The organism is Pedobacter sp. NEAU-ZC8 (assembly GCF_059278965.1).
Window position 1 is genome coordinate 1 of record NZ_JCAJXC010000006.1, and the last position, 207532, is coordinate 207532.

Here is a 207532-nt window from a genome sequence, read left to right on the forward strand (position 1 = left end):
GTTATTTGCCGTGTTTAACATCCGTTAAGTGGCTCCCTGTTTGTTGGGACTGCAAAGGTAGTAATGATTTTGATATTGTCAAGAATTTATTTCTAAATTTTTTCTTTTTGTTTTTCACTGTTTCCAGCGATGGTTACCTGCTAGAGGTAAACGCAAAAAGAGACGTTATCTTACTCCTTTTCAGCCTTTCAAATCTTTCTTCTTTATCCTTCTCACTGTTTCCCTTCCTCCGAAGCGGAGTGCAAATGTAGAAGAAAATTTCCGGGCTGCAAAACAATATGTAGAAATATCTTGTTTAAACCTGCTAACCTCTTGAAAAACAAGCGTAATGATTTGCACAGCTTTTCACAGTGCTTCGTGTCGCTTGTACGATAAGGTAAACCGGCAGGTTAACACCTCTCTTTCTAAGCAGGTTTATCCATAGATCAACCCTTACCATCCTGCCGTTTACAACAAATCTCAAAACGCTGTTTAACAATGCTTTATTGCCAGTGACTCCATTTTACCTGCACATTTTAGTGTTACAGCAGTGTGTTATTTATCTGTAGCGAAGAAAGATCCCCTACCCTTTTTAATGTCCAGGATTACCAACCTTCAGCCAAAACATGCATCTAGCTACATCCAGCTTGATTTAGCATATATATATAGTAGCAACCTCTACAATATAGTATCACCGCCATCTTACCAACCTCAAGTCTGCCGTCAAGACAAGTAGTAGGGTGACTAAAACGGCTTTCTTATTGCTCTTAAAGGGCTTTCCGACGCCTCTTAAACGCCTATTCTTCGCCTTGAGGCGAACAATAGGCGAACAATACGCGGTCAAGAGGCGAACAAGAGCCGCTCAAGAACAAAAGCTGTTCGCTGCCCATCAACATGACAATTCTGATAGATACCATACCATAGCAAATCCAAAAAGGGGTTTAAAGCATACTACTTTAGGTCTATACTTTACTTAAAGGGCTAATATTCCGGTCATTCAGCTAATACAAGACCATCCACGATTGAAGCGGTATACCAGCACAGCGCGTGCCCCCTTTCAGCCTAGCCCACTGATCGTCAGGAAAATAATTGCAACACAATGCTGAATTTATTTTGCAATGTGATTCTCATCATCTACATTTGTCTACCATTTTAGTAGACTTTAATTTCAACTGAATTTAAGGACGAATTAGTAGTTTTTTCAGCAGGATCAATACGCACGTCGATTCCTGAAGATTAATAAACAAGTAAAGCAAAATCAATCTTCCATTTATTAATATTCTTTCCTACCTATGCCTAAAAACTACTGCAAACCAAGATGGATCTTACTTCTATTCCTGCTCGGCATCTATGCACAGCAAAGCCTCGCACAGGAAAACCAACTGATTGAGGTCAGCGGAACCGTTACTGATCAGGAACAAAAGACGCCACTTGCCGGAGTCAGCGTTGTCATTAAAGGTGCAATAACCGGAACCACTACGGATCGAAACGGCAAATTCAAGCTACGTTCCCGGCTGAAGTTCCCCTTTAAACTGGTCTTCAGCAGCATCGGCTTTAAAACACAGGAATTTGAAGTGCGGGATATTGGAAACAACCTGAACATCGAACTGGCCAGTCAGACCGTACTGGCCAACGAGGTGGTGATTACTGCATCAAGGGTGCAGGAAAGCATCTTAAAGTCCCCGGTAGCCATTGAAAAGCTCGACATCCGTGCCATACGCGAGTCGCCGGCACCCAGTTTCTACGACGCACTGGAGAATGTCAAAGGGGTACAGATGACCACTTCGAGCTTAACATTCAAAATTCCGAATACACGCGGTTTCAACATTCCGAGCAACTACCGGTTTATGCAGCTGGTAGATGGAATCGACATGCAGGCCGCCACTTTGGGCGTTCCACTAGGTAATGCCATTGGACCAACAGAGCTGGATATTGCCAGCATTGAAATCACACCAGGTGCGGCTTCTGCCCTGTATGGCATGAACGCGATCAATGGCATGTCTAACCTGATGACCAAAAGCCCGTTTTACTACCAGGGCCTGAGCTTCTACCAAAAAGCAGGCTTAAACCACCTTGGCGGAACCGGTCGCGACTTGAGTAACCTCACTGAAACTGCTGTTAGATACGCCAAAGCCTTCAACAATAAGTTCGCGTTTAAAGTAAACCTGAGCTACCTTAGAGGTACCGACTGGCTTTCGGACACCCGCACCGACCAAAACCCCAACAACCTGAAGAGCGCAAATCCTGGTTATCCTGCCCTGAACGGCAGCAACAATATCGCCTTCGATGGCTGGAATAAGTATGGTGATGATGTGCTTGCAGGGAGTAACACGGTTTCGGTATCTGGGCTCAGCATCAACGGGCAGCCAAATCAGACTTTGAACGTGGCCAGAACCGGATATTGGGAAAGGGATCTGGTAAATCCCAATGTCGATAACCTGAAGTTTGATGCAGCCTTACACTACCGTCTCGGCGAAACTGCAGAACTATCGTACGATTACCGTATCGGCAAGATGGACGGCGTCTTTCAACGTGGCAATAAGATCCAGCTGGACAATGTGATCATTCAAAACCATAAGCTGGAGTTAAAGGGCAGCAATTATCTGCTACGCTCTTATATATCCATCGAGAATTCCGGCGATTCGTATAATGTAAAGCCACTTGCAGACAATATGGACCTTGCAAGCGGTGGCAGTGGCAGTGCCTGGGGTGCCAAGTACAAAAATGCGCTGAATGAATATGCAGCGGCAAACGGCGGTGCACTAACGGATGCAAACCTGGCCGCAGCGACAGCCTTTGCCCGCCAACAGGCAGACGCCGGGCGTGCAGCGCCGGGTACACCAGCTTTTGAAACTTTGAAAAACACGATTATCGGTATTAACAACTGGGATATCCGATCAGCAACAATCCCCAATGCCCCGGAAACTGGTGGTGCGGCGCTGATACAGAAAAGCCGCATGTACCATGTGGAGGGTCAGTATGACTTATCCGGCAAGATCCGCTATTTCGACCTGCTAGTCGGCGCCGATGCCAGGCTCTACGAAATTATACCGGATGGAAACTGCTTTGTTGATTTCAGCAGGGCCATTGCCGACCGAGGCACAGCCTTACCGGATGGTTCCTATGGCGACAACATCCATTATAAAAAGATCGGAGCCTTTACGCAGCTCACCAAAACCCTGTTTCAGGAAAAGTTAAAGCTGTTTGGCTCGGTACGCTATGACTATAACCCGGAGTTCGATCCGAAACTTACCCCTCGTATTGCCGCGGTTTATTCTCCTGATCAGCACCATAACTTCCGCTTCACCTATCAACAGGGATATCGCTTCCCCGGATTGTTCGAGGCCTTATCCTATGTAAACAACGGCCGGGTGAAACGTGTCGGAAGTCTATCCTATATCAATGAAGGCTTGGGCTACCTGGATAACAGTTACACCCGTGCATCCGGCGTGTTATTTAATGCAGCGGTGAATGCTGACGTAGCAAATGGGGCCGACCGAAACACTGCAGCATTGGAAAACCGGGAATTGCTGGTGAAAGCGAATCTACCCAAAGCAGCACCAGAGCGAATCAACTCCCTGGAGTTTGGCTATAAAAGTGTGTTCTTAGAAAATCGGCTGTACCTGGACATTGATGCTTACACCAACACCTACACCGGATTTCTCGGCCAGGTTCAGGTGGATGTACCCCGGGGCGCGACTGTAGGCAGCGATGCAGCAGTACTCGCGATGCTCGATGTAAACCGGGATGCAGGTCAGGATCGATACCGGGTATACACGAATGCCAAAAACAAGTATCGAAATTATGGAACTGCACTGGGCCTCACATTCAACTTCTACAAGAAATACACTGTTGCCGGAAATGTGAGTTACAACAAGATCAAGTCGAACGAGCAGAACGATATTTTCGTCACCGGCTTCAACACGCCGGAATGGTCAACAAACTTTACGATCGGGAATCGGGAGATTGCCAAAAACCTCGGCTTCAGCGTTGTTTACAAATGGCAGAATGCCTTTTTATGGGAGAGCCCATTGGTGACGGGCCAGATTGCGGCCATCCATACCTTTGACGCGCAGTTCAGCTATAAACTACCGGCGGTAAATGGAAGCATCAAAGTCGGTGGCACGAATATTTTCAACAAACCTTTCCTGCAATATGCGGGTGGACCAACCATTGGCGCCTTATATTACGCAGCCGTAACGTTTGAAGGACTACTTAACAGGTAGATATGCTTAGCAGCAAAGCGGAGCAGATATTGGATGAAGGTTCCGGTTTAAATTTTTCCGGAACCTTCATTAGACCGCTTAGTCTTATAGGAAATATAAGTTTTAGAACGTGCCGGCACCTTTTTCGGTGCTGCAGCTTTAGCAGACACGATCAGACGTTGCCCAGGCACCAGTGTGCTACCTTTCAGGTTGTTCCAGACTTTCAGGTCCTGAACTTCTACCCGGTATTGTGCGGCAATGGTGCTCAGGTTTTGTCCGCTCTTGACGCGGTGGTAAGTCGTTGCTCCAGACGACGACGATCTGCTGCTGCCAGATCTGGATTTGCCACGCAGCCTCTTATCATCGTTGGAGGCAAGATACACGCGGGTATCCACATCTACAGGCATATTGTTTAGCACTTCATAAACCTTCGCAAAGTTTGACACCTGTGCTGAAGGCATGATGATTCGCTTTGGCGATTCATCCGTACCATTAACAATCTTCTTTTTGTAGGAAGGATTTAACACGAACAAGGCATCGGTTTCCAGATCCAGCGCTTCAGACAGCGCTGTGAGCGAAACGAAGCGGTTCACCTGCACCGTATCGGTTTGTTGAGCCAAAGCTGATTTTTGCGCCATGATCTCGTGGCGCTCTGCATAATTCATCACATATACGGCTGCAATAAATGCTGGAACATAGTTCCGGGTTTCTTGTGGCAGGTAGGGACGAATTGCCCAGAAGTCATGCGAATTGGCCTTTTCTATTGCACGGTTTACATTGCCCGCGCCGCAGTTATAAGCAGCAATGGCCAGCAACCAATCGCCAAAGCGCTCATAAGCATCACGGAAATAGGCAGCCGCAGCATAACTCGCTTGTACCGGATCTTTACGTTCATCCACGAAATTGTCCATATTCAAGCCGTAGCCTTTCGCCGTGGTAAACATGAACTGCCAAAGGCCGGTGGCGCCTACCCTGGACACTGCATGTGGGTTCATCGCCGATTCGATGATCGGGAGGTACTTCAGCTCATCCGGAATGTCGTATGCTTTCAGTGCTTTTTCGAAGATTGGGAAATAATAACTGGACAAACCAAGCATCTTCCCCATCATATTTTTTCGCCCAGAATACACGTCAATGTATTTCTGGACATACTCATTATAATCCATTGGAATTACATTCCGAATAGAGTCCAAACGTTTTTTATGAACGAAGTTGTAATTATAAAAAGCCAAACTTTCATCGACCAGGGGAACAGCGGTCGTATCCGTTTCGAAAGTATTGGGGAATGCAAATGGAGAGGCAGGTATGGAATCTAGTTTTGCATTTTTCTGCTGCGCATAACCTGAAAAAGCTATTGTCGTCAGGGCTAGTACGGTTTTAAAACGTAATTTTAATTTCATAGGCAAAGAACTGCATCTCGCAGATTTAAAAGATTTCTATCTTATCAATAGGCTATTTTAAAAAACTATTTGACAAATTTAAAAGCGCGCTTTCATTGAAATGCCCGGCCATCAGCTGTATTCCTAACGGTAAACCTGCTTTATTATTGCCAAGGGGCAGAGATATTGCAGGAACTCCAGAAAGAGAGGCTAGTACGGTAAAGATATCCTCCATATACATTACCAGAGGATCCTTGATGTTCTCACCAATCTTGAAAGCCGATGTAGGCGTAACAGGCAATAGAATCGCATCATAGTTTGCCAGCAAACTTTCGATCTTATCGCGGATCAACCGGCGTACCTTTTGCGCCTTCTGGTAGTAGGCATCATAATATCCGGCACTCAAAATAAAGGTCCCTAACATGATACGCCTTTTAACTTCGGGCCCAAAACCTTCCGCCCGGCTCAGTTTATAGAGCTCGTTAAGGTCTTTTGCTTCCTTATTCCTATAGCCATAATGTACGCCATCATAGCGGGAAAGATTTGAGGAAGCTTCCGCAGCGGTAAGCACATAATAAGCAGGTACAAGGTAATCCAGGAGATCGAAAGACACATACTCAATTTCGTGACCTTCTGCTTTCAACTTTTCAATTCCCTTTGCAATCGCTTCGCGGATCTCCGGATCCAGCGCTTTACTTTCTAGGGTTTCCTGCAGTACGGCAATTTTCTGTTTGTTCGCTGGGACCAGAGACTGGCTATAAGCTGGAACGGGCTGTTCGGAAACGGTACTATCATGTTCGTCCGCTCCCGCAAGCACCTCTAACAATAATGCGGCATCAGCTACAGAAGAGGTGATGGTACCCACCTGATCAAAGGAGGAGGCATAAGCAATAACACCATAACGTGAAATCCGTCCGTAAGTAGGCTTCAGGCCAATGCAGCCGCAGAATGCAGCCGGTTGCCGTACCGAACCACCGGTGTCGGTACCCAGGGCTGCAAGGCACATGTCGGCCTGTACTGCCACGGCCGAGCCACCGGAAGAACCCCCGGCAACACGTTCCGGGTCTGCAGCATTGCGCACAGGACCGAAATAAGAAGTTTCATTAGAACCGCCCATGGCGAATTCATCACAGTTCAAGCGACCGATGATGATGGCGTCTTCTGCAAGTAGCCGCTTGATTACGGTTGCATGATAAGGCGCCACAAAGTGCTCCAGCATTTTAGAGGAAGCGGTAACCAGGTGATCCTGGTAGCAAATATTATCCTTAATGCCGATGACCATTCCGGCCAGTTTACCTGCGGTCTGGTTATCTATCTTTTTCTGAACGGCTTCAGCCTGATTTCTTGCAGACAAAAAAAACACCTCATTGAATGCATTGAGGTGTTTATGATCTTCTATTTGTTGAAAATAGTATTCCAGCAGGTCAGTTAAACGCAGCTCTTGCTGTGCAATCTGGGATTGGATCTCTGCTAATGCGATATATTTCTTCAAACTGGAGAATAAGGGTTAGCGAATATTTATAGTGGTTTTTGAGTGTTTGAGCGATCACGACCTAAGTTGTCCGTATCATCAATACCGTCTTTACCATCTTTAAATTCTTTCATACCTTTTCCTAAGCCACGCATTAATTCAGGGATTTTTTTACCGCCAAAAAGAAGTAATACAATAACTAGAATAATTGCGATTTCGGTGCCACCTAAAGCAGCTAATAGGGTTGTGTTTAACATAATCGTTAAGTTAAATATTGTTTTTTTCTAATTCAGTCTTTTCTGTTGTGTCCGTTACCGGTTGGTTTACTTCAACAGTACTTGCTGTTGACTCCACAACAGGTGATTCTGTGCTGCTGGTTGTTGTTGCAGTGCTGCTATCTGTTGAAGAATAACTGCTGGTGCCGCTCAAAGTATCATTAAAGGTACTCTTTACATCGTCAACTATATCCACGGCATTGATGTTTCTGTGAATTTCTCTTTTTACCCCTTCGGAAGCGTCTTTAAAGTCACGGATACCTTTACCCAGTCCACGGGCAAGCTCAGGAAGTTTTTTACCTCCAAATAAAAGTAAAACGACAACCAGGATAATCATGATCTCTCCGCCGCCCATATTTAAGAATTCTAATAATGTTCCTGTATACATTGTCTGGAATTTATATGTATCGTTTTTATTTCTTGTTAATTAGCTATTGCAAATATAAGGTATTTAATTTTTAAAATTATTTGGAAATCCAGGCTTCCGGATTTTGCGGCGATGCGCCCCTCCAAATCTGAAAATCAATTTCCGGCACCCCATCAGATGCCGAAACCACCCCTATGGTTTGCTTTGTACTAACTTCCTGTCCTATAGACACATTGACCGTGGCAAGGTTTTGATAAACCGTAAAATATTCTCCATGTTTAATAAGTACGAAGTATTTACCCATAGAGTTGCTGACGGTTGTAACTTTTCCATTAAACACGGCGCGCACAGCTGCACCTGCTGCTGTAGCGATCTTAACACCGTTCTGATCGATGTTCGCCTGATCTACGCGGTGACGCCCGAAACGTTCTGTGATAGAACCTGTAGCAACGGGCCATGGCAATGAACCGCGGTTGTTTATGAATGCGGCGGAAAGCTTAGCCGCTTCTGGTGTTGCATTTAAATATCCCGAGTTGGTTTTTGCGGCGGCTGTTGGTGCTGCAGGCGCAGCTTTGTTTTCAGCCTTTGCTTTTGCTGCGGCTGCTCTTGCAGCTTCCTCAGCTCTACGTTTCGCCAAGGCAATCTCCCGTTGAATCGCATTGCGGATATCGCGATCAATCTTAGCCTGCTGCTTTTTACGGGCAGCAATGTCTCGTGAGTATTTACGCTCCTGCTGACTGTAGCGGTTAAGTACTTTAGATTGTTCTGATTTATTTTTACCCAGCTTTTCTTTCTCAGATTCCTGTTCTTTCAACAGATTGCTCTTTTCTTTCAAGCTTCTATCCAGTACGACGATCTTATAGCTCAGGTTTTTCTGCGTGCCATTGATGTAATCGGCTTGCTTTTTACGGTATTGACTAAACTGCTGTAAGTATTTAACCCGTTTATAGGCTTGATTGAAGTCCTTTGCCGCGAAGATGAACATCATCTTGTCGTATGCATTTCTGTTCCGTTGTGCAAAGCGGATCATGGCCGCATACTCCTTCTTCAACTGTGCAAGTTGCTCTTTCAGAGATAATACGGCATTGGTATTTTCGTGGATCTGGCCATCCAGGTTTCTGATCTCAGAGTTGATGACGCCGATTTTATCCTGCATCAGACTGATCTTGGTATTTAGTGCCCGGATTTCGCTTTGTGTAAGCTTTTTACTGGTTGCGGTTTTGGTCAGATTCTTCTGTAACAAATTAATCTCGCGCTGCAAGGCTTCCTTTTTTCGCTTCAGTTGAGCACTACTTTGTGCAAAGGCGGTGGTACCAAACGTGAGCAGAAAAAGGAATAGTATTAGTTTGTAGAACTTCATTCAATCAAAAGTATAAATTTTAGTTTATTAACTCGTAGCCCTTCGGAACTCTAAACGGAAAATCAAGCTGAACATTACTCTCGATCTTTGAAAAGTCGAAATCAATGTCTACCCGTTTATTTCCAGATAAAGAATTAATTGCGATCTGTGCTGGCGCCATAAACTCGTTCACTTTCTGATAATTGCCGTATGCTACTTTGAGCGCCTGCGCGGCCTTGGCATCATTCAAATTGAGCTGACCAGGTTTCTGCAGCGTATTGAAATTAAGGTTATAGCCCAATGAGCCCTCATTTCCCTTCAGAACCCACAAGCCCTGTGGATTTTGCTCGAGTGTAGCGGCAGGATTAAAGAGCGTGTTGATGGTATTACCTGTCAATACATCCTGCAGCATCTTAAAGTTCACCTGTTTGCTGGTGTAGCGGTAAATGTAACTGAATGGCTGACGGACATAGGTGTTTTGTAATTTATTTAATACCATGATGCTGTCTGGAGTGATCACTGCCCGGGCAACCTCAATACCTAGTAGTGCGGTGATGCTCATCCAGATCTTCTGATCACGCTGGATGCGTACATTCACCGTAACGGTATTCTCGTTACCAGGTAAACGAAGGTTCGCTTTCCCCTTCATGGAAAGGGTGTTGAAGTTGATGTTTTTGCTTCTTAAAAGTTTGATGTGCTCTTCCTTCTTATCCGTTACAATTGGTGCTGGCTTTACCTCTGGCGTAGCAGCAACCATTGCTTTTTTACTCTTACATGCCATCACCACCGAAACCAGGCTTAGCATGACCATTGCTTTTATGAAACTTTTCTTCATTGATATGTTTTTATTTTCCGGTATGACCGTAACCGCCTTCGCCCCTTGCCGTTTCATTTAACTGTTCTACAGGCTCCCAGTTAATCGTTTCATGTTTCGCAATAACCATCTGTGCGATACGGTCTCCATTGTTTATGACGAAATCAGTATCAGAAAGATTAATCAGCAGGACTTTAATTTCTCCCCGATAGTCGGCATCGATCGTACCCGGAGCGTTCACAATGCTGATGCCATGTTTGTAAGCCAGGCCACTTCTGGGGCGGATCTGCGCTTCATAACCTACAGGAAGTTCAATATGCAGACCTGTAGGCACCAACATACGCTGCAGGGGTTTGATCACGATCTGGAGTTCTGTATGTGCACGAAGGTCCATACCCGCCGCATGTGCAGTTTCGTATTTTGGTAGTTCGTGGCTTGATTTGTTGATGATGTTGATCTTCATTCTGATAAAATTTGTAATTTATTTTTTAGACAATATAAATTTGAGCTGGTCTTTTTCGAAGTAGAAAACACCGCCCAAAAAAAGCAGCAACATGGCGTTGCCAATGTAAATGTTCCGGTTGAATACGTAAAAGGACAAGGTCACCAGGATACAGGAAACCAGCAGATAAGCAAGAATCCTTTTCAACTTGTATGGGATCGGGTAGTGTTTCTGCCCCAGCACATAGGAAGTTACCATCATGACCGAGTAGGCCAGCATGGATACAAATGCAGAGCCCATATAGCTGAACCTTGGGATAAGCACAATGTTCAAAACGATGGTCAGGATTGCGCCTACCGCAGAGATGTAGAGGCCATATCTCGTCTGGTCGGAAAGACGGTACCAGATGGAGAGATTCATATAGATTCCCAGGCACATGTAACCGAAAAGCAGCAAGGGTACTGCCGGTAAACCCGACCAGTAGAGCAGCTGTTCTTCTGTATTTTTACCATGTATAAAGTACTTCAGGATCTCGATGTTGGCCACAAGTGCGACGAAGATCAGTGTTAAGGCAATGACAAAGTACTGGAGAATGGTTGCGTAAGTTTGACGGGCATTCGCCTGTTTAGCGTGACTAAAAAAGAAAGGTTCTGCACCTAGTCTGAAGGCCTGAATAAAGATGCTCAGGAATACGGCAATCTTTGCGACCGCACCATAGATCCCGGTATCCCGGTCTGCAATGCTTTCCGGCAGGTAATGCCCAAGCATGATCTTGTCCAGGTTCTCATTGACAATAAAGGAAAGATTAGCAACCAGGATGGGCCAGCTGTAGGAAAACATGTTCATTAACATCTTGCGGTCCATTCTGAACTGGAGCTGCAGAATTTCCGGCAGCAGTAAAAGCAATGCTGCGCCACTGGCAGCCAGGTTAGCAATAAACACATAGCCTACCCATTGCGGACGGTACCAGCTCTGGAACCATTCGGCACCGGGGCCACCATTTGAGATGATCGCCGGAATCAGATACAGGAAGGTCAGGTTGGTCCCGATGAATGTTCCAATATTCACAAACTTGATGATGCTGTATTTGATAGGCCTGCCATCAGCACGCAGCTTCGAAAATGGGATAACTGCGATGGCATCAAAAAAAGATAGCCATACGAAATATTGCACGAACCTGGTTTGATCTTTAAGCTCGCTAATATCGGCGTGCAACATCATCAAGGCGATATCTTCTGCCCATAACAAACCCGTAACCAGAAATAAGCTGGCAAGAATGAGAATGGTTAGAAATGCATTGTTATAGACCTCCTGCTTACGGTCCTCATGTTTATTCAGGTACCTGAAAAAGGTTGTTTCCATACCAAATGCGAGTACTGCATTAACAATAGAAACGTAGCTGTACATTTTGGTAAAAATACCATATACCGAAGGCGCAAAGACAGTGGTAAAAATGGGTGTGAGGATGAAGTTGAAGAGCCTGGAAATGATGGTACTAAATCCATAGATCGCGGTATCACCAAGAAATTTCTTAATAACAGACATCCTATTTCTTTAGAATTTCAAAATTCTGGTAGCCTTTTAGTTCGCCAGGTGTTACCTGCACTTCCTCAACACGCGAGCGATCGGAGCCTTCATGGCACCATTCCAGGAAAACTTCCAGGGTAACATCGTCGGCCTCCGCTTCAATGAACAGCGAACCGTCTTTTTCGTTACGAACGTAGCCCCGAACACCCATCTGGTCGGCGACATACTTTGTTGTTGCGCGGAAAGAAACGCCCTGTACTTTGCCAGTTACTCTAATGTCTATATGTTTTTTCATCTGTTAAACTTTTGTACGCTTGATGAAGCCATCATGATCTTTACGCTTGCTGTTACGCAGCGAAGCTCATCTATATGGATTTTAATCTTTCTTTTTCTGTTGCAAACTCAGTCCAGATCTGCTGGATGATCTGTGCTGCAGGTCTAATCTCGCGGATCATCGCTGCCACTTGTCCGATTTCAAGTTCTCCCGCTTCCAGGTCACCCTCAAACATCCCGGCCTTTGCTCTTGCCCTTCCGAGCATTTGCTGCAACTGCTCCGCACTGGCGCCTTCGGCTTCCGCAGTAGCAATAGCTTCTGCAAAGGTATTCTTCAATAGCCTTACGGGCAGCAATTTTTTCATCCGCAATGCGGTATCCCCTTCTGCAGCCTCAATGATCCGCTTTTTAAATGCCGGGTGCGCCGAGGATTCTTCTGCTACGGCGAAGGCCGAACCAATCTGCACGCCTTCTGCACCGAGCGCAAAGGAGGCTAGCATCGCTTTACCACTGGCAATTCCACCCGCAGCAATTACCGGGATGCTCAGGGCCTCTGCGATCATTGGGACAAGGCAGAGGGTTGTGGTTTCCTCGCGACCATTGTGCCCGCCGGCTTCAAAGCCTTCCGCTACGACCGCGTCTACACCTGCCGTCTGGGCCTTCAGCGCAAATTTCGTGTTTGCGATGACATGTACCACCGTGATGCCATGTTGTTTTAGAAAACTGGTCCAGGTGGCTGGGTTTCCTGCAGAGGTAAAAACAATCTTCACTTGTTCTTCCACAATGATGTCGAAGATCTCTTTTATATCCGCATATAGCAAGGGTACGTTAACCGCAAAAGGTTTATTTGTATGAGCCTTGCATTTCTGCACATGTGTACGGAATACCTCAGGATACATGGAGCCTGCACCGATGATGCCAAGTCCACCGGCGTTTGATACTGCCGCGGCAAGCCTCCAGCCACTGCACCAGACCATACCTGCCTGAATAATTGGATATGCTATACCGAAGAGTTGCGTAATTTTGTTCTGCATGCGCCTAAAATAATCTTTTGATACGGGTTGCACCTGATAGCTGTTCGTTTTCTATAGCTTCCAGCAGTACTACCCCAGGCTTTTTTCCGAGCTCAAAGCTACCGTAGGTATCCTCAATACCCAAGAATTTCGCGCCATTCAACGTCGCCCATTCCAGTAGTGTCTGGAAACTGATTTGTTTGTGCGTTTGCAGCACCTTCATCTCTTCCAGGATACTTAGCTGCTGGTTGCTGGCCAGGCTGTCTGTACCTAAAGTGATCCGCAAGCCTTCGTTTTTAAGCATGTGCACATCTGGCAGGGTATTCTCGATGTAGCGGTTTGCATTCGGACAAAGGCACCAGTAAAGATCCGGGTGCTGTGTCTTGGCGAACGCTACATCTGCTAGACTGGTTTGCGTGTTGTGTACGAGCAGGGTTCTGCTTTTCGGCAGTTTAGGTAAAGTGGTTTGCAAAGATGTTTTGCCACTAGCCTGGTAAAACTCCAAATCCAGGCCCAGAATTTTATAGAGTTCCAGGAATGCTCCGGTTTTATGCTGAAAAAATTCGTTTTCCGAGGGCGTTTCCTGATTGTGAATACTCAACAGGTTTTCCTGAGTCTGGCTGATGGTTGCAATTTCTGCAAAAAGTGCATCTGAGACGGAATATGGTGCATGTGGTACTATAGAAGCTTTAGTCTTTTCAAAGCTATCCATGGTTTCCTTTGCTTTTGCAATGATTGACGAAGCTTGCGATGGATTGAAGCCCATGGCTTCCACGAAAGTATGGTAGTAAATCTTACTTTTTTGTTTTACGCTTGCGGATACTGGCTGATTGGAGATATCGCCCACGGCTACAATGCCATTCTGATACATCTCCTCATCTGCCTGTTCCATTGCTTTCATGATCTCCGAGCTATCTGCAGTGCGGCTTTTCATCACCTCGGACACAAATTTGAAGAGTCCGGTATGCTGACTGATCTTATCGCGCAGGTGTGAAAGCTCCAAATGACAATGTGTATTGATGAAGCCTGGTACCAGCAGGCCGGAATAGTGTTGGCTTACCGGAAGACTTAGTGCTTCAGCTTCCTGCTGCGTGTACAGCCCCTTAACACAACCTTGCTCATCAAGTGCAATTACGCCATGATCAATGGCTGGTGTTGAAACAGGGTATATGGTGGATGCTGATAGATATGTTAGCATGGGGCAAAGTACGCGTATATGTGCGATTGAACCAAATTGGCTTTAGCGTTTAAGGGGAAAGCTCAAAACTTTTTACGGTGTCGGATCGTATTAAAGTAAACACCACAGTATGAAACCAATAAATTCTATATTGTCCGCTTGCGCAGTGCTTTGTCTTTTCTTTAGCTCCTGTAAAACCGGGCCGGTGAACCTTTTTAAGACAGCGAGCCCTTATGAGTTGTATCAGCGCAAGCTTAGTAATGCGGGCTTGGATAAAACTGCCATGGGCAAAGCCTGGATCGATGCGGGGCAGGAAAGTATTGCTAAGGCACTGCGTATTAAGCTGCCCTATAAGGAACAAGGCTATTTCCCGGCGGAGCGTGTTGCAGCTACTGCTTTTAGGTTTGATGTGGTCCGTGGACAGCGTTTGAACATTCGCCTGGAGAAAATACCTGCAACAGATTTCATGGTATACATGGATCTATGGGCATTCCGCGAGGGGAATTCGCCTAAGGCTGTGGCTTCTGCAGACACATTAAATGCCAGCATCACAATTGATGTAGACGAAAATGCGGAATATCTGCTGCGCCTGCAGCCAGAATTATTGAAAAGTGGTTCCTATACTTTGGAAATCCTTGGCGGACCTTCCCTGGCCTTTCCCGTAAAAGGAGATGGCCGGAAGCGAGTTGAAAGCTTATTTGGCGTGGGAAGGGATGCAAATACCCGCAGGCATGAGGGCATAGATATCTTTGGGGCAAAACATACCCCGGTGCTTGCCAGTGCAGATGGAATCGTAACCAGGGTGGGTGAAAATAATCTTGGCGGACTGGTTGTCATGATGCGGCCGAATGACAAGAACTACACCCTGTACTATGCTCACCTTGATAAGCAGCTGGCCATCGAAGGTCAGGAAGTAAAAGTTGGCGACACCCTTGGTCTGATGGGCAACACAGGCAATGCAAGGACTACCCCACCGCACCTGCATTTCGGCATCTACACTGGTAGCGGTGCCATAGATCCCCTGCCTTTTGTTAACCCGGAGGTCCGGGAGCCCAAGGCAGTAACGGCGGCAACGGCAAACCTGAACGCGACGCTTAGAAGCAGCAGCAAAACGGAACTGCGGGAAAGTCCTGATGCAAAATCGCAAAGCATTAAAAAACTGGAGCCTTCTACAATTGTGCTTGTTGAAGCTGCAACAGACTCCTGGTATAAAGCTAAGCTACCCGATGGTAGCACAGGTTATGTACCTAGCAAAAGTTTGAGCTCCGTAAAGACGAGCTTGCGAAGCCTGAAGCTGGGTCCGCAGCAACTTGCCTTGTATGACCAGCCCATAGTTGCTTCGCCGCTGAAGAAAACTTTGGATAGTGGTGCCACCGTAAATTTGATCGGCCAGTTTGAGGATTTTCTGCTCGTTAGAGATGCCGAGGCCGAAACCGGCTGGATTCCGGCAGCGGGTAAGCGTTAAATGATTGGACTATTATCTTGTATTGATGGTTCCAATATCATATTTTGATAGTTTATATGGGTATAAATCTATTCCTTTGCAATTCGTAATAAATTTTTCAACACATGACTGATTCGTCTACAAGATTAAATAAATACATAAGTGAGAGTGGTTTATGCTCCAGAAGAGCGGCTGACCGGTATATAGAGCAGGGGAATGTGTATATCAATGGCAAGAAAGCCAAAGTAGGCGATAAGGTAATTTTTGGAGATGTGGTTACGGTGAATGGGCAGACCATTGAACCAAAAGCGGTTGAAAACTCTGTTTTGATCGCATTCAATAAGCCGGTTGGCATTACCAGCACCACAGAAGCCGGTGTTCCAAGCAACATCGTAGATTACGTGAACCATAGCGAAAGGGTGTTCCCGATCGGCCGTCTGGATAAAGATTCTCAGGGTTTGATCTTCCTGACCAACAATGGTGACCTGGTAAACAAAATTCTAAGAGCGGGCAACAATCACGAGAAAGAATATCTGGTTACGGTTAATAAGCCGATCACGCCGGCATTCCTGGAGAAGATGTCCAAAGGGGTTCCGATCCTGGGTGTAATGACCAAGAAATGTAAAATTTCACAGGAGAGCACTTTCGTTTTCAAGATCACTTTAATTCAAGGGCTTAATCGTCAGATCCGCAGAATGTGCGAGCATCTGGGTTATGAAGTGACCAGATTGGAGCGCACCAGGATCATGAACATCAGTTTGAAAGGTATTCCTGTGGGTGAATGGCGTGAACTTACACCGGAAGAGCAGACAGAGATCTATAAGATGGTGGAGAAGTCTAGTGCGAATGCACCGGCTCCAAAAGCGAAGCCAAGCCCTGCAAAGAGCAAAGAACAAGGTTTTGGCGATCAATTTACGCCTTTCGAACCGACTGGTAAACCAGGAGGCTCGGGCAAGCCATCGGGGAAATCATCTGGAGCAGGTAGAGGCGCTGCCAGCGGCCGTCCTGCGGCAAGGGGCGCCAATGAAGACAAACGCCGTTCGCCGGGAAGATCTGCAGGTGCTGCATCCAGCAATGATTGGCACAAGAGCAATGGCCCTGCTAAGCGACCAGTAAAGCCATCTAAAGGTAAATCTGGAACTCCGGGTAAAAGCCGCGGTGCAAAACACTAATTTTTTTGGTTACCTTTGTGCCTAAATGGTTTACACAAAAAAAACAGACATTCGGGCACTGAGTTTAAGTCAGTTACAGGAACATTTCACTTCCATTAACGAACCCGCCTACCGGGCGAAACAGGTTTACCAATGGTTGTGGGAAAAGGCTGCCCGCAGCTTTGCGGAAATGAGTAACCTGTCTAAGGATCTCAGGAAGAAACTCGACGAGCACTTCGCTATCAATGTGGTGGAGGTGAACAATGCACAGGTCAGCAGTGACCGTACCATCAAGAGCGCTTTCAGGTTATATGATGGGAACATTGTGGAGGGGGTGCTGATTCCGATGGAAGAAAGGATGACTGCCTGTGTGAGTTCTCAGGTGGGCTGCAGCTTAACTTGCAAGTTCTGTGCTACTGGTTATATGGACCGCAAGCGTAACCTTAATGCAGATGAGATCTATGATCAGGTGGTGCTGATCGATCAACAGGCGAAGCAAAACTACAATGCGTCATTGACCAATATCGTGTATATGGGTATGGGCGAACCCTTGCTAAACTATGCCAATGTGATGAAATCCATTGAGCGCATTACCGCGCCTGACGGATTGAACATGGCTTCTAAACGAATTACGGTATCCACGGCTGGTATTGCCAAGATGATCAAGAAGCTTGGTGATGACAACGTTAGATTCAACCTTGCCCTTTCCTTGCATGCTGCAAATGATAAAAAGCGCAATGAGATCATGCCGATCAGCGAACACAACTCACTTTCAGCACTGGCAGAAGCTTTAAAGTACTATTTTTCAAAAACCAAAAACCCGGTTACTTACGAATACATCGTTTTTAACCATTTCAATGATGAAATTCAAGATGCTATAGAGCTTGCGAAGTTCTGTAAACATGTACCTTGTAAGGTAAACCTGATTGAATATAACCCAATTCAGTTTGCTGATTTCATTAATGCTGAAGGCGATAAGATTGATGCTTTTGCAAATTACCTGAAGAGCCAGGGTATCAACACCAACATCAGGCGCAGCCGCGGAAAAGATATTGACGCTGCTTGTGGACAACTTGCGGTTAAAGAACAAGCTTAGTTCTATTTGAAGGCTATTTTACAGGGTAATAGCATTTCCTTTTTGCCGCCACACACTTCATCTTAAGAATCTTACTACTTCTGCTGCATGTTGACATAAACTGCCAACATGCAGCAATTCAAAATTCTGGCGGCCGAGCTTCTTCAGCTGCTCTTTCCAAATGTTTGTAGCGGTTGCGGTCAGCCACTCGTCAAGTCAGAACAACTGATCTGCCTAAGCTGCCGCTTTGACCTGCCTTACACTGACTTTCATCTATTTCCTGATAATCCAGTCGCAAAACAGCTCTGGGGCCGTATACCCTGCGCACAGGCTACCGCAATGTTATACTTTAAAAAAGGCACGAGAGTACAGCAGCTTCTGCATAATTTGAAATATAAGGGAAAACCAGAGTTGGGTGTGCTGCTTGGGGAACTGCTCGCGGAAACCATCCTGCAGAGCAGCATGTGCTGGCAGATTGATCTTATCCTGCCGGTACCGCTCCATAAAAAACGGGAAAGAACGAGAGGTTACAATCAAAGTATGTGCATTGCGGAGGGTTTGTCTGCAGGACTGCATCTGCCAGTTTACAAGAACGTGTTGGTTAAGCGGAGTTCGACCTCCAGTCAGACTAAAAAAAGCAGATTCAGCCGATTTGAGAACCTGAAATCAGCTTTCAGCATTGAGGAAGAGGAAAAAGTAAAGGGGAAGCATGTACTTCTTGTTGACGATGTTATTACGACTGGTGCCACAATAGAAGCTTGTGCATCAGCACTTAACTTCGCAGGAATAGCTTCCCTAAGTGTCGCTGCAATTGCTTACACAAAATAATTTTTAAGTTTTTAAAACATTTCGAATTTGGCGGCGTTTATATATTCGAGAGCGTTAATTTAGATGGTAAGGGTCGATAGTCATAAGATTATCGGCCCTTCACTATTTATACGGGCGCCCAGGAACTCCGTTAATACAGATTTAACTTTGTCATGGTTGAATGGCTTTAGCAGATAGCCGTTCATACCGGAGGTTGCGATTTTGGTACTATCATGATACTCCGTAGATCCTGTCAGCGCAATTACCGGAACTTTCTGGAAGTATTCTCCTTCAAGGTCACGAATAATGCAGGTGGTTTCAAAGCCGTCAATTCCAGGCATGTTAATGTCCATCAAAATGAGGTCATAAGCATTTTCCATCACTTTAGTGATCGCTTCTTCCCCGTCTGCAGCGACGTCGCTTTCAAGTCCCCAAGTGTTCAGAATACGTTTAACAATAAGAATATTGATCTCATTATCATCTACAACCAATACCTTTTTTCCTTTAAAAGCACCCGTTTCCTGTTCCAGAACAGCGTCAACTTTTTGTTGATCTACCTTTTCAAAGGCTATGGAGAAATTAAATGAGGTACCCTCTCCTTCTTTACTTTTTACCTGAATGTCGGATTTGAATAATTTCAGTAGCTTTTTGGTGATTGCAAGCCCGAGGCCGGTGCCGCCATATTTTCTAGATATGTCACTTCGTGCCTGGGTAAAGGATTCGAAAATGTAAGCCTGTTTATCTTCAGGGATACCTATGCCGGTGTCGCTAACCGTAAATTCAATTGCCACCTGCGCTTCCGGAATCTTGGCAGCAGCAGAAATATTGACCAGGCTGCCATTTGCATTCTGTGGATCAAATATATTATCTGCGGTTGCATGAAGATGGTGTAAGGCTGAATTGTTTAACTCTTGAAATTCCGCTTGCGAGGTCGTTTCAGAAAGTGCAAGCTTTAAGCTGACGGTTCCATCTTTTGTAAACTTTATGGCATTGCTCAGCAAGTTCATCAGAATCTGGTACAGTCTGGTCTTATCACCCATCAACTGCTCGGGTATACGATCGTCATAGTCCAACTGCAAGTAATTATTATTCTTATTACCGTTAATCTGAAGGGAAGTCAGAATATCATTTGCGAGTGTTTTCAGACTGAAGGGTATATGCTCCAACTGCAGGTTTCCAGTTTCTATTTTCGTGAAATCGAGTACATCGTTGATGATGTGGATCAGGTTTTCACCGGAGAACTTGAGGATCTTGAGGTCTTCCAGCTGTGAAGGTTTAGGATCATTTTCCAGTAAGAGGTGTGTCATGCCAATTACGGCATTCAGTGGATTACGGATCTCGTGACTCATCACAGATAGGAACATTTCCTTGGATGCACTCAATTCCAGGGCTTTTTCTTTGGCATCCAGCAGCTCACGCTCTGCAAGTTTCTTTTCGGTGATGTCGATAATGATTTCCACCTCCATCTCCACTTTGCCGCGCTCATCCAGCACCACGGTATTATATACCGACAACCAGATGGGCTTTTTATCCTTTCGGTAGCCGAGCACATCCATGGTGAAAGACTGGTTTTGCCTTGATAGGGCTCTTGCGTGTTCAACCAAGGCCATATCGGTCGCAGGACCGGCGAGCAGGTCGCCTAAGCGTTGCCCACGGATATCATTCAGGTTAAAGCCGGTGATCTTTTCAAAAGCCTCATTGATCCAGACCACCTCATTGTTATGATCGTTGATCACCACCGCATTGTTTACTTTGCTGGCAACAAGCGATAGCTTCATCAACTCACTTTGTACATTTCTTGTTTCTGTATGGTCCCTTCCGTAAGCATACCAAGTGCGATTCTTAGTCACGAGACTCCAGCTAAACCAGCGCAGGGATCCATCCTTGCTTAGTATCCGGAACAACAGCTCAAACTGGCATCTCCCCGCATCTAATCCCTTATGGAGCGTATCAAGCACCAGCTGCATGTCTTCCTTGTAGCAAATATCCCAAAGGTTGAGGTTCAAGGCCTCTTCAACCGTATAGCCGAGTAAACTTGTTATTGCACCATTGATGAAGAGAATTTTGCCCTTGAAGTCAAGCATCGCGTGAATTTCAGGAGAGAAAGCGGAGATATTTAACATCGCTTCCAGCCGCTGCGTCTCGTATCTTAGCGCACGCGCCTTTTTACGGTTCGACAGGTGCATCATGATCTCTGTACCAATAGTTTTTAGCATTTCATGCTGCTGAACATTCAATTTGTGCGGCACTCTGTCCAACAGGCATAGTGCCCCAAGTGCAAAACCATTTTCATCTATCAAGGGTACCCCAACATAGTAGCAGAAATATGGTGGGCCGGTAACGAGGGGATTATTTATGAAACGATCGTCAAGCCGTGCATCAAGCACTTCATGGATATCTTTTTTTAAAATGGTTAGCTCACAGAATGTAGCACCTCGGGAAACTTCCAGGGCATCATAGCCTATAGCAGATTTGAACCATACCCTATGCCGGTCCACGAATGTGATAAAGGCATAGGGCAGGTTAAATATTTGTTTCGCCAGTTTGGTCAGGTTATCAAAACCAGGCTCTTTTGGCGAATCCAGAATGTCATACTCATAAAGCGCAGTTAAGCGGTCCTCTTCAGCATTGGACCGCAACGCCTTTCGGGCTTCTGACATATACATGGTTATTTATAGAGCGGATAAAGCGCACTTAGTGCAAGCACCTTACTTCTTACATCTGCAAGATTTTCCTCATCTGCCGGGTTGCTTAGCACCTGATCAATCAAGGAAACGATTTCCTCCATTTCAGATTCTTTGTAGCCCCTGCTGGTGATAGCGGCTGTACCGACGCGGATTCCTGAGGTTACAAACGGTGACTTATCATCAAAAGGCACCATGTTTTTGTTTACCGTGATGTCTGCTCTTCCAAGCGCCTGTTCTGCATCCTTGCCGGTGATGTTTTTATTACGAAGGTCAATAAGCATCATGTGATTATCTGTACCTCCGGAGATGATACCATAACCTCTGTTCATGAACGCCTCCGCCATAGCCTGTGCATTTGCTTTTACCTGTGTGATATAAGTCAGGTAATCATCACTTAAAGCCTCGCCAAAAGCAATCGCTTTAGCGGCAATAATGTGCTCCAGCGGGCCACCCTGTGTACCCGGGAAAACAGCCATGTCCAGCACTGATGACATCATACGAGGTTCCCCTTTAGGAGTTTTCAATCCGAATGGATTTTCAAAATCTTTCCCCATCATGATCATTCCACCACGCGGGCCACGAAGCGTTTTATGTGTAGTCGTAGTTACAATATGGCAATGTGGAAGTGGGTTATTCAATAATCCACGAGCAATCATGCCCGCTGGATGTGAAATATCTGCAAGCACCAAAGCACCGATCTGGTCCGCTACTTTTCTAATGAAGGCATAATCCCACTCTCTGGAGTAAGCTGATGCACCGCAGATGATCAGTTTTGGCTTTTCCGCCAATGCGATCTCTTCCAGTTTCTCGTAATCTATTAAGCCGGTTTCCTGTTTGACACCGTAGAATAGTGGCTGGTACAGTTTACCGGAGAAGTTTACTGGGGAACCATGGGTAAGGTGACCGCCGTGTGAAAGGTCGAATCCCAGGATTTTGTCGCCAGGTTTTACTACCGCCAACATCACCGCAGCATTGGCCTGTGCACCTGAGTGTGGCTGTACATTCACCCATTCTGCATTAAACAATTGTTTTGCTCGAGAAATTGCGATATTCTCTACCTCGTCAACAACCTGACATCCGCCATAATAACGCTTACCAGGCAAGCCTTCAGCATATTTGTTGGTTAGCACTGAACCTGCAGCTTCCATCACCTGTTTGCTAACAAAGTTTTCTGAAGCAATAAGTTCCAGACCGTTTTCCTGCCTGTCTAATTCCCTGTCTATTAGGTCGAATATCAAATTATCTCTTTCCATTTATCGAAGTATATTTTGGTAAAAATAATGTTTTTTCCGCGTACTTACCGAGCAAATCAGCGTGTTACATGTTTTTTTACATCATATATTAAAACAAAATGACGTACTTTGTACATCTTTTCTATAAAAAACTACATGGAAGAAAACGCCCATCCATTGCTACCGAACATCAACTATCCCGCTGATTTAAAGCGGTATACCGAGGATGATCTCGAACAAATCAGCCAGGAACTCCGTCAGTATATCATTGATGTTGTAAGTGTAAACGGCGGTCACTTCGGTGCCAGCCTTGGTGTAGTTGAATTAACTGTTGCTCTGCACTACGTTTTGAATACGCCTTATGATAAACTGGTATGGGATGTTGGCCACCAGGCTTACGGCCATAAAATTTTAACGGGCCGAAAGGATGTATTCCATACCAACCGCATCCTGCATGGCATTAGCGGCTTCCCGAAGATCAGCGAAAGTGAGTACGATACCTTTGGCGTAGGCCACTCTTCGACTTCCATCTCTGCCGCACTGGGTATGGCTGTTGCCGCTCATTATAAAGGCGAGAAAGACCGTCAGCACGTTGCCGTGATTGGCGATGGTGCAATGACCGCAGGATTAGCTTTCGAAGGTCTGAATCATGCAGGCATAGAAAATTCCAACCTTTTGGTGATCTTGAATGACAACTGTATGTCGATCGATCCGAATGTTGGTGCTTTGAAAGAGTATTTAACAAGCATTTCCACTTCTAAATCATACAACCGCTTCAGAGACGACATCTCCAGTGCGTTGATTAAACTTTCTGAACTTGGCCCTAATGCACATAACTTCGTTAAGAAGATCGAAAAAAGCATAAAAGGCACTTTACTTAAACAGAGCAACCTTTTTGAATCTTTAAATTTCCGGTATTTCGGGCCTGTTGATGGTCACGATGTGAAGAAACTTGCTTCGGTGATCAAGGACCTGACTGCCATTCCTGGCCCTAAGCTTCTGCACTGCATTACGGTTAAAGGAAAGGGCTTTGCCTTGGCAGAGAAAGACCAAACCAAATGGCATGCACCAGGCTTGTTTGACAAGATTACGGGAGAAATTAAAAAACCGGCAGCGGTAAAGCCGCAGCCACCAAAATACCAGGATGTTTTCGGACACACACTCGTAGAACTTGCTGAAAGCAACAAAAATATTGTGGGCATAACACCTGCTATGCCTTCCGGCTCGTCCATGAACATTATGATGAAGGCCATGCCGAATCGTGCGTTTGATGTGGGCATTGCGGAACAGCATGCGGTGACTTTCTCTGCAGGCCTTGCCTCACAAGGACTAGTACCTTTCTGTAACATCTACTCCAGCTTTATGCAGCGGGCATTTGACCAGGTGGTACACGATGTAGCCATCCAAAACTTGAACGTTGTATTCTGCCTGGACCGCGCAGGTCTTGCTGGTGCAGATGGCGCGACACACCATGGTGCTTACGACATTGCATATATGCGTTGCATTCCGAACATGACGGTTGCCTCACCGATGAATGAGGAGGAACTGCGGAACATGATGTACACGGCGCAGCTTGAAAACCAGGGACCATTTTCGATCCGCTATCCTAGAGGTAATGGCGTTATGGTAGACTGGAAACGCAGCTTTACGGAGCTTCAGGTCGGTAAAGGCCGCAAAATCTGTGATGGTGAAGATGTTGCCGTGCTAACGATCGGCCATGTAGGCAATTTCGCTGTTGAGGCTTGCAAAGAGTTGAACAGCGAAGGTATCTACCCTGCCCATTACGATTTGCGCTTTGTAAAGCCCTTAGATGAAGCATTATTGCATGATGTGTTTAAGCGTTATCAAACTGTGATTACCGTTGAAGACGGCTGCCTGCAAGGCGGTATGGGTTCAGCAGTACTGGAATTTATGGCAGATCATCAGTACAAATCGAATGTGATCCGTTTGGGCATTCCCGATGAGGTGGTAGAACATGGTGAGCAAGCAGAACTTTGGGCTATTTGCGGATACGATGCTGCAGCCATTATGGATACCATCCGTAAGGTAGCCGTAAGTAGAACGACCAAAACAATCGCTTCATAACACAGCAATCTGTTGCATAGCTCCACACATTTTTTCACGAGGAAAATTCTTAAAACACTATTAAACACGTATTTAGACTTTAGGTTCGCATTGGCACAGTTGTGTATACTAGAGATAGTAACCACAATCATTTAAACTTAAAACTAAATAACATGAAAAAGATGATTTTATCAGCAGCATTCCTAGCATTCGCAGGCCTGACTACTGTAAAAGCAAGTGAAGTTAAATCACCAGTAATTGCCATCCAACAAGATAGTACTACTAAAGTTCCGGTAAAACTTGAAGAATTACCTGATGCCGTAAAAACAACCCTGCAGTCTGACAAATACAAGGAGTTCAGTCCAAGCGCAGCTTACCTGGTAACTGCAGCTAACAAGTCTGAATGGTACCTTGTTGAATTAGCTAAAGAAGGACAAACTGCCTCTTTGAAAATTGGAAAAGACGGTGTAGTTGTAGAATAAACCCTTATTTATATAAAATCTAAATCATAAAAGCCGGAAGTCCTCCGGCTTTTGTATTTTTGTTATCTTAACACATAAATATGGCAAAAATACTAATTGTTGAAGATGACTTAACCTTTTCTCAATTACTAGAGGGCTTTTTCAAAAAGCACCAGCACGAGCCAACCGTTGTTCACAACATTAAGAATGCTTACCGCACGCTTGATCAGAAAGAATACGATCTCTTACTTGTAGACTATCGCTTGCCTGACGGTACCGGACTGGATATTCTTTCCTATCTTAATTCGCAGGGACTTGACTTGCCATTGGTCATCATGACCAGCTTCAATGACGTGAGAACTGCTGTTAAATCCATACAGCAAGGTGCCTCCGATTACATCACCAAGCCGGTAAATCCGGATGAATTGCTGATGATCGTGAAAAATGCTTTGGAGAAAGACAAAGAAGAAGACGTTGCCAAAATCTCCTCAGACGACGATACCATAAAAGGGCACAGCCCCTCTGCCGATAAACTATACGAACACATTAACCTGGTTGCCCCAACCGATATGTCGGTGATCATTCAGGGCGAAAGTGGTACCGGGAAAGAATATGCTGCAAGAGCCTTACACAAGCAAAGTAAACGTGCTTCTAAACCTTTTATAGCTATTGACTGTGGTGCGCTGTCGAAAGACCTTGCTGCCAGTGAGCTTTTCGGCCATATCAAGGGCGCCTTTACTGGTGCAATCAGCGATAAGCAAGGCCAGTTCGAAGCCGCCAACGGCGGAACATTATTCCTTGACGAAGTGGGTAACCTCAGCTATGAGGTGCAAATTAAGCTACTTCGTGCTTTGCAGGAGCGTGTGGTTCAGCCATTGGGCAGTACCAAATCGATCCCGGTAAACGTACGCATCATTGCCGCAACAAACGACGACCTGGCAAACTCCGTAGCAAACGGCACTTTCCGCGAAGATCTATATCACCGGATTAACGAATTTAAAATCCAGCTTCCTCCGCTACGGGAGCGCGGGAAAGACCTGGAGTTGTTTATAGAACATTTCGTGAAGCTTTCTAATAAAGAGCTCGGGCGCAATGTGAAGCACATCTCCGAAGAAGCAAAGACCTTATTACAGCAATACGACTGGCCAGGAAATTTACGTGAATTAAAGAATGTGGTTAAGCGTATGGTGTTGTTGAGCCCTACAGAGACCGCTGAAGTTTCCGCACTTCCCGATGAGATGATTTTGGCCATCAGGCATACCGCACCGAAACCTGTGGGTTCTGATCTGAAAGCCATCAATGAAGCGAATGAAAAAGCGTTGATTATCGAAACACTGGTTAAAGTGAAGTATAACAAATCACAGGCTGCTAAGCTCCTTAATATCGATCGTAAAACGCTTTATAGTAAGATGGAGCGTTATGAAATTGAATAGTCATTAACCAGATCCACCAGGTGATATAAGCCTGGTATTAGACGATCTGCTTCTGCTTTGAGTTTTGGGTTGATATCTGTGCAACCCATTACTTCAATTTCCAGCTTTCTAAAATCTGCAGCGAGCTCACCCGAGCCGATCTGCGCGATCCTGCCTGCAAGGCGATGTACCAACAATGAAAACTGACTTACGTTGTTGCTTTCCATACTTGTCCTAAGGTCTTCAATGTCATGCATGCAATCCTCACTAAAGCGTTTCAGGATCTTGAACAACTGTTCTTCATCACCAAAGGTCATCTTTTCAAGATACGAAGGATCAAATGTAATATCTGGCGCCTGCAGGGCTGTATCCTGAACATCTCCATTGCGGAGCAAGCCAAGCAGTTCCTGCTCGCGGAATGGCTTCATTACCACCCCATCGAAACCCATTTCCATCAGCCGTGCCCGTTCCTCAGGTAATACCTGCGCCGTCACGGAGTAAACCTTTACCTCTGGACTTAATGTCGGCTTCATCAATTTAAACAACTCGCTGCCCGACATTTCCGGCATCCGAAGGTCCATCAGGATGTATTTGACCTGATGTGTAACCGGTGTTTCGAGCATTTCTCTAGGTGAATCGAAACACCTGTATTTTATATTGTGACGTTGTAAGAGGAGACTGCAGAGTTCGAGAATCAACTTATCATCATCTATTACCCATACTTCCATTCCGTTATCTAGCTTTGGCGTTAATGATTGTTCTATCAGGGGTGCAGCAGCATACTTAAACCTCAGGTATACCATGAAACTACTGCCCTGCCCCTTCTTGCTTTTAGCATAAATCCGGCCACCCTGACCATCAACCAATGCCTTAACAATGGTCAGGCCCAGACCTGAACCTTCCTTCGCCATGGAAGCCGTCGTTTCCGACTGTTCAAACTCTCCAAAAATGTGTACCGCCTCCTCCTCAGAGAAGCCAACACCAGTATCTTTCACCACAAAAGTAAAATGCAGATCATCACCTTTGCGCTTATAATAAACCGTAAGCAGCACTTCACCTTCGGATGTAAACTTGATTGCATTCCCGACCAGGTTTAGCAGGATCTGCCTTAACCTGAAGGCATCACCTGAAATATACTCGACATCCCCAAGCTGAAAATCGGTGTTCAGTTCCAGGTTTTTCTTCTCTGCTTGAGGCTTTAAAATCATGATTACCTCCGCTAACAGTGCTTTAAGCGAGAAGGTGTCCTCTGAAAAGGTGAATTTCCCGGATACAATCCGGTTATAGTCCAATACCTCATTGACGATCTGCAACAGGTGCTCTGAAGAGTAATAAATGGCGTCGATATCTTTTCGCTGTGGGTAGATCTGCTGTTTGATCAGCTCCGCATACCCGATAATAGACTGTAATGGGGTCCGGATCTCGTGGCTCATATTAGACAAGAACCGCTGTTTGGCCCGTCCATGGAATTCGGCAAGGTCGCGGGCAGCCTCAAGCGCTTTCCGGTAGCGAATACTTCTGGTGATGTCGGTAAGGATGAGGTACAGCAGCACGATGGTGATGCCAAAAAACACCAGCATAATGGTGCTGATGCGTGAAATACCCGTATTCACAACCGCACGCGCCTGCAAGCTGCTTCGCTCAATCTGGTTGACCGCTTCATCCTCAACCTTCCGCAATATGTTCAGCATCTCCCCAATCAGCTTGGTATTGGCATTCGCCAGTTCTGCCTCTTTCTCGATGAATGCCTGACTCTTCAGCTTCTGCGCATTCTGTATGGCAAGAAGTGAGCGATTTACGTCTTTCGCAATCTTTACGTCATTGACGATGGAAAGTGTATCTCGTTTAACGTTCTCCTCATTTACAATTTTAAAGGATTTCGCTTCTTCAGGTTTCTTGCGCTTGAAGATCTTACCCAGGAAACCCCGGCTATCTTCTTCTTGGGGAACAACGGTTGTTGTGAGGGTTTTTTGTTCAGAGGTGACTACGGTACTGTCTATTTTCTCGGCATTTTTAGCGACAAGCGCATTCACCCGCTTCACCTGCCGGGTAATCACCCCATCGTTCATAAGCTGTTCCCTGACTTTGAGGTAGTTTACAAACTGCTCATCCCGTTCGCTGAGCAGCGCATTGATGGAAGCGATCCGCACTTGCTGTACCGAGTCACCACCATAGAGCGCCCGCAAGGTATCGAGCACAGCGCGAAGCTGTTTAGACTGCGCGTAGAATTTATCGTAATTTCCTGGATCACTGATGGCCTGCTTTTTTTGCAGCTGATCCATCGCCGAGATATTTCCGGCAAGTTTATGTACAATCCTTAAACGTTCATTGGGTGCGGTGATGTTCGCAACAGTGTTCAGCATTTCGGTAAATGCCACTTTGCTAACACCCCACGCAAGTAGTAAAGCGCAGCACGCCAGTACAAGCGCGATGATTATTTTTGGCCTCAAGATATTCCTTTTGTCGTTATCAGCAGTATTGCCTGTTTAATTACCAGTATTCTTATTTCCGAAGAAATATTTTCCTGGACTCCAACCTATTAATAACGCAAAAATACAAAAAATAGGGTGCAGGCGAATGTGCGAATTTACCCATTCTGATTTATCTACTTCTCAGTTTATCAGCGATTAAGGGGATCTGAACTTGCTCATCGGGCAAGGCCGAAGGCATCAAAAACACATCCCGTAAAGCGCGGCCCAGCTTCAAATGTGCTGAAACCTCCTTTGAACGCTGTTTATAGTAAGATTCAAAGGCTTGGGGATAATCCATCTGCTTCAGATTTGTTGCCAGCATTTGCGCATCTAACATCGCATTGGTCGTTCCAGCACTGGTAAAAGGCAGTGCAAGATGGGCAGCATCACCGATGAGGACTGCGTTTTTGTGAGAAAAGGAAGACAAAACATCAAAGTCCCGGGTTGTCCAGATGTAACTGGTACTGAAGTCATTGCTGTTCAAAATATCTTTTACCAAGGGTGGAAACTCAACCAGCAGTCGCTGGCAGAATGCCTCTAGTTCTATAGGGGAATCGACTGATGTGATGTCCGAAATTTCCGGATCATACTGCATGAACCACACCAGTTCATCACCTGAAGAAGGGATCATGCCGAAGGCAAGTCCGCTGTCGTCACGTTGAAATTTGTTGAAGGTCCCACGGTATTTTTCGGCAAGTGCTTGATTGGAGGCAATGCCCACTACTTCTTTAACCCTCCCCGGGATAAAAGCCGTCTGACCCCAGAGTTCCTGCCGGACACGCGAAAATCCGCCATCCGCACCAACAAATAAGTCACCATACTCAACCTCGCCGTTTTCAAAAGCCGCAGCCACAATGCGGTCATCCTCATAGATAAAGCGATCAAACTTCCGGTTGTCACGTAGCGTGTTATCCCGAAGTTTATCGTAAAGGAACTGCGTAAGCTCGGTCCGTTTAATACACCGCCAATTATCGAGAGGCAGGTGTTGCACCTCCTTCCCATCCGGACGGCGCAAGATGAAACGTTCAACCAGTTGCCCCGGCAAGCTGGCCGATGTTTCTGGCTGTTGGTTAACTTCTTCTTTCAAATGCCTGCTCGCTTGTGAGGCACTTTGTGCTGCAGATGTCTGTTCCGCAGCAAGTTCCTGCAGCACAGACAAACCGTCACTATGCATCAGAAAGGCATGCCCACCACCAACCGCACCAATCGCACGTTCATTAACGACGACCTCAAACTGCTCATCCTGCAAGAAGTTCGCAAGGGTTAAGCCAGCAATTCCGCCACCTATAATTACAATTTTCATTCTAATAATAAATTAATTTGTTGATGATGTATTTGATGCATGGCTGCTATACATAAGATCAGGATCACCCAAGCATTTAGAAATTCTATTTGATGTTGGCTCATGTGATCCTATGTTTAATGTCAGCTATTTAAATTTTGCTTAATCCGCTGGATCGCTTCCGAAATCACATTTTCAGATGTGGCGAAGCTCATCCGGATAAAGCCTTCCGCACCCTCGCCAAACCACTGTTTCGATCCGGGTACCACGGCTACCTTCGCGTCACTTAACAAGCGTGCAGCAAGGTCCGCACTGGAATATCCTGTTGCTTTGATGTCGGTAAAAGCCACATAGCAACCTTCCGGTGTTCTGCAGTGAAAACCTTCAATGCTGTTCAAGCCAGTGGTAATCAGGTCGCGCATCCTTTGCAGGTGCGATACGAAGCCTTCCAGCCAGTAGCCACATTCATCCAGCGCAGCCACCACGGCCACTTGAGAGAGCACGTTTGCACCATGGATCGTGGAAGTATGCAGAGAAGCTGCAAAAAGCCGTTCATAATGTGCAGTGTTCGATGCAACCACCGTCCCAATACGTAGCCCCGCCAGTCCGTAGGACTTGCTGTAACCCGTCACTGTTACCGTTTGATTACGTATTTCCTCGTTTATAGAAGCAATGCTGGTAAAAACATGAGGTTTGAACACAATATCACTCCAGATCTCATCCGAAAGGATGATCAGGTTATGCTTTACCGCCAGCTCCCCGATGCGTGTTAGCTCTGCTCTGGTAAACACCTTTCCGGTTGGGTTAAGCGGATTACATAGGCAGATCATTTTAGTTTTCTTGCCGACGAGCTGCTCCAGACGATCGAAGTCAACTGCTTCGTCCGTTGCTGGAATCGCGAAAGGTACGGCGAGGGCACCTACATTTTCCACCGAATAACGGAATAGGAAATCCACGGGATCAAAGATGATCGCTTCATCCCCGGCCTGGAGAAAAGCCCTGCAGATCACATAGATACCGAAGGCAGCACTGTCAACGGGAAACAGCAGTTCTGGTGATGCTGGAATCTGCCGTTTCTCCTGAAAGAAACGCGCAACACTTTCCTTGAACTCCGGCAAGCCTGCAGGCGGACCATAGGATAAATACCGGTCTCTGGTAAAGCGGATGATGGCTTCTGCAATCTCAGGCGCACTTGGAAAATCAGGATCTGCAGCAGTTAATGGAATTACACCTTCAGGTACTGTAGCCCAGCGGAGGTTGAAAGCGCGTTGTTTTAGAATGTCAAAGTTGATGGTGTGATTTTCAAACATGTATCTGATTATAATGCAGCTATTAAGTCTATGAACTTATCCTTTACCATGGGCTTCACAATGAACTCCTGCACCGCAGGGATCTGCTTCGCACGTTCCACCTCATACGGTGAAATTGAGGAGGTGACGATATACAGGTGTATTTTATTCGGATTACTGAAATTGATATCCTCATAGGCTTTCAGGAACTCCCAGCCATCCATCACAGGCATATTGAGATCAAGCAGGATAATATCCGGCAAAGCATTTTCATCTTCTGCCAGGCTTTGCAGCTGCTCTATAGCATCCTGCCCATTGATGTAGGTCTCTACGGTCACCTCTAGTTCCGATCTTGCAATCAACTTCTTCGTCAAGAATACAAAAACCTCATCATCATCGATCAACCAAACGTTTTTCATATACTTAGTGCTGATTATTAAAAACGACATAAAATACGGCGCCCTCATCTGGAATACTCTCCACCCAGATTTTACCGTTCATTGCTTCAATTTGTGTCTTGGTCATATATAAGCCGAGCCCTTTAGCATTGGGGTGTTTATGAAACACCTTTCCAATTTTAAAAACACTATCCATGTGTTTGGTCAGATCAATACCGAGCCCATTGTCGCGCACCATCAGCAGAATGGAGTCGTTGTTCCTGCGGGTGCTCAGCTCAATCCGCGGTTTACGGTCTGGCGAGCGATATTTCAGTGCATTACTGACCAGGTTGTGAAGAATGCTGTTCAGGTATTTCGGCGGATAATGAACCACCGGCGCATCATCGAAGTTGACAATGATCTGCGCCTCAGTTTTATTGATCTCCATCTTTAACCCATCCAATGTACGCTGCAGGTACTCTTGAAGCACAATCTGCTCAGAGGCAATCTCCATGTCCTGACGCACCTGGATCGATTCAACCAGTTCATTGAAAGTCGTATTCAAACTGTCAATCACCGGCGTAAGTTTAGAAGTCAATAACTTGATCTCTTCATAGTCATTGCTGTCATTGATAAATTCAACCAGCATGGCCATGTTGGTCAGCGGGCCCCTTAAATTGTGAGAAACAATATTGCAGAAGTCAAGCAGCTGGGTATTCTGAGCAGATAGCTGCTTCATCATCACCGACTGCTTTTCTTCTAATAGTTTTCTTTCCGTGATGTCAATACCGAACCCGATGAACAGGCTTAGTTGTCCCGCTTCATCATGTACCGGAAAAATCCTTCTTAGCACGGTGACCGTCTGTCCCTGCGGATTTTTTACACTATCTTCCCATCGCACCACCTGTCCGGTGTTTTTGGCTTCCAGAAACTGCTCGCGACGTTTGCGGGCAATACTTTCATCCCTGTTTCGAAAACGGGCATATTCAAAATCATCCATACCAATGATCTTTTTGCGTAACTGCGGATCCTTGATCGCCCCAGGGTTAACAAAAATATAGCGATGATCCAGGTCAAACACGGCAATGTCCGTGGGAATTTTGTTTAGAATATTTTCGTAGAACGACTTCTGCTTTTCAAGCTCACGATTTACAATTCTGCGGTCCGTCAGCTCGCGTATGGTAACAATGAAATAGATCTGACCCTCGATATCAGTGGGCGACACGCCCAATGTAGCGATGAACTCAGAGCCATCCCCGCGTCTCACCATAACATCAAAGTCCTGCTTTGGCAGGCCATCTTTCAGATGCTGGTCCTGCAGACGGAGAAAGGCATCGTGATTACGTTCGGGAATAATTGCCTCATGCACCATTTTACCTATAGCCGCTGTAGCAGAAATACCGAATAGGTCCACGGCTTTGGGGTTCCATCCCCGGATTACCCTCGATGTATCAGCAATCAGCACCGCATCAACATTGTATTCAAAGATGGTAATAGCTTGGGTAAGGGCATCCTCTACAGCGGTTTTCTCGCGTTCATTTTCCCTGCTGGATAGTCGTATCTGCAGCAGCTTTCCAACTTGTGCCCCCAGGAGTTCCAGTCCATGCCGTTGTTTGTCATCAAATGTGCGCTGTTGGTTGTCCGCAACGGCGAGATGCCCAACATTCAAGCCCTCCGGATTAAATAATGGCACTAACATCATGCTTTGGATCCCAAGCTGCTGTACCATCGGGTGTTCTTTAACACGCGGGTCATTAGCGGCATCTTCCAGCACATAAGTCTGCCTGATATTCAAGTTCAAGGTTCCTACCGGATTTTCCAGAGAACCCGCAAATCCCAGCCGACTTTTATACCAGATCCGGTCCATATCGTAAAAGCCGATCATGGCCATTGGTGTTTTACAAAGCATTGATGCCAGCATGGTCAGCTGGTCAAATTCAGGCTCTTCAGAAGAGTTCAGAATTTCCTGTTCGAGTAACGCAGCACGCACGCTGCCCCCGTCTTGTTGCTTGGGAAATTCTGTCATTATGGTAGAAGACGTTTAGGTTTTTGATCAATGTAGAGCGTCACAACTGCATTTAGAATACTAATTTACAATATTAATTCTTAAAAACTCCAAAGCGAAAAAATCGCTTGTAGTTAACACATGAAAGAAGCTGCACCTAATCGGAACAGCAGCTTTCACCAAATGTTATTTCTTTAAAGCAACCTTGATTGCCTGCTCTGCCAAAGGTTCCATTACCGAATACCCAAGTTTATTTGGATGCACCTCATCGCTGTGGTAAATAGATTTCATGCCATTGCGTTCATCCACCATTGCAGAAAAGTAATCAAGATAAACAACCTTTTTCTTGGCAGCATAAGCTTTTATCCATTTATTTAGTGCAATGACTTTTGGCGCAGGTTCCATATTAGGGCGCCAAGGGAAATCATACGCAGGTAGTACCGAAGACAATACCACGTTGATGTTGTTCGCCAGCGCAATTTCAGTCATGGACGCAATGTTATCTTCGATCATTTCCAGGGTCGATGGGCCAGTATTGCCGGCGATATCATTGATGCCACACAGCAATACCACGACCTTTGGCTTTAGGGAAACCACATCCTGGCGGAAACGTACCAGCATCTGCGGTGTCGTCTGTCCACCAATACCGCGATTGATGTATGGACGCCCCTTGAAAAATTCAGGAGCCTGTTTAATCCAGCCTTCGGTGATGGAGTTTCCCATAAAAACCACCCGTTGCTCATTTGCTGCAGGTGGCCCCAGCTCCGCATTTGCCTCCCTGTATTTTTTCAAGTTTGGCCAGTCGGTATCCTGCTGCTGTGCCTGAGCAGATTGGCACGCGAAAAGGATCAATACAAAAGCGAGTATGCGGGAAGTTTTTATCATATCTGGTCAGGTTAATTTCGATTCGTAAATTAAGATAAAAATCAAAATTTCCACCAGCGTGCAGCATTTATTCCCGAAAAAAATAATGCCTTGCTGCGCCAGTCGAAGTGATCACTTTAATTAGATACGAACTCAACCTGGCAGCTTGAAATACATCGTCCCGGAAAGAAAAAGCTTGAGATTTCTGAGCAAAGCCCGGAACCGCAGCATTGACCAAACGATCCTGATCAAATAACACGCAATCAACCCCTAAACCAGCGTTCAGTTATTTCGAAGAAACTTTAAGCTTCCTGAATAAGAACTTGGAAACCGCATGGGTTGTCCGCATTGGCTGATATTGAAAACACTTTTTCAATGATAACAGTGCTTTTTTGAAGTCTCCTTTATTTGCGCAGAAAAAGAAGACCTTCAGGAACTCCGTATAATTTCTCCGCTTGAGCACCTGCTGGTCAAAGCCTTGAGGCAAAATTTGAGCGATGTCATTATTCCATTTCTCCATCAGAAAAGCCCATTCCAGTTTATCTGAGGAGAGCACAATGCCATGGGTACCCTTACGGTAAACGGAAGAGATCACTGGAAGGTAGCGGATCTTGCCTTTGCGGGCCAGAAAACACCACAGGAAGGTGTCGGCACTAAACTTATAGTTCAGCAAAGAAGCATCGAGCATATTCCTGCGCAGCAGTACAGAAGCCGTTGGAAACTGTCTTTTGGCCAACAGGTGATGAATCTCGAGATCCCTTTCATTCATGTTGTTGAAAGGATGTTCCGTCCCTTTGCGGGTATCAAGCACCAGTCCATTCTCAGCGACCATACTATAATCGGGATTAGCCTCCAGGAAATCAAGCTGGCGCTGCAGCTTGTGTGGATCGGTCCAGTAGTCATCCCCTTCACAAATGGCCAGGTAGTCGCCGGTACAAGCCGCGAAAGTACGTAGGCCGTTGGCCGTCATGCCCACATTCACCGGACCAGTGATCAGCTTGATTAAACTTGGGTATGCCTCCGCATACTTTTTGCAGATGGCTAGCGTACCATCCGAGGAAAGATCTTCGCCAATAACGATCTCATAATCACAATTCAGCACCTGGCTTACGGCACCTTGTAGACAAGCCTCTATATAGGCTTCGTGATTATAAGTGATGATACAAACGGAAACTTTCATTTTAATTTATTCAGGCTTTACGATATTAGTTATTCTGCACCCGGAGCATTAAACGACTGATTAGGTCAACCTCTTCCGTGGTCAGATCGCAATACAAAGGTAAACACAGCACCCTGCTGGAGATGTCCTCCGTGACTTCCAGCTTTTTATAGGCCATGTATGGCAAGGAGCTTGCCAGCGAAGGATAAAAATAGCGTCGGGTAAAAATCTCATTAACTTTCAAATACTCCATACAATTCAGCATCAGCTGGATATCTTCAAAAATCAAAGGATAATAGGCGTAATTATTCGCCGAGGCCTCGTGCCATTTTGGTCTGCGCGCACGCAGGCCCTGCAAGTTCTGATCATAGCGGTCGTTGATGGTCTTACGCTTCTCCATGATCTCTGGCAGGTGTGTAATGTTCACCAGCCCCATGGCAGCATGAAACTCCGAGTTTTTACCGTTAATGCCCAGCTCGGCAAAAGCCTCCGGCCCATTAAAGCCAAAATTACGCATCAATGCCAGCTTTTTCAGGAAGTCCGGATCATTGGTCATGATCAGCCCTCCTTCTATGGAATGGTAAAGTTTGGTGGCATGCAGACTGCAGATGGAAACGTCGCCATAGTTGAAAATGGATTGTCCGTTTACCTGAACGCCGAAAGCATGAGCACCGTCATATATTACCTTAAGATTGTGTTTTTTCGCAATCGCATCAATAGCTTCCACATCACATGGATTTCCATACACGTGAGTAGCCAGGATCGCGCAGGTTTTCTCCGTTATCGCCTCTTCGATCTTCGCTGGATCAATATTCAGCGAGTCGGCATCAATATCTACAAACACGGGTTGACAGCCTGCCCAAACGATGCTGCTGGTCGTGGCGACAAAAGAAAATGCCGTGGTGATCACCTCTCCCTGCAGCTCCAGGCCCTTCATTGCCATTTCCAGGGCTACCGTACCATTGGTAACATACAGCAGGTGGTTTACCTTAAGGTAGTCTTTGATGATCAGCTCCAGATTACTGGAAAGCGGTCCCATGTTGGTGATCCACTGCCGCTGCCAGATCCCCTTCAAATAATGTGCATATTCCTCCTGTGGAGGCATAAACGGTTTGGTAATCGGGATCATATATTAAACTTTTGTTTGGTTTCGAGATATTCCTCGTCGGTAATGCTCAGCAACCAACAGTTACGGTGTTTGCCGTTCTTGTAAATGTATTTGCGAAGGAAGCCTTCACGTTTTAGTCCCGCACGCTCCATAATCCGCAGCGAACCCTTGTTCTCTTCCATCACGTAAACTGCGAAACGTACCATGCGCAGTTCTTCAAAAGCATGCCGCATGCCTAACAGCAAAACCTGGAGCCCATAAAATTTACCTGGTGTTGGCGAAATCACCTTAATGCCGCCGCCAATACAGGTGCCATTGCGGTAGTCGATATCGTTCACAGAAGCATAGCCAATGATATCGTCATTGCCACCGACCTCACATACCGCCAGCCAGCCATTTCGCGGATCATCATTATAAATGATATCATTCACCCATTTCTGCTCCCGCTCCAGGGATACGAATTTAGTTACGCCACCAATTTTCTCCTCGATCTCTCTATTCTTCCGTAATTCATTTATAAAAACGGCGTCTTCAGGTTTAAACGCCCTCAGATAAACCTCAAAATCCATATATGATTTATTAAATCTTCCTTAATCAAACAGCCATCAACAAATATTAAGCCCTGTTCCAGTCGACCATCCGGCAATGTGAAGCGACTGAAAAACGCAGCAATGACCGGATCGCTGGCCTTCAAAACTTTGATTTGCAGTGTAATCTACAAATTATAATATTGCCATGGCTCCACTTCGGAGTGTGCAATTTCACGATTTGATTCACAAAAAAAATTCAATTTCCCGGCTCGTTTTGTTTCCCGGGCATCTACATACAAAATGAAAATTGTGCAGTTACTATACTTCCGCAAGGCTTGATTCTGCTTTTCGCTGCCTATACTGGTTCATAAAAAAGGTCACTATGGAAAACAAAACCGGATAGATCAACTGTAAGCTCGACGCAGAATAGGCAATGGTATTGTGAAAATTCGCAAAAATGATCATGTTAAACAGGATGGCCATACCGGTTACTTTATAGGTGTCAGACTTGCGGATCAACAGATAATAGCCATTAAACAGCACCAGGAAGTAGAAAAACATCATGATCATACCTTGCCAGCGCAAGTAAGAAAAGCTGTACACGTAGATCGTACCAACATTCAGAAAGCGGTTAATCTGGTGGAACTTTTTTTCCACCGGCTGAACAATAAACTTGGTCACAAAAGCCGGCAGAATTTCATTCATAACTAAATCCTTGTAATTGCCCTCGGGGCTTTTCACCAGGTTGATGTTGTTCTGCAGGTTTGCCACTGGTGAAGCCACATACAGGTAAGACCAGTAAAACTCCTTTGGTATCCTGCTTTTCAGGAATTCCTCCGTAGCACCCGAAGCTCTGGGGATATAGGTGGCATCACCATTGGCCGAGCGCAGGTTACCCATAAAACCAAAAAGGAAGAATACCAGCAGCACACCGGCGAGGGTCTTCAAAATAAGTTTAAACGGAATGACAGGCTTATGAAATAAAAAAACCACCAATGCCCCGAGCAGCACATTAAGGATACTGGAGCGGTAGACCAGCAGAATAAAGGGCAAAAGCACCAGCAGGAAAAGCCAGAGCAGCCGGCGTTTGCGCGTTGAAATGTACTGATGAAACAAGAAGATTGCGTAAAAAGTATTGAAGGACACCAGAAAAGTATGGATCAAAGGCAGACCGAAGGCATCCTCCGCATAGTTGAAGTTCCCCCGTAGCAGGGCATATATCGGTAGGGTTCCCGAGTACAGCACCTCCACACCGTACAACAGATAGATGGCCAATAGTACCACCAGGTTACCCCTGGTTTCCCCGATGGGTTTATACTGAAAGGGTCGGCAGAATTGAAGGAGCAGGCCTGCCCCAGCACAGACTAAAAAGGTAAAAAGGTAAAAGAGAAAGAGCGACAGGCTTAAGCGTGGATACAGCGTTGACCATTCAAAAGAATAGAAGATAAAAGGAACAATAAAGGCTAGAATGTAGACGAAATTAGGGTTGTAGAGAATCTTCTTAATCATGGCCGGGCATAACTAAGTTTTCCTGAAACAAAATCCCCACCATTTTACCATATATTTAGAATAGACCATCAGCGTATTGGTATAGACTTCATTGCTTTTGCAAGCCTGCAGAATTTCGCCATTCAGCCTCAACAGGCTTTTCAATCCAGCAGTACTCACACCCCCCATACGCATTTTTACCCAGACATCCCTCACGTATAAGGCTTTAACTTTATGAATATACAAAAAACGCATCAAAAGTTCAAAATCACCGGCGATCTTATATCTGGTGCTGTAAAGACCATATTGTTCAAAAAGATCTCTTTTAGCATAGAACGTTGGATGCGCAGGTTGAAACCCGAACTTAAACATCCAGGGTTTAAAGTGTCTGGAAGAGTAATACCGAGTGACTTTCCCTAAGTTCTCCCGCTCGGTGAAAATCACATCTGCATAGGCGGCGTTGATACCAGGATACTGCTCGAACACGGCTGCAATTCTACTGATCACGCTATCATCGGCCAGGAAGTCATCTGCATGCAGCAGACCCAATACATCACCCGTTGCAAACTTAATACCTTTGTTGATGGCGTCGTAAATACCCAGATCAGGTTCCGAAACCACCTTTTGTATTTTAGTGCGATACGCCCCGATGATATCCAGCGTATGATTTGTGGAACCACCGTCGACAACGATGTACTCAATCCAGGGATAATCCTGCCGGATGACTGACTCGATCGCCGTGCCAATACATTCATTATTATAAACTACCGTAATGATGCTGAACTTCATGATTGCAGGCTTTTGTAAAGTTCGTACGTTTGTTCAAAGCAGCGCTCCCACGAGAAGTGTTGTGATTGCTGCAGTCCACGGAGAATGATCCCCTGGCGGTCTTGCTGCATCTGGGCAACAGCCTGGCGCGCAAGTTCAATTTCCGCCGCTTCCAATAGAATACCCGCAGTGCCTGCTACTTCAGGTATAGCCGACTTATTCAGCGCAATGAAGGGGCAGCCGGCGCGCATGGCCTCTAGAATGGGGATGCCAAAACCTTCATATTCCGAAGGGTACAGCAAGCAAAAGGCTGCATTATACAATTCGTTCAGCATGGATTCGTCCAGGCCGGTAAAGACTTTATAGCGGCCCGGCAGCTTTTGCTCTAGCAGCGCACGTTCTACCGCATTTAGCGGAGGTCCCACCACATAAAGGTCAAAATCGGACTGATCTGCTGCAACGTCAAGGGCAAAGCTGAAATTCTTGTAAACATCGCGTAGCCCTATATAAAGAAAGTAAGGGCGCTTAACAGGCATTGGTTGCTCCAGTTGTTTGTAGGTTTCCGAAACGCCGTTGTAGATCACCTTAACTTTTTGCGCATTCAGATCGGGATAAAAACGCAGCAGGTCCTTCCTGGTATGCTCCGAAACCGTGATGATCAGGTCACTCTCCAAGATCGCAGACCGTTTCATACGATTGTGCAGCCAGACCCGCGGCCCAGAGAAATAGATGTCGTGAATAAAATCATGTACCGTCGTCACGATCTTTGCATTCCGGTTGCGTTCAGGTATGCGGAAATAGCTGGAATGAAACAGATGTGGGCCCGGAAAAGCAGGTAATTTTAAAAAGCGTTCCACCAGAATGCCCGCACGGTTACTGCGTATCACCTGTTCCTTTGCAATGTTCAGCTGCTTCCGGCATACGTTATGTTGCTCCCGACCGGTTTCATAGAACCGAAGATCGACATCCTGCACCTTCAACAAGCGCCTGGTAAGTTCGTACCAGTAGGTGGATATTCCACCAAATGGCTGCAAGCTATAAACCAGATTATCATAGCATAAGGTCATTGTGCGAAAGTTTAGGTCTAAGCTGCAGCTGAATGCCGATACATACAAATAAACGCACACCACACAAAAAAGTAACAAAAACTTAATGTTCAGGCACTTACACCCGTAAAAATTGAAACTTATCGCACCGTGATGGTAGATTTACGCCACTGTGCAGGTAGAAAATCGACTAGCCTTCGATCGCTTTTTTTAGGAATGCACCGGATGCAAGTGCCTTGGCGACCGGGATTGTGGCAGCCCTCATTTGTACATAATCTTCTTGTCCCAGCGCATGGAGTATTTCCGGAAGGTCAGTTAAAGAATTGATCGTTATACCCAGGCCGTACTGATGTATAAAGTCGCCAATTGCAGAGGATTTTGGCGCGATCAGTGGAATGCCAGCAACCAAATAGAGTGAAGCTTTATGGGGATTATTGTACTGCAGGTACCTGCCCAGGTAACCAGTACAAGTGTCTACTGCATCTCCATCCCATATCAGGCCAAAACCGGCGTCAAGCTTTGCAGGTAATTCATTTGCATGGAAGCAGCCAGCCCAAGTCATCCAGGATGAATCTGGCAATTCCTCGTAACCCGGACCATAGAGGACAAAAGAGACGCCTTGTACCTGCGGCAGTTTTTTCAAGAAATTACTTTTCCCCAAGTTACCGGCGAAGGCCACGCGTTTGTACTTTGAGCCTAAAGTCGAAAAGGGATTGGAATCAGTGCTATGCTCGTGTAGCCAAACTTCCGAAACATGCCGTTGCTCAAGGGCATTCCAGGTGCTGTCTGGCACCAGATAGTCAAATAAGCCAAGCGTACGCATTTCAACACTCAAGTTATTATCTTCTAAGAGTGCTTGCATACGCGAATTATGCACTATTATCTGGTCAAAAGCACTAAGACGAGCCAACTCTTCATCTAATGTCCAGGCATGGTGCACCTGTCGCAGCGAATCCAGATCATGCAAAAGGCAGATCATGCGGCATCTTTTATGGCGCAACAAACCTACAAAGTACTTCAGCCATTTATTGATACCCAGTAGAGGATATTGTAGCAATACCTCATCCCCAGGTTTTAACAAAGTATATAATCTCCATATATGCTTAAAAAGCCTCACCAAATTAACAAGTGGATGTTTGTTGTTGGAAATGGGCACATCGAAATGCCTGTAGCCTAATTCGCTTAATATAAACGAGCAATCAGCCGTTGCTTTAGAACCTGCAGTCTGGTTCAGCACATCTGCATAATACATCCGGAGCTGGTACTTCATCATCACCCTCAAGCCATGATGTCCTGAAACATCTTTCTAGTGAACAATACGACTATTGCAAGAAAGCCAAATAGGATCATGCCCTTGATGAAGCTGCTAATCCTACCTGGGACCGATTTATACAAAGGAAACTTGGGGTAGTCGACCACTTGGATCAACGGCGTTTCCCGTAACAAGCTCATTTTAGAGAGCTCCAGGTTCTTCACGAGTTCCCCCAGAATCGCCCGGTTGGTCTCTGCGCTGAACTGCGATCGCTGTATAGGTGCATTCCGCTGTAGCTGCCTGGTTGGGTTCAAGTTAGGGGTAGCATCAGCCACGGCTGCAGCGTTGTATATGGCGACGTTCATGTTCTCCCGGATGGAATCCGTTTTAGCCTGCAAGATTTTTACATTCGACATCGACTTCCGCGTTTTGGTCTGCACATAAAAGTCATTTACATTGGAAACGATCATATCATTAAAAGCTTTAGCGAAGAATTCATCCTTAGCTTTTACGTCCACCCGGATAATGCTGTTCTTATCAGGTTTGTATACCATGAGGTAGTTTTTATTGATGTCCCCTGAAATTTCCTGTAGCAGGCTGTCCTGCAAACGCATCTTTGATTCCGGAAGCTGCAGCCAGTCGGCCTGGAACTTTACGTTCAGCAAGTGTTTTTTCTCCGCCCACTTCTCCCGTAAACGGTTAATCTGCACATAGCGATCGATCAGCAATATTTTTTGGCCGCGATATGGCACTTCAGAAAGCAGGGTCTTCTCAATCATGGTCCTGGAACGGTAAAGTTCTAGAATATTATTGCCTTGGAAGATTCCTCCACCAGTATTGAGGTCTAGGCCAATCATAGACGCAATGCCCGCATATTGACCAAAACTGCTGCTACCATCACCACTTTCAAGCACAAAAGTCGTGGTTGCTGTAAATACAGGCTTTTTTAACAATGCATAAGTAAGAGCAAGGATGCCGCCTAAAACAGCAGCTAATAAAATAATAACCGATTTGCTAAGTAAGAAATGGTAATACTTTCCTGCGAGCAGCAAAAGGTCCTTTATCGATATTTCATTATTCTCAGGGCGATTACCAGATGAGGTAGTTTCCAGGCTCATACAAAACGCATAAATAACTTAGTTAAACACCTGTTCCACAGTCCAGTTATTTAACAAGAGCGCCTGATCGATTGTTTTTATTCTTGGGATATCAGGTATAATCCCCTGATATCCCAAGCCTGAAAATTATCTCAGTAAGCTTACCACGATCGCTGCCATACTTGCAACCGCAGTTCCAATGCCAATCCAACCCTGAGGGGTCAAACGTTCAGTTAAGGCACGTTTAGGCACGAGGATCTCTGCACCTGGTTTTACCTTCGGAAAGTTATTAAAGAATAAGAACTTACGAGCGGATTCTACGGAGCCATTTGCATACTTGATGTATGCCCCACGTTTAAGCGCAGTATTTGTAAAACCACCAGCGCCATTTACGTATTGCTTAAAACTTTTGTTTTTTGTGTACACAATGTTGTTTGGATTCAGAACCTCTCCAGTTACTTTCACAGTTTGAAGCTGTTTCGGCACTCGAATAACATCACCATCTTCAACGATCAGGTCAAATTTCGACCGTGGATGTTCAAGTATATAAGTTAACTCAATACCAACAAGGTCAGATTGTACCAAGCGTTGATTAACTTCAGTAGCTGGCGCAAGTCCGGTTTCCTGTACACGCTCCAGATTCAGGAATTTCTTCTCTTCTTCCTCCTGGTCGTTGATCTCATTTTTGCCTTTTTCACTTGGCCCAGGTTTGGGACCCGGTCGCTTCAGCGAAGCGCCTTCTGCGTATCCTGTAGGGGTTAAACCTCCAGCGCGCGCAATAAGATCAGATATCCTTTCATCCTTCCTGGTTACGGTATAGGTCCCAGGATAAAGTACTTCCCCTTCTAATGTTACCTGCCTTTGCACCTGATAGCCTTCAGCACCTCTCACCGCAACAACATCGAATGGTTGTAGGATAAAACGTTGATCTGAGAGTTTGAGATTTTTATCAATATTTACCGTGAAAACTTCGGCAGTACGTGCAGAGGCAGACTTTGCATCGCTGTTTCGTACACGTCTTGAAATCTCAATACGATTCGGTGATGCTCCTTCTTTGAAGCCGCCAGCCATCTGAATCAGATCTTCCAGGCTCATCTGTTCGGCATACTTATAAGTACCAGAATCACGAACCTCACCCTGAATCATAACCTTGTATTCGTCGCGCAGATCAAACAGCGAAGAGATGGTAATTTTATCTTCTCTCTGTAACGGAATATCCTGCACAGAACCCGCAATCAACTTTGCAACATCAAAAGATATTAAAGAGAGTGTATTATCCATATTCAACCTGTTGATATAGGCACGGTTCAGGAATGCATCTTCCGTAAGACCTTCGGCCTTGTTAATCAAACCACGAAGGGTCAAACCCTTTTCGAGTTCATATAGTCCTGGCCGGAACACCGCACCTGCTATTTCCACGCGGTTTTCAAAACGGTCAAGAATCGGTTCGACAATATATTTATCGCCATTCTGTGGTAGATAGGTGCTAAAGTCAGGAGATGCAATGTCCGTAATACGACGTTCTTTTTCCGTATTCTGCAACACCTTTATTCTACTGGTATACGCTCTGGTATTAAAGCCTCCTGCGTAATTTAAAACATCGCGAAGATTTTCACCTTTAATCATTTCGAATAATGCCGGCCGCAATACTTCACCCGAAACTTCTATCCTGGTTTGAAAAACCGGAATATGAATAACATCCTGATCTTGTAAACGAATGTTGCCATTTTGCACACCATTCATCAGGAAATCGTAAGTATCGATCGTACTTACCACACGGTTATTCCTGATCACCTGTATTCTACGAAACGACCCGTTATCAGATGGACCTCCTGACGCATATAAGGCATTAAATACCGTTGCAAGGGAAGGTAAAGTATAGGTACCTGGTTTAACGACCTCGCCAGTTAACACGACCTTGATACCGCGGATATTACCTAAGTTAACGGCAATATTTGAGCGACCGGTGCGAAGGGCGGGATAAGTCTTGCTCATTGCATTACTTATTTTAGAGGAAGCCTGCTCGATGGTAAGCCCGGCCACAGCTATAATGCCCACATATTGAAGCCTGATGGTGCCATCGGGACTCACCTGAAGACGATAATTTGCTTCGTTATCACCGGTCAAATCTATTAATAACTCATCATCAGGGCCAATCACATAACTTTTGGGTGTGGCCATTCTCAGGTTTGGTTCAAAGGACAAATTCGAATTTTTAAACAACTTCGATCCAAAGATCTGAGGTTTGAAGCTTTCAAACATCTCCAAAATCTCACGTTGCCGCTGTTGCTCCTGTGTTTTATTAGTTACGTTGAGACTATCATTCTGACCATATATTTTGGCATTTCTTGCCGAATTGGTATCCTGCAAAGTACTGTATGTATTTGCTCCAGCTGTTGTCGTAGTATTGGAAGTACCAGAGGTATTACGGATACGCTGCACCCGAAGACGAAGGTTCTGAATTTCATTTGCAGGCATGCCTTGTGCAGCAGCCATTTGTTCCATCTGTGCATCACTGTATCCGAGAGCAGATGCACGTTGCATCATCTGTTGGATCTGCGCGTCGCTCAGCTCGTTAACTTTGACATCAGCATAGTTCGTCTGGGAAAAAGCGGAGGGGGAAAATGCAAAACCTGCCAATAACAACAGTACAACTAAAACATTCTTGATCGTCATATTCGAATTAGGTAAACTTTGAAATAAATAGCGCAAGAGCTCTTTACGCCGATTAGCCTGCAAATATAAACCTAATTATTTTTAATTTCTTTGGTAATCAGATATTAATAGGCGTTTTCCTCACCCCTTATGGCATTTATAATAGTCATAAAGATAATCCGGACGTCTAAGGCCGTGGTCCAGTTTTCCAGATAGTAGATGTCATATTTAACACGGTTGTCCATATCCTCCAATAGCCTGGTTTCGCCACGGAAACCGTTTACCTGTGCCCATCCGGTGATACCAGGTTTCAGAAAATGGCGAACCATGAATTTGGAGATGATCTTCTTGTACTCTTCTGTATGTTTTAGCATATGGGGTCTGGGTCCAACCACACTCATATTACCCAAAAAAACGTTTAGGAACTGCGGCATTTCGTCAAGGCTGGTTCTTCGTAAGAAGGCACCTATTCTGGTTATGCGCGCATCATTTTTTGTCGCCTGAAGTTTATCGCTGTCCGAATTTACAGTCATACTGCGGAACTTGTAACACCAGAAAGGGGTATCATTGCGGCCCGACCGCAGCTGTTTAAAGAGTACAGGACCTTTACTCTCCCATTTGATGAGTATGGCCATCAAAGGATAAAGCCAGCTTAACACAAAAACGATCACCAGAGAACTGAATACCAAATCAAAAAGCCGCTTTTTAAACCGATTCTTCATCTCTTCCAAGGGCTCCACGCGAAGCGTGATGATGGGAAACTCTCCACCCAAATAATCAATGGTATATGGCGACGCGAGGGATCCCCCAAGATCAGGAATGAATTTAAGTCGGATACATTGACGGTCTGCTTCATCTACTAAAGCACTTACTTCTGTCATACGATGGGGCGCCACTGCCACATATACATCCTGTACTCCAGCTGCAGCAGCCTCCTCAAATTTTTGAGACACCAGATCAGAGACAATACCGCCCTCTTCATTGTAAATGCTGTCATCATCACCCACAAAGCCATAGAAACTTAAGGTTTTTTGTTTTTGCAGATAGTCTGAAATCCGAATTGCTGTGGCATTTGATCCCATCACGGCAACTTTTTTTGCAGCGTTGAATTTTGCCAAAAGCACATACTGAAAAGCAGTGCCCAAAAAGCGATTTAACAAGAAGGATACAGAAAGCAGCCCGTAGAAGATGAGCAGAAAGCTTCTCGAAAATTCGCTGTTCCTGGAGAAAAGCAGGAACACAGTAAACAGGATGAAGTGGAATGTAATGCTACGCCATGTCTCTCTATAAATCCGCTCCAATCGTCGGATGCCATAAAGACTATAGAGGCCACAGAACATGGCGCAGAAGAACCATATTAAATTACAAACAATTACATAATTCGCGTCAAGTTCATCATACAGATGCTTTCCAAGACGCTCGGTAATAAAGTAAGATAAAAAATAAACAGCATTAAGCATGACTACATCTGTAATCAGCAAAATATAACGCAGCAGATAGTTGTACCGGGTCTGTATGGCCATAAATGTAAAAACTCTAAAGTAAAACGCTTAATTCCGCGTTTTTGAGCGTCGTGCAATTATAGCAAAAAAAACGACTTTGAAAAGTCGGATCGGTACGGTTGTGTAGCTTATCGTGCGTTTGCAGCCGAGTAGCTGTGTTGCATTGGTTGTACAATCGGGCTGTACTCCAAATCGCTACGCTCCCAGGCATTCATACCACCAATGTTGTAGGTCTTGCCTGCTTCCGCCTGATGAAATAGAATATCTACGGCACAGGCTTGTTCTTCAACCCAAAACCATTCTGGAACTTCCTGCCCCTTGGTATAAACCGGGACAATATTGTTGCTGGAAATATGTTGTTGCGCAACCGAGGCAAATACAAAAGGGAAATCTGAAGATGCAAAGGTATCTTCACAGGAGCTTACCAAAAGGTTCATACCTTTATTATCATGATAATCACGCAATATCAACTCCGCCTCAAAAAGATCGGAGGTAATGAGAAGAAAGCGGTGTGCGTCCTGATTAGAACTCCATTTGGCGTGTGCTACCTGCAATAAATTAGCCGTACCATGAGTATCTTGCCCCGGTGTTGATGCAAAATGAATAACGGCATCAAACTTCTGAGCATCAAAGAGGTTGTTTAGTACGCCGATATCTGAAAGATCGTTTAATTCTACGAGTCTATAATCAGTATAATACTTAGAAAACCAGCTAACTACCTGTTTTCCTAACTCGCCCGCGGTACCTGTTACTAATACGTTCATATTTCCTATGGTTTTTAAGGTCTGGAACTCGGCATCATTTACACTATCAACAACTGCTTTGCGCAATAAGTTTTTTGATGGTGGGAACTTCTGTAGAACCCCTTTCACAATTATACACAAAGATGTTATTAATACTTGTATAAAAAAAATAATAAATGTGCTTTGCCGCAAAAAACAGTATTTAGCGCAAACACATACCTAAAAACCAAAAAAGGCAGCTTAAAAAGCTGCCTTAAATCGATCATTAAAGTTATTTAAGTGCTATGAACCAATGGCTTGAACAAAGAAGCCGATTTCACGTAATTTTTTAACATCCAAAAGATTCCTGCCATCAAAAATCTTGGCGGGTTTAAGCATATTGTCATAGATCCGCTGCCAGTCATAATCTTTAAACTCATCCCATTCGGTAAGTACTGCAATTGCATGGGTGTCCTTACAAGCCTCATAAGGATCTGCAAAAACAGATACACCTTGATGGTTTTCTTCCGCTTTGCGGGTGTTTAGATAATCCAAGTCCGCGTGTACCTGTTTCTCCTCTACCTTAGGATCATAAACCTTTATACCGGCCTGCTCGTTCAGAAGCATGTCCGCCACGTAAATTGCAGCAGATTCACGGGTATCGTTAGTGTCCTTTTTAAAGGCCCAACCCAAAAATGCAATTTTCTTACCAGAAACCGTATTATATAACTTACGAACAATATTCTCTGCAAAACGTCTTTTCTGGTGATCGTTCATAATGATCACTTGTTCCCAGTAATCGGCCACTTCCTGCAGTCCGAAGGACCTTGAAATGTATACCAGGTTCAGAATATCTTTCTGGAAGCATGAACCACCAAAGCCAACAGAAGCTCTCAGGAATTTGGGACCAATACGGCTATCTGCACCAATGGCACGCGCAACTTCGGTTACATCCGCTTCGGTTTTTTCGCAAAGTTCAGAGATGGAGTTCATAGAAGAAATACGTTGTGCCAGCATAGCGTTAGCTACGAGCTTGGAAAGCTCGGAAGACCAAACGTTGGTGGTCAGGATACGCTCACGTGGAATCCAGTTTGCGTATATAGAAACTAATGACTCAATAGCCTCCTGTCCTTCTTCAGAAGTATCACCACCAATCAATACTCGATCAGGGCTTAACAGATCTTCTACAGCGGTACCTTCAGCAAGAAATTCCGGATTAGAAAGAATTTGGAACTTCACGCCGTTACCAGTATTGTGTAGAATGTCGCGAAGTGCTTCGGCAGTACGTACAGGGAGCGTAGATTTTTCAACGACAATTTTATCCTGTTTCGCAACCCTTGCAATCTGGCGGGCACAAAGTTCAATATATTTCAGGTCGGCTCCCATGCCTTTACCAGCACCATAAGTCTTAGTTGGCGTATTTACAGAAATGAAGATCATATCTGCTTCATCAATGGCTTTATCTACTTCAGTAGAAAAAAACAAGTTTCTGCCACGAGCTTCAGCTACCACTTCACTCAATCCAGGTTCATATACCGGGATGTTCTCCGTGTTTTCATCGTTCCAAGCCGCGATACGGGCCTCGTTTAAATCTACAACGGTAACCGTGATGTGTGGGCACTGTTTGGCAATCACTGCCATGGTCGGACCACCTACATAACCTGCACCAATGCAGCAAATTCTGGTAATGTTCTTCATTGTTTATAATTGCGTTTTTTGAATAATGTTGTGGATGATTGTGTAAAAGTCGATCTAAGGTATTTGTAAAATCTGTTATCGCCAAAAATCAAATACATCAGACCTTAATATGTGTAGGAATTTGTGAAGCTGCAGATGAAATCTTGTTCGATATCAACATTTTCCGAATGATTTCGTTGGTCTCACATCAATCCTGAACTTACACATTATTTTCAAACCAGCTAAACCGGATGTTGTAATGCTTTGTCAATAGGTTCCATTTTATCGTACAAAATGTAAGACAATTTCAAACCTTTAGTACTTGTTCTTGCGGTTGATTGTAGATATTTTCCTGTTTCACTACACAAATCCTTGTACAATCTTGAATCCAGGCATCATTTTTAGGAAAGAGGCGTATCTTTGAGGGAGACCAAAATAAAATTAGCTCATCTGCGCAGGCTGAGCTGCATACGACATAAAAATCTAAAATTGCAATTTTCATGAAAAAAGCTTTAATCACAGGAATAACCGGTCAGGATGGTGCGTACTTGGCGGACCTACTTCTAAAGAAAGGTTATGAAGTACACGGTATCAAACGCCGTTCCTCTTTGTTTAACACAGACCGTATCGATCATTTGTACCAGGACCCGCATGAAAGTCATCTCCGCTTGGTACTTCATTACGGGGATCTTAGTGATTCGACCAACCTTATCCGGATCATTCAGCAAGTTCAACCTGATGAGATTTACAATCTTGGCGCAATGAGCCATGTGCAGGTAAGTTTTGAAACCCCTGAATATACTGCTAATGCTGATGGTATCGGAACGTTAAGGATCCTGGAAGCTATCCGTATTCTGGGCCTTGTAAATAAAACAAAAGTTTATCAGGCTTCTACTTCAGAGCTTTATGGCCTGGTACAAGCCGTACCACAATCCGAAACTACCCCATTCTATCCACGTTCACCTTATGCCGTAGCAAAGATGTATGCGTACTGGATCACGGTAAACTACCGTGAAGCTTATGGCATGTTCGCCTGCAATGGTATCCTGTTCAATCATGAAAGTCCACTACGTGGTGAAACGTTCGTAACTAGAAAAATCACCCGTGGTACCGCAAAGATCGCTTTAGGCATGCAGGACAAACTATATCTTGGAAATCTTGATGCAAGAAGAGATTGGGGCCACGCCAAAGACTATGTAGAAGCAATGTGGTTGATCCTGCAACAGGAAAAGCCTGAAGATTTTGTAATTGCGACTGGCGTGACCACTACCGTGAGAGACTTCATCAGAATGGCCTTCAGTGAAGTTGGCATTACTTTGGAATTCAGAGGCGAGGGTGTGGATGAAAAAGGATATGTAGTATCTTGCAGTAACCCAGATTATCAGGTAGAAATCGGCAAAGAAGTAGTTGCCGTTGATTCACGTTATTTCCGCCCTACAGAGGTAGATTTACTCATCGGTGATCCATCTAAATGTAAAGCGAAACTAAACTGGACACCTAAATATGACCTTGCCGCATTGGTTAATGACATGATGAAATCAGATGTAGAGAACTTCCAAAAAGAGCGCATGTTGAAAGACGCAGGCTACATTGTGAAGAACCAATTTGAATAATATATAACCTTCAACAATCGATTTGCAAAGATGCCGGCTGAATCAGCCGGCATCTTTGTTTTGTAATAACGAACTATCTAGCATTTTGGAATGCTTCAATCTGGAATACCCAGGCCAGCTGCGGGGGCAGTTTAGCAAAAGCCTCCGGATCAACCTGAACGAAGAACTTATTACCTTTAAACCGCTGTTGTACCTTGATATCAGCGCCCAGTAAGGACACTTTACCCGCATTTTCCAAATCGCGGATTTCAAAACCTTCAGCAGGCCATTGTTTAAACAGCGCGAAAAGCGTATCCCCTTTTTGCGTAAATGCGATTTCTTTGCTGGAAGCTGCACTAGCACCTGCCCATGCCTGTGTCCCATAGATCGCATCTCCATTCACCTTCAACCATTTACCCATATCCAATAAGCGTTCCTGCATCACCACCGGGATCAGCCCATTGGCCTGCGGACCAACGTTCAGCAGCAGGTTGCCCCCATTGCTTACCTTATCGATCAGCAAGTCGATCAGCTGTTTGGAGCTGAAATAGTCTTCCGCGGTTTCAAACTGATTGTACCCGTAAGAGGTCCCAATGCCCCGGCTTTCCTCCCAGGGGTGTGTCCTTTTATCTCCGATACCATGCTCATCATGCACCAGGTCGTATTCCGTAGTATAATAGTCCCCATGTTTGCTGCGCGTTTCCTTACCCCAGCGGTCGTTAACCACCACAGTCTCTTTCACCGGAGATTCATTGTACAACCAGGCCAGGAAACTTTCCGATTTCAGGTCCTTACTGGGATAATCCCATTCCCCATCAGAGAAAATGATCTCTGGCTTATAGCGGTTCACCAGATCTTTCATCTGGGGGATCATGTGCGTATCCACCCATTGATTGAGCGTTGCGGCGCGATACAACGGCCGGTCCCACTCCAGCAAAGAATAATAAAAGCCCATGTGCAGCCCTTTTTTCCGTACAGCTTGGGTAAGTTCGCCAGCCAGGTCACGCTTAGGTCCAAGCGCAGCACTGTTGTAGCCATTGCTCTCCTTGCTGGGCCATAAAGCAAAGCCATCATGATGTTTGGAGGTCAGCACCACATACTTCGCGCCGGCGCGTTCAAACAGATCGGTCCATTGATCCGGATTAAAGTACTCCGCCTTGAACATGGGTACAAAGTCTTCATATTTAAAATCGGCCCCAAAATACTTCTCATGATGCGCCATAAAGAGTTTGTTCTTGTTCAGCAGCCGGTTAGCATAATGTTCCGCATACTTCTCGTACACGCCTTCCACTTCATGTACCGGCGCATAGGCCGGCACACTATAGACGCCCCAATGAACAAAGATCCCGAACTTGGCATCTTTCCACCACTGCGGCGTTTCCCGTTGATCCAGGGAATCCCAGTTAGGCTGGTATTGCGCAAATCCGCTGCCCGGGCAGCTCATTAATATCAATGCTGCCAGTGCAGCCCATTTGTTTTTTTGTCTATTCTTCATAAACAGCATAAGCGATTGGAATGACCTTCGTTGAAGCTACGAATTTCCTTTTTTATCCAGCACTGGATCGGCAATTGTTTTTCGCTGCAGCGATCCATATCGCTGCTGATGCCTGAAGATCATTTTACCATAGTACTGTTAATTTAGAAACTGGCTGCGAGGTATTTCAATTCTGAATAGCTTTTCAAAAACTTGAAGCGAAGTTCAATGATCTTTTCCCGCGCTTCAATCAGCTTAGTTTGCCGCGAGTTGATTAAAAACAGCGAGCTCTCTCCATTACCATACATGGCCTCCTCACCCTGCAGTAGCCGCTGGTAGTTTTCAATATTTTTGTCCGCCAGGCTAATCTGGGTACTATAATTCTGCAACTCATTGGCATAGTTGCTGATCTTCACATCTAATTCCTGCTGCTTCATCGTAATGTCCATCCGGTTCTGACCAAGCTTTGCCTTCGCCATTTGATAGCCAGCTCTTGCCTGCCTTAAAAATACCGGGATCTCCAGCTTCAGGCCATATTGATAGTTGTTCTGAAACATGGGAAAGTAACCACTACGATAACCTTCCTTATTGAAGAAATTGTAGCTAAAGTCGACTTTAGGCAGAAAACTCTGCCACTTTAACCTCCGTTCTGTCTCCAGGAAGTTTTCCTTCTGCTGATAATAAACCAGGGAGAGATGTGCGTTCAGATCCTGTGCGTTCAAATTTGCAATAAGCGAAGGATAGCTTTCATAAGCCTCATTTGAATTCAGGTTCTCTGCTGGGAAGATCGGCTGATCTATATCGTAGGGCTGTTGATCTTCTTTCCATAGAAATAATGATAACTCCATGGTTGCCTTCAGGTACTGGAGGTAGGCATCTTCCTGCTCCAGCTCATAACTTCTCAATTGCGAAAGTGCCTCGGTCGTATCTATTGCTGCACGTTCACCATAGTTGAAGGTCTTTTTGATTAAGGCCAAGCGTTTGGCGTTGATCTCTACAGCTTGTTTTTGTAAGTTATAGATCTCATAATATCTTACCCAGGCCCAGTATGCATTTTCAGCATCTCTGAAAAGCTCGTTGGTCAGCAACTGCTGTTCGGCAGCAGTCATCTGCAGCGCCGCTTTGGCTTGCTGTAGCAGTGCCCTTCGCTGGTCAAACAATAAACCCTTTGCCAATGGAATGTTCAGGCCGAATTGATACAGGCCGCCACGGGTATCACTGTTATTAAGCCTTTGTCCATCAATGTTGTTATAGCTCCCGCTTAAGGAAATGCCATACCAGGTCGGGATTTCAATACCAACATTCGACTCCTCGTAATAATCAATTCCATCTATCGTCTTCGAACCATTTTTGGCGGCAATTACAGGATCAAAATTACCTTTTGCATTCAGCAGTTCGGCTTTAGCAATATCCTGCTGCAACCTGTACCTGAAGGCCAGTGGATGGTACTGTTTAACAATGTCCAGAAATGCTTTATGCGACAGACGCAGGGTGTCCTGCGCCGCGACGAATTGCGCCATGCACAGGAAAATTATGAACAAGCTACTTCTTTTTCCCTTTTTCATCTGCTGTATTTTCGCTAGCTGATTTAGAAACATAATAATCCGGTGGGAAACCATTGATGTTCCGCCACAGCTCATACCAGACCGGAACATCATTGAGAATTGCAATGCCCCTTACACCAGCACCAATCTTAATTTGTCGGGGCCATGATTTTTCAGCCTTGTCTTCTACAACCAGCGCCTTAAAGAGTCCGTTTACGCCGATGCTGCTTTCAATGGCAACCACCTTACCTGCAAAAGTGCCGTAGCTGGAAGTCGGCCATCCGGAGAATACAATCGCTGGAAAGCCATCAAAGATGCACATCACCCGCTGCCCCTCCCGTAGCAATGGTAAGTCGACGGGCTTAACGTAGATCTCTACTGCATAGTCGGCCATTTTGGGCACAATGGTTCCAATGCTTTCCGTATCCTTCAGGATCTCTCCGATGCCGGATTTAGTTAATTGAACCACCTGACCATCCTGCGAAGCCAGAACAGCGTACATGTTCTGCCTTACCCTATAGTTGGCCACCTGGTTCTCGAGCTTTGCAATGTCACCGGTACTCCCCTCAATCTGCCCCATACTCTGGAAGCGTTCACCCTCGGTTTTACTGACCTTCTCGGTATAATCCTGCATAATGGCATTCCGTTCTATATCCATGTTGATCAGCTCCTGCCGCGACTGAGCAAGCTTGTTCTCCGCTGCTGTTCTTTTTGCCAGGGCATTCTGGTAAGAGACACTGCGTTGCTGGAATTGCGTTAGTGATACCAGACCTTCTTCATACATTTTTTTCTGCCGTCCATATTGATCTTCAGATAACTTCAGCTCGTTACTTGCGGCTGCCAACTCGGCCTCCTCAGCAGCGATCTTGCTGTTCAGCTGTGTAAGTTTGATCTTCAGTTGCGCAAGCTTCAACGACCTGCTGGCATTGATGGCCTGGAGTTGTGCCTCGGTTGTACCAACCTTAGCTTTATAGTATTCCCTGACGCCTCTTTTCGCTTCTACCTGTTCCTGGGTTCTGCTTAGCAGCTGGGGATCCAGATAATCGTCTTTCACTTCCGCAAGCTGCAAAATGGTATCGCCTTTTTTTACGTAGTCGCCATTTTTCACATGCCATTTGATGATCCTGCCAGGGATAGGCGAGTTGAGCTGTTGAGGCCGGTGATCCTGATAAAGCGTACTTACATTCCCCCTGAGCTGAATGTTCTGAGTCCAGGGCAGGAACAGGACAACGACAAACAAAAGGCTGAAATAGAGGAACCAACGTTTTACATGCGATTCCTTATTGATATGGTATATATTATCAAAAGATCTAAGTTTCATTTCCTCAATTTTATTTTAAAGTACTGATTTGACCATCTTCCAGATATAAGTGCTGATCTGCAATATCTTTTAAGGCAGAACCTTGAGAGATGATGATGATTGTCGTATAAGCCTTGATTTTCTGAAGGTGCCGGATCATTCTGGTCTGAAATACTTCATTCATACCCTGCAGGGGATCTTCCAGCATGAGCAGCCTGTTGCTGCCCAGTAAAGCCCTGAGCAGGGTGATCTTCTTTTTGCCGCTGAAGGAAACCTCTGTATCTGTTTCACTGATCTGCGTATCAAAACCATTGCTGAATAAACTCGGCAGATCCTCCAGCCCAAGCTCTTCACTCAGGCTGATCACTTCATCGGCACTGACATCATCACGTCCAAGCACGATGTTTTCCAGCAGGCTTCCTTTGATGATGATCATGTCGGGTGTGTACAAACCGATCCCGGCCCTCAGTTGATTTTTATCCAGATTGGTCAATGGTATTTTATCGAAGAGGATGGCGCCGGTTTGATTTTCATAAAAACCGGCCATCACATTGAGCAAAGTTGTTTTCCCGGCACCAATTGCACCGGAAATAACCGTGATGGTATCTGCTTTAGCTTCAAAGTTGACATTTTTTAGGATCGGCCGGTTATCGTTGAAAGCGAAACTGACATCCTCCAGCTTAACTGCCATACCTCCTGCTTTTTTCTGCAGGCTCATCATACCATTCTGCTCTTCCGGTAGCTCGGTCACCTTATGCAACTTCACGAGGGAGGCAATCACATCATAATAGCTTTCGAGGCTCTTGATCAGCCTTTCTACCGCATTCATGATCGTTAGTACCACGATCTCTGTGGCAATAAATGCACCAATGTTCAACTGCTGGTTAACCAGCAGATAGGTTCCGATGGTCAGCATCACCATCGTGATGATCACATTAAAACCAATGATGGTTTTATATTGGAATTCCAGTACCCTGAAATGGGAAGTCCGGTGTTTAAGGTAACGAACCACACGCGCGTCCGTTCCGGTAAGGTGCGCGTCGGCATTCGAATTGATTTTAAACGTTTTTACAGCTGCTGCGATATCCTCCAGCCAGGAGGCGACGGCATACTTTTTTTCGCTTTCTTCCAAACTGGAGCGGATTCCAGAATTCATGGTAAATTTAAAGATGGTCACCACGATGATGATCACCAGCGCACCAAACACCAGAAACCAGGGATGATAGAACGACAACAGTAAGATGCCGAAGGTAATCTGGATCAGTGCGGTTGGTATTTCCAGTAAAATTTTTGAAATACCTTTCTGCAGAGTCTGCGTATCAAAGAAACGGTTTACCAGCTCCGGCAGATAGTATTTCTTCGTCGCAGAGAGATTGATCCTGGGAATCTTGTTCGCAAAAGCAATGGAATATTCAACAAACATTTTCTGTTGAATCTTCTCGATGATCTGCATCACTTTAATCCGGAAGAAACCGACCAGGAAGGTTCCCAACACAATGAAAAATATCAGGATATATAAAGAAGTCACCATCGTGGCACCCATCACTAAACTTACGATAGCCTGGATGCCTAAGGGGATGCTCAGCTGCACCAGGCCACTAAGGATGGCGTAAATGTATATGGCCCAAACATCCTTCTTTTCCTTCGTGATATAATTAAAAAGTGCCGCATTGGTCAGTCTGAAATCTTTTTCCTGGTACATCTATACAAATGAGAAAATGAACACTATATTTTTTTAGCGTTGCAATATTACAGGAAAAACCAGGAAAGGGCTCGTTATAGAAATTAGGATTTCATTAGAATTTCAATCAGCTTTTCGGACCAGTTCGCAGCACGGCGTTCAAAAAGCTTTCCTGATTATCTGGAGCTGCATCCGACACCTGGAAGGCTGCAATCCCATAACCATTGTCGAGACCAAGTTCAGCCGGTCAGAAGCCACTTTTCAGCTGTCGGAAAGCGATCATGAAAAGAATCATTGCTGTAATGTGTACAAATGTTTTCATGATCGCTGGTTTAGGTAACCTATTTTGTCAGTCGCATTAAATATTGCCCATATCCACTTTTTACCAGTGGAGCAGCAATTTCCTTAAGCTGAACTTCATCAATGTAACCCATACGGAAGGCCACCTCTTCAATGCACCCGATTTTAAGGCCCTGACGTTCTTCAATAACCTGAACGAATTCACCAGCTTGCATTAAGGAGTTAAAGGTTCCAGTATCGAGCCATGCTGTTCCGCGACTTAGCACGCCAACCTTCAATCGCCCTTGTTCCAGGTAGACTTTGTTTACATCTGTGATCTCATACTCGCCACGGGAAGACAATGGGATGTTCTTAGCAATTTCAACTACCGAGTTATCATAGAAATATAAGCCAGGTACAGCATAGTTTGATTTTGGTTGTTCAGGCTTCTCTTCAATAGATATCGCGTTTTTATGTTCATCGAATTCTACAACACCATAACGTTCCGGATCCGCAACCTGGTAAGCAAACACCACACCCCCTTCAGGTTCACTCAGGTCCTGCAATAATCGAGATAGACCATCCCCATAGAAAATGTTATCCCCAAGGATAAGTGCCACGCTGTCCTGACCAATAAAATCGGCTCCAATGACAAATGCCTGCGCAAGTCCATTTGGTTCTTCCTGTACAGCATATTGAAAATTACATCCTATCCTTGATCCATCTCCCAGCAATTTTTCAAATTGCGGCAGATCATGTGGGGTAGATATGATCAATATTTCTTTAATCCCTGCCAACATCAGAATAGACAGTGGATAGTAGATCATGGGTTTATCATAAACCGGCATCATCTGCTTACTGCAGGCAAGTGTTAATGGGTGAAGCCTGGTGCCGGAGCCTCCGGCAAGAATAATTCCTTTCATATCACTTTTTAAGCGTTAAGATTCAATTGCTGGATACAAGTAGCAAGACTGTCTCTCCAATATGGAATATCCAGATCAAAGGTTTTTTTAATTTTTGATTTATTCATCGCCGAAAAAGCGGGACGAGTCGCTTTGGTTGGATACTCTGAGGTAGTGATTGGATGTAGCCTGACTGTAGTCTGACTCAGATCGAAGATGGCCTTAGCAAAGTCATACCAAGACGTAACGCCCTCGTTACTGAAGTGATAAATACCATAAGCCTTCTTTTCAGAAGCAATGATCTTATAAATCATCTCTGCTAGGTCCATCGCGTAGGTAGGTGTTCCCACCTGATCTGCAATGACCTCTAGCTCATCCCGCTCGGTGCCCAGCCTGAGCATGGTCTTGACAAAATTATTTCCATGTTCAGAATATAGCCAACTCGTTCGAAGTATGTAATGGGCATCCATTGCAGCTGCAATAGCCCGTTCACCCTCCAATTTGGTCAGACCATAAATACTTACCGGATTAGTTTCATCCGTTTCCTCAAGGAGCTTAGGATGACTACCCTCGAAAACAAAGTCAGTAGAGATATGTATTAAAGTTGCGTTATATTCCTTGGCTAAGAGCGCTAGATTCTCCGCTCCTTTGCAATTAACTTCCGCAGCTAAAACATGTTCATCCTCAGCTTTGTCAACTGCTGTATACGCTGCGCAATTAATCACATATGCAGGTTGTTCGGTTTCAAAGAGAAACCTAAGAGATACAAGATCTAAAATATTTGCAGATCCTTCTATAGGGAACGTGATATCCAATATCCCCTTTTTGGCTGCTACAAACTTCAAACATGTGCCAAGTTGTCCAGATGCTCCAAATACTAATATTTTATTCATGTTTAGGCTTGTAATTTTAGTTCCGCCAAAAAAGGCAATATTGCATCTTTGTCTGACACCAGAAGACTACCAGCAGGAAGCTGCCAATTTATATTAAGCTCTGGATCATTAAAGTGTAATCCTCCTTCAGAGGCCTTATTGTAGTAGTTATCACATTTATAGAAGAATTCAGCATACTCCGACAAAACCACAAAGCCGTGGGCAAAACCACGTGGCACGAAGAACTGCAGTTTGTTTTCTTCACTCAGAACTACGCTGAAATATTTACCGTACGTTTTAGACTTTATTCGAAGATCAACGGCAACATCCAGCACCTCCCCTTTTAACACACGAACCAACTTGGCCTGTGCATGTTCGTCACTTTGAAAATGCAGCCCTCTTAACACCCCAAAAGTAGAAAAAGACTGATTATCTTGGACGAAATGAACATTTAATCCAGTAGCTTTATTAAAGCTTTCCTCATTGAAGCTCTCCATGAAGTAGCCACGCGCATCTGTAATCACCTTTGGTTTAATCACCAAGCAGCCAGCTAATGGTGTTTCAATTATTTCCATATAAAAACTGTTCTTTAGACCTTCTTAGCAAATCTGTTAATTCCCCAGATATCAACATTACTTAGCCTTTAATCATTTAGTATCGTCTTCCTGAACCTATCAAATCATTCTTACTATCTGCCAAGAAAAAAGTATTCACCCGGGAGTGTAAATCGGCCTTCCTCTTTAGACGATAACTTAAGCCTGAGAGGTAGAGATCTCTCGATCTAACAGCTCAAATTGAGAGTTTTTGCTTATGAATTCCGGCACAATACCCTTCATTTGTAAAACAACCGCCCTGTTATTATTATTCAAAGCAAACAATAATAATTGATCAATTTGTACCTCAATCTTCTCGAATGAGTACTCCCGAACTTTCCCAATCATTATCTTTTCATGGTGAGTTGGCATCGTATTTTCGTTGTCATTTAACAATTCCTCATACAGCTTTTCTCCGGGCCTCAACCCTGAGAATGTGATTTCTATGTCCCGATTAGGCACCAACCCGGCCAAGCGAATCATCTTTTTGGCTAGCTCAACTATTTTAACCGACTTCCCCATATCAAACACAAAGATCTCCCCGCCCTTACCCATGCATCCTGCTTCTAACACGAGCCGGCAAGCCTCGGGTATAGTCATGAAATACCTGGTGATCTCCGGATGTGTGACTGTGACCGGCCCACCTTTTTCAATTTGTTCTTTAAAACGGGGAATGACAGAGCCATTAGAACCGAGTACATTGCCAAATCGAGTAGTTATAAACTTGGTCATACCTTTATCTGCATTGTTTAATGATTGTACATAAATCTCTGCAATTCTCTTAGAAGCACCCATAACGTTTGTAGGGTTTACGGCCTTGTCGGTCGAAATCATTACAAATTTTTGCACCCCAAATTTGACAGATAAATCAGCCATTGTCTTTGTTCCAAGCACGTTGGTTTTGATTGCCTCTGCAGGGTTATCTTCCATCATTGGAACATGTTTATATGCGGCCGCATGATACACATACTGGGGTCTATAATGATCAAACATAAATTCCATTCGTCTCATATCCTTAACATCTCCGATAAAGGCGTGAAAATTTAGTGAACTCCGCAGTTCTTGAAGCTGAAGCCTCAAATTGTGCAACCCTGTCTCACTTTGGTCGCACATTATAATCAACCCAGGCTCAAATTTAGTCAATTGACGCACGATTTCGCTTCCAATAGAGCCGGCAGCACCGGTAATCAAAATTCTTTTACCTTTAAGCTCCGCCTGTATCTCATCTAGGTTCATCTGAATCTGCTTTCGATCTAACAATTCTTCGATGTTAATGCTGTGGATCAGAGCGGCACTTCGGTTATCCTTGGACCATATATCTGCGGGTGGAATATTCAAGACGCTTACATCATGCTCAAGACAAACATCAACAATCTGATTTTTCCGATCAGCCGGGATCGTGTAGCTGGCGAAAATGATTTCATCTACTTCGTTTTCTGCAATAAGCTTTTCCAGATCATCTGCATTTAATATTCGGACTCCATCTATCATCTTTCCGACTTTTCTCTCATCATCATCTACAAAAGCCAGTATGTTCTTATTATACTTAGAATCATGATCAAAACTTCTCTTCGTAAACAACCCAGCCTGCCCAGCACCATAGATTATTACACGTCGCTTATCAAGTTTTGAGTTCTTGACGTACAAAAAAAAGTATTTAATGAAGATGCGATAAGAAATAAGGAAAAGACCACAAAAAAGTGAATATATTATTAACGACGTTACACTCATTAATGGCGAATAACCCAAAGCAATGATAGAAGCGTTTAAAAAAAACACTAAAAACGAACTCATTATTACAGCAAGCACAATCCTAATCGAATCCTGCATTGAAGTATACCGAACAATTCCAGCGTAAGTTCGCAAAGATGTAAATGTAATAACGTTGATTGCCGAAACTAGTATAACGGACTTATACAAAGCCAAAAAATCAAGATTTTGAATATCAAAATTATTCTTTAAAAGCTTTCCAAGAAATAAGGCAGTAATACTGAAACTAATATCAATAGCGAGTATTAGCCATCGTGGAACAATTACAATATGTGAAAACATCTAAAAGTGTTTAGGAGCGCGTACAAAATTAACATAATTATCCCACTTGCCATAGCTTAGCCAAAACTTTCAGCAAAAGAACTTTATACTAAGATAAAGCTATTTACAAGAGCTTACTGTCACATTTCCGCACAACAACACGACTAAAGTCAACGTAACAGTTTCTTATACAATAACTCCAAAATATTTTTTGGCAGTAATCTCAACGGTAACTTCGTGACGATTGAAATTAAAAATTCCCAAAGAGTTAAAAACTGGATTTTTCTTAGCGTACTCAGAAACCTGTATTCTTTTGCAAAGTACGAGAAACCGTGCCTTCTACCAACCATATCGTTTCCAACCCTAAAATGCAAAAGTGGTTCAGTCAAGTTTTCAACTATAAAGCCTCTCTGAATCAATCGAGCCCATAAATAGAAATCTTCGAATAATGGCATATCTTGGTAAGACCCTGCTTGAAGCACATGTGATTTCCTGAATGCAACCGATGGATGGTTCAATGGATTTCTATACTTGGCAAATTGTCTCAACTGGCTGAAGTCCAACGGAAGTTTCCTATATCTCTTCAGATCTCCTGGCACATACTCAAATTCTTGAATCGAAGTACCCAAGACACTTACTTCTGGCTTTTTCACCAGCATCTCAATTTGCCTCGCAAAACGGTTTGGGTAGCAAATATCATCCGAATCCATACGTAATACAATTTCATTCGCACAGCTTTCCAGTCCAACTTTCAATGCTTTACCTAACCCCATATTTACTTCAAGAGTGATCACATTGAACAATTCGGGCTTTAAATCACAATAAGTATCAATTACGGCATCTAGTTCACTTGTTAACGGACCATCTTTGATTAACACGATTTCCGAAGGCAACAAAGTTTGGCACAATACACTATCAAGCGCATCCTTGAAAAAAAGAGGGTTTTCCTGGCCATATACGGCTATCAAAACTGAAAATGTCATGATTGGAATTCAGCTTTCACAATCAAAAATCTATACGCCAGAAAATAAAGGCTCAAGTATAGAATCCATGGTTGTACTTGATTAAAACACATTAGGATTAATAGTACTGAACTCGACACTGCATAATAAAACACTCGAAACGTCGCCATTTTTGACTTATCTGGAATGAGTTTTTGAAATAGGGAGATTTTGAATTTTTTGTTGGAGCCACGTTCAATCAAATTCAACAAGGGAAAAATGAGTAGTAAACTCAAATAGTTTACACTTATAAAATTCGAAATAAATATCATTGGAAAAGACAAAAACCTTAAACAAACCAACAAGAAGTGAAGTACTAGCGTGAACTGGTTTCTAACTCTATTGTAAATTTGATAAATCAATAGTATTAGTAGACTAAGTCCACCAAAAATAATATTACCACTTTCATACGGAGAAATCAAAAACAAAGACAATAAAAATATTGAAGCTAAAAGCAATCTAACCAGATATATTGCCAATTTGTTTTTTTCATAATACAACAATTCATCTGAGGTAAGCCGCATAGTCGGGTTCGTCTCAGCCTTAGTCGTTTCGCAATCATTTTGAATATAACCCACCTCATAAAAGGTATAGATCACTAACAATTCGAAAAAATATATTGCTGTCACCGTCACGAATGGTAGGGGCAAAATATTATAGAGAATGTAGAAGGTAGGAATGCAGTAAATTATCACCCAGGATACAAATTTTGCAGTGGATTCAATCCTTGTATGCAGAAAGTACAGGATTGGCACAAAAAAAAACGCTTTAGATTTCATATATTTTAAAAACACCATCTACATTCTTCCAAAAACTAGAGAATCTTTTGGTAGTCACGACGCAAAATTCGTCAACTATTGGAATCACGTTAGCATCACTTGTGTTATCAGTTATAAAAATTAGCCTTTGTTGATCACGTTTCAACCTTTGTATTATCTGGTCCTTTCTACCAAGTAAATCCTCGGTGATTTGACCGTTGAATATTCCACCTTCACTGCCTAACTTAGTAGAGTAAAATCCAGGGATGGCCAAAGCATCGGAAACTTTGCGTACGATGAACTCAAGCGAAGCTGAAATGAGAACAATTTCCGCGCCGGCATCTTTGGCCTGTATCAATAATGAGTGCGCTATTTCTATCCTCTTTTTAGACAAAAACTCATCATTGAAGCGGTTAATAACTGGAAGCAAATCTGTCTCCGGTATACCTTTAAAAAAGCGAACACCAACAATCCGAATAAAATCAAACCTTAGGCAACTTGTCGAAATTCTATTCAGGGCTTTGACCGCTAAAAGTTTTCGAAAACGTCGAAACCATTGATATTTTCTATTCTTCTTAAAATAGAAATCAAGAAAATCGAAGGTTGTATTGGAATCGAATAATGTACCGCAAAGATCAAAAACCACAAGGTCAGTTTTGGTAAAGCCGTACTTATTTCCTGTAGTTGATCCCATCCCGAATTCCTTTTGTACTTCTATTAATATATGTTAGCTTATTTTTACAAATTAACGGAAATAAAACCAGTTTGACCGATAATTTAAATGCATTAGAAAGCTTCCAATAAAGAGGGACATAGCCGCGTCCCAGCAATATGAAAAAGTTTCTAAACTGATAATAGATTCTGAACGAGCTAGGTATCGTAATTCGAAATCCCAACACACGGCTTTCCTTTTCCCCAAACATGTGGAACAACTGTGCCTTCTCTATAATAAAATGTTTGAAACCGAAGAGAGCACCTGCTCGCCAACACCATTCAAAATCAACTAGATCAATAAACAAATGCTCATCGAATAGACCAACTTCATCGAAAGTGGATATCTCGATTAATGAACCCGAACTGATAAGTTGCTTGAGTTCTGTGATTCCGAGTGAAACAACTTTTCCACTGTCGAACTTTCCTTCATATCTTTTATTAGTTGCACGGCTGGTAGCTCGAGGACCTATTGCACCAATTTTGACGTCACTTGCATTAATCTGGTTGTATCCCTCTATCAATGAGGAAACCAGCTCAGGATCAGGAACACTATCCTGATCAAAGAATATTATTTTACTACAACCAGTTTTTCTCGCTTCAATTATACCCCTATTCTGAGCAGATGCGATCCCGAGGTTACTTAGCATAGGCAAGTAGCGCAGATTATTTGACCATCCAAAATGCTCACTGAAGAGCTCGGAATTATCAGTAGGTGTATTGTCTATAACTATTGTTTTCTCACACTGGAGGGAAATTGCTGATAGAACTTCTGTTAATAATAACCAATCAGGCTGATATAGTACAACTACTGCTACAATGTCTTTCATACTCATTTTTTTTACTTAAGATGGCCTGAAGGCTATTTAACACAATTATCACAATCACGTGATTCGTGTCAAATATATACGGGTTGGTAACTGCGTAGGTAATATAGATCAGGTAAATATAATAGAGGCTAAAGCTGAAAGTGCCCCATCGTTTTAACGTGATTAAAACATTATACAAGATAAAACCGAGAAAGAATATAATTCCTAATTGGTTTATAACATACAACGTTTGGACTTCAAAGTAGGTATCGCCTGTGTAATCTCTGAACTCAGTTCTTACGTTTAACGTATTACCTAGGCCTTGTCCCATAAGCAAGCTAAATGGACTCTCAGTAAGGTTTTTCATCAACTCGGTAAATTGATCACTCCTAACACCAAGTGAACTTTCTTGTTTCATTTCTAGTGTCGACATTGCATAGTCAACTACAGAAGGCATAGCTATGCTTGCGAACACTATAGCGGAAAATATGCTCAGAAGATATAGGTGAATTGATTTGACACCACTCAGTGAAAATAATTTATACAATAGGTACAAGACGAGCGAAATAAGAAACGCAAAATTTCCAGCCAGAACTACACCCGTAAAAAGCATAATCGCAATTAGGTACTGATATTTAAAAAGCTTAATTTCGATGTTTAAAACTAAAGCTATCAACAATAAAGCACTTCCCTTTATCTGAATTCTATAAAAAATGCCATTGTAAGTATATACATCACCCCAACCTTTTTCCATGAAGAAAAAACGAATGGGTAAGTAGGTTTCGATGCTCGAATACAGGAGCAAATATAAATGGATTACGATTAATACAGCTGTTTGAAGTAAACACAGTCCAATAAACCACCTTAAAGCAATTCTATCCACACGCACAAAATATGCGAGCCCAACTGATAGTAAAACTATAAAGAACTTAACGGCAAGAACGAAGTCATTGTCGGTAATGAATATGGAGTAAAAAAGACTGCAACATAAAGGCAATACCAGAAAACAAAAAAGAACAGCGTAGGTGTATCTATCCAGCGTAGCTTTGTAAAGCGACAATCCAAGTAATGTAATTACGCATACATTCATGATTGGAGATAGAAACGCAAACGGAACCTGCCTAGTCACAATAAACACGACTACAATAAACAGAAAGTCTATCAGTTTCTGTTTATTAGACCTTACCCTTAGTGCGTCATCCAAATTGCCAGCGATATCTTGAATACACTGCATGTTTACATCAGTTTGTACCCCAGTAAATTCTTAAGCCAGTTTTCTAAGGTTAAATGTTCAATATCAATCTTCTTTGCAGGTACTGCGCTTATAAATTCGATATTAGGCGAAACATCCAGTTCATTGAACACCTGAATCCATTCGGGATCATAAAAAGGCTCCTTCGTGACGGCCGCATTTGTTGTTAAAAGCTTACAACCTAACGAAAGAGACTCAATAGTCCTCATAGTTAATCCGGTTTGCCCAGGAACTTGAATGTCAATTACACATTTTGTACTTAAAATGAGTTCATTTAATTCGATGCTACCTAAAGGTTTATCTTTAATGAATTTATAATTCTTTTGATGAAAATCTAGATTTTTGATAAATGTGTTGTAAGTAGAATCGAACAGACGACGAACGTTATTAATCAACTGAACGAAACCATTCTGCTTAGGTCTAGTATAAAGGAGGTATAATAAATAGTTTAACTTATACTTTTTACAAACTTGATCGAACCTTGCAAGCAATTTAAACCGATTGGAAGACATTGGTCCAACAGAACCAACGTATAACAGGTCTCTCGTTCTTTCAACTATGCTCGGAATCCATTGGTCTTTAAGCTCAGAAAAAAACAGTGGTTGGTACTTGATGTTATACTTCTCAACATCAGTGCGTTCAAACGAATAAACATCATCAAATGCATCTATCAGATGAGCATATGGCCAAACTTCAAAAGAATCCCAGAAATAAATAATCGACCTCATTTCAGAATTCCTCTTCTTTAATGAGTCGACAAGATCTTGGGTTATTGAAAAACCACCAATGCAAAACAAGATGTCGAATTCAACGTCCTTTACACTGTTGATAATATATCGGATATATTCTTTCTTATAACCTGGATTGAGAAGACGTTTAACGGTGCTTATGAGGCTTTTAGGATAAATTGAAGGATCTTCACGAAACATTTTATTTTCGAAAAACACCACCTTCGCACCCATGGATTGTAGTTGGGTGATGATCCGGTCATGATAGTCATAAAATACCTGACCAATAAAAAGAATACGTTTACCTTGCAGTCCTTTGTTCATGTTACTTAAATAAACCTTTGGACTGCATTTCCCTTATTGACTGCTGATATTTATCATCCTGAACAGCTTGCAAGTTAACCCAATTTGCAAACTTTTTTATACCTGCTTTAAAATCCACTGCGGGCGTAAAGCCTAAAAGAGATTCAATCTTCTTTAAATCTGCGAAATTATGCCTGATGTCACCTAGACGGTAGTTACCTGATATTGTGACAGGCACCTCCAAAGCATATTCCTCAATTAGGCTATTAGCAACCGTAACCACATCAATTGGTTTTCCTGTACCAACGTTGAATACCTCGCCGTTAGCTTCTTTTTTCTGGATACTTAGTATAGTTGCATCAACTACATCAGAAATATAAACAAAATCTCTTGTTTCCCGACCATCTTCAAAAATATTCAACCCGTTCCCGTTCTTTATACTGGTAGAAAATATCGAGAGAATTCCTGTATATGGATTTGACAAAGATTGACCTGGACCATATACATTCTGGTAACGTAAGGCAACGGGTGCTATGCCAATCGATGGACACACCGTCATAACCAATTGTTCTTGAACCTGCTTAGTAATTCCATAAACCGACGACGGATGGATTTTAGAGTTTTCATCTGTCGCCACTAGCGTCAATGTTGAACATCCTGGAAATTTAACCTCAAAGTCTCCCTTAGACATATCTTCATCCTTTCGATGTTCAGGATACACATCGCCAAGTTCTTTGCTAATGTATTTACCTTCTCCGTAGATAGACCTGGACGAGGCAACTACGACTTTCTCGACTGAATGTTTGTCGTTCGCTAAAATGTCAAGTAATAGCGCAGTTCCACCAATGTTCACATCATTATACTGATGGATTTGATACATTGATTGTCCAGTTCCAGTTTCAGCAGCATAGTGTACTATTATTGAAGCTTGTTCAACGGCATTCTGGAGCTGTTTCCTATCTCTGATATCAGCATGAATAAACTTAACCTTATCCTTGATGTTATTGTATAAGGGAGAGGTCGTATTTGGATCCACTCCATGTATTTGCTTTGATAAATTATCATAAACAATTACCTCATAGCCTAATTCAATTAAGGCAAGGCTTAAATTAGAGCCTATAAAACCGGCACCTCCGGTTATTAAAATTTTCTTTTTCATCAGTTTATCTTAAAACATACTTGATTAAAGGTATTCGACAATCCTTAATTCCGTTCAACAAAGTCGCCTGATGGAGATGTTTTTTTCCATGTGCCAGATTGCAGGCAATATCTTTTAACAATCCTCGCTGGCGCACCAACGATTACAGAAAAGTCAGGGAATGTTCCACCAGCGACACTATTTGCACCTACGACGCAGTGCTTGCCAAGTTTTGTTCCAGGTAGGATGACGGCATTGTTGTATATTTTGCTCCCATCACCAATATAAACAGGCGAAAATTGAATCGGCTGTTTCTCTATAGGGACATCTACGTCATCGTAAGGATGGTTTATGTCGGTTATAGTAACATTTGCACCGATGGCAACGTTCTTTCCAATGTAAATATTTTTAGCACATGTTAAATGTAAATTTTGTTGCACAGTGGAATTGTCATCGAAGCGAATATAAGGAGCAAAGTAATCACCCTCGTAATAATCCACACCTTCAATTCTAGAGTTTGGCCAAATATACACATTATCGCCAATCGAAATGAAACGTGATGTAAAGCGTAAAGGTTTACCAATAAAGACGTTTGAGCCTAGACTTGACATTGTAGGCCTATAAACTAAATTGTTGATTACATACTTGTAAAAAACAAGGTGGACTTTCCTATATAGATTCATTTTTAAAAATTTCATATACCCTATTAATCCGAAACACTTTAAATAAGATAAAAGAATAGGCCATGCAGAGTGCTAGTTTTATTAGAAACCACTTTAAACTTATCTGAGCTTCAAAGTAATAAAAGGAAACAAATGTAATTAAAATAAAGCTCAACAACGCTGTTGCTTCAGGTTTCCAATCCTTCCCTACATATTCCATGCTTCTGTACAAAAACAAGTTCATTACTGAAAATGAAACTGCAGAAGACATTGCAGCTGCCAAAGTTCCAAAATATGGAATTAGGGCTAAGTTGAATACCATGCTGATAATTGAGCCCAGAATCGTTGCCATGCCGACCACCTTTGTTTTTTTTTCAGCAATCAGAATGCCTCCATAAATAACATTTTGTCCTGTCATAATCACCCCAATCATTAAGATCGGAACGAGTAGATAGCCTTGGTGGAAGTTTTTTGAAGTCATGAATTGCAATGCTTCTTGACTAAACAACGCAATCAACAAGGCGCCTAAGTAAATACAAAGGAAAAATGTAGGTTTGGCTTGGTCAATAAAGGAAGAAAAACCTTCAGTGTTATACCGTTTAAAAACCTCTGGCTCAATTGCTTTATATCCACTTTGAATAACTATATTCAATGCAGAACATAGAATAAAAGCCACGTTATAAATACCAATTTCGAAGACTGGAACATACCTTTCTAAGATAATTCGGTCGGAAAAGCTTAGTGCTAAATATGCTAATGCACCTGGCAACAGAGGTAAAGAAAACCTGAGACCGGTTCGAATTTGCACGAAATTGAAATTTAGGGTAACGTGCTTAAGCATTATTCCCCAATAAATAAAAAAGAAGCCCATTAGAGGATACAAGTTTCCTAAGTAGCTTCCAATCAAACCGTCTTTTGAGATTACAACAAAATAGTATGTTAGAACAACTTGGAGAAGAACACGAGTTAAACTCAGTAAAACAAAATTGTTCGCTTGTTGCTTTACGCGAAACATTACAAGAGGAATTACGGAAAAAAGCTCAATGAAATTGTTAATAACCGCAATTTTAAAGTAAGGTTCCCAAGGGATTTGCAAGCCATAATGTCTAATCAATATTGGAACGAAGCAGAATGAAAGTGCAAGCACGCCCACATTAACAAGCATAACAAATAAAAACACGTTCCCTAATAGTCTTTTACGTTCTTCTTCGTTATTTAACTCATAATAGGTGCGGAGCACATAAGAGTTAAGCGACAGTGTACTTAGCACAAAAAGAAACATGATTACTGAATTCGTGTAGCTAAGAATGCCGTAATCTGCTGGACTGAAGTAACGGGTGTAAATTGGCAGAAGCAAAAAGCCAATGATCTTCGGTATGATCTCACCTATCGAATATAATGCGGTCTGCTTAACAATCTTAGACATTATAAATCGATAACTTGTTTGAAGAGGTCTAAATTAAAGCCGGAAAAGAAGTCCTGATTTTTGCCCACGGGCATTAATGGCGCGTTTAGCGCAATGGAAAGTTCTTCAACATTGTCAACAAGATGAACATAAGGATTAGAAAACACGTTCCTATGTCTACGGTAGCTGCTTTGTTTAAGCAAAACAACCTTTCTGCCAGCTTGTAATGCCTCGTAAACTGCCGTAGACTGAATAGTTAAAATTGTGTGACTTAATTCTAGCAATGTATAGATCGTATGTTCATTGGTAACTATTTTGACATTCGGATAATTTCGAAATTCATGCTCAAAATGTGCCTTCTCATGATACTGATTAGGGTGCAGTTTAAAAAAGATTTCACACTCTCCAGGAACACCAACTGATAAGCTAGCAAGCAAAAAGTTAGTTAACTGTATGCCAAAAACATCTGCTGACACAACCGTTATGGCGCCTTCACCGTCTTTTACCGGCGCAATGTTGTTTGAAAAATAATCATTCCCAATCGGGAATAAGTTTACACCAGGCATATACATATTCTTAAACCAGAATGTAGATAAAGAAAATATTACATCCGGAAGAATAATGCTATCATCAGCGTATTGCATTATCGGATAATTATATGCCAAATGGCCCTCATCAACAATCCCGTGCTGAAATTCATAGGTTGCCAGTCCCAGACTTTTTGCCGCAGCAAACAGTCCTTTTTGGATACCGTTCTGCGTTACAAACACTCGTTTAATTTGGTGTTTCCGAAAGAGGTTTGTGAAGAATTGAAAATCGCTGTAGTAATTGTTAACCAACTGTCTTAACGCCTCTGCGCTTAGAGTATTGCCTCCAAAGGCGCCTTGAACTTGACTCACAACACTCGAATAATCAAACTTCGATTTTGACTTAAACAACCGTCGAGCCACTTGCTGTGGAAAGTTATAAATGGAATCTCCTAACAAAGTGTCATCATCAGCAGATAAATAGCTTTCTAAAATGAATCGCTGAGTTTCAGTGAATTGGTTCACAATGGAGATTGCGTTCTGATCGAACAACTTCCTGCCGGTTCTATTCCTGGAGGCTAAAAAAAAGAAATTGTCACATTTCTTTGTATTCTGAGTAAATCTAATGGCGCTAGCAGCCTTTTTCAGAAGCAAACCAACTTTGCTTTTGAACGATTGGGTACGAGGTGGTAACCTTCTATAATCCCACATTAAGTTGATGTAAACATCAAACCTTATCAAGTCCCAAAAATGAGTACCAAGATCATCCTTTAATTCAAATAAATTATTTTCTTTCTCAAACGAAAGAAATTTGCTATGAAAGTCAAATTGCTCCATTAAAGCTCACACATCTTCCAACTCATCAAATTATTGTTTAAGTTTTACATGACTTTCAAGGTAGAGCGAAAGTACATGTTCCATCATGTGATTTTGAGTGAGAATTGCCTCAACGAACTCACGAAATACACCTTCGCCACCATTCTTTTTCAAATCAATACTAGACATTGACTTTATATAAGGAGGAGCACTATTTGGAACCCCCCTCGTACCTACCAGTTTTAGTAACCGAATGTCGTTGATATCATCACCAATGTAAGCGACCTCGTCCCAGCTAAATCTACCAGCAATAATCTTTGATGCACATTCTACCTTATCCTTAATACCTAAATGACAAATATCAACGCCGAGTTTCTGTGCCCTTCTTTTCACAATTTCCGTATCCTCGCCAGTTATAATACCTACCTCAATACCAAGAAGCCTGCAGAACAAGATACCAGCACTATCGGATGTATTGAATTTCTTTAGTTCATTATTAAACTGGTCGTAATACATTCCTCCATCTGTCCAAACACCATCAATATCTGTTAACACTAATTTTGGCAACATATTCAGCAGGGTTCTTTAGGCATTATTAAGAAAGATTATTGTGGTATATTACCTCATTTTCAGGAATGTCAATTGAAACCGTTCTCCCAACAACTTTATCCCGATCACTCCACTTGAAACCATCTCCGGGAGACAGCAGGCAAATGTCAGCTTCCGTAATTACCTGTCCTTTCTGGATAAACTTGTTTGTCGCAATTGAACGCTCAAGTTTGTTCTTTGCAGACACCACACCAGGCTCCATAAAGATGTCTTCAACACCAAATGACTGTTCTAATAAACGAATGTCTCGAACCATTCTATTTACACCATCAGAACCTAATGAACCAGCTTGATCAGTTCCTTTCATTCGGCGATCTATTGTAATGTGCTTTTCAATAATTTGTGCACCCATAGCTACTGCTGCTAATGGAGTAGAAATGCCAATTGTATGATCTGAATACCCAATTCTATATTCTCCATAATGTTTCTGAAGGTACTTGATTGTATTCAAATTAACATTCTCAGGTCGTGTTGGATATTGAGACACACAGTGCAAAATAGAAACATCCGAATGGTATCTCGTCACAGTGTCCAAAGCTTCGTCTAGTTGCTTCTTGTCAGCCATACCTGTCGACAGGATTATGGGAACTTTAGTCTCCGCCATCGCAGCTAACAAAGGTAGATTCGTCAGATCTCTACTTGCAACCTTTAAGTAATCAGGCGTGAAGTATTTGAATATACTCAGACAACCGATAGCACACAATGTCTCGACAAAATCCAAGCCCTTTTCTTTTGCATATTGATAAATTTCGAAGTGTTGCTCATCATTAAGTTCAAGTGCCGCCCGGTGCTCGCCGTAAGTTTTTCCAAACGAATGCTGACTTGTATAAGGCTGATTCATTTGAGAATTCGATAATTCATTCTTGAGATCACGTTTCGTTAATTTTACGGCATCCATTGGCTTCAGTTGCAAATGAAACAAATCTTCCTCAATGGGTCTACCCGCCAAGTCAATGGTCAACTTAGCTATATCTACAGAACCGTTATGATTTTGTCCGATTTCTCCTATAATGTATGTCATTTATTGAATTTTTTGATGTTTTGAAGCATTATTTTTTTATAGTTACCTGTTTCCTCACGGTCTAAATACCCAATCAGTTGGGCAATATCTTCCGAAAAAACTTTGGTATTCTTGTAGATCATTGCCATATTTTTAAAATCTTCTTCACTGTCTACAGTAAATCTTAAGTCCTTTCTAAACCGGACAACATCAGGAGCAGGAATAAATTTTACATTGAAGTTGTTCGCGTTGGTGTAAATATAGTTTGTCACATGCTCCTGATATTGAGGATCACTAGTTTTGTGGGCCACCATTTGCAAAGCACGTAAAGATACGATTTCTGCAAACAAACCCAAATGTGACCTAATAGCGGGAACATCCTGATCAACCAAAAAACTAAGATAATCTATCTCCTCACCGCGTAAATGCTCGCTATTTATGGTATTTAATAAGGTTTCAACTGAACCTATATTTAGAAAAGGGTTATCTGCACAAATACGCAGCAGGTGTGTCAAATTATATTTGTTGCCGACCTCAATAAAGCGATTAAGTACATTATCTTCACTGCCTTGAAAAAAAATACAACCATGTTTTGTGGCAACCTTATGCAACGCTGAATCGGCTGCACTATCAGATGTTGCAAGAATTTTAGGATACTTTTCGAACTCTTTGCTTTTGAATTTCTCCAATATGATATCCAGAATACTGCATCCTTGATGAAAATCAAGCAGCACTTTCCCAGGTAGCCTGCTGGAGCCTGTTCGCGCCTGAATCACGATGCCGACTAAATTATCCATAATATTTTACTCTAATAAATCTTTGATAATGAATCTAAAAGAAAGTGCTCCGATTGATATCAAACTAAAAAGAAACGCACCCAAAATCGCACCTTTTACTCTCCCTAGAGCTACTGCTGGTAATGGAAAATAAGGCTGATCAACCACCTGTATCAAAGGCACTTCTTTTCTTAATGCAATTTTCGATAGCTCAAGATTCTTAAGCAACTCCCCTAGAATGGCTTTGTTTGTTTCTGCAGAAAACTGGGAACGCTGTGCCGGAGCTACACGCTGAACCTGACGCGTGGGATTCAGATTGGGGGTTGCATCAGAAATTGCCGCAGCCGCATATATATCGCCATTCATAACAGCACGTACCGAATCCGTTTTTTGCTGAAGAATACTTACGTTTTCCAAAGATCGCTTACTCTTGGTCTGAATATAAAAATCATTAACGTTTTTGACAATTAGGTCATTGAAATACTTGGCGAAAAATTCATCTTTGGACTTAACCTCTACCTGAATGATGCTAAGGCTCTTGTCTGGTTTACTTACAGTTAAATACTCTTTATTGACCTTAGCAATGATGTTTGATAATATACTATCCTGAACCCGTGCAATTGTGGGACTGAGTTCCTTATTTGAGGAATTGAATTTAAAATCTGAAAGTCGCGGGTCTTCAGACCAGGATTCTCGCAAGTCATTGAAATCAACATACCGGTCAACAAGAAGCATTTTCTCACCATTATATGCTATTTCTGTCAATAACGTTCTCTTGATCATCGTACTCGACTTGTACAGCTCGAGTATATTATCACCATGAAAAATACCTCCTCCGCCTCCGCCAAGATTTACACCAACCATTGAAGCGATACCCGCATACTGAGCCAGACTATTGCCACCGTCTCCACTTTCCAACACAAAAGTAGTTGTTGCCGTATAAACGGGTTCCTTATTGTAAGCATAAACGAAACCTACCAAGGCACCGATTATAGCGACACTAAATAGCACTTTCCACCTAGAGAATAAATAATCAGCAAGGGCCTTAGTCTTGGCTATAATGTCTTTAAGCCGAATATCATTCCCGTCATTCATTTTCCGATGTTCGGAATCATTTACCATTAAAATATAATTTAAACCTGGAAAAAATGCTGCAGCCTCTGGCTATATGCTTCTTTCTCTCACAAAATGTAATGTTCTTACAAGGGCGACAAAGGTAAGCAATTGAGCTAACTATTTCACTATTAATCTTTAAAGCGCCCCATGTTCAGAGCCTACAAAGTTAGGTTAATTAATTTCTGCGAGCGGAATCTTTGCAACGAACACTTCAGATTTACTCTCAAAAGTTGAGTAATAACTTATATACAAATCCTTCTTATCGTAAGCAATACCGCCATAAGCATTATCTCCCCGGCTTGGCACCGTTAAGACATAGGTCACCTCGAAAGATTTAGGGTCAACGCGATACAAGCACGTTTGTAAATTCCTATCTCTATTACTTCTGGTTAAAAGATATAGCTTTCCCGAAGGAAGAAAAAACAATTTCGGGCCTCCAAGTATTAGTTCAGTATTCAGAGGAAAGCTTTTCCACTCCGATAGGTTCTTTTTAAGTGCATACCCAACGTAAGAGGGCAGACTGTAATGGGTTGCCCTGATGGCACAGAAAACTGTGTCTTTCGAGCTCACAATTGAGGCCTCACCAGAACTAAAACTTCCAGTAGGTATTTTCGCGACAGGTGAATAGACACCAAGGGTCTTAGATCTATATAATTTGTTGAAGTCATTCTTAAAGGGCCTATAGCCAACAGAGAACAATTCATTATCTATCTTGGTTATTCCCCAGAGCCACCATGCATCATCTTGTGTGTAGACATTTCTTTCCGTCCATTTTTCCCCATCTTTACTCCATAACATGCCATTTCTAACAACCATTTTAGACCTATTCGACATGCCATATTGAACATACATTACAGAGTCATTGATGTTGATCACTTTAGGATCGCGGAGATCAAAATCTGGATCAGCAATCTTTAGAACTGACTTGAATGTTTTTCCATCCGCACTTTGCAGAATTCTTACCCCCCCATCTTCTGAACCATGCGCACTTCCTTCTCGCAAAACAAGGTAAAATTTCCCTTTGAAAATAGTTAAATCTGTAAACGCATTATGTGAAGCTTCTCCCCAAACCTTATAGTAGTTAATCTTGTTCTGAGATTCTGCTGGCTTTTTGCAGCTTACTAATAGAAGACAGGTTATAATAAAATGCAGGGTTTTTATTTTCATTATAATTTCAATAAAAATTGAATTTGCTGGGCGCATAGAGAAAGTTGAAGAAGAATTTACTAAGGAATTATTTGTATAACAGTGCTTTGAATTTGATCATCAAGTATAGCATAATTAATGGAATAATTATCAGCAGCACGAGGGACAAAAACGACATAGTTGATTTTATAATAACTATAATGATAAATGTTTGAATTAAAGCATAACAAGATGACACAATGAGTTGTGGAACTCTTCGTTCATTTGCGAGTATTTGATAGCAATGGAGTCGATGTGCTGCGAATATATTTTGACCCAAGAGTAGTCGATGAACTATTGTAAGTACAGTATCGATACCATAAACGGCAAGAAATAAGATATATTTATAATCTCCTGATTCGATTATTAAGGAGAATAGCAAAAACACAATCCAAAAAGCCATAGTGATACTCCCCACATCTCCTGCAAAACACTTCGCTTTTTTTCTGAAATTGAAAACTAGAAAGACGAGATTGGCTAAAATAGGAAGCCAAATCATATCGTTTTCAATGAAATGAATCGATGTTGTATTCACACACTGTAAGCCAATTAAAACAACTAAACTGTATCCCCCTGTTATCCCATTAATCCCGTCCATGAAATTATATGCATTTACAATCCCAATTGTTATTACATACAGAAGTAACACAACTGCTATTGGAAATAGCTCAAAAACACCTAAATAAGAAAAGATTAAAGTAGCCCCTGTAAGATGAAATATTAATCGTAAGCTGCTTGATAGAGTGAACTTGTCATCAATAAAGCTAATGATACCAACAATTATTAAAGCTGATACAGGCACCCAAAACTTAGTATGAAGCAAACCGGCGGTAAGCGCTGCAATCAGGAATATTATCCCTCCACCCCGTATGGTTAATTCGGAATGAGAACTACGTTCATTCGGCCTGTCTACAATATTGAAATGTGCTGCTATTCGAAAATAGAAGAGCATGGAAGCCAGGTATATTGACGCAATTATTAAATAAATCATAATATCTGGTCTATTTTAGTCAATACCGCAGAGGGATTCCATTTAAGGACGTCAACTGCTTTGCGATTGTCAAAGGTTAGCGTAGACGTAAGTTTTCTCAATTTTGCTGTATCTATCGGAAAACGACTACCAAGAAGGTCGCCAAAGTTAGCAAGTAACTTTGCTGCAAAAATAGGGATAGTATAAGGCACAGGTTTTCGTAAATTAAAGGAGATAGCTTGTGCGAGCTCGCTTAAACTAGGATGGTACCCATCTGTTAGATTATAGACCCCGCCTACCCCTACCAGGGTAGGAATAACTGAGCAAATGTCTTCTGCCCATACGATGCTCTTACGAGCGTCGGCTTTTCCTATGCTCAGATATCGGCCAGACTTAATGGCACTAATCATTGCTCCTAAATTACCAGGAGGATTGAAGCCGGCGATTAGGGGCAGGCGTAGAATACTTAATTGCACATTATTGCGCTGTGCCCATGCAGCAAGCCAATTCTCAGCATCAATCTTTGATTTAGCATAGGGAGTTTCTCCTTTCAGGGGAGCATTCTCATCAATCAATAAACCTTCATCTAAACCATATACAGCTACAGTACTGATGAAGATAAAAGACTTAATTTTGGATTGATTAACCTCTAGCATCTTACATAGATTTTTTGTACCTATGAAGTTTACCAATCTAAATTCTTCGGCATCTTTTGAATTTTTTGGAATAACATGTGCTTTCCCCGCTGCATGTATTACCACATCTAGATCAGCAGAAAAATCTACTTTTGAATCCATTTCACAAAGGTTAGTCTGAATGTCATTACCTTCTTGTCTTCCTAAAGTTACAACCCTATACTTTTTCTCTTTCAAAGTTGATACTAAAATTGAGCCTAAAAAGCCAGATGCACCGGTAATCAGTACTTTCATTTTCTTCTTTTATTTAGATTTTTCGCGTTCCAATATCTTTGACAGGAAACGTGCTATTGTCAATTAGAAATCCTGATATAGATTCCGGAAAGTACTCCTAAGCCCCAAAATAATGGACTTAGTCTGCTGGGTAAAGTCTACGGATCTCTCATTTCTGTATACCCCCCCCAATTCTAGCCTTAAGTTATATTTAGGGTTCAGCAAATAAGCCACTTTCGCTTCCAGAAAGTAAAGATCTGTCTTCAATCCCTGCCCAGTAAAGTTATCGTAATTCCTAACCCTGTCAGTATAAGGCAAGAAAATGTTTGAACCATAATTCTGCCCTGATGGATCTAAGCCATATCTGACATAAGTCGCCTGCCCTTGAAAATCAAACCTGTTATAGGTATAATTAACTATGCCTAAGAACTCTCTGAAGTTTGCGCCAAGAGGATGCGCCAAAGGCTGACTCATACCAGAATAACTTGTCAAACGTTGAAAATGTGAGTATGTATATGGCCTGGCTGTATTAAATTCTGCCAGGTAATTTAAACTATTCACCTTGAATAAATCAGATCCCCTAACCCCTAGCTGTATGGCGTATTTGTTAGCCCAATACCCCTTTCCGGCGAAAAACTCCTTGGCTGTAAATTCGTCAATCATAAACTGGCCATATAATGCAGTCTTTTCAAATAGCTCGTACTTGACATTTGTACCTAAACGCATCTTGTCTGGCGATGAAGTATTTGCACCCTCTATCGGCCTTAAGAATACGAATGGATGAATATAGTTAAAGTCGAAGCCGCGTTTACCCTCAGGCTCTGCATCTGCCCAGGTAACAGCCTGAAAGAGCCCAATTGACAAGCGATTGTTTACATTCCAATCCAGATAGTGCATGGCGTTCCATTTACCTCTGGAGCCCAGCCGGCGGTCACTAGTTAGATGTGGCACTTGATTGTCAATCATATAAGAAAAGATCGTCTGGTATTGTACATTGCCTACCGTCGCTCTAATCCTTGCAAACGAGTAATTAGCCGCCACATCAGACAACAACATGGAGCGGTAGCCGTCACCAATAAAGTTCTTATCATAACCAAGTGCCAGGTTAAGATACTTATTTGGTGTATAAGATACTAATGCTGAAACATATGCCCAATCTTTAGTCTTGCCGTCTAACTTTCCTGACATCTCACTCGGCACAACTTCATTGGTATTGATAAATCTGGTGAGATAATTGGCGAATTGAGCTTGGTTCTCATAACCACTGGTGTAAAAAGAAAACTTCTTTCCAATTGTGCCGCCTAGCTGATAACCCCTTGTATTCTTCCAGGTGCCTTGACCATCTTGAAACTCCCGTCCAATCTGAAAGTCTGGGAGGAAGTCTGCATAAATATTATAATCTTCCGACTTGAAGTTTAACAAATGCTCATCTGTGATTTTCCTTCTAAGCCATTTATGATAAACATTGCTGTCCGTACCAAGGCGCATCAATTCATCATACCGGCCTACGAGCAATGTATCATCCGCGTAATAACTTCGAACGGAACTATGCATTCTTGTATTCACATCATAAACCTGCATATTCAGCTTTTGATAAAACTGGTAAGAATAGGGCAGGTTTACATTCGGTGTTTCAGTTTGTGCATAGCTCCTGTAACTGCATACGATGTACAGCAGCACAAGACATAATTTACCAAGGTGATAGTGGTTTATTTTCGTTTTCAATTTACTCAACGGTTACAGATTTAGCAAGATTTCTTGGTTGGTCCACATTACATCCACGCAATACTGCGATATGGTACGAGAGTAATTGCAAAGGAATTGTCGCAAGCAGCGGTAGAAAAGCTTCGCTTGCATCCGGAATTTCAATTACATAATCAGCCATCGCACGTACGGTTTGGTCCCCCTCCGTAACAATAGCAAGCACGATACCCTTTCTGGCTTTAACCTCCTGAATGTTACTGATCACCTTTTCATATGAAGAATTTTTAGTTGCAATAACCACCACTGGCATCTCTTCATCAATGAGCGCTATCGGACCATGTTTCATTTCCGCAGCAGGATAACCTTCCGCATGGATGTATGAAATTTCCTTTAATTTCAACGCACCCTCAAGGGCTACTGGGAATCCACTTCCACGACCTAAAAACAAGCAATTCCTCGAATCCTTGAAACGTGTCGAAATTTCACGGATCATGTCATCTGCGGCTAATGCCTGCTGTATCTTTTCAGGGATCAAATCTAACTCCGTTAACAACTCTACTAATTTCGAGTTTTGAACGGTTCCACGCTGTTGCGCCATAAAGAATGCGATAAGCGTCAAGACAGTCACTTGTGCCGTGAATGCTTTTGTTGAAGCTACGCCAATTTCCGGACCAGCGTGGGTATAAGCGCCTGCATGGGTGATCCTTGGTATGGATGCACCAACCACATTACACACCCCAAAGATCGTAGCACCTTTTTCCTTCGCCATTTCGATGGCAGCCATCGTATCAGCGGTTTCCCCTGACTGTGAAATGGCAATCACGATATCTTTCTCCGTGATGATCGGATTACGGTACCGGAACTCCGAAGCATACTCAACTTCTACCGGAATTCTCGCATACTCTTCAATCAGGTATTCTCCAACCAAACCTGCATGCCAGGAAGTTCCACAGGCAATAATGATGATCCGGTCTATATTCTTGAACTTTTCCGCATATTCCTGCAATCCGCCAAGCTGCACCCGTCCTTCGTTCGGATAAATACGGCCACGCAGGCAGTCGCGAATGGATCGTGGCTGCTCATAGATCTCTTTAAGCATGAAATGCTCGTAACCACCTTTCTCCAGCATCTCCAGCTTCATCTCCAACTCCTGGATATAAGGTGTCTGCTCCACATTGTCGAGCCTTTTAATCACCAGCTCATCACGCTTTAAAAACGCGATCTCGTTATCTTTCAGGTAAATGACGTTTTTAGTATATTCAACAATTGGTGTGGCATCCGAAGCAATGAAGTATTCACCTACGCCTACGCCAATAACCATGGGACTGCCCTTTCTGGCAGCAATCAGTTGATCCGGATTATTTTTATCCATGACCACGATGGCATAAGCGCCGCTAACTTCATGTAGCGCTAAACGAACCGCTTCCAATAGGTCATTATTCTCGTTTTTGTAAATTTCTTCTATAAGGTGTACCAGAACTTCAGTGTCGGTATCACTATTAAAAGTATGTCCGCGTTCCAGTAGTTCTTCTTTTATGGTGGCATAATTTTCAATTATCCCGTTGTGAATAATACTCAGCTGACCATCATTAGACGTATGTGGGTGGGAGTTACGGTCCGATGGCGCACCGTGGGTAGCCCAGCGTGTGTGACCTATGCCGACGCTGCCCGTTTGGTCTTTCTCCGCAGCAAAGCTTTCCAATTCAGCAACCTTGCCTGCTTTTTTATAAATATTTAATCCACTTTCACCGATCAAAGCGATACCTGCACTATCATATCCACGGTATTCTAATCTTTTAAGGCCTTTTATTACAATTGGCCAGGCTTCACGGAAGCCAATGTACCCTACAATTCCACACATAAAAATGAGATAATTAAAAAACGTTAATCGAACCAAAGGTAAATTAATTCCTTAAAATACCCTCGGGCAAATTAATGCCCTCGGGACTTTCCCAAAAGCCAGCCCCATGGTAATTTCATGTGAACCGTTCAGGCTACTTCCCAGATCGCTTGTCACATAGTCATAAGAATATCCAATTCTGAACCGCTCGGTAATAAAAACCTGTGCAATACCCGAAACCGAGTTATCCTTACTCAATCCTTTAAAGTCTTTCTTCCACAAACTCATGCCTGTCCTGTAGGAGGCGCCAATCCAGATCCGGTCATTAAAGATCATCATCGCATTTAAATCCGCACTCGTAGGCCCCCTAAAATCTTCTTTTAACAAAATACTGGGGCGGATCCGTAAGCCTTGGGATAAATTAATTAATCCTCCTGCCATAAAATAGGCATGCCGGCTCCTGTCGATATTCAAGTCTGTTTGTGAAGGATCGACTACATCATTTACCCGGGAAAAAACATTCATCACAGACAAGCCCAGGTATAAGTAGTTCGAATTATAGAAAGCGCCAACCCTGAAATCCGGAACAAAGGAATGCTCCCTTCCTGTTGGCAGTGCCTGGTCATTATCATCAATGGTGTTCAATAGATCTCCTCTTAAGGTGTATTGAGCCATGCCCGCGGCGATCCCAAAGCTTAATCTCCTATTGTCCTGAGGGTCTAGCTGCAGCCGGTAAGCATAGTTCAATGTTGCAGTCGTCACAGATTGGGGACCGAGTTTATCAGCGGCAATCTGGACGCCGAGTCCCATCTTTCGATCCCTCGGATCAAGGATACCATCTAAAGACACCGTTCCGGTTTGTGGTGCGCCTTCTACACCGACCCATTGTTTACGCAAGCCCATCTGTGCAAACCACTCCTCTTTGTAGCCCGCATATGCCGGATTTACACTTAAGCTGTTAAATATGTATTGGCTGAATTGGATCGTCTGCTGGGCCTGGCTTTCCCGGGCAATGCCAAGTAAAAAGCTGATGATGGCCAGAATAAGTTTTATATGTTTCATTAAATTACCTTTTAATCAATACCCAACTGCGACGCGATTCCAGCACAGTTCCTTTCTTAAGTCTTAGCAGATAGTAATAGGTTCCTTCATTCAGGTTGGACCCGTCCCATTCATTTTTGTAGTTATTACTCCGGTAAACCTCATCTCCCCACCTGTTGTAAATAGAAAGTTCTATGTTGTCATAGTTTTCTCTGCCCTTTATTTCGAACGTATCATTCTTTCCATCCCCATTGGGGGTGAAAGTATTTGGAATTTCAAGGTCTGGTGGCGTGATCTGGATCAACACAAGGGCCTCGTTCGAAGACACGCCAATGGAGTCTTTAATCTGGTACTTAAAACGATCCGTCCCGATGTAACCTTTGTCAGGAGTATAGGTCACCCGTCCATCACTTCCTGGATCGATAGTGCCATATGACGGTCGCCCGGTAATAATCAAGGTAGATCTATCCAGCGGGAATAGCTTAGCGATATCATTTTCAACAAGGGGAATTTCAAGCTTCACATCGCTTTTTGTAGAGCCGACATCATCATTCGCGACTGGCGGTACTACAAAGGCAACCACAGTCGGTTCATCATCATTTTGGGTTACCCCGGATATATCGCTGACCTTTGCATTAATGGCGGTAACTGCAGTTACGATCGCCGTATTGATCACCTGACCAGCAATTTTTTCGGCTGTGGAAATTGTATAACGTGCTGTAGTGGTCGTAGAAGCACCCGGCACCAGCATATTAACATTTAAAGGCAGCGAAGTAGAAATCTTCTCGTCACTAAGATTTAAATTATACAGTGTTACATTTCCGGTATTCGTTACTTTGAATGTATAAAGGATGGTCTTAAGATCTGCATTAAAAACACCTGTCTTCACCAATGTTATACCCGGGTAATTCCCGATCTGCGTAATTGTTGGGTTGTCATCCTGAACCGTTGCGCCGGAAACATCACTTACCTGACTTCCTGCAGGTGTGCTTGCTTTGACAGTCGCAGTATTGCTTACCAGTCCTTTGTCAATTTCAGTTTGCGACAATCGATATTCTTTCTGCATTTCCATAGACGCACCGGGAAGCAGATTACGTTCTTTTAACACCAACAATCCACCCAGAAGCGGATCTGTCAACACCAAATCGCGTAGGGTAACGTTGCCCGTATTTTTAAGGGTGAACGTATAGTTGATTGCAGTTCCGGTCTTGTTTAGAATTCCGGTTTTTACCAGTGCTATGCCTGCTACTTGCTTTATCGGAAATATTGTAGGATCATCAGGAATTGGAGTTGACGGATCATCGGACAGGGTAACTACATTATGATCTTGCGGGTCTCTCCATATTGCTTTTGCCTGGTTGGTGACCTTACCCTCGTCAAGATCTGATTGTGTAAGTATATGGCTTGCGTCAATTGTGAATACCTCGTTCGGCGCTAATGACGAGATTGAAGTTCTCGATAACTTTGCATTATCATCGTTAACCAAAATATTAGTTATAGGAACATGACCCGTATTGGTAAGAACCAGTTTGTAGTTAAGTACCTCTCCCGGTTGTTTGGGCAGATTCCCCGAAATTTCCTTGCTGAATTTAAGCGCTGCATTATTATCTATAATGGTTCCGGTAGCACTTGATGCTGTTGACCCGACTTTTCCAGACACAAGTTGTTTGTATACAATGCTGAAAGTTTCATCCGATTCAAGCAAGTCATCAACAACCGTTGGAACAATCAAAAAGCCTGCAGTTTCACCAGCTTTAATTATAATTGTAACTTCAGAACCTTTATAATCGGAGTCACCTGCGGTTCCCTTTAATAGCTGATATATTAACTTCAGGTCCGTTGAACTTGGATTACTCAGGGCAACCGGGAATGCTATTGGATTGCCTTCAATTGCATTCGCATCAGACAGCGTGATTGCAGGCGCGTTAGCATCTTTAATTAAAGTCTCTACATTTGATTCACCGAGTACCGCCCGGCCCATCAGGTTAGACAAACTAACTGTGTAAAATTCATCTGGCTCCCCGATTTTGTCATTAATCGTCTGGGCGGTGAAGATCTGTGTTGCACCGGTAACAGCGCCTGCTGCAAAGCTTAACTGCCCACTCGAACTTGTATAATCAGCACCAGCTATTGCTGAGCCATCCACAGTTTTATAGTCCAGCGACAAGGCATCCTGGATACTTACTCCAACCGCACCGGTCAGTGTCACCGTATAGCTTGCCAGTGTCCCTTCAGTTATTGTTGCTGGACCAGAAAGCACAACCCGCATCTCGTCATTATCAGTAATCATCGTAATAATCTCGGCGGTTTCTGTCGTTACAGAAGAAAGTCCAACAACATCACTGATGCTTGCAGTATAAGACTCTGGTGCTTCTACCAACTTGTCATCAAGCGTCTGCACAGTGAAAGTCTGGGTCGCACCACGAACGGATCCCGCTGCAAAGTTTAGCTTGCAATCGCAAGTGACGTAATCAACTCCAGCCTTTGCTAAGCCGTCAGTAGTTTTATATTTTAATGATACAGATTCCTGAATACCATCAGCAGCCCCCGTCAGGGTTGCTGTGTAAGTAACCAATCCCCCTTCGGTCACCTTTGCCGGACCACTAAGCACAATGCGCATTTCATCATTATCCGTAATTGTGGTAATAACCTCAGCCGTTCCCAGGCTGACTCCCATTCCAATGAAGTTGCCACTAATGTTTGCAGTATAGTTTTCTGCTGTTTCAACAATTCTATCATCAGTAGTCTGAACAGTGAAGGTTAGTTGGTTACCCTTAACTGCACCCGCAGCGAAAGTCAGCTTGCCGCTGGAACTGGTATAATCGCCACCAGCCTTTGCGGTGCCATCAACAATTTTGTAGTCTACCGAAATTTCATCCTGGATCCCATTAGCTGTACCCGTCAGGGTTGCTGTATATTTAGCCAAGCCGCCTTCGGTAACTGTTGCAAGCCCGCTAAGCACAATTTGCATTTCATCATTGTCGGTAATGGTCGTAACAACCTCAGCCGTTTCTAAGCTTATGCCTGCACCAGTGAAGCTACCGCTTATGCTTGCAGTATAGTTTTCTGCTGGCTCTACAAGTTTATCATCTGTAGTCTGAACAGTGAAGGTCTGTGTTGCCCCTTTAACTGCGCCAGCAGCAAAAGTCAACTTGCCACTTGAATTGGTATAGTCAAATCCCGCCTTTGCTGAGCCATCAACAGTTTTATAGGCTACCGAGATTTCATCCTGAATGCCTTCAGCCGTACCCATTAGGGTTGCCGTGTAAGTAACGGTTGTCCCTTCAGCAACTGTTGCAAGCCCGCTAAGCACAATGTGCATTTCATCATTGTCTGTAATTTCGGTAACAACTTCAGATGTTTCTATCGTTATAGCACCATTGAAGTTGCCGTTTATGTTCACAGTATAGTTTTCCGCGGACTCTACCAATTTATCATCAGTGGTCTGAACCGTGAAAGTTTGCTTGGCACCTTTAACTGCGCCTGCAGCAAAGGTCAGCTTACCACTGGAACTGGTATAATCAAAACCAGCCTTCGCTGTCCCATCAGTAGTCTTAAAGTCCACGGAAACTTCATCCTGAACACCATCGGCTGTACCCGTCAGGGTTGCTGTGTAAGTAACAGATGTCCCTTCTGCAACTATCGTTGCTCCACTAAGCACAATGTGCATTTCATCATTATCTGTAATTTCGGTAACAACTTCTGCAGTTTCTATCGTTATAGCACCATTGAAGTTGCCGTTTATGTTTACAGTATAGGTTTCTGCAGGCTCTACCAATTTATCATCAGTGGTCTGAACCGTAAAAGTTTGCTTTGCCCCTTTAACTGCACCAGCAGCGAAAGTCAGCTTGCCACTGGAATTAGTATAATCAAAACCAGCTTTTGCTGTGCCATCAGCAGTTTTATAGTCCACCGACATTTCGTCCTGAATGCCTTCGGCAGTACCCGTTAAGGTTGCTGTATAGGTAACGGCTGTCCCTTCTGCAACTATCGTTGCTCCACTAAGCACAATGTGCATTTCATCATTATCTGTAATTTCGGTAACAACTTCTGCAGTTTCTATCGTTACAGACGAAGGTCCCGCAACACCGCTGATGCTTGCGGTATACCTTTCTGCTGGCTCTACCAGCTTATCATCGGTGGTCTGAACCGTAAAAGTTTGTTCGGCACCCTTAACTGCACCTGCACCGAAAGTCAGCTTGCCACTGGAACTAGTATAGTCAAAACCGGCCTTCGCTGTGCCATCAGTAGTCTTAAAGTCCACGGACACTTCATCCTGAATACCATCGGCTGTACCCGTCAGAGTTGCTTTGTAAGTAACAGCCGTCCCTTCTGCAACTACCGTTGCTCCACTAAGCACAATGTGCATTTCATCATTGTCTGTAATTTCGGTAACAACTTCTGCAGTTTCTATCGTTACAGACGAAGGTCCCGAAACACCGCTGATGCTTGCGGTATACCTTTCTGCTGGCTCTACCAATTTATCGTCAGTAGTCTGAACAATGAAGGTTAGTTGAGCACCCTTAACTGCACCAGCAGCGAAAGTCAGCTTACCACTGGAACTGGTATAATCAAAACCAGCCTTCGCTGTGCCATCAGTAGTCTTAAAGTCCACGGAAACTTCATCCTGAATACCATCGGCTGTACCCGTCAGGGTTGCTGTGTAAGTAACAGCTGTCCCTTCTGCAACTACCGTTGCTCCACTAAGCACAATGTGCATTGCATCATTGTCTGTAATTTCGGTAACAACTTCAGATGTTTCTGTCGTTACCGCTGAAAGTCCTACAGCATTGCTGATAACCGCTGTATAGGTTTCTGCTGGCTCTACCAGCTTATCATCAGTAGTCTGAACAGTGAAACTTAGCTCGGTTCCCCTAATTGCGCCGGCAGCAAACGTCAGCTTGCCACTTGAATTAATATAATCTGCACCAGCCTTTGCTGTACCGTCAGTGGTTTTATACTCCACTGATACCTCATCCTGGATCCCATCACCAGTACCCGTCAGGGTTGCAGTATATTTAACCAACCCGCCTTCGGTCACTCTTGATTCCCCGCTAAGGACAATTTGCATCGCGTCATTGTCGGTAATCTCAGTAGTAATCTCAGCTGTTTCTATCGTTACCGCTGAAAGTCCTACAGCATTGCTGATTATTGCAGTATAGGTTTCTGCTGGCTCTACAATCTTATCATCATTGGTCGGAACCGTAAATGTTTGACTGGCACCTTTAACTGCACCTGCAGCAAAGGTCAGCTTGCCGTTTAAACCGGTATAATCAAGACCCGCCTTTGCTGAGCCATCAACAGTCTTATACTCCACTGACACTTCATCCTGAATCCCCTCAGCAGCACCCGTCAGGGTTGCTGTATATTTAGCCAACCCGCCTTCAGTTACTGTTGATTCACCACTAAGCACAATTTGCATTGCATCATTGTCAGTGATGATCGTAACAACTTCAGCTGTTTCTATCGTTACAGCTGAAAGTCCTACAGCATTGCTGATAACCGCTGTATAGGTTTCTGCTGGCTCTACCAGCTTATCATCAGTAGTCTGAACTGTAAAAGTTTGCTTTGCCCCTTTAACTGCACCTGCAGCAAAGGTCAGCTTGCCACTGGAATTGGTATAATCAGCACCAGCTTTTGCTGAGCCATCAACAGTCTTATACTCCACTGACACTTCATCCTGAATCCCCTCAGCAGCACCCGTCAGGGCTGCTGTATATTTAGTCAACCCGCCTTCGGTAACTGTTGATTCACCACTAAGCACAATTTGCATTTCATCATTGTCGGTAATCTCAGTAGTAATCTCAGCAGTGCCCAAACTCACTCCACCTGCGAGGAAACTACTGCTTATGTTTGCAGTAAAGGTTTCCGCAGGCTCTACCAGTTTATCATCGGTCGTCTGAACAGTGAAACTTAGCTCGGATCCCCTAACTGCCCCGGCAGCAAAAGTCAGCTTACCACTTGAGCTGGTATAATCAGCTCCAGCCTTTGCGGTGCCATCAACAATTTGATACTCAACAGAGATCTCGTCCTGAATACCTTCAGCAGTACCCGTCAGGGTTGCTGTATATTTGGCCAACCCGCCTTCGGTAACTGTTGATTTACCACTAAGCACAATTTGCATTGCATCATTATCGGTAATCTCAGTAGTAATCACAGCAGTGCCCAAACTCACTCCGCCTGCGAGGAAATTGCCGCTTATACTTGCAATATAGTTCTCAGTTGGTTCTACTATTTTATCATCAATGGTCTGAACAGTAAAGGTTAGTTTTGCACCTTTAACTGCGCCGGCAGCAAAAGTCAGCTTGCCATTTGAACTAATATAATCTGCACCAACCTTCGCTGTGTCATCAACAGTCTTATATTGTACCGACACTTCATCCTGAATCCCCTCAGCAGTACCCGTCAGGGTTGCTGTATATTTAGCCAACCCACCTTCAGTCATTGTTGCTTCGCCACTAAGCACAATTTGCATTGCATCATTGTCGGTAATCTCAGTAGTAACCTCAGCGGTGCTCAGACTCACTCCACTTGCGAGGAAACTACCGCTTATGCTTGCAGTATAATTTTCTACTGGTTCGACCAGTTTATCATCAATGGTCTTAACCGTAAAGATTTGTTGAGCACCCCTAACTGCGCCGGCAGCAAAAGTCAGCCTGCCGCTTAAACTGGTATAATCAAAATCAGTCTTTGCTGTGCCATCAATAGTCTTATAGTCTACCGACACTTCATCCTGAATCCCCTCAGCAGTACCCGTCAGAGTTGCGATGTAAGTTACTTCATTCCCTTCAGCAACAGCAGATGCTCCGCTAAGCACAATTTGCACCGCATCGTTGTCAGTAATGGTCGTAACAACTTCAGCTGTTTCTATCGTTACCGCCGGAAGTCCAACAACACCGCTGATGCTCGCGGTATACCTTTCGGTAGGCTCTACCAATTTATCATCAGTGGTCTGAACAGTGAAGGTTAGTTGCTCCCCCTTAACTGCACCTGCAGCGAAAGTCAGCTTGCCGCTTAGATTAGTATAATCAAGACCAGCCTTTGCGGTGCCATCAACAGTCTTATAGTCTACCGACACTTCATCCTGAATCCCCTCAGCAGTACCCGTCAGGGTTGCTGTATATTTAGCCAACCCGCCTTCAGTTACTGCCCCATCGCCACTAAGCACAATTTGCATTTCATCGTTATCGGTAATTTCTGTAGTAACCTCAGCGGTGCCCAAACTTAATCTGCGCCCAATGAAGCTGCCGCTTACGCTTGCAGTATACTTTTCTGCTGGTTCTACCAATTTATCATCGGTGGTCTGAACAGTGAAGGTATGTTGAGCACCCTTAACTGCGCCGGCGGGAAAAGTCAGCTTGCCACTTGAACTAATATAATCTGCACCAGCCTTTGCTGAGCCATCAACAGTCCTATAGTCTAACGACACTTCGTCCTGAATACCTTCAGCAGTACCCGTCAGGGTTGCAGTATATTTAACCAACCCGCCTTCGGTAACTGTTGATTCACCACTAAGCACAATTTGCATTGCATCATTGTCCGTGATGGTCGTAACAACTTCAGCTGTTTTTATTGTTACAGCTGAAAGTCCTACTACACCGCTGATGACGGCTGTATAGTTTTCTGCTGGCTCTACCAGTTTATCGTCGGTGATCTGAACAGTGAAACTTAGCTGAGAATCCCTAACTGCGCCAGCAGGAAAAGTCAGCTTGCCGCTGGAACTGGTATAATCAGCTCCAGCCTTTGCGGTGCCATCAGTAATTTTATACTCAACCGATATCTCGTCCTGAATACCTTCAGCAGGACCCGTCAGGGTTACTGTATATTTAGCCAACCCGCCCTCGGTCACTGTTGCTTCGCCGCTAAGCACAATCTGCATTGCATCATTGTCAGTGATGGTCGTAACAACTTCAGCTGTTTCTATTGTTACAGCTGAAAGTCCTACTACACCGCTGATGACAGCTGTATAGTTTTCTGCTGGCTCTACCAGTTGATCGTCAAGCGTCTGAACAGTAAAGGATTTTTGAGTACCCTGAGCTGCACCAGCAGGGAAAGTAAGCTTACCGGTTAAACTGGTATAATCAGCTTCAGCCTTTGCGGTGCCATCAGTAACTTTATACTCAACCGATATCTCGTCCTGAATACCTTCAGCAGGACCCGTCAGGGTTGCTGTATAGGTGATTTGATTACCTTCCACAACATCAACTGCTCCACTAAGCACGATCTGCATTTCATCATCGTCCTTGATGGTCGTAACAACTCCCGAATTGACTAAGGTAACGCCACCTTCGAGTGCACTTAACGTTACGGTGTAATCTTCCGAACCTTCAACAAAAGCATCATCCTTGATCCTTACTTCAAAAGATTCTGCTTTTCCTACAGGAGATCCGGCAGGAAAGGTGATAACGGTAGGCGTAAAATCATAGTCAGAAACCTTTGCAGTTCCATCGGTTATGCCGGTCTGCAAGGTTATCGGGAATGATGTAACCAGACCGCTAGACCCATTTAAAGTAACAGTATATTTAACCATCCCAGCTTTCTCCGTAACGGAAGTCAAGCCCGACAGGGTGACGCTCAAAACTTCAAAGGCAACATGAATTTTACCCGTATTTAAACTTTCAAACCCAGCATTGTCAATAAGTTTATACGCTATCAGCGTTTCAACCGACCCGTCCTCGGGGTCAACCTGAATTTCTAAGCCTTTATAGATGATCTTTATTCCATCTGTAGGGAATGTCGCCTTGGTATAGGTCGTGCCGTTGGCAACGAGTGAGTTCAGATGCTCTGGAAAGGAAGTTATGTGTACAAACTCAATGGTACCGTCATCAGTGCCGGAAAAGCTTGCAGCCGGAACTTCAACAGCGTAAGTTCCTCCAGGATTCTGCAACCTTATGGAAGCGGGGTTTAAATCTACTTTGGGCCGCTCCTGCACACCGAAATCAGCACTAACAGCATTTATAGAAATAGTCGGTACTTTCCTAATCGATATATCATCTATACCCAAATCATTACCACAGCCACCCGGAGCCGTATTGGTAAGGATAAAGTTAACCTCCGTATTGTTTGAAGTATTAAAGTCGAAAGTGTATTCAATCCATTTCGCGTTCGCAGCATAGGCAACTACACCGGTGGCTCCAGAGCGTAGAATCTCTAAACTAGACGCACTTGCGATGCTATATTTGATGTTCGGAAACACAAAACCGCCTCTTGTTCCTGAACAATAATCATAATCGGCCTTGCTATTGACATTTATGGCCCAAAACTTAAGCTGGTAAGCCTGATTCGGCAATAAGCCACTAACCTTCCTTCGATAAAATTCTTTAGGGCTTGTGTCTGCATTTACAAGCAGGAAGCGTCCGTCACTTGAACCTTGCGTGGTATGATCGGAAACATTCTGCCATGAATTAGAGCCTTGCTGTGCATTACTTGCAATCGTATAAAAGCCGTCCTCAACTTTAATATTTTTTTCCACGTTTGGAACTTTATAAGTGTAGGTCGTGATACCACTCTCAAGGGCCGGCCCTATTTCTTTGCCAAGACCGAAATCCTCGACAAAAACAAGCTCCGTGGCATTTACGCTATTTGTTTTAAACAACAGCCCGCCATCCGGCATATTGTCTGAAGAACCGCTAAATCCTTCAGAGGTGTTCTCCCATCCTGTGGGCAAGCTTGAAGTCGAAGAGCCCGAGGAATTCTGATGCAGCACCAATTGATAGAAGCCGCCTGGCTGATTTTCAAAACTAAACTTTTGGTCAGCGGAAACAGGCTTTGTAGCCATGATTGTTTTTACCTCATCAAGTAAACTCACGTAAACTGGTGCGAATAAGGGCTTAGTGGAAGTATTATTCGTTAATGCGTCAGTAAAGCCATTAATATCGTAATAGACATTTCCAGCAATGGTATAAACCGGAGAAACGAATTCCATGGAGACATTGTTGGTCAGGTCCGACTCTATTTCTGCACCGGAAATATTGGCAACATTGATATAGGAATCATTGCTTAATACCTGAACCTGAATTTGCAGTGTTGAAGTACTCGATGCAACCATTCCGCCAATATTCCAGATACCAGTGGTATGATCATAGGCGCTGCTATTCGGCGTCGGAATATATTTAAAACCAATAGGCAATAGATCATTGACGGTAACCTTCGTAGCATTCTTAGTAGCCTTATTTCTTGCTGTTAGAGTCAAAGTGACTTCATCGCCAATCTTAGGACGTATGTTGCTAAAATGCTGAGTGATCTGCAGATCCTGAGCACTCGAGGAATTCCCGAAAGCAAGCAGAAAAACAGAAATAAATATTAAACGAGAAAATTTTTGAAAGCCACGAAACCAGTTGATGTGAAGCAAACAGGTGCTTACAAGAGTGCTAAGGTCCAAGTACTTAAATTCAATTGTTAATAATATTTAACAAAAGTAATCTAAATTTTGATCGCACTTACCGAACAGCGCGAAAATTTTTTCATTAACAACTGTGCCAAAACAGATTAAGCAGGCACTATCATCATAAAAACGGCTTTACAAGGCAATCAAGTGATAATTTTATTAATTAAGAGCGTTGATAAACTGAAAACTAAATGTGTAGATTTTCCCCAATAAATGTGGGACAGCGAATAAACCTCTACACTTTGCCACAACACTACCTCGTATCATTACAATCTATAATCGACCTCATTCCGGTCTAGAAAAGCTTTGATATCGTACACAATTGACCTGTCCTTTTTCAATTCTGACAGTTTGAGCGTTTTAAAAACGTCATGTCCAACCGCCAGAATAATGGTGTCAAACCGATCCGAAGAGATCGCTTCAAATTGATTGAAAGACAGTACCCCATACTCCGACAATACCTCTTCTGGCTTTGCCCATGGATCATAAACCGTAACCGTAGTATCGTACGTCTCAAGCTCTTTAATGATATCGATTACTTTGGTATTTCGTACATCGGGACAGTTCTCCTTAAACGTAAAACCCAAGATCAAAATTTTTGCTGCTTTTACCTGTATATCATTTTTGATCATCAGCTTGATCACCTCCCCTGCGATGTAATTGCTCATATCGTCATTCAGGCGCCGCCCGGCCAGAATGATCTCCGGATGGTAGCCTAATTCCTGCGCCTTTTGCGCCAGGTAATAAGGATCCACTCCAATGCAGTGCCCGCCGACCAGTCCGGGATAGAATTTCAGGAAGTTCCATTTCGTACCGGCAGCCTCTAAAACATCATGGGTATCAATGCCCATGCGGTTAAAGATCTTACTCAGCTCATTCACAAAAGCTATGTTTATATCCCGTTGTGAGTTCTCAATTACCTTAGCCGCTTCCGCCACTTTAATGCTGCTGGCCTTATGGGTGCCGGCAGTCACAATGGAACGGTAAAGCGCGTCCACATAATCCGCCACTTCCGGGCTAGAGCCTGAGGTCACCTTCAAAATATTCGTAATGGTCCGCACCTTATCGCCTGGATTGATGCGCTCAGGGGAATAACCGACAAAAAAATCTTCATTATACTTCAATTGGCTTACACGCTCCAGAATAGGCACACACTCCTCTTCCGTAACCCCGGGATAAACTGTCGATTCATAGATCACCAGATCACCTTTCTTCAATACGCTTCCGGCCATCTCACTAGCCTTGTACAATATACGCAGGTCTGGACGATTGTTTTTGTCCGCCGGTGTAGGCACCGTGACGATATAGATGCTACATGCCCGAATCTCGTCGAGCGCATTGGTAAAAACCAGTCCGCGACCTGTCGAAGTTGTAGCCATGACCTGCCTTAAAGCATGTTCCTCCACCTGCTGTGTCTGATCATTACCCCTATTCAGATGATCAATTCGCGCAGGGTTGATGTCGAAGCCCATAACGGGATACTTTTCGGCAAGCGCCACCGCCAGCGGCAAGCCCACATAGCCAAGACCTATAACAGCGATGCGGGTGGCATCAGTTAGCACAGCAATCGGTTCTTTCATTTGCGTTCAAATATAAGCGCTATCTACAGAATAGAGGTCCCGGTAAATAGAATATAATTTAACAAGGTAAATGCCCGGGGGCTTGAAGCGCCCTCAAGCCGCCCTCGACCCGGCCTCCAAGCGGGGTTGAAACGCCCCCTCACCGGATCAAGGGCGGCAAGACCGCGGGTACACCCCTCGTTAAAGTTTAATTATTTTCAGATATTAAATATTTATATTAACAATTAGTAATATATTGGATACTCAATCAAATTAAACGCTCTTCAATATGGCAAGATCCTCTGGCCCCGCAGGTGCCGCAAATGGTAAAATATCCAAAATGGTATTTTATCAACTCAATGGTCAGGAAGTTATCCGTGGCCTCGGCATTAAAAAGAAAATCAAATCCAAAAACGTACTGGCGCAGAACAACAGCATGAAACTGTTGATGGCCTTCTTCAATAAGATCAAGCCTTTTATTAAGGCTGGCTTTAAAAACAAAGCCGCAGGTACCATCCACAACTACCATAACCTCGCGACCGCTTATAACCGCATGCATGCGGTGACCTTTGAGGAACTACAACCGGTAATCCTGTACGATAAAGTATTGCTGAGCCAGGGTAATGCTCTTCTTCCCAAGCAGCCGAATGTTGCCAGGGATCCTGAAGGCCTCCGGTTTAACTGGGACATTGAACCGGAACTGCCCTGGTCCACAAACCAGGATCAGGCGATGCTGCTGGCCTGGTTCCCAGAGATCAGCGAAGCGCTGTTCAGCACCGCCGGGGCGCATCGCAGCACAGGTACAGACCTGCTGCTTTTACCTCCATCCTATCGGGCTATGGCGGCCGAAACCTACATCGCCTTTGTATCCGAAGATCGTGAAAGTGTGTCAAATAGTGTCTACCTGGGTAGCATTACCCAAAACTGACGGTCAAACCATGGGAAAAAACCGTTGGACCTATAAAAGGCCGCCCGCCTGGAAGAGAAATGAGCCGACTTTCACACAAACCGCATGCACCCGGATCCTGCAATTGAACCGCTGGAGTAATGTTGCAGTCGATGAGCTTTTTCGCCTGGGTGGTGTGGATGTCAGTAACCCCGAACTTCCTTTCATCGACAGACTGGGCTACGACACGATTGTGAAAACAAAAAACCAGGAGATTGAACACCTGGAAAATTTCGGCATACAACTATTTGCAAATAAATTACCAGACTGGATACCGGCTAACGCATAATATACCTATGGAAAAAGATATGACGGTACTGGACACCACAGTACTTCCCCTCCCTGACAGGGAAGGAAAACATGCAATGCTGCAAATCATTACACGATGCAGCGCACTGGGCCAGCTGAATTCCAATTACCATTATACGCTTGTAAAAGCGAACGCTGCACCCCGACCCTGCTGGTTAAATGCAGATGAGCTACCTGTGCTAATTAAACCCGCAAGATCAGATAAGGGTGTTGAAATGGTTTTTACCTTATTTCAGGTCTACCATGGAAGCGAGCCAAATGGTGCAGTCTTTCAGCAAATGGAATTCAGCTGCAGGGAGTTGCCCTGCGACGCAGACACGCTTTTCCGTTTGCAATTGGAGCCGCAAACCAAAAATGAGATCCTCTTGGGCATCCAGGCCGCCTGGATCGATAACCTAAACAGCTTTAAACAGCCAGATGATGTCATAAGCTATGTAAACTAAGGATTTAACCCCATGTAAGAAATTTCAGTGTGAAAATCCGTGTAGCAAGCTGTTCATTAGATTACTGGCAATGAAGTTGTATCTTGCCCGCAATCAGGAATTAAGTGTCTCCTGAGAGTAATCGACGGATTATATGAACAGAAACAATTACGCATTAATCATGGCGGGCGGTGTTGGTAGCCGCTTCTGGCCGGTCAGCAGAACTGCACATCCAAAACAATTTATCGACTTCTTCGGCGTTGGAAAAACGTTGATTCAAAGTACTTATGAGCGCTTTCTAAAAACCTGCCCGCCCGAAAACATATTCATCGTGACCAACGAGATCTATGTGAATCTGATCAGGGAACAACTGCCTGCCATGCAGGATAACCAGATCCTGGCAGAACCCATGATGCGCAATACCGCACCATGCATCGCATACGGCGCCATGAAAATTGCGGCCCTCAATCCAGAGGCGGTAGTGATCGTTGCGCCTTCCGACCATACCATTGCTAACCAGGATGCGTTCATCGCCGCAATCGATCAATGCCTGCAGGCGGCGGCATCGACGGATGTGCTCGTCACACTAGGCATCAAGCCGAGTCGCCCCGATACGGGATATGGTTATATCCAATTTACAGCCGATAGTCTGGAGGGAGACGAGCAGATCCATAAGGTGAAACTCTTTACCGAAAAACCCAATCGCGAACTGGCACAAACCTTTATTCAAAGTGGCGATTTTCTTTGGAATGCCGGCATTTTCATCTGGTCTGCAAAGGCCATAGCCAACGCTTTCCGCAAACACCTGCCGGATATGCATGAGATCTTTGATCAGGGGACTACCGCCTACAACACCGGGCTGGAAAAAAAATTTATCGCAACCGCTTACCAGCAGTGCACCAATATCTCCATCGACTTCGGCATCATGGAAAAAGCAGAGAATGTTTATGTGCTGCCCGCTGACTTCGGCTGGTCCGACCTTGGAACCTGGTCTTCCATCTACGATATGGCGGAAAAAGATTATGTCGGTAACGCCGTAATCCCCTCCGACCAGGTGATGATGTTCGACTCCTCCAATTGTATGGTGAATGTTCCGGAAGAAAAGCTGGTGATCTTACAGGGCCTGCATAATTACATCGTTGTGGAATCCAATAATACGCTGATGATCTGCCCAAGGGCAGAAGAACAAAGCGTTAAACAGATCGTCGCTGATGTAAAATCTAAATTCGGAGAACGTTTCATTTAAACCTTATTGGCGCTATTCGCCGTAATTGCCAAACTTTTTATTCCAGTCCTTTGTTGCTTTTGCAACAAAAAACTGGAATATGGCAGACAATAAGAACATACAGGACGGCCGCGATCGCAGCCGCGTTAATGGAAATGAAAGTTATGAACTGTCTTACCTGGAAGAAAAACTTGGGGTAAGCCGGGAACAGGTACGTGCTGCAATTGACGCCGTTGGCAACAAACGCGAGGATGTAGAGGCTTGGCTGAAAAAGCAGCATTGAGAAAATCTGTGCGTTTACTCGAATCTGCACAGGCAATTTCTCGAAATGCGGACAGAAGCCGTCAAACATTTCCCCGGGTGAATACTTTCCCTAATTTTATAACAGCGAATTTAACCCACGCTTTGTTTAATCACGCTCGTTATGAGAATTCTAATCACCGGAAACATGGGCTATGTAGGCCCGGGGACCCTGGCACAACTGCGCCGTGTGTACCCGAACGCAGAACTGATCGGCTATGATACCGGGGCCTTTGCGCATGCGCTGACCAATGCAGGCTTCCTGCCCGAACGCAACCTTGATGCCCAACATTTCGGTGATGTCCGCAACATCCCCTCCAGCCTGCTCGAAGGCGTAAACGTAATCATACATCTCGCAAAAGGTGCACCTGAAGCTTTTCCGGAAATCAATGCCTTGAACACCATCCGCCTTGCGGAGATGGCGAAACAAGCTGGAGTACAACATTTTATCGACCCTTATGGTCCGGGGGACATCGAAGTTTCGAGCAAGTTGGAAGCACTGGCTGATGCCCATTTCCAGGTGACCATGCTGCAATTCGGTATGGCTTGCGGCATGACCGACCGCCTTCGTCTGGATCTGCTGTTGAACGAATTTGTATTGCAAGCCATTACCAATGGGCAGATCCTGGTTCCTGGTGATGCCAATACCTGTATCAGCCTGATCCACGTGAAAGATCTGGCCAGGGTAATTACCTGGGCCGCAAACCGGAATCAGGTGAGTGATGAACCATTTCTAAACCTCCAGGCTGGTGCTGCCAACTGGACCTTCCGCCGCAGCGAACTTGCGGATATCGTAGCAGAACTCATCCCGGGCACCCTGGTGATCTGCTCCGCGGTTCCACAGGAGCGATGCATACCGCCGTACGACTATAGCCTGTTCCAACAGCTTGCCCCGGCACAGCAACCACGTTATACTTTAAAACAAACCATACTGGAACTTTACGCCGGACTGCTGGAAATGGGCATAGGCCATGATGCCTTTGATCCCGCAGTATTCAGGCGTAATGATCCGATCAGCAGCCTCGAAGAGGCTTAAACAATGTTAACGCTCCAATCCTGGTCCACCGAACAGGGTTTTAAACAAAAAACTGGCTCAAAGGCCGGTTTTTTTTATTTCTTCAACAGATCCCATATCCATGGGAAAAGTGTCTTCAGCCACATCTTCACCTTCTCACGGAAAACATGTTTCGGAAAATGCCTTCCGTAGAACTTCATGTAGTTCTCGTAAGACAGCCCTTTTACGCTATACATAAAAGCAATGCGTTCTTTCAACGTCGACTCGCTTTTCGACAACCACTTCTTACCATGATCATTCTCACAGATGCCCAGCACCATTGAGGTGATCATCACCGGAATGTTATGCTTTCTGGCTGTAAGTGTATACTCAAAATCTGCAAAACCATGTTTGTATTCACTGGTAAGTACACCGATCTTTTCCACCACTGGGTGACTAACTAGCATAATGTTGGCGTTTCCCAAATCAATGGACTGGGGACTCACACCATTTGGGACCAGTAAAGTAGATTTGGGTGCCCCGGCCTTTAGCAGCTTACGCCCGCCATAGGATATCTTCCTGTCTTCACTAGAGCTGTAGGTACTGCCCACCAGAATGAATTCATCACGGTCTATCATCGCCAGATCGTGTTCAAATACGTCGAACAGCTCCGGGAAAATCAATGTATCATCATTCAACAAGAGGTAGTAATCGTAGCCAATGTCCGCAGCAATGGCTGCTTTCCAGGCCGTATTGCTGCCGGCCGCCCAAAAAAGCGAACCATCTGCAACAATAACATGTACCGCGGGAAATTTCTCTGCCACGGCTTCTTTGGTACCGTCGGTACTTCCGTCGTCTACCAGGTAAACATCAAAATTCAGGCTTTCAGGCAAGCTGCAGGCATACAGCGCCGTTAAACAACTTAGTGTCTTCACTTTCCTGTTGTGACAGGTGAGCAGCACGGCAATTCTTTTCATTATTAATTTCTGAGACAATATTGTTATGGCTATAAATCACTTGCCACATAGCAAGTAATGCGCCGATTTGTCCTAAATTGGAAAAATTAATTGAAAAATGTGGTTTATTCTGAATGAAGTTATTGTTAAAACTTGAGTTAAGCTTACCTGTTGAGGATGATCTGCCAAAATAGGCAGCCTGCTTGTGGAAGTTTAAAAGAATATGGGGTAATTCTGGTCAATATGCTCGAGGGCCTGGCCAAATGACATTGGACCCTGGTCTTATATAATGAAGTTTCGGGAATGCTGAGCCACCACTCGTGATCCCCGAAACCTTTTTGGTAATTTATAAAGAACAATTCTATAAACCTTTCTACCTAAGGTTTTACTAAAGTTAAACAACTTTGAAATAAAAAGGTTGTATTATTTTTGAAATAAAGAAATATTTTGAAGAAGCCAGCGTTTTAATCTGCTAACTTTCAATCAGATGCCGCCAGGTTAAGCTGCTGGTTAACGGCTTCAAACAAGTCATCAATATCAAAGGGCTTCAGAATTACCTCATCCGCGCAAACATCTTTGACTTGAGCGGCCTTCGGATGCGTTGACAGCACCACTACAGGGATATCCCGGGTGGCTTCCTGCTGCTTCAACTGCACACAAAGGGCGGTACCCTCCTCGCTAACACGGATCACATCCAATAGGATCACATCCGGTCTGGCCTTAAGGATTGCAGACAATGGATCTTCAAATGGCGATGCCGTAAGAACGCTTAAACCCTTTTCTTCCAGAAGCAGTTTCAGCAGCTCCAGCAACGATGGATCTTTCTCAACAACGAATATTGTCCCTTTCATGGATTTGTTTTTCAGCAGGTTAAATCCTGACAAAGATAATATATTCACAGTTTCAGACAGCCCTTTCTCAAATCTTTACAGCAGTTGAACAAATTTTCATTTTCAGCCGCTTTTCATAAATTAGTATACCGCTTTAAATCCGGTTCTGAGGGCATAAGCCTATATTTGCGCCATGCAAACACCAGCAATATACAGCCTGATCTATATGAGTGTTGCAGCTAAAGGCTTACCACAGGAGGAAATTGAGGCGATCGTGGGGCAATCCAGATTCAATAATAAACTTGATGACATCACCGGCTGCCTGGCTTATATCGAAGGAGAATCCAGGCAGGAACAGCACCGCAAGTTCATCCAGGTGCTGGAAGGTGAAGAACATAAACTCGCTGATCTTTTCCAGCGGATCCAAAAAGACCGCCGACACACCGACGTTTTTCTGGTAGTACATGGCCCCATTAAAACCCGGAACTTCGAAAGCTGGGAAATGAGATTTGAAAAGATAAACCTGGAACTTAGTCCATCATTCAGCGGATTCTTTGAATTAGATCCGCTCATACTTGCAGAGCAGGAAGACATCAACAACCACATGTTACTGGATTTTATGAAGTCGTTTTGTAAAGCCATGTAAAAGCCGTTCAAGCTTTTCAACTGAACGGCTGTTTTCTGATCATCTACATCTATTGCGCAGATGGCGGGGGTACTCTGGTACCCCACGTTTCATTCGGCTGATTACCCATGGTAAATACGAGCTCACCACCTTTCATCAGTTCGTCCCGGTATAACCAACAATTATCTAAAGGTCTGCCATTAAACTCGGCCGATTGTACATATACATTTTCAGCAGCGTTATTTATGGTATGTATCGACAAATGTTGTCCGTTGCCGAGCTTAATTTCCGCTTTATCAAATAGCGGGCTGCCGAGCTGAATAATCGGCCTGGCATCTGTTAATCCTTTTACATCGAAAAGGCCTAAAGCGTTCATCACATACCAGGATCCCAGTTGACCCTGATCTTCGTCTTGTCCATAGCCATAGCCATGTATTGGATCCGTACCATAGAATTCCTGTCCGATTAACCTCGTCCATTTTTGCGTTAACCAGGGTTTACCCGAGAAATTAAAAAGCCAGCTGATATGTAAGTTGGGTTGATTACCGTGATTATAAATGGCATTGATGCCGGCGAAAGCATCGATGGTCTTGCCACCGCCAAAGGCCAGTTTCTCCGAAACACGGAAGATGCTGTCCAGGCGTTTATTGAACTGCTCCTTTCCAATGGCATCGATTAAGCCCGCAGGGTTGTGCGGTACATAAAAGGTGTACTGAATAGCATTACCTTCCTGAAAACCACGCCATGGCTGATAAGGATCGAACTTGTCCACAAATTGACCATTAGCCATTTTCGGTTGCATCAGCTTATTTGCCGGGTTCAGCAGGGCGCGCCAGCCATTAGAATATTTCAGCAGCTGCCGATAATCCTCATTTTTTCCCATCACTTTGGCCATCTGTGCGGTTGCAAATGCGCTGAAACTATACTCCAGAGTATGTGATCCTGAAAAATTAGATCCGGTAGAGTCAGTTACAAAATCGCGCCCGGTCTGTTCCAGATGTGGCACATAGCCATGTTCCAGGAATGCTTTGGTATCCATCTTACCGGAGCCGATGATCCGGCCTTTATAGTTCAGGTCATTTGCTTTAACAGCTTCGTAAGCCAGGTTAACATCGTAATTGCGAATACCGGAATTATAGGCCGCCGCGATGGCAAGCCCGACAAAGTTGGTACCCACACCCGAGACATACTGGCTGTTGGCGATACCATCACCAAACCAGCCCCGGTCCTTATACAACTGTAACTGTGTATTCACGAAACTACCGTACCATTCGGGGTAACTTAATGCCCAGAGCTGGGTGATGTTCCAGTAGCCACCCCAGATCGCATCCGTGTTGATGAATTCGGCTTTCATGTCCTTTCCAGACTGCGCAGGCAGCTGCCCCATGGTACCCTGGTGTTTTGGGTAGGCACCATTCACATCGCTGGCGATACCCCTGCCCAGCAAGGCATGGAACAGTCCCGTATAGAATTTTTTCTTATCTGCTTCATTGCGGCCCGTTACGGCAATTTTGCTCAATTCCTGCTGCCAGCTTTCCTGTGCCGCGGCCTTTGCCTTTTCGAAGGTTAAGCCTGTAGCTTCGGCCACAAAGTTGCCCTTTGCATTTTCAATGGAGGTGTAAGATAAACCTGTTTTAACTTCAATCACTTCCTGATCGCTGGTTTGATAGTTCAGCACCAGTCCGGCACCAACACCTTTTGCAGCATTCGTGTTTGGTTTAGTCTCAGCCGCAGTAAATGACGTTACATTCGCAGGTTTTTTGCTGATCTCTCCATAGAAGAACATGGCCACTTTACCTTCAGGATCGTAAATCTTAACATATTTTGGATAGGTATATACATAACCTTCAAAGTGCGTATCGTCTATCATCCTGATGCTTGCATCCGTTACATCACTGCTTTCGCCCTGCTTATTACCAATATCCAGAATGATGTGCGACTGCGCATTTGCAGGAAAGCGGTAGCGCTGGAAGCCCACGCGCCTGGTCGCCGTGAGTTCGGCGGTAATGCCGTAATCCTCCAGTAACACCTTGTAATAACCAGGTTCAGCCTGCTCCTGCTTACGATCGAACTTCGACCGGTAGCCGCTGTTGATATCTTCCAGTTTTCCTGGTTTCACTTTCAATTCACCTGTTGTCGGCATGTAACTCACACCACCCACCTGCCATTCATGGAAGTGTACAAAGCCTTCTATGGAGTTTTGACGCGTATCATAGCCTACCGCTTCCCAACCGGACTCGTTGCCATAATGTCCATTGGTTGAAGGAGCAAGTTTCGCCATGCCGTAAGGCACTGCCGCAGGGGTATAAAAGAACCAGCGGCTATGTGCTGTGCCGATATTAGGATCAACGTATTTCAGAAAATTTTCACGTTTGACGCTACAGGAAGCAAGCGCAAATAGTAATAGTACAAGGATGGGTTTAAATGTTGTTTTCATAATTTCCAATCTATGGCAACAAGCCAATTTAGTTTTTATTTGTATTTCGAGAGCATCACCTGCAAGCGTTGCATCCAGGCTTGATCAACGCCTTCGTAATTGCTGTACTTCCCGGAACCATCAAGGTTTGAAAATTGCAAGTATCCTTTATTCGCTGGATTAAGTAATACCGTGTTGATCGCATCCACATTACCTTTCGCATAGTTCAGCCAGCTCGCATTTTTATCCGTTTCATAGAGCCTGATCATCGCTTGCGTACCCCATCCACACCAGGCTGGGGTGATGCGGCGATCGGCCGTATTGAAAACATATACATTATGCTGGGTATCCCAAAGCACCCGGTTCATGGCTTTACCGAGGGCCTGCGCTTTTGCGACATAACTGTTCTCGTTCATGGCTTGCGCATACAACAAAAATGCTTCAACCATGATTGCATTGTCATACGTAAAGAAAATATCATTACGCTTCCCATTCTGCTCAAACTGCCAGGCATATAAGCCACTAGAGGCATGGTACATTTTGCTGTTTAACCAAGAATTTACCGAAATGGCCCATGCTTTATATTGCTCTTCTCCGGTGATCTTATAAAGCTTAGAAAAAAGTTGCAGTGCAAGACCATTCGTTTGGGTAGGCTTAACTTGCCGGTCCGTTGTCCACCAAAAGCCTCCACCATGGGTCTGATCAAACAAACCACTCTTGATAAGCCAGTCGGCACAGCGTTTGGCTTTTGCAAGATAGGCTTCCTTGTACGACCCGGTGCTTACTTCATAAGCTTCCAGGTAAACCATGCCACTTAATGAATTATCATCAACATATTTGATCCCCGATGCGCCGCTGCCATCTAAAGATGCAAAGCCGAAATATCCGCCGTTAGGATCATTCTTATCCCATAAATGCTCCATCCATTCAAAGGTCTGGTTCATGCTGGTCAAATAGGAAGCGTCTCCATTAACGACCATGGCGGCATCGGCGTAGATCTGACTCACGGTGTACCATTCAAAAGCACTGGTGGTATTGGTCGTGGTATTTACCTTATAACTCTTATAAGGCGTAAGCAGGTTCGCGACAATAAAGTTGTTCGTCTCCTTCGCTTTTCTCAGGTACATAGAGATTGCAGGCACCGAGGTGCTGTCGCCCGGCTTGGGCAGTACAGGATCTGCCGCTGGGGCTGCCGCTTCCTTTCCGCAAGATCCGGTAGACAATAACATCGCCGCCACGCAACCATATAGAAAATTCTTCATCATCATTAGTTTACATTCACCACGTGTGTGTACGGTGCATCCGTTCTTAAAGAAAATTCCACTTTCACATTTTTACGATCCGCAGCGGGTGCAAACTTATAGGTATTGGCCCATTGATCATTGCTTACCGGCTGCACCTCGAAATAAGAAGCTGGCTGCCCCGTTGGTGAGCCATTATCCGCTTTCGGACTGCCCATAAACTGCAGGCCCGCAGAGGTATGGAACACAAATTTGTATCGTTCATCCCTTCCCCAGTCAAACTGAAAAAATTCTACCGGAATGCTGGCAGCAGCCCAGGTGCTGTTGCCCATGTATTCCAGCTGGCCGATTTCGGAGTTATATGCTGACATCCACAAGCCAAGGGATTGTATCTCGACCAAGCTGGCCGTAGCAACGTTAAAGTCCAGCGTTATGCGGTAAAATTTTTCGCCAGTAATGTTTGCAGGCGTATCGCCTTCTTTGATCATACCGTTTTCAATAAAATAATTTTTGCCCCCGGAGCCCGGTTGATCCGTCAGGAAATATTCCCCGGCTTTAAGCGAAGTATAGATCTCGAAAACGCCTTCCTCATTCATTTTAAGCTTAAGCGCTTTACTTAGATCTGAGCCGGCTTCTGTAGCGGTACCGCTGAGGTACAGCGCTGCAGGAAGATCCGCAAAACCAGCAGGTCTGCTGATTTCAATGGTCCTGGCAACGCTGCTCCTGGCGATGTTCGTACCTTTTGAAGCGAGTACCGCCCATTTAAGGCTACCGCTTGAGGAAGCTGCGATGCCCGCCGTATTGGCGATCTTGTTCAGCTCTTTATGACTTAACCTAACACTGGTTTCCAGTCCTCCGCCCTCGGATACAGTTTTGAAGATGGGATTACTAAAGTCACCATCTGCTTTATCAAATGCAAGTTCGTAGAGTACAAAGTCGCCATCGGCCGCAGCAGCGGCTTCCCATTTAAATTCCACAGTGGTATCCGATGTCGGATCCAGTGTTAGGGCTAGCTGATCTGCAGGCAGGCTTAAAGCCCCAACCGGAATTAAGGTTTCATTTAGTGCCCTGGTATCTTTTTTACAGGATGCGATTGAAAGCGAAGCCAGCAAGAGCGCACAACCCAATCTGATTAAATTTTTCATTTTGTAAGTTTTAATTGCTTGCGTAATCATTAATAACCAGGATTTTGAGTAAGACTTGGATTCAATCCGATTTCAGAAGAAGGAATTGGCCATAGGTAATCTTTGGCACTGAAGGTCCTTCTTTGTGCACGGATATAACCATTATCTACTGCAGCATCACCAAACCTGGCACCATGTGCATAGCCATTTAAGGTGATCTCGCCAATTTTCCACCTGCGGATGTCATCTGTTCTTAAACCTTCCATTGCCAGTTCGGTCCGGCGTTCGCGGCGAATGATGTTGGTCATATCAGCGTTTCCAGGAAAATTCAGTGCAGCGGCATCGGTAAAACCTGCACGTTGACGCAAAAGCCTGATCGTATTGTTCCATACCGCTTCATCCATCTGTCCAAGGGCTTGTTTTGCTTCCGCATAATTCAGTAGCACTTCCGCATACCGGATCAGGTGCAGGTTCATACCCGAGGTAAAAGAAGCTAAAGCGATTGGATCATAATATTTACGCCAGTAGTAACCTGTTGGAGAAGAGGCCTGTGAAGCAGGACTAAATTCATCCAAACGAGCCGGATCTGGGTCGGTTCCAGGTTTAATGTAAATTACTTTGGTACTGCCATCTGGCTTAAGCCAATTGTACTGATCGTAGACCACGGTGGCGGTTAGACGCGGATCCCGGTTCACGTAAGGATTACTTTCCAGATATCCCGAACCGGCTTCCCTGATGCCGCGGCCATTCAGGGTAATATAATCATCAACAAGTTCCTGCGTTGGCGACATGCCACTTACCCGACCACCCACCGACCGTGGTGCAAAATCAAAAAATTCACCCCAGGTACGGATTGCTGGTACATATTGCAGGGAAAGTATTGCCTCATTGTTATTCTTGTTCAAAGCTGGGTCACTGAAAAGACTGCTGTAGTTAGCGACCAAACCATACTGCCCGTTAACTCCCTGGTTGTTCATCAGCTGCTCGCTTACTTCAACAACCTCAGCCATGCGGTTCCCTTCATACAATAACACACGGGCTTTTAAGCCCAGTGCTGCTCCTTTTGTAATGCGTCCATTTTCTGTAGCAGCAAGCTGTTCTTTGGCAGGCAATGCTGCTATGGCAGCGTCCAGTTCATCAAGTACAAATTGGATGACGGTTGCCTTTGGACTGCGGGTAATCACCTTGGCTTCGTCCGGAGAAATATCAGTACTGATCAGCGGTACATCGCCATACCACTTTGCAAGATTGAAATGTGCAAAAGCACGAATAAAGCGGTTCTCCGCTTTTAAGCGCTCGATCACCGCTGGTGCAAGCGTGGTGTTCTGATCCACACTCGCCAGAAAAACATTACACGATTTGATGGCGCTGTAGAAGTAGGTCCAGTCATTCAGGAATTTACCCTGTGCGGCATTGGCATTACCACTTGCGATGAGCGCAAAATCTCCTGTTGTGCTATAAGCATTATCTGAAGTTGCCTCGTTATAGAAGTACATGTTGCTGTTGTACATCAGGCTATAATTATTATTCAATGCGCTGTATACGTTTGCGTCAACGTTCCAGAAGGTTTGGTCGGAAAACCGATCGGTTGGCGCCAGGTCCAGTTTCTTACACCCTGATGCAACCGTTGCAGTCAGGAAGACGATTAGCAGTCTGATTAGAATTTTCATGTTTGTATTTTTAATATTTTCCTTAAAAAGTAATGTCTATACCTGCACCGTAGAATACTGGTAATGGATAGCTTCTGGCACTGTTAGAGCCCGAAGAAACACTCACATTATTTCCGAATTCGGTAGTTTCCGGATCAATAAAACTTAGCTTGCTGAGTGTGAAAAGATTTTGACCGATCAGTGAAACGCGCAGTCTTTCCATACCGGCTTTTTTGCTGATATTTCTAGGAAAGGTATAACCGATATTCACGTTCTTTAAACGCGCGTAGGCTGCATTGTATTTATACAGGTCAGAGCCGGAACGCCAGTTGTTTGTGTTCGATGCCGAACCAATCGCAGCAAGTCTGGGATAAGTAGCATCCGGGTTCTGCGGTGTCCAATAGTCTGTCATGTGCTGATAAACGGTTGCGCCATAATTGTAGTGAAAAGGCTCCACGAGTTCGCCACGCAGAAAGGCATCTCTTTTACCAACACCCTGTATGAACATTTGGAAATCAAAGTTCTTATAGTTTAACCTGTACGTAAAGCCGAAGGTATAACGTGGGAAGGGATTACCTAAAACCGTCTTATCTTTTTCGTCTATGATGCCGTCACCATTGCGGTCATTAAACTTGATATCGCCCGGGCCAACATTTGCACCTGCGGGCTTCGCTGCACTTTGCACATCCGCATCATTCTGGAAATAGCCAGCTCTTTCGTAACCATAGTATTGGGTGATCGGTTCACCAACCCTGCGGATTAGTTGAAACACATCCTGGTTGATGATCTGCTCGGTTGTACCACCAGTTAAGGTCATGAGCTTGTTTTTGCTGTCTGACAAGTTCATGCTGAAGCTATGTGCCGCTTCACCGGTTTTCATATTATACGTTAAGGTTGCTTCCCAGCCTTGGTTACGTACCTTGGCAACATTGTAATCCGGCAATCCAGCACCAAATAAGCGCGGCACGTCATAACGGGGCTGCAGGATATCGCTGGTGACTTTATTAAAGTAGTCAAATGATGCTGTAAGACTGTTGTTGAAAAAACCAAGGTCAAGCCCTACGTTCAGGGTGGCCGCTTTTTCCCAGGTCAAATCTTGGTTGCTCAGGTTAAAACCTGCCCCACCAACAGACTGGTTACTGAAACCATAGGCACTTGGGTAGTTAAAATACGTTGTTTGGTACTGGTAAGCGCCAACATTTTGGTTACCCAGGATCCCGTAGGTTGTACGCAGCTTTAAGTTGCTGATGGTATTTTCAAGCGGCTGCATAAAATCTTCTTCCGAAATTAGCCAGCCCAGGTTCACTGACGGAAAAATACTCGCGCGGTTACCTTTTGCAAACCTGGATGAATAATCATTACGAACGGTTGCTTCTGCCAGGTATTTGTTCTTATAGGCATAATTTACTCTGGTAAATAGCGAATTCAGGCTCCATTGGTCTATGCCAATACTGTTATAGGAATTTATTGCATCAATCAAGGTTCCCGTCGTGGCTGTACCTAAGTATGGGTCCGTCAAAGTCTTTTGTAATTGAAAGCCCCTCGAACTGAAATTTTCATTCGATGCACCGAACAAAGCTTTAAAGCTATGATCTGCTATAGTCTTGCTGTATTCCAATAAGAGTTGCGTGTTGAACAGATTAGATTTTGCATTGTTGTCGAATACCGTTGCATCTTCACCATAAATGCCGGATGGGAGAAAATCTACCCTGGTGCGGCGGAAAAAGTTGCCGTTATTAGCGATCGTTCCACCGAAAACCCCGGTTAACTTCAGGTCCTTGGTTAGGTTAAGCTGCGCATTGAAATTCCCAAAGATCTCGTCATTGTCTGCCTGGTTGAATCCGCCTTTTTCCAGCACCCCATATTCGTTGTACTGTGAAGCTACCGGGTTGGTGAGGTAGTTACCATTCTCATCCTGCCAGTTATAGTTCCATGGTACGCGGTTAGCATCAGCGAAGATGTTATTATCACCCACAGAGTTGGTTTTATTCCGTGTCTTGGTATAGTTCAGAATCACATTAACCTTCAGTACACCGATCTGAGAGGTCTGGTTTAAACGAAGGTTGTATTTGCTGTAACCAAAATCAGGACCTGAACCGCCGTTGCCGATGAAGTTACTTTTTTGATCCTGATAACCTGCGGACACATAGTAGGAATTGGTTTCACCACCACCGCTGAGGCTTACATTGTGCGACTGCTGCGGCGCATTTTTAAGGAGGTGCTCAATATCCCAGGTGCCGTTGCCTTGATTTTTCAGCTCCAGGATCTGATCTGGTGTATAAACCGGAGGCAGACCCGCGTTTACCAGCGAAAGGTTCTTATAATAAGCGTTGTCCCAGGCGTCAACTTTTTCAACCAGCACCCGTGGATCCTGCAAACCAAAGTTGGTATTGTAACTGAGTGATGGCTTTTGGTTGATCTTACCACTCTTCGTGGTTACCAATAGTACGCCATTTGCTGCACGTGAGCCATAAATAGCTGCCGAACCAGCATCTTTTAACACGGATACGCTGGCAATATCGTTCGGGTTCAGGGTATTGATGTTACCGCCGACGATCCCATCGATAACAACCAGTGGATCATTGTTACCAAGGGTCCCGACCCCACGGATGTTGATGCTTACATTACTGCCGGGGTTAAGCTGGCTTTGTTGGATGACCAGATTGGGTGCCTCACCCTGCAGGGCCTGCAAGGTATTCAGTACAGGTTTGTTTTCGATGTTTTCGGAACTAACCTGGCTTACAGCACCGGTCAGGCTCACCCGCGATTGCGTGCCGTAACCAACTACAACGACTTCATTGAGGTTCTGATTATCTGGCTGCAGGGTAACGTTAATTTGCGTTTTTCCGGCAATCGCAACTTGCTGGCTAAGATATCCGATATAGGAGAAGCTCAGGCTGCGGCCAGCATAAGCGTCCGGCACATTCAATTTATAATTACCGTTTACATCGGAGACGGTTCCTGTTTTAGTACCGGCGATGCTGATGTTTACACCAGGTATAGGTTGTTGCTTTTCGTCGAGTACGCGACCAGTTACCGTGATATCGGCAAGCTTTACTGCCCGCGCCACAGGCACGAAGGCCGCAACAGCAGCAGTGCCGTTAAACACTGCAGCACAAACCAGCATGGCTGCAAGCGGCTTGTGTAATCTTTTAAGTTTCATACAAATCTTATTTGGTTATTGGTTAATCTGTTATTTGGTTATTTTTTTATGCGGACTGCTGTTCAGGCTGATTTTTCATGATCATTCTTCCAGTAATGCTCAATGTCTTCCAGAGAACGGCCCTTGGTTTCGGGTATCACTTTCCAGGTCAGCCATATTGCCGGGGAGCAGCAAATTGCGAACAACCAGAAGGTCCAGGAAGAACCCAGCCCCTCCAGCATAACGGGCGTGAGTTGTCCAACCAGAAAATTTCCCACCCATAGAGACAAGGTTGCCAGTGCCATGGCTTTACCCCTGATGGCATTCGGAAAGATCTCTCCGATAACTACCCAGCAAACCGGTCCAAAAGAAAAAGCAAAGCAGGCTATGAAGGCCAGGATGAATAAGAGGATCCATGGCCCTGATGTAATCCCAAGCGCGAATAGGGCACCGATGATAATCAATGAGCCAACCGCACCGCCGATGCCGACAAATAACAAGGGCCTCCTACCCCATTTGTCGACAGTGAATATGGCTACAAATGTAAATACGACATTGACTAGACCGATGGTTACCTGGCCGCCAAGCGCGCTGTTCAGCGTGAATCCTGCCTGTTCGAGAATGCGGGGACCGTAATAGATAACGGCATTGATGCCGCAAACCTGTGACAGGAAGGGCAAAAGTAAACCGATCCATAAAGCTTTGCGGTAAACCGGGGTAAAAAGCGCTGCGAGCGGCGTATCTTTATCATCCCCCTGCATTTTAAATGCTTCGACCTCCCGCTTTGCAGCCTCAGGGCCATCAATTTTAACCAAAATGGCTGCAGCTTTCTGCTCCTGCCCGGTTAAGAGCAGCCACCTTGGGGATTCAGGCACCAGAAACAGGCAAATCAGGAAGATGGCTGCCGGCAAAGCACCAAGGCCAAGCATGGCACGCCAGACTTCCGTAGAAAAGATTTTGGTCATGCTCGCCGTTGCGTAAACTGAACTCGCATGATCCGCAAGATAAGCGTTCGAAAAGTAAGCCAGTACAATTCCAATTGTTAAAGCCAACTGGTAAAGCGACACCATCATGCCCCTTAAACGGGAGGGTGCAAATTCAGAGATGTATAATGGTGATACCATGGAAGCCACACCGATCCCCAGTCCCCCGATCAAACGGAAAATGATCAGTATGGAAAAGGTCTCCGCGTACATACAGCCAAGGGCGGAAGCTAAAAACAGGATCGCTGATAGGATCAGTACAATTTTGCGCCCGTACTTGTCGCTGAGTTTACCGGAGAAGCTCACCCCGATGATACAGCCCAGTAAGGCGCAGCTTACAAACCAGCCTTCGCTAACCGGGTTGAGGCTAAAGTCATTTTTTACCAGGCTGATCGTGCCAGATATTACGGCTGTATCGAATCCAAACAGGAAACCGCCTAAAGCAGCTACCAGGCATACCAGATATAGGTAAGAACTGCTTTTTTGGGGTGTTAGGCTATTGTTGCTTAAACTGTTCATCTTTGCTTACTTTAAAAATGCCTTGATCACTTTAGCGCGACCTTCACCCAGGTTTGTTAGTTGGTAGGATCCTGCCGCAGCTGGAACCACGAAGGTCTCCGCATAGGCATATTGCTGAATGCTGCCCTCTGCTGTTTGAATACTTACCGCATCTCCTTCAACGAGCATTAAAACTTGACAGCTGTCTTCCGTCTGTACGCTGATCTGCTGGTCAAATTCCAAACGGTGCACATCATAGAAATGCTCCGGATGTGTAGGCAGGTGCAGGATCTGCCAGTCCTCGCCTTCTGCAAGCAGCGCCTGCTTAGAGATCAGTTCCTGTGGTACCTTTTCACCTTTGCGCTCAAAATCCAGGTTATTAAAGGCATGTTCAATATTTATAGGTCTCGGATTTCCATCCAGGTCGAGCCTCACCCAATCGTACATCTTGAAGGTGAATATGTATGGCGTGGCACTTATTTCAAGCACTAAATTGCCCGCTCCAGCGCTATGCACCGTGCCGTTTGGTATTAGAAAAAAGTCATGCTTTTCCGCTTCGAACGATTGCACATACTTGTCTACCGCTATCTCTTCTCCCTTTTCCTGGCTTTCTTCCAGGACTGCTTTAAAGGTTTCGGGCTCGATGTCGTCCTGAAACCCCAGGTAAACCCTTGCATCTTTTTCGCAGTCCAGAATATAATAGGTCTCATCCTGGGTAATCTGCTCACCAAAGTGCTCCTGAATATATTTTAGACTGGGATGGCATTGGATGGATAAATTGCCCCCTCTTACGGTATCCAGAAAATCAAAGCGGATTGGAAACTGGTCACCATAGGTTCCAGCATGTTTACCAAGCATTTGCTGCTGATTATGGAACATCAACATATCGAAAGAAACTTCCAGTAAATTGCCGTTACTTTCGAACACCAAACCATTTTCAGGTGAGATCAACTCAAAAGACCAGGCATAATTCACAACGTCGGTATTCAGGCCGCTGATGTGCTCCTTGATCCATTGCCCACCCCAGGCGCCCGGTTCGAACCAAGGTCTGGCGCGAATAACGGACTGACTGAGTTGATCCAGCGCCGAAGCAAGGTCCGACTGATACATCCAGTTGATGGTGTCGGGCCATTGGCCGTCTGCGACCACCGTCATTTTATTTAGAATTGACTTTTTATGTTCATTCAGCAGCACCCAGTCTACAAAGAAGGCCCGCTTGTACATTTGAAAGGGCTGTACAAACTGTGTTGCACCCAGGTTATTTACTGCTCCTGCGCGCATCCGAAACTGAAACTCATTTTTAGGGAGATCGATATATAGGATTGCGGCATCCCAATTGGCCAATGCAGCCGCAGGGCCGATGATGATATTGACCTCTGCAGTGTGATCGGGCAATTGCGCCTTTAGTGCTTCAATCTGGTATAAGTCCGGCAGGCTTAATGTACATTTGCTACCCCATACCGCGTCTTCTGCACCAAGAAAAGGCGCGATCAGCGTATCGATATCGGCACTGGACTTTAGAAAGTCTCCTGTTTTGATCCAATTCGCACGGTATCCCCGTGCCTCAAGGCAGCTATTGATGGCCTCCTGTACATTATCCCAGAATACACCAACATAACCGTCAATAAGCACAGTCCGCTGCTCCACAATCCACTGCGTTAAGGATTCATAGCCACTGAAGATTTTGTCCTTACCCAGAGCAGCGGAAGGATAAATATTATACCCATCTTTTACATTATGGGGCTTATCTAATTGGGAAGGCATAAGGAACTGCGCTGTTTTACGTAGTTCAGCGCTGGTGTGGACTGGGTTAGCTCTTAGATCTGAAGTCATGATTTTATTTATGCGTGTACATATTATTTTAAACTCTTGCAGGATATAGGCTGTCAGGCATATTATTAGAAATACACGATGGTGACCATCCTATATGTACAAACATATACATTTGTTTAGATAAACAAAATGTTATTAAAAATTAAACTTCCGAGGCAATAGTATTTAAAATACACTAACACAGGCCTTTTCATACCCTTATATGTACATACATATAAGGATTAGCGGAATTATTTTACTTTTGTGTATAATCATGACCATGCGCTATAGTATAGATCACAAGAGTCCTGTTCCGCTACATGTTCAGGCAGAGAACCTGCTCAGGCAGCTTATTACCGAGGAACAATACCAGAATGGGAAGAACATCCCGAATGAAGTGGAGTTGGCCGAACGGCTGGGGATCTCGAGAACTACGCTTAGGATAGCGATTAACAAATTAGTGTTTGAGGGTTTGCTCATCCGTAAAAAACGGGCAGGAACGAAGGTTGCGCCAGGTGCCGTAAGCTCCAAATCAAATAACTGGCTGAGTTTTTCACAGGAGATGAAATTAAGGGGAATCCCGATCAAGAACTTTGAACTGCATGTTACCTGGGAACTGCCTGACAAGAACCTGATGATCTTCTTTAATATCCGGTCCGATGAGCCGGTCTTAAAAATGGAGCGGGTCCGTGGTCGGCCGGAGGAGCCCTTTGTTTATTTCGCCTCTTACTTCCATCCCAGGGTGGGACTTAGCCCCGACGATGACTTCAAACGTCCGTTGTACGAGTTACTGGAACAAGAACATGGTGTAATTGCAACTTTATCAAAAGAAGAAATCAGTGCAATTGGCGCCGATGCGTTCATTGCGGAAAAATTACAGGTACCTGCCGGCAGCCCCATTCTTTTTCGCAAGCGGTTTGTGTACGATCAGCTGGAGCGGCCCATTGAATTTAACGTAGGTCATTACAAAGCGGACAGCTTTGTTTATACGGTAGAGAGTACAAGGTAGCTCAAATGACGCAGCCTCCACACCTTGCGCATATTTACTATAAACCTTTATTCAATCATTAGCGATATGGCAATGTATAGGCTTGAGCAACTTCAGTAGTTGTAATGAGAAATTCTCTGTTGAAAACGGCCTTGCACTGACCCAGGAGTCTTAAAAATTAACAGCTGAACAGAAAGGTTTACAACTGAAAAGGATGTTCACTAAGTGCTTCAGGACTTAGGACTTGCGTATTGTAGCACGAGAAGATTATACCTGTGCAATAATTTCACAACTTTCTCGCAATATGCTTATATTGCGGCTTGTTCATAACGATCTCATATGGATTTCCCAACCTATAAAGTCTTTTTTAAGGCTGTACTGGATAGCGCAAAACGCCTTCCGCCCTACAACAATCCCGACTACCTCAACTATACCAAGCTGAACTGGTCGAGGCAACGCCGTTGGCTCACGATTGGCCAGCTGGACGACACGCTGGTACAACACCTAAAGCAGCTTGATAAGCCCCAACAATGGATCGTGATCACGGAACCCTGGTGTGGCGATGCGGCACATATCCTCCCTTTTTTGTACATGCTCAGCGAGCAAAATCCCTTGATTAAACTCGATATACAGCTCCGTGATTCGGAGCCCTTTCTGATCGAACAATACTTAACCCGCAATGCGAAGTCCATCCCCAAGTTTGTGATCCGTGATGGCAGCAATAAAGATCTGCTGGTTTGGGGGCCAAGGCCGGAGCAATGCCAGGTGCTTTATGACCGGCTAAAGGCCGAAGATGCCAGCGATGAGGAAATCAAACTTCAGTTACAATGGTGGTATAATGAAGATAAAGGCCAGAGCCTGCAAAAGGAATTATTCCAGGCCATGAACGGGAAGTTCTAGCCCCTTGCATATTTTTGTTGTTTTTATTTAAACTTAGTGCAGGAATTCCCGTTAATACATTACAAAAGAAAACATGGAAAGGGTTATACAGATTGTTGAAGATGATGCAGACATCAGGTTTATTGTAGAATATGTACTCGAAGATGCTAGTTATACCGTGGAAACCTTCGAAAATGCGAAAGCCTTTTTAAACCGTAGCAACAAAGAAAACGTTCATCTGGTGATCATGGATGTGATGTTGCCTGATGGCAGTGGCATCGACCTCAGTAAATCCCTTAAACAAGCTTCTGATACCAGCTCCATTCCGGTTATTATCATGTCTGCGCATGCCCCTTCAGATATCGCGCTCTCGGAAGGTGCCGCGGACGGATTTATACAGAAACCTTTCGACATTGATCACTTTGTAAATCAGGTTAACGCCTTTATCAAGGCTAAAGGATAAATACCTGCTGCCGCATGCAGATATTTAATATCTTTGCCGGCAAATGATCCGCCGCATTATTGCTTTTACGTTACTGCTCGCGCTGTTAAGTTCCATCTTATCCAAGCTCTTTGTTTACGCGGAATTCAAATCCAATCAGGCTTATATCGCTGCTACCCTTTGCGAAAACCGGGATCGTCCGGAACTGAACTGCGAGGGAAAGTGTTATCTGATGAAGAAACTGAAGGATGCGGAAGACAAAGAAAAGAAGCAGGAAAACCAGACACAGAAAAAAGCATCCGTAGACCTGTTCTTCCTGAACGAAACGGCTGCCCCTGCCCTGGTCATCACCGTTCCGGCGAAAAAGACACCTTCAATCCAGAAGTTTGAACTGCCGGAATTCAACCGCGAAATCGCCCACCCACCCAGTCTATCCTGTTAAAATTTTCTGCGCCAGCGACCGGCTTTGTTTTACAGGGCCCCGGTTCCGCCTGTGCGCTACTTTCTGAATTTTTAACATCCTTTTCGCGTAAAATGAAAATACCATTTTTCAGCATGCTGATGCTGTTGCTGCTTGGCGGCGTAAAAATCTATGCACAATCCGATAAAAACAACCCTGCAGGATACAGAGAAAATCTTAAGGACACGCTTGCGGGTGAGAAACTGAAGGAAGTGGAAGTAAAACTCCATAAACCCCGCTACCAGGTTTCTAAAACCAGTGCTGCCAGCCGTACCGAAGTACCGCTGTTGCTAAGCCCGCAATCGGTGCAGGTGATGAACACAGAAGCCATGGCCGACCGGCAGGCGATCACCCTGAATGAAATTGCCGGCAGCTTCACCGGCATGAAGGCCAACAACGGCAATGGTTCATTCAACATGCGTGGCTTTACGGCCTACTCCCCCAATGATGCAAGTTTCCTGTTGTACAACGGTATCCGGGGGAACCTGTTCCTCTGGAGCCAGCAACCGCTGCTCTATAATGTAGAAGCGGTGGAGCTGCTGCGTGGCCCTTCCGGCGCCCTGTTCAGTGAAGGTGCACCTGGTGGCGTCATCAACTTCATCACCAGAAAACCCCAGGAAGAACCCCTGGCGCGGATAGACCTGAGCTTCGGCAGCTGGAAATTCCGCCGGGCAGCGCTCGACCTGGCTGGCCCCTTAAGCAGGAATAAAAAACTGCTGTACCGGGCGAATATCGGTTATGATCGCTCGGAGAGTTTCCGCAATGATCAGGACAAAGAGAACATCTTTCTCGCGCCTTCCATCAGCTACCTCTTCAATGCAAACACGGACCTGAACCTGGAAATTAATTACGCCAGGCAGAAGGCCCTGCAGCAATACGACAATGGCAGCTTCATCCGCCGTAATCCGGATGGCAGCTTTGATTTCGACTACTACCCTGCCGCCCTTACGGTGCAGAGCCCAAGTGATTACGGCCGGACAAACAATAGTTCCGCAACACTGACCTTCAACCACCGCTTCAACGAAAAGCTGAAGCTTAGCCTGGTGCAGCGCGCTGTTAGAAATGTGCTCGACTATACCGATCATATTCCACAGGGCCAGATCAGAAATGACTCGATTAGTCGCGCCTACCAGGACTGGGAAACGGACCGGTTTTCCTTGCAGACGACCGCATTCGTCAATTACAGTCTGAAAACAGGGGTATTGCACCATGAATTTATTGTCGGTGCGGACTATAACCGTTATGGCTGGACCAGGAATGATTATGTCTATAAAGCCTCTACCCGTATTTCGATCTTCCATCCAGATTACAGCAATGATCCACCTGCCGCAGATGCACCGGTGCTGGAGTCGGACGACAATAAACGGGTGACCAATCTTGGCGGCGCATACCTGCAGGATCAGATCAGCTTCGGTAAAAGTCTGCGGGCACTGCTGTCCTTAAGGTACGACAACTACGACGCTAAGGAAACACCACTTTCTGCCCGCGACAGCAAACAAGGTGATGCGCTTCAGGCTTCGGGCTGGATACCGCGTGTAGGTTTAGTCTATCTGCCGGGGGAAAACATTTCCATTTACGGTAGCTATCTGCGATCCTTCAATCCACAAACCTCCAATAATGTGCTTTCCGGCGGACCCTTTCCTACCCGGACGGCAACACAGTATGAACTGGGCTCCAAAGCAGAACTGCTGCAAGGGCAGCTTTCGGCCAGCGTTTCTGCCTACCAGATCAACTATGCGAACATCCTGACGGCAGCGCCAACACCAGAAAACTCGCACCGGCAGGCTGCTATTGATGGCACCCGTAGCAGGGGTCTCGAATTTTCGTTGATGGGCAGCATCCGGCAGTTGAACATCATTGCAGGATATGCCTACAATGAACATGTGGTACGAAGCACGACGGCCTTTGGCAAAAAAGGCGACCGCTTTGCCAATGCACCTAAACACATGGCCAACCTCTGGCTGAAATATCAGGTTGGGCGTACTGCTTGGAAAGGTTTGGGTATCGCTGCCGGGATGCGGTATGTAGGTGATCAGGTCGGACTGATCAGCAATCAAAACTTCATCTTCCCGGAATATACGGTCTTTGATGCGGCCCTGAATTATCAGCGTGGTCGTTACAACATCCAGCTGAATGCTTACAACCTGGCTGACAAACACTATTTCACAGGCAGCAGGTCGGGAGTAACAAATGCCGGCTTAGGTGATCCTTTCAACTTCAGGCTGGGCCTGACTTACCAGATCTTTTAGTCCTATGAAAAAGATTACAAAAATAGCCTTTGCACTACATAGCTGGCTCGGACTGATCAGCGGCATCTTCCTGCTGCTGCTCGGTCTGAGTGGTTCCGCACTGGTGTTCATGAAGGAAATCGATCAAAAGCTCAATGCCGACCTGTTGAGGGTTCATCCGCCAGCCCCGCATGCTGCACCAATGCCGCTGGACCGGGTTTACCGGCAAATCACTGCGCGCCATCCGAATCTCAGGGGCATTGCCTGGCTGAACCCGGATGCTGCAGCTGACCAGGCCTGGGCTTTCCGCTTGTACCAGAACGATGGCAGGATCAGCACTTACGATCTGGGGCTGATGAACATTGATCCCTACACCGGCAAGGTGCTGCGGGAGGGCAAACTCCGGGAGTTCAATCCCGGTTTGATGCACTGGATCCTGCAGTTCCACTGGAGCTTCCAACTTGGGCTCCCTGGTTTATTGCTGGCCACCATCTTCGGCATCACCATGCTGCTATCCATGCTGACCGGACTGATCATCTACCGGAAGTTCTTCTGGCGGGTACTGCTGTTCAGGGTACCTTTTAAATGGGACAGCTGGCGCAGGGCCTCCTCCAGTCTGCACCGCATTATCGGTGTCTGGACACTGTTGTTTAACCTTATCATTTTCTTCACCGGATTTTGGATGAACATGTTCTCGATGGATCCGGCTTATTGGAAAAAGCAAATGCGGCCAGCGCCGGAAAACACCCTGGCGGAGGTATCCATGGATAGCATGTTAGGCAGTGCAAAAGCAAGCATGCCGGATCTGAGGATCAAAAACATCTATCTGCCTACGCAGCCAGGGAAGGATTTCCGCATCAGCGGCTTGCGGGAAGGACAGCTGCCCTTGTTCTATAACCCGAATTCCGTGTCCATAGATCCGAAAAATGGCCGGATTGTTCATGTGCATCGTTTTGAAAACATGGGGATGTGGGAAAAGATCGAAAGCAGTTTTATGCCCCTTCATACCGGAAGTTTCGGGACCACACCGGTAAAAGTAGGCTATGTGCTCCTGGGTTTAACACCTGGGTTACTGTCGATTAGCGGCGCCTTGTTGTTCTGGCGAAGGCGCAATAAAACGGAGGGCAGCCTTAAAAACAAAATGTAATTTATACCAATCTAACAGCTTCGTTACTTAAAATTAACACGACTGGTAGCGAGGCTTTCCAAATTTATCAGACATTTGCGGTTGATGCGAAGAGAACGTAAACAGATTTTGAGAAGATGCTACCAGGCCGGCGCCATGCTGCTGGTGATGCTGTTTCTTTCCATCTCTGTCGCACAGATCTTCCACAGTCACCCGAAAGTTGCCGCACTGGAGCACACGCACCAGCATGAAGGCAATGATCAGGATCAGGTTGCTGCAGCCGACAAATGTCAGATATGTGATTACCTCGCACATCAGCAATCCAAAGAATTCTACATCAGTCATCCATTGGTGCTCAGCGTACCCCTTCCGGATGCAATTACCTTAAACACCAATGTCTTTGTTGGAAACTACAAGTTTAGCTTACAAGGCTTCACCAACAAAGGTCCTCCTGCTTTTTCCTGCTAGTCAGCCATCTTTCTAGATACTGACGCCGATGCTGCCAGCATGCTGGCCTGCAATCCCCTTTGCTATATTTTTTAATTCTTAATGCTATAAAATGACTGCTTCTGTATGGAAGGGCATTTTCACCGTAGCGTTTTGCATGTTTTCCTTTTTGCTTCATGGACAGACCATACGTTTGTCGGGCAAAGTTGTGAACGCCGCAGAACAGCCGCTGGAAAATGTCCTGCTTAGCCTCCAGCCTGTAAACCGCAATGCACACAGCGATGCTTCGGGCAATTTCCAATTTTCAAACCTGCAACCTGGCAAATACAGGCTTAGTGCTTCAGTAGAGGGCTATATGCTGTTGAACCAGGAGGTGGAGCTTTCCGCCGACCGGCAGCTGCGACTGATGCTGCATGAGCGGCAGCACCAGCTGAAAGAAGTGGAGGTACGGGACAACCTGATCCAGCAACGCAAACAGGAAGAATCGCTGAATGTGGAAGTCATCCGGCCGGATTTCATACAACGGAATCTCGGTGGCAGTCTGATGAAAACGCTGGAGCGGCTGCCGGGTATTAAGACCATTGGCATTGGTTCGGGGCAGTCGAAACCCCTGATCCGCGGCCTGGGCTTCAATCGTGTGGTGGTGGTAGACAAAGGCGTAAAACATGAAGGGCAGCAATGGGGTGCCGACCATGGGCTGGAGCTGGACCAGTTTGCTGCCGGGTCTGTGGAGCTGATCAAAGGTGCAGCGGCGTTTGTATATGGCTCGGATGCCATTGCCGGAGCCATTCACGTGAAGCCGCCGGCTGTACCTGCAGCCCACACCCTTGGCGGCTCGGTGGAGCTGATTGGAAAAAGCAACAATGATCAGTATGGCACTTCCATCAATCTGTATGGGCGCAAACAGCAACTCTTCTTTGATGCGCGGATCACGGAGCAGCGTTATGGCGATTACCGAGTTCCCGCAGATACAGTATTCGTTTATGATTATGCGGTGCCCTTGCACAACAGGCAGCTCCGGAACACGGCAGGCCGGGAAAGTGGATTGCATTTCAGTACCGGATACCTGAGCGATCATTTCCGCTCGATCTTCTACCTGAGCAATAGCTACAGCAAAAGCGGCTTCTTTGCGAATGCCCATGGGCTGGAGCCGCGCCGTGTGGATGAAGTCATGCACGATGCCAGCAGCAGGGACATTCAGCTGCCAAGCCAGAAAGTGAACCATTTCAAGATCATCAACCGCAGCAGCTACCAGCTTGCGGCGCATAACCTGGAGCTCGAAATCGGCTACCAACGTAACTTCCGCGAAGAGTTCAGCATGTACGTTAACCACGGCTTTATGCCTTCGCAATACCCGGATTCCATGCGCATCCCCGCTGAACTGGAGCGTGGCTTCGACAAGCGGGTATATACTGTGAATTTGCGGGACAACATCAGCCTGGGAAAACACCGATTGAGTATGGGGTTCAATCTGGAACAACAACATAACACCATAGATGGCTGGGGCTTCCTGGTGCCTTCCTTTGATCAAAGTACAGCAGGTGCATTCGTGTACGATAAGCTAAAAGTTAATGAGGAACTGCTGTTACATGCGGCCCTGCGCTTTGATTATGGAAGGATCAGGATGTTTGAATACCGCGACTGGTTTCCATCTAACATCAATGCCGGCGATGCTGCAAGTGCAGAACATGTGCTTCGTGCAGCAAACCTGAACCGGAACTTCAAGAGCCTGGTCTGGTCCCTGGGCATGAACTACAATCTTGAGCAACTGGCACTGAAAGCAAATGTGGGGAAAAGCTTCCGGATGCCGATCGCCAAGGAACTCGGCGCCAATGGGGTGAACTATCATTATTTCAGTTATGAACGTGGAAACGCAGACTTGTCGCCCGAGCAAAGCTACCAGCTAGACTTCAGTGCCGTCTGGACGGCGGAGCGCTGGTCCCTGCAGTTCAGCCCCTTTTACAACTATTTCCCCAACTACATTTACCTGAACCCTACATCCGCGCACGACCGCAATTATGGCGCAGGGAACCAGATCTTCGAATATGCGCAAAGTCGTGTGTTACGCTATGGTGCGGAGCTACAGCTGAAGTATAATTTTTGGAAAAGCCTGAGTACAGAAGTGCTTGCCGAGTACCTGTACAACAGGCAGCTTTCGGGTGCCAAAAAAGGTTATACGCTCCCCTTCTCCCCGCCGGCTTCCCTGCTGCTGAACCTAAGCTGGAACCCTGAACTCCGGGGAATGGAAGGCAGCTATCTCTCCCTGGACTACCGGATGACGGCAGCGCAGAACAAGATCGTTCCACCGGAAAAGAAGACCCCAGGTTATCAGACGCTGAATGTTCAGGCGGGCACAAAACTGCGCTTTTACGGGCAGGAAGTGCAGCTAAGCCTGCAGGCGCAGAACCTACTGAATGCACGCTACCTGAACCACACCAGCTTTTACCGGCTGATCGAACTGCCGGAAGCCGGAAGGAACCTGGTGCTTTCGCTGAAGCTGCCTTTTAAGATCAAACCGCAGCATTAAATGGATCTACTAAAGCCATGCGCAGCAGGAATCGAGTTCTTTAATCAGTATACAACAACCAACAAAATCAAAAATGAAAACAACAAAAACAAGTAACATGAAACACAACAAACTAATTGCAGGATTCCTGCTGATCGCGGCAACTTTTGGCGCCTGTAAAAAAGATGATGATGTCGCGGGGCTTTCTGCACCGGTGATCAGCGCCCTGGAGATTGGGCCAGACAACAACAAGACCGCACATCCGGGTGGCGATGTGCATGTGGAAGCGGAAATCACCGCGACCGCAAACATCGAAAGTGTAACCCTGGAGATCAACCCTAAAAGTGGCACAGGTTGGAAACTGAACACCGTTTATATGGAGGGCTTTGCAGGATTGAAAAATGCTGAGTTCCACAAACATGTCGATGTACCTGCAGACGCGGCTTTAGGCAGCTATGATGTCGTGTTAAAGGTAAGGGACAGCAGTGGACAGGAAACCAAGGTTGAATCTACTTTGGAACTGCAGAATGACCCAAGCCTTCCATCATTGGCTGGTTTTGAAGTTGGCCTGAACGCCGCTGGAAATGACCTGCATGCCGAAGCAACGGTTACCGCAGCGAATAAGATTGCCCAGATCATCGTAGAGATCCATGGTAAGGGCTGGGAAAAAGAATTCAGCTATGCTGATGCGAACATGGTAGGACAGACAACTTACAATTTCCACAAACACATGGATGTAACCGCCGCGCCTAAGGGACACTACCATGTGCACTTGAAAGTGGTAGATCAGGCTGGTAAAGCAGCGGAGTTTGAGGAGCATTTTGATAAACCTTAACACTGAGCAACGTAAAACTCATTAAATAAACCCTTTACAAACCCAACCGGAAGGCCAATGGCCTTCCGGTTTTATACGTTAAGCCATGAATATTTTTAAAGGAGGCATCCTGATGCTATTAAGCTGTGCAGCGATTCTAAGTGGCTGCAGCAAAGACGAGGACAAAAGTCCTATTGACGAGACCTATCCGGTGATCGATATCACTGCGGCAAATGCATTTCCAAAGCAATGCAGTGAAATTGAACGAGGCAGCAAATTCACGTTGCGTGCAACTTTCAGTGATAATGTTGAACTGGGTTCCGTGAGTGTGGATGTACACCATAATTTCGACCAGCACAGTCACAGCACAGAAGTAAACAGCTGCGCCATGGAAGCCAAGAAAACGGCTGTTAAGCCATTTCTCCTGATCCAGGATTTTCCGATAGCTCCGGGATTGAAACAGCATGTACTGGAGCAGGAAATAGATGTGCCGGCTGATGTAGATGCGGGCGACTACCACTTCCTGATCCGGGTAACGGATAAAGCGGGCTGGCAGACTATTAAGGGGATCAGCATTAAATTGAAGTAACAGTTAGTTGATGTATCGTGCAAATTTCCTTTTGAAGATCTGCGATACACCCAAACTTAGCATGAACAATTGTAAAACTTCGTTTAGTTTTGTGCAATTTTTATACGAAGTAGAAATATTTTCCGAAACTGTTGTATCTATTTCTATATTTGTCCTGAGAGCGTTAATGCAGGGGGGTAACTGAGAGGTTACTCTCTTGCATACCTTTAAATCAAAATCCCCTGGTGGTTTACCATTCTGCCATTTGTCTGCCCTTCCATATTCGGAAGCTGCACCTCCCCCTTCGAAATCCGCAACAACAAATTATATCGTTCCAGCAGATCGATATATTTTTCCTTCCAGACATCTATTTTTTGATCTTCAATGCTTGCATTACGTTCAACGGCGATAAAGTCTTCGGAAACAAACTGGTCGGGGAACTGTTCGGAGAAATCGTGACCAATAGCCTGTCCCACTTTAATAATGTTTTCCGGTTTAAGTCTGGGCTGTAAAAACCAGTTGTAGATGGAGCGTCGGTTAACGCCGGTAATTTTCGCAAGATCAGAGATCGAATGACCCTGTCTTCTGATAATTCTTTCGATGATATCACCTTGATGTGCTGCCATTTTTTTTCTGTTTGATGGTTCAAAAAATTGTTTGCTTCGTCAAAGTAGTGTAAACATTACCCACATTGTGGTCATTCATGCTCATCTTTTCCCTAGAAATCAGGGATTTAAACGAGAAAAAACGTCCAATGGCTCGGGAGCGTATTTCAACTTCTTTTCCATTATAGATGATGCAAACAGCAGGCCTAAACAGATCTTTCCGCCAGCCAGACCTGGCCGGCAATGCGCTCGCTGAAGAATGCCATCTCTATCCCAACCTCCGCCATGTCTGCGGTTTTTTGTGCGGATAAGCGACTGAAGGCGCTTCGGGATTGGATCCAGGCGATGTACTTCAAACCTGCAGCCTCCATACTTACCAGCAGGTCCTTGGCTACCCATTCTGCTGCTTCTGACCAATTGCCCAGCACATCACTATTGTCATTGAGCAGCTTGCTTGCCCGGTTGTACCTCACTAGTTCCAGGATTTTCAGTCCACCACGTTGTACGGACTCAAAGTCCTGATAACCCTTCCATTTAGATTCGACCTGGTGTAGCGTTGAATTATAATGAATGCTGACATATTCATCCTGGTAGGTTTTGTGTTCATCAATGAAGGGATTAGCGTGGCGATCGGGTTCCATGGGCAAACGGAAATAGAAGCTCGATCCCTTTCCAGGTTCGCTTTCCAGCCAATAGGTGCCCTCATGGCGTTTGATCACATCTGCGGAAATGAACAATCCAAGGCCTAGCCCTTCAAAACGCATGGCCGTATTATCAGTACGGAAATAACGGTCAAAAAGCCTGTTCACATTATTTTTATCTATGCCGACGCCATAATCCTGTACGCAGACGATCACATGCTTTTCTTCCAGGCTTACCCGCACCAGCACCTCCTCCCCACCGGGCGAGTATTTGATCGCATTGTCCAGCAGGTTGATCAGCACTTGCTCCAACCGCAGCCGGTCGCCATGCAATTCAAAGGGTTCACAGCTATTTAGAATGATCTCATGTGTGCTTGCCGTCAGCTGTACATTCTCAATAGTTTCCCGCACCATCTGCAGGAAGTCGAATGGCTGCATGTCATAGGTCATTTTGCCGGCATTGATCTTGGTCACATCCAGCAGGTCGTTGATGAGCTTTTCCAGTCTCAGAATATTATTGTAAGATTTTTGAATATAGATGCCCAGTTGCTGTCCATCACGCACCCGGTTCATGAGTTGGTTGAAAGATTTTATACTGGTTAATGGCGTCTTCAGTTCATGGCTGGCGATGGAAAGGAATTCATCTTTACGCTGTTCGTTTTCCTTCTGCGCGTCAATATCCGTGTTGGTGCCCAGCCAAAAGGTGACCACCCCGTTTTCAATCATTGGCACCGCACGGCCAAGGTGCCAGCGGTAGCTGCCATCGGCAAATCGCAGACGGTATTCCGCCTGGTATTCTGCTCCGGAGCGTAAGGCTTCGGTCCATTGCCGGAAGATGACCGGCAAGTCGTCCGGATGCGCAAAATGTGGCAGGCCGATCTCCAGGATTTCCTCAGACGTATGCCCCAGCGAGGTACAAAGCACATTGTTCACGGCGAGCAGCTGACCATCAGGATCTGTGGTCCATACCTGTTGGGGAATGGCATTGAGCAGAAAGCGCAATCGTTCGCTTTCATTTTCTGCCTGCTGTTGCATGCGTTGTATTTCTTCGGTACGCAGTTGCACCCTTTCCTCCAGTTCTGCGTTGAGCTTACTTAAAGCTTCATGCGCCTGCTGCAACTGCTCATTTGTTGCTTCCAGCTCTTCATTGGTGGCATTCATCTCTTCGCTGGTGGCGAGTACTTCCTCATAGGCCTGGCTCAGCTTCTCATTCAGTGCGATCAACTCTTTTTCCCGAAGTTCTAGCTGTTTTCGCGCAGCAACATGTCCGGTAATCTCGTATTTAAAACTTAGCACACCAGTGATCTCTCCCGCTTCGTTCCGCAGAGGCTGGTACACCAGATTGAAATAGCGGCTGATCATCTCCTGGCCATGCTGTGCTGGCAGTGGAATTTCAATCTCGGTTTCGATGAAGGATTTACCTTGCTGATAGGTTTCCTGCAGGATGTTCCAGATCGGCATACCAAACACTTCAGGCATCACCTCAAGTACCTTGCGGCCCTGGAGCCCGCTGCCCTGCCCCATTTCACGTTCATACGCCGGGTTCACATATTCGTAACGCATTTCCGGTCCGACCGCAATGGCGATCTGCGCCGGGATCTGATCGAAGAGCTGCCGCATTTGTGTACTGAGCAGCAACGCGGTTGCCGCGGTCTGCTTTTCCAATTCCAGCCTTTCCTGAAGGCGCTGTTCGTAGGCCACCTGTGCAGTGACGTTATTGATGTCGTGAATGAGGTAAATAACTTCGCCCGAAGCATTCTGAACCGGTGTATGGCTGATCTTCCAATGGGATTCAATGGCTTTGGCCTCCGGCGCTTCCCAGTCGGGAATATGAAATTGTACCAGGGGCATCTCGTGCCTTTGCCTGGTTTCGATGGCCGTTTCGAAGGACTGCCGCAAACCGGCATCCAGCGCCCGTTGCCAGTTAGCATTCCCCTCGAAGACCTCATGGACATTTCTGCCGAGCAGCAGCTCCCGCGTTCTGCCCACCAGATTCAGATAGGCATTGCTGGCAGTTAGTATTCGGTAATCCGGGCTAAGTATCAGACAATGGTAAGGTAAAGTGTCGAAGATTTGAAGACTTTGCGAACTAAGAGGTGCGTCGGCATTCATTTCCATACGGAGTATATCAGGTTTTTAAAAATACACAAATTTGCTTTGGTGCAAATACCTTTTTGCAGGACAAAAAAACCCGGTCACTTGTGGCAACCGGGTTTTCAGGTATGTTAGATAATTACAGGATGTTCCTGTCGCGTTTGTCTGGATCAATATTCTCGGTATCTACCTCCGTATGACGTACGGTATCTACAATCGTCTGATCGCTTTCGGTCACCTCCTTATTCAGGCTAACTTCTTCAACCACACGGGCATCTTTACTAATCACAGGCACTTCCGCACTTTCGGTCATCTCTACGGTACCCTGCTGAAAGGTGTTAAAATCTGCTTCTGTCGCCGGACGATCTACAGGGGTCCGTGTTACGGTAACACGTTCCTGGCGTAAACGGATGTTCTCCTCTACGGGGCGTTCCACAATGCGGCTGCGTAAACGTACACCGCCGGTGCGCACTTCCTGCTTACCTACATTCAGATTTTCTTCCACAACTTTAATGGAGTCTGGATTGGAAAGGTTAGCGTCGATGTCTCCGGTAAGGCTTCGGCCCAGGTTCGCATCAGAATTCTCCGTATAAGCAGCAGAGGTGGTTTCATCGATGTCTGCAAGTGAGGCTTCGTCGAAGTCGCTGCCGCCAGTGCCCGCAAAGCCGCCGATTGGTGTGGCATCACCTTCCGGCATATCCGAATAATTCGACGTGGTTGCCGTGTCGAAGTCGCCGCTCAGGTTTGCCGCACCAGGGATGTTGCCCGCCGTAGTGTCCCAGTCGTCGCTGTCGTTCACGTTTACCGCGCCATATTCATCCAGGATATCCGCTGCGCGTTCCGCTTCATCATAGGAATTTGCATGCACGGTAACGACCGTTCCTCTTTTCCCAGCTTCAATATGGCGGTTAATCAGATGCTCATCGTCATCATCATTTCCACCGAACAGGTTACGGAAGAAGCCGCCGATAGAGTCATTGTCTTTATGATCGTGTTCATGCAGTCTGGACTCCGCAGTAACATCGGTTACACCACCGGTGATGTCGTTACCTGAATAGTCTGGTGCAGTATAGTTTGAATCTGCAACATCGATATTTCCAGGATGAAAGCCGTTGTTTTCCAGGTGCTGACGGGCTACGGAAGCCTCTGTAAAGGTTTTAAAAATTCCAATTACTGTGTGTGACATAATTTTACGTTTTAGGGGTTGTTTTTCTTAGGTTGTTTTTCGTAGGTTGTTTTGATCGCCTTAATGTTATTAGGTAGATGTAGGGTTGCGTTTAATTTCCACCGACTCTTTGCGGAGCACTTCCGTACCGCTGAGGGTTTGTTCGGTGTTGCGTTTATGGATGTGCAGCTCTTCCACCAGCATGAGTTTCTTTTCTACCACCAGTACTTCCTTAAGCACCGGAATGATTAAGGTATCACCTTCGTACCGGCTTGCCGGCGGAGCAGTATCAACATACTGGTTTATGGCTTTTCTTTCCATGATCACCTCCTCCTGGTTCAGTGGCACGCTGTAGTCCACCGCCTCCTCAGTAACGGTTTTGGAGACCTGCACGCGGCCGGTTTCCTTCCAGACTTTATGGATGTGCAGCTGCTCTTCGATGACTGGTATTACCGTGTTCGGTTCATGTGGTTTCTGTTCCATAGCTCGGTTTTGATATACTAGTCAACCACTTAGCCCAAGGAATGTTTAATTTTCTTATAAAAAAATTATTGTATTAACAATGTAACTATTGTGTTACGCTTTGTTCGGACCTTCGCCGTTCCCGACGAGATTCGAACACTTACTTGTTAACCGGAATCATGACTTTGATTTCTACAGGAAGTGCAATTGGTGGTGTTATTAACGAATTTGGAAGATTGTGATTTGCTTTGACAGGTTAAATCCAGCCTTTTACTTTCTTTAGCATCAGAATGTGCGCCAGGTGATGTTTAGAATGCCATGCATACAAACCTGTAGCCTCCTTTATGCTGATTTCCCTTCCATGATCCGGGTGTATGAAGACCATGGAAAGTGATCTTGCCACTTCATTGCGGCCCTATTTTTTTCCTGTTTAAATTGACGCTTTATGGCCAGATCATTCCCGTATGAAGATCAGGCGGTTGATCCAGATCTTCTTCCCCTCCTGCCCGGGTTTGAACTGGAAGGTAATGCTGCTTTTGAAGGCATCCAGCGTGATGGGCACAAGGAAGCTGCGATCCCGGATCTGCTTGTCTGGCGAATAAAAGGAGATACTATCGCGCAACAAACTTTGGCGCTGCCAAAGGCTCACCAGTGCACCCTGACGATTACTTTCCAGATCAGCATACAGCTTATACCGGCCGGCCGGAATTTCGGAAAGATTGATGCGGATATTGCCGCTGTTGTTTGCCGTATAAGTATTGCCGTCAATGCTGAAGTTGCCCATCACACTGTAGTTCATGAGCTGCGGATAAAGCATTAGCGTGTCTGGTATGAAGACTTTCGTGAGCGGATTGGATGGTTGTTGCTGATTGCTGTGAATGGCCTTATCAGCATAATAAAGAGCAATGGACGTATAATCCACCCGTTTGTTGTTGTGCTCGGGCCCATGTTCGATGAAGTGCCGCAGCTGCTTTTCAAATGGCATTTTATCGGAGAGGAAAAGCCGGTATCCGCCGGTGCGGCTGAAAGGCAGGGAATAATCCAGTGCGCCATGCAGCGGCAGGCTCATTTTGGTATCCCAGCGGTCGAGCATGGCGTACCAACCGCCGTTAAAGTAATCTTCCGATCCGGTACCATGGGCAGTCATTTCACCGTCTACATAGGTTTCATCATCCCCTTCGAAGAAAAGTGTCATACCTGGTTCCAGTCCCTGAGCCTGTAATATGGTGCCAACATAGTGTCCTTTGCCGGCCCCTTCGAGAAAAAGGTGTGGTTTGCCCAGTGTTGCATTTAGATCCTTATTCCAAAAGGCGTAGAATTTTCCTTCCTTGCTGATGTTTCGCTTTTGATCGTTATACTGCATTTCAAAATGCACCTTCTTGGTTTGTGCTGCGGTGGCAGCAAGATTTGAGGTCGCCGGGTTTGATGGACGATATAGCAGTTCAATTTTGGCTTTACGGTCGTAGGGCATCGGGAAGTTCAGGTAAAGGGTGTCGCCCTGCGTTCCCATCAGCAGGCTTTGCATGGAAGGACTGCCGAAAGCATAACCGAAGAAATCGGCAACAGGCGCATACACCGCCGGCGTACTTTCATCATCCCAGGTGATCCGCAGGTCAATCTGCTTTTCAAGTCCGCTAAATGCCGATGCCGGACTCAGGGCCAGCCTGGTTATGCGGCCCGGTGTGTTGAGCTCGGCGAGAACCTGGCTTGCCCCCGGCTGCAGTTCCAGATCTTTGACAAGGCTTTCGGTTCCTGCCCCACTTGTTCCATGTGCCTGAACAGCTTTCCAGGAACTTTCGAGCGACTTGACCGCCTTGGTTTCCGCGGCATTCAGCTGCAGGCTAAAGTTCTGTATTTTGATGTTCTTCGGATAAGCACGGTATTGGATCTGGTAGAACTCCATCTTCTTTCCCCGGGATACCACCTTGCAGCCATTCTTAAATGGAATGGGCAGGTAACTGTAATAGCCACCCAGTTGATTGCCACAAAGCGGAAGTACAAAGGGAAAGACTTTGTTGCTGAACAGATCAGAAAATCGAATGCTGAAGCTGGGTTTGCTTGCTCCCCCGAAGTAAAAATCGAGGATGTCGTCATTTGGTGTAGGTGTCCAGATGCGGTTGATCACGCCATTCCCCTTGGCTTCGAAGATCACCAGGCTACTGTCTGCATTACGCCGTACGAAAGAGTATTTGCCGCTGAAGCCATCATCATTGTTGCCGGTGGTATCATAGGAAGAGGTTTGCCGAACCAGCAGGTTCGTTTCGTAGGCGGGAAGTGTGGAGAGGTCCTGCATCTTCCCGAGTTCCGTTAATAATGAAACCCGGCCTTGTTGTGCAGCAGCGGGAGTGCTAATCACCAGGATCAGGAGCAGCAGACACTTCAGCGTCTTAACATGGCAATCTTTAAATAGGTTCATAGGGGTATTTGGTTAGGTATGCTCTAAATTAAACAAGATTAGCCAAGTTCTTCACAAATTATGAATGATCTCTTAGAGGTTCAAACAGCAGGTTTAACGATTTAGCTGATGCTTGCGCTTCGTGTGGGGCCGGCAGTGCTTCTCCCGGTATCGATTTGATCCAGGATTATTGTTGAAAAGTCTGTGGACAAGTTTATCGCCTGTGCAATAATGTGCACTTGTGTAATGTATAGCATCTACTTACCTTGAGTATATGAATTTTAATTAATTCCTCCTTATGTATTTAATAAATCGAAAGCGATTTTCTTTAGACAACATTGCAGCGCTTCTGAGATCGGATCTCCAGCCCGCCAACATTGAGGCCAGTATTCACAAACAATCTTTAGCAGTCCTGCAGCAGTTGATCGCCAGCAGCGGACTTGAAGCGGTTGAAGGTTTGAAAGCTTTCCGCTACAACATTCCGTCAAAGGATTTCGAACAGCTTTGCCAGCAGAACTATTCGGACCTGTTCCGGCTTAGAGACGATTTTCAATTGCTGCAGCAAACCGACCTGGTTGAGGGCTTGAATTCGGATGCTAAGGCGCTTTATACCGCGTTGTGGGCGATGCTTGACGTGCTGGCCAGCTACCTGGAAAGCACAGGTAATTCTGGTATGGCCCCGCATGAAATGTTGCCGAAGTATTACCTGGAAGGCAGATTAGGCATATTACGGAAGGAAATGTTATTGCTCCAATCCAAATTTCAGGCCTGCAATGCGGATGAGCAACTAACCACTGTTATTCTGGATCATTTCAGGCAGTTTTCCATCTGCCAGGAAAGCAGTCAGCAGCAATTACAGTACATGGAGCAGCTGATGGCTGCCTTGCTGGATATGCTAAAAGCGTGCGGTAAGGAAAACCAGGATTTAAACCTGATGCATAAGGTTATCCAGCTGAACTTTAATGCGCCGGGGGCCTATCAGTATTGCCGCGATAAGATTCTGGAGTTACTGGAGGATACCCAAGGCAGTACCAGGCGTATGCTGCTGCTGACCTGGCAGCTCAAAACGCTCAGGCAATTATTGCTGGTTCCCGGCCTGGCCTTAAACCTGCAGTATCCGGAGCTGAAGGTCCTGCTGATTGACTTTGTCCAGGCAGAGATCAGTTATCAGGAAGTTGCTGCATCAGAAAGCCTGCAAAAGCATTTACAGCCAACCAAAACCCAGAAAGCGCCGGGCCAGGCCGGCAGGTTTGGCAAATTCAGGCTGCAGCTCAGTCAAAGGGCATTGGCCATCGTTTCGCAGACACTGATGAGCATGGACATCATCCCTTTAGGTGTAAAAGAGCAGCGACGCTTTACGGAGTTTCTGGCTGATCATTTTACGACCGCAGGGCTGGAAGAGATCAATCCCGACAACTTTCGCCGCCGCTACAAAGAAAAACACGGCTCGACCAGTGAAAGCGTTGTAGAGCTGCTGGAGCGGATGATCCTTTTTATCAAACAGGAATATATGGGACTCGCTAGTCCGCTTAAAAATTAACTCATTTTTTTTCAGCCAAAATTCGGCCTTCTGATGCCTTTAAATGCTGGAGGCAAAAAGGTGGCTGCCACCCTGCCACCATAAGCCCCGGGCTAATGAAGTTCATTTGTATCGTAATGTTTGCACAGCGTCTGACCAGCGGCGCAGTGGGACTTACGAAATAAACAAATTTTATAAACCCCTTAAAACAAAAGAAAATGGGAATTTACAATGAAGGCATCCTCGGCTTTTTTAGAGGAAAAGTAGGACGTGTAGTAGGCAGTGTGGTACGTGGTGTACATTACATGAAAGGACTTGGTGATGTGCGGGCAGACAACCCGACCCAGGCGCAATTGGATCAGCGATTGAAGTTCGCTTTAATGACGAGCTTCTTACGACCGCTGCAGGGTTTGGTAAAAACAGGCTTTCCAGCCGGAAAAACAGGGCTGACCTCGCTGAACAAAGCGATGGCTGCTAACCTGAACGAGGCCATCACGGGTAGCTCACCAAATTTCAGCATTGACTACTCCAAATTCACTTACAGCAAGGGCAACCTGCAAAAGCCAATGGGTGTATCGATCGACGGTGCAGAGAACAGCAGGCTGGTGTACAAATGGGAGAATGCGGGCGCAAGTGCCGGCACAGATCAGCTGACCTTGCTGGTGTACAACAAAACCAAGGATCTGTATGTGCTGCTGCCAAATGCGGCACCACGATCGGCAACGACTTATACGCTACAGTTGCCGCTGGATTTCTCGGATGACCTGGTGCATTTATGGTTGAGTTTTGTAGCTGCTGATGGCAAGGATGTGAGTGACAGCTTCTACATGGGTTCATTGAACGTGATGTAAGCGGTTGTTCTGCAGGAAGCGCGGCCCGCTGGCGGCCGCGCTTTTATTATAGCCAGCATTATCCCCTAAAAACATAAAATTTTCTGATGAAAACATTAGGTATCAAAATAATAAGTTATATCAACCGCATTCCCCGGCCCGGACTGCGGCTGCTTCCGATGGAACTGCTGTTGTTATCCGGCCTGCTGCTCTCCCTCTGGGTGATGGGCAACCGCTGGATGCAAAACAATATGCCGCTCTCGGGCAGCATCGATCCCAACATCTGGCTGCTGATCCTGCTGTCGCTGATCTGCTTTGTAACGCTCTGTGGCTTCTGCGGGCTGCTCCTACAGCGGTTATGGCACAGCCTGACCTTGCCCCCATTATCGACATTGGTTTCACAATTTAACACCTTAGCACCATGGCAACAGCTCGGATTCTATTACTTCTCCTTTGCACTGCTCCTGCTTTCGGCTATTGGCTGCCTCAACGCCATCTGCTAAGCCGGGCCTTGCTCTATCAGGAAAATGGCAGGGCAAGTGTGCAAAATGCAGCGCCTGCAAAGCCCGCTGCCGCGTTGCGCGTAGTCGCCCTTGCAGAAGCCGCACTGCTGGTTCGGGAGTCCCGGGGTAGAAATGATGGTCCGCAGGTGGAGCGGTACCTGCACTATGTGGGTCTGAAGAAAGGACATCCTTGGTGTGCCGCCTTTGTAAGCTGGCTGCACGGACAGGCTGGTTTTGCACAGCCGCGTTCGGGCTGGTCGCCCGCGCTTTTCCCGGCAGCGAAGCAAATCCAGCTGGCACGGCCCGCAGCGGTACTTGGCATTTACATACCGGCATTAAAGCGCATTGCGCATGTAGGTCTGGTCACGGGGACCAGAGCGGATTGGGTACAATCCGTGGAGGGCAATACCAACCCTGCGGGTTCGCGCGAAGGTGATGGCGTGTACCGCAGGTTACGCCACCGGCGGTCGATAAACCGCTATGCCTACTTTCTATAACCCTTTTACTGAAAATATTTTAAGATCCTCCTATGAGATTATATGTCCTTTTAAATGGCTCCGCTTTTCAGCCGGGCCTGATCCGCCGCAGGAAGTATGATGCGCCAGCCGGCTTCGAAGTGTGGATCGCCGCGCCGGAGCGCGCGATGTTCTTTGAAAAGCTGAAAAATAGATGGGCTGCTAGCGGCCCGGGGAGACTGTCTTTTGCTGCGCTAAGCCTTGTACTGCTATTGCTTAACGCCGGCTGCGGACTGCGAAAAGTGGAACGGGAACGACAAGTACAGGAATTAAACGAAAGCAGTGCGCATCATGCTGACAGTTTAAAACTGGAGAAAACAGCATCGTACCGCGCTTACCAGCGGCAAGGGACGGATTCCATAAGCAGCGTCTTTAGCGTGGAAATCTGGCCAAGCGGTCCATTCCGTATCAACGCTGAAAAGGGCTTTGAAGGCACTGCGGACAAGGTGCTGATCCATGGGCATCGCCTGGCATTGTTGCGTAGCACCGAGCAATCGGAACTGCAGGATAGCAAAAGCAGTCTTGCGAGCAGCCGGAAGCAGGATAAGCAGCAGCGCAGTTTGAGCCAGAAACAGGAAGTACTGAAGAAGAACCCGGCCTGGAAATGGGCCTTGATGGTGTTATCAATCGCACTTGCTGCAGTCTTTTTAAAGCAGACGATAGTCAAGAGGCAAAAGTATCAGCTTTAAACAGCAGCTTTATGCTATCAGGCTTGTTTTTTCATTATTGCGACACTGGTCCTTTCAGCGTTCAAAAAGTACTCATCATAATCAGCACTAATAAGTTTTTCTACGATTCCTTTGGGTGTGAGATGCAGATCATAGTATGACAGTACGTTCGCACTGATTAGTGTTATTTCTTCTGGCCTAAGGGCAAGCGCTTTTTGAATGACTTCAAGAAAAGTTGCATTAGTATAAACAAGAGCGTTCTCCATGTCCTGAAGCTGGGGCGCAAGCATGTCTGCATATTCCTGATGGATGATTGGAATGGCGCCAACTGACATCGCCTCAATAAGGTTGTGGGACAAAGGCATATCTACACCCGGGCATGCTATAAAAAAAGCATACCTGGCTATAATCGGCCTAAGGGCCTCCATTGGCACTTTAAAGTTTGCTTGTTGTACAATATCAATCATTCCATCCGCATGATTTTCCATAAGCTCATCGTAAGATTTAGGAAACCTGCAATTTGTTAGCCCGCCTAGTAACTTACCAATTTCAACACGGTCGATCATTTCGAACTTTTTGTTCTTGCTTAATCGCTTGTAAACTGCGGCATTGAAGTTTCCAGCAAAGAATATCGAAGGTTTCCGCTCATCTGTTGAAACGGGCGCATTCCATAAGCCTTTGTTATACATGTTTGGGTGCATGCCAATTGGAATATGGTAGGTTTGCTTTCGGTGTTTGAAAATGGTGGAAAAGTAATCATTGGAAACAGACTTACAACCTAGCGCTCTACTATTATGATCAGAAAATACAGCCACTGTGTTTGCCGGGATCCGGTCAGAAAACAGAACCTGGTTCTCATAGATAAGCAGCCGCGCATAAGGCGCGCCAAGGCTCAACATGAACATTAGATTAGGTTTAAAATAGACCTGGTACCCTTCAATTTCGAGGTACTTTGCCATGATATAACTAAACCGCACATAGCTGTTTCCTGCTAAGTCTATCCACACTGCCGGCCTACCAGTTGGTTGTGCAGCAGTTTTGTTCATCTTTCGATTTACATAGGTAAGATATAGGTTCACGTCTAAAGACTTACGGTATAACTTGTCTTTGATTTGCTTGTATAACCTTTTGAAGTCGGGCATGTTGTTGTTAGATATATTGTGAATGATTAATGATTGCGGTTGGACTGGTGATAGGTGGTTACTTCAACGCCTCTATAATGGTGTAATAGGCTGGCTTAGCTCTATAGTATACATCAAAAAGCATAGGATGATCATGATTTTTATTTTTGTAAGGTCCGTTTCTAAACGCATCCGCATCTCCAACATTCCAGGTAGTGATGCCGAACTGTTGCTCTTTTGGAATGGCTTTGAATGCTTGAAATATAGTCTTATACTTATGTGCCTGCTGTGCGGCAAGTACACTATCCAGCTGAAACACTTTAGGCTGCTTATAGCGAACTGAAATTTCCAATTCCGAAATATGAACAAGCAAACCGCTGCTGGCCGCAGCATCTATGCAATTGCGCAGGGCTTGGTCGGAGAGTCGCACTACAACATGCATTTGTAAACCCAAGCCATGAATGGGGATCTTTCTGGACTTGAACTTTTTAACTAAATCTAAAATGGCTTTCATTTTCTTTCCGCCATATTCATGACCATAATCATTATAGAAAAGCAAAGCATCAGGATCTGCCTCATGTGCATATTGGAATGCTAAGGCTATATACTCGGGTCCGAGTTTCTCCAGCCATATCGATTTTTTCAGTGTTCCGTTGTCCTCAAATGCTTCATTTACCACATCCCAAGAGACGACCCGGCCTTTGAAATGCTTCACAACTGTTTGCACATGTGTTTTAAGCAGGTTTTCCCAATCCTTCTTATTACCCTGGAATTCATTTACCCACTTCGAGTTTTTGGCTGCCCAAATCAAAGTATGCCCATGCACCCGCATGTTATTTTGCAGGGCAAAGTCTACCAGTTCGTCAGCATCTTTCCAGCGGAACTCCAGTTCTGCTGGATGAAGTTTGCCAAACTTCATTGCATTCTCTGCGGTGATACTGTTGTACTGCGCAACGATGGTTTGGCGGTAGCGTTGTTGCTTACGAAGCAAATTAATATTGATAGCAGCGCCTACAGGAAAAGGGGCAACGGATTTTAGGGTAAGGGAATCTGCTTGTAAACCGCTTCTTAGCCCGCCACTACTTGCGCTATCAGTATAACCAATCGCACACATGACAATAAGTAAAAATATCAGTCGAAATTTCATTTGTAGAGTTAGTTGCGTTGGTAATCATTTGATATTTATGCAATTGACCAACGTAGTTTTGCAAAAAAATGTGGCGGAAGATAGGAATCGGCTGATCCTTAACCAAAAAAAGCCATACACGTTTTAGTGCACAGCTTTATGGGAAATGTTACGGTTGCGGCTATCTACCCAATCCTGCTTCGATGAAGCCACGATATGCGCGTTTAGCTTTATAAGTTTTATCGAACAATAATGGATAATCGTGATCTGAATTAGGATATCCTTTATTGAAGTATGATGTTTTATCAGAAACACCCCAGGTGGTTATCCCGAACTGTTGCTTTTTAGGTACAACGGTCATATACCCTTTAACAATTGCTTTGATCTTGTCGCCCTGAGCCTTCGCGATAGCATCGGTTAATGGGAACATCTTTGGCATCTGATAACGTACTGACACATCAAATTCTGAAATGTGAATTAACAGGCCTTTGTCTGCGGCAATTTTTAGGTTGTCTGTAATCTTCCAAGGCTCCATACGCAGTACAGTGTGTAACTGAAATCCCATACCGTGAATCGGAATACCACGACGTCTGGCCTCATCAACAATCCCCATAAGGACTTTCATTTTATTACCGCCATACTCTTGTCCATATTCATTCAGGAAGAGCTTTACATTCGGATCTGCCTCGTGTGCATATTTAAATGCTTTGAAAATATACTCTTTTCCAAGTTTACGGTACCAGATGCTATTGGTGTATATACCACCCGGCTTGATGGCTTCGTTCACAACGTCCCAAGACTGAACTTTTCCTTTGAAGTGTTTTAGCACGGTAGTAATGTGTGTTTTCAACAACCTATCCCAGTCTGCGGTTGTACCTTTATAGTTTTTAATCCATTTTGGTTCATTACCATCATGTGCCCACAACAAAGTGTGTCCATGTACTTGCATATTATTTTCCTGAGCGAATTTGACGATGGCATCAGCTTTTGCAAAGGTGAACTTACCTTCTTCGGGTTGTAAAGAACCCCATTTGAAATTCCCTTCAGAACTCAGACGACCGAAGTCTCGCTTCAATGTTTTCGCATATAGCGGATCGTCAAGAAGTTCCTTAACCACTGCCGCTCCGACAGGGAAGTCGAAAACCGTTCTGAAAGTATGATCTTTCAAATGGAAACTTCCGGCAAGTGCCTGGTTATCTCCTAATTCGTTGGCACTTACAACTGCTTCGCTAGAGACATCATCTGCAGGTGCAAGATCCTCTTCCATGGAGGATTTACAAGCCATAAGGTTGGAGGTGAAAAGTAAGAAGGCGAGGGCGGCTAATTTGATGTTTGTTTTTCTGAGCTTTGAGTTGGTGGACCTCATTTGTAGATTTCTGTTTAGATCAGTGATATGATTAATTACTGGTCTATAATGGAAAAATATGCCATTGGCACGATGAAGCGGTGAGAACTGATCTTTTTTTAGGTCAAAATCTAAAAATGGCAGGGTAATTGCATTTCAGGCCGGTTTTACTACCAAAAAAATAAAAAAATTCTTTTTTTATTTTTTTCCCCAATCCTTCGACCTGTAGACCTTCTCTACACATTGCGGAATAATAATTCATTTATAGAACAGAAAATGCTGATAAGTACCATTTTACAACCTAAATGTAAATTTACTGTTGCAATTATAACTAAAAGTTAAAAAGGCCTGTATATAGCAAATGCCTCGCTAGATCGAGGCATTTGCAAAAGGTTCATCATTAGCAAGCAAATGCTCAGGTCCCGAGCACTTCTTTGGCAATCCTTTTACAGGCATCACCGTCTAAAAATGTATATATCAAGGCACTCAAGCGTTCTCGATGTCCTGAATACTGATCATCGCCATTTAGCAGGGCTGAAAAGTGCCGAAATAATTCTTGTTGTGTAGAGATCCTAGGTCCGGGCAGCACATCCAGGTAGGGATATTTAAAGCCATTCTCCTTTTCAAAGCGTTCCAGGTCATATGGAATGAAATAGATTGGGCGATCTAACAGCAGGAAATCGTGATAAATGGAAGAATAATCACTAATGAGCGCATCGACGAAAGGCAGCAGGAAGTTGGTTTCTACGAATTCATTGATTGTGGCCAGCCTAATGTTCGCTGTATGCTGCACGAGTTGTTCCACCAGGTCTATGCAGGGTTGGTTATCACGTAGGTCCTGCACATGTAATCTTAAAAGCAGCAGGATGTTATGCTGCTCCAGGTAAGCGGCCAGTTCTGCAGGTTTAAAGTCTGCAAAGGGGAACATCATGGTCTTTGGTGTTTTGCGGCGCCAGGTTGGTGCATACAGGATTACTTTCCTATACTTTTTACCATCTGTGAAGCGCAGCCATTCCGCATATGCTGAGGCAGGCGGGCGAAACATCCAGTCGTTACGGGGAAATCCGGTAAGTTTATACATTTCTGGTTTGATGCCATTGCTGGCCGCCTGCACCTTTGCCATGAAAGGCGAAGTACTCACGGCGAAGGCCATCTGCCTGGAGGCAACCAGGGTATCATTGCGGTAACCGGCATCAACACCGGAGTTGACTGCAAGTCTCGTGTTTTTAATGGATTGACCGTGGCTTAAGAAGATCATCTTTAATCCGGAAGGAACTGCACGGTAATCAATGGCGATATCCCGAAGGCGGTTGGTGTAAAAGGCATACTTTGCTTTGTTGAGCAGCCATACGCCCTTAAGACTGTCGATACGTGCAACGGGTAATCCCTGCGCTTTCAGTGATGCCTCCAGGGCAGGATTCAGCGTAAGCCAATAATAATTTTCAGAAGCATGATATTTGTTGAACCATTCATACAGCGCCCGGCTGTTGTCCATGAAGTAAGCGCCATCCCTGGCACCAAACAGGATCAGATTAGAATTTTTGTTATTTATCAGTAAGCCTACGGCCTTCGACAAACAGATATACCACGACTTTAGCAGTCTTGAAGGCATGATACCCTTATTGCGCATGTAATATGTATAAGTTGAGATCGATATTAATGATTTTGTGGTTCTAAGATAATGTTTTTAGGAAGCTTTTTGCTCCAGGGCGTTCCTGACCAGTGTACTGGATGTGGAGGTGGTGTAATCGAAATAGATGACGGATACTCCTTTTTCGGCGAAGTCACGCTCCAGTGCGGTCCATTTAGGACTGCCGGCCCAGTCGCTGCCCTTGAAGATTTTATGGAAGCCGTAACGTTCTAAATCGCCAAGCTCATCGATACGCTCCTGTGCGACCACACGGTCTACCACACGGATAGCTTCCACGATGCTGCAACGTTCCTCAAAAGGAATCACCGGAATTTTGTTCTTAAGTTTCAGACAGAGTTCATCCGTAGTAATGCCAACGATCAACTCGTCGCATTCCATTTTCGCCCGCTTCAAAATATTCAGGTGTCCGATGTGGAATAAATCAAACACGCCTGTCGTGTACCCAATAATCCTTTTCATACATTAAATTTAACGATATCTATACGCGATATCATGCTACAAAGTTAGATTTAATTAAACAATACCGCCGCGTATGCAGCTGCGATCCGTGCTGCCGAGAAATGCTGGGCCCTATTGATCAGTGCAGCAGGCTCATGCGCTTCAGCTAGCGCTGCCAACATCGCGGTAGCTAGGGCTTCGTGGTCCCCTACCGGAAAGAGTCTGCCATATTCGCCATGGTTCAGAATATAGGCGGGACCACCGGTGCAGGCTGTTGAAATTACCTTTTTTCCCAATGACAGCGCCTCGACCAATACATTGCCGAAACCTTCATAACGCGAGCTGAGCACAAAGATCTCCGCCCGCTTGAGGATCGGGTAGGGATTGTCCATTGCCCCGGGCAGTCTTACGTCGGCCTCCAGATTCAGATCCGATACCAGTTGCTGCAGGTTTGACGCCTCCGGCCCATCACCGATAAGCATCAGCCTGGCTGGGCACTGCTTGCGCAAGATGGCAAATGCCCGGATGAGCGTTGCCTGATCTTTCATTTTGTCCAGGCGGCCGATGGTGACAATTAGTGGACTGCTCGCGCTTGCCAGCCAAGGATCATTTAGCCTTGCGGATGCCTTGTGGTAAAAACTTTTAGTCAATACCGGATTGTCGATGGTATGAATCTTTGCCGGATCTAGCCAGTTTTTGCTTTTTAATGCCGCCGCAACATCTTTGGAATTGGCGATCACAGCGGAGGCGGAGCGATATGCCCAGCGGATCATGGCGATCATAACCGCGTTTCGATTTAAGGTTTTAGTGATCGGGTTGATTTCGCGGATCACAAAGCGGCCTTTGCGATTATTTAGCCGCCAAGCCAGGGAACTAACAACAGTCGCATCATGGCGGACCGCGAGTATGGCCTCCGGTTTTAGGTTACGGAAATATTTTAAAAGTAAAAAAGCATTGATAAATGGACGGATGAAATGATGCATGCCAATCCGAGGGAGCTTGATAAGCTTCAGTCCTGCGGGCAGGCTGCTGAAATCCGGATCCTTGCTGTTTCCATCTGTAAGGATGATGTGCACATCCATGCCTTCTTCCAGGTACTGCTCAGTTAGGTTAAGTGCGATCTTGGCCGCGCCACCCATTCTTAAAGAAGGAATACAGATGATAAACTTTTTCTTCATTTAGTCAGGCCTTGCATGATGCGGGTGAGCTTATAGGTTTCTTTCTTCAGGTTGAACTCCGTTTCAATTAGGTGCCGGCCCTGCTGTCTGATCTGCTCTAACTCTTCAACGGGCATTTTAATCAGCATCTCAATTTTTTCCGCAATATCTGCAGGTTCGCCTTCTTGGGCCAGCAGCTTTTGGGCAGCGGCAGGGATAACCTCCGGAATGCCAGAGTGCAGCGTTGAAATACATGGGAGCCCCATAGCCTGGGCTTCCATTAACACGGTCGGAATGCCTTCTTTATCACCGGATTTGGCTGTCTTACTGCATAAGATAAAAGCATCCGCTTGCTTAAGTGCTTCCTTGACCTTACCGTGCGGTAGGGATCCCATGAGTCTGATGTTATTTTTTAGCGTTTCGCACTTGAGCGCCTCCGTAATCTCGGATTCCAGTTCACCTGTGCCAATGATTTTCAGGCTAAGGTCGGGATATTGCTTCAGCAGCAGCTTAAAAGCTGCGATACAATCCAGAAAGCCCTTTTTTTCACTGAGTCTACCTATGGAGATGAAGTTCCGCAGTGGTCGCTGGATTGCGGTACGATATTGATAACTGGAAACACATTTTCCCACATGGACAAGCTGTAGCTTAGCTTCTGGGCAGCCCAGCGACTTTAAGTGCGCCTTCATGTATTTGGATACGACGGTAACCGCAGCTGCTGCATCAAACAATTCGCGGAAACGACTGCGCCATAGTGGATTTTCGGGCAGGCGAAAAGCGTCATAACCGTGAAAGGACACCATGAATGGAATGCCGAGCTTAGTAGCGATCGGGCGCAAAGTCCAGCCTTGCAGGCCAAAATGCGCATACACCAAATCCGCGCGATTTTTTTTCAGGAAGGAATGCAACATGCGCTGCCGCTGTAGTTCCAGCTCAGCAGCTGGGTCAAAACTAACCAGCCCTATTGCGTCAAGTGTTTTCTTTAGCGTACCTACGGCACGCATCCATATACTGGGCTCCAGAAGATGAACTTTTGAAAATGGGCGGTCTGTAGCATGGATGCGCTTGAAGGTGACCACCTCATTTTCAATTTCTGTTGCGTCCAGCTCCGTAATGGCATCATAGATGAAGGTTTCGGAAAGCTTGGAAAAGGTGCGACACAAGTGTATAACTTTCATTAGAGCGAGTTGAGCGGTTGATTTTAGATCTGCTGCAGCGATACCATTCTTTTAAATTTAGGAGACAGTTCCGTTAGTTCTTCGAAGGTACCATGACTACTAACCTTGCCATTTTCTAGCATGTAGATCTGATCGGCCTTTTTGATGGTCGATAACCTATGCGCGATGATAATCAGGGTATAGTTTCCTTGCAGTTTTTCGATGTTGCGCTGAATGAACAACTCAGTTTCAGAGTCCAGGGCGGAAGTTGCCTCATCCAGTATAAGTATGTCGGCTTTCTTGTATAGCTCCCGCGCAATAGAAATTCGCTGCTTTTGTCCACCAGATATAAGCATACCTTTGTCGCCAAGACTGGTTAATTCTTTCTCTGGCATATTCTGAATGAAGTCAGTTAAAGAGGCTAGTTCAATTACTTCCCAAAACCTTTTAATCGTTTCCGGTGTTCGTTCTGACCAGAAAGTGACGTTATTGAATACATCATCCTTGAAGATAACAGGTTCCTGTGAAATGTAGCCAACCGTGCTTCTGAAGCTGTCCATATTGTAATCTGCAACCTTTACGCCGTCGATGGAGATGTATCCTTCCTCCGGTGGGAGGATACCCGTTATGATGTTTGCAAGGGTAGTCTTCCCTGAACCACTTTCACCAACGAAGGCGATAGTGTGATTTTTCGGGATTAACATGCTGACATCATTGATCACCGTCTGACTACCGTATTTGAAGACCAGGTTTTTAAGCTCGAGTTTGCTTTTCAGCCCGCCAAACTCACGTGTATTCTGGATCTCACGATTTGCTTTCATGTCGTCCTTAAGTTTTGAGACCGACTCAATAGCACCGACGTTCTGTACAAAGTTTTGCCAGGCATTCTGAAAGCTCATTAAGAAAGATAAAGCACGGTAGAATAGCAATAAGCTCAACAGGATAGACCCCAGATTGCCCCCCATCCAGCGGATCTGAATAATAATCACCAATACGACAATGATCATCACTATCGGCTCTCGGATACTGGCTGTTATGGCCTGGTAGTATCCAACTTTACGGTTCAGTGTCTCGGTTTCATCAATTACCTTTTTAATTTTACGGGTAAACCCTAAGAACTGATTAGTGGCCTTTAAATACTTAAAATAATGTACTGCCTCAATCAGGTAGGCCGTAAAAATATCTCCTTTCGTAGAAATATTGAAGGAAGCAGTTTTTACACTCCGCACCATTTTGCTAAACAAGAGGTTCATCAACATGGAGCCGACAGCAACCAGGATGGCGAACTGCCAGTTTGCAAGGAATGCCATTGCGACATAAGTTAGCAACATCCCCACTGCACTAGTAGAGTTCAGGTAATGTGTAAGTGAAACTTGCAACTTTTGTACCTCTGCGGTAACAACATTCTGGATCTTACCCGCATTCTGGTTGAGGAAGCCCTTGTAAGACAAGTTTTGTAGATCATCCGTAAGGCCATAACGTATGCTGCGAATGAAAGTCTGCTTTAAGCCTACCTGGCAATAAAGTTCAACAAATTTGAGCATACCTTTTGCGAGGAACAGGAACACAAGCATCGCCAGCACCGTGTAGATATTTAGGGGCATGTGGAAGTAGGCGAACATCTCCGTTAGGAAATTCAGCTTTCCCATGGACTCTGACTGATTTGCACTAGGCTGTCCGCTTTCACTCATCGATTGCAGCAAAGGAATAAACATCGCCAGACCAATCCCGTCTAAAAAGCTGACACCGATGCTCAACAACAGCGTGATTACGAACTTAACGCCAAGAACCTTGTAAAAGAAATTAAAATACCCTATAAAATTATGTTTGATACTGGTCGACTTCATCTATTCCTACCTGTTATATTAAGTTTATTAAATTCATCAGTTTCCCTTTTGGGAAATCTGACGTTGGTTGTCATTAGAAATACCATACTTATCGCAAAGAAGAGATTGTTAAAGGATGATACGGAGAGGCCGTTAATGATCACGATGGTGATAAACACCAATATGACATCTTTACGCAGACCACTCTTAACGAGGCATTGATAAGATGCATATATTACGAATATTAACCCAGCAACACCATGATCATAGATGATGCGGAGGAGAAATGAGTGTAGCACAACCGAATAGCAGGTACCATCACCAGACTTACTGAACATCATTTTAAAATAATTCATGTAGCTGCAGGCACCACTACTTAACCTGCTGATACGTGGGGCTCCAAAGGCCCACTGAAAAATGTTCCAATCCTCAACCTGTGTCCACCATACCAACATGAAGCGATACCTGTCAACCTCTTCCAAACTTGAGGATCTTGCGCTAAATATGGTATAAACAATTACACCTAATATGACAAGAGCTCCCGGAATGATAAAGACACGGGTTTTTTTAAAAGAATCGTAGATCACAAACAAAACCAGCACGCTATACATGAGCAATGAGGATCTTGAAAGTGACAGGATGGTAATAACTCCGGCAAAAGCGAGCCACCACAAATATTTTTCTTTATTTACGGTATAACGGATCAGGTACAAGGCATAAACAAACATCAACTCGAAGTTATTTTCCATGTACAAAATTGGCCGCTCTTCCTTGGCAATCACAATGGCTACAAGATATTTCAGAAAGAATAGCCCAAAGATGACGACCATCAATCTGTTTGTCGTAGCAAATGCCATCAGTTCTTTACCCACTAGAAAGGTTAAGAAGAACAGATAAACAAAACATTTATAGATCAATAAGAAGTCTAATACGTTCGCGCCATTGATGCCGACAGCATAGAAATATGAAAACACAATATATAAAAGGCTTGACCAGCGGATAGCAAGTATTGGTGTAATTGGCTGACTTCTTTTAGTCCACCAAAAGGCAATTCCTGCATAAACCATAAACACACCTTCTAAGATGACAACGGAAAATTCCGCCTCGTGTTTAGTTAAAATCAAACCTGTAGAGATCAGGCCTAAGATAATTAGTGTACCAACGAAGAAATTCTGGAAAAAGAAAGATTTTAAACTTTTAACCTGTTTATACACCACTTACTTAACTACTTAACATAAAACCACGAATAGAATTAACTAGTGAGCTTGATGCAAATTCGCCTATGATGGCTTCTTCGCTTTGTGCATCCTGCATCAACATCTTGATAATCTTAAATTTTAACTGCTCTTCATCATAGGCGACTGGCACGTAGCCGAGTGCCTCCATTTTGCGGGCGCTGTCAATTTGATGATTATCACGATGTTCGCCGAGTTCAGCTTTACGAGGAATTACAATGATTGGTTTACCTTTAGTAAGCGCGGAAACAATGGATCCCATACCGGCGTGACTAATAATCAGGCGTGCTCCGTTGATAATACGGCTATATTCCAGTGGATGCAGGAAACCCACCAGTTTGATGTTTTTGGTTTCAAAGTCTACACCAGAAGCCTGAACAATAACTTCTTCACCATTTAAATCGGCAGCTAATTCGTCCATGACTTTTACAAGTCTGTTAAAGGGAGCCTGTGTACCTGTTGTTACAAAAATCATAATAAAATATTACCAGCGTAAATAACTTTAGGTCCGGAAAGGTCCGGCCATTGTGTATATAAACGATCGACAAATTTGAGTGCGATTCTCCCACTAAGGGAAAGTTTCTCCGCACTTGCAATGGTGTCGACCCATATTGTTTTCATGCCTAGTAGCTTTGCTGCAAAAAGAGCCATAAGCCCTGGTGCTGCACCTGTTGAGATCACACAATTCGGATTTTCCCGCCGTACAATTTTATAGACCAGGAAAAAAATCTGTATCAGCTTATACTTGTTCCAACGGTTTGCATCCGGAACGCAGTAAAACTTTGATCCTTCGACTGTTGCAGCTAAATTCGAGTCAGTAGACACGTATACTACATCCATGCCAGAAAACGCTGGGAGTAAACGCAAAAGCTCTACCCAGTGACCACCTTTTGAAGCTACAGCAAGTACTTTCATTTTAAATCTCCTGTATATGTGAAATTATTTTTCCATCGTTGTGAGATAAAAGCTTTAATAACTGCTTGTTCCTGGCTGTTTACTAAAGGCTTTGTCGTTAATGTTGCTTTAAGACCATAATAGAAGTACAGAATTCCTGGATAAACACCTCGCTCTTTAATTAATTTGAGGGTCTTAAAGAAATACATATAAAATGGATACCCCATATTACGGTATTCTGTTGCTTCACGCTTTAATCCTTTCTTGAATCCGCCTTCTGCCATTCTAGTTTGTGTAGGATATAAGTGCAGTATTTCTTGTTCAAAAAACTTCTCCGTTATATAACCATTTCCGCGAGCAAGGATGTTATCGATCCCGTCCCAACCCTTGAATGGCTTCAGCCCTCCCATTGCTTCAAGTGTGGCACGTCTATAGAACTTGGTCTGCCCCTGTGTGTGCCACCGGTAGGGTGATTCGTATATTTTTTTACCCGTATCTGAAAGCGTATAGATCACGCCACTTGCAATGCCCAGCTTTGGAAATTCATCAAACTTGCGGACAATGAATTCTAAGTAATCGTCCCGGTCGATGACCAAATCTGCATCCATTTTACCTACCAAGTCCCAGTCAAGCTTCAGTTGCTCCGCCAAGACAAGCCCGGCATTGAAAACGTCAACAACATTGTTCCCGGTGGCACGTTGTGCGGATGCACCCTCGCGTCGATGGTAGTGTATAAAGGGATACTTCGCCTGGTACTCCTGCACCATCCTTGGAGATTCATCATCAGAACCATCATCAACAAGTAGCCATTTAACTGGATGCATAGTCTGTTTGACAATGGAATCCATAGTCTTTAAAATTGAATTTGCTTCATTTTTAAATGGCGTAATAATTAAAAGCTGCATATTAATTAACTGTTTTTGAACCAGGATTTAAGTTTTCTTTTTGCACCAGGCATGTCATGACCATAGCTACCGTAGTTGTACCCATAACCGTAGCCATATGCATTTCCATTGCCGGTTTTTATATCATTTACCAGTATACCCAGTTGTTTCATGCGATTGTTCGTATTCAGATCCTCGACAATTTCTAGCTGTGATTTCTCTGTGTATGCATGTCTTACTACGTATAAGCAGAAATCCGCGTAATCGCCAAGCAATTGTGCATCGGTTACCACGCCTACTGGCGGCGCATCTACGATGATATAATCGAACATTGTCCGAAGCTGTTCGATCAGAATGCCTGCTCTTTCACTAAGCAGCATTTCTGCAGGATTTGTTGGGACTTCACCAGAACTAATCATAAACATGTTTTCATGCACGCTTAAAGGACGAATGATCTCCTTCACTCCAACATTTATATCATTTACATAGTTTGTAAATCCAAACTGATTGTCAATTCCAAATTTTGTAGATAAACTTGGCTTTCTTAGATCCAACTCCATTAGCAACACCTTCTTACCAGATAGTGCAAGCACATTTCCAAGGTTAATTGATGCAAAGGACTTACCCTCTCCTGAAGTTCCAGAGGTAACTAGAATGAGGTTGCCCTGAGGCTTGCTGAGGTAAAAGCTGAGGTTTGTACGCAAAGCTCGAAACTGCTCGGCGATCGCCGATCTACTCATATTTCCGATAATCAAGTTTTTCACATCGGCACTGTGGCCAATTTCAGCAATGACTGGAACCGAGGTTCGTTTAACAATATCGGATTTAGTTTCGATTTTAGAATTAAGCAGATACTGACCATAAATTGAGCCCGCAGGAATAATAAGGCCCAATAAAATACCAGCAGCATAATAGACCATCTTATTCGGGCTGATTGGAGAGGTGCCGGATTTGGGTGGATCAATATTGGTGGAATTCGGGGTGTTGTAAGTTTTGGATATTGCCGTTTCTTCACCTTTTTGCATTAAGAAAATAAAAAGTTCTTCCTTTATCTTTTGCTGTCTTGCTAGATCAAGGTAATTACGCTCGTTTCTTGGAACATCCTGAACTTGGCCTTCCACATTGCGGAGTTGCGCCATGAGTCTGTTCCTCGTGATATTCAACGAGTTCTTACTGCTATTCAAGCTGGCCAACATATCACTGTTCGTGCTGGCGATCTGTTGGTTCAGGTTCACAATGATGGGGTTAGTCTCGGTCACACTCATCAGGCGTCTATCACGCTCCAGTATTAGTGCATTGTGCTTTTCTACGAGATTTTGGAACAATGGATCAGAAACCACCAATGAGCTTGGAACAATACTGGAACCTTTCACGTTTTTACGCATGTAATCTTCAAGACTTGCCAATACACTCAACTGCGTTTCCACCTTCGCTAAGTCATTCAAATATTGGGAACTGTTGCTAATCAACTCACTGGATTGTTGGGACATTTCCGTGATTTTGTTTTTCTGACGGAAGCCCTGGATATTAGACTCTAAACTGCCCAACTCTCCCCCGAGATAGCGCAATCTGGCTTGAATAAAAGCATAGGCACTGTCAGCAAGACGATTCCTGTCGTTTACATTTGTTTCAACATAGTTTTTCAATAATCGGTTTAATATATCTTCACCTTTCTTGGGTACTGGATGGTTGAGGGTCATGTTAATGACAGATGCTGTAGTAGATCCCGGAACAACCAGATACCCGCCCTGAAGAGACTCTACTGCTTTATCTACTGAAGTTACACCAATCAGGTAAGAGGCGTTAACAGAAGGTTTAGTCTCGCCTTTTAGAAATTGAACTGTTCCTACACCGTTAAGCTTAAATGGTTTGCTGAAAGCAACTGTGGTATCCAGTGCATCGGATTTAATGTTGATTTTACCACCCGCACTGAAAGAAACTTCAAGTTGTCTGGATTTGATAGTATCAATGGGTTCAACGATATCGAACACAAAGGGTGCAGCATAGAGTTCGCTGTTACGAAGTTGCCCTCTTTCAAAATAAGTAACATTTAATTTGAGATCTCTGACAACGGTCTCCATCAAGTAACGGGTTTGCAATATTTCAGCTTCATTTGACAATGTAGCACTCGCCATTGAACCGAGTTCACCTAGCAGCTGGGATTCCGCAGTTGTTCCACCACGCTTTGGATCGTTTATCTGTACTTTAGCAGTAATCAAATACATCGGTGTCTGTGTTTGGGCGACGTAATAAGCAATACCAAAACAAACCAGCATAGAAATTAGGAACCAATACCATTTGGACCAAAACTTACGTAGAAGATTTTCCAACCTGAAGTCATCCTCGAACTCCGTCATGACCTGGGTATTTTTTATTGAACTCATATTTAAGTTAAGTGTATTATTTGTTATATAAATCCCCCGTATTGAGGGTGCTTACGGTGAATATTAATCTAATCTTGTGTAAATAAGAACTAGCGTAGACAGTGCACTAAGCACCAATGCTGCAATAGTTCTCGTTGAATTATTTAAGGTTGTTATCTTAGCCTTGTTTGGCTCTACGTAGACTACGTCGTTTTGTTTCAGAAAATAATACGGGCTTTTGAAGATGTCAGTATTGTTCAAATTTAGTCTTGCAAATTCCTTTTTTCCATTCACATCACGTATTACCATTATGTTATCTCTTCTTCCAAAGATCGTTAAGTCTCCAGCTAAGCTCAAGACATCCAGAATGGACACTTTTTCATTTGGAACACTATAAACTGTCGGGCGGTTGACCTCACCCAAAACAGAAACCTTAAAATTTGCAAAGCGTACAGTAACGTTCGGATTTTTAAGGTCACGGCTGGCTTTATCTCGAATGAGCTCCTTGGCCTGAAAGGTAGTTAGACCTGCAACCTTTACCTTACCAATGAGAGAAAGTTCAATTTCACCATTTTTATCTACTAAGTAGCCGCTAACCTGCTCTCTTCCGTTGTTTGCCCCCGACGAAGAAGTAACCGAAATGGTCGTACCTGCCTGATTTACAACCGCAGCACTAGTAGGGTCAATCGTATTTATACTTACCGCAAGAATATCATCCGGTTGTATTACAGGCTCGGTGAAAGTTGCAACCTGTTCTAAGACAGAGCGATTAGCGCTTGAAACATTCTCAAGATAGGTGACGTTTTTACGACTAATACAGGAGGAGATAAAAAACAAAGTACTGATACATAATGTTTTTACGATTAATTTCCGCTTTAAGTGAAATGCCATATTTAATGTGTTTTTTAAGAAAATTCTAAAAACTTAGACTTATAGTTAATTATGTAAGCCGTTTAGCTCGACATGCGCCTTATAACAAGAATTAATCCAAAGATAATCCATTAAACCCTGTTTTTACTGCCAAATAGAGCGAAGGAATGCTTATGGGAAATGGAACGTGAATATTATGAGAAAATCTGTATAAACTAAACTGTCCTATTTAATCTATTTTTGCTGAGCACATAAAAACAGGCATATAGCACGCGACAATGGTTCTATTTTTATGCGACATACCACGCTTGAGGGCGTATTTAGTACTTATTCTGGCGATTTTTATTAATGATTTTCAAAACACCCATGATTTCAATCATTATTCCTTGTTATAACAGTGAAACTTTCGTGTCTCGGGCACTAGATAGCGTTTTAAGACAAACCTATACCGACTGGGAAATTATCTTGGTGAACAACAACTCGACAGACGGGACACAGGTGGTGCTTGAAAATTTTCAAGCAAAATACCCTGATAGGGTTCGTATTTTTCAAGAAAGCAAAAAGGGTGCTCCTGCAGCCAGGAACAAAGGGCTTCAGGAATCCAGAGGTGAATGGATACAATTCCTGGATGCAGATGACGAAATTTTGCCGGAGAAACTTGCCGGACAACTTAAACTCGCAGAGAAGGAAGACGCCAGCATTGTGACGAGCCCTTATACGCGCATTGGAACATTTGGCCGAAAACATTTTATAATTCCTCGTGAGCTTTATATAAATGATGTTTGGTCTGCGTTAATACTCTCCAATATGGGTATTACTAGTTCCAACTTGTTCAAGAGGTCATTACTACTAAAGGTACAGGGTTGGGATGAAAATTTAGTTGCCTCTCAAGAATATGATATGATGTTCAGAATGCTCCAACTCAATCCAAAAGTCTCCTTCGACGACCGAAATCTTACTATCATTCATTTTGGTTCTGTAGAATCTGTATCAAGGACCAATGACAGAAGTAAAGGTCGGAAAATCCTGAATTCTCGAATTGACCTACGTTTTAGAATAAAACAATACTTGTCTGAGCATGATCTGTTAACTAAGACGCGGTCCAATCACATAAATAAGTTCATTTACGAAACCTTATTACATAACTATCGAAAAAGCCCTGAGGATGTCACAGAAATTCTAAATAACTTGAATTTAAAGGTTCCAATAATAAAGCGGCTGGACGGTTACTTTTTTATGCGCAAAATGGATTTAAAAAGACTTCTTAACCGATTCAATTTAATTCCTCAGCAGTAGATGATTAAATTAAAAACTAGTCTTTAGCCAAACAGCTGTTTATTCTTAAAGTCATAATTGCCCACAAGCTGGTACAACTTGCCGCTTTTCACCATCTGATCAAGCACCTTGAGATGGCGTTCGTGGTGAAGATCAGTGGCCGCAACATCATAGATATGATTGGATAGCAGGTATTCTGCAGCCTGCTTTACACCCTTTCCATAGTAGCCTGATAAGGAGAGCAGGTTAAGCTGGAACAACACGCCCATATCTTTCAGACGGTTAAAGCGGGGATAGTTGTTGTGGTAAAAAGTATAACGCTCTGGATGTGCAAGAATCACGTAATAACCCTGTAACTGGAGATCGAAGATCACCTGTTCAATGTTTGGGTTTTCAGAAAGGTATGACATCTCAATCAGGATATACTTTCCAGGAAAAGCCATCAGATCAGGCCCCACAACAAAGGTTTCATCAACCATATGCTCGGCAGCAGCAGAGATGTCGACAGTTAAGCCATCCACAGCAAGACCTGCTTTCAGGTTATCTAAGGCGCCGGTAATTGTGGCTCGGGTATTTGGATATAGTTCGGTAAAGATATGAGGTGTACAGATAAACTTGTAAAAACCCAGTTCCTGAAGTCCTTTGATCAGTTTTATCGAAGTGGCCACATCTGGGGATCCGTCATCTATACCAGGCAGCAGGTGAGCGTGAATGTCTACACCAAGCCATTCAATATGATCTACAACCGGTTTTCTTTTAAAAAAGGAGAACATTTATGTCTTTTAAGCTTTAGGCACTGCAAATCTAATACATTTGACCATATACCTGCAATGGCTGCTGCTAATGGACTAGATTTCAGAGATTTTCTGCAGGAGTTCTTGCCCGTTGTGACTGCCGGGCTCTTGATACACGCCGAACACCGGATCTTTGGCTTGCATATTTCTTGCAAGTATTTTCCGGTAGCGTCCGCTCAGAAAGGAAAGCACTTCATTACCAATCAAAGTAATAATAATCAGGATGGCGAGTATCAGGTTATCTCCCAGTTGCTGAAAACTGCAAGCCATGATGATCAGCAGCAAATTGAATCCGGAAAGAATAGCAGTAGCCTGGATATGATTCAAACGCAGTGATAGTAATCTATGGTGCAGATGATTGTTATCTGCACTGAAAGGTGAAGTGCCTTTCATGATCCGCAGTGTAAATACACGAAGCGTATCGAATACAGGGACAACCAGGATGGCAGCAAGCAGTGAAACCTTGGCGGTGATTGCAAAACCAGCCTGACCAGCATGAAGCACCTGTGTGCTGTTCATGAACTTGATGCTGAACACTGCCGCAAGCAGGCCGATAAACAGCGATCCCGAATCACCCATAAAGATTTTTGCCGGCGTAAAATTATAATAGAGGAAGCCCAGCAATGCTCCGGCTACCGACAGGGCCAGCCAGCTCCAGCCCGGTTCCGCAGTTTCATAAAACAGAAAAGCGAACATAAACATGGCGATGCTGGCCAGTGTTCCGGCCAGACCATCAATGCCATCAATTAAATTAAATGCATTTACGACGCCAACAATGAACAATAGACTTAATACCAGACTCACCGCCTGTGGGATTTCGTAAATACCGAGGATACCCTGCAGGTTATCGATCCGGAAGCCACCGGCAACGATGAGCACCAGCGCACTTAACAGCTGAGCCATAAACTTGACCAATGGCCCAAGCACCAGAATGTCATCCTTCAGCCCAGTCAGGAACAGGATTAAACCCGCAGCGATAATGGTGTTAGCCTCCGGGACCATAGCCGGAGGAATAAATAAAGTACAGGTGAAAAGCACGGCGAAAAAGAGTGCTATGCCTCCGAAATTTGGTATCACGTTCTTGTGAACTTTCCGGCTTTCTACAGGATCATCAAACAAGTGCTTTTTGAAAGCGATGTCAATGATCTGTGGTACTGCAAATACCACAAAAAACAAGCTTGTGAAGAATACCAGAATAGACTGCATCTTATTTATGTTTTCGAACCTGTAAAAACGCAACAATTAAGCCAATTGGCAAGTAATCCAATGAACTTAGATTGTCGTTATCTTAATTTTATGCCTTGTCTATAGAATTGAAGCACAACATATTACATAATAAGCTCCTCCTCTTTAAACACCTCGGCCACCTTTTTCAGTGCAATGCCCACAACGTGGTGCATATCGTAGTATTTATAATCTGCCAAACGTCCACCGAAGATCACATTTGTTTCCGATCGCGATAGTTCTTTGTACTTTTTAAACATCTCTTCGTTGCGTGCATCATTTACGGGATAGTAGGGCTCATCACCTTTCTTCCACTCGGAGGGATATTCGCGTGTAATCACTGTTTTTTCCTGAGTACCGAGCTCAAAGTGCTTGTGTTCAATAATCCTGGTAAAAGGTGTTTCGGCATCCGTATAGTTCACCACAGCATTTCCCTGGTAGTTGTCGGTATCCAGTGTTTCATGTTCGAAACGCAGGCTCCGGTATTCCAATGTACCAAACCGGTAATCGTAGAACTCGTCGATCATACCGGTGTAAACGACAGTCTCCGCGATATCATTCAGGGCTTCTCGGTCTTTGAAGTAATCCACTCCTGTCCGTACTTCAATGCCCTCCAGCATTTTCTCGATAATACTTGTATAACCACCATTCGGAATGCCCTGGTAAGTATCATTGAAGTAGTTGTTATCGAAAGTAAAGCGAACGGGTAACCTCTTGATGATGAATGCAGGCAATTCCGTTGCCTTTCTGCCCCATTGTTTTTCAGTGTAGGATTTAATGAGCTTAAAGTAGATGTCCTTCCCAACCAGCGACATGGCCTGTTCTTCCAGATTCTGCGGGTTTTCAACGTAGGCATCGCCGATCTGTTCCTCGAGTTTGGCTTTCGCTTCCTGAGGGGTTTTCACTTTCCAGAGTTGATAGAAAGTATTCATATTGAATGGCAGGCTGAAGAGCTCACCATTGTAGTTTGCCACGGGCGAGTTGGTGTACCGGTTAAATTCAACGAAGGAATTTACATAATCCCATATTCTTTTGTTGCTGGTATGGAAGATATGAGCGCCATAGGTGTGTACATTGATGCCTTCTACTGATTTGGTATATATATTTCCACCGATATGCTCCCGCTTATCAATTACAAGGCATTTCTTACCACGTTTTGTTGCTTCATGTGCGAATATGGCTCCATAAAGGCCGGAACCAACAATCAAATAGTCGTATTCTTTTTCCATATTTTACTTTTCTAGAAAAAAGAGCTAAAACGACTAAAATGTTTTATTAAAGGCTATTCAAAGTAATTTAGCGTATTAAACCCGCCACTTTTCAGGTGTTCATCCTTCTTCATTAGGGTAAGGTCCGCATGAACCATCTCGCTGACAAGTGCGGGCAGGTCGTATTTTGGCCTCCAGCCTAATTGAGTTTTGGACTTTGTCGGATCGCCTAACAGCAGATCAACCTCGGTGGGCCTGAAGTATTTAGGATCTACCCGTACAACTTCCTGACCCGGATGCAGATTCAGCGGATTAAGTCCAAGCTGCACCACCATATCCTGATCCACATCAATGATCACACCGCGTTCATATTGGTCCTTGCCGCTGAACTCGATTTCAATTCCAAGTTCCGCAAAAGACATTCGTACGAAATCCCGAACAGTAGTCGTAATGCCGGTGGCGATCACAAAATCTTCGGGTTGCTCCTGCTGCAGGATGAGCCACATGGCCTCAATGTAATCCTTTGCATGGCCCCAGTCGCGCTGTGCAGAAAGGTTCCCAAGATATAAGCAACGTTGCAGGCCAAGCGCGATTTTCGCTGTTGCACGCGTGATCTTGCGGGTCACGAAGGTCTCCCCGCGCAGCGGACTTTCATGATTAAACAAGATGCCATTACAGGCGAACATGCCATAAGCCTCCCGGTAATTCACGGTGATCCAGTACGCGTACATCTTCGCTACCGCGTAGGGAGAGCGTGGGTAAAATGGGGTATTTTCACTTTGCGGCACCGCTTGCACCAGGCCATAAAGCTCCGAAGTCGAAGCCTGGTAGATCCGTGTCTTGTGCTCCATACCCAAAATTCGCATGGCTTCCAGCAAACGAAGAGTACCAATACCATCAGCATTGGCGGTATATTCCGGCATTTCAAAACTCACCTGCACATGGCTCATGGCGGCAAGATTGTAAATCTCGTCGGGCTGGGTCTCCTGAATGATCCGGATGAGGTTCGTAGAATCTGTCAGATCACCGAAATGCAGCTTCAGGTTTACATGCTGTTCGTGTTGATCCTGATACAAGTGGTCAATACGATCGGTGTTAAACAAAGAGGACCGTCTTTTAAGGCCATGAACGAAATACCCTTTGTTGAGCAAAAATTCTGCTAGGTATGCGCCATCCTGCCCGCTAATGCCTGTAATTAGTGCCGTTTTCATGTTCATCAGGGTTAACAGGCACAAATAAACCCAAAAATTGTTACTTTGCCTTAATATACATCAAGCAATATATGATCCCGGGAAATCCTGACGAACAGCAATCCAGCCATCATTACCATGATCTTTTCGAGGTCAGCCCACAGCCGAGCTGGGTCTATGATGTTGCGACCCTCAGGTTTCTTGATGTAAATGAAGCCGCTATAGCACATTACGGCTATTCCAGAGCGGAATTTTTAACGATGACGTTGCAGGATGTTCGACCGCCCGAGGATATCGCTGTATTGGATGACGCTATTTCGTTGGTGCGAAGTCATGTTCCGAGAGCTCCTAGAAAAATCTACCGTCATCGTAAGAAGAACGGCGACATCATCGATGTTCAGATTCAAAGTAACGCATATACTTTTAACGGCAGGGAGGCGCGACTTGTGCTGGTGAATGATATTACAGCCATCATCCAATCCAAGCGTGAGATGGAGCGGTCCAAACTGGAGCTACTAAAAAGCGAAGCGCGATGGAAAGCGCTGGTACAGGATGGTTCGGACATGATCGCCGTGGTAGATGATTCGCTGAACTACACTTTTGCAAGTGAAAGCTGCACCTCTATTCTGCATATTGCTACGGAAACCTTCCTGACCAGCAATGCATACGATTTCGTTCATCCGGAGGATAGGCGAAAAGTTCGGGAAAGTACGGTAATGCTGCCACAACTTAAGCGTGTCTCGCTAGACCCCTTCCGCTTCCGTGACGGACATGGCAACTGGCGCTGGATAAAGACTACACTGACTGATCTGAGAGATGATCCGGCAGTTCAGGGCATCGTTGCAAACTCCATGGATGTTACCGCATCCATACGGACAAATGAAGAGCTCAGGCTCAGTAACGAACGTTACAAACTCGTACTTAAAGCTGCCGATGAGGCTATTTGTGACTGGGATATCGTGAATGATGCAGTTGTTTGGGGCAGTGGTTTCTCCGAAATATTTGGTTATGATTTGACAGAATATAACAATAATCTATGGTCAGACAACATCCATCCCGACGACCGTGATCGCGTGCTTCTGGAGGTAAAAGACATGATTAATGACCCTACACGTGATATCTACTATAGCGAGTACCGTTTCTTAAATGCCCGACGGGAAGCCATTCTGGTACAGCATCGTGGTATATTTCTTAGAGATGAGCAGGGCCGTGCCATCCGGTCTGTGGATACCCTGCGTGACATCACTGCCGAGCGGGAACGCTTACACCGCATTGAACAACAAAACAAACAACTCAAGGAAATTGCCTGGGCACAGTCTCATCATGTACGTGCTCCGCTGGCGCGTATCATGGCACTTTCCGAATTACTGAAAGGAGAAGTTTTTAGTCCGAAGCAACAAGAGGTGATCAACTACCTCTCCGCATCCGCATCAGAACTGGACGAGGCCATCAAAGCCATCATTAAAAAAACGGAATAACCTTAACGCCGGCAACCCGCAGCAATAACAGCTAATTATCAGGTATTTACCATTGCACCCATAAAGATTATTCGCAATAATCTGAACAACTGCACTTGTTTAAATGTTCCATTGTAACATTTACCTAAAAAACAAAGGAGGAACTTTATGTTAGCAATGAATTACCGCGGTCCGCGTCGCGTTCGTGCAGACCAAAAACCAATGCCGGAAATCCTTCATCCAAATGATGCCATTGTGCGGGTAACCCGTTCATGTATCTGTGGTTCGGATCTACACCTTTATCATGGACTTGTGCCGGATACCCGAGTGGGAATGACCTTCGGACATGAATTTATTGGTGTTGTGGAGGAAATTGGGCCATCGGTGCAAAAACTGAAAGTGGGCGATAGTGTGATCGTGCCATTTAACATAGCCTGCGGAACCTGTGCATTTTGTAAACAGGAACTTTACGGCAACTGCCATGAGTCCAATCCACAGGCGACAGCTGTAGGGGGCATTTTCGGCTATTCACATACTGCCGGCGGTTACGACGGTGGACAAGCAGAGTTTGTACGTGTACCATATGCAGATGTTGGTCCAACGGTAATCCCTCCAGGCATGGATCATGATGATGCAGTATTACTAACAGACGTGGTTCCTACCGGCTATCAGGCTGCCGAAATGGGCGGCATTAAAGCCGGCGATACGGTTGTTGTATTTGGTGCAGGTCCCGTAGGTATCATGGCTGCGAAATGTGCCTGGCTGTTCGGTGCAGCACGTGTCATTGTCTTTGACCATGTTGAATATCGTTTGCAGTTTGTAAAGGAATACGCCAACTGCGAAGCCTATAACTTCCGTTCCATTGAAGACCCTGTGCTATTCGTTAAGAAAACTACAGACTGGCTTGGCGCGGATGTCTGCATTGATGCGGTAGGTGCTGATGCATCTGGGAATGCGCTGCAAACCATTACCGGAAAGAAATTGCTGCTGCAGGCGGGCTCCGCCACAGCACTGCATTGGGCCATCAATGCTGTTAAAAAAGGTGGTATTGTATCTATTGTTGGGGTTTACGGTCCTACAGACAACCTGGTACCGATCGGCAACGTGGTGAACAAAGGTATCACCATCCGCGCAAACCAGGCATCCGTTAAAAGATTATTACCAAGACTTATCGACCACATACAAGCTGGACGCCTTGATCCTAAAGCGATGATCACACACCGGGTGCCGCTCGAAGAGGTTGCGGACGCTTATCACATCTTTTCTTCAAAACTGGATAATTGTATTAAAACAGTTCTTATTCCACCATCTGCAAGGAGATAAACAAAACGATTATGGAAAATTTAAGTAATGATTATACACACATCAAAGGTTGGGGCATAGATGCGGATCCCGAAAATGAACCCACCTATCCGATGAAAAAATATACGGGTGACGATCACAAACGCAGCAACTGGGAGCGCCCGCCATTGCAGCCCGTGAATATTGAGGTCCTGCACTCCAACGAACGGCCAAATATCACAGCTGTTTTCGGTACTTCCACACCACCATCAGGTTTGAGTGGCGCCATTCGCCGGTATGCTTTTCAATTCAGTGAAAATGAGTACATGCATTGGCTGCCATTACTACTAGCCGACCGCGTAAATGTGGTTGAAGGAATTGTGGATGACCTTAAACGCGGTCATATCCCAAATATTTTTGCCGAAAAAGGCATGAAAGCAGAACTGAAGCACAATCCAAAAGGTTTGGCGAAGAAAGTACTGGTAACCCTGGCGGTAACATCGATCGCCTATGCCCTATTAAAAGGCAAGAGCAAAAAACACTAGAACACTGTGCTCCAATAAAATACAGCTTTCTTGTGTGCTTCATGGAGTTTAGGAGCATTTTGCAAAAAAATATGATCCTATAAAAAACGCCGCTGTGTTTACACAACGGCGTTTTTTATAGGATCATCGGCTTAGACTCCCTTCTTATCTTTTGTTCGCAGCAGGATGATCGATCGGCCGCCAACAGTAATCACCGATGAAGCACCGTAGACTTCTTCTGATTCTTTCCAGCCTGCAGCAGTGTTCAGGATCTGGATCCATTGATCTGCGTACTCGGGTCCTGGAAGATGGAAGTCCAGGTTATCGTGATAAGCATTGAAAATCACGTAAAAACTATAGTCAATCACTTTTTCGCCCTTGAGACCTACACTGTGCAGGCCCATACCATTCAGGAATACGCCTAAGGATTTCGCAAAATCCTCATTCCAATTATGTTCTTCCATCAGGCCACCTTCTGGAAGAAACCAGGCAATGTCACTAACGCCTGAACCTTTAATGGGCTGTCCCTGAAACCACCTGCGCCTACGGAACGATGGATGGCTTTTGGTAATCTCTATCAGCTTTCTGGTATAGTTCAACAGTTCCGAATCAGCATTGTCCCAATCGATCCATGAAATTTCATTATCCTGGCAATAGGCGTTGTTATTCCCATGTTGGGTCTTGCCGAGCTCATCTCCAGCAACCAACATCGGTACGCCCTGTGACAAAAACAAGGTAGCAAGGAAGTTTCTTTTCTGCTTATTCCGCAGCTCTATAACCTCTTGGTCATCTGTTGGCCCTTCAACACCACAGTTCCAGGAACGGTTATGGTCTTCTCCATCCTGGTTGTTCTCACCATTTGCCTCATTATGTTTTTCATTGTAGGAGACCAGGTCATGCAGCGTAAAACCATCGTGGGCGGTAAGGAAGTTGATGCTGGCTGTGGGGCGCCGGTTATCATCCTGGTAAAGATCCGGGCTACCGGTAAAGCGCTGCGCAAATTCTCCCAGCATGCTGTCCGCTCCGCGCCAGTAATCCCTGATACAGTCTCGGTACTTACCGTTCCATTCTGCCCACCCCGGAGGAAAGTTACCAACCTGATAGCCCCCTTCGCCGATGTCCCAGGGCTCTGCAATAAGTTTCACCTGTGAGATCACCGGATCCTGATGGATAATATCAAAAAATGCACTTAGACGGTCTACTTCATGCAACTCTCGCGCCAGGGTAGGTGCCAGGTCGAAACGGAAGCCATCCACATGCATATCGAGCACCCAGTAGCGTAAGCTATCCATCATCAGCTTCAACACCGCAGGCAAGTTCGCATTCAAGGTATTGCCGGTCCCGGTATAATCCATGTAATAGCGTTTATTATCTTCAACCAGGCGGTAATAGGTTGCATTATCGATGCCTTTGAAGGATAGGGTCGGCCCCATTTCGTTTCCTTCTGCCGTATGGTTATATACCACATCAAGGATCACCTCAATACCAGCCTTATGCAACGCTTTCACCATATCTTTGAACTCCTGCACATGAGCGCCACGGTATGGATTGGATCCATAACGCACATCTGGTGCAAAAAAACCAATGGTATTATAGCCCCAGAAATTGCTTAAGCCTTTTTCTTGTAGGTGATGATCGTTTACAAACTGGTGCACAGGCATCAATTCCACCGCCGTAATTCCAAGATCTTTCAGGTACTTAATGGTAACCGGGTGCCCCAGTGCCGCATAAGATCCACGAATTTCTTCCGGGATGTCCGGATGCCGCATCGTAAAGCCTTTCACATGCAGTTCATAAATGATCGAATTGTGGTAGCTCGTTCTCGGTAGCTTATCGCCTTCCCAATCATAGGTCGGATCAATCACCACAGCCTTTGGAATATAGGCAGCACCATTCTCCTCACTAAAACTAAGATCCGCATTTTCGGCATTGAAGTCGTATCCAAAAAGCGAATGGTGCCAGTTGATGACGCCAGAGATTGCCTTGGCATAAGGATCTATAAGCAGTTTGTTTGGGTTAAAACGGTGGCCATTCTCCGGTTCATAAGGCCCATGTACACGGAAGCCATAAAGCTGCCCAGGTTTGATATCCGGCACGTAACCGTGCCAAACCTGGTGGGAATGTTCCGGCAGAAACATCCGGTATGATTCCTCAGCATCGTCCTCATGATCAAATAAACATATTTCAACCGCTGTGGCATTTTCAGAAAACAGCGCAAAATTAACCCCTTCGCCATCCCAGGTTGCGCCTAATGGATAGGGCTGACCTGGATATATGATTCCTTTTCCCATTATATTGATATTCTACCCCCTGTAACTGGAATTGTTGCACCCGAAATATAACTTGCCTCATCTGCCGCAAGGAAAACATAGGCATAAGCCACTTCCACCGGCTGCCCGGGTCTTCCCATTGGGGTGTTCTCGCCAAATTTTTCCGGTTCCGGCATGGTCGAAGGAATAAGCGGTGTCCATATAGGTCCTGGTGCCACAGCATTTACACGGATGCCTTTACCAGCTTCCAGTAGCATTTGACTCAGGTTAGCGGTAAAGTTCTGGATAGCGCCTTTTGTCGCCGCATAGTCCAGCAATGAGGCATTTGGATTGTAGGCATTGATTGACGTTGTATTGATGATGTTGCTGCCCGGCTTCATGTATGGCTCGGCCGCTTTGCACAGGTAAAACATCGCTGTAATATTGGTATCAAAGGTCCGGCGCCATTGTTCTGAAGGAATGTTCTGCAATGATTGCTGTGCCATCTGATAGGCGGCATTGTTAACCAGGATATCAATTTGTCCAAATTCCTGTATCGCATGCTTCACAATACTCATGCAGTGTGCCTCCTCGCGTATGTCGCCTCTTACCAGAACAGCCTTCTGTCCTGCCGCACGCACCAGTTCAGCAGTATGCTCTGCATCCTCATCTTCAGATTCATCGAGATAGCTGATCAATACATCTGCTCCCTCCCGTGCAAAGGCGATGGCTACGGCCTTACCGATCCCGGAGTCACCTCCAGTGATTATGGCCTTTTTGCCCTTCAGCCGGCCGCTCCCTTTGTAGGATTCCTCGCCGTGGTCCGCCAGGGGCTGCATCAGCTTTTCCTGCCCGGGTACAGATTGCTCCTGTTTGGGGAAGGGTGGTTTCGGGTATTTGTCGCTAGGATTTACGTTTATGTTGTAGTTTTCCATGGGTATGATTTAGGTTGATACTTAGGTCCATTTTTAACAAAGCAGCATTTGCAATGTTTGAAAGATTATTTAAAACTTACTGATTTCTATCCTGTTAATCTGCTAAACCTTGAACTATGGAAAACAGTAATAAAACCGCACTGATCACAGGTGCTACAAAAGGTATTGGCTATGAACTGGCCAAACTTTTCGCGAAAGACAACTACAACATCATCATGGTGGCACGTACACCAGAGCGCCATGGCAGCATTGAAGAAGAATTTGCCATGTTATATCCACAAGGGACCTTCCACTATTTAGAAAAAGACCTCAGCCGCGACGGCGCAGCAGATGAGCTCTATGAAGAAGTAAAGGCATTGGGGCTACAGATCAACGTCCTGGTGAATAATGCAGGCATTGGTGAGGCTGGTCCTTTCATTGAAACAGATCTGAAAAAGAACCTGGAAGTGGTCCATACCAATGTCGTGAGTCTGGTTAGTCTTACACATTATTTCCTTAAAGAGATGGTGGCACGCAATGAAGGCAGGATTCTGCAGCTGGGTTCCGTGGCAAGTTTTAGTCCTAACCCTTTGATGTCGGTTTACGCGGCTTCGAAGGCCTTTGTTCGCTCCTTTACCGAAGCACTCATCAATGAAATAAAAGATACAAATGTAACCATGACCCTGCTCGCACCGGATGCGACGGATACCGGGTTCTTTATCAACGCCAATGCAGAAGATACGGTCGCTAACCAGGGTAAAAAAGACAGCCCTGCTGATGTGGCAAAGGCCGGATACGAAGCGCTAATGAAGGGTGAGCATCGATTGATCTATGGCCTGTCTGCAAAAGCAATGGTGACCATGGGTAATGTAATGACCGACGAGGCGCAAGCTGCGATGGCCAGAAAGCAGTTTGAAGAAAAATAGTTTAACAACAACACAGCTAAGACCGGAACCACTAGTAAAAAGCCGCTTAACACATCGGTCAAGCGGCTTTTTAGTTGAACAATTAATTAACTGGTGTTTTTGTTTAAGGCTTTAAAATCACCTTTATACAATCGTCCTCTTTTTCATCGAATATCTTATACGCATGTGCGACCTCACTCAAAGGCAGGTTATGACTGATGATGTCATCAAGCACTACTTTCTCTTCTTTCACCAGCTCGATCAGGTGATCAATGTAGTTCAGCACAGGTGCCTGTCCCTGCTTGATGGTGATGCCTTTATCAAACATCCGGTGAACCGGGAAAGCATCGTAGGGGCTTCCATACACACCCACAATGGAGACCGTTCCACTTCTGCGAACAGCTTTAAAGCATGCTTCCATGACTTTAATACTGCCTTTCTGGAAGTTTATGGTCGATTTTAGTTTATCCAGTACATTACGTTCCGGCTCAAAGCCTACTGCGTCAACACAAACATCCGCACCGCGGCCACCGGTCATTTCGCGAATAGCCTCTATAACATCTACTTTGTGCGGGTTTAGCGTGTCAACCTTGTTCACAGCTTTGGCACGTTCCAGGCGATAGTCCAACGGATCTATTGCAATTACACGGCTTGCCCCATTGATCCAGGCAGCCTTCTGCGCCATCAGTCCAACAGGCCCTGAACCAAAGATGGCCACCACTTCACCGCCTTTAAGCTGTGCCCAGTCAATCGCAGACCAGCCGGTCGGGAAGATATCCGTCAGGAACAAAGCCTGTTCATCCGTGAGGTTATCAGGGATCTTGCGTGGGCTGATATCTGCATAAGGAACACGAACATATTCGGCCTGTCCGCCGGAGTAACCCCCATAAAGGTCCGTGTAGCCGAACAAGGCGGCACCTTTCTGGTCTGCCATATCGCCATTTGGTCCATAATGTTTGTAGTTGGAGTTTTCGCAATGCGGAGATGCGCCATGACTACAGAAAAAACAGGATCCGCAGGCGATCGGAAAGGGAACGATCACCCGGTCGCCTTTCTTTAGATTTTTAACTGCGGGCCCCACTTCTTCCACCACGCCCATGAATTCATGACCCATGATCATGTCGGTAGGTTGTGGCACGGCGCCGCTGAGGATATGCAGATCTGAGCCACAGATTGCGGTTGAGGTGACCCGGAGGATGACATCGCCACCTTCTTCTATACGGGGATCGGGAACGGTATCATAACTGATATCGCCAGGTTTGTGAAATACTGCTGCTTTCATAGTGTAGGTATATGGTAGGTTACTGGCTATTCGCCAGGATTGTTGATTTGTTTCAGATTCAATACTGGCGGTCCGGTGATCACCTGCCCTTTCAGATCATAGCGGCCTCCATGACACGGACAATCCCAGCTTTTTTCCACCGGATTGAACTTTACAATACAGCCCGCGTGGGTACACGTTGGACTTAAAGCTGTGATCTGCCCCTGAGGATCTTTATACACCGCAATCTTCTGACCTTTATATTCGACCACCTCACCGCTGTCTGGTGCCAGCTCAGCAAAGCTTTGCATGTCCTCAGTGCCTAGCCGGTCGGCAACAAAGTGGTAAGCCACGTCAGCATTTTCTGCAACGAAGTCCTTGAAGCCGGCAACGGGTTTTATCCTGGATGGACTGAACAGCTTCTGATATTCGTCTTCTTTTCCAAGAATAGCATCACGAAGTACCTTGCCGGTGATGGTACCCAGGATCATACCATTGCCGCTAAAACCGGTAGCCACGAAGGTATGATCATCAAAACCAGGCATTTTACCGATGAAAGGCAGTCCGTCAGCAGGAACGTAATACTGGGCCGACCAACGATAATCAATGCTGTCGACGTACCAATATTTCCTGGCATATTCCTCTAAGGCCTGAAAAGCAGCCTCAGGATCATCATGACCGGTTTTGTGGTCTTCACCACCTAAAATTAAATAGGGTTGCCCATCAATCGTGTGGGTACGGATGTAATGGTATGGATCCTTCATGTCATAGGCCATGTTCTTCGGATAATCGCCATTTGTAAGTTTAATACCCAGCACATAACTGCGGTATGGGAAGCACTCCACATCAAATACCGTTAATCCTGGCGGCATATGAGTAGTATATACTAGATTGTGTCCTTTGATTTCAAAGCGGTCTGTATGAGCGACCTGAAGGGCATCCGAGGTTGTTGTTTTACGAACAAAGGCATTTTCCACGATGGTGCCACCAAGTTTTTGAAAGGCTGCCGCCAATCCCATGCAGTACTTCATCGGGTGAAATTCAGCCTGATCGTTGAACACCACAGCGAATTCAAATGGTACCGGAATACCATTGTCGCGGATTTCAACCGCCTCAACTCCTGCTTTCCGCGATGCTTCAAGCAAGCTGAGCAGCGACTTTGTCTCCGCTTCGGTTTCTGAATAGATGATGCCGTCTTTAAAGGTAAAATCACAATCGATCTGGTACCTTTCGACAAGCTCCTGAATAAGGGAAATGGATTCCTTGGTTGCATTTGCCAGGGTTCTGGCACCATCTTCCCCAAAATCCTGGGCCACCTGATCGTAGGAGGTATCCAGAAAGGTATTCAAGTGCGCAGTTGTTGCACCCGTAGTACCAAAACCTATATTATGGCCTTCCAGGATAATGCAGTTTTTACCCTGCTCCTGCAGCAGCAATGCCGTAGTAAGCCCGGCAATGCCGGCACCAACAATCACGACATCATATATCGTTCCTGAATAGACAACATCTTGCTGCTGGTCCAGACCTGGCTGCTGTTGCCATAGACTTACTGTTTTACTATCCCTTGGATGGAGGTTCGAGTTATTCATAAGTACAATTGGAGGTTTAAAAGGAAACGCCCTGGCCTCGGGAATTGTTTACTTTTGCAAGGTGTTTATCAGAAACTTATTCTTTTATAGCGGAATTGCGCTTGCAATTACCACCGGATTTCAAGCTACAAACAATACGCCTGTCAACAAGACGGAAGTCTTAAAGCCTGCAGCATCGAACAAAATGGCCGATCTTATCGGTGAAGATTTTGAATCGGGAATAAAGGGCAGCTATAGTAATGCAGATCTGGATCTAAATACAGGCAGCTGGAATCTGAATAATGCCTTGATTGGAAGTTCTGCTGCAGACCTGAAGAACGGTCTGCGCAGCATTCGCATGAAAACAGGTAGCATCGGCATGAACTTCGACCTGGAAAACATCCATCAGATCTACATATCCCATGGCCTTTATGGCCAGGATCCCACATCAACATGGAAGCTGATGGTATCGCTCGATGGCGGTAAACACTACAGTCAGGTCGGAAATTCCATCCAGGAGAAAAACCGGGCACTGGTGACGGACACCTTCAGCTTAAAACCGTTTTATAAAATGCGGATTCGGATTGAAAATACTGGGTCTAGTGCCGCTGCGCGGATCAACATCGATGACATCATCTTCGTCCAAACAACCCAGGCCAGCCGCCAAACTACTGTAAACAGCGATTCGCTTATCCCATCAGGTGCCGGTCAGCAGCAAGGCCCGGGCTTCCAAGCAAACACAAGCAGCCTCTCAGGAAAGGCCAGGGGACTAATTTACGATGATGATATACAGCCGGAGAGGGGTGATGACAGCAATATGTTGTTCGGGAATCCATCGAAAGCCTCCTCCACCACACCCGAAAACTATTTTCTCGATCTTAAATATTACACGCAGTCCTACAGCCGAAGTAGGGCCATCCCCAATTGGGTGAGCTGGCACCTGGACGCAAGCAGCACGACGAAGGTTGCGGAACGTATGAACAACTTTGCAGGCTTCAGCGATCTTCCCCCGGACTTCTACATGGCCAGCAGCAGCAGTTATACCGGTTCGGGTTTCGACAGGGGTCATAATTGTCCTTCTGCAGACCGGAGCAGCTCCCCTGCCGCAAACAGCGCGACCTTCCTGATGACGAATATGGTACCACAGGCACCAAAGAACAATCAGCGCACCTGGGCGAATTTTGAGGCTTACCTGCGGAGCCTGGTCGATCTTGACAACGAAATCTACATCATCATGGGTAACTACGGTACTGGTGGTATTGGCAGCAAAGGGCCGGCAAAGACAATCGCCAATGGTAACATCGCCGTGCCAGCCAATTTGTGGAAGGTCGCCGTGGTATTATCCAAGGGCAACCGGGACCTTTCCCGTGTAAACGCCAGCACCAGGGTGATCGCCATCAGTACCGCCAACGTGAACGCTGTAGATGCCGACTGGCGCAAGTACCTGGTAACCGTGAATGACATAGAAGCAGCCACCGGGTACGACCTGCTTTCTGCATTGCCCGAGCGCCTGCAGACCATTCTGGAACAGCGGAAAGATAGCGGTTACTGAAGGTATCGTCGCTTAGGCATCAAATTATGATTAGAGCCCATTTTTATTAAATTTGCTTCATTCACAAATATTAAGATCGATTAATATGACATATCAAGAAAAACTAAGCGAGATCCGCAATCAAATGAAAGCAGATCAGGTCGAAGCTTATATCATTCCTTCCGCAGATCCTCATATCTCAGAATACCTACCTAAATATTACAAGTGTATTCCTTTTGTCTCCGGCTTCAGAGGCTCGGCGGGCACATTGGTGATTACACATGACTTTGCCGGACTTTGGACCGACTTCCGGTACTTTGAACAGGCAACAGAACAACTTGCAGGGAGCGGATTTGAGCTGGTGAAACAGAAACTACAGCATGCCCCCGAATATATCCAGTGGCTTGCAGATAAACTAGCTAAGGGTGCTAAGGTTGCTGCTGATGAAAAACTGGTATCCGTAGGATTGGGTGAACTGATCAGTGATAAACTTGGGCTAAAAGGTATTACTTTGGTTGACCGTGACTACCTGAGCCCGATCTGGAACGATCGTCCCGCACTTCCTTCAGAAGCCGCATTCCTGATTGATGAGCAGCATATCGGACAATCTGTAGGCTCAAAAATAACTGCGGTTCGGGCGGTGCTTGCTGCAAGTGATGCAGACTATCATCTGATCTCTTCGCTGGATGATCTGGCCTGGTTGTTTAACATCCGCGGTAAGGATGTCAGCTATAATCCGGTGGTCTTGAGTTTCGCATTGATCAGTCAGGATCATGCCAAGTTATACATGGATGAGCATAAACTTACCGAAGAAGAAAAGCTCGCCTTGCTAAAAAATGGTGTGGAAGTTTGCCCTTACGCAGAAATCGAATCTGCACTGGCTAAACTACCTGAAAACAGCTCCATTTTTATCGACCCAAAAAGAAACTGCTATGCATACCTGAAGTTGATCCCTAAATCGGTCAGGATCATAAAAGACACCAACCCCTCCACAAATCTGAAAGCGGTTAAGAACGATACAGAACTGGAGAACACACGCATCGCGATGACCAAGGACGGTGTTGCAATTACCCGTTTCCTGAAGTGGTTAGCTGAGCAGATCGGTAAGACCACCATCACGGAGCTTTCTGCTGCCGCCCAATTGAGAAAATACCGCGCAGAACAAGATGGTTTTGTCGGCGACAGCTTTAACACCATCAGTGCTTATGCTGCGCACGGTGCGCTACCACACTACTCTGCATCTGCGGAAAGTGATGTAGAGGTTAAAGCTCAGGGCTTGTTCCTCGTTGACTCAGGCGGCCAGTATTTCTATGGCACCACAGACATTACCCGTACCATTCCAATGGGACCCACAACTGACGAGGAAAAACGTGACTATACACTGGTTTTAAAAGGCATGATTGATGGTTGCAAGGTACGCTTTCCGCAAGGCACCTGTGGCTATCAGATCGATGCAATTACCCGCAGGCCGCTTTGGGACCATGCCATCAACTACGGGCATGGAACAGGCCATGGCGTAGGTTACTTCCTGAACGTACATGAAGGTCCACAGGTGTTTAACCCAACACCTACCCCGGTAGCATTAGAGCCTGGCATGATCACTTCCGTAGAGCCTGGCGTTTATCGCCCTGGAAAACATGGTATCCGCATTGAAAATCTGGTAAATACAGTTGTAGCAGATCAGAATGAATTCAATGTGTGGTATGCTTTCGAATGCCTCACCATCGCTCCGATCAATACATCGATCGTACAGAGAGAACTGATGGAACAGCATCAGCTCGACTGGTTAAATGCTTACAATGCGCTTGTTTTTGATAGACTCAGTCCGCACCTGACTGCTGAAGAAGCTGAATGGCTAAAAGCAGAAACACAGGCCATTTAACCTGGTAGACTGATTTTACCCATTGCAACGGCGGGCTGGCCTTCAATATTGATCTCCGGCCCGCTGATGCATTCATTTGCAAGCAGTGCAAACAATACAGCTTCCTTCGCATCCGGATTCAAATCCAGTAATGCCGTACTTTCCAGCTTTTTCCCTAGTTGTGCTTCCAGATGCTGAATCAGCAAAGGATTATGCATGCCACCGCCACTTACATAAACCTTATACGCTATTCCGGCAGGAATCGTTGCCTTAAGCGCACGGACAATCCCGATTGCACTAAATTGGGCTAAGGTTGCTAGTACATCTGCCGCGGAGATCGGGGCCTGAGCACCTTCAGCTGCAACTACACGTTGCTCCTGGCTTTCAACTTCTTCAATGACTTGCTCCAGATGACTTAAACTGAATACTTCCGGGCCGGTAGTTTTAGGAAATTCGAGTTTGAAGAATGGCAGCTCCAAAAGACGTGTCAGGAGATCTACATGTACTTGCCCGCTTAACGCGATCTTAGCATCCTCATCATACTGCTTTCCTGGGAAGTGCTTTTGAACATATTGATCCATCAGCGTGTTTCCAGAACCGGTGTCCGTGGAAAAAACTTTGGGTAAGATACCTTCATTTTGCTGTTGCTGCAATGCAGGTAGCCAGGTGAAATTCGCGATGCCGCCGATGTTCAGCAACACCCGGTGTTCTTCAGCATCCGAAAATAGCAGATAGTCTCCATACAGCGCAAGTGGCGCTCCGGCTCCTCCTGCAGCAATGTGCTTCTGCCGGAAATCACTCAGGGTGATGATACCTGTTTTCACCGCAATATGGTCGCCATCACCAATCTGCAGCGTTGCATTGCCATAAGGCGCCAACTGATGCTGAAAAAACGGGGCATGGAAAATGGTTTGTCCATGGCTCGCAATCAAATCCACTTGCCCCGGACTGATCTTCCATTCTGCTAATGCCGCATTGATGAGATCCGCAAAGTAACAGCCCAGCCAGTCGTTTAACAGCGTTACAGCTTGAAGCTCCACCACCGGCTTAGAACTGATCGGCTTTAGCCTTGATTTAACCTCCTCCGGGTAGCTTACCGTTTTGAATTGCAGCAGTTCCACCTTTGTGCCAGGGCCACTGCCATGAAATTTACACAAGGCGATATCCAGCCCATCTAAAGAGGTACCCGACATCAGTCCGATAATCAGCCTTGATGGCGCGCTGGCAATTTTAAGAAGTCTGGAAAGATCTTTATGCATTTTCTGTTTAATTCCAACCGAGTATGGCTCCGTTTTACCTTGTGCTTGATTGCGTTCCTAGCTTGCAGTTCGCCCGATTAAAGCTCAACTACAATTTTCCGGTCGGGATAGTCAAGTTTACTGCTCTTGCGTTTCCCATAACCGCTGAAATGCATGATGTTTGATTGATCATCAAACTGGTCGTACAGCACACTATTGGTTGTTTCAATTTTTTTCAAGCCTTGCACCGGCTCAGATTCCAGGTAAACGATCGTTGCCTCGTTATCCTTTTCAAAGCCTAGATAAGTCAATGCAAGGGTTTTGGCGGGCGTCCTAAAGCCTATATTGGAAAGTACATATTTTTTCACCAGCACATCCATCGCTTTATGGCGGGCATCGGATGACAGGTCGGTCTTCGTATGGTATGCCTTAGCCAGCGCAAGCTCAAAGTCGTCGGTAAAGATCCTGCAGCTAACTTCAAGTGTATTCGTTTTAGGATTATAGTTGATATCTGTAGAACTTACATGAAAAGGGTGGAAACTTTCAGCACTAAGGTTTACCGGTACCAAGAACCCCAGGATTAGGTAACAAATTAATAGCAGTCGGGGCATTCTCTTTTGCATAATTGGAATCTTTTTTCGGTTTACAAAAAAACACTTTAAATTTAAACATTCCATAAAAAACAATAATGAAGAAACTCTACATCTCTTTGCTTATTGCCGGTGCCGCCTTTCAGGGCTTACGCGCACAGAACATCCAGAACAATCCTGGAAGTAACCATGGCAATAAGTTCGAACAATTGGGAACCATCCTGACTACACCGAATGAGCAGCGTACTGCCAGCGGTGCACCAGGCGTGAAGTACTGGCAACAACAGGCCGATTATGACATCAAGTGTACGCTTGACGAGAAAAATCTGATTCTTAAGGGTACAGGAACCGTAACCTACACCAACAACTCACCCGATGTGCTGACTTACATCTGGTTACAACTGGACGAAAACGAACATAGCACAACCAAAAACGCCGGTTATCAGTCCAGCAGCAAAATGCCTTCCATGTCTACCATCCAAATGGTAGATCGTGCAGCAGCAGAAGCTAAAGAAAACGGGTACGGCGTAAACGTCACCAACCTTACTGACGCTTCAGGCAAAAAATTAATCTACACAGTGAACAAAACCATGATGCGTGTTGAATTGCCAACACCACTTAAATCTGGTCAAAAATTCGTGTTTAACGTTGGCTGGGACTATAAAATTACCGACAGAATGGTTTTTGGCGGACGTGGTGGATATGAATTCTTCCCGGAAGATGGCAACTACCTGTTCACCATGGCACAATGGTATCCAAGATTATGCGTATACAGCGATTTCCAGGGCTGGCAAAACCACCAGTTCACTGGGCGTGGTGAATTTGCCCTTACTTTTGGTGATTTCAAGGTGCAGATCACTGTACCTGCGGATCACGTCGTTGGCGGAACCGGAGAGGTGATTAACTACAATGCCGTGTTAACCCCTGCACAGCTGAGCAGATACAAAAAAGCAACCACCGCAACAGAACCGGTTGAAATTGTAACACTTGCCGAAGCAAAAGCCGCTGAAGCTAAAAAAAGCACACAGACAAAAACCTGGGTTTTCCAGGCGCAGAATGTACGTGACTTCGCATGGACCTCATCCAGAAAATTCGTTTGGGATGCCATGGCACAACCTATCGAAGGTAAATCTGTGATGTGTATGAGCTTTTATGGTAAAGAAGCGTACGGCCTTTACCGTAAGTTCTCAACCAAAGCGGTTGCACATACCGTAAAAACATATTCACATTTTACCTTCCCTTACCCGTACCCTACTGCGCAAAGTGTTGAAGCTGCTAATGGTATGGAGTACCCAATGATCTGTTTCAACTACGGCCGCACCGAAAAGGATGGCACCTACAGCGAAACTTCTAAAAATGGCATGCTGGGTGTAATCATCCATGAAGTGGGCCATAACTTCTTCCCGATGATCGTGAACAGCGATGAGCGCCAGTGGACCTGGATGGATGAAGGTTTGAACTCTTTTCTGGAGTACTTAACCGAAGAACTTTGGGACAACAAATTCCCAAGCAAAAAAGGTCCTGCCTATACGATTGTAGACTACATGAAACTGCCGAAAGATCAGCTGGAGCCGGTAATGACCAACTCTGAAAACATTGTACGTTTCGGACCTAATGCTTACTCTAAACCGGCAACGGCCTTAAACATCCTTCGTGAGACCATTATGGGTCGCGAGTTGTTCGACTATGCTTTTAAAGAATACGCTAGAAGATGGGCTTTTAAACACCCTACACCTGCGGATCTATTCAGAACCATGGAAGATGCCAGCGGTGAAGACCTGGATTGGTTCTGGAGAGGCTGGTTCTACAGCACGGATGCCGTTGACATTGCGCTAGACTCCGTTAAAGTTGCGCGCCCGGACTTCAATGGTAAAATCCCTGCACCGAGAACCATTACGGCTAGAGTCGATAAGCCTGCAGTTAATGCCTTTGAAGACATCTCCAAGATTAGAAATCGCGAGGATAAAAGAATCGTATTCTACACCGACCAGGATAAAAATGCAAGAGACTTCTACTGGAGATATGCCCGCGGCATGGAAAAAGTAGATACCACTGCACAAAAGATGGAGTTTGGCAGACAGATCGAACAGCTTTCCTCCGCTGAACAGGCTAAGTATGCTGGTAAATACTTTTATGAAGTAAACTTCAGCAATAAAGGCGGATTGATCATGCCGGTTATTCTGGAATTTACTTACAAAGACGGTACTAAAAAGATCGACCGCATTCCTGCGCAGATCTGGCGCCATAACGAAAAAAATGGCTCTAAGTTCTATGTTGAAGACAAGGAAGTAGCTTCGATTAAACTAGACCCAATGCGCGAAACCGCTGATATTGACGAGTCGAACAACATCTGGGGTGGTGAAGCTAAACCTTCGAAATTCCAGTTGTTTAAACAAAGCGGTGCAACCGCTGCAAGAGGCCAGTCTATCGGCACAAATCCAATGCAAAAAGCAGTCAAATAGCTATTTGATTATAAACAAAAAGAGGGTGTCCAAATGATTTGGACACCCTCTTTTTGTTTATAGACGTTTTGTTATAGCGCGCTTGGCTCCTGGTTCGCAACAGATTGCTCCAACTGCGTATACCATTCTAAACCATATTTACGGATCAGTGGTCCTTTTAGAAATTGGTATACCGGAACCTGCAACTCCCTGCCGAAAGTACAGGCATCGCTGCAAATGCTCCACCGGTCATAGTTCAACACCTCGAATTCCGGATATTGCGTAATACGGATTGGATATAGGTGGCAGGAGATAGGCTTTGGCCAGTCCACCAAGCCTTGTTCATAGGCTTTCTCAATGGCGCACTTCGTGATGCCGTTTTCAAAGGTCACATAAGCGCATTCTTTGTTCCCATCCACACATGGTGTGGTCAGGTCCCCGTCCATATCCAGAACCGACGTTCCATACTCCTCTATGGCTGCAATACCCCGTGGTGCAAGCAGGTGTTTGATTTTAGGATAAATATCCTCCAGAATTGCCTTCTCTGCATGCTCCAGTGGTGCCCCGGCATCTCCTTCTACACAGCATATTCCCTTGCATTTATTCAAATTACACACGAAGCTTTCAGAGATCACATCTTCATGTACAAGAGTATTTTGTACTTCTATCATATTAATTGGTTTTGGCAAGCGGATATTTCAAACCCTCTGCCGATGAAATTTCCATGGTAACAGCGCCAACCAGAATCTCTACCTGCGCTTTTACAGGCACCCTGTTGCCATCATCTGTTATCCATAGGTATAGTTTACTATCTTTCCTGAAAATACGTCCTGGCTGAATAGAAGGACTGAATTTAAGGCATCTTATTTTTCCCAGATTGGTCTTGATCACTTCACGCCCTACAAACGCGATTTCCAGCTGACTGATCTCATCACCGAGAAAGTAGTTGAGCTTGAACTTGTCACCCACCTTCATCTTAGATATATCCAAACTTCTGGAGAAGTAGTAGGCAGATACAAGATCAAAGGTCTGATTGGTCGGCCCCGTAAAGGTTCCCCGATTGGAAACCACCTTTCGAGTCTTCTGGTTGAATCTGGCTTTATCCGTTCTCCGATACCCGCCCTCCCGGATGTTTTCCTGGTAGAAGTAAGGTGTCAACGTCTCACGGTCAATGTACGAGTCATAATGATCTCTGATCTTGTAGAACACATCAAAAGTTCCGGAAGTACGTCCATCAACAGAAAGTCTGTAAGTGGGCTTGTCTTCAAATTTCAGATCTGTGTTTAGCACCTTTAAGGTACCTTCAGCGGCGGTAATAAAACCGTACTTAAGTTTGTACTTCAAAACCTCGCCCGGTTGGAATACGGGTTCCGGTTTCACCGGCAACTCCTGTGCAAAAACATGGAGGCTAAACAAGCTTAGGGAAAGCAACAGCAGGAAATATCTCATCCGGGCGTTAAACAAAAAGCTTTCCAATTAATCCTTTCGCTTATAGATCGGCACCGTAGAGCATGGTTCCCCATACATGATGCTCTTGGCCACTTTACTCAACTGTCTGGTAATTTCTACATAAGCAAATACTGGAATATCAATGTCTGCACAGCCTTTTACCACAACACGTTCATTCGCAAAGGTGTTGAAATCAATCTTAGCAAGTGCTTTACTCAAAAGGATAGCCTCGAGCGTTTCCAGACTTCCGAAAACAAGCTCATTTACATACGGACTAAGTCGGTTAGACAGTAACATGTAAGCCCATGTTGGCACAATTGCATCGGCACTGCAGGTGATTGCAACGTTCTTCCCCGTGTATTGTGACCAGTCGTGGGTTTTAATAAACTCCCGGAAATCCTTCTCCCTTAAGATAAGTCCATGAAAAAGATTGTCCTTGATATCATAGACCACGCGCTCGGCCTGATCATAGTAAGCTTCCAGGTCTAAAGTGATTAAACCGCTGGATGCTACTTTGTTGACTATATTTTCCTGAATTTCCATTTTTTACGACATAAAAAAACCGGAAGAGAGATTCTTCCGGTTACAAAATTACGTAAAATAAGATTAATAGAATTTCACCCTATTGTCTTTTATCTTGATTTTGTCCTGAAGTGCCTGGAAGGCAGCGCCTAATGAGCGTTGCGCAACACCAAGGGACATGGTTTCTTTTTGTTTGTAAGTATTGGCTAACGGTGCCGGTTTACTGAAGCTCGTTGCTGCATAAACATACACACCACGTTCGCCATCAATCGGTCCGCCAACTTTGTTCACTGGCGTTCCAAAAACGGCACCAATAAGTTTATTTTCCTGCGCTGCACCTGGTAAGATCGGGTTTGCAAAAACCACATTCTGAACCGGTGTCACCGGCTTACCCAATTTCTGAGCAACCTGGTTGATGCTTGAAGCACCCTTTACCGCCGCATTCATTTTCTCTGTCAGCATTTTAGCTTTAACAGCAGTTATGACCGCTGGAGTAATGTCCTTTTTAACCGCTTCAAGTGGTAACAAGCCTTTCGGACGAATATCGGTAAGCTGTGCTACAACATAGGAGTCTTCCATCTGGAACACCTGATCAAGCACATCACCTTTAGAAGCATCGAACGCAGCCTTAATAATCGGACGTGGTGTATCAAGGCCTGGCGCATAACCCTGGCTTGCTGTAATTTTATCTGCTACAGCTACGGTATAACCATTTTTCTTTGCTTCCGCGGTAAAGTTCTTTTCATTCACGCCAGCAAGGAAGTTCGTTGCCTTCTTGTAGGCCGCCTCTTTAGTTTTGCTGCTAGGTGCAAGGTTCTTCTCGATATAAGCAAGCTTCACCACTTTAGATGAACCGATTTGTTTTTCAATTTTGATCAGGTGTACGCCAAATTGAGACTGTACAACTTTCAAATCTCCTGCTTGTCCATCGAATGCAGCATTTTCAAATTCCGGAACCATTTGGCCACGGCTGAAAGTACCAAGGTCTCCCCCTTTATCTTTAGAGCCATCAACGCTGTATTGCGAAGCAAGCTGTGCAAAATTTCCACCTTTCTGAACCAGGGTTTTTAGCGAGTCAGCAAGTTTCGTCGCAACGTCAACTCCACCCAATGTTGCCGGGTTTAACAGAATGTGACTTGCTTTTACCGAGTCCGGTGATAAACGGGCATTAACAACCTTAGCCAGTTTGTAAGAACCGTTCGTCAACACTGGACCGTAAATGCCACCTGCAGGCAATGCAAATACTGCAGAGTCTACTGCCGGATCAAGTCTGCCTTTGGTCAAATAGGTAAATGGAACTTTAACATCTGAATTCACAGCAGCAAACAAGGAATCGTTTTGGCTGGTCCTTAGATCCTGTGCCAGTTTCTCTACCTGCTTAGCAATGGCTAATGAATCCGCTTTTGTCGGACTAACATTAAACGAAACGTAGTTGAAGCTGCGGGTTTCAGCCGGGTTATCAAATAGTTTCTTGTTTTTAGCGTAATAATCATTGAAATCAGCATCTGTTGGCTTCACAGAAGCATCAGCGATACTAGCATAATCTAAGGATACGTAGCTGAAGTTTGCCAGTTTGTTCCTGTTGATATACTCTTCGTTTGCCTCAAGCGAGGTTACGTATACAGAGTTTTTAACCAGGTTAGCATATTTCTGCTGTAGGGCCTGTTTCTCTACCTCTGCTTCAAGCATATCCCACTGCGCTTTAAGCTCCGCATTTTTCTGCGCCTGCTTCAAAGAACCAATTACAGCAGCACGGTCTACCTGACCAGTTTGTGGATTGCCAAAATATTGTACAATTAGTGGGCTTGGTTTGCTGCCTTGATATAGATCAAACAACTCGTCGCCAGAAATTGAAAGTCCTAAACGGTTATATTCTTTGGATAAAACAATATTTGCAACCTCAGCATTCCAAACATTCTCCACTGCCATCGCTTGCATCTGCGGATTCGCAGCACCACCGTATTGTTGTCTGAACTGTGCTTCAGTTTGTTCTACTTTTCTTCCGAAATCGTCAATGCTGATATCTTCCCCATCTACGGTTCCAACGACTCTCTGAGATTCCGCCCAGAATGGCTTCCCTGCACTAAGCGCGTCACCTAATAAAAATGCAACAATTGCGAAACCGATGGCGCCAATCAAAATGTAGCCTGCACGATTACGCAAAAATGTCATTAAACCCATAATAATCTTTATTTACTTTTTTTAAGAGGGCGCAAGATACAACTTTTGCCAAAAAAAGAAAATATATAATCGTATTTGAATAAGTAATTAAAAATTAGCCTGATATCGCCCGGAAAAGGCGAATTTTATTGCGTCAGATCGCCTTTGATATAGGTCTCCCCGTAAGCGTTCTCAAACGCTACAGTACTGAAATCTTCGGGTGCCTGAAAGTTGATTGCGTTGATTACCGTACCGTCTGGTTTAGTAATGATTCCCTTGGGTGAGGTGAATTGCTTGTTGTTTTGATTCCATACCAACTCTTCGGTATTAAAAGTGAGATTGGCATTGATCACAACCACATTCTTACGGAAGATCGTGATCTGCTCGGTCTCCTTCATGATCGCATACTCCGAGGTGATGGTACCCTTGGATGCCTGAAGTTCATCGAAAAACTCGATTTTTACGCCTTTCGGCATCTCCTGGTAGTTACCGCCCGAATTTGGCGTCACCTTATCCAGAATGGGCGCAAAGCCCTTCGCTTTAACCTTTGCAGAATCGCTGTATATCACCTCGGCACCAAAGGTGCGATTTGCATTAAATGCCTCTTTTTGCAGCTTAACCGTCTCCACCTTTTTCAAGTCATCATCATTACATGCATGAAGCGACATCACGCTTATGCATGCAACCACAACAAGATGCAAACGACTGCTTTTCATTAGTCAAACTTGAAACGTTGGAACCAACGGTCATTCAGCGTAAATCCTAAATGGAAGTTTACAAAGTTCTCCTGAATCAATCCATTCGTCAAAGCTCCGCGTTTACCGATCTCCGTAGTAAAGTTGATCTTATAAAAAGACCTTCTTGATGGTGACGGGGCTAAAGGAAAACCAAAACCTAAGCTTATCGCAGACTGCTTAATATCCTGGTTGTTCAGCTGTACGTAAGTCTTGTCATAACTGAAACCCAGGCGATAATCTACCCTGTTCCAGTAACTGCCGATCGAGGTAATGTCCGGTGTGATCTGTCCACCAACGGAAAACCCGTAAGTGTCCTGCAACTGCTGATTGACGTCCCCTATGGAGAAGTCAGACCATTTACCCCGCCGGTAATCTGCACCGATTACCCAAACATTATACTTCTGCAGTGAAATACCGAAGTTATGCATCATCGGCAACTTCATCTTCGCATTAGGGCGCTGCATGTTCGATAAAGTATCCAAAGCTGTGTTCTCATCACCCGTAGTCGGATTTTTCAAATATTGAGTCGCTACGATAGAGCGCTTGGAATTGATATTCGAACCGGCAGATCCGGAATAACCTAGTGTGAAAGAGGTTTTGGTGTTAAATGGAATATTGTACTGTGCTCCGTAGCTAAAGGACATTCCACCTATGCTGTTCTTTGATTGTACCCTGGCATTAATCACGTTGGAATTCCCTTTTCCATCCGTTTGGTTCACCAATTCAGAGGATCCCGTCTGCATCAGATTACCAAAGATATATTCTGCGTTGGCACCCAGGCGGAAGTGTTCCCCGATTTGAAAACCGTAACCAAGATAAGCTTTGTTCAAGCCGCCTTCTCCAGAATAAAGATAGTCGATCTGCTCAGAGGTTGTCCCACCTGGTGAGGTCAGGGTGGCGCGGTTAGAAAACTCGTAGCCAAGTTCCGTATATGGTAATACACCGACACTCAATGCCGATCCACGACTTACCGGGAAAGCCAGTGTAACGTGATTTAATGAACCATTGAAGCTCCGCTCAGTCGCATCACCTTTTTTAAGGTTCATGATGGTACCACTGGCGCCGATATCAGCCGTTGTCAGCGAAATACCCGCATAGGAAGCCGGATTTTGCATGTTGATATTGCTGTAGCCTGTAGGGCTGAATATCGCTGTAGAAATACCGCCCATGGCCCGGTATTGCGGCAGCACCAAGGGTTTTATATTCCCGAGTCCATATCTCGAATAAGGAGACTGTGTAGTAACTTGGGCTTTTGCCGCCGTGCCGAAAAGCAGTGCCAATACAGCTGCGGTATAATTTATCTTTTTAAACATATTCAAATGCAATGACTTCATTTAATCCTTTAAGTACCAGGTAGGGATCATGAATGATCTGCGCCGCAAAGATGCTGTTTTTAAACTGCCCCAGCAAGAACCTCGCATCACCACCCGTTACCATGATTTTCAACGTATTGTTGTCTTTATATCTTTGATTTATAAATCCTTCCAGTTCACTCTTCAGCCCCTGCAATACACCTGAGATGATCGCAGTTTGGGTGTCCGTTCCGGCAGGGATGACCTCGCCCCTGTCCCATTGTATCAGCGGCAACTTTCCGGTATAATGCGCCAGGGCATTGAACCGCATCTGAATGCCTAAGCTGATGCTTCCGCCATCATAGCTTCCGGCAGCAGACAAGTAATCATAAGTGATACAAGTACCCATGTCTATGATCAGGCATGCTTGCGCCGAATATAGCTGATGTACAGCGAGCAATTTTGCCCACCTGTCTAATCCAAGAGTAGCCGGCGATTTATAGTTATTCTGAATTCCGGTATTCTTTTCAACAGAAAACGGAATATATCGGGTATTCGCTTGCAAAAAGGACACCAGGGCATCCTGCGAATGGTTTACATTAGAAAGAATAGTATTTTCAATCTGGTAATCTGAAATCAGCTGACGCAGTCGTGCTTCATCAATGCGCGGTACAGCCTCATGAAAAACAATTGTCCCACTGTCAAATACAGCAACCTTACTGTTTGTATTACCGATATCTATTGCAAGATTACGCATTCACCATTCCAAGAATGGATTCAAATATAATTAAGCCATCCTGATTGTCTAATATAGGGTCCGCAGCGCGCTCCGGATGTGGCATCAAGCCAAAAACATTACGACCTGCATTACAAACCCCGGCAATATTACCGATAGAACCATTTAAGTTAGATTCGGTGCTCATATCGCCATTCGCATCACAGTATCTAAACAAAACGCTATCGGTGTCATTCAGCATTTTTATGGTGTCCTCGTGTGCAAAATACTGCCCCTCACCATGTGCAACAGGAATCTTCAACAACTTATCCGGATTTGCCAGTCTGGTCAGCATGCTATTTGTCGTCGCAACTTTCAGGTAACTGTTTCTGCAGATAAATTTCCTGTTCTCGTTGTGCAATAAAGCACCTGGAACAAGATTGGCCTCTGCAAGAATTTGAAACCCATTGCAGATCCCCATAAGGTAACCACCATTATTTGCAAAGCGTACCACCTCCTGCATAATCGGAGAAAAGCGGGCAATCGCACCCGACCTCAGGTAGTCACCGAAAGAAAATCCACCTGGCAAAATGATAAAATCCGCACCTTGCAGATCATGATCTTTATGCCATAAACGAACAACTTCCTGACCAAGAATATGCTCTAAAACATATATTACGTCCTGATCACAATTGGAACCGGGGAAAACTACTACGCCAAATTTCATGATACAAAGCTATCAATCTTTAGCAAGTTTCAAGGGGTCAAATTGTTAAAAAAAGTTAAACGAACAAAAAGTACTGAATGGCTAAAACGAGGATCAGGAACAAACTTTCATAGAACCAGCGCTTGCTGGCATTTGCAAAATAGTAGGCCAGCAGTACTGCACCCGGCGGCACACAGAGCAGGAAATGGTACAGCCTGAAGTTCGGTTTGGTATAGAAACTCACGATCGCGCAGATGAACATAAAGAAAAGCATCTGAAAACCTTTTCTCGTACTGATGAAGCTTCGGAAAAAACTTTCACGCAACTGGATCATGGCCAATACCATCATGACACTTACCGGAACAAGCACCAGGTAATCATTATAATTGATCTTGAATGTTGCCGGAAACTTATTGGCTAAGGGCAACCAGATTTTATAAAACATGCTCAGGTTATCGTTCAGATAATAGAATACGCCCAGAAAAAAGAATATCGTAATGAATCCGACCAGGCCCGAAACCCACTCCCGCCAGCTGAAGGACCTGTACAAAAGCAGTGACAGCCATAACATCAACAACATCACGATGAAAGGAAAATAAACAAGCGTTCCCACCGCAATGATCATCCCGATATCGAACATGATCATGATCACGTTTTGCGCCTTGCCTAACTTGAGCAACTTATCCATCATCCAGATCAGAAGGAAATTGCAGATCAAAGTCGGGCTCAAAACCAAAAAGGGCATGAACAAACTCGCCCCGGTGATGTACAAGAGCGCAGGCAAATAGCTGGGCTTTGGAAGAAGTCCGTGATTGTTGATGATCACATTAAAGATGATCGCCTGGATGAATATGATCAGTCCTGCAGTTATAACATTGGTCGTTGGGCTGAAAGTACTCTGTAAGGGGATCTGGAGAAAGAACTTCGCATAAGGTTCCAGGAACTCAAAGCTTAATTGCTCCGGCATATCCAGCAAGATCACGATCCGCATAAAGAAAGTATATGCAAAAAGCAACAGTAAGTTTATCGGATTTGACGTTCTGAACTGATTAATCATGGACTGGGAAATTAAGCATATTATCTTGCAAACTGTTTTACCAACCTGTCAATCACCATTGCGGTTTCATCCGGGTAGTCCACTTGTACAGCGTGCCCCGATTGCACCCATTCTTTCAGCACCGGCAGCCAGTTCTTATTACTGCCCCAGATCACCGGAATACCGAATTGCTTTAAAGCAAAGGCATTACATTGCTGCTCATACTGAAACTTCATTGGTACAACAAGCAGCTTTTTACCCAGGAATAAGGCCTCTGCAGGACCTTCAAAGCCTCCGCCGGTAAGCAAGCCGCTGCAGGATGCAAGACTTGCATTATACTTCTCGTTATCGATCAGATGAACCTCAACATTTCTGCTCGTATAATCAAAGGTCGCATGTTTAGAAAACACCTGCCATTTTACCTCAGGCAGTTGATGAAGAATGGGAATGAGGAACTTATCATCGATCGCCGGCAGGTACACTGTATAGTGGCCATCGTCCGAAACCCTAAGGTTCCGGATCTGGGAACGGATAACCGGTGTGTTGATGAAGTGATCATATTTCTCAAAATGAAAACCAACATACTGCGTTGCCGGGGCATAGTACTTCAATACCAGTTGAGCCCAGTCAATACTCTTCGGTTTTGGCACATTCCTCGATTGAAAGGAAGCCTGATGACTTAAGCCAACACTCTCAAGCCCCTTTCTCTTGCAGGCCCAGGCCGTTACCGGCTCGAAGTCATTAATGATCAGGTTGTAATCTTCCAGCGGTAGTTTGTTCATATCACGGATAAACCGTGGCAGGTTCATACTGCGCCAGGTTTCATAGTGATTAACACCACCTTTCTTTCCAAAGATGAAGCTAAAGCCATGAAGCTCATATTTAACATTTTCGATCAGGCTTACATCTGCCTGTGTTCCGCTGATCAGCAGATCAAGCTCACCATACTGATGCAGCAAGGGTACGATCTCTCTCGCACGGCTGATATGGCCATTGCCTGTCCCTTGAATTGCATATAGTATCCTCATTAAATGTTAGAATTCCTTCAGCTTATGCCGCAGAAACCTTGCCTTTACGTTTTTCGGTGTAAACTGCGAAACCAAGAAATGCAATTAACAATAGGCTACCTGCTGCCGAAACCTTTTCACCCATGTAGTAAGAGCTTGGCTCAAACTTAAACTCCACAGTATGGTTGCCGGCTTCCAGCTGTGCTGCACGCAAGACATAGTCTGCCCGGAAATAAGGCTTTTTAACCTTGTCTACATACATGTTCCAGCCTTTATCATAGTAGATCTCCGAGAATACAGCAATGACATCATTCGGTGAACTGTAAGAATACACCAGATGGTCCGGATGATAGCTATCCAGTTTGATCATGGCAGTAGGTCCGCCAGCGCCAACCCTTTTCAGATCGATCATACCTTTGTATTGCTGATCAACAATAGCCTCACGTTTTGGATCAAAGCTGTTGATGGCCTTCATTTCTTCATCCGCATCTTTTGCAAATTCAACTTTTTGTACAAACCACGCATTTCCAGCGGCGGTATTGTTGCGGGACATCTTGTAAGAACCGGTCTGACGATCCTGGGTAATGATATATTTGGTGTTCAACATGTCCAGCACATCCTGGTTCACGCTCTTCGAGAACTGTTTATCTATAAGCTCCTGATACCGTTTTAGCTTTGCGGCATGATACCCCCCAACAGTCTTATGGAACTGTGAGGCACTTGCGTCCGAGAAAGTAGAGATCGTCAGGTCCATGACCCTGAAATTCGGGTCCTTATCTGCTAAAATGAACGTATCCACATCACGCGGCTGGAAATGATTCTGAAGGTCTATCTTGCTTGCGAAATTGTCTTTATTCAAATATCTTCTATCCACCTGCCACATATCGATCAGTACCAAAATCCCGAGCACGGCATATACAAACTGCATATTCATCTTTTTGGTGAAAAGTGCCCACAGCAATCCGTAAGCTAATGCAATAAACAACACGCTTCTTAAAGCATCTGCTCTAGCGATATCTACGCGATCAGACACCAGTGCATTTGCGATGTTCTGTGCCATACCCCGGTTGTTCTGCATAATTTGCGTCAGGGCATCCAGAATTTGCGGATGAGTGGCACTGGTAAAGCTAAATAGTGCCGTCGGCATAATGGCTACCAATAGTGCGAATCCGCCTGTAATTGCCGCAGCGATGCTCAGTTTTCTAACCAGCGCCTTTTGTTCCCATTTACCTTCCTGCGTATCACGCAAGGCCAGGAAAGCCAATATCGGCACCATTAAACCTACGATGGCAAGGATCGACTCTACAGCCCTGAACTTGTTATACAATGGGAAGTAGTCGAAGAAAATATCTGATACCAATGGAAAGTTTCTACCAAAGGACAGCAACATAAACAAAATGGTGGTGCCAAGAATCCACCATTTGATACGACTTTTTACAACCAGCAAGCCAAATACAAACAAGAAACATATGATCGCACCAAAGTAGTAAGGGCCAGAGGTACCAGGTTTTTCACCCCAGTACTGCTGCATGCCCAGTTGGCCGGCAAGTTGCTGGATTGCTGGTGTCGGATCACCGCCGGTGACTTCAGCCAGCGCTTTATAAAGGTGGCTTTCCGGTTTTACGAGTTCATCTATACTCGTTGCACCGCCATATAAGTTCGGGATCAGAAAAGTGAAACTCTCCCCTACACCCTGGCTCCAGCCATAAGCATATTCCTTTGATAATCCGTTTTTCTCTTCAGCCCGGTCGGTAGTCAGGTTTGACTTGCCACGGTTAGATTCTGCACCATACTCATAGGTCGTCCAAAGTGTTCCCGCGTTTACCATTAAGGCTACCACAGCACCTGCCGCTAAGTAACCAAGGCCTTTTCCGATCACAGCGATACGCTTTTCTTTTATTGCATGGTAAAGTTCTATGCCAACAAATATCAGTAAGGCAATCGCGAGATAATAGGTCATTTGGATGTGGTTGGCACGGATCTCCAGTGCCATGAACAAGGCGAACAAGCTGCCACCAAGCCAGTACCGGCCTCGCATGCTCAAGATCACACTGGCCAGAATTGGTGCGCAAAATGCTATTGCCAGGGCTTTATTGCTATGCCCTGCGGCGATAATGATAAAGTTGTAAGAGGTAAAAGCAAAAGCGATTGCACCTGCTGCAGCCAGGAAAGGATTAACCTTTAGGGTACAAAACAACAAATATGCACCTAACAGATAAAGCAATACTACGTCTACAGGGTCAGGAAGTACGGTTTTGATGAAATTGATACCATGAGAGGCAATGTTCATCGGGTACTGCACCCAGATTTGATATGCTGGCATACCACCGAACATCTGGTTGGTCCAAAGGGGGCCTTTGCCATCCTTTTCCTTGTAATCCATAATTTCCTTCTGCATGGCCTTAGCCTGTAAGACATCGCTTTGAGCTGGGCCTTTACCTGACAAAACAGGACTGAAGTACGCAAAACAGATGATTATGAAAAATGCAACGATGGCCAGATGTGTGCCATTCCTTTTAAACCATGTATTCATTAAAGGTTAGTTTAATTTAAATCTAACCCCAAAAATATAAAAAGGAAGGAAATAAGCGCCTAAATGAAGAATTATAAAATATTATTTCACTTCCTCATACTCCACGAAATCACCAAGTTTATCGGCATTTCCCTTCTTAGGCTGTGGTGGTACATAGTCAATATTGATCGAACCTTCAGGGGTCCTTCTTCTTTGCTGCTGCTGTTGCTGCCTTGGGTCGGCGGCAGTCTGCTGCATTTTGCTAAACATACTTTTTAGCACCAATGGAAAGATCAGCCTGATAAGTAATCTGATCAACCAAAGCACCATTATGGTGATAAATATAAATTTTATTAAACCCATGTTTTACAACTGATATTTACAAATATGACGGATTTGCCCTTTCATTATTACAGCAAGCTGAAATTTATTGCACAAGAATTACATACACAATAAGCACACCACTTTAATCTTCGTCCAATATTTCCGCTACCCGGCCAACCTGTCCATCTTCCAGTCTAACCTTTATTCCGCGGGAATGATAAGGTGCTGAGGTTAAAATGTTTGCAACAATGCCTTCGGTCAGATTACCGGTACGCTGATCCTTTTTCAATATGATATTTACCGCCAAGCCCGGGTAAATGTCCTTTCTGTTTCTTCCGTCCATATTATTTTGAAAACCGCTCCTCAAATATTTTTTCCATAGCAAACATCTCATCACGAAGCCTTGCTGCTAACAGGAAGTCCATATCCTTGGCGGCTTTTGCCATGTCTTTTTTAGTCCTGTCAATTGCCTTTTGCATTTCCGGTTTACTCATATACTGCACCACCGGATCTGCTGCCAGGCTTACCTCATCAAATTCCACGTATGCTTTAGCGCTTTCATTTTTATCAGCAAAGTTCAACATGGAGGTTTGTTCCATGATCGCTTCTCTCGATTTTCCGACCGTCTTTGGCGTAATGCCATGTTCCAGGTTATAAGCAATTTGTCGCTCACGGCGTCTGCGGGTCTCATCGATGGTTTTTTCCATGGAATCCGTAATGCTATCCGCATACATGATCACCCGGCCGCGATCATTCCTCGCCGCACGTCCGATCGTCTGAATGAGCGAGCGCTCCGAGCGAAGGAAACCTTCCTTATCTGCATCAAGAATGGCCACCAGCGATACTTCCGGTAAATCAAGTCCCTCTCTTAACAAGTTGATTCCGATCAGCACATCAAATTCGCCCAAACGCAAGCCACGCAGGATCTCTACCCGTTCAAGGGTCTTCACTTCAGAGTGAATATAGCGTACTTTGATGTTCAAACGATCCATATACTTGGTCAGCTCCTCAGCCATACGTTTGGTTAAGGTGGTTACCAGCACGCGGTCCCCCATCTTAATCGTTTTATCCACTTCATCCAGCAGGTCATCCACCTGGTTGATGGCCGGGCGAACCTCAATCTCCGGATCAAGCAAACCTGTAGGCCTGATCACCTGTTCGATCACCACACCTTCAGATTTCTGCAGCTCATAATCCGCCGGGGTCGCACTTACGTAAATCGTCTGTGGAGCAAGCCTTTCAAACTCATCAAAATTCAAAGGCCTGTTGTCCAATGCAGATGGCAGCCGGAAGCCATATTCCACCAGCGACATCTTTCGGGAGCGGTCACCACCATACATCGCACGGATCTGCGGAACCGTCACGTGGCTCTCGTCGATAACCATCAGGTAATCATCCGGAAAATAATCCAGCAAGCAGAATGGCCGCATCCCCGGCGAACGGCCATCGAAGAACCTGGAATAGTTCTCAATACCAGAGCAATACCCAAGCTCCTTCATCATTTCGATATCGAAATTTACCCGCTCTTCAAGTCGCTTTGCTTCCAACAGTTGCCGGTCACCAATAAGCTGATTCTTACGGATCTCCAGCTCTTCCTGTATACCCCAAATGGAGGAGTTGAAGCGGTCTTTAGGCGTAACAAACAAATTAGCCGGGTATATCGCCATGTCTTCCAGCTTTTCAATCGTCTTCCCCGATACCGGATCAATCACGGAGAGTTCTTCAATGTCATCACCAAAGAATGATATCCGGTAAGCATTATCCAGGTACGCCGGATATACATCCACCGTATCCCCCTTTACGCGGAATGTCCCACGTTTAAAATCATTGATGGTCCTGGCATACAGGATCTCCACCAGGCTATGCAGAAACGAGTTCCTGGAAATTCTCGTACCGACAGCAAAGCGAAACACCGATCTTGAAAAATCCTCTGGATTACCCATACCGTAGATACAGGAAATTGAGGAAACAACGATCACATCGCGGCGTCCCGACATCAGCGCAGAGGTGGTACGAAGCCTCAACTTCTCGATCTCCTCGTTAATGCTTAGATCTTTTTCAATATAGGTGTTGCTGCTGGGCATGTAGGCCTCAGGCTGATAGTAATCGTAGTAGGAAACGAAATAGTTTACGGCATTATCCGGAAAAAACTGCTTAAACTCCCCATACAACTGTGCAGCAAGGGTCTTGTTGTGACTTAATATTAAGGTTGGCTTTTGTGTCTGTTCAATAACATTCGCAATGGTAAAAGTTTTACCCGAACCCGTCACCCCCAGCAGGGTTTGATAGTGTTCATTATTATTAACGCCCTCCACCAGTTGGGCTATTGCATTTGGCTGATCACCGGTGGGTTTATAATTGGATGCTATTTTAAATTTCATAGGTATTCAAAGATAAGCATTATTGCCATATTGGAATATCGTCTTAATATCCTAATTTTAGGTACCTTTACTGCGCCTATGATGTTCGAATTAAACAAAGTCAACTCCATTGCAAACACCTTCATCGCTGAATTAAGGGACATTAATATACAACGTGACCCCGCGCGTTTCAGAAGAAACCTTGAACGCCTGGGTGAATTCTTTGCCTTTGAAATCAGTAAAACTTTGAAGTACAGTGATGCGGAAACGCAGACGCCGCTTGGCATTGCTCAGACGAAAACGCTGACCAGCCCACCGGTGTTAGGTACCATCCTTAGAGCAGGACTCCCATTACATGCCGGAATGTTAAACATCTTCGATCTTTCCGATTCGGTGTTTGTTTCTGCATACCGCAAGATGCATAGCAGCGGCGCTTTCACCATACAGATCGAGAACATTTCCACCCCCGACCTGAATGACAGAATCCTGATCATGTCTGACCCGATGCTGGCCACAGGCTTAAGCATGGTCATGTGTTGCAAAGAGCTGCTCGCCAGGTTCAAAGTCAAGGAACTGCATATCGTCGGCCTTATCGCCAGTGCAGAAGGCATCCGTCATATACAGGCAAACCTTCCAAATGCAAGACTCTGGGTCGGTGCAATTGATGAAGAGATGACAAGCAAGTCGTACATTGTGCCTGGACTGGGTGACGCCGGTGATCTGGCCTTTGGAAAGAAATTATAATGAAAAAACACATCTTTTTTGACCTCGATCATACGATCTGGGACTTTGACAGAAATGCTGAAGAAACCCTTATGGAGTTATATCAGCATTATAAATTAGATGAATTGGGGCTGAGCTCTGCAGAGGAATTTATCCTGAACTATACGCTTAACAATCACGCACTCTGGGCCGACTACCATTTAGGAAAAATATCCAAAGAACTCTTGCGCGCCGAACGCTTCAAAAGGACGTTTGTTCAGATGGGCATCCTTCCTGAACTTGTACCCCTGCAGTTTGAGGAAGATTACGTACGACTTAGTCCAACCAAGACCAACCTTTTTGAAGGTTCACTGAAGGTCCTGGAATACCTGAAACAGCGGTACCAGCTGCACATCATTACCAATGGTTTCAAAGAAACGACCATTACCAAGATGAACCTTTCCGGCTTAAACCCCTATTTTCAGCATGTCATCATCTCCGAGGATGTTGGCTTCAATAAACCGCATCCTAATGTCTTTCAATATGCGATTGATAAGGCAAGTGCCAGCCTGGAAGAAAGTGTGATGATTGGCGACAGCCTGGAGGCAGATATTTACGGTGCACAGCAATTCGGTATGGAAGCGATTTTCTTCAATCCATTACGGAAAAAGAAACCAGCGGACGTGACACGTGAGATCTACCACCTGGAAGAATTGCTTCTACATTTCTAAGCTTAAATTTACCCTTATGGATACAGCAGGCGTTTTTAGTTCCATCCAGACCACAACAGACGCTTACCGGAAGCGTCTTGGAGCGGTGACTCCAGCAAAGTTCCACCTTAGCCCTGCTGATGGCGGCTGGTCCTACGCCGAGGTTTACGCACATATCTTCGACCTGAGCATCTTGTCGCTGGAAGCCATTGAACGCTGCCTTACAGGGGAGGCAAAACAAGGGAAAACACCATTTATTACACGTGCCATACTCTTCTTCGGCGCATTTCCTCCAGCGATGAAATTCAAAGTCCCCAAACAGTTCGAGTCGCGGGTACGCAAGATCAGCAGCGCTGAAGCCGCAGCCTTAATCGCTGAATTTGAGCATAAGCTTCAACCCTATGCGGAAAAGCTTAAAACCGCAGCACCGGAGCGCAAAATTGCACACCCGAGACTTGGCTACTTGAACGCGCTGCAATGGTTGAGATTTATAGAGATTCACTTGAAACATCACCTGAAACAACTGAATCGAATCGACAAGCAAGATAATTTTACATCTTTGCGCCCATGAACATTCCGGGGATCAAGGGCTTTGACCAAGATGCTTTCCAAAAATATTTAAAGAATACCGGATGGCTGATGTTCGGGAAAATCCTAAGCATGGTCATCAACCTGCTTACGGCAAACTATTTAGGTGCTATATCCTTTGGAGATCTCAGCTTTGCAGATGCGCTCACAGCCATTGTAGCTGCCGTGGGTACTTTGGGGCTAGACAGTTTCATCATCCGTGAGATCATACAAAACCCCGACAAAAAAGACGAGATCCTTGGTACTTCACTGTACATGCGAATTGCAGTCAATTTACTATTGATTCCCATCTCGGTACTGATCTATGTCGTTTTTCATCATTTCTCCGGACGCAGTGATCACTCCTTGACATGGATCGTATTCTTTCTGGCATTTGCCTCATTTTTTAAATCCTTCAATGTGATTGACTCCTATTTCCAGTCGCAAGTTGCATCAAAATATGTGGTGCAGGTTCAGAATGTCTGCGTCATCATATCTGCGGCCGTGAAAGTTTTGCTGGTTGTTCTAGGATTACCCGTGATCTACTTTGCCGTCGCCCTTTGTTTTGATGGTTTTATCCTCGCCGCTGGATTGGTCTGGATGTACCATCGCCGCGGACAGCAGATGCGCAAGTGGTACTTCAATATGAACCGGGCAAGATCACTGCTGAAGCAATCCTTCCCGCTGATCCTTTCCGCAGTAATGGTATCCATTTACATGAAAATCGACCAGGTGATGCTAAAGACGGTTGGCAGTGCGGAAGTGGGCATTTATGCTGCAGCGGCAAAACTAAGTGAAGCCTGGTACTTTATCCCTGTGGCAATCGTGACATCCGTCTTCCCCGCAATCATACATGCACGAAAGACGGACCTGGAGCGATACCATAAAAGGATGGGTAATCTCTACGATCTGTTGATCTTTATCAGTCTGCCTGTGGCCTTCTTCATCAGTTTCTTCGGTTCAGACATCATCAATCTGCTATACAGAAATAACCAATTTGAGGGTGCCGGACCAATGCTCGCCATCCACATCTGGTCGGGTGTATTCGTTTTTCTTGGCAGTGCAAGTACCCAATACCTGCTTGCAGAAGGCTATACATTAGTTTCTTTTCAGCGCACGGCCCTCGGTGCGGTGCTAAATGTGGTCCTAAACTTGTGGTTAATTCCCCTTTATGGCGGCATGGGGGCATCAATCGCAACGTTGATCGCCTGTATATTTTCGACCTTTTATCTTTTATTTTTACCTCATACCCGGCAGCAAGGCATTATGATGTTAAAATCCTTATTTTTGATTTCCGCGGCACAAAAAATATTTAAATTTTGAGTACACTTAAAGCATTAACGACGCTGCTGGCTAAACCACGCCGGTTGAAAGCGCTCCTATCCTACGGGCACAAAGGTTATCTGAACAGCATCGGCTGGTTTCGTGCATTCGATGAACAGCAGGCCATCGATGAAAATGGCGATCCCATTCCTTGGGTAACCTACGCCTTCATAGATTTTATCCGTGGCAGGTTGAACAAGAACCAGGTTGTATTCGAATACGGGTCCGGTAGTTCCACCCTGTTCTATGCTGCTCGTGTTGGCCGGGTCGTTTCCGTGGAACACGATGAATCCTGGTACAAGAAAATTGTAGGCAGCAAACCCGCAAATGCAGAGATGATCTATACGCAGCTTAGTACCGATGGCGAATATGCCCGCAAAGCCGGCATGCTCAGCGAAAAGTTCGACATCATCATCGTTGATGGCCGCGACCGTGTGAACTGCTGTAAATATGGCCTTGCCGCACTTAGCGACAAAGGCGTGATTGTGCTTGACGATTCTGAACGCCCAGCCTATAACGACGCCAGGATCTTGCTGAAACATGCAGGCTTCAAAGAACTATCCTTTAGCGGCATTTCGCCTGGACTGTTTTACCTCAAAGCAACTTCCGTCTTTTACCGACCTGATAACTGCCTCTTGATCTAGGAATAGCTATGTTAAGTGAAGACGTAAAAAGCGCTTATAATGACTTCTATAAATCCAGTGATGAGGCCTGGCGTATGCTTGGTGCCAAAGCCAAGGCACGAAACATCATGGAGGTCTGCAAAAGTATAAATCCGGAAAAGATCCTTGAAGTTGGTGCCGGCGACGGCAGTATCCTGCATTTTCTGGATGCCGCGAATTTTGGAAAAGAAATCCACGCCCTTGAAATTGCAGATACTGGCGTGGAAAGGATCAAACAACGCAAGCTAAAGAACCTGCGTGCGGTACAAGCCTTTGACGGCTATAAGATCCCGTATCCAGACCAGCATTTTGACCTGGTCATCCTGGCCCATGTGCTTGAACACGTAGAGCATGTGCGTATGCTGCTGCGTGAATTAAAACGGGTAGCCAGATATGTGGTTATTGAAGTACCGCTGGATTACCGCTTCGGAGTGGACAGGCGCATGAAACACTTCCTGAACTATGGCCACATCAACATGTACAGCCCCACGCTGCTCCGCTTTTTACTTCAAACTGAAGGGCTGGAGATCATTACCGACCAAACCTCCCTTACCCCTCCAGAGACCATTAAGTTTAATGAGTTCGAGAATAAAAAAAACAAAAAGACTATAACCAGGGTACTTAAAATAGAACTGGAATACCGCTTGAAAAAGCTGTTCGGATCCATTCTTGGAAAGAAAAAACAAGAGCAATTTGGAAATGCCTATACGGTGCTCACCAAAAACTCCAGTCAAAACCTGAAAATATTTTAAAATGCAAAATTTCGCTCCAATAGCATTATTTGTCTATAACCGGCCCCAACATACAGAAAGAACAATCAAATTTCTTCAACAGAACGAGGTTGCGCCAGAAAGCCGGTTATTTATATTTTCTGATGGACCGAAAAGTCTTGCAGATGAAGACAAGGTGCAGGAAGTACGTGACTTCCTTAAAACCATCGAAGGCTTTAAGTCTGTAGAGATCATCCAGCGCAAGGAAAATGCAGGGTTGGCAAATTCCGTGATTGCTGGTGTGACACAACTTATCAACGACTACAAACAGGTGATTGTATTGGAAGACGATCTGGTTACCTCACCGCATACGCTTACCTATTTCAATGAAGCGCTTAACCGCTATCGCTACGAGCACAAGGTGATGCACATCGGTGCTTACATGTATCCCTTAACAACCCCTAATCTTCCGGAGAGCTTTTTCTATCGCGCTGCAACCAGCTGGGGCTGGGCAACCTGGGAAAGGGCCTGGAAACATTTCGAGCCAGACATTGATGTGCTGATCCCACAATTTGATGCCAAGATGATTCATGACTTCTCTATTGATAAGACCATGAATTTCTGGAAACAGATGCAGGACTTCAAAAAGGGTAAGAACAACTCCTGGGCAATCCGTTGGTATGCGTCGATTTTCCTTAAAGGAGGTTTAACACTTAACCCTTCACACTCCCTGGTGAATAACATTGGTCATGATGGCACGGGTGTACATTCTGGTGTAAACGACATTTACAATGTAATTATTAATCCCAGGCCAATTCGCCAATTTCCAGCAACGATCAAGGAGCACCCAGCGGCCTATCAGGCCATCAAAAAGTTTCTGGCAAACCGCAAGGGATCATATTGGACCAGGCTTGTACGGTTCGTTAAAGGGAAGTTCTCGTCTTAAAAGCGCTTAAATCTAAGTAGAAGCCTAATCATAACCACTGACATTAAGGTTTTGATTGTCAATGCAATTACTTATTTTTGCGCGCTGTCTTCAGTTATTGCAGATAGACTTTAAGTTAATAGATGAACCTCAAAGTACATCCTTTGCTACGATTCAAATCAACGCATTCTCATTTTACCAGTATCAGAAAAGCGCAACAGCAGCTATTCTACTTAATGCTCGGGGGCAACGTGCTCAAGGGCTTTATCAAGCTCGTAATTGCGATCAGCGGAAAGCACCCGGCCGACATTCCTCCGGCTTTATTTATGATATTCTCCTCGGTATTGTTGATTTATTTGATCAGGAAACACCAAAAATACGTCAAGATAGCCATTCACCTGGCGCTGCTGGCCACCATACTCCACATATACCGCAGGGTGTATAGTCCATCAATTGGCGCTGACATTCTTGCCCTCCAGTATGTGTTTATGACCATCATCTGCAGCTTTTTTGGACTGAACAAAAAGTGGGGCACAATCTACACCCTTATTGCATCTGCGGCATTAATCCTACCCAATTACCTTAATTTCGTCTGGACACCAGCACTGAAACCTTATCCACAACCCTATAACGACCTTTACATTTTCATCAACGTGGTTGTAATGCTGGTTTCGTATATCTATTTTCATGGTGCATTATATGGCAATCTCAATAACAAAAAGCTACTCAACAAGAGGTTAACGGAAGTTGCAAAGATCAAAACAAACTTCCTGGCAACCATGTCCCACGAGCTAAGAACACCTTTGAACTCGGTAATCGGCATCGCAAGCCTACTGATTCAGGACAATAAAGACAATAAACAGAACGAACAACTGGATGCACTGAAGTTTTCAGCAGAAAGCTTACTTGCGCTGATCAACAATATACTCGATATCAATAAACTGGAATCCGGGAAATTTGACCTCGAATCCATCCCCTTTAGCCTCCCAACCCTATTAACGAGTATTGGCAAAGGCGCTTCGATCAAGGCGGAAGAGCATAAGATCAGCTTTTCCCTGAATGTAGATCAGGAATTGAACCGCATTCAGATCATTGGAGATCCCACCCGCCTGAGCCAGATCTTGTATAACCTGGTTGGCAACGCCATGAAGTTTACCGAAAAAGGAGCCGTTACGGTATCTATAGCGATTGTCGAAAAAGTTAGTACCCGCTATACGCTCAGGTTTAATGTTTCGGATACCGGAATCGGGATCAGCAAGGCTCAGCAAAAGCTCATTTTTGAGCCTTATGCTCAAGCCTCAGCAGATACGACACGGAAGTTCGGCGGCACAGGACTAGGCCTCTCTATTGTAAAACAGCTGGTAGAAATGCAGGGAGGCCAGATTCAGGTGGAAAGCACTCCTGGAAAAGGCACCTCCTTTTTCTTCGACCTGGCGTTTGATACCATAGCTCAGGCACCTGCTCGGGTAGCTAAAAATAACGAGGTAATCGACCCCGAGATCAGCAACCTGCGGGTGCTGCTGGCAGAAGACAATATCATGAACATCTATTTTATGAAACAGCTGTTCAAGCGATGGAACATCACGGCAGATATTGCTGAAAATGGGGAAAAGGTGCTGGAGTATCTAAACAACAAAGACTATGATGTCATCCTGATGGATATGCATATGCCTGTGATGGACGGTGCAGAAGCGACGCGTCGGATCAGACAATTACCTAATCGGGAAAAGGCAGCAACCTATATCATTGCACTAACGGCTTCCGTTTCCGAGAGTGTTCAGGATAAAGTTAAAGCATGTGGAATGGACAATTACTTACACAAGCCCTTCCAACTGAACGAGTTGAAGGAAAAGTTACAGGATAGGATACATTCTACAATTGCATAACTAAGAAGACGGCTTCCTGGCCTCCAGGATAATATAGGGTGACAACTGCCTGGAGTTAAAAGGTATAACCTTGGTAAACACCTTTCCCGCCGTCCACACCAACTTTTTGAACATCCGCACTAATGTAGGTTTATGCTGCTCATCTTCAAGCCAGATGCTGAAGTTTCCATAATAGCCTGCTTTGATGACTTCCAAACCCTGCGCTTTGCATATTCCGGCAAGCAATTCAGGGTCCATGCAGTTGATGTTGTGTATCTTATAATTCTCAGGATCAAACTGCTTCTGAAACCAGCCATTTACCGCTTTGAAATTTGGCAAGGTAATGAACAGCGTTCCACCGGGTTTTAGAAAGCCAATGTGCCGCTTGATGATATCGGCAGTATCGACGAAATGTTCAATCAATCCGCAGGAAAGCACCAGATCGTAACGCTGTTCCGGCTGATATTTAAATAGATCAGTCTCAATCACCATGATTTCGTTTACTTGAAGCGAATTAGCCTCCAAAAGCGAATTGGTAATGGGCTGGTGAATAAAGTAATCCAGCAGAGTGACATCTAATCTAAAATACTTTTTCAGAAACACGGCATAGTAGCCAGGGAATCCACCCAATTCAATGGCCGTTTTAACCTGTTGTTCTTTAATGATCGTGCCCAGTTCTTTATGGAATAAATAGTTGGCGGGAACATTTATGGATAAGCCACTTTTACGTTCCCAATAATTCACCCAAAATGCTCTGTCTGTTAAAAGATTGTCCATAAAAGTTGTAAGCAAGTTAACCCAGCTGATCAGCAAGGATCTTGCCTTTCAAAAATACAAGATTATAGCAATCGCTAACCAATAATCTGTATTTTTGAGAAATTGAAAATTGTACACCTAAATACATACGAAGGAAATGGCGGCGCCGGAAGAGCCTGCCTTCGCTTAAATCATGCCTTGAATGCAGGCGGAGCTGCTTCCAGGGTGATGGTATTCTTTCAATTTAACGACAGCACCAAAACTGGAACGTTCAGTAAAAATGTCTTTCAGAAAACTAAAGCTGTATTCAATATCCTGGCAGAACGTTACCTTGTTAAACTCTTTGCTAAAAACAGCAAAACCCCTTTTTCTCTAAGTTGGTTTGGGCGTAACATTGCCAAAAGTAGCGCGCTGAAAGATGCGGACATCATTCACATTCACTGGATTAACCATGGTTTCCTGCGCCCGAAAGATCTGGCGAAACTGGATGAACTCGACAAACCAATAGTTTGGACCTTTCACGACAGCAATGCCTTCACCGGGGGATGCCATGTCCGGTATACCTGTGAGAACTACCATAAGTCCTGTGGTTTTTGTCCATTGCTGAAAAACAGCAGCGAGAAAGATATTTCCCATAAAACCTGGATGCGGAAAAGTAAAGCTTATGCTGCACTCAACTGCCACATTGTGGCGCCGAGCCATTGGATGGCAAATTCCGTAAAGATGAGCAGTCTCATGGGCTTTCGTCCAGTAACGGTCATTCCGAACACCATTGAAACCGATGTATTCAAGCCCTATGTGAAGTCTGAGGCCAAAAGGATGCTCAAAATATCGCCAGACAAGTTCGTGCTGATGTCCGGATTTATGCCTTCGAAAAATGATAAACACAAGGGCACTTCCTACCTCATTGAAGCACTGAATGATCTGGCAAGCCGCCCTGGTATCGATAAAGAGAAGATTGAGCTCGTCATCTTTGGAAACAAGGAGAACGCAGATATGCCAGTCTTTCCTTTTAAAACCACCTTCCTGGGTGCGATTGCAAATGACACCCACCTGGCGAAGTGTTACTCCGCAGCAGATGTATTCGTGGCACCATCCCTGGAAGATAATTTGCCGAACACAGTTATGGAAAGCCTGTCCTGCGCAACACCCGTCGTGGCCTTCAAAACCGGCGGTATTCCGGACATGGTTAAACACCTCGAAAATGGATACCTGGCAAACTACAGATCCGCTGAGGACCTTGCCACGGGTATTGAATGGTTGTACCACGACGAACATGCCCCGGAGATTCAGAAAGAAGCCAGACGCTCCATTCTAATGCATTTCTCCGAAGCTGTTGTTGCTGAAAAACATCTTAACCTGTACCAGTCGCTGTTAGATCTACAACCCAAATAATATACAATGTCGAAACCTGTTTTAAGCGTCATCACCATTGTCTATAATAATGTGCGGGACATTGAACGTACCATGCGCTCCGTGCTGAACCAGCGCTATCCACATATCGAATACCTGGTGATTGATGGTGCATCTACAGATGGCACAAGGCAGGTTATTGAACGTTATCAGGACAGACTCGCATGTTACCGGTCAGAGCCAGACAAAGGCATCTATGATGCGATGAATAAAGGCCTTGCATTGGCAACAGGTGATTATGTGCTGTTTATGAACTCTGGTGACGAGATCTATGACAGCAAAACGGTAGCTGCGGTATTTGCTTCAGGAGATGATGCGGACATCTATTACGGTGAAACAGAGATGTTCAATGACAACTGGGAGAGCCTTGGCCAACGGCGCCATAAGGCCCCTGAACACTTCTCCTGGAGAAGCTTTAAGTATGGCATGAACATCAGTCATCAGGCCATTTATATCAAACGTGAGATTACAGAACCTTACGACCTCAACTTTCGGTATAGCGCCGACATCGACTGGATCATAAAAGCTGCTAAAAAGGCTAAAAAAATCGTGAACACCAGGCGATATGTTGCCAAATACCTGGTGGGCGGCGTATCCAAGCAAAAACATTTGGACAGCCTGAAAGAACGCTTTCACATTTTCAGCAAGTATTACGGCCTGTTACCGAACCTGCTTAATCATGTCGTTATTGCTTTCAGGCTGACTTATTATTACTTAAAAAACCGCCGGACCAACGACTGATTACTCCAGGCGGGTGACTTCCAGCGCATTCAGTACCGGACGTCCTGCAATCGCTTCAAACTCCAATCGGATACCCCGGTCATTCCGCACAATCGCCACAGTCTTTTTAGAAACTGCCCTGGCAGCTCCAAATCGCTTTGGCAAGTTTAATTCCGTTTCAATCCTGACCTTATCCAGGTATATATTGAAGATCCTGTTCTCTGTTGCCGGTTTCTTGTAACGGGCCAATAGGTTGTAAGGCAGCACTGTCGTCATTTCTGAGCCAACCAGCTCTGCGAAATGCATCGTGATCTCATATTTTCCATCCGGAACATCCAGGCGATATGCTTTAAGTCCAATGCGCTGCGTTTGATAAATCGGATTGGATAAAGTATTCAGGATGGTTTTGTCCGTTCCGAAAGGCTGGCGCAGGTGATCTTCCATTTGATACATCTCTCCTCCGATATAACCCCAGGATCCCTTCCGATAAGGCTGATCCGGTAACCAGATCTTGCCTTTGATGTCGTCAATATAGTACCTTGGATCTCCAACCGAAATTGCGATACCCATGAACGACATCGCCTTACTTTTTAAATTTTCAGGGATGATCTTGAAATGAACCTCCGCCTGATCTTCTATGCCAGGTCTGTCTACGGATACCACTTTGATGCTGTTCTGTCCATTGTTAAATGGTACTTCCCAGCCCGCAGTCCGGTCTTTAAGTGTTTTCATACCGATGGATCTGCCGTTTACAAACAGCTCTGCTTTTTTCACATTTCCAAACACATCGACATGCTGTTTCGCTAGTTTCCCATCTTTTGTACCCTGGCCGCTCCGGGTTTCACCATTGCCGGCGCCAATCTTCAGGTAAGCCTTGGGCGACAAATAGGCGCTGTAAAGAAAATAGGTGTTCTTGGGCCTTCTATCGTGGGTCATCAGGCCTTTGTTATTGATGTGGGACATCGTTTCCTCTCGATCTTCTGAACTGAAATCTGCAAAGTTCCAAGCCTGTGCACCAGCTACAAACTGCCGGTCCAGGATGGCATTTAAGTAGATCTGATGGTATTTAACGGCATATTCTACGCTTTTATCGAACCTTTCCGGTTGATCAGCATGGATTCTTGGATCAGCATCCGCACCATATTCAGTGACCATGAATGGCTTGTTCGGCATTTCCTTATGAAGCTTATCCAATATGGGCCCGATGTCGGTTACTTTGCCACCATACCATCCAGGATATAAATTCCAACCCAGGACCATTGGAATGCTGGTCAGACCAGTTTTTTTATACTGACTGATGCTGTTGTGGTTAGACATCATCGTGTACCGGTATGGATCCACACGGCGCGTAACTTTGTCAAGTGCCAGCGCGAGTCTTCTAACATTTTCCAGATACACCTCTCGCCGTTTCTCGTCATCCTTGAACTTTGTCTTCAGTAGGATTTCATTCATATAAGCCCAAATTACGATGCTGGGGTGATTGTAGTTCTGGAAGATCATCTCCAACTGCATACGGATCGCATTGTTGGTAAAGGCTGCGCTTTCTGTAATCTCACTTACCACCGGGATTTCCACCGAGGCCAGGATACCCAGCGCATCACATGCATTAAGTACCGCCTGATCTTGTGGATAATGCGCTACCCGAAGAAAGTTGGCACCCGTTGCTTTCAACAATTTCACGTCTTTCACCTGTAATTCTGGTGGCACAGCATTGCCCATGCCTTTAAAGTCCTGATGCCGGCTTGCCCCCATCAGCTTATAAGGCCTGCCATTGAGGAAGAAGCCCTGCTTAGCATCAAACTTAAACCAGCGAAAGCCGGTTCTCTGTTGAACTTCATCTAAGATTGCACCAGTTTTAGCATCGACAATATTGCTGATTATGGTGTATAATGCTGGACTTTCGGGCGACCAAAGTACCGGCTTTGCTACATCAGGTAGATTGTGACTAAAGGAAATTCGTTTGCCATTTGCAGCAGTACCCAGGGGAAAGGTATTCACGGATACCACCCTGCCTTGTGGATTTTTTATGAAATTACGCAAGGCCAGCATGCGGCTGCGGCCGGAATTATTGATGAACTGGCCCGTTACTTTGATGCTGGCCTTTTCTGCAGACACCGCGGGCGTGGCAACGTAAAGCCCCCCTGCCCCATAGTTATCATCATTAAAGTGCACCGGATTTAACACCAATAGCGATACATTCCGGTATATACCTCCGAAGAAAGTAAAGTCGGCCGATAGTGGTGCGATGTTTTCATTGTACCTATTATTCACCTTCACCGCGATCAGGTTCTCGGCAGTACCTTTAAAATTTAGCATACCGGTAAGCGGAATTAAAAAGCGGGTATAGCCGCCTGCATGTTCCCCAACCTTTTTGCCATTTAAAAACACTTCAGTTTCCTGGTTAGCACCATCAAAACATAAATACACCTGCTTACCCTTCCAGCTCGCTGATGCTTTGAGCAGCTTCTTATACCAACCTGCCCCCCGATAATAGCCTGGGATGTGATCTTCTACATCCTTGTCATTCCAGGTATGGGGTAAGTTGACCGCCTGCCAGGCTAAGCTTGATTTTGGAAGAACAGATTGATTCGTTGGGTCTTTGATAAACTTCCATTCCCGGGAAAGCGGAACGATATTGCGGATGGATTTAGGGCTTGCAGCTTGCGTGGCCACAGATTGATGCGCGTACGAAATAGCACACATGCAGGTCAGGAACGCTGCAAGCAGTTTAAGATTTTTCATGAGAGCGAAATGATATTTTTTTATTAAGCGCCAAATCTATGATAAAGATTTGCGTGGTTCACTACACATTTTCAAGGCAAATTTCACATAATATAATGCTGTAAACCTGAGCATCGGTGCTAAAGCAGATGGTATCTGACAACAGGTCTGTAAGCCTTTCTGCAGGGGTCGAGCCGGCGTTGACCCGGCCGGGGGGCGAGTTAACGCCGGCTTGACCCCCTGTTGAGGCCGTATCGAGGGCGGGTCAACTTCAAAGCTGATACCGTTCTGCCAGCCGCGATGGCCGCGGCAGGTCATGCGCATGTCTGAATGATCATGGATAGCAAAGCTACAAAAACAATCTTTTCGCTGACTTGTAGTTTATGACAGAAGAACATCAATAACCTAAATGAAATAACCATGGGACAATTAAATAACAAGAACATTGCAGTACTTGCAGCAAGCGGATTTGAAGAATCGGAATTAACCAGCCCGGTTCAGCGCTTAAAGGAAGAAGGTGCTAACGTACACATCATTTCGGTGGAGCCCGGAAAAATTCAGGCCATGAAAGGCGATAAAGACTGGACAATTGAACTTGACGTAGATAAAGTATTGTCTGAGGTTAAGGCTGAAGATTATCATGGATTACTGCTTCCTGGCGGCGTATTGAACCCGGATGCTTTAAGGCGCAGTGATGAAGCGATCAGCTTCGTAAAATCATTTTTTGAGGCTGGAAAACCTGTTGCCGCCATCTGCCATGCACCGCAGGTGTTGATTTCCGCTGAAGTGGTAAAAGGAAGAAAACTTACCTCCTTTCAGACCGTGAAAGTTGATCTGGTAAATGCGGGTGCAGACTGGGTGGATGAGGAAGTTGTGGTTGATCAGGGCTTGGTGACCAGCAGAAGCCCGAAAGACCTGCCTGCCTTCAATGATAAGATCGTAGAGGAATTTGCCGAGGGTGTGCACGACGGTCAGCACGCTTAATCTCGACAGAAGAATAAAAGGAGCCTGTATCATAAATCATGATCAGGCTTTTTTAGTATAATTCGGATTTCACCTGGTCGTTTCAAGATCTAAAAGGCACTTTTCAAAGGTTTGTTTTCATTATTTCTTAGGCGTAAAAGCATGGAAGATGTGGCTTAAACTAAGTCCTTTAATGCTTCCAAAGGTGCTGGTTTAGGAGTTTGTGACTAGCAGTGTTTCGAGCGGCGGGCTTGCGCTGAAACTAAACTAAAAGCTGTAATTTACGCAAATGAATGAGCCACTAACTGAGCAAGACCTATATAACATGGGAATAGCTTTCGATGAGAGATTAGGAATGTATAAACTATCTGGGGTTTTATGTTATGACCTTACGACCCACATACTTTATTGCTATGACAGCAAAGGCAATACAATGATTCCGATCAGTCGGGAAATTAAAACCCGACAAGATATCTCCGATTTGTATTCATTGCTTTTCAATGCATAAATCATATCAAGCAAGAAAAGCAAGCTTCGGCGGCATTCAAATAAGTTACGTTGAAAGTTGAATTAACTTGTTGTTTGGACTTGTCACCCTACTCAGATGACTAAAATGCAATGCAGAAAATGCAAATCGGACAGGCTGGTTGTCTACAGCCGCAAAATGAAATTTACGTATGGTGTCGGACTTTCAATGCTTAGTTTACTCCTAATTTCTGCCGGTGTGATGTTCTATATCTATATCTGCTTAGTTTTTGGGCTAGTGAGCGCCATGATTGGTCTGGCCTACTTAGGAATGGCTGCAGCTCACACGCGCACGAAGATTAGATGTAAGTTTTGTGGAACTGAGTGGAAGTTGCGTTACTAAAAAAATTTGAAGCATTTAACGCCGGAAAACAATACTTTAATCCCATTTTAATGTCGCCTTATTACCTTGCCGAAGATTTATGACTCAAGCGTTGAGTACTGGCGTTACAATAGCGGGTGCCTGGATAGGCCACCCGCTACTTTTTCCCTTAAAGACACAAGCTGTTTTTGCTTTTAAGGATTTGTAGACCATAAACCCGCTTCCTTCACAAAGACACGGCGGTTCAGCTTCAACTGAGACACCATAAATTCTGCGAAATCTTCAGGCTGCATAACCCGCTCCGGATTTCCGTCGGTGAGCTTAAGATCCTTCGCCATATCTGTAGCGATGGTGCTTGGCAGCAGGGTGCTTACACGGATATTGTGTTTACGAACTTCCTGCATTAAGGACTCGGACATACCGATAAGGCCGAATTTCGATGCGCTGTAAGCGCTAGTCACTGCGGCGCCATTCTTCCCTGCTGTGGAGGAGATGTTCAGGATATCTCCTGTTTTACGTTCCATCATTTCCGGCAGCACTGCACGTGTCATGTAGTACGGGCCGAAAAGGTTCACTTTCACGATTTCCTCCCACCTTGCTGGCTCAAGTTCCATAAAAGGACCAAAGGAAGAGATCCCCGCATTGTTGATCAGGATATCTATCGGGCCAAGTTCAGCTTTCACTTTAGCCACGGCTACATTTACTTCTTCAATATCGGCAACGTTAACCGTTGCGATAGCAGTTTTAACACCATACGATGCCAGCTCCGCAGCTACAGCATCCAGATCTGCAGCAGTCCTTGCCATCAAGCCAATGTTGACACCTTCTTTAGCAAGTTCAATGGCCACTGCACGTCCGATACCTTTACCTGCACCGGTTATGATTGCATTTTTTCCACTTAATGATTCCATGTTATTGAGATTTGTGACAAATGTAGAAAAAAGCATAGTTCAAAAAACAACAGCAGTGTAAATCGAGTAGGAAGGTAATCATTATTTGATTACCTGTCCCCTCACACCACCGTACGTGCCGTTCGGCATACGGCGGTTCATTAAACATAAACAGCTTTAGGGGTTACTATTTCTTTTAGACATAGTAGCCCCTGTTTCTTTAGAAATGCATTGTTAAGAGTCCGGGTCAGTATCGGGCTGTGTACGGTTCGCCAATGGCCTTTTCGGGTATTTCCCCATTGATAAGCCTGATCAGGGTGAACCCCAAGTTTCTCGAGTTGCTTAACGCGGGTCTTTACCTGCTTCCATTGTATCCAATAACATAGCCTGACTCGACTGCGGACCCACTCATCAAGTTCTCTGAATACAGTATGAGCTTCGCTCAGCTTGAAGTAGTTCCCCCAACCCTGGTTCAGCTGCCTGATTTGCATCATCCGATCCTCGATCGGGTAAGGTTTTCTGCGGCAGGTAATCTCCCTGATTTTATCCTTGTAAGTGCTAATGCTTTTACGGTGTACCGTAATGCCTTTGCTACCTTTCTTGTGATAAAAGGTAAAGCCCAGTAGTCTGGTTTGCCATGGACGGGTAACCACGCTCTTTTCCACGTTTACTTT

Annotated in this window: 165 protein-coding genes; 50 read left to right on the top strand and 115 right to left on the bottom strand. The window is 44.9% G+C overall.

Annotation, left to right across the window (positions count from 1 at the left end):
- Positions 1-1271 precede the first annotated feature (1271 nt).
- The gene (locus tag AC5WJX_RS06395) at positions 1272-4205 is read left to right on the top strand and encodes a TonB-dependent receptor (protein ID WP_494483829.1); all 2934 of its coding nucleotides are present in this window, start codon (positions 1272-1274) and stop codon (positions 4203-4205) included.
- Between the two features lie 47 nt (positions 4206-4252).
- Here AC5WJX_RS06395 and AC5WJX_RS06400 read toward each other — a convergent pair whose 3' ends face one another.
- The 11 genes from AC5WJX_RS06400 to AC5WJX_RS06450 all read right to left on the bottom strand — a co-directional run bounded on the left by AC5WJX_RS06400 (position 4253) and on the right by AC5WJX_RS06450 (position 14282).
- Positions 4253-5584: a lytic transglycosylase domain-containing protein gene (locus AC5WJX_RS06400; protein ID WP_494483830.1), complete on the bottom strand. Its 1332-nt coding sequence runs from the start codon at positions 5582-5584 to the stop codon at positions 4253-4255.
- A gap of 52 nt (positions 5585-5636) precedes the next feature.
- Positions 5637-7055 carry an Asp-tRNA(Asn)/Glu-tRNA(Gln) amidotransferase subunit GatA gene (gene gatA, locus AC5WJX_RS06405; protein ID WP_494483831.1) on the bottom strand — a complete coding sequence of 473 codons (1419 nt, stop codon included), beginning with the start codon at positions 7053-7055 and terminating at the stop codon, positions 5637-5639.
- Positions 7056-7081: 26 nt separating this feature from the next.
- Positions 7082-7291 carry a Sec-independent protein translocase subunit TatA/TatB gene (locus AC5WJX_RS06410; RefSeq protein ID WP_494483832.1) on the bottom strand — a complete coding sequence of 70 codons (210 nt, stop codon included), beginning with the start codon at positions 7289-7291 and terminating at the stop codon, positions 7082-7084.
- A gap of 10 nt (positions 7292-7301) precedes the next feature.
- Positions 7302-7697: a Sec-independent protein translocase subunit TatA/TatB gene (locus AC5WJX_RS06415; protein WP_494483833.1), complete on the bottom strand. Its 396-nt coding sequence runs from the start codon at positions 7695-7697 to the stop codon at positions 7302-7304.
- Between the two features lie 76 nt (positions 7698-7773).
- A complete protein-coding gene (locus AC5WJX_RS06420; protein WP_494483834.1) occupies positions 7774-9036 on the bottom strand; it encodes a murein hydrolase activator EnvC family protein in 1263 nt (420 codons plus the stop codon).
- Between the two features lie 19 nt (positions 9037-9055).
- Complete coding sequence (gene lolB1, locus AC5WJX_RS06425) at positions 9056-9850, bottom strand: lipoprotein insertase outer membrane protein LolB1 (protein ID WP_494483835.1); 795 nt, start codon at positions 9848-9850, stop codon at positions 9056-9058.
- A gap of 10 nt (positions 9851-9860) precedes the next feature.
- Entirely contained in the window at positions 9861-10292 is a 432-nt protein-coding gene (dut, locus tag AC5WJX_RS06430; RefSeq protein WP_494483836.1) for a dUTP diphosphatase, read from the bottom strand.
- An 18-nt stretch (positions 10293-10310) separates the two neighbouring features.
- Positions 10311-11816, bottom strand: a complete 1506-nt coding sequence (locus AC5WJX_RS06435) for a lipopolysaccharide biosynthesis protein (protein WP_494483837.1) — start codon at positions 11814-11816, stop codon at positions 10311-10313.
- A gap of 1 nt (position 11817) precedes the next feature.
- On the bottom strand, positions 11818-12093 hold the full coding sequence (locus AC5WJX_RS06440; protein ID WP_494483838.1) for an acylphosphatase: 276 nt from the start codon (positions 12091-12093) through the stop codon (positions 11818-11820).
- A 70-nt stretch (positions 12094-12163) separates the two neighbouring features.
- Positions 12164-13105, bottom strand: coding sequence for an NAD(P)H-dependent flavin oxidoreductase (locus AC5WJX_RS06445; RefSeq protein ID WP_494483839.1), 942 nt, complete (start codon positions 13103-13105; stop codon positions 12164-12166).
- A 4-nt stretch (positions 13106-13109) separates the two neighbouring features.
- Positions 13110-14282 (bottom strand): amidohydrolase family protein, encoded by a 1173-nt coding sequence (locus tag AC5WJX_RS06450; protein WP_494483840.1) that lies wholly within the window; start codon positions 14280-14282, stop codon positions 13110-13112.
- A gap of 109 nt (positions 14283-14391) precedes the next feature.
- Here AC5WJX_RS06450 and AC5WJX_RS06455 point away from each other — a divergent pair, with 109 nt between their 5' ends.
- The 4 genes from AC5WJX_RS06455 to AC5WJX_RS06470 all read left to right on the top strand — a co-directional run bounded on the left by AC5WJX_RS06455 (position 14392) and on the right by AC5WJX_RS06470 (position 18759).
- Positions 14392-15726: a peptidoglycan DD-metalloendopeptidase family protein gene (locus AC5WJX_RS06455; protein ID WP_494483841.1), complete on the top strand. Its 1335-nt coding sequence runs from the start codon at positions 14392-14394 to the stop codon at positions 15724-15726.
- A 104-nt stretch (positions 15727-15830) separates the two neighbouring features.
- Complete coding sequence (gene rluF / locus AC5WJX_RS06460) at positions 15831-16877, top strand: 23S rRNA pseudouridine(2604) synthase RluF (RefSeq protein ID WP_494483842.1); 1047 nt, start codon at positions 15831-15833, stop codon at positions 16875-16877.
- 25 nt (positions 16878-16902) lie between these two features.
- On the top strand, positions 16903-17952 hold the full coding sequence (rlmN, locus tag AC5WJX_RS06465; protein ID WP_494483843.1) for a dual-specificity RNA methyltransferase RlmN: 1050 nt from the start codon (positions 16903-16905) through the stop codon (positions 17950-17952).
- 108 nt (positions 17953-18060) lie between these two features.
- Positions 18061-18759: a ComF family protein gene (locus tag AC5WJX_RS06470; RefSeq protein WP_494483844.1), complete on the top strand. Its 699-nt coding sequence runs from the start codon at positions 18061-18063 to the stop codon at positions 18757-18759.
- A gap of 80 nt (positions 18760-18839) precedes the next feature.
- Here AC5WJX_RS06470 and AC5WJX_RS06475 read toward each other — a convergent pair whose 3' ends face one another.
- Complete coding sequence (locus AC5WJX_RS06475) at positions 18840-21398, bottom strand: response regulator (RefSeq protein ID WP_494483845.1); 2559 nt, start codon at positions 21396-21398, stop codon at positions 18840-18842.
- A gap of 8 nt (positions 21399-21406) precedes the next feature.
- Positions 21407-22678: a serine hydroxymethyltransferase gene (glyA, locus tag AC5WJX_RS06480; RefSeq protein WP_494483846.1), complete on the bottom strand. Its 1272-nt coding sequence runs from the start codon at positions 22676-22678 to the stop codon at positions 21407-21409.
- Positions 22679-22813: 135 nt separating this feature from the next.
- On the opposite strand from glyA, the gene dxs reads away from it, so the two are divergent.
- From dxs to AC5WJX_RS06495, 3 genes are all read left to right on the top strand, one after another.
- Positions 22814-24742, top strand: a complete 1929-nt coding sequence (dxs, locus tag AC5WJX_RS06485) for a 1-deoxy-D-xylulose-5-phosphate synthase (RefSeq protein ID WP_494483847.1) — start codon at positions 22814-22816, stop codon at positions 24740-24742.
- A gap of 152 nt (positions 24743-24894) precedes the next feature.
- A complete protein-coding gene (locus AC5WJX_RS06490) occupies positions 24895-25203 on the top strand; it encodes a hypothetical protein (RefSeq protein WP_440430619.1) in 309 nt (102 codons plus the stop codon).
- An 80-nt stretch (positions 25204-25283) separates the two neighbouring features.
- Positions 25284-26615 carry a sigma-54-dependent transcriptional regulator gene (locus tag AC5WJX_RS06495; RefSeq protein ID WP_494483848.1) on the top strand — a complete coding sequence of 444 codons (1332 nt, stop codon included), beginning with the start codon at positions 25284-25286 and terminating at the stop codon, positions 26613-26615.
- Here AC5WJX_RS06495 and AC5WJX_RS06500 read toward each other — a convergent pair.
- The 18 genes from AC5WJX_RS06500 to AC5WJX_RS06585 form a co-directional block, all read right to left on the bottom strand.
- Positions 26600-28957: an ATP-binding protein gene (locus AC5WJX_RS06500; protein WP_440430621.1), complete on the bottom strand. Its 2358-nt coding sequence runs from the start codon at positions 28955-28957 to the stop codon at positions 26600-26602. The genes AC5WJX_RS06495 and AC5WJX_RS06500 overlap by 16 nt on opposite strands.
- Before the next feature lie 238 nt (positions 28958-29195).
- Positions 29196-30368 (bottom strand): FAD-dependent oxidoreductase, encoded by a 1173-nt coding sequence (locus tag AC5WJX_RS06505; RefSeq protein WP_494483849.1) that lies wholly within the window; start codon positions 30366-30368, stop codon positions 29196-29198.
- Positions 30369-30490: 122 nt separating this feature from the next.
- Positions 30491-31657 carry a pyridoxal phosphate-dependent aminotransferase gene (locus AC5WJX_RS06510; protein WP_494483850.1) on the bottom strand — a complete coding sequence of 389 codons (1167 nt, stop codon included), beginning with the start codon at positions 31655-31657 and terminating at the stop codon, positions 30491-30493.
- Positions 31658-31665: 8 nt separating this feature from the next.
- Entirely contained in the window at positions 31666-32055 is a 390-nt protein-coding gene (locus AC5WJX_RS06515) for a response regulator (protein WP_440430624.1), read from the bottom strand.
- A 4-nt stretch (positions 32056-32059) separates the two neighbouring features.
- On the bottom strand, positions 32060-34039 hold the full coding sequence (locus AC5WJX_RS06520; protein ID WP_494483851.1) for a PAS domain S-box protein: 1980 nt from the start codon (positions 34037-34039) through the stop codon (positions 32060-32062).
- 165 nt (positions 34040-34204) lie between these two features.
- A complete protein-coding gene (locus AC5WJX_RS06525) occupies positions 34205-34903 on the bottom strand; it encodes an SGNH/GDSL hydrolase family protein (RefSeq protein WP_494483852.1) in 699 nt (232 codons plus the stop codon).
- Positions 34904-35168: 265 nt separating this feature from the next.
- Positions 35169-36062, bottom strand: a complete 894-nt coding sequence (locus AC5WJX_RS06530; RefSeq protein ID WP_440430627.1) for a glycosyltransferase family 2 protein — start codon at positions 36060-36062, stop codon at positions 35169-35171.
- A gap of 25 nt (positions 36063-36087) precedes the next feature.
- On the bottom strand, positions 36088-37170 hold the full coding sequence (locus tag AC5WJX_RS06535; protein ID WP_494483853.1) for a DegT/DnrJ/EryC1/StrS family aminotransferase: 1083 nt from the start codon (positions 37168-37170) through the stop codon (positions 36088-36090).
- On the bottom strand, positions 37167-37718 hold the full coding sequence (locus AC5WJX_RS06540) for a GNAT family N-acetyltransferase (RefSeq protein WP_440430629.1): 552 nt from the start codon (positions 37716-37718) through the stop codon (positions 37167-37169). Before AC5WJX_RS06540 ends, AC5WJX_RS06535 begins: the two co-directional genes overlap by 4 nt.
- 279 nt (positions 37719-37997) lie before the next feature.
- Positions 37998-39188 (bottom strand): hypothetical protein, encoded by a 1191-nt coding sequence (locus tag AC5WJX_RS06545; RefSeq protein ID WP_494483854.1) that lies wholly within the window; start codon positions 39186-39188, stop codon positions 37998-38000.
- 12 nt (positions 39189-39200) lie between these two features.
- Positions 39201-39956, bottom strand: a complete 756-nt coding sequence (locus tag AC5WJX_RS06550) for a glycosyltransferase family 2 protein (RefSeq protein ID WP_494483855.1) — start codon at positions 39954-39956, stop codon at positions 39201-39203.
- On the bottom strand, positions 39953-41002 hold the full coding sequence (locus AC5WJX_RS06555; protein WP_494483856.1) for a glycosyltransferase family 4 protein: 1050 nt from the start codon (positions 41000-41002) through the stop codon (positions 39953-39955). Before AC5WJX_RS06555 ends, AC5WJX_RS06550 begins: the two co-directional genes overlap by 4 nt.
- A 169-nt stretch (positions 41003-41171) precedes the next feature.
- Positions 41172-42254 carry a glycosyltransferase gene (locus tag AC5WJX_RS06560; protein WP_494483857.1) on the bottom strand — a complete coding sequence of 361 codons (1083 nt, stop codon included), beginning with the start codon at positions 42252-42254 and terminating at the stop codon, positions 41172-41174.
- Between the two features lie 5 nt (positions 42255-42259).
- Positions 42260-43351, bottom strand: coding sequence for a Wzz/FepE/Etk N-terminal domain-containing protein (locus AC5WJX_RS06565; RefSeq protein ID WP_494483858.1), 1092 nt, complete (start codon positions 43349-43351; stop codon positions 42260-42262).
- A gap of 126 nt (positions 43352-43477) precedes the next feature.
- The gene (locus AC5WJX_RS06570) at positions 43478-46006 is read right to left on the bottom strand and encodes an SLBB domain-containing protein (protein ID WP_494483859.1); all 2529 of its coding nucleotides are present in this window, start codon (positions 46004-46006) and stop codon (positions 43478-43480) included.
- 104 nt (positions 46007-46110) lie between these two features.
- Positions 46111-47508, bottom strand: a complete 1398-nt coding sequence (locus AC5WJX_RS06575; RefSeq protein ID WP_494483860.1) for an undecaprenyl-phosphate glucose phosphotransferase — start codon at positions 47506-47508, stop codon at positions 46111-46113.
- Between the two features lie 107 nt (positions 47509-47615).
- Entirely contained in the window at positions 47616-48251 is a 636-nt protein-coding gene (locus tag AC5WJX_RS06580) for a Rossmann-fold NAD(P)-binding domain-containing protein (RefSeq protein ID WP_494483861.1), read from the bottom strand.
- 261 nt (positions 48252-48512) lie between these two features.
- Complete coding sequence (locus tag AC5WJX_RS06585) at positions 48513-49907, bottom strand: UDP-glucose 6-dehydrogenase (protein WP_494483862.1); 1395 nt, start codon at positions 49905-49907, stop codon at positions 48513-48515.
- 479 nt (positions 49908-50386) lie between these two features.
- On the opposite strand from AC5WJX_RS06585, the gene gmd (AC5WJX_RS06590) reads away from it, so the two are divergent.
- Complete coding sequence (gmd, locus tag AC5WJX_RS06590; protein ID WP_494483863.1) at positions 50387-51499, top strand: GDP-mannose 4,6-dehydratase; 1113 nt, start codon at positions 50387-50389, stop codon at positions 51497-51499.
- 73 nt (positions 51500-51572) lie between these two features.
- Here the strand turns inward: gmd (AC5WJX_RS06590) and AC5WJX_RS06595 are convergent, their stop codons facing one another.
- From AC5WJX_RS06595 to AC5WJX_RS06730, 28 genes are all read right to left on the bottom strand, one after another.
- Positions 51573-52973 (bottom strand): alpha-L-fucosidase, encoded by a 1401-nt coding sequence (locus tag AC5WJX_RS06595; RefSeq protein ID WP_494483864.1) that lies wholly within the window; start codon positions 52971-52973, stop codon positions 51573-51575.
- A gap of 143 nt (positions 52974-53116) precedes the next feature.
- On the bottom strand, positions 53117-54472 hold the full coding sequence (locus AC5WJX_RS06600; protein ID WP_494483865.1) for a TolC family protein: 1356 nt from the start codon (positions 54470-54472) through the stop codon (positions 53117-53119).
- A gap of 22 nt (positions 54473-54494) precedes the next feature.
- Complete coding sequence (locus AC5WJX_RS06605) at positions 54495-55817, bottom strand: HlyD family secretion protein (protein ID WP_494483866.1); 1323 nt, start codon at positions 55815-55817, stop codon at positions 54495-54497.
- 10 nt (positions 55818-55827) lie between these two features.
- Positions 55828-57498, bottom strand: coding sequence for a peptidase domain-containing ABC transporter (locus tag AC5WJX_RS06610; RefSeq protein ID WP_494483867.1), 1671 nt, complete (start codon positions 57496-57498; stop codon positions 55828-55830).
- A 320-nt stretch (positions 57499-57818) separates the two neighbouring features.
- Positions 57819-58679, bottom strand: coding sequence for a glucose-1-phosphate thymidylyltransferase RfbA (rfbA, locus tag AC5WJX_RS06615; protein WP_494483868.1), 861 nt, complete (start codon positions 58677-58679; stop codon positions 57819-57821).
- A gap of 8 nt (positions 58680-58687) precedes the next feature.
- Positions 58688-59551 carry a dTDP-4-dehydrorhamnose reductase gene (gene rfbD, locus AC5WJX_RS06620; RefSeq protein WP_494483869.1) on the bottom strand — a complete coding sequence of 288 codons (864 nt, stop codon included), beginning with the start codon at positions 59549-59551 and terminating at the stop codon, positions 58688-58690.
- A 2-nt stretch (positions 59552-59553) separates the two neighbouring features.
- Positions 59554-60105, bottom strand: coding sequence for a dTDP-4-dehydrorhamnose 3,5-epimerase (rfbC, locus tag AC5WJX_RS06625; protein WP_494483870.1), 552 nt, complete (start codon positions 60103-60105; stop codon positions 59554-59556).
- 177 nt (positions 60106-60282) lie between these two features.
- Positions 60283-62175, bottom strand: a complete 1893-nt coding sequence (locus AC5WJX_RS06630) for a polysaccharide biosynthesis protein (protein WP_494483871.1) — start codon at positions 62173-62175, stop codon at positions 60283-60285.
- Positions 62176-62324: 149 nt separating this feature from the next.
- On the bottom strand, positions 62325-63137 hold the full coding sequence (locus tag AC5WJX_RS06635; protein ID WP_494483872.1) for a glycosyltransferase: 813 nt from the start codon (positions 63135-63137) through the stop codon (positions 62325-62327).
- 786 nt (positions 63138-63923) lie between these two features.
- The gene (locus AC5WJX_RS06640) at positions 63924-64607 is read right to left on the bottom strand and encodes an HAD family hydrolase (RefSeq protein WP_494483873.1); all 684 of its coding nucleotides are present in this window, start codon (positions 64605-64607) and stop codon (positions 63924-63926) included.
- Positions 64585-65454 (bottom strand): glycosyltransferase family 2 protein, encoded by an 870-nt coding sequence (locus AC5WJX_RS06645; RefSeq protein ID WP_494483874.1) that lies wholly within the window; start codon positions 65452-65454, stop codon positions 64585-64587. The genes AC5WJX_RS06640 and AC5WJX_RS06645 overlap by 23 nt, the downstream gene beginning before the upstream one ends.
- A gap of 1215 nt (positions 65455-66669) precedes the next feature.
- Positions 66670-67737, bottom strand: a complete 1068-nt coding sequence (locus AC5WJX_RS06650) for a WaaS/CpsH family glycosyltransferase (protein ID WP_494483875.1) — start codon at positions 67735-67737, stop codon at positions 66670-66672.
- A 1-nt stretch (position 67738) separates the two neighbouring features.
- Positions 67739-68875 (bottom strand): SDR family NAD(P)-dependent oxidoreductase, encoded by a 1137-nt coding sequence (locus tag AC5WJX_RS06655; RefSeq protein WP_494483876.1) that lies wholly within the window; start codon positions 68873-68875, stop codon positions 67739-67741.
- Between the two features lie 44 nt (positions 68876-68919).
- The gene (locus AC5WJX_RS06660; protein WP_494483877.1) at positions 68920-69552 is read right to left on the bottom strand and encodes an acyltransferase; all 633 of its coding nucleotides are present in this window, start codon (positions 69550-69552) and stop codon (positions 68920-68922) included.
- Positions 69524-70942: a lipopolysaccharide biosynthesis protein gene (locus AC5WJX_RS06665; protein WP_494483878.1), complete on the bottom strand. Its 1419-nt coding sequence runs from the start codon at positions 70940-70942 to the stop codon at positions 69524-69526. The genes AC5WJX_RS06660 and AC5WJX_RS06665 overlap by 29 nt, the downstream gene beginning before the upstream one ends.
- Entirely contained in the window at positions 70942-72285 is a 1344-nt protein-coding gene (locus AC5WJX_RS06670) for a capsular polysaccharide export protein, LipB/KpsS family (RefSeq protein ID WP_494483879.1), read from the bottom strand. Before AC5WJX_RS06670 ends, AC5WJX_RS06665 begins: the two co-directional genes overlap by 1 nt.
- 30 nt (positions 72286-72315) lie before the next feature.
- The gene (locus AC5WJX_RS06675) at positions 72316-72834 is read right to left on the bottom strand and encodes a 3-deoxy-D-glycero-D-galacto-nonulopyranosonate 9-phosphatase (protein WP_494483880.1); all 519 of its coding nucleotides are present in this window, start codon (positions 72832-72834) and stop codon (positions 72316-72318) included.
- 25 nt (positions 72835-72859) lie between these two features.
- Positions 72860-73894 carry an N-acetylneuraminate synthase family protein gene (locus AC5WJX_RS06680; protein ID WP_494483881.1) on the bottom strand — a complete coding sequence of 345 codons (1035 nt, stop codon included), beginning with the start codon at positions 73892-73894 and terminating at the stop codon, positions 72860-72862.
- Complete coding sequence (locus AC5WJX_RS06685; RefSeq protein ID WP_494483882.1) at positions 73891-74670, bottom strand: cytidylyltransferase domain-containing protein; 780 nt, start codon at positions 74668-74670, stop codon at positions 73891-73893. Before AC5WJX_RS06685 ends, AC5WJX_RS06680 begins: the two co-directional genes overlap by 4 nt.
- 6 nt (positions 74671-74676) lie before the next feature.
- Positions 74677-75771: a Wzz/FepE/Etk N-terminal domain-containing protein gene (locus AC5WJX_RS06690; protein WP_494483883.1), complete on the bottom strand. Its 1095-nt coding sequence runs from the start codon at positions 75769-75771 to the stop codon at positions 74677-74679.
- 165 nt (positions 75772-75936) lie between these two features.
- A complete protein-coding gene (locus tag AC5WJX_RS06695) occupies positions 75937-76932 on the bottom strand; it encodes a hypothetical protein (RefSeq protein ID WP_494483884.1) in 996 nt (331 codons plus the stop codon).
- Between the two features lie 67 nt (positions 76933-76999).
- Positions 77000-77902, bottom strand: coding sequence for an MraY family glycosyltransferase (locus AC5WJX_RS06700; protein ID WP_494483885.1), 903 nt, complete (start codon positions 77900-77902; stop codon positions 77000-77002).
- A gap of 35 nt (positions 77903-77937) precedes the next feature.
- A complete protein-coding gene (locus tag AC5WJX_RS06705) occupies positions 77938-78849 on the bottom strand; it encodes an NAD-dependent epimerase/dehydratase family protein (RefSeq protein ID WP_494483886.1) in 912 nt (303 codons plus the stop codon).
- 63 nt (positions 78850-78912) lie between these two features.
- Positions 78913-80553 (bottom strand): gliding motility protein RemB, encoded by a 1641-nt coding sequence (locus tag AC5WJX_RS06710; protein ID WP_494483887.1) that lies wholly within the window; start codon positions 80551-80553, stop codon positions 78913-78915.
- Between the two features lies 1 nt (position 80554).
- Positions 80555-82393 carry a glutamine--fructose-6-phosphate transaminase (isomerizing) gene (glmS, locus tag AC5WJX_RS06715; RefSeq protein WP_494483888.1) on the bottom strand — a complete coding sequence of 613 codons (1839 nt, stop codon included), beginning with the start codon at positions 82391-82393 and terminating at the stop codon, positions 80555-80557.
- A 51-nt stretch (positions 82394-82444) separates the two neighbouring features.
- The gene (locus AC5WJX_RS06720) at positions 82445-83434 is read right to left on the bottom strand and encodes a PorP/SprF family type IX secretion system membrane protein (protein WP_494483889.1); all 990 of its coding nucleotides are present in this window, start codon (positions 83432-83434) and stop codon (positions 82445-82447) included.
- 4 nt (positions 83435-83438) lie between these two features.
- On the bottom strand, positions 83439-93794 hold the full coding sequence (locus tag AC5WJX_RS06725; RefSeq protein WP_494483890.1) for a Calx-beta domain-containing protein: 10356 nt from the start codon (positions 93792-93794) through the stop codon (positions 83439-83441).
- A gap of 272 nt (positions 93795-94066) precedes the next feature.
- Positions 94067-95380: a nucleotide sugar dehydrogenase gene (locus AC5WJX_RS06730; RefSeq protein WP_494483891.1), complete on the bottom strand. Its 1314-nt coding sequence runs from the start codon at positions 95378-95380 to the stop codon at positions 94067-94069.
- A gap of 268 nt (positions 95381-95648) precedes the next feature.
- Between AC5WJX_RS06730 and AC5WJX_RS06735 the strand changes: the two genes are divergently transcribed.
- From AC5WJX_RS06735 to AC5WJX_RS06760, 6 genes are all read left to right on the top strand, one after another.
- Positions 95649-96287, top strand: coding sequence for a DUF6266 family protein (locus AC5WJX_RS06735; protein WP_494483892.1), 639 nt, complete (start codon positions 95649-95651; stop codon positions 96285-96287).
- 10 nt (positions 96288-96297) lie between these two features.
- Positions 96298-96594, top strand: coding sequence for a hypothetical protein (locus AC5WJX_RS06740; protein WP_494483893.1), 297 nt, complete (start codon positions 96298-96300; stop codon positions 96592-96594).
- Positions 96595-96601: 7 nt separating this feature from the next.
- Positions 96602-97057, top strand: coding sequence for a hypothetical protein (locus tag AC5WJX_RS06745; protein WP_494483894.1), 456 nt, complete (start codon positions 96602-96604; stop codon positions 97055-97057).
- Positions 97058-97190: 133 nt separating this feature from the next.
- A complete protein-coding gene (locus AC5WJX_RS06750) occupies positions 97191-98282 on the top strand; it encodes a mannose-1-phosphate guanylyltransferase (RefSeq protein ID WP_494483895.1) in 1092 nt (363 codons plus the stop codon).
- Between the two features lie 79 nt (positions 98283-98361).
- On the top strand, positions 98362-98544 hold the full coding sequence (locus AC5WJX_RS06755) for a DUF3606 domain-containing protein (protein WP_494483896.1): 183 nt from the start codon (positions 98362-98364) through the stop codon (positions 98542-98544).
- Positions 98545-98685: 141 nt separating this feature from the next.
- A complete protein-coding gene (locus tag AC5WJX_RS06760; protein ID WP_494483897.1) occupies positions 98686-99597 on the top strand; it encodes an NAD-dependent epimerase/dehydratase family protein in 912 nt (303 codons plus the stop codon).
- 74 nt (positions 99598-99671) lie between these two features.
- Here the strand turns inward: AC5WJX_RS06760 and AC5WJX_RS06765 are convergent, their stop codons facing one another.
- Both AC5WJX_RS06765 and AC5WJX_RS06770 read right to left on the bottom strand, forming a co-directional pair.
- The gene (locus tag AC5WJX_RS06765) at positions 99672-100532 is read right to left on the bottom strand and encodes a glycosyltransferase family 2 protein (RefSeq protein WP_494483898.1); all 861 of its coding nucleotides are present in this window, start codon (positions 100530-100532) and stop codon (positions 99672-99674) included.
- 458 nt (positions 100533-100990) lie between these two features.
- Positions 100991-101362 carry a response regulator gene (locus AC5WJX_RS06770; protein WP_494483899.1) on the bottom strand — a complete coding sequence of 124 codons (372 nt, stop codon included), beginning with the start codon at positions 101360-101362 and terminating at the stop codon, positions 100991-100993.
- A gap of 172 nt (positions 101363-101534) precedes the next feature.
- Here AC5WJX_RS06770 and AC5WJX_RS06775 point away from each other — a divergent pair, with 172 nt between their 5' ends.
- Entirely contained in the window at positions 101535-101987 is a 453-nt protein-coding gene (locus AC5WJX_RS06775; protein WP_494483900.1) for a BLUF domain-containing protein, read from the top strand.
- Between the two features lie 49 nt (positions 101988-102036).
- On the opposite strand, the gene AC5WJX_RS06780 is transcribed toward AC5WJX_RS06775, so the two are convergent.
- From AC5WJX_RS06780 to AC5WJX_RS06810, 7 genes are all read right to left on the bottom strand, one after another.
- Positions 102037-104403: a GH92 family glycosyl hydrolase gene (locus AC5WJX_RS06780; RefSeq protein WP_494483901.1), complete on the bottom strand. Its 2367-nt coding sequence runs from the start codon at positions 104401-104403 to the stop codon at positions 102037-102039.
- Positions 104404-104438: 35 nt separating this feature from the next.
- Entirely contained in the window at positions 104439-105650 is a 1212-nt protein-coding gene (locus tag AC5WJX_RS06785; protein ID WP_494483902.1) for a glycoside hydrolase family 76 protein, read from the bottom strand.
- Positions 105650-106768 carry a SusE domain-containing protein gene (locus AC5WJX_RS06790; RefSeq protein WP_494483903.1) on the bottom strand — a complete coding sequence of 373 codons (1119 nt, stop codon included), beginning with the start codon at positions 106766-106768 and terminating at the stop codon, positions 105650-105652. The genes AC5WJX_RS06785 and AC5WJX_RS06790 overlap by 1 nt, the downstream gene beginning before the upstream one ends.
- A 29-nt stretch (positions 106769-106797) precedes the next feature.
- Entirely contained in the window at positions 106798-108417 is a 1620-nt protein-coding gene (locus tag AC5WJX_RS06795) for a RagB/SusD family nutrient uptake outer membrane protein (protein WP_494483904.1), read from the bottom strand.
- A gap of 22 nt (positions 108418-108439) precedes the next feature.
- The gene (locus AC5WJX_RS06800) at positions 108440-111559 is read right to left on the bottom strand and encodes a SusC/RagA family TonB-linked outer membrane protein (protein ID WP_494483905.1); all 3120 of its coding nucleotides are present in this window, start codon (positions 111557-111559) and stop codon (positions 108440-108442) included.
- 62 nt (positions 111560-111621) lie between these two features.
- On the bottom strand, positions 111622-113040 hold the full coding sequence (locus AC5WJX_RS06805; RefSeq protein ID WP_494483906.1) for a sugar porter family MFS transporter: 1419 nt from the start codon (positions 113038-113040) through the stop codon (positions 111622-111624).
- Between the two features lie 6 nt (positions 113041-113046).
- A complete protein-coding gene (locus AC5WJX_RS06810; RefSeq protein ID WP_494483907.1) occupies positions 113047-114852 on the bottom strand; it encodes a class I mannose-6-phosphate isomerase in 1806 nt (601 codons plus the stop codon).
- A gap of 259 nt (positions 114853-115111) precedes the next feature.
- Between AC5WJX_RS06810 and AC5WJX_RS06815 the strand changes: the two genes are divergently transcribed.
- The 10 genes from AC5WJX_RS06815 to AC5WJX_RS06860 all read left to right on the top strand — a co-directional run bounded on the left by AC5WJX_RS06815 (position 115112) and on the right by AC5WJX_RS06860 (position 125310).
- A complete protein-coding gene (locus tag AC5WJX_RS06815) occupies positions 115112-115840 on the top strand; it encodes a GntR family transcriptional regulator (RefSeq protein WP_494483908.1) in 729 nt (242 codons plus the stop codon).
- Between the two features lie 318 nt (positions 115841-116158).
- Positions 116159-116719, top strand: a complete 561-nt coding sequence (locus AC5WJX_RS06820) for a thioredoxin family protein (protein WP_494483909.1) — start codon at positions 116159-116161, stop codon at positions 116717-116719.
- A gap of 73 nt (positions 116720-116792) precedes the next feature.
- Positions 116793-117161, top strand: a complete 369-nt coding sequence (locus AC5WJX_RS06825; RefSeq protein WP_494483910.1) for a response regulator — start codon at positions 116793-116795, stop codon at positions 117159-117161.
- Between the two features lie 43 nt (positions 117162-117204).
- Entirely contained in the window at positions 117205-117582 is a 378-nt protein-coding gene (locus AC5WJX_RS06830) for a hypothetical protein (RefSeq protein ID WP_494483911.1), read from the top strand.
- Positions 117583-117674: 92 nt separating this feature from the next.
- The gene (locus tag AC5WJX_RS06835) at positions 117675-119849 is read left to right on the top strand and encodes a TonB-dependent siderophore receptor (RefSeq protein WP_494483912.1); all 2175 of its coding nucleotides are present in this window, start codon (positions 117675-117677) and stop codon (positions 119847-119849) included.
- 4 nt (positions 119850-119853) lie between these two features.
- Positions 119854-120975, top strand: a complete 1122-nt coding sequence (locus tag AC5WJX_RS06840) for a PepSY-associated TM helix domain-containing protein (protein ID WP_494483913.1) — start codon at positions 119854-119856, stop codon at positions 120973-120975.
- An 84-nt stretch (positions 120976-121059) separates the two neighbouring features.
- Entirely contained in the window at positions 121060-121422 is a 363-nt protein-coding gene (locus AC5WJX_RS06845; protein ID WP_494483914.1) for a hypothetical protein, read from the top strand.
- A 91-nt stretch (positions 121423-121513) separates the two neighbouring features.
- Positions 121514-123928, top strand: a complete 2415-nt coding sequence (locus AC5WJX_RS06850; protein WP_494483915.1) for a TonB-dependent receptor — start codon at positions 121514-121516, stop codon at positions 123926-123928.
- A 97-nt stretch (positions 123929-124025) separates the two neighbouring features.
- A complete protein-coding gene (locus AC5WJX_RS06855) occupies positions 124026-124742 on the top strand; it encodes a DUF4625 domain-containing protein (protein ID WP_494483916.1) in 717 nt (238 codons plus the stop codon).
- 85 nt (positions 124743-124827) lie between these two features.
- Positions 124828-125310 (top strand): DUF4625 domain-containing protein, encoded by a 483-nt coding sequence (locus AC5WJX_RS06860; RefSeq protein WP_494483917.1) that lies wholly within the window; start codon positions 124828-124830, stop codon positions 125308-125310.
- 206 nt (positions 125311-125516) lie between these two features.
- Here AC5WJX_RS06860 and AC5WJX_RS06865 read toward each other — a convergent pair whose 3' ends face one another.
- From AC5WJX_RS06865 to AC5WJX_RS06885, 5 genes are all read right to left on the bottom strand, one after another.
- Positions 125517-125915 (bottom strand): helix-turn-helix domain-containing protein, encoded by a 399-nt coding sequence (locus AC5WJX_RS06865; RefSeq protein WP_494483918.1) that lies wholly within the window; start codon positions 125913-125915, stop codon positions 125517-125519.
- A 185-nt stretch (positions 125916-126100) separates the two neighbouring features.
- The gene (locus tag AC5WJX_RS06870) at positions 126101-128653 is read right to left on the bottom strand and encodes an ATP-binding protein (RefSeq protein WP_494483919.1); all 2553 of its coding nucleotides are present in this window, start codon (positions 128651-128653) and stop codon (positions 126101-126103) included.
- 115 nt (positions 128654-128768) lie between these two features.
- Complete coding sequence (locus AC5WJX_RS06875) at positions 128769-129815, bottom strand: YsnF/AvaK domain-containing protein (protein ID WP_494483920.1); 1047 nt, start codon at positions 129813-129815, stop codon at positions 128769-128771.
- Between the two features lie 69 nt (positions 129816-129884).
- Entirely contained in the window at positions 129885-130277 is a 393-nt protein-coding gene (locus AC5WJX_RS06880) for a YsnF/AvaK domain-containing protein (protein WP_494483921.1), read from the bottom strand.
- A gap of 433 nt (positions 130278-130710) precedes the next feature.
- Positions 130711-132672 (bottom strand): glycoside hydrolase family 172 protein, encoded by a 1962-nt coding sequence (locus AC5WJX_RS06885; protein ID WP_494483922.1) that lies wholly within the window; start codon positions 132670-132672, stop codon positions 130711-130713.
- 277 nt (positions 132673-132949) lie between these two features.
- Here AC5WJX_RS06885 and AC5WJX_RS06890 point away from each other — a divergent pair, with 277 nt between their 5' ends.
- From AC5WJX_RS06890 to AC5WJX_RS06910, 5 genes are all read left to right on the top strand, one after another.
- Entirely contained in the window at positions 132950-134191 is a 1242-nt protein-coding gene (locus AC5WJX_RS06890) for a hypothetical protein (protein ID WP_494483923.1), read from the top strand.
- 197 nt (positions 134192-134388) lie between these two features.
- Positions 134389-135021, top strand: coding sequence for a DUF6266 family protein (locus AC5WJX_RS06895; RefSeq protein ID WP_494483924.1), 633 nt, complete (start codon positions 134389-134391; stop codon positions 135019-135021).
- Between the two features lie 86 nt (positions 135022-135107).
- Entirely contained in the window at positions 135108-135503 is a 396-nt protein-coding gene (locus tag AC5WJX_RS06900; protein WP_494483925.1) for a hypothetical protein, read from the top strand.
- 8 nt (positions 135504-135511) lie between these two features.
- Positions 135512-136000: a peptidoglycan-binding protein gene (locus tag AC5WJX_RS06905; RefSeq protein ID WP_494483926.1), complete on the top strand. Its 489-nt coding sequence runs from the start codon at positions 135512-135514 to the stop codon at positions 135998-136000.
- A gap of 32 nt (positions 136001-136032) precedes the next feature.
- Positions 136033-136707 carry a hypothetical protein gene (locus AC5WJX_RS06910; RefSeq protein ID WP_494483927.1) on the top strand — a complete coding sequence of 225 codons (675 nt, stop codon included), beginning with the start codon at positions 136033-136035 and terminating at the stop codon, positions 136705-136707.
- 17 nt (positions 136708-136724) lie between these two features.
- Here the strand turns inward: AC5WJX_RS06910 and AC5WJX_RS06915 are convergent, their stop codons facing one another.
- From AC5WJX_RS06915 to AC5WJX_RS06980, 14 genes are all read right to left on the bottom strand, one after another.
- Positions 136725-137828, bottom strand: coding sequence for a hypothetical protein (locus tag AC5WJX_RS06915; protein WP_494483928.1), 1104 nt, complete (start codon positions 137826-137828; stop codon positions 136725-136727).
- A gap of 58 nt (positions 137829-137886) precedes the next feature.
- Entirely contained in the window at positions 137887-138954 is a 1068-nt protein-coding gene (locus AC5WJX_RS06920; RefSeq protein ID WP_494483929.1) for an endo-1,4-beta-xylanase, read from the bottom strand.
- A gap of 160 nt (positions 138955-139114) precedes the next feature.
- Positions 139115-140299, bottom strand: coding sequence for an endo-1,4-beta-xylanase (locus AC5WJX_RS06925; RefSeq protein ID WP_494483930.1), 1185 nt, complete (start codon positions 140297-140299; stop codon positions 139115-139117).
- Between the two features lie 394 nt (positions 140300-140693).
- Positions 140694-141908 (bottom strand): CDP-glycerol glycerophosphotransferase family protein, encoded by a 1215-nt coding sequence (locus AC5WJX_RS06930; RefSeq protein WP_494483931.1) that lies wholly within the window; start codon positions 141906-141908, stop codon positions 140694-140696.
- A 57-nt stretch (positions 141909-141965) separates the two neighbouring features.
- Positions 141966-142388, bottom strand: a complete 423-nt coding sequence (locus tag AC5WJX_RS06935; protein WP_494483932.1) for an FAD synthase family protein — start codon at positions 142386-142388, stop codon at positions 141966-141968.
- Between the two features lie 50 nt (positions 142389-142438).
- Positions 142439-143545, bottom strand: coding sequence for a glycosyltransferase (locus tag AC5WJX_RS06940; RefSeq protein ID WP_494483933.1), 1107 nt, complete (start codon positions 143543-143545; stop codon positions 142439-142441).
- Positions 143542-144702: a glycosyltransferase gene (locus tag AC5WJX_RS06945; protein WP_494483934.1), complete on the bottom strand. Its 1161-nt coding sequence runs from the start codon at positions 144700-144702 to the stop codon at positions 143542-143544. The genes AC5WJX_RS06940 and AC5WJX_RS06945 overlap by 4 nt, the downstream gene beginning before the upstream one ends.
- A 23-nt stretch (positions 144703-144725) precedes the next feature.
- Positions 144726-146528 (bottom strand): ABC transporter ATP-binding protein, encoded by a 1803-nt coding sequence (locus AC5WJX_RS06950; protein ID WP_494483935.1) that lies wholly within the window; start codon positions 146526-146528, stop codon positions 144726-144728.
- A complete protein-coding gene (locus AC5WJX_RS06955; RefSeq protein ID WP_494483936.1) occupies positions 146525-147631 on the bottom strand; it encodes a hypothetical protein in 1107 nt (368 codons plus the stop codon). The genes AC5WJX_RS06950 and AC5WJX_RS06955 overlap by 4 nt, the downstream gene beginning before the upstream one ends.
- Positions 147632-147728: 97 nt before the next feature.
- Positions 147729-148217 carry a glycosyltransferase gene (locus tag AC5WJX_RS06960; RefSeq protein ID WP_494483937.1) on the bottom strand — a complete coding sequence of 163 codons (489 nt, stop codon included), beginning with the start codon at positions 148215-148217 and terminating at the stop codon, positions 147729-147731.
- Positions 148214-148657 carry an oligosaccharide biosynthesis protein Alg14 gene (locus AC5WJX_RS06965; protein ID WP_494483938.1) on the bottom strand — a complete coding sequence of 148 codons (444 nt, stop codon included), beginning with the start codon at positions 148655-148657 and terminating at the stop codon, positions 148214-148216. The genes AC5WJX_RS06960 and AC5WJX_RS06965 overlap by 4 nt, the downstream gene beginning before the upstream one ends.
- A complete protein-coding gene (locus tag AC5WJX_RS06970; RefSeq protein ID WP_494483939.1) occupies positions 148654-149541 on the bottom strand; it encodes a glycosyltransferase family 2 protein in 888 nt (295 codons plus the stop codon). The genes AC5WJX_RS06965 and AC5WJX_RS06970 overlap by 4 nt, the downstream gene beginning before the upstream one ends.
- Before the next feature lie 5 nt (positions 149542-149546).
- Complete coding sequence (locus AC5WJX_RS06975; protein ID WP_494483940.1) at positions 149547-151904, bottom strand: GumC family protein; 2358 nt, start codon at positions 151902-151904, stop codon at positions 149547-149549.
- A 63-nt stretch (positions 151905-151967) separates the two neighbouring features.
- Positions 151968-152774, bottom strand: a complete 807-nt coding sequence (locus AC5WJX_RS06980; protein ID WP_494483941.1) for a polysaccharide biosynthesis/export family protein — start codon at positions 152772-152774, stop codon at positions 151968-151970.
- 345 nt (positions 152775-153119) lie between these two features.
- Here AC5WJX_RS06980 and AC5WJX_RS06985 point away from each other — a divergent pair, with 345 nt between their 5' ends.
- Positions 153120-154049: a glycosyltransferase family 2 protein gene (locus AC5WJX_RS06985; protein WP_494483942.1), complete on the top strand. Its 930-nt coding sequence runs from the start codon at positions 153120-153122 to the stop codon at positions 154047-154049.
- A 23-nt stretch (positions 154050-154072) separates the two neighbouring features.
- Here the strand turns inward: AC5WJX_RS06985 and AC5WJX_RS06990 are convergent, their stop codons facing one another.
- The 4 genes from AC5WJX_RS06990 to gmd (AC5WJX_RS07005) all read right to left on the bottom strand — a co-directional run bounded on the left by AC5WJX_RS06990 (position 154073) and on the right by gmd (AC5WJX_RS07005) (position 158465).
- Complete coding sequence (locus AC5WJX_RS06990) at positions 154073-154801, bottom strand: tyrosine-protein phosphatase (protein ID WP_494483943.1); 729 nt, start codon at positions 154799-154801, stop codon at positions 154073-154075.
- A 75-nt stretch (positions 154802-154876) separates the two neighbouring features.
- Positions 154877-156028: an MraY family glycosyltransferase gene (locus AC5WJX_RS06995; RefSeq protein WP_494483944.1), complete on the bottom strand. Its 1152-nt coding sequence runs from the start codon at positions 156026-156028 to the stop codon at positions 154877-154879.
- Between the two features lie 122 nt (positions 156029-156150).
- A complete protein-coding gene (glf, locus tag AC5WJX_RS07000; protein WP_494483945.1) occupies positions 156151-157275 on the bottom strand; it encodes a UDP-galactopyranose mutase in 1125 nt (374 codons plus the stop codon).
- 53 nt (positions 157276-157328) lie between these two features.
- The gene (gmd, locus tag AC5WJX_RS07005) at positions 157329-158465 is read right to left on the bottom strand and encodes a GDP-mannose 4,6-dehydratase (RefSeq protein WP_494483946.1); all 1137 of its coding nucleotides are present in this window, start codon (positions 158463-158465) and stop codon (positions 157329-157331) included.
- A 71-nt stretch (positions 158466-158536) separates the two neighbouring features.
- Here gmd (AC5WJX_RS07005) and AC5WJX_RS07010 point away from each other — a divergent pair, with 71 nt between their 5' ends.
- The 3 genes from AC5WJX_RS07010 to AC5WJX_RS07020 all read left to right on the top strand — a co-directional run bounded on the left by AC5WJX_RS07010 (position 158537) and on the right by AC5WJX_RS07020 (position 161727).
- Complete coding sequence (locus AC5WJX_RS07010; protein WP_494483947.1) at positions 158537-159922, top strand: PAS domain S-box protein; 1386 nt, start codon at positions 158537-158539, stop codon at positions 159920-159922.
- A gap of 147 nt (positions 159923-160069) precedes the next feature.
- Positions 160070-161224 (top strand): zinc-dependent alcohol dehydrogenase, encoded by a 1155-nt coding sequence (locus AC5WJX_RS07015; RefSeq protein ID WP_494483948.1) that lies wholly within the window; start codon positions 160070-160072, stop codon positions 161222-161224.
- Between the two features lie 11 nt (positions 161225-161235).
- Entirely contained in the window at positions 161236-161727 is a 492-nt protein-coding gene (locus tag AC5WJX_RS07020; protein WP_494483949.1) for a hypothetical protein, read from the top strand.
- Positions 161728-161858: 131 nt separating this feature from the next.
- On the opposite strand, the gene glgX is transcribed toward AC5WJX_RS07020, so the two are convergent.
- Together glgX and AC5WJX_RS07030 are read right to left on the bottom strand one after the other, a co-directional pair.
- Positions 161859-163997: a glycogen debranching protein GlgX gene (gene glgX / locus AC5WJX_RS07025; protein ID WP_494483950.1), complete on the bottom strand. Its 2139-nt coding sequence runs from the start codon at positions 163995-163997 to the stop codon at positions 161859-161861.
- Entirely contained in the window at positions 163997-164890 is an 894-nt protein-coding gene (locus AC5WJX_RS07030) for an SDR family oxidoreductase (protein ID WP_494483951.1), read from the bottom strand. The genes glgX and AC5WJX_RS07030 overlap by 1 nt, the downstream gene beginning before the upstream one ends.
- A gap of 116 nt (positions 164891-165006) precedes the next feature.
- On the opposite strand from AC5WJX_RS07030, the gene AC5WJX_RS07035 reads away from it, so the two are divergent.
- Positions 165007-165795 (top strand): SDR family NAD(P)-dependent oxidoreductase, encoded by a 789-nt coding sequence (locus AC5WJX_RS07035; protein WP_494483952.1) that lies wholly within the window; start codon positions 165007-165009, stop codon positions 165793-165795.
- 103 nt (positions 165796-165898) lie between these two features.
- On the opposite strand, the gene AC5WJX_RS07040 is transcribed toward AC5WJX_RS07035, so the two are convergent.
- Both AC5WJX_RS07040 and AC5WJX_RS07045 read right to left on the bottom strand, forming a co-directional pair.
- A complete protein-coding gene (locus tag AC5WJX_RS07040; protein ID WP_494483953.1) occupies positions 165899-167056 on the bottom strand; it encodes a zinc-dependent alcohol dehydrogenase in 1158 nt (385 codons plus the stop codon).
- A 26-nt stretch (positions 167057-167082) separates the two neighbouring features.
- Positions 167083-168624, bottom strand: a complete 1542-nt coding sequence (locus tag AC5WJX_RS07045) for an FAD-dependent oxidoreductase (RefSeq protein ID WP_494483954.1) — start codon at positions 168622-168624, stop codon at positions 167083-167085.
- 61 nt (positions 168625-168685) lie between these two features.
- On the opposite strand from AC5WJX_RS07045, the gene AC5WJX_RS07050 reads away from it, so the two are divergent.
- Positions 168686-170155 carry a DNA/RNA non-specific endonuclease gene (locus AC5WJX_RS07050; RefSeq protein ID WP_494483955.1) on the top strand — a complete coding sequence of 490 codons (1470 nt, stop codon included), beginning with the start codon at positions 168686-168688 and terminating at the stop codon, positions 170153-170155.
- Positions 170156-170240: 85 nt separating this feature from the next.
- Positions 170241-172016 carry an aminopeptidase P family protein gene (locus AC5WJX_RS07055; protein WP_494483956.1) on the top strand — a complete coding sequence of 592 codons (1776 nt, stop codon included), beginning with the start codon at positions 170241-170243 and terminating at the stop codon, positions 172014-172016.
- Here the strand turns inward: AC5WJX_RS07055 and AC5WJX_RS07060 are convergent.
- Both AC5WJX_RS07060 and AC5WJX_RS07065 read right to left on the bottom strand, forming a co-directional pair.
- A complete protein-coding gene (locus AC5WJX_RS07060; protein WP_494483957.1) occupies positions 172013-173254 on the bottom strand; it encodes an anhydro-N-acetylmuramic acid kinase in 1242 nt (413 codons plus the stop codon). The two genes, AC5WJX_RS07055 and AC5WJX_RS07060, sit on opposite strands and share 4 nt — an antisense overlap.
- A 77-nt stretch (positions 173255-173331) precedes the next feature.
- Complete coding sequence (locus AC5WJX_RS07065) at positions 173332-173802, bottom strand: DUF6702 family protein (protein WP_494483958.1); 471 nt, start codon at positions 173800-173802, stop codon at positions 173332-173334.
- 119 nt (positions 173803-173921) lie between these two features.
- Here AC5WJX_RS07065 and AC5WJX_RS07070 point away from each other — a divergent pair, with 119 nt between their 5' ends.
- On the top strand, positions 173922-176285 hold the full coding sequence (locus AC5WJX_RS07070; RefSeq protein ID WP_494483959.1) for a M1 family metallopeptidase: 2364 nt from the start codon (positions 173922-173924) through the stop codon (positions 176283-176285).
- A gap of 71 nt (positions 176286-176356) precedes the next feature.
- Here AC5WJX_RS07070 and AC5WJX_RS07075 read toward each other — a convergent pair whose 3' ends face one another.
- The 14 genes from AC5WJX_RS07075 to uvrB all read right to left on the bottom strand — a co-directional run bounded on the left by AC5WJX_RS07075 (position 176357) and on the right by uvrB (position 191105).
- Entirely contained in the window at positions 176357-176935 is a 579-nt protein-coding gene (locus AC5WJX_RS07075; protein WP_494483960.1) for a DUF3109 family protein, read from the bottom strand.
- Position 176936: 1 nt separating this feature from the next.
- Entirely contained in the window at positions 176937-177713 is a 777-nt protein-coding gene (locus AC5WJX_RS07080) for a DUF3108 domain-containing protein (protein ID WP_494483961.1), read from the bottom strand.
- A 27-nt stretch (positions 177714-177740) separates the two neighbouring features.
- Positions 177741-178256, bottom strand: a complete 516-nt coding sequence (locus AC5WJX_RS07085) for a DUF2480 family protein (RefSeq protein WP_440430816.1) — start codon at positions 178254-178256, stop codon at positions 177741-177743.
- 63 nt (positions 178257-178319) lie between these two features.
- Positions 178320-180416 (bottom strand): peptidylprolyl isomerase, encoded by a 2097-nt coding sequence (locus AC5WJX_RS07090; RefSeq protein ID WP_494483962.1) that lies wholly within the window; start codon positions 180414-180416, stop codon positions 178320-178322.
- 125 nt (positions 180417-180541) lie between these two features.
- Positions 180542-181111: an LPS export ABC transporter periplasmic protein LptC gene (locus AC5WJX_RS07095; RefSeq protein ID WP_440430820.1), complete on the bottom strand. Its 570-nt coding sequence runs from the start codon at positions 181109-181111 to the stop codon at positions 180542-180544.
- The gene (gene bamG / locus AC5WJX_RS07100; protein WP_494483963.1) at positions 181111-182445 is read right to left on the bottom strand and encodes a BamG family beta-barrel-assembly machinery protein; all 1335 of its coding nucleotides are present in this window, start codon (positions 182443-182445) and stop codon (positions 181111-181113) included. The genes AC5WJX_RS07095 and bamG overlap by 1 nt, the downstream gene beginning before the upstream one ends.
- Complete coding sequence (locus AC5WJX_RS07105; RefSeq protein ID WP_494483964.1) at positions 182438-183181, bottom strand: type III pantothenate kinase; 744 nt, start codon at positions 183179-183181, stop codon at positions 182438-182440. The genes bamG and AC5WJX_RS07105 overlap by 8 nt, the downstream gene beginning before the upstream one ends.
- A complete protein-coding gene (gene purQ, locus AC5WJX_RS07110) occupies positions 183174-183866 on the bottom strand; it encodes a phosphoribosylformylglycinamidine synthase subunit PurQ (RefSeq protein ID WP_440430826.1) in 693 nt (230 codons plus the stop codon). The genes AC5WJX_RS07105 and purQ overlap by 8 nt, the downstream gene beginning before the upstream one ends.
- A gap of 55 nt (positions 183867-183921) precedes the next feature.
- Positions 183922-184902 (bottom strand): DUF6427 family protein, encoded by a 981-nt coding sequence (locus tag AC5WJX_RS07115; protein ID WP_494483965.1) that lies wholly within the window; start codon positions 184900-184902, stop codon positions 183922-183924.
- A 20-nt stretch (positions 184903-184922) separates the two neighbouring features.
- Entirely contained in the window at positions 184923-185909 is a 987-nt protein-coding gene (locus AC5WJX_RS07120; protein ID WP_494483966.1) for a glycosyltransferase family protein, read from the bottom strand.
- A 22-nt stretch (positions 185910-185931) separates the two neighbouring features.
- Positions 185932-188421, bottom strand: a complete 2490-nt coding sequence (locus AC5WJX_RS07125) for a hypothetical protein (RefSeq protein ID WP_494483967.1) — start codon at positions 188419-188421, stop codon at positions 185932-185934.
- Between the two features lie 81 nt (positions 188422-188502).
- Complete coding sequence (locus AC5WJX_RS07130; protein ID WP_494483968.1) at positions 188503-188763, bottom strand: DUF4834 family protein; 261 nt, start codon at positions 188761-188763, stop codon at positions 188503-188505.
- 103 nt (positions 188764-188866) lie between these two features.
- Positions 188867-189067: a YwbE family protein gene (locus AC5WJX_RS07135; protein WP_440430836.1), complete on the bottom strand. Its 201-nt coding sequence runs from the start codon at positions 189065-189067 to the stop codon at positions 188867-188869.
- A 1-nt stretch (position 189068) separates the two neighbouring features.
- Complete coding sequence (uvrB, locus tag AC5WJX_RS07140; protein ID WP_494483969.1) at positions 189069-191105, bottom strand: excinuclease ABC subunit UvrB; 2037 nt, start codon at positions 191103-191105, stop codon at positions 189069-189071.
- 78 nt (positions 191106-191183) lie between these two features.
- On the opposite strand from uvrB, the gene upp reads away from it, so the two are divergent.
- The 8 genes from upp (at position 191184) to AC5WJX_RS07180 (ending at position 198569) form a co-directional block, all read left to right on the top strand.
- Positions 191184-191828, top strand: a complete 645-nt coding sequence (upp, locus tag AC5WJX_RS07145) for a uracil phosphoribosyltransferase (RefSeq protein ID WP_440430840.1) — start codon at positions 191184-191186, stop codon at positions 191826-191828.
- Positions 191828-192517, top strand: coding sequence for a YjjG family noncanonical pyrimidine nucleotidase (locus tag AC5WJX_RS07150; RefSeq protein WP_494483970.1), 690 nt, complete (start codon positions 191828-191830; stop codon positions 192515-192517). The genes upp and AC5WJX_RS07150 overlap by 1 nt, the downstream gene beginning before the upstream one ends.
- A 16-nt stretch (positions 192518-192533) precedes the next feature.
- A complete protein-coding gene (locus AC5WJX_RS07155) occupies positions 192534-193067 on the top strand; it encodes a DinB family protein (RefSeq protein WP_494483971.1) in 534 nt (177 codons plus the stop codon).
- Positions 193064-194386: a flippase gene (locus AC5WJX_RS07160; RefSeq protein WP_494483972.1), complete on the top strand. Its 1323-nt coding sequence runs from the start codon at positions 193064-193066 to the stop codon at positions 194384-194386. Before AC5WJX_RS07155 ends, AC5WJX_RS07160 begins: the two co-directional genes overlap by 4 nt.
- Positions 194383-195030: a class I SAM-dependent methyltransferase gene (locus AC5WJX_RS07165; protein WP_494483973.1), complete on the top strand. Its 648-nt coding sequence runs from the start codon at positions 194383-194385 to the stop codon at positions 195028-195030. The genes AC5WJX_RS07160 and AC5WJX_RS07165 overlap by 4 nt, the downstream gene beginning before the upstream one ends.
- Positions 195031-195038: 8 nt before the next feature.
- The gene (locus tag AC5WJX_RS07170; protein WP_494483974.1) at positions 195039-195800 is read left to right on the top strand and encodes a class I SAM-dependent methyltransferase; all 762 of its coding nucleotides are present in this window, start codon (positions 195039-195041) and stop codon (positions 195798-195800) included.
- A 1-nt stretch (position 195801) separates the two neighbouring features.
- Positions 195802-196704, top strand: coding sequence for a glycosyltransferase (locus AC5WJX_RS07175; RefSeq protein ID WP_494483975.1), 903 nt, complete (start codon positions 195802-195804; stop codon positions 196702-196704).
- Positions 196705-196826: 122 nt separating this feature from the next.
- Entirely contained in the window at positions 196827-198569 is a 1743-nt protein-coding gene (locus tag AC5WJX_RS07180; RefSeq protein WP_494483976.1) for an ATP-binding protein, read from the top strand.
- Here AC5WJX_RS07180 and AC5WJX_RS07185 read toward each other — a convergent pair whose 3' ends face one another.
- Entirely contained in the window at positions 198570-199325 is a 756-nt protein-coding gene (locus tag AC5WJX_RS07185; RefSeq protein ID WP_494483977.1) for a class I SAM-dependent methyltransferase, read from the bottom strand.
- 102 nt (positions 199326-199427) lie between these two features.
- Here AC5WJX_RS07185 and AC5WJX_RS07190 point away from each other — a divergent pair, with 102 nt between their 5' ends.
- Together AC5WJX_RS07190 and AC5WJX_RS07195 are read left to right on the top strand one after the other, a co-directional pair.
- Positions 199428-200699: a glycosyltransferase family 4 protein gene (locus AC5WJX_RS07190; protein ID WP_494483978.1), complete on the top strand. Its 1272-nt coding sequence runs from the start codon at positions 199428-199430 to the stop codon at positions 200697-200699.
- Between the two features lie 6 nt (positions 200700-200705).
- On the top strand, positions 200706-201458 hold the full coding sequence (locus AC5WJX_RS07195) for a glycosyltransferase family 2 protein (RefSeq protein WP_494483979.1): 753 nt from the start codon (positions 200706-200708) through the stop codon (positions 201456-201458).
- On the opposite strand, the gene AC5WJX_RS07200 is transcribed toward AC5WJX_RS07195, so the two are convergent.
- A complete protein-coding gene (locus tag AC5WJX_RS07200; RefSeq protein WP_494483980.1) occupies positions 201459-204179 on the bottom strand; it encodes a glycoside hydrolase family 2 TIM barrel-domain containing protein in 2721 nt (906 codons plus the stop codon).
- Between the two features lie 399 nt (positions 204180-204578).
- Here AC5WJX_RS07200 and AC5WJX_RS07205 point away from each other — a divergent pair, with 399 nt between their 5' ends.
- The gene (locus tag AC5WJX_RS07205; RefSeq protein WP_440430863.1) at positions 204579-205142 is read left to right on the top strand and encodes a type 1 glutamine amidotransferase domain-containing protein; all 564 of its coding nucleotides are present in this window, start codon (positions 204579-204581) and stop codon (positions 205140-205142) included.
- Between the two features lie 1020 nt (positions 205143-206162).
- Here AC5WJX_RS07205 and AC5WJX_RS07210 read toward each other — a convergent pair.
- Positions 206163-206879, bottom strand: coding sequence for a 3-ketoacyl-ACP reductase (locus AC5WJX_RS07210; RefSeq protein ID WP_494483981.1), 717 nt, complete (start codon positions 206877-206879; stop codon positions 206163-206165).
- A gap of 140 nt (positions 206880-207019) precedes the next feature.
- Positions 207020-207532 (bottom strand): group II intron maturase-specific domain-containing protein (locus AC5WJX_RS07215; protein ID WP_494483672.1); only part of this gene is annotated, 513 nt, incomplete at its 5' end.

Bases quoted from the DNA above. Each gene is read 5' to 3' on its own strand.
- AC5WJX_RS06760 (WP_494483897.1), top strand. From the start codon at position 98,686: ATGAGAATTCTAATCACCGGAAACATGGGCTATGTAGGCCCGGGGACC.
- AC5WJX_RS06755 (WP_494483896.1), top strand. From the start codon at position 98,362: ATGGCAGACAATAAGAACATACAGGACGGCCGCGATCGCAGCCGCGTT.
- AC5WJX_RS06935 (WP_494483932.1), bottom strand. From the start codon at position 142,388: ATGAAAAGGATTATTGGGTACACGACAGGCGTGTTTGATTTATTCCAC.
- AC5WJX_RS06885 (WP_494483922.1), bottom strand. From the start codon at position 132,672: ATGAACCTATTTAAAGATTGCCATGTTAAGACGCTGAAGTGTCTGCTG.
- AC5WJX_RS06415 (WP_494483833.1), bottom strand. From the start codon at position 7,697: ATGTATACAGGAACATTATTAGAATTCTTAAATATGGGCGGCGGAGAG.
- AC5WJX_RS06730 (WP_494483891.1), bottom strand. From the start codon at position 95,380: ATGAAAGAACCGATTGCTGTGCTAACTGATGCCACCCGCATCGCTGTT.
- AC5WJX_RS07135 (WP_440430836.1), bottom strand. From the start codon at position 189,067: ATGGACGGAAGAAACAGAAAGGACATTTACCCGGGCTTGGCGGTAAAT.
- AC5WJX_RS06770 (WP_494483899.1), bottom strand. From the start codon at position 101,362: ATGAAAGGGACAATATTCGTTGTTGAGAAAGATCCATCGTTGCTGGAG.
- AC5WJX_RS06580 (WP_494483861.1), bottom strand. From the start codon at position 48,251: ATGAACGTATTAGTAACAGGTACCGCGGGCGAGTTAGGAAAACAGGTA.
- AC5WJX_RS06410 (WP_494483832.1), bottom strand. From the start codon at position 7,291: ATGTTAAACACAACCCTATTAGCTGCTTTAGGTGGCACCGAAATCGCA.
- AC5WJX_RS06870 (WP_494483919.1), bottom strand. From the start codon at position 128,653: ATGGAAATGAATGCCGACGCACCTCTTAGTTCGCAAAGTCTTCAAATC.
- AC5WJX_RS06535 (WP_494483853.1), bottom strand. From the start codon at position 37,170: ATGATCCCGATTACCAAACCGTTTATGCCTCCACAGGAGGAATATGCA.
- AC5WJX_RS07010 (WP_494483947.1), top strand. From the start codon at position 158,537: ATGATCCCGGGAAATCCTGACGAACAGCAATCCAGCCATCATTACCAT.
- uvrB (WP_494483969.1), bottom strand. From the start codon at position 191,105: ATGAAATTTAAAATAGCATCCAATTATAAACCCACCGGTGATCAGCCA.
- AC5WJX_RS06550 (WP_494483855.1), bottom strand. From the start codon at position 39,956: ATGAAGTTCAGCATCATTACGGTAGTTTATAATAATGAATGTATTGGC.
- AC5WJX_RS06510 (WP_494483850.1), bottom strand. From the start codon at position 31,657: ATGTTTGAAAATCACACCATCAACTTTGACATTCTAAAACAACGCGCT.
- AC5WJX_RS06655 (WP_494483876.1), bottom strand. From the start codon at position 68,875: ATGAAAAAGAAAATTTTAATAACCGGAGGTGCCGGTTTTATAGGCTCT.
- AC5WJX_RS06675 (WP_494483880.1), bottom strand. From the start codon at position 72,834: ATGTTGCCAAAATTAGTGTTAACAGATATTGATGGTGTTTGGACAGAT.
- AC5WJX_RS07075 (WP_494483960.1), bottom strand. From the start codon at position 176,935: ATGATAGAAGTACAAAATACTCTTGTACATGAAGATGTGATCTCTGAA.
- AC5WJX_RS07160 (WP_494483972.1), top strand. From the start codon at position 193,064: ATGAACATTCCGGGGATCAAGGGCTTTGACCAAGATGCTTTCCAAAAA.
- AC5WJX_RS06750 (WP_494483895.1), top strand. From the start codon at position 97,191: ATGAACAGAAACAATTACGCATTAATCATGGCGGGCGGTGTTGGTAGC.
- AC5WJX_RS07210 (WP_494483981.1), bottom strand. From the start codon at position 206,879: ATGGAATCATTAAGTGGAAAAAATGCAATCATAACCGGTGCAGGTAAA.
- AC5WJX_RS07175 (WP_494483975.1), top strand. From the start codon at position 195,802: ATGCAAAATTTCGCTCCAATAGCATTATTTGTCTATAACCGGCCCCAA.
- AC5WJX_RS06470 (WP_494483844.1), top strand. From the start codon at position 18,061: ATGCAGCAATTCAAAATTCTGGCGGCCGAGCTTCTTCAGCTGCTCTTT.
- AC5WJX_RS07020 (WP_494483949.1), top strand. From the start codon at position 161,236: ATGGAAAATTTAAGTAATGATTATACACACATCAAAGGTTGGGGCATA.
- lolB1 (WP_494483835.1), bottom strand. From the start codon at position 9,850: ATGAAGAAAAGTTTCATAAAAGCAATGGTCATGCTAAGCCTGGTTTCG.
- AC5WJX_RS07060 (WP_494483957.1), bottom strand. From the start codon at position 173,254: ATGCATAAAGATCTTTCCAGACTTCTTAAAATTGCCAGCGCGCCATCA.
- rfbA (WP_494483868.1), bottom strand. From the start codon at position 58,679: ATGAAAGGAATTATTCTTGCCGGAGGCTCCGGCACCAGGCTTCACCCA.
- AC5WJX_RS06690 (WP_494483883.1), bottom strand. From the start codon at position 75,771: ATGGTAAATGATTCCGAACATCGGAAAATGAATGACGGGAATGATATT.
- AC5WJX_RS06880 (WP_494483921.1), bottom strand. From the start codon at position 130,277: ATGGAACAGAAACCACATGAACCGAACACGGTAATACCAGTCATCGAA.
- glgX (WP_494483950.1), bottom strand. From the start codon at position 163,997: ATGGGAAAAGGAATCATATATCCAGGTCAGCCCTATCCATTAGGCGCA.
- AC5WJX_RS06665 (WP_494483878.1), bottom strand. From the start codon at position 70,942: ATGTCTAAGATTGTTAAGCAGACCGCATTATATTCGATAGGTGAGATC.
- AC5WJX_RS07195 (WP_494483979.1), top strand. From the start codon at position 200,706: ATGTCGAAACCTGTTTTAAGCGTCATCACCATTGTCTATAATAATGTG.
- AC5WJX_RS06595 (WP_494483864.1), bottom strand. From the start codon at position 52,973: ATGAAGAATAGACAAAAAAACAAATGGGCTGCACTGGCAGCATTGATA.
- AC5WJX_RS06775 (WP_494483900.1), top strand. From the start codon at position 101,535: ATGCAAACACCAGCAATATACAGCCTGATCTATATGAGTGTTGCAGCT.
- AC5WJX_RS06520 (WP_494483851.1), bottom strand. From the start codon at position 34,039: ATGACAGAATTTCCCAAGCAACAAGACGGGGGCAGCGTGCGTGCTGCG.
- AC5WJX_RS06970 (WP_494483939.1), bottom strand. From the start codon at position 149,541: ATGCAGCTTTTAATTATTACGCCATTTAAAAATGAAGCAAATTCAATT.
- AC5WJX_RS06540 (WP_440430629.1), bottom strand. From the start codon at position 37,718: ATGGATTTTGAGGTTTATCTGAGGGCGTTTAAACCTGAAGACGCCGTT.
- AC5WJX_RS07205 (WP_440430863.1), top strand. From the start codon at position 204,579: ATGGGACAATTAAATAACAAGAACATTGCAGTACTTGCAGCAAGCGGA.
- AC5WJX_RS06920 (WP_494483929.1), bottom strand. From the start codon at position 138,954: ATGAAATTTCGACTGATATTTTTACTTATTGTCATGTGTGCGATTGGT.
- AC5WJX_RS06575 (WP_494483860.1), bottom strand. From the start codon at position 47,508: ATGGCCATACAGACCCGGTACAACTATCTGCTGCGTTATATTTTGCTG.
- AC5WJX_RS06875 (WP_494483920.1), bottom strand. From the start codon at position 129,815: ATGTCACACACAGTAATTGGAATTTTTAAAACCTTTACAGAGGCTTCC.
- AC5WJX_RS06695 (WP_494483884.1), bottom strand. From the start codon at position 76,932: ATGAAAATAAAAACCCTGCATTTTATTATAACCTGTCTTCTATTAGTA.
- glmS (WP_494483888.1), bottom strand. From the start codon at position 82,393: ATGTGTGGAATTGTAGGGTACATTGGCTTCCGTGAAGCCTGGCCAATT.
- AC5WJX_RS07200 (WP_494483980.1), bottom strand. From the start codon at position 204,179: ATGAAAAATCTTAAACTGCTTGCAGCGTTCCTGACCTGCATGTGTGCT.
- AC5WJX_RS06740 (WP_494483893.1), top strand. From the start codon at position 96,298: ATGGGAAAAAACCGTTGGACCTATAAAAGGCCGCCCGCCTGGAAGAGA.
- rlmN (WP_494483843.1), top strand. From the start codon at position 16,903: ATGGTTTACACAAAAAAAACAGACATTCGGGCACTGAGTTTAAGTCAG.
- AC5WJX_RS06440 (WP_494483838.1), bottom strand. From the start codon at position 12,093: ATGAAAAAACATATAGACATTAGAGTAACTGGCAAAGTACAGGGCGTT.
- AC5WJX_RS06940 (WP_494483933.1), bottom strand. From the start codon at position 143,545: ATGAAGAAAAAGTTTATCATCTGTATTCCTTCTTTAAGAATGGGTGGC.
- AC5WJX_RS07030 (WP_494483951.1), bottom strand. From the start codon at position 164,890: ATGGAAAACTACAACATAAACGTAAATCCTAGCGACAAATACCCGAAA.
- AC5WJX_RS07035 (WP_494483952.1), top strand. From the start codon at position 165,007: ATGGAAAACAGTAATAAAACCGCACTGATCACAGGTGCTACAAAAGGT.
- AC5WJX_RS07180 (WP_494483976.1), top strand. From the start codon at position 196,827: ATGAACCTCAAAGTACATCCTTTGCTACGATTCAAATCAACGCATTCT.
- rfbD (WP_494483869.1), bottom strand. From the start codon at position 59,551: ATGAATAAAATATTAGTATTTGGAGCATCTGGACAACTTGGCACATGT.
- AC5WJX_RS06685 (WP_494483882.1), bottom strand. From the start codon at position 74,670: ATGGATAATTTAGTCGGCATCGTGATTCAGGCGCGAACAGGCTCCAGC.
- AC5WJX_RS07155 (WP_494483971.1), top strand. From the start codon at position 192,534: ATGGATACAGCAGGCGTTTTTAGTTCCATCCAGACCACAACAGACGCT.
- AC5WJX_RS06835 (WP_494483912.1), top strand. From the start codon at position 117,675: ATGAAAATACCATTTTTCAGCATGCTGATGCTGTTGCTGCTTGGCGGC.
- dxs (WP_494483847.1), top strand. From the start codon at position 22,814: ATGGAAGAAAACGCCCATCCATTGCTACCGAACATCAACTATCCCGCT.
- AC5WJX_RS06745 (WP_494483894.1), top strand. From the start codon at position 96,602: ATGGAAAAAGATATGACGGTACTGGACACCACAGTACTTCCCCTCCCT.
- AC5WJX_RS07085 (WP_440430816.1), bottom strand. From the start codon at position 178,256: ATGGAAATTCAGGAAAATATAGTCAACAAAGTAGCATCCAGCGGTTTA.
- AC5WJX_RS06565 (WP_494483858.1), bottom strand. From the start codon at position 43,351: ATGAGCCTGGAAACTACCTCATCTGGTAATCGCCCTGAGAATAATGAA.
- AC5WJX_RS06680 (WP_494483881.1), bottom strand. From the start codon at position 73,894: ATGACATACATTATAGGAGAAATCGGACAAAATCATAACGGTTCTGTA.
- AC5WJX_RS06910 (WP_494483927.1), top strand. From the start codon at position 136,033: ATGAGATTATATGTCCTTTTAAATGGCTCCGCTTTTCAGCCGGGCCTG.
- AC5WJX_RS07015 (WP_494483948.1), top strand. From the start codon at position 160,070: ATGTTAGCAATGAATTACCGCGGTCCGCGTCGCGTTCGTGCAGACCAA.
- AC5WJX_RS06865 (WP_494483918.1), bottom strand. From the start codon at position 125,915: ATGGCAGCACATCAAGGTGATATCATCGAAAGAATTATCAGAAGACAG.
- AC5WJX_RS06435 (WP_494483837.1), bottom strand. From the start codon at position 11,816: ATGTCTGTTATTAAGAAATTTCTTGGTGATACCGCGATCTATGGATTT.
- AC5WJX_RS06400 (WP_494483830.1), bottom strand. From the start codon at position 5,584: ATGAAATTAAAATTACGTTTTAAAACCGTACTAGCCCTGACGACAATA.
- AC5WJX_RS06855 (WP_494483916.1), top strand. From the start codon at position 124,026: ATGAAACACAACAAACTAATTGCAGGATTCCTGCTGATCGCGGCAACT.
- AC5WJX_RS06805 (WP_494483906.1), bottom strand. From the start codon at position 113,040: ATGAACAGTTTAAGCAACAATAGCCTAACACCCCAAAAAAGCAGTTCT.
- AC5WJX_RS06895 (WP_494483924.1), top strand. From the start codon at position 134,389: ATGGGAATTTACAATGAAGGCATCCTCGGCTTTTTTAGAGGAAAAGTA.
- AC5WJX_RS06525 (WP_494483852.1), bottom strand. From the start codon at position 34,903: ATGATAAAAACTTCCCGCATACTCGCTTTTGTATTGATCCTTTTCGCG.
- purQ (WP_440430826.1), bottom strand. From the start codon at position 183,866: ATGAAATTTGGCGTAGTAGTTTTCCCCGGTTCCAATTGTGATCAGGAC.
- AC5WJX_RS06600 (WP_494483865.1), bottom strand. From the start codon at position 54,472: ATGGCGCAATTCGTCGCGGCGCAGGACACCCTGCGTCTGTCGCATAAA.
- bamG (WP_494483963.1), bottom strand. From the start codon at position 182,445: ATGTTTAAAAAGATAAATTATACCGCAGCTGTATTGGCACTGCTTTTC.
- AC5WJX_RS07080 (WP_494483961.1), bottom strand. From the start codon at position 177,713: ATGAGATATTTCCTGCTGTTGCTTTCCCTAAGCTTGTTTAGCCTCCAT.
- AC5WJX_RS07055 (WP_494483956.1), top strand. From the start codon at position 170,241: ATGACATATCAAGAAAAACTAAGCGAGATCCGCAATCAAATGAAAGCA.
- AC5WJX_RS07090 (WP_494483962.1), bottom strand. From the start codon at position 180,416: ATGGGTTTAATGACATTTTTGCGTAATCGTGCAGGCTACATTTTGATT.
- AC5WJX_RS06795 (WP_494483904.1), bottom strand. From the start codon at position 108,417: ATGAAAATTCTAATCAGACTGCTAATCGTCTTCCTGACTGCAACGGTT.
- AC5WJX_RS06980 (WP_494483941.1), bottom strand. From the start codon at position 152,774: ATGGCATTTCACTTAAAGCGGAAATTAATCGTAAAAACATTATGTATC.
- AC5WJX_RS07170 (WP_494483974.1), top strand. From the start codon at position 195,039: ATGTTAAGTGAAGACGTAAAAAGCGCTTATAATGACTTCTATAAATCC.
- AC5WJX_RS06555 (WP_494483856.1), bottom strand. From the start codon at position 41,002: ATGACCTTATGCTATGATAATCTGGTTTATAGCTTGCAGCCATTTGGT.
- AC5WJX_RS06635 (WP_494483872.1), bottom strand. From the start codon at position 63,137: ATGACATTTTCAGTTTTGATAGCCGTATATGGCCAGGAAAACCCTCTT.
- AC5WJX_RS07130 (WP_494483968.1), bottom strand. From the start codon at position 188,763: ATGGGTTTAATAAAATTTATATTTATCACCATAATGGTGCTTTGGTTG.
- AC5WJX_RS06765 (WP_494483898.1), bottom strand. From the start codon at position 100,532: ATGAAAAGAATTGCCGTGCTGCTCACCTGTCACAACAGGAAAGTGAAG.
- AC5WJX_RS06720 (WP_494483889.1), bottom strand. From the start codon at position 83,434: ATGAAACATATAAAACTTATTCTGGCCATCATCAGCTTTTTACTTGGC.
- AC5WJX_RS06545 (WP_494483854.1), bottom strand. From the start codon at position 39,188: ATGATTAAGAAGATTCTCTACAACCCTAATTTCGTCTACATTCTAGCC.
- AC5WJX_RS06490 (WP_440430619.1), top strand. From the start codon at position 24,895: ATGAAAAAGATGATTTTATCAGCAGCATTCCTAGCATTCGCAGGCCTG.
- AC5WJX_RS06830 (WP_494483911.1), top strand. From the start codon at position 117,205: ATGATCCGCCGCATTATTGCTTTTACGTTACTGCTCGCGCTGTTAAGT.
- AC5WJX_RS06995 (WP_494483944.1), bottom strand. From the start codon at position 156,028: ATGCAGTCTATTCTGGTATTCTTCACAAGCTTGTTTTTTGTGGTATTT.
- AC5WJX_RS07120 (WP_494483966.1), bottom strand. From the start codon at position 185,909: ATGAGGATACTATATGCAATTCAAGGGACAGGCAATGGCCATATCAGC.
- AC5WJX_RS07115 (WP_494483965.1), bottom strand. From the start codon at position 184,902: ATGATTAATCAGTTCAGAACGTCAAATCCGATAAACTTACTGTTGCTT.
- AC5WJX_RS06640 (WP_494483873.1), bottom strand. From the start codon at position 64,607: ATGGGATCAACTACAGGAAATAAGTACGGCTTTACCAAAACTGACCTT.
- AC5WJX_RS06475 (WP_494483845.1), bottom strand. From the start codon at position 21,398: ATGTCAGAAGCCCGAAAGGCGTTGCGGTCCAATGCTGAAGAGGACCGC.
- AC5WJX_RS06785 (WP_494483902.1), bottom strand. From the start codon at position 105,650: ATGATGATGAAGAATTTTCTATATGGTTGCGTGGCGGCGATGTTATTG.
- AC5WJX_RS07150 (WP_494483970.1), top strand. From the start codon at position 191,828: ATGAAAAAACACATCTTTTTTGACCTCGATCATACGATCTGGGACTTT.
- AC5WJX_RS06930 (WP_494483931.1), bottom strand. From the start codon at position 141,908: ATGCGCAATAAGGGTATCATGCCTTCAAGACTGCTAAAGTCGTGGTAT.
- AC5WJX_RS06495 (WP_494483848.1), top strand. From the start codon at position 25,284: ATGGCAAAAATACTAATTGTTGAAGATGACTTAACCTTTTCTCAATTA.
- gmd (WP_494483946.1), bottom strand. From the start codon at position 158,465: ATGAAAACGGCACTAATTACAGGCATTAGCGGGCAGGATGGCGCATAC.
- glyA (WP_494483846.1), bottom strand. From the start codon at position 22,678: ATGGAAAGAGATAATTTGATATTCGACCTAATAGACAGGGAATTAGAC.
- AC5WJX_RS06420 (WP_494483834.1), bottom strand. From the start codon at position 9,036: ATGAAGTTCTACAAACTAATACTATTCCTTTTTCTGCTCACGTTTGGT.
- AC5WJX_RS06395 (WP_494483829.1), top strand. From the start codon at position 1,272: ATGCCTAAAAACTACTGCAAACCAAGATGGATCTTACTTCTATTCCTG.
- AC5WJX_RS06570 (WP_494483859.1), bottom strand. From the start codon at position 46,006: ATGACGATCAAGAATGTTTTAGTTGTACTGTTGTTATTGGCAGGTTTT.
- gmd (WP_494483863.1), top strand. From the start codon at position 50,387: ATGAAAAAAGCTTTAATCACAGGAATAACCGGTCAGGATGGTGCGTAC.
- AC5WJX_RS06800 (WP_494483905.1), bottom strand. From the start codon at position 111,559: ATGAAACTTAAAAGATTACACAAGCCGCTTGCAGCCATGCTGGTTTGT.
- AC5WJX_RS06845 (WP_494483914.1), top strand. From the start codon at position 121,060: ATGCGAAGAGAACGTAAACAGATTTTGAGAAGATGCTACCAGGCCGGC.
- AC5WJX_RS06455 (WP_494483841.1), top strand. From the start codon at position 14,392: ATGAAACCAATAAATTCTATATTGTCCGCTTGCGCAGTGCTTTGTCTT.
- AC5WJX_RS06500 (WP_440430621.1), bottom strand. From the start codon at position 28,957: ATGCTGAACACTGTTGCGAACATCACCGCACCCAATGAACGTTTAAGG.
- AC5WJX_RS07095 (WP_440430820.1), bottom strand. From the start codon at position 181,111: ATGAAAAGCAGTCGTTTGCATCTTGTTGTGGTTGCATGCATAAGCGTG.
- AC5WJX_RS06860 (WP_494483917.1), top strand. From the start codon at position 124,828: ATGAATATTTTTAAAGGAGGCATCCTGATGCTATTAAGCTGTGCAGCG.
- rfbC (WP_494483870.1), bottom strand. From the start codon at position 60,105: ATGGAAATAATTGAAACACCATTAGCTGGCTGCTTGGTGATTAAACCA.
- AC5WJX_RS06445 (WP_494483839.1), bottom strand. From the start codon at position 13,105: ATGCAGAACAAAATTACGCAACTCTTCGGTATAGCATATCCAATTATT.
- glf (WP_494483945.1), bottom strand. From the start codon at position 157,275: ATGGAAAAAGAATACGACTATTTGATTGTTGGTTCCGGCCTTTATGGA.
- AC5WJX_RS06610 (WP_494483867.1), bottom strand. From the start codon at position 57,498: ATGTACCAGGAAAAAGATTTCAGACTGACCAATGCGGCACTTTTTAAT.
- AC5WJX_RS06735 (WP_494483892.1), top strand. From the start codon at position 95,649: ATGGCAAGATCCTCTGGCCCCGCAGGTGCCGCAAATGGTAAAATATCC.
- AC5WJX_RS06700 (WP_494483885.1), bottom strand. From the start codon at position 77,902: ATGCTCTTCTATTTTCGAATAGCAGCACATTTCAATATTGTAGACAGG.
- upp (WP_440430840.1), top strand. From the start codon at position 191,184: ATGATGTTCGAATTAAACAAAGTCAACTCCATTGCAAACACCTTCATC.
- AC5WJX_RS06890 (WP_494483923.1), top strand. From the start codon at position 132,950: ATGTATTTAATAAATCGAAAGCGATTTTCTTTAGACAACATTGCAGCG.
- AC5WJX_RS06705 (WP_494483886.1), bottom strand. From the start codon at position 78,849: ATGAAAGTACTGATTACCGGTGCATCTGGCTTTTTAGGCTCAATTTTA.
- AC5WJX_RS06975 (WP_494483940.1), bottom strand. From the start codon at position 151,904: ATGAGTTCAATAAAAAATACCCAGGTCATGACGGAGTTCGAGGATGAC.
- AC5WJX_RS06630 (WP_494483871.1), bottom strand. From the start codon at position 62,175: ATGTTTTCACATATTGTAATTGTTCCACGATGGCTAATACTCGCTATT.
- AC5WJX_RS06945 (WP_494483934.1), bottom strand. From the start codon at position 144,702: ATGAAAGTTATACACTTGTGTCGCACCTTTTCCAAGCTTTCCGAAACC.
- rluF (WP_494483842.1), top strand. From the start codon at position 15,831: ATGACTGATTCGTCTACAAGATTAAATAAATACATAAGTGAGAGTGGT.
- dut (WP_494483836.1), bottom strand. From the start codon at position 10,292: ATGAAGATCAACATCATCAACAAATCAAGCCACGAACTACCAAAATAC.
- AC5WJX_RS06820 (WP_494483909.1), top strand. From the start codon at position 116,159: ATGGATTTCCCAACCTATAAAGTCTTTTTTAAGGCTGTACTGGATAGC.
- AC5WJX_RS06965 (WP_494483938.1), bottom strand. From the start codon at position 148,657: ATGAAAGTACTTGCTGTAGCTTCAAAAGGTGGTCACTGGGTAGAGCTT.
- AC5WJX_RS07070 (WP_494483959.1), top strand. From the start codon at position 173,922: ATGAAGAAACTCTACATCTCTTTGCTTATTGCCGGTGCCGCCTTTCAG.
- AC5WJX_RS06450 (WP_494483840.1), bottom strand. From the start codon at position 14,282: ATGCTAACATATCTATCAGCATCCACCATATACCCTGTTTCAACACCA.
- AC5WJX_RS06515 (WP_440430624.1), bottom strand. From the start codon at position 32,055: ATGAAAAACGTTTGGTTGATCGATGATGATGAGGTTTTTGTATTCTTG.
- AC5WJX_RS07105 (WP_494483964.1), bottom strand. From the start codon at position 183,181: ATGCGTAATCTTGCAATAGATATCGGTAATACAAACAGTAAGGTTGCT.
- AC5WJX_RS07125 (WP_494483967.1), bottom strand. From the start codon at position 188,421: ATGAATACATGGTTTAAAAGGAATGGCACACATCTGGCCATCGTTGCA.
- AC5WJX_RS06650 (WP_494483875.1), bottom strand. From the start codon at position 67,737: ATGAACAAAGGACTGCAAGGTAAACGTATTCTTTTTATTGGTCAGGTA.
- AC5WJX_RS06605 (WP_494483866.1), bottom strand. From the start codon at position 55,817: ATGAAACTTAGATCTTTTGATAATATATACCATATCAATAAGGAATCG.
- AC5WJX_RS06985 (WP_494483942.1), top strand. From the start codon at position 153,120: ATGATTTCAATCATTATTCCTTGTTATAACAGTGAAACTTTCGTGTCT.
- AC5WJX_RS06960 (WP_494483937.1), bottom strand. From the start codon at position 148,217: ATGATTTTTGTAACAACAGGTACACAGGCTCCCTTTAACAGACTTGTA.
- AC5WJX_RS06530 (WP_440430627.1), bottom strand. From the start codon at position 36,062: ATGAAAGTTTCCGTTTGTATCATCACTTATAATCACGAAGCCTATATA.
- AC5WJX_RS07045 (WP_494483954.1), bottom strand. From the start codon at position 168,624: ATGAATAACTCGAACCTCCATCCAAGGGATAGTAAAACAGTAAGTCTA.
- AC5WJX_RS06815 (WP_494483908.1), top strand. From the start codon at position 115,112: ATGCGCTATAGTATAGATCACAAGAGTCCTGTTCCGCTACATGTTCAG.
- AC5WJX_RS06505 (WP_494483849.1), bottom strand. From the start codon at position 30,368: ATGAAAATTGTAATTATAGGTGGCGGAATTGCTGGCTTAACCCTTGCG.
- AC5WJX_RS06825 (WP_494483910.1), top strand. From the start codon at position 116,793: ATGGAAAGGGTTATACAGATTGTTGAAGATGATGCAGACATCAGGTTT.
- AC5WJX_RS07185 (WP_494483977.1), bottom strand. From the start codon at position 199,325: ATGGACAATCTTTTAACAGACAGAGCATTTTGGGTGAATTATTGGGAA.
- AC5WJX_RS06915 (WP_494483928.1), bottom strand. From the start codon at position 137,828: ATGCCCGACTTCAAAAGGTTATACAAGCAAATCAAAGACAAGTTATAC.
- AC5WJX_RS06780 (WP_494483901.1), bottom strand. From the start codon at position 104,403: ATGAAAACAACATTTAAACCCATCCTTGTACTATTACTATTTGCGCTT.
- AC5WJX_RS06840 (WP_494483913.1), top strand. From the start codon at position 119,854: ATGAAAAAGATTACAAAAATAGCCTTTGCACTACATAGCTGGCTCGGA.
- AC5WJX_RS06790 (WP_494483903.1), bottom strand. From the start codon at position 106,768: ATGAAAAATTTAATCAGATTGGGTTGTGCGCTCTTGCTGGCTTCGCTT.
- AC5WJX_RS06560 (WP_494483857.1), bottom strand. From the start codon at position 42,254: ATGATGAAGTACCAGCTCCGGATGTATTATGCAGATGTGCTGAACCAG.
- AC5WJX_RS06645 (WP_494483874.1), bottom strand. From the start codon at position 65,454: ATGAAAGACATTGTAGCAGTAGTTGTACTATATCAGCCTGATTGGTTA.
- AC5WJX_RS06585 (WP_494483862.1), bottom strand. From the start codon at position 49,907: ATGAAGAACATTACCAGAATTTGCTGCATTGGTGCAGGTTATGTAGGT.
- AC5WJX_RS06925 (WP_494483930.1), bottom strand. From the start codon at position 140,299: ATGAGGTCCACCAACTCAAAGCTCAGAAAAACAAACATCAAATTAGCC.
- AC5WJX_RS06900 (WP_494483925.1), top strand. From the start codon at position 135,108: ATGAAAACATTAGGTATCAAAATAATAAGTTATATCAACCGCATTCCC.
- AC5WJX_RS06850 (WP_494483915.1), top strand. From the start codon at position 121,514: ATGACTGCTTCTGTATGGAAGGGCATTTTCACCGTAGCGTTTTGCATG.
- AC5WJX_RS06990 (WP_494483943.1), bottom strand. From the start codon at position 154,801: ATGTTCTCCTTTTTTAAAAGAAAACCGGTTGTAGATCATATTGAATGG.
- AC5WJX_RS06670 (WP_494483879.1), bottom strand. From the start codon at position 72,285: ATGGAGCAATTTGACTTTCATAGCAAATTTCTTTCGTTTGAGAAAGAA.
- AC5WJX_RS07040 (WP_494483953.1), bottom strand. From the start codon at position 167,056: ATGAAAGCAGCAGTATTTCACAAACCTGGCGATATCAGTTATGATACC.
- AC5WJX_RS06660 (WP_494483877.1), bottom strand. From the start codon at position 69,552: ATGAAATTTTTAAAAATGAATCTATATAGGAAAGTCCACCTTGTTTTT.
- AC5WJX_RS06950 (WP_494483935.1), bottom strand. From the start codon at position 146,528: ATGAAGTCGACCAGTATCAAACATAATTTTATAGGGTATTTTAATTTC.
- AC5WJX_RS06810 (WP_494483907.1), bottom strand. From the start codon at position 114,852: ATGACTTCAGATCTAAGAGCTAACCCAGTCCACACCAGCGCTGAACTA.